This is a genomic window from Streptomyces sp. NBC_01171 (assembly GCF_045039805.1).
GTDB lineage: Bacteria > Actinomycetota > Actinomycetes > Streptomycetales > Streptomycetaceae > Streptomyces.
This window is the reverse complement of record NZ_CP108609.1, coordinates 1,536,357-1,767,042: the sequence shown is the minus strand read 5'-3', so window position 1 is coordinate 1,767,042 and position 230,686 is coordinate 1,536,357. Positions and strand designations below refer to the sequence as shown.

The window sequence follows — 230,686 nt, the reverse complement described above, 5'->3', positions numbered from 1 at the left end:
CAGAGGAGGGAGTTTCCACCGTCACTCGCCTTCGACGCCGCGTTCTCGTCCTTGGCGGGGGCCGTGGGCTTAGGCGCCTTGGGGGAGGGCGACTTGGCGGCGGCTGCGGCCAGGTCCGGGAGGGGGTACACATCCGCCGGGCCGGGGTCGCCGGGGTTCAGCAGTGCGGCCCGCGGGCGAACAGCACCGTAGCCGATCAGGTCGTTCCGCTTCGAACCGTCCGCCGGCTTGTTGAGCGTGTTCAGCATGACCCGTAGGACCTGATTGTTGGTCCAGTCCGGGTGCTTGGACCAGATGAGGGCCGCCGAGGCGGAGGCGATCGCACTGGCATCGCTGGTGCCCCGCGATCTGCACACCTCGGACCCGCCCTGGCAAGCGTGCACCATGTCTATGCCCGGAGCGATCATGTCTACTTGCGGCCCCCACTGGGAGAATTCGCCGACCTTGGCGTTCCTGTCAGCGGCCGCAACACCCACCACGCCTGGCGTGGCGGCTGGATATTCAGGATTATTGGCCTTTTTGCCGCCGTTACCGACGGCCGCGAAGAGCAATTTTCCTTTGGAAAGCGCGTACTTGACCGCCGACCTGAGCTCGGGAGTCTCTACGTCCTGCCGACCGGGAGAGTTGTCGTTACCCAAGGACATGTTGATGATCTGTGCCTTGGAGTCAGCGGCAAAACGAATGGACTTGGACAGCGCTCGCGAAAACTCCTTACGGCTGTCCACCTGACCAAACTCATCGCTGGCGTAACGCATTCGGATGGGTAGGATCTTGGCACCCGGGGCCAGACCATACGATCCGTTTTGCGCCCCTCGTCTCCCTGTTCCAGCTATGAGTGCGGCCATGTCGGTGCCGTGCCCCGCGATGTCCGTGTGTTCGTCTCCGCGCTGCTCGGAAAAGTCCTTCCCGTCGAGGACCTGACCCTTGAGGTCGGCAAGGGAGTCGTCGACCCCCGAGTCGATGAGAGCAACGGTGATCCCCCGCCCCGTGCTTACTTTCCACATCTCGGGTGCGCTCATCGCATCCAAGTGCCACTGCTGAGCCCGGACGGACTGTGCGTGAGCCGGGGCGGCCGAGACAGTGACGAGCGTCAGCCCGAGAAAGGCGGACGCCAGGGATGAAAACCGCAGGCTGTGTCTACCTCTGCTGCGCATGTGCCTTCCTCGGAATTCAGCTCTCATGGCTTCAGTCGACGACCGGCGGAAGCGACCGGCGGTCGTTCCTGGTCCAGGTCTCTTCGTCTTCCAGCAAGTAGTCGGGCCGCTTCTCGCCGCCCTCCCCACCCTTGCGTGAGTTGGCGGGGCGACCCGAGGCACTCGCACGACCCACCTGCGAGGTGGACCCCTCGTGGGGTGCCGCCTTGGCCGAAGGGCGGACCAGTCCTGAGCCGCCACTCGTGAAGGGCCGGCCTCCGGTGCGGCCCGGCTGGGTGCGGCCCCCCACGACTCCGCCAGTTTCGGAGGCGAGGCGGCGACCCTGGCCAAACGCTCCGGTCGAGCGGGCAGCATCACCGGCAGGTGAGCCTGGGCTCATGGTCCGGCCCATGGGGGTACGGCCCTGTGCGTTCTCGTTACCGATGACCGTTCCGCGCGGGATGCCGGTCACAGAGCGACCGGCGCCGGTGACCGGCCGTCCTCCCATGATTCCCGCTTCGCGGGGCATACGAGGCACGCCTCCGGACGAGTTGACCAGGCCAGGCACCTGCGGAAGGCGGCCGACGCCGGGCAGCCGGGGCGGCAGGGCGGAGTTGATACCGCGCCCGCTGCCGAAGGTCTGTGGCACGCCAACTGGCAGACCGGGAAGGGGAACTTCCCGGTTCGGCAGGGCCGGGCCGGTTACCGGTGCGGGCGGAGTATGTGCTCGCGGCAGGGTGTCGACGCTGTCGATGCCCAAGGAGACAGGCTCGGGATGGCTGCCCGGGTGACTATGTGGACGGCCGACGGCGTCGACGACGGGCGCGACCGAAGCCCGGTGGGACGGGAGGGCCTCGGTGCCGTCGCTGCGTCGTACGGGAGCGTGAGCCGAAGCGATTGAGTGTCCACCGCTCGTGTACGTCGGAGCGACCTGCACATGCCCTTTGTCGTCCGTGTGCCACCATTCGTTGGGCGCGGCCCTTCCCGCCGGCGGCGCGAAGGTGGGTGGAGGAACACTGTTCACCTGCATGGCGGCGTACTCGTACGATTGAGCGAGTTTCCGCATCTCTTGAATCGCGGCTTGACGAGCGGATTCAAGACGATGCTCCGCTCCTGTCGCATCCGTCTGCGCAGTCTGAGCCGCCTTACGGGCGTCCGGATCATTACGCGCACCGGGCTGCTTGGCAGCGTTGATCGTCTTATGCGCGGCTGCCAAGTCCGCTCGTGCCTGAGCCGTCTCCGAGGTGTCCGGCATGGATGACTTCGCCTCGCCGATGGCTTGCGTCACCCTGGCCATGAAGTCAGATGCGCTCTGGGCATACTCACCAAGGCGCAGCGTCGAGCTGGCGGTCTGCCCACCCCAATCCCGGAAGGCGTCACCGGCTTCGCCTTGCCATTCCAGGCCTTTGACGTATTTCATCAGGTCGTCACCGATCTGACTGATCGTCGAAGCGGCATGCCCAAGCTTGCTCGAGAGGTGGGATGCGGAGGTCGGACTCGCGGAGTCCAGCATGGCCGCGAGCTGCTCGTGCGTCATGGACTCGAAGTCCGTCCGGCGCAGCTCGGGCTCGGGTTGCTCGCTCACTTCCATCCCCTCTCGGACTGATTCGCGGCCCGTTCCGGCTTCTTCGGCGCATAAGGATCCCGCGCCGCGTCGTAATACTTCTCCGCCTCCGCGTTCACCGCCCGCATCCGCGCCTTGATGTCCTCGTCGAGGTTCTCGTAGCCCACGCGGGAGGCGTGGACCGCGAGGCTCATGCTCTCTATCTGGGCGCTGAGGGCCTTGGAGAGGTTCTCCAACTCGTCGTGGACGATGGTGTACGAGTCGTGGAGGAACTGCGCCTCCTTGAAGGTGGACGCCCCGAGCTGGGCCCGCGGCAGCCGGTCCTCGCCGACCTTGCCCGGTGCCGCCTCCGACTTGTCCAGCTCGACCAGCAGCGCGTCGACCCGCTTCTTGAAGCTCTTCATGGCGGTGTGCTGGATGTCCAGCGCCATGGCCGGATTGACCCCCGCCAGGGTGTCGAAGCCCGTCCCCGTGTCAGGAACCTTGCCGCCGCCCGAACCCGCGGTCACGCCGCCCCCGTCCGAACTCACCTCAGCCGCCTCCCCGTTCTCCCCGTGTCATCCCCGTCCCTTCGCTCGTTCGAACGGAGGAACGGGGGTGGATTCCATCGATCACTCTAATGGCGTTGCGGAAGCAACCCCAGTTGAATAAGGGACGTTCCGCGCTTGCGGGAAACGAACACGCCACGCCCCGGCGGCATGGGACGCGCCCGTACCGTGCCGAGGATGTCGCCCTCGCTGGGGTCGCCCGAAAGAACGACGCCCTGTGCGCCCAGCTCCTTCACCCGCTGCATGAACGACTCGTACATGGCACGCGAGGCGCCCGCCTGGCTGCGGGCGATGATGAACTTCACGCCGACGTCCCGCGCGAACGGCAGGTGCTCGACCAACTGGGCGAGCGGATTACCGGAGTTGGTCGCCACCAGCTCGTAGTCGTCAATGATGACGAAGAGCTGCGGGCCGGTCCACCAACTGCGGTCGCGCAACTGCTGCGGGGTGATGTCCGGCTTCGGCGCCCGCATCTCCATGAACTGCCGGATCGCGTCCATGTGGACCTGCATCGCCGAGGCCATCGGCGCGTACTCCAGCAGGTGCTCCTCCCCGACCGCCTCCAGCATGGTGCGCCGGTAGTCGCCGACGACGATGCGGGCCTCGGCCGGGGTGTACCGCTCGGCGATCTGCTTGGCGATCAGCCGCAGCAGGTTCGTCTTGCCGGACTCGCTCTCCCCGAAGACCAGGAAGAACGGGTCGGTGTCCAGGTCGACGAAGACCGGCTCCAGGTTGGCCTCGTCGATGCCGATCGCGATGCCCGCCTGCGGGAACTCGAACCCCTTGGGAAGCTGGTCGGCCGGCAGCTTGCGCGGCAGCAGACGCACCGTCGGAGCGGCGGGACCCTCCCAGCCGGCCTTGACCCGCTGGACCAGCGCGGCCGTCGCCTCGGACAGATCGCCCGCCGACGAGGCGCCGTCGATGCGGGGGAGCGCCGTCATGAAGTGCAGCTTCTCCGAGACCTGGCCGCGGCCGGGCACACCCGCCGGGACGTTCACCGCGACCTTGCGGTCGAACTCGGAGTCCATCGGGTCGCCCAGTCGCAGTTCGAGCCGGCTGAGGATCTGGTCCTTGAGGGCCGCGCGGACCTCCATGTAGCGCGACGCGGAGACGACGACATGGATGCCGTAACCGAGACCCCGGCCCGCGATGTCGTTGACGACACCCTCCAGGCCCTCGTACTCCGTCTTGAAATTGCCCCAGCCGTCGATGACCAGGAACACGTCCCCCCATGCCTCACCCGGCAGTTCGCCCGCCGCGCGGCGCCTGCGGTAGGTGGCGACGGAGTCGATGCCGTTGGTGCGGAAGAACTGCTCGCGGCGGTTCAGGATGCCCGCGACCTCCGCGACCGTACGGCGCACCCGCTCCGGGTCCAGCCGGGACGCGACCCCGCCCACGTGCGGGAGGTCCGCCAGGGAGGCGAGGCCCCCGCCGCCGAAGTCCAGGCAGTAGAACTGCGTCTCCAGAGGCGTGTGGGTCAGCGCGAACGACGCGACCAGCGAGCGCAGCAGCGTCGACTTGCCGGACTGCGGGCCGCCGACGACCATCATGTGGCCGGCCGCGCCCGAGAAGTCCCGGTACAGCACCTCGCGCTTCTGCTCGAAGGGCTTGTCGATGAGACCCAGCGGCACGGTCAGCGCGCCCGCGCGCGGGTACTCCGGCGCGTGCAGCCCCCGCTCGGACGACACCGACAGCGCGGGCAGCAGTTGGTCCAGCGCGGGTGCCTCGTCCAGCGGAGGCAGCCACACCTGGTGCGCGGGCACCCCCTGGCCGTCGAGGCGCTGCACGACCACGTCCAGCACCGTGTCCGCCAGCGCGTCGTCCTCCGCGCGCGCGGCCCGCGCCCGCTCCTCGGCCGGGTCGGGTGCCGCGTACGCCATCGGCACCGGAAGCGCCGTGAACCGCGCCGGGCGGCGCTCCACGGGCGCGCTGCCCTGGGTGACCTCGGCGCCACCCGCGCGATACGTACCCGAGACGTACGCCGCCTTGAAGCGCGTCATTTCGTCCGTGCCGAACTTCAGATACCCGGAGCCGGGCACCGAGGGCAGGTGGTACGCGTCCGGCACCCCGAGCGCCGCCCGCGACTCGGCCGCGGAGAACGTCCGCAGACCCACCCGGTACGACAGATACGTGTCCAGACCGCGCAGCCGCCCCTCCTCCAGCCGCTGCGAGGCGAGCAGCAGATGCACGCCCAGGGAGCGGCCGATCCGGCCGATCTGGATGAACATGTCGATGAAGTCGGGCTTGGCGGTCAGGAGTTCACTGAACTCGTCGATCACCAGGACGAGCGAGGCCAGCGGCTCCAGCGGGGCGCCGGCCGCGCGCGCCTTCTCGTAGTCGTGGATGTTGGCGTAGTTGCCCGCCGCCCGCAGAAGCTCCTGGCGGCGCTGGAGTTCGCCCCGGATCGCGTCGCCCATGCGGTCGACCAGAGTGAGGTCGTCGGAGAGGTTGGTGATGACGGCCGCGACGTGCGGCATCTGGGACATGCCCGCGAAGGTCGCGCCGCCCTTGAAGTCGGCGAGGACGAAGTTCAGCGTCTCCGAGGAGTGCGTGACCGCGAGGCCCAGCACCAGGGTGCGCAGCAACTCCGACTTGCCGGAGCCGGTCGCGCCCACGCACAGGCCGTGCGGGCCCATGCCGTCCTGCGCGGCCTCCTTCAGGTCCAGCATCACCGGCTGGCCGTCCTCGCCGACGCCGATCGGCACCCGCAGCCGCTCCGACATGGAGCGCGGCCGCCAGGTGCGCCGCACGTCCACCGAGGCGGCGTCCCCGAGGCCCAGGAGATCGGTGAAGTCCAGGTTGGACAGCAGCGGTTCGTCGTCGTCCCCGCCGCCCATCCGCAAGGGGGCGAGCTGCCGGGCCAGCGCCTCGGCGCCGGGCAGCGACAGCCCGTCGGGCGTGCCCTCGAAGGCCACGTCGCCACCGGAGTCGAGCCGCAGCCGCTCCGGGCGCACCACGATGGAGAGGTCGCCGCGCGGGGTGTCCAGCTCGCCGGGGACGACCTCCACGATCGTCACGCCCTGGAGGCCCTCGGCGGCCGCGAACACCGACGACGGCGGCACGATGCCGCCGTCGATGACGACCAGGATGTGCGGCTGGTCCAGCAGCGGCTGCCCGCCCCGGCTGAACCGCGGCCGCTCCTCCAGCCGGCCGGCCAGCAACTGCTCCAGCTCACCGAGGTCGTCGCTGAACAGCCTGCGGGTGCCCGCGCCGTCGAACTGGCCCGGCAACTGGCAGTGCGGCAGCCACTTCGTCCAGTCCCAGCGCTCCGCCGCGCCCCGCGAGGCCACCACGGCCACGATCAGGTCGTCGGGGGAGTGCAGGGTCGTCGCCTGCGCCACCAGGGCGCGCGCGGCGGACCGGGCGCGCTCCGGGTCGCCGGAGACCGTCACGTGGTAGAAGGCGCGCAGCGACAGCGCGACCGGCAGGCCGTCCAACTGGCCGTGCACCGACAGGAAGCGCTGCATGGCACCGGCGCACAGCGGCTCCAGCTCGTCCACCGGCGCGGTCTGCGGCGCCATCAGGGGAGTGGCCAACTGCTGCGGGCCCAGGCCGATCCGGACCTGCCCGAAGTCCTCGTCCGCCACACGCCGTTCCCACACCCGGCTGCCCTCGGCGACCAGCGACCACAACTGCTCGGGGGCGGGGTGCAGATAGAGCTGCGCGTCCCGCTGGCGCAGGGCGGTCTTCCGTACCGTGCGCCGGGTCTGGGCCAGGTAACGGAGGTAGTCACGGCGAACGTCGGCCATTTGCCCTTGCGTACCGCGACGGTGCCGGACGATCTGCGAGACGACCATTGCCGCCGTGGACACGAGCATGACGACACCCATGATCCGCATGAACGGATGGGCGTTCGGGGATGCGAAGTAGAACACCACGGAGGAGCCCATGCCGAGGGTCGGCAGGACCTGCATCAGCATGCCCTCCTGCTGCCCGCGCGGCAGCTCGGGAGGAGCCTCCAATTGCACCTCTTCCGAGGACACTTCGGGCGGCAGCGCACGAGGCGGGCGCTTGATGACGAGCTGGCTCACCGGAGCGTCAATCCTCCTGCGCGGACGATCGGTTGATCACCGGCACCCCCGTGGCGACGGTCGTCCTCCGCTTGCCGGCGATCCTACTGGTCACCACTGACACCGGCCCCCGGTAGGGTGACGCCCGCAGCGTGCGCATCCGCGAACAGGGGGTCTGTGAAGGTGACTACGACAGCGGCGACGGGATTCAGCAGGGTCACGGTCGTGGCACCCGACAGCCGTATCGACGTGGCGCTCCCGGTGGACATCGCCGTGGCCGACATCTACCCGGAGATACTGCGCCTGACCGGCCAGACCCAGGAGGTCGGCACCCCGGCCGGCTACCACCTGGTCCGCCGCGACGGCCGCGTGCTCGACAGCGCCCGCACCCTCGCCGACGAGGGCGTCCTGGACGGCGAGGTGCTGAGCCTGCGCCCCTTCGCCGAGTCCCTGCCGCCCGCCGTCTACGACGACGTCTCCGACGCCGTCGCCTCCGCCGTCGTCCGCGACCGGCACCTGTGGAGCGAGGACCTGCTGCGCGTCGCCGGGCTCGCGGGCGGTGCCCTGCTGATCCTGCTGACCGGCTTCGTCCTCTGGTACGCCGACCCCGTGCGTCACGACATGCACGGCCTGCCCGGCGTCATCGCCGGCGGCCTCGGCGTGCTCCTCACCGCCTTCGCCGGGGTCCGCGCCCGGGTGTACGGCGACCGGGGCGCCGCCGTCGCCGTGGGCCTCGGCGCGCTGCCGCTGCTGCTGATCGCCGGCTCCGGGGTCATCGGCCCACCGGCGGCCCAGGGGCCGGGCAAGCTCCAGTTCATGCTCGGCTGCGTGGCCGTACTGATCGCCTCGGTCGTCCTGGTGGCGCTCACGCCCGGCGGGGACGCCCCCTTCGTCGCCGCCTCCTTCCTCGCGACCGTCGGCACCCTCGCCACCTTCGTGGCCCTGCTCGCCGACGCCTCCGCCACCGCGACCGCCGCCGTGTGCGCCCCCGTCGGCATCGGCCTGGTCGCCTTCCTGCCCGGCCTCTCCGCGCGCTTCGCCCGGCTGCCCATCGGCTACGCCTCGCCGCACTCCGCCACCGACGACGCCTTCGACCCGGACACCGCGCAGGGCGCCGACGCCGAACCGCTCGACGCCGACCTCGTCGCCGCCCAGGCCCGGCGCGGGCACGAGATGCTGCTCGGCCTGGTCGGCGGCACGGCGGCCCTCGTCGTCGCCTCCGCCGCCGTCCTCGGCTTCTGCGACAACGTCTGGGGCCAGCTCCTCGCCCTCACCACCGGCCTCGCCATGCTGATCCGCGCGCGGCTGTTCCGCTACACCGCCCAGGTGTCCTGCGTCCTGGTCGCCGGCCTCGCCGCCATCGCGCTGCTGCTGCTCGGCCTCGCCCTGAACCCGCCCCACGCGGCCCTCACCGACTTCGTGCTGCACCACGACCGCGGCGCCCTCGACCTGCGCACCGCCTGGCTGACGGCGGCCGTCGCCGCGGGCGCCGTACTGATCACCGCGATCGGCCTGATCGTCCCCAGCAAGGGCCTGTCACCCTTCTGGGGCCGCTTCCTCGACCTCGCCGAGGGTGCCGTCCTGCTCGCCCTGGCCCCCCTCTGCCTGGCCACCCTCGGCGTCCTCGCGGACGTACGCTCGATGGTCGGCTAGGTGCCGTGAAGAGGGCCGGACAGGCGCCGTGAAGAGGCCCCGGACGGCCCTGGTACCCTGAGTGACGGCCGTTCGTGTACGCACCCCCGGAGCCCCGCTCTGGAGGCCGCGCTCAGCGAGTCCCCGCCTCCCGAGTAACGGAAGCTCCCCCGAGATTCAGACCGGGGGCACTCGGTGGCAACCACCATGAGGAGTACGAGTGTCTCTCGACGCCGCTACGAAGAAGCAGATCATCGCCGAGTTCGGCCAGAAGGAGGGCGACACCGGCTCCCCCGAGGTCCAGGTCGCCATGCTGTCGCGCCGGATCTCCGACCTGACCGAGCACCTCAAGGCCCACAAGCACGACCACCACTCCCGCCGTGGTCTGCTGATCCTGGTCGGTCAGCGCCGTCGCCTGCTGCAGTACCTGGCCAAGAAGGACATCCAGCGCTTCCGCGCCCTGGTCGACCGCCTCGGCATCCGCCGCGGTGCGGCTGGCGCCAAGTAAGTTGCCATGAGGGAGCGGTTCCCGAGCCTGTCGGGAACCGCTCCCTTTTGCTGTACGTGCCCACCGGCCGCACCCGCGGCAGGTGCGGAAACGTGCGGACTGTCACTCCCTCTTTGTAGGGTGTTGGCACAACGCATCACGTACGAGACAGAACGAGGAGACGCGCACCGCGCCGCCGCCGGTCCTCGGTAGTGGCCCCCAGGGGGGAAGAGAGCCCCTGGGTGCTTCGATCGAAGACCGGCCCGCACCAGACGGAGCGCTTCTCCCACCACCGTCCCCACGCCACACGGGCGAGCGGGACGAAGACGAGGAGAGAACGCTAGTGGAGAACGAGACCCACTACGCCGAGGCCGTCATTGACAACGGTTCCTTCGGCACCCGCACCATCCGCTTCGAGACGGGCCGCCTGGCCAAGCAGGCCGCCGGCTCCGCCGTGGCGTACCTGGACGACGACACCATGGTGCTGTCGGCCACCACCGCCTCCAAGGCCCCCAAGGACCAGCTCGACTTCTTCCCCCTCACGGTGGACGTCGAGGAGCGGATGTACGCCGCCGGCAAGATCCCCGGCAGCTTCTTCCGCCGTGAGGGCCGCCCCTCCGAGGACGCGATCCTCACCTGCCGCCTGATCGACCGCCCGCTGCGCCCGTCCTTCAAGAAGGGCCTGCGCAACGAGATCCAGGTCGTCGCCACGATCATGGCGCTCAACCCGGACCACCTGTACGACGTCGTGGCGATCAACGCCGCGTCCGCGTCGACGCAGCTCGCCGGCCTGCCCTTCTCCGGCCCGATCGGCGGCGTCCGCGTCGCGCTGATCCGCGGCCAGTGGGTCGCGTTCCCGACGCACACCGAGCTCGAGGACGCCGTCTTCGACATGGTGGTCGCCGGCCGCGTCCTGGAGGACGGCGACGTCGCGATCATGATGGTCGAGGCCGAGGCCACCGACCAGACGATCAAGCTGGTCGAGGGCGGCGCCGAGGCGCCCACCGAGGAGGTCGTGGCCGCCGGCCTCGAGGCCGCCAAGCCCTTCATCAAGGTCCTGTGCCGCGCCCAGGCCGACCTCGCCTCCAAGGCCGCCAAGCCCGAGGGCGAGTTCCCGATCTTCCTGGACTACCAGGACGACGTGTACCAGGCGCTGAAGAAGGCCGTACAGCCCGAGCTGGCCCAGGCGCTCACCATCGCCGGCAAGCAGGAGCGCGAGGCCGAGCTGGACCGCGTCAAGGGTCTGGCGGCCGAGAAGCTCCTGCCGGAGTTCGAGGGCCGCGAGAAGGAGATCTCCGCCGCTTACCGCGCGCTGACCAAGCAGTTGGTCCGCGAGCGCGTGATCAAGGAGAAGAAGCGCATCGACGGCCGCGGCGTCACGGACATCCGTACGCTCGCCGCCGAGGTCGAGGCCATCCCGCGCGTGCACGGCTCGGCGCTGTTCGAGCGTGGCGAGACCCAGATCCTGGGCATCACCACCCTGAACATGCTCCGCATGGAGCAGCAGCTCGACACCCTCTCCCCGGTGACGCGCAAGCGCTACATGCACAACTACAACTTCCCGCCGTACTCCGTCGGTGAGACCGGCCGCGTCGGCTCCCCGAAGCGCCGCGAGATCGGCCACGGCGCCCTCGCCGAGCGCGCCCTCGTGCCGGTTCTGCCGACGCGCGAGGAGTTCCCCTACGCGATCCGCCAGGTGTCCGAGGCCCTCGGCTCCAACGGTTCGACGTCCATGGGCTCGGTCTGCGCCTCCACCATGTCGATGCTGAACGCCGGTGTGCCGCTCAAGGCCCCCGTCGCCGGTATCGCCATGGGCCTGATCTCCGAGCAGGCCGACGGCGAGACGCACTACGTCACCCTCACCGACATCCTCGGTGCGGAGGACGCCTTCGGCGACATGGACTTCAAGGTCGCCGGCACCAAGGACTTCGTGACCGCCCTCCAGCTCGACACCAAGCTGGACGGCATCCCGGCGTCCGTCCTGGCCGCGGCCCTCAAGCAGGCCCGCGACGCCCGTCTCCACATCCTCGACGTGATGATGGAGGCCATCGACCGGCCCGACGAGATGTCCCCGAACGCCCCGCGGATCATCACCGTCAAGATCCCGGTCGACAAGATCGGTGAGGTCATCGGCCCGAAGGGCAAGATGATCAACCAGATCCAGGAGGACACGGGCGCCGACATCACGATCGAGGACGACGGCACGATCTACATCGGCGCGGTGGACGGACCGTCCGCCGAGGCCGCCCGCGCCACGATCAACGGCATCGCCAACCCGACGATGCCCGAGGTCGGCGAGCGCTACCTGGGTACGGTCGTGAAGACCACCACCTTCGGTGCGTTCGTCTCCCTGCTCCCCGGCAAGGACGGTCTGCTGCACATCTCGCAGATCCGCAAGCTCGCCGGCGGCAAGCGCGTGGAGAACGTCGAGGACGTCCTCGGTGTGGGCCAGAAGGTCCAGGTCGAGATCGCCGAGATCGACTCCCGCGGCAAGCTCTCCCTCATCCCCGTGATCGAGGGCGAGGACGGCTCGGACGACAAGAAGGACGACGCCGACCAGTGACGTCCCGTAGCTTCAAGGCGACGGCCCGCACCTCCTCGGAGGCGCGGGCCGTCGCCCGTACCCAAACCCTCATCAAGGGCATGAACGGCATCGGCACCGTCCGCAGGACCACCCTCCCCGGTGGCCTGCGCATCGTCACCGAGACGCTGCCCTCCGTGCGCTCGGCCACCTTCGGCATCTGGGCGCACGTCGGCTCCCGTGACGAGACCCCGTCGCTGAACGGCGCCACGCACTACCTGGAGCACCTGCTCTTCAAGGGCACCGACAAGCGCTCCGCCCTCGACATCTCCGCCGCGGTCGACGCCGTCGGCGGCGAGATGAACGCGTTCACGGCCAAGGAGTACACGTGCTACTACGCACGCGTGCTCGACACCGACCTGCCGCTCGCCATCGACGTGGTGTGCGACATGCTGACCGGCTCGCTGATCCGTGAGGAGGACGTCGACGTCGAACGCGGCGCGATCCTCGAAGAGATCGCCATGACCGAGGACGACGCCGGCGACTGCGTGCACGACCTCTTCGCGCACACCATGTTCGGCGACAACGCGCTGGGCCGCCCGGTCCTCGGCACGGTCGACACCGTCAACGCCCTCACCGCCGACCGCATCCGCCGCTTCTACAAGAAGCACTACGACCCGACCCACCTCGTCGTCGCGGCCGCCGGCAACATCGACCACGCCAAGGTCGTCCGCCAGGTCCGCGCCGCCTTCGAGAAGTCGGGCGCCCTGCGCGACAACGGCGCCCAGCCCATCGCCCCGCGCGAGGGCAGCCGCACCATCCGCACCGCGGGCCGCGTCGAGCTGGTCGGCCGCAAGACCGAGCAGGCTCATGTCATCCTCGGCATGCCCGGCCTCGCCCGCACCGACGACCGCCGCTGGGCCATGGGCGTCCTCAACACCGCCCTCGGCGGCGGCATGTCCTCCCGGCTCTTCCAGGAGGTCCGGGAGAAGCGTGGCCTGGCCTACAGCGTGTACTCCTACACCTCCAGCTTCGCCGACTGCGGCCTGTTCGGGGTGTACGCGGGCTGCCGCCCGAGCCAGGTGCACGACGTGCTGAAGATCTGCCGGGACGAGCTGGACCAGGTCGCCGCGAACGGTCTCAGCGACGACGAGATCACCCGGGCCATCGGCCAGATGAAGGGCGGCACCGTCCTCGGCCTGGAGGACACCGGCGCGCTGATGAACCGTATCGGCAAGAGCGAGCTGTGCTGGGGCGACCACATGTCGGTGGACGACATGCTGGCCCGGATCGCCGCGGTGACCCCGGACGAGGTCCGCTCCGTCGCCCGCGACATCCTGGGACAGCGCCCGTCGCTGTCGGTCATAGGCCCGCTGAAGGACAAGCAGGCCGCCCGGCTCAACGACGCGGTCGCCTGACCCACCCGGTCCCTCAACTGCGGTAAGGAAACGAAGAGATGAGCAAGCTGCGCGTGGCGGTCCTCGGCGGAGGGGGCCGTATCGGGTCCGAGGCGGTACGGGCCGTCGAGGCCGCCGAGGACATGGAGCTGGTCGCCTCCCTCGGCCGGGGCGACAAGCTGGAGACGCTGGTGGACGCCCACGCCCAGGTCGCTGTCGACCTCACCACCCCGGCGTCGGTCATGGGCAACCTCGACTTCTGCGTGCGCCACGGCATCCACGCGGTCGTCGGCACCACCGGCTGGACCGACGAGCGCCTCGCGCAGCTCAGGGGCTGGCTCGACCGGTCCCCGGAGACGGGCGTGCTCATCGCCCCGAACTTCTCCATCGGCGCCGTCCTCACCATGAAGTTCGCGCAGATCGCCGCGCCCTGGTTCGAGTCCGTCGAGGTCGTCGAGCTGCACCACCCCAACAAGGTGGACGCCCCCTCCGGCACCGCCACCCGCACCGCCCAGCTCATCGCCGAGGCCCGCCGCAAGGCCGGCACCCCCGAGGCTCCCGACGCCACGGTCACCGCGCTGGACGGCGCCCGGGGCGCCGACGTGGACGGGGTGCCGGTGCACGCGGTCCGGCTGCGTGGCCTCCTGGCCCACCAGGAGGTCCTGCTCGGCGGCGAGGGCGAGACCCTCACCCTCCGCCACGACTCGCTGCACCACAGCAGCTTCATGCCGGGCATCCTGCTCGGTGTGCGCCGGGTGGGGTCCGCTCCGGGCCTCACCTTCGGCCTCGAACACTTCCTGGACCTGGGCTGAGTACCCCCACCTCATGCGCGCGAAGATCACCTACCTCGTCACGGCCGCCGTCCTGGTCTTCTACTTCGTCTTGGTCGGCAGCCGGGGCGTGATGCTCATCCAGTCCGGCACGCTCCTCACCGTCACCTTCGGTGTGGCCGTGCTGATCCTGCCGGTCATCGGCGTCTGGTTCCTCTGGAAGAACACCCAGTTCGTCCGCCGGGCCAACCAGCTCGCCGCCGAACTGGAGGCCGAGGGCGGCCTGCCCGTGGACGAGCTGCGCCGCACCCCGGACGGCCGGATCGACCGCGACTCGGCCGACGAGGTGTTCGCCCGGCGCAAGGCCGAGACCGAGGCCGCCCCGGACGACTGGCGAAGCTGGTTCCGGCTCGCCGTCGCCTACCACGACGCCCGCGACACCCCGCGTGCCCGCAAGACGATGCAGCGCGCCATCGCCCTGCACGACGGCCGGCACCTCCCGGCCTGACCTCTCAGCCGCGCCGGTACTCCGCGGCCCACGCCTCGATCGTGTCCGAGGCCAGGTCGAACCCGGCGGGGCGGTTGAGGAAGTCCAGCGTGTGCGTGGTCAGCAGCGGGGGAGTGTCATCGGGGGCGCGGTCGCTCAGGACCAGCGTCAGCGCCTGCCCCTGCACCGTGCGGGGCAGCCCCAGCCAGCGCACCGGCTGCTGCGCCGTCCGCAGCGAGACCACCCGCTCCCAGGGCACCGTACGCGTCGCCAGGAAGCCGACCTGGCGCAGACCGCGCGGGCTGACCCAGACGCCCATGCGCAGCACCCGCAGCGCGCCGAGGACGATCCCCGCGGCGAGCACGAACGTGACCCCCGCGGAGGTCGTGGTGCCGGTCAGGGCGGTGAGCACGGCCCCGAACAGCACGAACGAGGAGAACAGCAGCCCCAGCGCCGCGCCACCCACCCGCCACGGGCCGGGACGGTACGGGCGCCGCCAGCGGTCCCGGTCGTCATAGGGCAGCGAGCTCTCGTCGGCCGCCTCGAAAGTGCGGTCGGCCGTCAGGAAGGGCAGGGGCACGGCTGTTCCTCGCAAGGTCCTCGCACGGGCTTGTGCCCGGTGAGGCTATCCGCCTGTGGCGGGGCTCACCAGCCGTGAGCGGCCACAAGGGTCAGTGACCCGGCGCCGCCTGCGACTGACCGGCCGGCGGCGCGGACGGAGTGGACAGCGCGGGCATGCCGAGCATCAGCGCGCCCACTATCCCGGCGACCAGGGTCAGCATGAGCAGCGAGCGCCCGGCCCGCTCCCCGCGGGACGCGCGCTCGGGGGGCGGGGGAGTGACATTGCCGCGGAACCTGTCGGCCTCGGCGATGAAGGCGAAGGGCACGGGCTCACGACGACGGAACATCTGGGGTGGATCTCCTTCCGGGGTGTACGGGCGGCTCGCGGGAGACGGCAGAAGCCTCACCGGAGCTACCTCACCCCTTCAGACGACCGAGTGGCACAAAAGGTGCCCATGTCCGGAAAACCGCTGGATGCGATCTTTGAGGTGAGGTGTTGCTCTGGCCGGTGAGCGTGCCCCGTATGGTGGCTGCAAACCGCAGAAGTGATGGAAGGACCTTTGTGACCACCCCCGAGCCGCTCACGCTCCGTAGCGACGTCACCGTCGAGCTGGTGAAATCCAGCGCGTCCGACAGCGACGTCCTCTTCGCCGCCCGTGTCTCCACCCTGGGCGAGCAGTCCCTGGACGAGCTCCAGAAGGACCCCGAGCGCTCCAAGGGCCTGATCAACTACCTGGTGCGGGACCGGCACGGCAGCCCGTTCGAGCACAACTCGATGACCTTCCTCATCAGCGCCCCGATCTTCGTCTTCCGCGAGTTCATGCGGCACCGCGTCGGCTGGTCGTACAACGAGGAATCGGGCCGCTACCGGGAGCTCCAGCCGGTCTTCTACGTCCCCGACACCTCCCGCAAGCTGGTCCAGGAGGGCCGCCCGGGCAAGTACGTCTTCGTCGAGGGCAGCCCCGCCCAGTACGACGCGGTGCGCGACACCCTGACGGAGTCATACGAGCAGGCGTACGCCGCCTACCAGAAGCTGCTCGCCGAGGGCGTCGCCCGTGAGGTCGCCCGTGCGGCCCTCCCGGTCGGCCTGTACTCCTCGATGTATGCCACCTGCAACGCCCGCTCCCTGATGCACTTCCTGGGCCTGCGCACCCAGCACGAGCTGGCCAAGGTGCCGTCCTTCCCGCAGCGGGAGATCGAGATGGTGGGCGAGAAGATGGAGGCCGAATGGGCCCGTCTGATGCCGCTCACCTACGCCGCCTTCAACGCCAACGGCCGCGTCGCCCCGTAACCCTGTTCCCCCGCGCGGAACGGATGTACGGGTCAGCCTCCCGAAGTGTCCGTATTGCGGCATTTAGAGAAGTTCATCTAGCCTGATCAAACGGACCCGGCACTGCTTGAACCCCCGAGCAGGCAGTGCCGGGCTCCTTCTTGACCGGGAGTTTGACCCGCGTTTGTCCTGACTTTCCCGACACCCCACGGGCAGACCATGGATCGAGTACCGAGTAGCGTGTCACCCATGGCTCCGACCTCGACTCCGCAGACCCCCTTCGGGCGGGTCCTCACCGCCATGGTCACGCCCTTCACGGCGGACGGCGCACTCGATCTCGACGGCGCGCAGCGGCTCGCCGCCCACCTGGTGGACGCAGGCAACGACGGCCTGATCGTCAACGGCACCACCGGCGAGTCACCCACCACCAGCGACGCGGAGAAATCGGACCTCGTACGAGCCGTCGTGGAAGCGGTCGGCGACCGCGCCCGCGTCGTGGCCGGAGTCGGCACCAACGACACCCGCCACACCCTCGAACTGGCCCGCCAGGCCGAACGAGACGGCGCCCACGGCCTGCTGGTCGTCACGCCGTACTACAACAAGCCCCCGCAGGAGGGCCTGTACCGCCACTTCACGGCCGTCGCCGACAACACCGGCCTGCCGGTGATGCTCTACGACATCCCCGGCCGCAGTGGCGTCCCGATCAGCACCGAGACCCTGGTCCGCCTCGCGGAGCACCCCCGGATCGTCGCCAACAAGGACGCCAAGGGCGACCTCGGCCGCGCGAGCTGGGCCATCGCCCGCTCCGGCCTCGCCTGGTACTCCGGCGACGACATGCTGAACCTCCCCCTGCTCTCCGTCGGCGCCGTCGGCTTCGTCTCCGTCGTCGGCCACCTCGTCGCCCCCGACCTGCGCGCCCTCGTGGACGCCTACACCTCGGGCGACGTCGTCAAGGCCGCCGAGATCCACCAGAAGCTGCTCCCGGTGTACACCGGCGTCTTCCGCACCCAGGGCGTCATGACCACCAAGGCCGCGCTCGCCCTCCTGGGCCTGCCCGCCGGTCCGCTGCGCGCCCCCATGGTCGAGTGCTCCCCCGAGGAGATCGCCCAGCTCAAGATCGATCTTGCGGCCGGCGGGGTACAGCTCTGACAACAGACTTCAGCACCATCCGAGCCACACAACCGCAGTACACAACCGCATAGCGGGCGCACCGGTGCCCGCCCCCCCTTACGACAACCGCACGCACTGAAACGTCATGCGCGCCACGTGCCCACCGGTACGTGGCGCGTGTGGTCAGGAGAGTCTTTTGAGTCATCCGCACCCTGAACTGGCCCCGCCGCCGCCGCTCGCCAAGGGCGGCCTGCGCGTCACCCCGCTCGGCGGTCTCGGTGAGATCGGCCGGAACATGACGGTCTTCGAGTACGACGGCCGTCTGCTGATCGTCGACTGCGGAGTGCTGTTCCCCGAGGAGGAGCAGCCCGGAGTCGACCTGATCCTGCCGGACTTCTCGTCCATCCGGGACCGCCTCGACGACATCGAGGGCATCGTCCTCACGCACGGCCACGAGGACCACATCGGCGCGGTCCCCTATCTGCTGCGCGAGAAGCCCGACATCCCGCTGATCGGCTCCAAGCTGACCCTCGCGCTGATCGAGGCCAAGCTGCAGGAGCACCGCATCCGCCCGTACACCCTGGAGGTGGAGGCGGGCGACCGTGAGCGGGTCGGCCCCTTCGACCTGGAGTTCGTCGCGGTCAACCACTCCATCCCGGACGCCCTCGCGGTCGCCATCCGCACCCCGGCCGGCATGGTCGTGCACACCGGCGACTTCAAGATGGACCAGCTCCCGCTGGACGGCCGGCTCACCGACCTGCACGCCTTCGCGCGCCTGAGCGAGGAGGGCATCGACCTCCTTCTCTCGGACTCCACGAACGCCGAGGTCCCCGGCTTCGTCCCGCCCGAGCGCGACATCTCCAACGTGCTGGACAACGTCTTCGCGAACGCGCACAGCCGCATCATCGTGGCGAGCTTCGCCAGCCATGTGCACCGCATCCAGCAGATCCTGGACACCGCCCAGAAGTACGGCCGCAAGGTCGCCTTCGTCGGCCGCTCCATGGTCCGCAACATGGGCATCGCGCGGGACCTCGGCTACCTGAAGGTCCCGCCGGGCCTCGTCGTCGACGTCAAGCAGCTCGACGACCTGCCGGCCGACAAGGTCGTCCTGGTCTGCACGGGTTCCCAGGGCGAGCCGATGGCGGCCCTGTCCCGCATGGCCAACCGGGACCACCAGATCCGCATCGTCGAGGGCGACACGGTCATCCTGGCCTCGTCCCTCATCCCGGGTAACGAGAACGCGGTCTACCGCGTGATCAACGGCCTGACCCGCTGGGGTGCCAACGTCGTGCACAAGGGCAACGCCAAGGTGCACGTCTCAGGCCACGCGTCCGCGGGCGAGCTGCTGTACTTCTACAACATCTGCCGCCCGAAGAACCTCATGCCGGTCCACGGCGAATGGCGCCACCTGCGCGCCAACGCCGAGCTGGGCGCCGCGACCGGCGTCCCGCACGACCGGATCGTCATCGCCGAGGACGGCGTGGTCGTCGACCTGGTCGAGGGCAAGGCGAAGATCGCGGGCAAGGTCCAGGCCGGTTACGTCTACGTCGACGGCCTCTCGGTCGGCGATGTCGGCGAGCCCGCGCTGAAGGACCGCAAGATCCTCGGCGACGAGGGCATCATCTCGGTCTTCCTGGTGATGGACGCGTCCACCGGCAAGATCACGGGTGGTCCGCACATCCAGGCCCGCGGCTCCGGTATCGACGACGGTGCCTTCGCGGCGGTCCTCCCGAAGATCACCGAATCGCTGGAGCGGTCGGCCCAGGACGGCGTCGTGGAGCCTCACCAGCTCCAGCAGCTCATCCGCCGGACGCTCGGCAAGTGGGTCTCGGACACCTACCGCCGACGCCCGATGATCCTTCCGGTCGTCGTCGAGGTCTGATCCACGACGCTCTGACCTGCACTGGGGCCCCTCGACACCGGTCGAGGGGCCCCAGTCGTGTCCGCGCTGGAAAAAAATCTTGACAGGGTGGGTTGACACCCCATGGGCCAATCCGTAGAGTCCTTGGTCTGCCCCGGAGCCGTAACGGTTCTGTGGTGGCACCTCCGCCGCGACAGCGGCACTCCAACCATCAGTGCGACTCTCCCGTTCGGGATTGCTTTCGGCGCGTCCGAATTCAATTCGAATGGGGCCGACGGCCCGATTAGGAACTGCCGGGGTTGATCCGCTAAGGTTTGAGACGTCGGAACGGCCCAGCGGGCCGGGAAGACAATCCCCTCTGGCTGGGAATCAGACGCCGAAAGGATCTGATAGAGTCGGAACCGCCGGAAAGGGAAACGCGAAAGCGAAGAACTGGAAAGCACCGAGGAAATCGGATCGGAAAAAGATCTGATAGAGTCGGAAACACCGAAGGGAAGCCCGGAGGAAAGCCCGAGAGGGTGAGTACAAAGGAAGCGACCGTTCCTTGAGAACTCAACAGCGTGCCAAAAATCAACGCCAGATATGTTGATAACCCCGTCTCCAGTCACTGACTGGGACGAGGTTCCTTTGAAAAAACACAGCGAGGACGCTGTGAACCATCGGACTATTCCTCCGATGGTTCCGCTCTCGTGTGTGTGCACCGGATTACCGGTAAACATTCACGGAGAGTTTGATCCTGGCTCAGGACGAACGCTGGCGGCGTGCTTAACACATGCAAGTCGAACGATGAACCACTTCGGTGGGGATTAGTGGCGAACGGGTGAGTAACACGTGGGCAATCTGCCCTTCACTCTGGGACAAGCCCTGGAAACGGGGTCTAATACCGGATAACACTGCGGATCGCATGGTCTGCGGTTAAAAGCTCCGGCGGTGAAGGATGAGCCCGCGGCCTATCAGCTTGTTGGTGAGGTAATGGCTCACCAAGGCGACGACGGGTAGCCGGCCTGAGAGGGCGACCGGCCACACTGGGACTGAGACACGGCCCAGACTCCTACGGGAGGCAGCAGTGGGGAATATTGCACAATGGGCGAAAGCCTGATGCAGCGACGCCGCGTGAGGGATGACGGCCTTCGGGTTGTAAACCTCTTTCAGCAGGGAAGAAGCGAAAGTGACGGTACCTGCAGAAGAAGCGCCGGCTAACTACGTGCCAGCAGCCGCGGTAATACGTAGGGCGCAAGCGTTGTCCGGAATTATTGGGCGTAAAGAGCTCGTAGGCGGCTTGTCACGTCGATTGTGAAAGCCCGAGGCTTAACCTCGGGTCTGCAGTCGATACGGGCTAGCTAGAGTGTGGTAGGGGAGATCGGAATTCCTGGTGTAGCGGTGAAATGCGCAGATATCAGGAGGAACACCGGTGGCGAAGGCGGATCTCTGGGCCATTACTGACGCTGAGGAGCGAAAGCGTGGGGAGCGAACAGGATTAGATACCCTGGTAGTCCACGCCGTAAACGGTGGGAACTAGGTGTTGGCGACATTCCACGTCGTCGGTGCCGCAGCTAACGCATTAAGTTCCCCGCCTGGGGAGTACGGCCGCAAGGCTAAAACTCAAAGGAATTGACGGGGGCCCGCACAAGCAGCGGAGCATGTGGCTTAATTCGACGCAACGCGAAGAACCTTACCAAGGCTTGACATACACCGGAAAGCATCAGAGATGGTGCCCCCCTTGTGGTCGGTGTACAGGTGGTGCATGGCTGTCGTCAGCTCGTGTCGTGAGATGTTGGGTTAAGTCCCGCAACGAGCGCAACCCTTGTTCTGTGTTGCCAGCATGCCCTTCGGGGTGATGGGGACTCACAGGAGACTGCCGGGGTCAACTCGGAGGAAGGTGGGGACGACGTCAAGTCATCATGCCCCTTATGTCTTGGGCTGCACACGTGCTACAATGGCAGGTACAATGAGCTGCGAAACCGTGAGGTAGAGCGAATCTCAAAAAGCCTGTCTCAGTTCGGATTGGGGTCTGCAACTCGACCCCATGAAGTCGGAGTTGCTAGTAATCGCAGATCAGCATTGCTGCGGTGAATACGTTCCCGGGCCTTGTACACACCGCCCGTCACGTCACGAAAGTCGGTAACACCCGAAGCCGGTGGCCCAACCCCTTGTGGGAGGGAGCTGTCGAAGGTGGGACTGGCGATTGGGACGAAGTCGTAACAAGGTAGCCGTACCGGAAGGTGCGGCTGGATCACCTCCTTTCTAAGGAGCACTTCTTACCAACCACGGTTGGTCAGAGGCCAGTACATCGGCGAATGTTCGATGCTGGTTGCTCATGGGTGGAACGTTGATTATTCGGCACACTCACTGCTTTTCTCCTAGTACTGCTTCGGCGTGGAACGGATGAGGGTGGTGGGAGTGTCGGGCACGCTGTTGGGTGTCTGAGGGAATGGTTTTCCTCAGTCGCCGGCCCCAGTGCACTCACTAGCTTGTCTGGTGGGGTGATGGGTGGCTGGTCGTTGTTTGAGAACTGCACAGTGGACGCGAGCATCTGTGGCCAAGTTTTTAAGGGCGCACGGTGGATGCCTTGGCACCAGGAACCGATGAAGGACGTGGGAGGCCACGATAGTCCCCGGGGAGCCGTCAACCAGGCTTTGATCCGGGGGTTTCCGAATGGGGAAACCCGGCAGTCGTCATGGGCTGTCACCCGCTGCTGAACACATAGGCAGTGTGGAGGGAACGAGGGGAAGTGAAACATCTCAGTACCCTCAGGAAGAGAAAACAACCGTGATTCCGGGAGTAGTGGCGAGCGAAACCGGATGAGGCCAAACCGTATACGTGTGAGACCCGGCAGGGGTTGCGTGTGCGGGGTTGTGGGATCTCTCTTCTGTCGTCTGCCGGCGACAGGACGAGTCAGAAACCGTTGATGTAGGCGAAGGACATGCGAAAGGTCCGGCGTAGAGGGTAAGACCCCCGTAGTCGAAACATCAGCGGCTCGTTTGAGAGACACCCAAGTAGCACGGGGCCCGAGAAATCCCGTGTGAATCTGGCGGGACCACCCGCTAAGCCTAAATATTCCCTGGTGACCGATAGCGGATAGTACCGTGAGGGAATGGTGAAAAGTACCGCGGGAGCGGAGTGAAATAGTACCTGAAACCGTGTGCCTACAAGCCGTGGGAGCGTCGCGCATTGAGTTTACTCAATGCGTCGTGACTGCGTGCCTTTTGAAGAATGAGCCTGCGAGTTTGCGGTGTGTTGCGAGGTTAACCCGTGTGGGGAAGCCGTAGCGAAAGCGAGTCCGAATAGGGCGATTCAGTAGCGCGCTCAAGACCCGAAGCGGAGTGATCTAGCCATGGGCAGGTTGAAGCGGAGGTAAGACTTCGTGGAGGACCGAACCCACCAGGGTTGAAAACCTGGGGGATGACCTGTGGTTAGGGGTGAAAGGCCAATCAAACTCCGTGATAGCTGGTTCTCCCCGAAATGCATTTAGGTGCAGCGTCGTGTGTTTCTTGCCGGAGGTAGAGCACTGGATAGGCGATGGGCCCTACCGGGTTACTGACCTTAGCCAAACTCCGAATGCCGGTAAGTGAGAGCACGGCAGTGAGACTGTGGGGGATAAGCTCCATGGTCGAGAGGGAAACAGCCCAGAGCATCGACTAAGGCCCCTAAGCGTACGCTAAGTGGGAAAGGATGTGGAGTCGCAGAGACAACCAGGAGGTTGGCTTAGAAGCAGCCACCCTTGAAAGAGTGCGTAATAGCTCACTGGTCTAGTGATTCCGCGCCGACAATGTAGCGGGGCTCAAGCGTACCGCCGAAGTCGTGTCATTCATACAATAGGGCCAACGCCTGTATGGATGGGTAGGGGAGCGTCGTGTGCCGGGTGAAGCAGCCGCGGAAGCGAGTTGTGGACGGTTCACGAGTGAGAATGCAGGCATGAGTAGCGATACAAACGTGAGAAACGTTTGCGCCGATTGACTAAGGGTTCCTGGGTCAAGCTGATCTGCCCAGGGTAAGTCGGGACCTAAGGCGAGGCCGACAGGCGTAGTCGATGGATAACCGGTTGATATTCCGGTACCCGCTGTGAAGCGTCAAACATCGAGCATCGTGATGCTAAGGCCGTGAAGCCGTTCCGGACCCTTCGGGGAATGGAAAGTGGTGGAGCCGCCGGCCCAAGCGGTTAGTAGGTGAGTGATGGGGTGACGCAGGAAGGTAGTCCAGCCCAGGCGGTGGTTGTCCTGGGGTAAGGGTGTAGCCCGAGTGGTAGGCAAATCCGCCACTCATCAAGGGTGAGACCTGATGCCGAGCCGATTGTGGTGAAGTGGATGATCCTATGCTGTCGAGAAAAGCCTCTAGCGAGTTTCATGGCGGCCCGTACCCTAAACCGACTCAGGTGGTCAGGTAGAGAATACCGAGGCGTTCGGGTGAACTATGGTTAAGGAACTCGGCAAAATGCCCCCGTAACTTCGGGAGAAGGGGGGCCATCACTGGTGATCCGTTTTACACGGTGAGCTGGGGGTGGCCGCAGAGACCAGCGAGAAGCGACTGTTTACTAAAAACACAGGTCCGTGCGAAGCCGTAAGGCGATGTATACGGACTGACGCCTGCCCGGTGCTGGAACGTTAAGGGGACCGGTTAGTCACAATTCGTTGTGGCGAAGCTGAGAACTTAAGCGCCAGTAAACGGCGGTGGTAACTATAACCATCCTAAGGTAGCGAAATTCCTTGTCGGGTAAGTTCCGACCTGCACGAATGGCGTAACGACTTCTCGACTGTCTCAACCATAGGCCCGGTGAAATTGCACTACGAGTAAAGATGCTCGTTTCGCGCAGCAGGACGGAAAGACCCCGGGACCTTTACTACAGTTTGATATTGGTGTTCGGTTCGGCTTGTGTAGGATAGCTGGGAGACTGTGAAGCATGCACGCCAGTGTGTGTGGAGTCGTCGTTGAAATACCAGTCTGGTCGTGCTGGATGTCTAACCTGGGTCCGTGATCCGGATCAGGGACAGTGTCTGATGGGTAGTTTAACTGGGGCGGTTGCCTCCTAAAGAGTAACGGAGGCGCCCAAAGGTTCCCTCAGCCTGGTTGGCAATCAGGTGTTGAGTGTAAGTGCACAAGGGAGCTTGACTGTGAGACCGACGGGTCGAGCAGGGACGAAAGTCGGGACTAGTGATCCGGCGGTGGCTTGTGGAAGCGCCGTCGCTCAACGGATAAAAGGTACCCCGGGGATAACAGGCTGATCTTCCCCAAGAGTCCATATCGACGGGATGGTTTGGCACCTCGATGTCGGCTCGTCGCATCCTGGGGCTGGAGTCGGTCCCAAGGGTTGGGCTGTTCGCCCATTAAAGCGGTACGCGAGCTGGGTTTAGAACGTCGTGAGACAGTTCGGTCCCTATCCGCTGTGCGCGTAGGAATATTGAGAAGGGCTGTCCCTAGTACGAGAGGACCGGGACGGACGAACCTCTGGTGTGCCAGTTGTCCTGCCAAGGGCATGGCTGGTTGGCTACGTTCGGGAGGGATAACCGCTGAAAGCATCTAAGCGGGAAGCCTGCTTCGAGATGAGTATTCCCACCTCCTTGAGAGGGTAAGGCTCCCAGTAGACGACTGGGTTGATAGGCCAGATATGGAAGCCTGGTAACGGGTGGAGTTGACTGGTACTAATAGGCCGAGGGCTTGTCCTCAGTTGTTCGCGTCCACTGTGTTGGTTCTGAAACCACGAACAGCCTCATGTGCCACACATGACGGTTTGAAAGTTTCATAGTGTTTCGGTGGTCATAGCGTGAGGGAAACGCCCGGTTACATTCCGAACCCGGAAGCTAAGCCTCACAGCGCCGATGGTACTGCAGGGGGGACCCTGTGGGAGAGTAGGACGCCGCCGAACTAAATTTGATAAAAGGGTTGGTCCCTGAACTTCGGTTCAGGGACCAACCCTTTTTTGTTTTCCTTAACTTGGCGTTCACGTCGCCCATCGAGCATGTGCCGCATGGGTACCGCAGCAATGCTCAGGGCCGCCGGCGTGGGAGCCGGGGACGAAGTCGTCGTACCTGCCTTCGGGAACGCCGAAGTCGCCGAGGCGGTCGCCCTGGTGGGCGCGCAGCCGGTGTTCGCCGACATAGATCCGGTCACCTACTGCCTGGACGCGGACTCCGTCGCGGTGGCCGTGACGTCCCGCACTGCGGCCGTCGTCGTGGTCCACCGGTTCGGGCGACGGGCTGATGTCAGGCCGCTGCGTGAACTGGGGCACCAGCGCGGACTGTTGGTGCTGGAGCGGGGTGAAGCCGACGCCCCGGACGAGGAGTTGGTGCGGCGCCGGGAGCGGGCCGCCTATCTGGACGCCCGGCTCAGGGGAGTTCGGACGCCGGACAGCGGTGACGGGCACACCTACCAGCAGTATGTGGTGCGGGTGCCGGGGAACGGGCGGCCCGACCGGGACGCGTTCGCACGCGCCCTGCGGGCCAAGGGAGTTGCCTGCCGGATTCCCGTCCAGACCCCCGCGCACTGGCTGCCCCGGTTCCGGCACCCCGGCTGGACGCTGCCGGAGACCGAGCGGGCCGCGGACGAGACGCTGGCGCTGCCCGTCGACCCGGCCCTGACGAAGCGGGAGATGCAGCGGATCGTCTCCGCCTGCAATGCCCTTGGCGGACTGCTCCAGCCCGCTTTCTGAACAAGCGGCGAACGGATTTGGGAAGCCGAGCCCGTTCAGGGTACGATCTTCTTGTTGCCGCGAGGGAAACCTCGAAAGCGACAAGGCCCCCATAGCTCAGTCGGCAGAGCGTCTCCATGGTAAGGAGAAGGTCAACGGTTCGATTCCGTTTGGGGGCTCAGCGATAAAGGCCCCACCCGTTTCGGGTGGGGCCTTTCGCATGTCCGCGGGCATGGCCCGCCCGGCCGGGCGGGCCGGGGGCCTCAGTCCTGCTGAAGCCCCGGAACCCGCATCGCCAGGATCGCCATGTCGTCCGAGGGTGCGTCGGAGGCGAACCGCTCCACCGCGCGCAGCACGCGCGCCGCGACCGCGCCGGCCGTGAGCCCCGTGCAGGTCGTCAGGACGTCCGCGAGGCCGTCGTCGCCGAGCATGCGAGTGCCCTCACGGCGTTCGGTGACGCCGTCCGTGACGCAGAGGAGGACGTCGCCGGGGTCCAGGGTGACCGTCTCCTCGTACAGCTCCAGGTCCTCGATGACGCCGAGGAGGGGCTGGGGTTCGGCGGCCGCGGTGACCGTGCCGTCCTGGCGCAGGCGCAGGGGGAGCGGGTGGCCGGCGCAGACCACCTTCAGTTCGGCGCCGCCGTCCTCCTGCGGGCGCAGCTCGCCGTAGAGCAGGGTCAGGAAGCGGCTGCGGTCGCCCTCGTCGAGGATCGCGGAGTTCAGGCGCTCCAGGACCGCCGGGCCGCTCAGGCCCTCGCGGGCGAGCAGGCGCAGGGCGTGCCGGGCGAGGCCCGTGACGGCCGCCGCGTTGGGGCCGGTGCCGCAGACGTCGCCGATGGCGAAGCCGTACGCGCCGTCGCCGATGGGGAAGAGGTCGTAGAAGTCGCCGCCTACCTCGTTGCCCTCGCCGGCCGCGCGGTAGATGACGTCGACCTCGACGCCGTCGATGGGGGGCAGGCCGGGAGGCAGGAGGCTGCGCTGGAGGGACTGGCTGATGGCCGTGCGCTCCGAGTACAGGCGGGCGTTGTCCAGGGCCAGGGCAGCCCGGCGGGACAGGTCCTCGGCCAGTTCCAGGATCTCCTGGCGGAAGTGGTCGTCGGTGGGCTTGCCGAGGGTCAGCATGCCGATGACGCGGTTGCGGGCCACCAGGGGGAGGACGACGGTCTCGCCGCCGACCGCCGAGGCTGTCGCGAGGGTCGGGCCGATGCTGGAGGCGAGCTGCTGGGTGGGACCGCCGGAGAGGCCCAGGCTGCGCATGGAGCTGCGCAGGGCGGCCTGGTGGGCGACCTCGCCGGGCAGCGGCCAGACGCGGGCGCCGGGCGTCAGTACCGGGTCGGGCGGCGGGATCTTCGACAGCAAGGACTTGATGCCGTCGATGAACTCCTCGTCCTCGTGCAGGACGTACGACAGGTACGGGTCGGCGGACTGCTCGCTGATCGTGTAGACCGCGCACCAGGTGGCGAGGGTCGGCACGGTCATCTGGGCCATCAGGGCGAGGGTCTGGTCGCGGTCCAGGGTGCCGGCGAGCAGGTCGGACGCCTCGACCAGGAAGCTGAGCGAGCCTCTGCGCAGCCGCTCCAGCTCGCCGAGACGGGCGGACTCCACGGCCAGCGCGATGCGGTCGGCGGCGAACTGGAGGCGCAGCGCCTCCTCGTTGGAGTACCGGCCCGGCGCTTCGGCCGCGACGCCGAGGGAGCCGGTGAGGCGGCCCTCGACCTTGAGCGGCACGGTGACCACCGAGCGCATGCCGGTGCCGGCCAGGAGCGGCACGGCGGCGCTGGGGATGGCGCTCAGGTCGTCGTGGACGGCGGGCATGCGGGCGGAGCCGTAGCGGCCGGGGCCGGCCTCGACGGGGACACGGGCGAAGCGCTGGCGGGTGGAGGGCAGGCCGGTGGAGGCACGGACCTCCAGTTCGGTCTCGTCGTCGGTGGCGAGCAGCAGGAAGGCGGAGTCGCCGTCGAGCATGTCGCGGGCGCGCTCGACCGTGCGCTGGAGGAGTCCGTCCAGGTCGTCGGGGGCGGGGGAGCCGATGAAGACCTCGAAGGGGTCCGCGCTCTGGCCGTCGGAGCCCCCCTGGTCGCCGGTGGGGACGCGGGAAGGGGTCTGGAGGACGGCGCGTTCGTGGTCGCGGACCAGGAGACAGACGGTGGAGGGCTCGCCGCCGGTGTCCCGGACGCGCAGGTGGGAGGCGTAGACGGGGGAGACGCGGCCGTCGGCGCCCCGGACGCCGTAGCTGCCCTCCCAGCGGGAGAGCTGCAGGGCCTCGGCGATGCCGGTGCCGGTGCCGGGGGTGTGCGGCCAGGCGGCGAGGTCGGTGAGGGGCTTGCCGACGACCTCGTTCGCCGGGTAGCCGAAGAGGTCCTCGGCGTCCTCGTTCCAGGCGCTGACGCAGCCGTTGCGGTCGATCTGGAGGACGGCCACGCGGACCCGGCTGTCGGCCAGCGGGAGCAGGTCGGGCGGCAGGGCCGGTCCGGCGGTGCGGGTGCCGACATGGCGTTCGGGCAGGTCGAGCTGGAACCAGACGTTCTTGTGGGTGGGGGTGTACTCGACGCCCCAGCGGGTGGCGAGGGCCGCGCACAGTTGCAGGCCGCGGCCGCCCTCGCGGTCGGGGCTGCCCATGACGGCGTGCGCGCTCTGGAGCGGGACCTCGCGCTCGGGGTAGCGGTCGGAGACCTCGACGCGTACGCCGTGCTCGGTGCGCAGGCACAGGACCTCGGCCTCGGTGCCCGCGTGGACCACGGCGTTGGTGACCAGCTCGCTGGTGAGCACCACGGCGTCGTCGACGATGTCCGCGAACCCCCAGCCCTGGAGGGTGTCGCGGACGAAGGCGCGGGCGGTCGCGACCGAACGCCCGACGGGCTCGAAGCTGGCGGCCGCGCGGGCGGTGATCACGGAACTCCCTGCTCTGTCGTCGACGTACGGGGCCGGCGGGCCGGCCGGTTCGGACCGTTGCTGCGGGGTCCGCTCGCCCTTCGGCCGTGGCTCCGGGGGAGGTCCCCCCGAGATCAGTCCGGTGGTCATGCTCTGCGGCCGCCCCTCCGATGCCCGTGTCCTTCTCGTGCCGCCGCCCAGGCCGGTCGGGCCGGTGCGGCTGGACAGCCGGATGCAAGGTTACTTACCTTCGCCGTCGCAGTGGATGCCGGTCGTCGGTGATTACCCCCCACGGTGTGCGAACCGTGTGCGAAGCTGCCGAACTGTTATGGCCTGGTTCGGCAGGGGTGAAACACTGGGCAGGATTTTGATGAAGGTCCGTTCGGGCTGCGTGCGTTCCGTGCACGAAGGGCAGCAGCCCCCGAACGCGACCGGGCACGGCAGTGGCGGTCTACCCCTCCGGGAGGGACACAGTGGAGTCTGGCGCAGCGACGCGGGGCAATAAGACGCGCGCGAAGGGCCGGCCGTCCCCGCGCAGGAGCGGTGGCGTCACCGAGGTGGACACGGCTGCCCTGAACCGGTTGCTCGCCGCGCTGGAATCCATGCGCGACGGGAACTTCCGCAAGCGGCTCACGGTGTCCGGCGACGGCGTGATGTCGGAGATCGCGGCGGTCTTCAACGAGGTGGCCGACCGTAATCTGCATCTGACCGGTGAGCTGGCGCGGGTGCGGCGCACGGTCGGCCGGGAGGGCAAGCTCACCGAGCGGCTGGAGACGGGCGCCTGTGAGGGTTCCTGGGCGGCGGCCGTGGAGAACTCCAACGCGCTGGTCGACGACCTGGTGTGGCCCGTGTCCGAGGTCAGCCGGGTGCTCACGGCGGTCGCGGAGGGCGATCTGTCGCCGCGCATGGACCTGCGCACCGAGGCGCCGGACGGGACCGGGCATCCGCTGCGGGGCGAGTTCCTGAAGGTCGGCCGGACGGTCAACAACCTGGTCGACCAGCTCTCCAACTTCACCGACGAGGTCACGCGGGTGGCCATCGAGGTCGGCACCGACGGCAAGCTCGGCGGGCAGGCGAAGGTGCGGGGCATGTCGGGTTCCTGGAAGGACCTGACGGAGTCCGTCAACACGATGGCGAACCGGCTCACCGCGCAGGTGCGGGACATCGCGCTGGTGACGACGGCGGTCGCGGGCGGTGATCTGTCGCGGAAGGTCACCGTGCAGGTGGCCGGCGAGATGCTGGAGCTGAAGAACACCGTCAACACGATGGTGGAGCAGCTCTCCTCGTTCTCGTCCGAGGTGACGCGGGTGGCCCGTGAGGTGGGCACCGAGGGCATCCTGGGCGGTCAGGCGCAGGTGCCGGGCGTGGCCGGGGTGTGGAAGGAGCTGACCGACTCCGTCAACACGATGGCCGGCAACCTCACCCTCCAGGTGCGCGGGATCTCCCAGGTGACGACGGCCGTGGCCAACGGTGACCTCTCGCAGAAGGTGACCGTGCCCGCGCGGGGCGAGGTGGCGCAGCTCGCCGAGACGATCAACCAGATGACCGAGACGCTGCGGATCTTCGCGGACGAGGTCACGCGCGTGGCCAACGAGGTCGGCGCCGAGGGCCGCCTCGGCGGGCAGGCGAACGTGCCGGGTGCGGCGGGCACGTGGAAGGACCTGACGGACTCCGTGAACACGGTGTTCCGGAACCTCACCACCCAGGTGCGGGACATCGCCGCCGTGACGACCGCCGTGGCCAGCGGCGACCTGTCGCAGAAGGTCACCGTCGACGTGGCGGGCGAGATGCTGGAGCTGAAGAACACCGTCAACGGGATGGTGGACCAGCTCTCGGCGTTCGGTGCCGAGGTGACGCGGGTCGCGCGGGAGATCGGTGTCGAGGGTGAGCTGGGCGGCCAGGCGCAGGTGTCGGGCGCGGCCGGTACCTGGAAGGACCTCACCGACTCGGTCAACACCGCGTTCCGCAACCTCACCGGCCAGGTGCGCAACATCGCCCAGGTGACGACGGCGGTGGCCAACGGCGACCTCTCGCAGAAGGTCACCGTGGACGTCTCCGGTGAGATGCTCCAGCTCAAGAACACCGTGAACACGATGGTGGACCAGCTCTCCAGCTTCGCCGACCAGGTGACGCGGATGGCCCGTGACGTGGGCACCGAGGGCCGCCTGGGCGGTCAGGCCAGGGTGGACGGCGTGTCGGGCACCTGGAAGGAGCTGACGGACTCCGTCAACTTCATGGCCGGGAACCTCACCTCCCAGGTGCGCAACATCGCCCAGGTGACGACGGCGGTGGCCAACGGCGACCTCTCGCAGAAGATCGACGTGGACGCGCGCGGCGAGATCCTGGAGCTGAAGAACACCATCAACACGATGGTCGACCAGCTCTCCGCCTTCGCCGACCAGGTGACCCGGGTGGCCCGTGACGTGGGCACCGAGGGCCGGCTCGGCGGTCAGGCGCAGGTGCCGGGCGTGGCCGGTGTGTGGCGGGACCTCACCGATTCGGTGAACGGCATGGCGGGGAACCTCACCGCCCAGGTCCGCAACATCGCCCAGGTCGCCACCGCGGTCGCGCGCGGTGACCTCTCCCAGAAGATCACCGTGGACGCGCGCGGGGAGATCCTGGAGCTGAAGAACACGCTGAACACGATGGTGGACCAGCTCTCGTCGTTCGCGCAGGAGGTCACCAGGGTGGCCCGTGAGGTGGGTACGGAGGGCATGCTCGGCGGTCAGGCCGAGGTGCAGGGTGTCTCCGGCACCTGGAAGGACCTCACGCAGTCCGTGAACTTCATGGCCAACAACCTGACGATCCAGGTGCGCAACATCGCCGAGGTCACCACGGCCGTGGCCAAGGGCGACCTGTCGAAGAAGATCACGGTCGACGCCAAGGGCGAGATCCTCGAACTGGTCACCACGGTCAACACCATGGTCGACCAGCTTTCCAGCTTCGCCGAGCAGGTCACGCGGGTGGCCCGCGAGGTGGGCACCGAGGGCATCCTGGGCGGGCAGGCGCACGTACCGGGTGTCACGGGCATCTGGAAGGACCTGAGCAACAACGTCAACCTGATGGCCAACAACCTGACCATGCAGGTGCGGAACATCTCCCAGGTGGCGTCCGCGGTGGCCAACGGCGACCTGACGCGTCAGGTCACCATCGAGGCGCGCGGTGAGGTGGCGCAGCTCGCCGACACCATCAACACGATGGTGAAGACGCTGAGTTCGTTCGCCGACCAGGTCACCAAGGTGGCCCGTGAGGTGGGTACGGACGGCATTCTGGGCGGCCAGGCGCACGTGCCCGGTGTGGCGGGCACCTGGAAGGACCTCACCGAGTCGGTGAACGGGATGGCGTCCAACCTGACCGGCCAGGTGCGCAACATCGCCATGGTCACGACGGCGATCGCCAAGGGCGACCTGACCAAGAAGATCGACATCGACGCGCGGGGCGAGATCCTGGAGCTGAAGACGACGATCAACACGATGGTCGACCAGCTCTCCAGCTTCGCCGAGGAGGTCACCCGCGTCGCCCGCGAGGTGGGCACCGAGGGCCAGCTCGGCGGCCAGGCCCGTGTGCTGGACGTGGACGGCACCTGGCGGGACCTGACCGAGTCGGTGAACGAGATGGCCGGGAACCTGACCCGGCAGGTGCGCGCCATCGCCAAGGTGGCGACCGCGGTGACCCGTGGCGACCTGAACCTGAAGATCGACGTGGACGCGTCCGGGGAGATCCAGGAACTCCAGGACTACATCAACAAGATGATCGCCAACCTGCGCGACACCACGATCGCCAACAAGGAGCAGGACTGGCTCAAGGGCAACCTCGCCCGGATCTCGGCGCTGATGCAGGGCCGCCGGGACCTGGAGGACGTCGCCTCGCTGATCATGAGCGAGCTGACCCCGGTGGTCTCCGCGCAGCACGGCGCGTTCTTCCTGACCATGCCGCTGCTGGACGGCCAGGACCTCGCCGGGGACGGCGAGGAGGAGTACGAGCTGCGCATGCTCGGCTCGTACGGCTGCTCCACGGGCGCCATGCCGACCTCGTTCCGGCCCGGCGAGGGGCTGATCGGGACGGCCGCGCAGGAGAAGCGGACGATCCTGGTCAGGGACGTGCCCAGCGGCTACCTGAAGATCTCCTCCGGGCTGGGGGAGGCCCCTCCGGCGCAGGTCATCGTGCTGCCGGTGGTGTTCGAGGGCAATGTGCTCGGGGTGATCGAGCTGGCGTCGTTCACGCCGTTCACGCACATCCAGCGCGACTTCCTCAACCAGATCGCGGAGATGATCGCGACCAGCGTCAACACGATCTCCGTCAACACCAAGACCGAGCAGTTGCTCAAGCAGTCCCAGTTGCTGACCGAGCAGCTCCGGGAGCGCTCGGCGGAGCTGGAGAACCGGCAGAAGGCCCTGCAGTCCTCCAACGCCGAACTGGAGGAGAAGGCCGAGCTGCTGGCCCGGCAGAACCGGGACATCGAGGTGAAGAACACCGAGATCGAGGAGGCCCGGCAGGTCCTGGAGGAGCGCGCCGAGCAGCTCGCGGTGTCGATGCGCTACAAGAGCGAGTTCCTCGCCAACATGTCGCACGAGCTGCGTACGCCGCTCAACTCGCTGCTGATCCTGGCCAAGCTGCTCGCCGACAACGCCGAGAGCAACCTGTCCCCGAAGCAGGTCGAGTTCGCCGAGACCATCCACGGCGCCGGGTCCGACCTGCTCCAGCTCATCAACGACATCCTGGACCTGTCCAAGGTCGAGGCCGGCAAGATGGACGTCTCCCCGACACGGATCGCGCTGGTCCAGCTCGTGGACTACGTGGAGGCGACCTTCCGCCCGCTGACCGCGGAGAAGGGCCTGGACCTGTCGGTGCGGGTCTCCCCGGAGCTGCCCGCCACCCTGCACACCGACGAACAGCGCCTGCTCCAGGTGCTGCGCAACCTGCTGTCCAACGCGGTGAAGTTCACCGACTCCGGCTCGGTGGAGCTGGTGATCCGGCCCGCCGGTACGGACGTGCCGCAGACCATCCGGGAGCAGTTGCTGGAGGCCGGGGCGCTCACCGACCCGGACGCCGATCTGATCGCGTTCTCGGTGACCGACACCGGTATCGGCATCGCGGCCAGCAAGATGCGGGTGATCTTCGAGGCGTTCAAGCAGGCCGACGGCACGACCAGCCGCAAGTACGGCGGCACCGGCCTGGGCCTGTCGATCTCGCGGGAGATCGCGCAGTTGCTCGGCGGTGAGATCCACGCGCAGAGCGAGCCGGGCCGCGGGTCCACGTTCACGCTGTACCTGCCGCTGCACCCGAGCGAACTCCCGCCGCAGGGCTACCAGCAGTCCGTGCCCCCGCTGGAGGCCGGTGAGCTGGTCGCCTCGGAGGCGCATCTGTCCGCCAAGCTGACGGACCCCCAGGCGGAGACGCCGGCCGAGGTGAAGTCGTACCGGGACACGCAGAACGGGCCCGCCGCCCTCTTCCGGCGGCGCCGCCGGAGCCTGCCCCCGGCCGAGCCGCGGCCGGAGCAGTCGATCACCATCGAGCCGGAGGACACCGAGCGGCCTGTGCGGGCGGTGCGGTTCGGCGGCGAGAAGGTGCTCATCGTGGACGACGACATCCGCAACGTGTTCGCACTCACCAGCGTCCTGGAGCAGCAGGGCCTGTCGGTGCTGTACGCCGAGAACGGCCGCGAGGGCATCGAGGTGCTGGAGCAGCACGACGACGTGGCCGTGGTGCTGATGGACATCATGATGCCCGAGATGGACGGGTACGCGACCACGAACGCGATCCGCAGGATGCCGCAGTTCGCGGGGCTGCCGATCATCGCGCTGACCGCGAAGGCGATGAAGGGCGACCGGGAGAAGGCGCTCCAGTCGGGCGCCTCCGACTACGTCACCAAGCCGGTCGACCCCGATCATCTGCTGGGCGTCATGCGACAGTGGATGCGGCCGGAGTGACGGCACGACAGGACCGGTCACGGGGGCGCGGTTCAAAGCGCGGGCCAGGTGTGGGAACCTCGGATTCCGGGAACCTTCCGGGCTCTGCCCGCGTTTGAACCGTGTGCACCGTGACATCGCGGTGACAGGGTGTGGCGACGGGCGGGGTGCGGCTACGATGACCGGCACAAGGACGGGCGGCGAAAGGGAGTCGTCCTCTGGGGCGGCGCCCGGTGTACCGCCGGGGCGAGGAGGGCGGGCCATGGTGCAGAAGGCCAAGATCCTCCTGGTCGATGACCGGCCGGAGAATCTGCTGGCGCTGGAGGCCATCCTCTCTGCGCTCGATCAGACGCTGGTGCGGGCATCGTCCGGGGAGGAAGCGCTCAAGGCACTGCTCACGGACGATTTCGCGGTCATCCTGCTGGATGTCCAGATGCCGGGCATGGACGGCTTCGAGACGGCCGCGCACATCAAGCGGCGGGAGCGGACCCGGGACATCCCGATCATCTTCCTCACCGCGATCAACCACGGCCCGCACCACACCTTCCGGGGTTACGCGGCGGGCGCGGTCGACTACATCTCCAAGCCGTTCGACCCGTGGGTGCTGCGTGCCAAGGTCTCGGTGTTCGTCGAGCTGTACATGAAGAACTGCCAACTGCGGGAGCAGGCGGCGCTGCTGCGGCTCCAGTTGGAGGGCGGGCAGAAGGACACGGTCGACAGCAAGGAGCCCGCCGGGCTGCTCGCGGAGCTGTCCGCCCGGCTCGCGGCCGTCGAGGAGCAGGCCGAGGCGCTCTCCAAGCAGTTGGACGACGAGTCCGCCGACGCGGCGGCGGTGGCCACGGCCGCACACCTGGAGCGCAAACTCACCGGTCTGCGCCGGGCGCTGGACGCCCTGGAGCCGGGTGCCGACGGCTCCGCCCCGCTCCCTCCGCAGAGTTGACGCCCCGCCGGATGTCCGGCATCGCGTGAGCGGGCGTCAATTCGACGCTGCGACAAGGGCGACACGAACGGGTGAAGCAGTGGGCACACGTGTCCGCTGTCGTCTCCCCCGGTAACCTCGGACCCATGGCCTCACGTCCCTCCGCAGCCAAGAAGCCGCCCGCCAAGAAGGCGGCCGCTCCCGCGAAGGCTCCGGCGAGGAAGGCGGTCGCCAGGAAGGCCCCGGCCAAGAAGGCGCCGGCCCGCCGGGCTCCGGTCCGCAAGGCACCGCCCAAGCCCGCGCCGAGCCCCACCGGGGGCCTGTACCGACTCGTGCGCGCCGTCTGGCTCGGCATGGCGCACGCGGTCGGCGCCGTCTTCCGGGGCATAGGGCAGGGCGCGCGGAACCTCGACCCGGCCCACCGCAAGGACGGGATCGCGCTGCTGTTGTTCGCCGTCGCGCTGATCGTCGCCGCCGGCACCTGGGCCGACCTGAGCGGCCCGGTCGGTGACCTGGTGGAGATCCTGGTCACCGGCTCCTTCGGCCGTCTCGACCTGCTGGTGCCGATACTGTTCGCGGTCATCGCCGTCCGGTTCGTCCGGCACCCGGAGCAGCCGGAGGCAAACGGCCGGATCGTCATCGGCCTGTCCGCGCTCGTCGCCGGCGTGCTCGGCCAGGTGCACATCGCCTGCGGCTCGCCCGCGCGGGACGACGGCATGCGGGCCATAAGGGACGCCGGCGGCCTCATCGGCTGGGCCGCCGCCACTCCGCTGACGTACACGATGAGCGAGGTGCTCGCCGTACCGCTGCTGGTACTGCTCACCGTGTTCGGGCTGCTCGTGGTCACCGCCACCCCGGTCAACCACATCCCGCGCCGCCTGCGCGCGCTCGGTATCCGCCTGGGCGTGCTGCACGACTACGCGGCCGACCTGGACGACGTCGAGGGCTACGACGAGCAGTGGCGCGACGAACCGCCCGCGCGCCCCCGGAGCCGCCGCGTCGGCCCCCAGGACTACGACCCCGACATCGCCGAGGACGAGGCGCTCACCCGGCGCCGCCGCCCCCGCCGGTCCGCCGCACCGTCCGACCCGCGCCAGATGGACGCGATCGACGTGGCCTCGGCGGCCAACGCCGCGCTCGACGGTGCCGTGCAGCACGGCATGCCGCCGTCCCCGGTCGTCGCCGACCTCACCCAGGGCGTGAGCGTGGGGGACCGCGAGGAGACCACCCCGGTCCCCGTGCCCTCTCCGGCAGCCTCGCCCCGGCCCGTGCCGGGTAAGAAGAACACCGACTCCGGTGTCCTCGACCTCACCAAGGCGCCCCCCGAACCGCCCCGCGAGATGCCCGCCAGGGCGGAGCAGCTCCAGCTCTCCGGGGACATCACCTACTCGCTGCCCTCGCTGGACCTGCTGACGCGGGGCGGCCCCGGCAAGGCCCGCAGCGCGGCCAACGACGCCATCGTGGACTCCCTGCGCACGGTGTTCTCCGAGTTCAAGGTGGACGCCGCCGTCACCGGCTTCACCCGGGGCCCGACGGTCACCCGGTACGAGGTCCAGCTCGGCCCGGCCGTGAAGGTCGAGCGGATCACGGCACTCGCCAAGAACATCGCGTACGCGGTCGCCAGCCCGGACGTGCGCATCATCAGCCCCATCCCCGGCAAGTCGGCCGTGGGCATCGAGATCCCCAACACCGACCGGGAGATGGTCAACCTCGGTGACGTGCTGCGGCTCGCGCAGTCCGCAGAGGACGACGACCCGATGCTGGTCGCCTTCGGCAAGGACGTCGAGGGCGGCTATGTGATGCACTCGCTGGCCAAGATGCCGCACATGCTGGTCGCCGGCGCCACCGGCTCCGGCAAGTCGTCCTGCATCAACTGCCTGATCACCTCGATCATGATGCGGGCGACCCCCGAGGACGTCCGGATGATCCTGGTCGACCCCAAGCGCGTGGAGCTGACCGCCTACGAGGGCATCCCGCACCTGATCACGCCGATCATCACCAACCCCAAGCGGGCCGCCGAGGCGCTCCAGTGGGTGGTGCGCGAGATGGACCTGCGCTACGACGACCTCGCCGCCTACGGCTTCCGGCACATCGACGACTTCAACCGCGCCGTGCGCGAGGGCAAGGTCACGCCGCCGCCGGGCAGCGAGCGCGAGCTCCAGCCGTACCCGTACCTGCTGGTGATCGTGGACGAGCTGGCCGACCTGATGATGGTCGCCCCGCGCGACGTCGAGGACGCGATCGTCCGCATCACCCAGCTCGCCCGCGCAGCCGGCATCCACCTGGTCCTGGCCACCCAGCGGCCCTCGGTGGACGTGGTCACCGGGCTCATCAAGGCCAACGTGCCCTCCCGGCTGGCCTTCGCCACCTCCTCGCTGGCCGACTCCCGCGTCATCCTCGACCAGCCCGGCGCCGAGAAGCTGATCGGCAAGGGTGACGGCCTGTTCCTGCCCATGGGCGCCAGCAAGCCGACCCGTATGCAGGGCGCGTTCGTGACCGAGGAAGAGGTCGCGGTCGTCGTCCAGCACTGCAAGGACCAGATGGCGCCGGTCTTCCGGGACGACGTCACCGTGGGCACCAAGCAGAAGAAGGAGATCGACGAGGACATCGGCGACGACCTCGACCTGCTCTGCCAGGCCGCCGAGCTGGTGGTCTCCACGCAGTTCGGGTCGACGTCCATGCTCCAGCGCAAGCTGCGGGTCGGCTTCGCCAAGGCGGGCCGGCTGATGGACCTCATGGAGTCCCGGAACATCGTCGGACCCAGCGAGGGTTCCAAGGCTCGTGACGTTCTTGTGAAGCCTGACGAACTGGACGGCGTGCTCGCCGTGATTCGAGGGGAGTCTGACGGATAGGGCTTCGGGCCACCCGGCGTGTCGGGACTGCGCCGGGTGGCGGCACCGCCGTGATCCACCCGTTAAACATCGGCGGGCAACCGTTTCCCTTTGCAGTACGTCAAGTTGAGCGAGAGCAGGGGTTCAGGTACCGGCCTGGGCCTCCCGCTCCCGTCCGCCGTCGGGCTGACCGGCCCTTCCGATGGCGTACACGTTTCGTTCGCCCGCTTGCCCCACCCTTTCGTACCCCGCCTAGACTGAACGCTCAGCACAGGTGGCTCACACGCTCGAAAGGCGCCCCCGTGTCCATCGGCAGCAACTCCCCCGAAGACGAGCCCCCGTTCACCGACGCCCCACAGGCCGACGGCCCTTCCGTCGGCACCGCCCTGCGCCAGGCCCGCGTCGCGGCCGGGCTGAGCGCGGGTGACGTCAGCGACGCCACCCGCATCCGCCTCGCCATCGTGCACGCCATCGAGGAGGACGACTTCTCCTCCTGCGGCGGCGACGTATACGCGCGCGGCCACATCCGCAACCTGGCCAAGGCGGTCCACCTCGACCCCGCCCCGCTCATCGCGCGGTTCGACGCCGAGCACGGCGGCCGGCCCGCGCCCACCCCGGCGGCCCCCCTGTTCGAGGCGGAACGCATCCGCCCCGAGCGCCGGGGCCCCAACTGGACCGCGGCCATGGTCGCGGCGATCGTCGTCGTCATCGGCTTCGTCGGCTTCACCGCCATCAAGTCCCAGACCGGCGGCGACACGGACACCCAGGCCGTCGAGGGCAACGCCTCGCCGACCGCCACCAAGTCCGCCGCGCCCACCCCGAAGACCGGGCAGTCCGCCACGCCGAAGTCCGACCCTTCCGACAGCGCCATCGCGGCCGCCCCGCAGGACAAGGTGACCGTCCGGGTCACGGCGCCGGGCGGGCGGAGCTGGATCTCCGCGAAGGACCACAACGGCCGCATGCTCTTCGACGGGCTGCTCAACAAGGGCGAGTCCAAGACCTTCCAGGACAGCACCAAGATCAACCTGATTCTCGGTGACGCCGGGGCGATCGAGCTGTACGTCAACGGCAAGAAGATCGACGACGACTTCCGGCCCGGCGCCGTGGAGCGGCTGACGTACACCAAGGGCGACCCCGAGGTCGGGTGACGCCCTTCCGGGTGCCCGGAGCGAGCGGACACGACGGGGTTGGCCGACAACGGCCAACCCCGTCGACATGGGGTGCGGGACAGACAAAGTAGTCTTGAGCCCATGCCTGAACGCCGTACCGTCGCACTAGTCACTCTCGGCTGCGCCCGTAACGAGGTGGACTCGGAGGAGCTCGCAGGCCGTTTGGAGGCGGACGGCTGGCAGCTCGTCGAGGACGCCGGGGACGCCGATGTCGCCGTGGTCAACACCTGTGGGTTCGTCGAAGCCGCCAAGAAGGACTCGGTCGACGCCCTCCTGGAGGCCAACGACCTCAAGGACCATGGCAGAACCCAGGCCGTCGTGGCGGTGGGCTGCATGGCCGAGCGGTACGGCAAGGAACTGGCCCAGGCGCTGCCCGAGGCCGACGGCGTGCTCGGCTTCGACGACTACGCCGACATCTCCGACCGCCTCCAGACCATCCTGTCCGGCGGCGTCCACGCTGCCCACACCCCGCGCGACCGCCGCAAGCTGCTGCCGATCAGCCCGGCCGAGCGCCAGGAGTCCGCAGCCGCCGTCGCCCTGCCCGGCCACGGCCCGACCGACCTCCCGGACGGCCTCGCGCCCGCCTCCGGCCCGCGCGCGCCCCTGCGTCGCCGTCTGGACGGCTCCCCGGTCGCCTCGGTCAAGCTCGCCTCCGGCTGCGACCGGCGCTGCTCCTTCTGCGCCATTCCGTCCTTCCGCGGCTCCTTCATCTCCCGCCGCCCCAGCGACGTCCTCAACGAGACGCGCTGGCTGGCCGAGCAGGGTGTGAAGGAGGTCATGCTCGTCTCCGAGAACAACACCTCCTACGGCAAGGACCTGGGCGACATCCGCCTGCTGGAGTCCCTGCTGCCCGAGCTGGCCGAGGTCGACGGCATCGAGCGGGTGCGCGTCAGCTACCTCCAGCCGGCCGAGATGCGCCCCGGCCTGATCGACGTGCTGACCTCCACCCCGAAGGTCGTGCCGTACTTCGACCTGTCCTTCCAGCACTCCGCGCCGAACGTGCTGCGCGCCATGCGCCGCTTCGGTGACACCGACCGCTTCCTGGAGTTGCTGGACACCATCCGGAACAAGGCCCCCGAGGCCGGCGTCCGCTCCAACTTCATCGTCGGCTTCCCCGGCGAGACCGAGGGCGACCTCGCCGAGCTGGAGCGCTTCCTGACCGGCGCCCGCCTGGACGCCATCGGTGTCTTCGGCTACTCCGACGAGGAGGGCACGGAGGCCGCCACCTACGACACCAAGCTGGACGAGGACGTGGTGGCCGAGCGCCTCGCCCACATCTCCCGGCTCGCCGAGGAGCTCGTCTCGCAGCGCGCCGAGGAGCGCCTCGGGGAAACCGTGCGCGTCCTGGTGGAGTCCGTCGACGGCGAGGACGGGGTGTACGGCCGCGCCGCGCACCAGGCCCCGGAGACGGACGGCCAGGTGCTGCTCACGAGCGGCGAGGGCCTCGCCGTGGGACGTATGGTCGAGGCGAAGGTGGTCGGCACCGAGGGGGTCGACCTGGTGGCCGAGCCGCTCCCGGGCTCGTCGGTGTGTAGCGAGGAGGCGGCCAGATGACCGGAGTCCCGGCATCCGCCTCGGGCGGCTCCTCCGGCGCGCGCGGCGCGACCGGCCAGGCCGTCGACGGTGCTCCGGAGGTCTCCGACCCGGCCGCCGCGCTGGAGGCGCGGCACCCGCGCGGCGGCAAGCTGGCCGCGGCGGCCGTCAACCAGGCCAGCGTCTGGAACGTCGCCAATCTGCTCACCATGCTCCGGCTGGTCCTGGTGCCGGGCTTCGTGGCACTGATGCTGGCGGACGGCGGCTACGACCCGGCCTGGCGCTCCTTCGCCTGGGCGGCCTTCGCCATCGCCATGATCACCGACCTGTTCGACGGGCACCTGGCGCGCACCTACAACCTGGTCACCGACTTCGGGAAGATCGCCGATCCGATAGCGGACAAGGCGATCATGGGCGCGGCGCTGATCTGCCTGTCCTCCCTGGGCGACCTGCCCTGGTGGGTGACGGCGGTCATCCTGGGCCGGGAACTCGGCATCACCCTGCTGCGTTTCGTGGTCATCCGGTACGGCGTCATCCCGGCCAGCCGGGGCGGCAAGCTGAAGACGCTCATCCAGGGCGTCGCGGTCGGCATGTACGTGCTCGCGCTGACCGGCTGGCTGGCCACCCTGCGGTTCTGGGTGATGGCCGCGGCGGTCGTCCTCACGGTCGTCACCGGCCTCGACTATGTGAGACAGGCCATCGTGCTGCGCCGCCGGGGAATCGCGGAGCGGGCGGCGGCGTTGGAAGAGCGAGAAGCGTGAACCCCACGGCCACCGAGCTGGTGCGGCTACTCAAAGTGAACGGCGAGACGCTCGCCGTGGCCGAGTCGCTGACCGGTGGTCTGGTCGCCGCCGAGATCACCTCGGTCCCCGGCGCCTCCCAGGTGTTCCGGGGTTCGGTCACCGCCTACGCCACCGAGCTGAAGCACCGGCTCCTCGGCGTGGACGCCGGGCTGCTGGAGCGGTCCGGAGCGGTGGACCCGCAGGTCGCGGCCCAGATGGCGGTCGGCGTGCGGGAGGCCCTCGGTGCCGACTGGGGCATCGCCACCACCGGGGTGGCCGGCCCCGACCCACAGGACGGGCAGCCGGTCGGCACGGTGTACGTGGCCGTCGACGGGCCCTTCCGGAAGGACCCGGTTTCCGCCCCAGGCGGAAAAGTGGAGGCCCTGCGGTTGAACGGCGGCCGTGCGGAAATTCGTATGGAGAGTGTACGGAGCGTACTCGCACTCCTTCTTGAGGAGCTTGCGGGCGAACAGACCGGAAATGAGCGGGCACAGGATACGGAACGGAACGGGGGGTTTTGATGTTTGCAGCCCTGAGTGAACACGACATCGCTCCCCGCACGGCCGCGGCGCAAGGCGGTACGGTGGGGCGAGAAGGATGCGGCTACGCGGTCCGAGGAGGGAGCCACCGATGATTCTGCTCCGTCGCCTGCTGGGTGACGTGCTGCGTCGGCAGCGCCAGCGCCAGGGCCGTACTCTGCGCGAAGTCTCCTCGTCTGCCCGGGTCTCACTCGGCTATCTCTCCGAGGTGGAGCGGGGGCAGAAGGAGGCTTCCTCCGAGCTGCTCTCCGCGATCTGCGACGCGCTGGACGTACGGATGTCGGAACTCATGCGTGAGGTGAGTGACGAACTGGCACTCGCCGAGCTGGCCCAGTCCGCCGCGGCCACCGACGGTGTACCGGCACCGGTCCGGCCGATGCTGGGTTCCGTGTCGGTGACCGGTGTGCCACCGGAACGGGTGACCATCAAGGCACCCGCCGAAGCGGTGGGTGTGGTCGCCGCATGACCTGCGCGCACGCGGCCTAGCGCCCGATACGTGTGAGCCCCGGCCGGGCCTCCCTGGATCTTTCAGGTGAGGCGCGGCCGGGGCTTTCTCATGCTCAGCGCCGATCGCTCTGTGTAGGTTTGCTCCGTTTGCCCGGTCCGGGCCATCCGGTCATGGTGGGAGGGACCCGAAGCCCGCCGAGACCCCGAGGACAGCGAATGTACGCGGTGAAGAGTTCCCTCCCCGAGGCCGACCTGAAGACCGTCTCCGAGGCCCTCCAGGGGGCGCTCGTGGACCTGGTCGACCTGTCGCTGGTCGCCAAGCAGATCCACTGGAACGTGGTCGGGCCACGCTTCCGGTCCATCCATCTCCAGCTCGACGAGGTGGTCGTCTCCGCGCGCACCGCCTCGGACCTGGTGGCAGAACGTTCCTCGGCGCTGGGCGTTCCGCCGGACGGACGCGCGTCCACGGTCGCCTCCGGCACCGGCATCAAGGTCCCGCCGGCCGGCTGGATCAAGGACACGGACGCGGTCGCCGGCATGGTCGCCGCCCTCGGAGCGGTCATCGGCCGGATGCGGGAGCGGGTGAACGCCACCGGCGACGCCGACCCGGTGACCCAGGACATGTTCATCCAGATCACGGGTGACCTCGAGAAACACCATTGGATGTTCCAGGCCGAGAGCGCTTAGAAGAAGCGGGCTTTCGGCCGGTCTTCCCGGGCGTCTGCCCGGCGCTGCTCCGGTGAGCCCTTCGGTGCGCCTTCCGCAGGTGGCAGGCGGTGTTCTAGCTTCCGGCTGGAGGTGGCGGGTTCATGGACGGGCGAATAGTGCGCTGGGGGGCAGGTCTTGGGTTCGGCGCGGTGTGGTGGTGGGCGGTGCTGCGGCTGACCCTGGGGGACGGGGCGGGGGTGCTCGAGGGGTCCGTGGTGCTCGGCGGGTGGGGGCTGGGGGTGCTGCCGGTGCACTGTGTGGCCAAGGAGCGGGCCGAGGGGGCCGTGCGGACGGGACGGTGGCGGGAGGCTTGGCGGACCACGGGGGAGTGCGGGGGCGCGGAAGCTGATGCTGGGGTAACTCGTACGGGTGAATCGGGGGCGGGGTGAGCGGGGGCTGCTTCGGGTGGGGCGGGGGCTTGGGTTTCTCGGCTTCGGGTCACGTGAGTCAGCGTGCGGGGCGGGGGTAGCGCTCCCGCCAGCGCTGGGCGGTGCCGGGTGCGGGGGTGGGGCCGCTCTGGCAGGTGGGGCACCAGTAGGTGGGGCGCTCCTGGGTGCCGTCGCCCTGGTCGGCCACGCGTACGCGGGTGCGGCAGCGCAGGCAGGGGCGGGAGGCGCGGCCGTAGACGTAGAGGTCGTTGCGGTGCAGGCCGGTGGTCTGGCGGACCGGGCGGGCCCGGTTGACCTCCAGCAGGCGCTGGGCGACGCCGGGGAGCTGGGCGGCGCGGTCCTCGGGGAGTGAGCCGACCGGGAGCCAGGGGGTCACGCCGAGCAGGAAGCACAGCTCGCTCTTGTAGACGTTGCCGATCCCGGCGAGATTGCGCTGGTCGAGCAGGGCCTCGCCGAGGGGGCGGTCGGGGTCGGCGTACAGGTTGGCGAGGGCGCGCTCCGGGTTCCAGTCGGGACCGAGGAGGTCGGGCCCCAGATGGCCTACGACGCGCTCCTCGTCCTCGGTGCGCAGGAGCTCCAGCACCGAGAGGCGGTAGCCCACGGCCATGCGGTCGTCGGCGCCCAGGACGATGCGGATCTGGTGTCCGGCGCCGCCCCGCCAGGGTTCGCCGGGGCCGTACACCTTCCAGGCGCCCTCCATGCGGAGGTGCGTGTGCAGGGTGAGGCCGCCCTCGAAGCGGGTGAGCAGATGTTTGCCGCGCGGGGCGGTGTTCAGCACGGTGCGGCCGGTCAGGTCGACCGTCGCGTACTGCGGAACCCGGAAGTCGCTGTGGGCCAGCACCCTGCCCGCGAGCGCGTCGTGCAGCCGCTTCGCGGTCTGCCACACCGTGTCACCTTCGGGCATGCGTCCAGGGTGCCACGGCGCGGTGGCCTTCCCCGGCCGCCGGGCTCACGCGCGCAGGCGCAGGCCGCGTGGGGTCGCTATGAAGCCGGCGCCCTCCAGCAGGGGGCCCAGGGTCGAGGTCAGGGCCGCGGTGCCGTTGATCCGCTCCACGGTGACCGTGCCGAGGGAGCCCGCGCGGGCAGCCGTCGCCAGGGCCTCCGCCGCCGCGAGCAGGCGGGGGTCGTCGGCCGCCGCGGAGTCCGGGTCGGTGGGCCAGGCCAGCAGGGTCTTGCCGCCGCGCTCCATGTACAGGGTCAGCTCGCCCTCCACCAGGACGACCAGCGAGCCCGCCTTGCGGCCCGGCTTGTGCCCGGCGCCGGTCGGCGGTTCGGGCCAGGGCAGGGCGGCGCCGTACGCATTGGCCGGGTCGGCGGCGGCGAGGACCACCGCTTGGGAGTCGGGGGCGGTGTCCCGCGCGCGGGGGCCGTAGCTCCGGCTCGCGGGGGAGCCGTAACCCGAGCCGCCGCGCGGGCCGCCCTGACCGGGGGAGGCGTACGGGTCGGGGATGGCCGCAGGGCCGAAGGGGCGGGGCAGACCGCCGTCGTCCCCGCCCTGGGGCGGCCAGGCGAAGTCGCCGTCGAGGCTCGGGTGGCCGAAACCGCCGGAGGACGGGTCGAAGGCGGCGGACGCGGCGTGGCCGTCGCCGGGGAAGGGCGGGAGAGCCCCGTTGCCCGCCGGGACCGGGGCGGGCACGACGCGCTCGCCCCGGTCGCGGGCGTTGGACACCGCCCGGAGGCGGTCCACCGCGCCGTCCATGGCGAACTGGGCGGCGCCCAGCCCCTCGACCACATAACCGCGCCGGGCCTGGCCGCTCTCCTCGAACACGGACAGCACCCGGTACACCGCCGAGAAGCCGCCCTCGACGCCCTCCGCGCCCACGGCACCGCGCGTCACCACGCCGTGCCGGTCCAGCAGGGCGCGCGCACGCGCGTGGGCGCGCACGGTGGCGTCCGGCTCGGGCACGGGCAGCAGCGACCAGCGGCCGCCCACGGTCGGCGGGCCGGACCGGGAGGTGGCCCGGGCGGCGGCGGTCAGGGAGCCGTAGCGCCCGCGCGGGACATTGCGTTTGGCGCGGTGGGCCGTCGCACCCGCCGTGCGGCCCGAGCCCAGCAGGGCGCGCATCGGCGCCAGGGTGTCGTTGGTGAGCCGGCCCGACCAGGCCAGGTCCCACAGGGCGTCGGCCAGGTGGGCGTCGCTCGCCTCGGGGTGCGTGGTGGCGCGGACCTGGTCGGCGATCTGACGGAAGAACAGGCCGTACCCGCCGGAGAGCGTGTCCAGGATCGACTGGTGGAGCGGGCTCAGCTCCAGGGGGTGCGGGGGCGGCAGCAGGAGGGGTGCGGTGTCCGCGAGGTAGAGCGAGACCCAGCCGTCCTTGCCGGGCAGTGAGCCCGCCCCGGCCCATACGACCTCGCCCGCGGCGGTGAGTTCGTCCAGCATCGACGGCTTGTAGTCCGCCACGCGGGAGGGCAGGACCAGCTTCTCCAGCGCGGAGGCGGGCACGGACGCGCCCTGCAACTGCTCGATGGCGCGCACCAGTCCGTCGGTGCCGCGCAGCGTGTGGCCCTTGCCGATGTGCTGCCACTGCGGGAGGAACTGGGCGAGCGCGGCGGGCGGCACCGGCTCCAGCTCGTGCCGCAGCGCGGCCAGCGAGCGGCGGCGCAGCCGGCGCAGCACCGTGGCGTCGCACCACTCCTGGCCGATGCCCGCCGGATGGAACTCGCCCTGTACGACCCGGCCGCTGCCGGCCAGCCGCTGGAGGGCACCCTCGGTGACCGCGACGCCCAGACCGAAGCGTGCGGCGGCGGAGGCCGAGGTGAAGGGGCCGTGGGTACGGGCGTAGCGCGCGAGGAGGTCGCCGAGCGGGTCCTTCACCGGCTCGGTGAACGCCTCGGGGACACCGACCGGCAGCGCGGTGCCCAGCGCGTCGCGCAGGCGCCCCGCGTCCTCGACGGCCGCCCAGTGCTCCTCACCCGCCACGCGCACCTTGATGACCCGCCGGGCGGCGGCCAGTTCACGCGCCCACTCCGGCTCGGCGCCCCGCTCGGCCAGCTCGGCGTCGGTCAGCGGGCCGAGCAGCCGCAGCAGGTCCGCGACGCTCTCCGGGTCCTTGGCGCGGCGGTCCTCGGTGAGCCACTGGAGTTCGCGCTCCAGCTCGGTCAGCACCTCGGCGTCGAGCAGCTCGCGCAGCTCCGCCTGACCCAGCAGCTCGGCCAGCAGCCGGGAGTCCAGGGAGAGCGCGGCGGCACGGCGCTCGGCGAGCGGGGAGTCGCCCTCGTAGAGGAACTGGGCGACGTATCCGAACAGCAGGGAGCGGGCGAACGGGGACGGCTCCGGGGTGGTGACCTCGACCAGGCTGACCTTGCGGGACTCGATGTCGCCCATCAGCTCGACCAGGCCGGGCACGTCGAACACGTCCTGGAGACACTCGCGGATCGCCTCCAGGACGATCGGGAACGACCCGAACTCGCTCGCCACCTCCAGCAGTTGCGCCGCGCGCTGGCGCTGCTGCCACAGCGGGGTGCGCTTGCCGGGATTGCGGCGCGGCAGCAGCAGCGCGCGGGCGGCGCACTCCCGGAAGCGGGAGGCGAACAGGGCCGAGCCGCCGACCTGCTCGGTGACGACCTGGTCGACCTCGCCCTTGTCGAAGGCGACGTCCGCCGCGCCGACCGGGGCCTGTTCGCCGTCGTACTCCGTGCCGCCCTTGCCGGGGCTCTGGTCCGGCAGGTCCAGGCCCATCAGGTCGGCGTCGGGCAGGCGCAGCACGATGCCGTCGTCGGCGTGCATGACCTGTGCGTCCATGCCGTACCGCTCGGAGAGGCGGGCGCCCAGCGCGAGGGCCCAGGGGGCGTGCACCTGGGCGCCGAACGGGGAGTGGATCACGACCCGCCAGTCGCCCAGCTCGTCCCGGAAGCGTTCCACGACGATGGTGCGGTCGTCCGGGATGTGCCCGCACGCCTCACGTTGCTCGGCCAGGTAGGACAGGACGTTGTCCGCCGCCCACGCGTCCAGCCCCGCGGTGAGCAGGCGCAGCCGGGCGTCCTCCTCGGACAGCGCGCCGACCTCGCGCAGGAACGCCCCGAGCGCGCGGCCCAGCTCGAGCGGGCGGCCGAGCTGGTCGCCCTTCCAGAACGGCAGCCGGCCCGGCACACCGGGCGCGGGGGAGACCAGCACCCGGTCGCGGGTGATGTCCTCGATGCGCCAGGAACTCGTGCCCAGCGTGAAGACGTCGCCCACGCGGGACTCGTACACCATCTCCTCGTCCAGCTCGCCGACCCGGCCACCGCCCTTCTTGGGGTCGGACCCGGCGAGGAACACGCCGAACAGGCCCCGGTCGGGGATGGTGCCGCCGGAGGTGACGGCGAGCCGCTGGGCGCCGGGCCGGCCGCTGATGGTGCCGGCCACGCGGTCCCACACCACGCGGGGGCGCAGTTCCGCGAACGCGTCCGACGGGTAGCGGCCCGCGAGCATGTCCAGAGTGGCGGTGAACGCGGACTCGGGGAGCGAGGCGAAGGGAGCCGCGCGCCGCACGGTGGCCAGCAGGTCGTCGAACTGCCAGGTGTCCAGCGCCGTCATGGCGACGAGCTGCTGGGCCAGTACGTCCAGCGGGTTGGACGGCACCCGCAGCGACTCGATCCCCCCGGAGCGCATCCGCTCGGTGACCACGGCCGCCTGCACCAGGTCGCCCCGGTACTTGGGGAAGACCACGCCGGTGGAGACGGCGCCCACCTGGTGCCCGGCGCGGCCCACGCGCTGGAGGCCGGAGGCGACCGAGGGCGGGGACTCGACCTGGACGACGAGGTCGACGGCGCCCATGTCGATGCCCAGCTCCAGGCTGGAGGTGGCCACCACGGCGGGCAGCCGACCGGCCTTCAGGTCCTCCTCGACCAGCGCGCGCTGCTCCTTGGAGACCGAGCCGTGGTGCGCGCGGGCGATCACCTGCGGGGCGCCCTGGGCCGCGCCCGAGCCGCCCATCAGCTCGGCCGGGGAGTGGTGCTCGTCCAGCGGCTCGCCGGTGGCGCGCTCGTACGCGATCTCGTTGAGCCGGTTGCACAGCCGCTCGGCCAGGCGGCGGGAGTTGGCGAACACGATGGTCGAGCGGTGCGACTGGACCAGGTCGGCGATCTTCTCCTCGACGTGCGGCCAGATCGAGGGCCGCTCCGCCTTGTCGTCGCCGTCGGCCGCGGGGGAGCCGCCCAGCTCGCCCATGTCCTCGACGGGCACGACCACCGAGAGGTCGAACTCCTTGCCGGACTCGGGCTGGACGATCTCCACCTTGCGCCGGGGCGAGAGATAGCGGGCCACCTCGTCCACCGGCCGCACGGTCGCCGACAGGCCGATCCGGCGCGCCGGCCTGGGCAGCAGCTCGTCCAGCCGCTCCAGGGACAGCGCGAGGTGCGCGCCGCGCTTGGTGCCCGCGACCGCGTGCACCTCGTCCAGGATCACGGTCTCGATGCCGGTGAGCGCGTCCCGCGCGGACGAGGTCAGCATCAGGAACAGCGACTCGGGGGTGGTGATCAGGATGTCCGGCGGGCGGGTGACCAGCGCGCGCCGCTCGGCGGGCGGGGTGTCACCGGAGCGGATGCCCACCTTGATCTCGGGCTCGGTCAGGCCAAGGCGCACGGACTCCTGGCGGATGCCGGTCAGCGGGCTGCGCAGATTGCGCTCCACGTCCACCGCGAGCGCCTTGAGCGGGGACACGTACAGCACCCGGCAGCGCTTCTTCGGGTCGGCCGGGGGCGGGGTGGAGGCCAACTGGTCCAGGGCGGCGAGGAAGGCGGCCAGCGTCTTGCCGGAACCGGTCGGCGCCACCACCAGCGCGTCCGACCCCTCGTTGATGGCCTTCCAGGCGCCCGCCTGGGCCTCGGTGGGCGCGTGGAACGCCCCCGTGAACCATTCGCGGGTCGCGGGGGAGAAGCCTTCGAGGGCCGGGTGGGCGGAACTGACCATGCCTCCATCCTGCACCCGCCCACTGACAATCGGGCTGACCTGGGCAAACGGGACGGATCAGGGCGTGCGGCGTCCGGCGGGCGTGGCCGACAATGGGCGTATGGCGGGTTCAGGGGAGCGGGCACGGCACTGGCGGTACGCGGAACTGCCCGGGGTCGACCTGCTCCGCGCCCGCTACATCCGCAAGACCTTCGTCCGGCACACCCACGAGAACTTCGTGATAGCGGCCATCGCGGACGGCGTGGAGGTCTTCCACCACCAGGGCGCCGACGTGTCCGTGGGGGCGGGCGCCCTCGCCCTGGTCAATCCGGACACCCCGCACACCGGCCGCGCGGGCGTCCCCGAGGGCTGGCGGTACGGCGCGGTGTATCCCTCGCCCGAGGTGGTGGCCCGGATAGCGGCCGAGACGACCACCATCCGGGGCACGCCCGGCTTCGCCGCGCCGATGGTGGACGACCCGTACACCGTCCGCCTGGTCCATCAGGTGCTGCGCGCCGCCGAGGAGGGCAACGCGCTGGCCGCCGACACCCTGCTGAGCGTCGCGGTGACCCGGCTGCTGCGGCTCAACGGCGGCCCGCTGCCCGAGCGCCGCACCCCCTCGGCCGGCGCCGGGATCGCGGCACGCGCGCGTGCCGTGCTGGAGGAGCGGATGGCGGAGCCGCCCAGCCTGGAGCGCCTCGCCACCGACCTCGGCACCAGCCGCTTCGCCCTGCTGCGCGCCTTCCGGGACGCCTACGGCATGCCCCCGCACACCTGGCTCACCGACGCGCGCGTGCGCCGCGCCCGGCTCCTGCTGGACACCGGTACATCGCCCGCCGAGGCCGCCGCGCTCGTCGGCTTCACCGACCAGCCCCACCTCAACCGCCACTTCGCCCGCATCGTCGGCGTGCCTCCGGGGGCCTACCAGCGCGAACGCGAGAACGTGGGCGGGCGCAACAACGTACAAGACGCCGCCGGGCAGGTGGCCGTAGCGTCCGGGGCGTGGCACAGCGACAGACAGCACTCGCGGACAGGGCCGCCGAGGACGTGGGAAAGCCGGACAGCGCCGTCGTACGGGACGCCCTCGGGGTCGGCGTCGCCGTAGGGCTCTCCGGCTTCGCCTTCGGCGTCACCTCGGCCGGCAGCGGACTCGGACTCCTCCAGACCTGCGCACTCAGCCTCCTGGTCTTCACCGGCGCCTCCCAGTTCGCCCTCGTAGGGGCGCTCGCGGCCGGCGGCAACCCGTTCACGGCTGCGGCGGGCGCGTTCTTCCTGGGCGTGCGCAACGCGTTCTACGGGCTGCGGCTCTCGCAGTTGCTCGCCCTCCCGCGCGCGTTGCGGCCGTTCGCCGCCCAATGGGTGATCGACGAGACCACCGCCGTCACCGTGGCCCAGCCGGACCGCCGCTCCGCGCGGCTCGGCTTCACCGTGACCGGGCTCAGCCTCTACGTGCTGTGGAACCTCACCACCCTGCTCGGCGCCCTCGGCGCGCAGGCCCTCGGCGACACCGACGCCTGGGGGCTGGACGCGGCCGGGCCCGCCGTCTTCCTGGCGCTGCTGGCCCCCATGCTGACCACGTTCACCGAACGCGCGGTCGCCGCACTCGCGGTCGTCCTGGGTCTCGGCCTGCTGCCTGTGCTGCCCGCCGGAGCGCCCGTCCTGGTGGCGGCCCTGGCGGCGCCGCTCGCCCTGTTCGTGCAAGGTCTGCGGGCCCGCTCCGCCCAGCGGCCGGACGCCCCCGAGGAGGACCGTTGAACACCTGGCTCGCCATCGGCGTCACCGCGCTCGGCTGCTACGCCGTCAAGCTCGCCGGACTGCTCGTCCCCGCGAGCGCCGTGGAGCGGCCGCTGGTCAAGAAGCTCGCCGCGCTGTTGCCGGTCGCCCTGCTGGCCGCGCTCACCGCCCAGCAGACCTTCGCCGACGGCCACACCCTCGTCCTGGACGCGCGGGCCGCAGGGGTGGCCGCGGCGGCCGTGGCGCTGCTGCTGCGCGCGCCGTTCCTCCTGGTCGTCGCGGTGGCCGTGGTGGTGACCGCCGGCGTACGGGCCCTGACCGGCTGAGCGCCGGGTCAGCCGACGTAGCGGCCGTACGCCCTGAGCGTGCGCAGCGCCTCGATGGTCACGCCGGCGCGCGCCTCCAGCGCCGGGGCCGGTGCCCACTGGCGCCGGCGGACCGGCCAGCCACCGTCCTCCTCCTGCTCGGCGGCGAGGAAGTCCAGCGAACGCGTCATCTCCTCGTCCGTGAACCACGCGCGTGCGAGCGAGTCCGGGGTGCGCGCGAAGTCGTGCGGGAAGTGCTGCTCGCCGGGCGCGTAGCCGGGGGTGACGGGGTACGCGTCGAGGCGGTCCGGGTCCAGCGCCGCGAGCCGCCGCTCGCGCACCAGGCGGCCGAGCCGGTCGGCGGCCGCCTCCGCGCGGGCGCGGTCGGGAACGGCGTCCAGGAAGGCCACGGCGGCCTCGACCTCGTGCGGATGCGACGTCTCCAGGGCGTCCACGGCCTGCCAGCAGAAGTCGGTGGCCCGGAACAGCCACGCGTGCCACACCTCGTTGCGGTGCAGCAGGCCCACCACCGGCCCCGTCGCCGGCAGCTCGCTCGGCGGGTCGTCCACCACCGGCACGAAGGGTGCCGCCGGATAGCCGCGCTGGCTCGGACAGACCGCCGGCAGGGCGCCGTCCGCGGTGGACACCGAGGTCAGATAGCGGCACACCCGCTCCACCCGCTGCCCGCTACAGCGGCCGACCGCGTCCAGTACGTGCAGCGCGCGGGCGGTGTGCAGCGGCTGGCTCACCGGGCCGCGTAGATCGGGCTCCAGGGCGTGGCCGTAGCCGCCGTCCTCGTTGCGATAGGCGTCCAGGGCCCTCTCCACCGGGTCCGCGCCGCCGTTCAGGAAGCGGTGTGCGAAGAGCCGCTGCTCCAGCACGCGCGCGGTGAGCCAGACGAAGCGCTCCGCGCGGAGGAGGGGGGTGTGCGCCGGGTGCGCGGAGGGGAGTGAGGGACCATCTGATTCGGCCATGGACCAGACCGTAGAGCCACCGGACCCCGCCGAGACGGGTCCCGGACAGTCCCGCCCCCCGAGGCGGGATACTTGAGGCATGCGGTTGACGGTCTTCTGGCAGCGGATGGCGGAGCACTTCGGTGCGGGGTACGCCGACTCCTTCGCGCGCGATCACATCATGTCCGAGCTGGGCGGACGGACGGTGCACCAGGCACTGGACGCCGGCTGGAACGCCAAGGACGTGTGGCATGTCGTGTGCACCGTGATGGACGTGCCGGGGGACAAGCGCTGAGCCACGGTCGTCGCCCGGTGCCGGGCGACATCGGCCGAAAGGCGGGGGCGAAATACGCGGATCGCCGGTCCCCCGGTCGACGGACGGCCCGACGGGTGTGTTGACGGCCACATACCGAGTAGGTCACCCAGGCCCTCATACGGTCCGCGCTGTCGGTGGCGTGGGCGAGACTTGGCCCGTGGCACGCATCGACGACATCGAGCCGACCGACCCGCAGACGGCGCCCCCGGCCGGGGCGGCGGCCTCCGCTGCCGGCACGCCGCCGCGCGAGCCCGCGGCCGGTGCGTTCACGGGTGCCCGGATGCCGCGCTGGCTGCCGCGCGCCATGGTGCTCGCGCTCACGCTGGTCGCCCTGTTCCAACTGGGGAGCTGGGCCTTCCACGAGCTGACCGGGCTCCTCCTCAACATCCTGATCGCGTTCTTCCTGGCGCTCGCCATCGAGCCCGCCGTCAGCCGCATGTCCGCGCGCGGGATGCGCCGGGGACTCGCCACCTTCCTGGTCTTCCTCGGCCTGGCCGTCGTCACCGCGGGCTTCTTCACCCTGCTCGGGTCGATGCTCGCGGGCCAGATCATCAAGATGATCGAGGGATTCCCCGAGTACCTCGACTCGGTCATCAACTGGGTCAACCAGACCTTCCACCTTCAGGTCCGCCGGGTCGACGTCCAGGAGGGCCTGCTCCACTCCGACTGGCTGCGCAAGTACGCGCAGAACAGCGCGGCCGGCGTCCTCGACGTGTCCGCCCAGGTGCTCGGCGGACTCTTCCAGCTCCTCACCGTCGGCCTGTTCTCGTTCTACTTCGCCGCCGACGGCCCCCGGCTGCGCCGCGCCCTGTGCTCGGTGCTGCCGCCCGCGCGGCAGGCCGAGGTGCTGCGCGCCTGGGAGATCGCCGTCGACAAGACCGGCGGCTACATCTACTCGCGGGGCCTGATGGCCCTCATCTCCGGCGTCGCGCACTACATCCTGCTCCAGGTCCTCGGCGTGCCGTACGCGCCCGTGCTCGGCGTCTGGGTCGGCCTGGTCTCGCAGTTCATACCGACCATCGGCACCTACCTCGCGGGCGCGCTGCCGATGCTGATCGCGTTCACCGTGGCGCCCTGGTACGCGGTCTGGGTGCTGATCTTCGTCGTGGTCTACCAGCAGTTCGAGAACTACATGCTGCAGCCCAAGCTGACGTCCAAGACCGTCGACATCCACCCGGCCGTCGCCTTCGGCTCGGTCATCGTGGGCACCGCCCTGCTCGGCGCGGTGGGCGCCCTGATCGCCATCCCGGCGGTCGCCACGCTCCAGGCGTTCCTGGGGGCGTACGTCAAGCGGTACACGGTCACGGACGACCCGCGCGTGCACGGCCACCGATTGCGCCGGCAGGGCCGCCCGGACACCTTCATCCGTCTCCGCCTGGGGCGTCCGCGGGCTCCGGAGTCGGACTCCGAGGGCTCGGCCTAGGGGGTTTCCCGCTCGGCGCGGGCGCGGCGATGGGCCGCGACGCGCTCTCGGGTGGCGCACCGGCGTGAGCAGTAGCGGCGGGGCGGGCCGCTGCCTTGGGTGACGTAGACGTTTTCGCAGCTCGGGGAGGCGCAGGTGCCACCCGGCGGGCGCTGGCGGTCCCAGAGCAGGACGGTCAGGGCCAGGCACGAAGAGGCCAGGAACCACTCCGCCCAGGGGGCGTCGTCGGCGCGGTCCAGGTGGGGGTGCCAGGGGGTGGTGCCGTCGTGTGAGGAGAGCCTGAGGGGGCCTGTGTGCGCGTGCAGCAGGCGGTTGAGGGTCGCGGCGGCGGTGTCCGGGCCGTCGGCGGCGAAGACTTCGCGCAACAGGGCTGCGGACGTGCGCATCTCGGTCACCTCGCGCGGGGAGAGGTCGACGTCCGTCTCGCCGTACGAGCGGAGTACGGCTGCCACGTCCGTCGGGTCGGGGTGGTCGCCGGCGAGGACGTTGATCAGGTCGGCGGTGCGCTGGGTCGTCGTCAGCACCGAGTGCCGGGTGGACCAGTCGTCGGGGGTGGGGGTGGAGGGCACGAGGCGAATGTAACGCATATTGCGGAGGTTTGAGTTACCTCCGTAACGTTGGTGCGGTGAGAAGGCGTTACGCGCTTGCCGCGTACCTTGCGGGTGCGGTGGCCGCTCGGGTGGGGGACGAGATGTCGGGGCCTGCGCTGATGTTGGCCGGGTTCGCGGTTACGGGTTCGGCCGCTGCCGGGTCGGCGCTGTTGGCGGGCGTCACGATCTCCGCCGTGGTGGGTGGGCCGGTGCTCGGGCTGTTGCTCGACCGGGTGGAGCGGCCGGGGTGGTTGCTCGCGGGGGCGCTCGGTCTTTACGGCGGGGGATTGGGGCTGGTGCTGCTCGGGTTCGGCCGGGTGTCCCTTGCCGCTGTGCTGGGGCTCGCCGTGGTGATCGGGGTGGCGGGGCCCGCTGTCGCGGGTGGGTGGACGGCGCAGTTGCCTCGGGTGGTGCCGGGGCGGGCGAATGCCCTTGATGCGATGACGTTCGGGGTGGCGAGTCTGCTTGGTCCCGCCCTGGTGGGGGGTGTGGCGGAGGGGGTGGGGGCGGCTGGTGCTGTGGTGGTTGCCGGGGTGTTGATCTGGGTGGCGGCGCCTGTCGCGTGGGGATTGCCCAGGGCGCCTGCTGGTCGGAAGGCGGCTCGGGTGGGCTTCGCCGCTGGGGTGCGGTTCGTTCTGGGGAATCCCGCTCTGGCGCGAGCCACCTTCACGTCGGTGGGCTGCTGTATGGCGCAGGGGGTGCTGACGGCTTGCGTTCCGGTGCTGGGTGAGCGGGTGCTGGGTGGGGCGGCGCGAGGGGCGGTGCTGCTGTCGTGTGCGGCGGGGGCGGGGTTGGTGGCCAACGGGGTGCTTGCCCGCTCGGGGGTGGCGCCGGATGTGGTGATTCGCCTGGGTGCGCTGGTGCAGGGCGCCGCATTGGCGCTGGCGGCTACGGGCCGACCGGCCGCGCTCATCGGGGCCGCGTTGCTCGTCGGCGCCGGCGAGGGCCCCCAACTTACGGCTCTGTTCGCCGTCCGCCACCGCGAGTCCCCGGACCATCTGCGCGGTCAGATCTTCACCACGGGCGCCAGCGTGAAGATCACGGGCTTCGCCGTGGGGGCCGCCCTCGCGGGGCCGCTCGCGGCGCGCTCTCTGTCGGGTGCCCTGTTGCTGGCGTCGGGGATCGCCGCTGTGGCCTGCGTCCGCGTTCCGGTGCGGTCGCGAGTGCTTGGGAGCGGCCCCACGTCCCGGACCCGGCACTCGGATACGCCTGACCCACCAGGGGTCTGAGGCGCTTGACATGAAAATCGAACATCCATTCTCATGGAAGCTCAGGCGAGGCCAGCGGCGGGGATTTCAGTACGGTTCGGGTAGGGATGTACCCCAGTTATCCACAGGCCGGGCCGACGTCGGGGCGCGTTGTCAGTGGCAGGCGTTAGCGTCTTTGACGTGAAGCGATCGACTCAAGCAAACCGGGTGGAACCCATGGCAGGAACCGACCGCGAGAAGGCGCTCGACGCCGCGCTCGCACAGATTGAACGACAATTCGGCAAGGGCGCAGTGATGCGCATGGGCGAGCGGTCGATGGAGCCCATCGAGGTCATCCCGACCGGCTCGACCGCCCTCGACGTGGCTCTCGGCGTCGGTGGTCTGCCGCGCGGCCGTGTCGTGGAGATCTACGGCCCGGAGTCCTCCGGTAAGACGACTCTCACCCTGCACGCCGTGGCCAACGCGCAGAAGGCCGGCGGCCAGGTCGCCTTCGTCGACGCGGAGCACGCCCTCGACCCCGAGTACGCGAAGAAGCTCGGCGTCGACATCGACAACCTGATCCTCTCCCAGCCGGACAACGGCGAGCAGGCGCTGGAGATCGTGGACATGCTGGTCCGCTCCGGCGCGCTCGACCTCATCGTCATCGACTCCGTCGCCGCGCTCGTCCCGCGCGCGGAGATCGAGGGCGAGATGGGCGACAGCCACGTGGGTCTGCAGGCCCGACTGATGAGCCAGGCCCTGCGGAAGATCACCAGCGCGCTCAACCAGTCCAAGACGACCGCGATCTTCATCAACCAGCTCCGCGAGAAGATCGGCGTCATGTTCGGCTCGCCGGAGACCACGACCGGTGGCCGCGCGCTGAAGTTCTACGCCTCGGTGCGCATCGACATCCGCCGCATCGAGACCCTGAAGGACGGCACGGACGCGGTCGGCAACCGCACCCGCTGCAAGGTCGTCAAGAACAAGGTCGCCCCGCCGTTCAAGCAGGCCGAGTTCGACATCCTCTACGGCCACGGCATCAGCCGCGAGGGCGGTCTGATCGACATGGGTGTGGAGCACGGCTTCGTCCGCAAGGCCGGTGCCTGGTACACGTACGAGGGCGACCAGCTCGGCCAGGGCAAGGAGAACGCCCGCAACTTCCTCAAGGACAACCCCGATCTCGCCAACGAGATCGAGAAGAAGATCAAGGAGAAGCTGGGCGTCGGAGTGCGTCCCGAGAAGCCCGCCGCCGAGCCGGGCACGGACGCCGCCGCGGTCACCGCCACGGGCGCCGACACCAAGGCCACGACGGACGCCAAGGCGGCCCCCGCCCCGGCCAAGGCCACCAAGCCCAAGGCCGCCGCAGCCAAGAGCTGACCCGTGACGCGACGAACCGACTGGGCCGAGTACGACGACTCCGCGTCCGGTGCCCCACGGGGGAGGGGCATCGGACGCGACCCGGCCATGGCCGCGCCCGGTGACGACGCGGACGGACCCGAGGACAGCCACCCGGCGCCCCGCCGGTCCGGGTGGGACGGCACACGCTCGGAGGGGTCCCACGGGGGCGGCTCCTCCCGGCGCGGCCGTCGCCGGCGCGGCTTCGGGGAGCCCGCCGGCACGGACGAGGACACCCCGCGCTCGTCGAGGGCCGGGCAAGGGGTGTCCTCCACGGACACGGACCCGGCCGAGAAGGCGCGGAACATCTGTCTGCGCCTGCTCACCGGAACCCCGCGCACCCGCAAGCAGCTCGCGGACGCCCTGCGCAAGCGGGAGATCCCGGACGAGGTGGCCGAGGAGGTGCTGTCGCGGTTCGAGGAGGTCGGGCTCATCAACGACGGCGCCTTCGCGGACGCCTGGGTGGAGTCGCGGCACCACGGCCGGGGACTGGCCCGCCGCGCCCTCGCCCGTGAACTGCGCACCAAGGGCGTCGACTCGGTGCTGATCGACGAGGCCGTGGGCCAGCTCGACTCCGAGCAGGAGGAGGCGACCGCCCGCGAGCTGGTGGACCGGAAGCTGCGGGCCACCCGGGGGCTCGACCGGGACAAACGGCTCCGCCGCCTGGCCGGGATGCTCGCCCGCAAGGGGTATCCCGAGGGCATGGCCCTCCGCGTCGTCCGCCAGGCGCTGGAGGAAGAGGGGGAGGACACGGAGTTCCTGGCGGAGGACGGTTTCTGACGGGCGGACAGAAAGGCCCGCTCAGGGCGCCGGGCCCCGAGCGGACGTACTTCTCAGGCCACCGGCTCCACCGGCAGCCCTGCCGCGCGCCACGCCTGGAAGCCGCCCACCAGGTCGGTCGCGCGACGCAGCCCGAGCTGGTGCAGGGAGGCGGCCGCCAGGCTGGACGCGTAGCCCTCGTTGCAGATGATCACGACCCGCAGATCATGTCCGGTGGCCTCCGGCACCCGGTGGCTGCCCTGCGGATCGAGCCGCCATTCCAGCTCGTTGCGCTCGATCACCAGGGCGCCGGGGACCAGCCCGTCCCGGTCCCGCAGGGCCGCGTACCGGATGTCGACCAGCAGGGCCTCACCGTCGCGGGCCGCCTCGTGCGCTGCTCGCGGCTCGATGCGCCGGTAGCCGGAGCGAACCCGGTCCAGCAGTTCGTCGATCCCGACCGGACGCAGCGCGTCGCCGTCGCCGCTCACTGCCAGTCCTCCGGCCGCTCCACCTGCTCCAGCCTGAGCACTTGGCCGGCGCGGCTGTAACGGCGGATGCGCGGCAGCGGCGGGTAATAGGCGTGGACCGAGACCGCGTGCCGGTCCGGGGAGTCGTTGAACACCTCGTGCACATGGTGCCGGCCGAACGCGCGGCCCTGACCGGCGCCGAGGCGGCGTTCGCGGTCGACGTCCTCGGAGAGTTCCAGGGTCCGCCAGCCGTCCGTGGGCAGCCGGGCGGCCAGCGAGTTCTCGTGCAGCTCGCCGGAGGCGGTGAGGAAGGCGCCGACCGAGTCGGCATGGTCGTGCCAGCCCGTGCCGGTGCCGGGCGGCCAGCCGATCAGCCACGCCTCGCTGCCGCCCGGACCCTCCAGCCGTAGCCAGGTGCGGCCCTCGGGGTCGAGCGGGAGGGAGGCGATCAGTTCCGCGTCTGCGGCGGCGCGCCGGACGAAGTCGAGCAGTTCGGCCTGACTGGGAGCCGAGGTGGGCGTGGGGGAGGTGAGGGGGGAGACAGACACGTGCACCGTCCTGAAGAGGGTTCGCCGAACGGGCGCGCGACGGCGCCCGGATAAGGGGGATGCGAATTCAGCAGAACGGGCGACACACGCAGCCCGCGTAGCGGAGCAGGTCCATATGGACTCTCCGCCACAGGCGTACACGGGTGTCGGTCACGATCCGGAGTACAGCATGCCGCCGCACTCCGGTCAATCGGTCGTCATCATGTGGACAGCAAGGGACCGGGCCGAGGTCAGCGCGCCCCCGAACCGGCCTCCGCCTCTTCCCTCAGGGCGTCCTCCAGCGGCACCGCGCCGCCGAGCGCGGCCTCCGCCGCCGCGTACAGATCGGCGGGTCGTACCCCGCTGAGCGCGGTGACCAGGTGACCGTCCGGACGCACCAGGAGCACGCTGTGCGCCGGGGCTCCCGGATAGCTCTCCGCGACCAGCAGCTCCGCCCGGTGCGGCAGCGCCGTCACCGCGGCCGCCAGCCGGGGCATGACCCCGGCGGACATCCAGTGCTTGCGGTCCCACACCCCCGTACCCGGCGCGATCAGGACGACGAGCAGCGCCCCACGGCCCAGCCGGTCGCGCAGCCGTACGAAGGAGCCGTCCTCGGCGGTGACCCGTACATCGGCGACGGGGGCGCCCGGCTCGGTGTCGACCGGGATCTCGCCCTCCAGGTAGCGGGGCGCGAGCGGCGAGGTGGCGTACGCCCCCGGCTCACCGAGCGCCCCGCGCCCCAGGTGACCGTCCGTCATCAGCGTGTCCTGACTGCGGGCCGCCCCGGGCACATAGCCGCGCAGTCCGCCCGTGCCGCGCAGCACCGGGAGCAGTTGGTCGGCTGCGCGCAGCCGGGCGGCGACCACCGCGCGCCGTTCGGCCTGGTAGGTGTCGAGCAGCGTCTCGTGCGCGCCGTGGTGCCAGGCGACGGCCAGTTTCCAGGCGAGGTTGTCGGCGTCCCGCAGCCCCTCGTCGAGGCCCTGCGTGCCGAGCGCGCCGAGCAGGTGGGCGGCGTCCCCGGCGAGGAAGACCCGGCCGGAGCGCCAGCGGCGGGCCAGCCGATGGTGGACGGCGTGCACACCGGTGTCGAGGAGGTCGTAGGCCGGGACCGCGCCGCCGGTCCAGCCGGCGAGGGTCTTACGGACGTTGCTCACCAGGAACTCGGGCGTGATCAGGTCCTTGCCGGCCGGCAGCAGCCAGTCCAGGCGCCAGGTGCTGTCCGGCAGCGGCCGGGCGCTGACCTCCGTGGAGGGGTGCCCGGACGACCGCCACGGGGGCATCCGGTGCAGCAACGCGCTGCCTTCCCAAGGGAGTTCGACGCGCAGGGTGGCGACCGCGTGCCGTTCCACCGCGGTCCGGCCGGGGAAGCGGATGTCCAGCAGCTTGCGGACCGTGGAGCGGGGGCCGTCGCAGCCGACCAGATGGCTGCCGCGCCACCAGGTGCCCCGCGGGCCGCGGGTGTGCGCGGTGACGCCGGAGCGCTCCTGTTCGAGGGAGTCGAGACGGCTGTCCAGGGCGACCTCGACCAGCGGTTCGGCGTCGGCGGCCGCGCGCAGGGCGGCGGTGAGGACGTGCTGTTCGATGTGGAGCGGCGCGGGGTCGCCGGCCGCGAAGGCGATCTCGCTCACCACCTGCCTGCGCCGCTGTGACCGCCAGCCGGTCCAGCGCAGCCCCAGGCCACCGGCTCGGACCGCGGTCAGCCGCTCCAGGAGTGCCGCGGTGTCCTCGCGCAGGACGACGGTGCGCGCGGGCCGGGGCTCATCCTTGCCGCCGGTCTCGTCGAGGACGACGGACGGCACCTCCTGGCGGGCCAGTGCCAGGGCGAGCGTGAGCCCGACGGGCCCCGCTCCGACGATGATCACCGGGTCCACGGTGTGGCGCCCCCTGCCCGCGATGGTGTCCTGACGGCCGCATGTGAACACAAGTGTGGAGCAGGGTGAACGATCACGGAAAGTATGCAACCTACTGCGGCTGCTTGCGTCAAGTGACCCCACGACGGCACGGCGGACTTCATTTCCGCGTGTGTGCACTCCAGACGCGACAGCTCCTTCGCTTCCTCCGTCTGGCGCCCCTCAGACGGGTATGGGGCCGACCCCCGCCTGCCATGCAATGCGGGCGGCGTGGAACCGGTTGGCGGCGCGCAGCTTGGCGCACAGGGCGCGGACGTGGTCCTTTACCGTCTCCGGGCTGATGTGGAGAGCCTGGGCGATGGCCCGGTTGGGAAGTCCCTCGCTCAGGAGTGTCAGCACCTCCCGCTCTCGCGCACTCAGGTCCGCGATACGGTCCTCGGCCCCGTGACGGAAGCCGAGCGAGGCCGGATGGGCGTGCAGGAGCGCGTCCGCGATCTCCGGTGACAGTGCGCGGCTTCCCTGGGAGACCGCTGTCAGCCCCCAGGTCAGATGCTTGACTGCGGAGCGGTGGAGCAGTACCCCGGCCGCGCCCTTGACGAGGAGGATGCCGGCGTCCCGTTCGGTGACGCGTTCGGCGATGACGAGGATGGCAGGTGCCCCAGGAAGCGCGCTGACGGTCTCCAGAAGCGGGAGGGAATCCTTGCCGGACGCGTCGCCACTGATGAGAACTGCGGGGCGAGTCGTCCTCACCAGCGCGGTGGCCTGAGCGCGCTTCCCCTCGGCCACCACGCTGATCCGTGGAACCTGACGTGCGTCCTCGTCCAGCTCATGGAGCATTTCCCGCAGCCCGGCGCGGCAGAGCGATCTGTCATCGATGATTCCCACCCGTAACATTCGGTCCCCGTGTGGTTCTGTGCCCGTGCAACGGCACGCGTGACATCGCCTCTCGTCCGGTCACGACGAGCAGCACAAGAGATCCTCTGATCGCCGCGCACTTTCGTCAAGCATGGTGCAACGTTCACCTATCTCTTTGTAATTGCTTTTGCAATCGCGCGTGACATTTTTGCGGCCGGCCGGCGGTCGATGGTCGAGCGGCGAATGTCAATCCCCCTTTTCGGTGATTCTCCCGACAGTCCCCCGAATGGGGGGAACTCTCTTTGTCGCTCCGGAATGCAGGATCGTCAAGCCATCGCAAGGGCGAGGCGAAAGAAAGGAGCGACATGGACGGCAATCGGATACGTCGGGGAACTGTGCTGGGTGCTGCTGCGGCGGCCTGCTTGCTGACCGTGGGGACGGTCGGCCCGTCGGCCGAGGCGGCGCCCACGGCCGGTTCCAGGGCGGTTGCGGTAGCGGCCAGCTGCGGGAGCCCGGTTCTCAAGGTGTGGTACGACTCCGACCAGTTCGGTACCTACCTCAAGGCCTGGTTCGAGACGGACCGCGGATGTCCCAAGGGGCGGAGGGTCGCCAGCCTCTCGGGGAAGATCTACTGCTTCAAGCCGAAGTCCAAGCTCGTCTACAGTGCGAACGTGGCGAGTAAGAAGGCGCCGGCGTCCACCCTGATCCAGGCGTTGCCGCCGAAGAGTAAGTGCAAGACTTTCTATGCCGAGGGCACGATTGTCTACACGGGTGCGGGACGCGTTCCATTCAAGGACACGTGGCGATGGAACTGGGGTGGATACCCAGCCTGATTGATCCCCATCGCAAATCTCAAATTTCCCTCAAGCGTGAACCTTCCCTGAGTGGAACACTGAAGGAGTTCATTCATGCACGGTGACGAGAAAATCCGGACGAAGCGTCGAGCCGCCCTGCTGATAAGCGCCGCTGTCCTGGCGGCGTCTTCTCTCGCGGCGCCTTCCGCCTTCGCGGACGGCCCCGCCGAGATCTACCTTGGCCAGCGCTCCGGCACCGTTCACCTCGGTGGGCTTCCCGGCTCGTACAAGTGGGTCGACAAGCAGTACCGCAGCACGTCGCTGTCCAATCTGCGCCTGCACTCGATCCGCATCACATACAGCGGATGCGCCAACTGGTATGGCCGTGCCGCCGTGAAGTGGGGCTCCACGTACGACACGGACAAGAAGTCGGCCGCGGGCTGCAAGAAGTCCGTTCTTCTGACGCCCATGGGAGACCTGAAGGCTCCGGTCACGCTGACCATCCACCGGGACCCGACGGACATTTCGGGGAGCGTCGTCATCAAGCCCGTCAAGTGAGCCGACCGCGCCGCCGGTGTCCCGCCCCTCCTATCGGGGGCAGAACACCCGGCGGCGCGGTTCACCGGGGAGCGTACGACCCAGGGTCATGTCAGCGGGCGGCCGCCATCGTCGCCCGCCGCGACCGTGTCGTCCTCGGCGGCGTCGAGGACCTCTGGGTGTTCGGCGGCTCCCACCGCCGCGGCCACGACGATGCCGGTCTTCGCCCGGCGGCCACGCCGCTCGAGCCAGGTCGCCAGCGAGGAGAGCGCGAGGCACATCGTGATGTAGATCGCGCCGGCCACGATGGTGACGGCTGTGAACGGACTCTCACCGTTGACGATGATGTTGGTGGCCATCTTCCGCGTGGCGTAGAGAAGTTCGGTGTACGTGATGATGTAGCCGAGGGACGTGTCCTTCAGCGTGACCACGAGCTGGCTGATCATCGTCGGCAACATCGAGCGCACCGCCTGTGGCAGCAGCAGCGTCGTCATCACCTGGTACTTGCGGAGACCGATCGCGTGCGCCGCCTCGACCTGCCCGCGGGGTACGGCGTTGATGCCTGCACGGAACACCTCCGCCTGCACACTGCCGTTGTAGATGGTCAGGCCGATGACCAGGCCCCAGAACGCGGCGTTGTCACCCACCACGCCGAGGTCGCTCTTGTAGGTGAGGAAAACGACCCACAGCGCGTAGATGGTGATGAGGAGTGGAACGGCGCGGAACAACTCGATGAATCCGGTGGCGAACCAGCGGACCGGCCGGTGGTCGGACACGCGCGCCACGGCGAGCAGCAGCCCCAGCACCAGGGACAGGGCGCCGGCCAACGCGAAGACCTTGAGCGTGGTCAGAATGCCGTCGCGGATGTTGGTGCGGACGCCTGCGTTGTTGAAGATGTTCCAGACGTTGGGGTCCAACTGGCCCTTCACGTCGAGACGGTAGATGACGAAGGCGAGCAGGGACGCCAGCGCCAGCGAACCCGCCACCGTGAAGAAACGGTTACGGACCCGAGCCCGGGGCCCGGGCGTGTCGAACAGAACACTCGCACTCATCGCGCGACCCCCAGACGCCTCTCCAGCAGCCGGAACAGGCCGCTGATCGAGAAAGTGATCACGAGGTAGCCCAGGGCCACCCACAGGAAGATCCAGGTGATGACGTATCCCTGGTCGCTGAGAAGCTTCTGCACCCCGAACAGCTCGGTCACGCTGAACGCGCCCGCGATCGCCGAGTTCTTGGTGAGCGCGATGAAGATCGAGCTGAGCGGCGCGACTACCGTGCGGGTGGCCTGCGGGAGGACTATCAGCCGCAGTGTCTGGGAGAAACTCATACCGAGGGAGCGGGCGGCCTCCGCCTGTCCCAGCGGCACCGTGTTGATGCCCGACCGCACCGCTTCGCACACGAAGGCCGAGGTGTAGAAGCCGAGGGCGAGCAGCGCCTTGGTCCACGGGCTCATACCCGGGACGAACACCACCGGGACGACGAACCAGGCGATGAGGAAGAGCAGTGTCAGGGGAGTGTTGCGGAAGAGCGTGACCCATGCGGTACCGAACACGCGCAGGGGCGGAACGGGAGAGACACGGAAACCGGCGATGATGACACCCAGCACCATCGCGAGGAGTCCGCTGGCGAGTGTCAGCAGAACAGTGCCGATGAACCCCTCGCGGAAATCCGCGAGATGGTCGACCAATATGTTCACGGGGAGGTCCTCGTGGCGGTGTACGGGCAGGGAAGACCGCGGCCGGGACGGCACCGCCGCCCCGGACCCGTCGGTGCCGCGTCCTCGGGGGCCCGAAGCGCCGGGCCGGCGACTGCCTGCCCGGCGCTTCGACGCGGCGATGTCTCAGCGGTGCGTCAGTAGCGCTCGATGGCCGGAGGCGCCGTGTACGGGGAGCCGGACAGGCCGAGCGTCGCGTCGTACGCCTTCTTGTAGTCGCCGTTCTTCTCGTGCTTCTCCAGCGCGTCGTCGACCGCGTTACGCAGGGCCTTGTCGTCCTTGTTCATGCCCACGCCGTACGGCTCCTTGGTGAACGGCTTGCCGACCACCTCGAGCTTGGCGGGGCGCTGTGCGGCGTAGCCCTTGAGGATCGCGTCGTCCGTGGTGACGGCATCGACCTCGTTGTTGAGCAGCTGCTGCACGCACTCGGAGTACTTCGACAGCTCCACGGTCTTCGCACCGTACTTGGGCTTCTTGATCTCCTGAAGAGGAGTGGAACCCTTGATGGAGCAGACCGTCTTGCCCTTGAGCGAGTCCGCGCCGCTGATGTCCTTGTCCCCCTTGCGGACCAGGAGGTCCGCACCGGCGAGGAAGTACGGACCCGCGAAGCCGACCTGCTTCTTGCGCTCGTCGTTGATCGTGTAGGTACCGACGTACAGGTCGACCTCGCCCTTGGAGATGGCCGTCTCGCGGACGTTGGAGTCAACCGTCTTGAACTCGATCTGCTCGGGCTTGAACCCGAGGTCGGCGGCGACCATCTTGGCGATCTCGATGTCGAAGCCAGACCGCTTGCCGGTCGTGTCCTCGAAGCCGAGGTACGGCTGGTCGTTCTTCGCGCCGATGACGAGCTTGCCCGCCTTCTGTGCCCTCTTGAGGGTGGCGGAGTCGATCTTCACGTCCGTGGCCACGGCATAGGAGGGAAGCTTCGCGGCCGCCGCGCCGCTGTCGCCTCCGGACGGCTTGTCGCCGGCATTGCCGGACTCTCCGCCGCAGGCGGTCAAGGCCAGCGCGAGGGTGGCGAGGACCGCCACGGAGGCGGATTTGCGGAGCTTCATGAGGACATCCTTCGAATCGGCGGAGTCTGCCTTGCACAGGCTGGGAAAAGGCGGGCACGGGCAGTCGGATACGCGGCCCGGGCGGCGGAATCAGTGATGAAGGATCTTCGAGAGGAAGTCCTTGGCCCGATCGCTGCGGGGGTGGCTGAAGAACTGCTCGGGTTCGGCCTGTTCGATGATCCGGCCGTCCGCCATGAAGACCACGCGGTTGGCGGCCGAGCGGGCGAAGCCCATCTCGTGGGTGACGACGACCATCGTCATGCCCTCGCGGGCCAACTGCTGCATGACCTCGAGGACTTCGTTGATCATCTCGGGGTCCAGGGCCGAGGTGGGCTCGTCGAAGAGCATCACCTTCGGGCCCATCGCCAGCGCCCGCGCGATGGCCACGCGCTGCTGCTGGCCGCCGGACAACTGCGCCGGGTACTTGTCGGCCTGGCTGCCGACGCCGACCCGGTCGAGCAGGGCGCGCGCCTGCTCCTCGGCCTTCTTCTTGTCCGTCTTGCGGACCTTGAGCTGGCCCAGCATCACGTTCTCAAGCACGGTCTTGTGCGCGAAGAGGTTGAAGGACTGGAACACCATCCCGACGTCCGCCCGCAGCCGGGCCAGCGCCTTGCCCTCCTGGGGCAGCGGCTTGCCGTCGATGGTGATGCTGCCGGAGTCGATCGTCTCCAGACGGTTGATGGTGCGGCACAGGGTCGACTTGCCGGACCCGGACGGCCCGATGACCACGACGACCTCGCCGCGGCCGATCGTCAGGTCGATCTCCTGGAGCACATGCAACGCGCCGAAGTGCTTGTTGACGCTCTTCAGGACGACCAGGTCGTCGGACGCGGCCACGTCTTCCTTGGCCACCGCTACTTCGGTCATCGCTCTCGGGCTCCGTCCTCCTCGGTTTCGGTGGACAGTAGTGACGACCCCGCGTCGGCGTCACCACATCTGAGGTGAATCTGAGCATCACGATCCGATAGCAATCGGACACGTGTCGTAGCACTTGCGTTCTGTGCGCGTATCGGCCGGATAACGGAAGGCTTGGGCAACCGGAACGCTCTTGACGGCGTCGTCCTTCATCGGCGTCACTGCATGGTGCACACGCGCGCACCATCGGTACGCGCCCGAGAAGAACCCAGACCGTACGAACGCTGAATTGAAGGGGGCCGGGATGAGACTGCTGCTCGTCGAGGACGACAACCACGTCGCCGCGGCCCTCTCCGCGGTTCTCGCCCGGCACGGCTTCGACGTCACCCACGCCCGCAGCGGCGAGGAGGCGCTCCAGGCGCTCGTGCCCGAGGGCCCCGGCTTCGGCGTGATCCTGCTCGACCTCGGCCTGCCCGACCAGGACGGCTACGAGGTCTGCGGCAAGATCCGCAAGCGCACCGGCACCCCGGTCATCATGGTCACCGCCCGCTCCGACATCCGCTCCCGCATCCACGGGCTGAACCTGGGCGCCGACGACTACGTGGTGAAGCCGTACGACACCGGCGAACTCCTCGCCCGCATCCATGCCGTCAGCCGCCGTACCGTCCCCGAGGACGCTGTGACCGGCGACGACAGCGCCGCCCTGCTGCTCGGCACGGTCCGCATCGAACTGCCCACCCGGCAGGTCAGCGTGGCCGGGGCCACCGTCCCGCTCACCCGCAAGGAGTTCGACCTGCTCGCGCTGCTCGCCCAGCGGCCCGGAGTGGTGTTCCGGCGGGAGCAGATCATCAGCGAGGTGTGGCGCACCAGTTGGGAAGGGACCGGGCGCACGCTGGAGGTGCATGTGGCGTCGCTGCGCGCCAAGCTGCGCATGCCCGCGCTGATCGAGACCGTGCGCGGGGTCGGCTACCGGCTCGTCGCTCCGGCCGGATAGCGGGGCCGGGTGCGCACTCGGCTCCTGCCGCTGCTCATCGTGCTGATGGCGGCCGTGCTCCTCGCGCTCGGCGTACCGCTCGCCCTCAGCGTGGCCGCGGCCGAGCAGCAGCGCGTCATCGTGGACCGGATAGACGACACCGCGCGCTTCGCCGCGCTCGCCCAGTTCGTCACCGACACCCCGAGCGGCAGCCGCTCCACCGCCCCCGACGAGCGCCTCCAGACCCTTTACCGCGAGCTGGAGAGCTACCACGACGTCTACGACATCCGTGCCGGCGTCTTCTACAGCGATCGCTCCGCCATGGTCAACGCCCCCGGCGACTGGTTCGTACCCCAGGAGGGGGCGGTCCGGGCGGCTTTCGAGGAGGCGCTGCTCAGCCGCCGCAGCCACGACCCCGGCCAGGTGTGGCCCTGGCAGCGGTCCCGGCTCGTGGTCGCCTCGCCGGTCATCCGGGACGGGGACGTGGTCGCCGTCGTCGTCACCGACTCGCCGACCGAGCAGATGCGGTGGCGGGTGCTGCGCGGCTGGGCGCTGATCGCGGCCGGTGAGATCGCGGCGATGCTGCTCGCGGTGGGCGCGGCGCTGCGACTGACCGGCTGGGTGCTGCGGCCGGTCCGCATCCTGGACGCCACCACCCACGACATCGCCACCGGACGGCTGAAGTCCCGGGTCGCGGTCGGCGGCGGGCCGCCCGAACTGCGGCGGCTGGCGCGGTCGTTCAACGAGATGGCGGACAACGTCGAGGACGTGCTGGAGCAGCAGCGCGCCTTTGTCGCGGATGCTTCCCATCAACTGCGCAACCCCCTGTCGGCGCTGTTGCTGCGGATCGAACTGCTCTCTCTCGAACTCCCCGAGGGCAACGAGGAGATCGCCTCCGTGCGCACCGAGGGCAAGCGGCTGGCCCAGGTGCTGGACGACCTGCTCGACCTGGCGCTGGCCGAGCACGCGGAGACCGAGGCCCGGCTGACCGACATCGGCGCGCTGGCCGAGGAACGGGTCGCGGCCTGGACGCCGACCGCCGAGGCCAAGGGCGTCCGGCTGGTCGGCGACTGCCCGCCCACGACCGCCTGGGCCGACGCGATCTCCCTGTCCAGTGCGCTGGACGCGGTGATCGACAACGCGGTCAAGTTCACCCCCGAGCACGGCACGGTCGAGGTCGGTGTCCTCGCGAGCGGTGACACCACCACCGTCCAGGTCACCGACACCGGGCCGGGCCTGACCGACGACGAACTCGAGCGCGTGGGCGACCGGTTCTGGCGCAGCGGGCGCCATCAGAACATCAAGGGCTCAGGGCTGGGCCTGTCCATCACCCGTGCCCTGCTCGCCGCGACGGGCTGTTCCATCTCCTACGGCCACCACGAGCCCGAGGGCCTGCGGGTCACCGTCACCCTGCCCCGGCACGCCCCCGTCCCCGGCCCCCGTCAGGGCTTGACGGAGCGGTAGTAACGCCGGGCCCCGGTGTGCAGGGGGAGCGGGTCGGTGTATATCGCGGTGCGCAGATCCACGCGCTGCGCGGAGTGCACGTGCTTGCCTATCTCGTCCCGGCTCTTGATCACGATGCGGGTTATCCACTCCGTGAGCCTCGGGTCCAGGTCCGAGCGCGTCATCAGCAGGTTGGACACCGCGATGGTGGCCACTGTGGAACCGCCCTGCACGACCGGATACGCGGACTCGGGCATGTTGGTGGCGCGGTAATAGCGCGCTGCCTCCCCCTCGGCGTGCAACTGGGAGACGAGCTTCCCCTCTATCGGTATGAACCGGAACCCCGACTTGTCCGCCAGCTCCGTCAGCCCGCCGGTGGGCAGGCCGCCGGACCAGAAGAAGGCGTCGATGTCGTGGTCCGCCAGCATGGCCGGACCGGTGTCGATCCCCGCGGACACCGGGACGATGTCCTTCTCCGGGTCGATTCCGGCGGCCTTCAGCACCCCGTTCGCGATGAGCCGCACGCCGGAGTTGGGCAGTCCGGTGGCCACCCGCTTGTCCCGGAGGTCGGCGACGCTGTCGATCTTGGCGCCGGGCGCCACGATGAGCTGCACATAGTCGTCGTAGAGCCGGGCCACCCCACGCAGCCGGTGCTCGGCGGGGTGCGCCTGCTCGTACGTCTGTACCGCGTCGGCCGCCGCGATGGTGAAGTCGGCCTTGCCGGACGCCACCCGCTGCACGTTCTCCTGTGAACCGGCGCTGCTGGTGAGCTTCACGGTCAGGCCAGGCATGTCCTTCGCCAACTCGTTGCGCAGGCGGCGGCCGTACTCCTCGTACACCCCGCGGGTGCCGCCGGTGCTGAACACGATCGTCCCGCTCGGTGGCTTCTCGCCGAGCGGTGCCAGCCACCAGAGCAGCAGGCCGAGCACCACGACTCCCACGCCCGACGCCCACAGCAAGCGGCGCCGGCCGGGCAGCCGGGCGGAGATCTCGGCGAACGGGAACACCTTGGACATGCGGGCGATCCTGCCAGGCCGGAAGCGGGCCGACCAGGGCTGTGGACAACCGGACGGCCAGGTCTCCGGCCGCCTGTGGACAACCGGCGGGGCTGTCGGAGGCGGCGGTTACAGTCGCCGCATGAGCACTTCTCCCGCCCGTCTCGTCAGCGAGTTCCACCGCGCCTTCGGTCTCGACGCCCGCGCCATACCCACCGAGATCAGTCCTGAACTCGCCGCGCACCGAGGGGAACTGCTCGCCGAGGAGGCCGCGGAGGTGGCAGAGGTCTCGGTCACCGGCCCGCTCGACCACCTCGCGCAGGAACTGGCGGACGTGGTCTACGTGGCCTACGGCACCGCCCTGGTCCATGGCATCGACCTCGACGAGGTCATCGCCGAGATCCACCGCGCCAACATGAGCAAGGTCGGCCCGTCCGGCGAGATCAGCCGCCGCGAGGACGGCAAGGTCCTGAAGGGCGACCACTACCGGGCGCCCGACGTGTCGGCGGTCCTGCGCCGCCAGGGATGGACCCCGGCCGAGGGCTGACGATCCGGCTGTGTGCCCGGTCACGGGCCCCCGGGAGCCGGGACGGAGGGCCTCCGGAGACCGCCTACCCTTGACCCATGACCACCAGCAGCGACCGGAGCCCGGCAGTGGACGTTCGAGAAGCCAAGACGTACGAGGTGCGCACCTACGGGTGCCAGATGAACGTCCACGACTCCGAGCGATTGTCCGGGCTGCTCGAGGACGCCGGTTACGTACGGGCGCCCGAGGGTTCTGACGGAGACGCCGACGTGGTCGTGTTCAACACGTGCGCGGTCCGCGAGAACGCCGACAACCGGCTCTACGGCAACCTCGGCCGGCTCGCGCCGCGGAAGGCGTCGCGGCCCGGCATGCAGATCGCGGTCGGCGGCTGTCTCGCGCAGAAGGACCGCGACACCATCGTGAAGCGGGCGCCCTGGGTCGACGTCGTCTTCGGTACGCACAACATCGGCAAGCTGCCCGTGCTGCTGGAGCGTGCCCGCGTCCAGGAGGAGGCGCAGGTCGAGATCGCCGAGTCACTGGAGGCGTTCCCCTCCACCCTGCCGACCCGGCGCGAGAGCGCGTACGCGGCCTGGGTGTCGATCTCCGTCGGCTGCAACAACACCTGCACCTTCTGCATCGTCCCGGCGCTGCGCGGCAAGGAGAAGGACCGCCGGACCGGCGACATCCTCGCGGAGATCGAGGCGCTGGTCGCCGAGGGCGTCAGCGAGATCACCCTGCTCGGTCAGAACGTCAACGCCTACGGCTCCGACATCGGTGACCGCGAGGCGTTCAGCAAGCTGCTGCGGGCCTGCGGAAAGATCGAGGGCCTGGAGCGCGTCCGCTTCACCTCCCCGCACCCCCGCGACTTCACCGACGACGTGATCGCCGCCATGGCCGAGACGCCGAACGTGATGCCGCAGCTCCACATGCCGCTCCAGTCCGGCTCGGACACCGTCCTGAAGGCGATGCGCCGCTCGTACCGGCAGGAGCGCTACCTCGGCATCATCGAGAAGGTCCGCGCCGCCATCCCGCACGCGGCCATCACCACCGACATCATCGTGGGCTTCCCCGGCGAGACCGAGGAGGACTTCGAGCAGACCATGCAGGTGGCCCGCGAGGCCCGCTTCGCCCAGGCGTTCACCTTCCAGTACTCCAAGCGCCCCGGCACCCCCGCCGCGACCATGGACGGCCAGATCCCCAAGGAGGTCGTGCAGGCTCGCTACGAGCGCCTCGTCGCCCTCCAGGAGGAGATCTCCTGGGAGGAGAACAAGAAGCAGGTCGGCCGCACCCTGGAGCTGATGGTCGCGGAGGGCGAGGGCCGCAAGGACGGCGCCACCCACCGCCTCTCCGGCCGCGCCCCCGACAACCGCCTGGTCCACTTCACCAAGCCGGACGACGAGGTCCGCCCCGGCGACGTCGTCACCGTCGAGGTGACCTACGCAGCCCCGCACCACCTGCTCGCGGAGGGCCCCGTTCTCGCCGTGCGCCGCACGCGCGCGGGCGACGCCTGGGCGAAGCGCAACGCGGCCGAGACCGCCGAGAAGGCCGGCGTCATGCTCGGCCTGCCGAAGATCGGCGTCCCCGCGCCGCTGCCGGCCGCCACGAGCGGCTGCGGCTGCGACTGACCCTTGACGCGCCTCACCCCCGGTCCACGGCATGCGCGGGCCGGGGCGAGGCGGGTTACGCTGCCGATCATGCTTGTCGCAGCCGCCGTCTGCCCCTGCCCACCGCTGCTCGTCCCCGAGGTCGCCACGGGCGCCGCGCCCGAACTGGACCCGGCCCGAGCCGCCTGCGCGGACGCGCTCGGCGTGCTCGCCGCCGCCCGCCCCGACCGCCTGGTGGTCATCGGCCCCGCCGAGCAGGGCGGGCACTACCGGCAGGGCACTCGGGGTTCCTTCCGCGGCTTCGGCGTCGACCTGGATGTGAGGCTCGGTCCCGGGGACGCGCCCGGTCCGGAACTGCCCGCTTCCCTGGCCGTCGCCGCATGGCTGCTGGAGCGGACCGGCTGGGCGGACGTACCGGTCGAGGGAGTGGCCGTGGACGCTGATCTCCCCGCCGTCCAGTGCGCCGAACTCGGCGCCGAGACCGGCGACGGGAACGACCGGATCGCCCTGCTGGTGATGGGCGACGGCAGCGCCTCCCGCACGCTCAAGGCACCCGGCTACCTCGACGACCGCGCGGCCCCCTTCGACGCCGAGGCCGCACGCGCCCTCGGCACCGCCGACCTGTCGGCCCTCGCCGCACTCGACACCGGACTCGCCCGCGAACTCCAGGCGTCCGGCCGCGGCCCCTGGCAGGTCCTCGCCGCGGCGGCCGAGGGCGCGGGCCTGGACGGCACCCTGCTGTACGACGAGGCGCCGTACGGCGTCGGCTACCTCGTCGCCGCCTGGAGCTAGCTCTTCGGCGGGGTCTGCGTGCCCTCGCCGGGCCTCTGGCCCTCCTGGCCGAGGCGGTCCACCGCTTCCTTCGCCTTGTCCGTACCGGCGTGGATCTTGTCGGTGTACTTGCCCTTGGTCCGCTCGTCGACCACCTGCGCGGCCTTGTCGAGCCCGCCCTGCACCTTGTCGCCATGCTGCCGGGCCAGGTCCGTCACCTTGTCCTTGGCCGGGCCGAGCGCGGCCTTCACATTGTCGAACAGACCCATGATCCACCTTCCGGAACAACCCGAATGCGCGTGATGCGGCGCTTGTGAGGGACGTTACCCCTGCCCAACGGGCGTCACACCACGCGATCACCCAGGCCACCTCAGTAACCCCTGCCCGCTGAGCCCCACGTCATTCGCCGTCGGCCACCGGCGGAGCCGCGAGGTTTGCGAGACTGGTGCGGTGAGCAGTGCATCCCCCACCCCCCGTGTCATCGCCGTCGTCGGCCCCACCGCGGCCGGAAAGTCCGACCTCGGCGTCTTCCTGGCCCAGCAGCTCGGCGGCGAGGTCATCAACGCCGACTCGATGCAGCTCTACCGGGGGATGGACATCGGCACCGCCAAGCTCACCCCCGAGGAACGCGGCGGAATCCCGCACCACCTGCTCGACATCTGGGACGTGACGGTCGCCGCCTCCGTCGCCGAGTACCAGAAGCTGGCGCGCGCCCGCATCGACGCCCTCCTCGCCGAGGGCCGCTGGCCGATCCTGGTCGGCGGCTCCGGACTCTACGTGCGCGGCGCCGTCGACAACCTGGAGTTCCCCGGCACCGACCCCGAGGTCCGGGCCCGCCTGGAGGACGAGCTGGCCCTGCGCGGCCCCGGCGCCCTGCACGCGCGCCTGGCCGCCGCCGACCCCGAGGCCGCCCGTGCCATCCTGCCCAGCAACGGGCGCCGCATCGTCCGCGCCCTGGAGGTCATCGAGATCACCGGCCGCCCCTTCACCGCCAATCTCCCCGGCCACGACTCGGTCTACGACACCCTCCAGATCGGCGTCGACGTCGCCCGCCCCGAGCTGGACGAGCGCATCGCGCGCCGCGTCGACCTCATGTGGGAGGCCGGACTCGTGGACGAGGTGCGTGCGCTGGAGGCCCAGGGACTGCGTGAGGGCCGTACCGCGTCCCGCGCGCTCGGGTACCAGCAGGTGCTCAACGCGCTCGCCGGGGAGTGCGACGAGGACGAGGCGCGCGCGGAGACCGTGCGCACCACCAAGCGCTTCGCGCGCCGCCAGGACACCTGGTTCCGCCGCGACCCCAGGGTCCACTGGCTCAGCGGGGCCGCGGCGGACCGCGGGGAACTTCCGGGGCGGGCGCTGGCGTTGGTCGAACGACCGGTCACAGCCTGATCACGTCCTGGCATCGGGATGCGCCACCGGTCAGCCCGGCCTCCGGCGCCGTGCCATCATCGAGCTTCGATCGACCAGTGACAGTCCTAGTTGGGAGGGCGCGTGGCGATGGAGGCCGGCCCTCGTGACACCGCAGCAGGCACCGAGCACATCACCACCGACGGTGACGAGCCCGGCGTCGAGGACCGTCTGACCGACGACGGTCCGGACGACATCCCCCTCGTGGTCGTCGCCGACGGACCGACGCCCGAGGAGATGTTCGCGGGCGGCCCCGAGGTCGAGGTCGAACTGCGCCCCCAGCGGCGGCTGCGCATCTGGCAGCTCGCGCCCATCGTGGGCCTGGCCGCGCTCGGCTCGCTGATGTTCGCCTTCCCGCTCGCCTTCGACTTCGGCGACAGCGGCGCGGTCATCGCCATGCTGGGCCTGCTGATCTGCTCCTGCGCCGCCGGCTGGGGCATGATGGCCGCCCGCCGCGTCGGCTACACCTGGCCCGGCCTGCCCCCGCGGGGCTCCGGCCGCCGCGCCGACTGGCGCGTCGCCCTCTCCTACGCCCTGCTCGTGGCCGTCGTCGCGGTCCTCGCCGTATGGCGGGTCGCCCGCCTGCGCTAGCGCCCCGGCTGCCCTCGGACGGTGTCCGGGTCACCCCGTACGATCGAGGGATGAGCACGCGGATCGCATTCCTCAAGGGTCACGGCACCGAGAACGACTTCGTGATCGTGCCCGACCCCGAGAACGCCCTGGACCTGACGCCCGCCGCCGTCGCCGCGCTCTGCGACCGCCGGGCCGGCATCGGCGGCGACGGGGTGCTGCACGTGGTGCGCTCCGCCGCGCACCCCGAGGCTCGGGACATGGCCGGCGAGGCCGAGTGGTTCATGGACTACCGCAACGGGGACGGCTCGGTCGCCGAGATGTGCGGCAACGGAGTGCGTGTGTTCGCGCGCTACCTCCAGCACGCCGGACATGTGGGCGAAGGTGACCTCACCATCGCCACGCGTGGAGGCGTGAAGCGGGTCCACATCGCCAAGGACGACTCCGGCGCCGGAGAGGTCACCGTCGGCATGGGCCGGGCCCGCCTGCCCGAGGGCGAGGTCATGGTGAGCGTCGGTGAGCGGAGCTGGCCCGCGCGGAACGTGAACATGGGCAACCCGCACGCCGTCGCCTTCGTGGACGACCTCGCGCACGCCGGTGACCTCTACAGCGCGCCGCCGGTCGGCCCGGAGGGCGCCTACCCGGACGGCGTCAACGTGGAGTTCGTCGTCGACCGGGCCCCCGGACACGTCGCCATGCGCGTGCACGAGCGCGGCTCCGGAGAGACCCGTTCGTGCGGCACGGGCGCCTGCGCCGTCGCCGTGGCCGCCGCCCGGCGCGACGGCGCCGACCCGGCCGTCACCGGCACCCCGGCGACGTACGCCGTGGACGTGCCCGGCGGTCGGCTGGTCATCACCGAACGACCGGATGGTGAGATCGAGATGACGGGTCCGGCCGTGATCGTCGCCGAGGGCGAGATCGACGCCGAATGGCTGGAAAGCGCGACCCGCTGACCTGGACGGACCGTTCCCCGGTGGCTCCGGACGCCGGGGACCAGCCGTTTCTCCGACAGCGAGGCCGTTCGATACCGCGGCCGACTGGAGGGCACGTGGCGCAAACTCTAAACCTCCGACCCGTCGCTCGAATGGGTGATCCGTTTCACGCTGGCCGAGAGGCGGTCGGTAGCACGTGATGGGCTCGATAGCATCAAGCACCGGCACGGACGGGGGAACGTCGCCAACCCTGAGCCGCGTATGCCCCTCGGGCCCCGTCCGCCGGTCCACGAGCCGGAGGTGCCCATGAGTGCGGAGGCCACGAACCCCGCGAGCCCAGGCCCGGTAGCGCCCACGGCGCCCACGGTGGCCCGCAGAAAGTCCCGGCCGCGGATCGACCTGCGCAGGCTGGGCCGGGCCGCGCTGCTCGGCCCCGCCGTCCGGAGCAAGCTGCCCGACGCCATCGGTCACGTCGCCGAGGCCCACCGCGCCCACCACCCCGACGCCGACCTCGACCCGCTGCGCCGCGCCTACCTCCTGGCGGAGACCTCCCACCGCGGCCAGATGCGCAAGAGCGGCGAGCCGTACATCACCCACCCCCTCGCCGTGACCCTGATCCTTGCCGAACTGGGTGCCGAGACCACCACCCTGACCGCCTCCCTCCTCCACGACACCGTCGAGGACACCGAGGTGACGCTCGACCAGGTCGGCGAGGAGTTCGGGGAGGAGGTCCGCTATCTCGTCGACGGCGTCACCAAGCTGGAGAAGGTCGACTACGGCGCCGCCGCCGAGCCGGAGACCTTCCGCAAGATGCTCGTCGCCACCGGCAACGACGTCCGCGTGATGTCGATCAAACTCGCCGACCGGCTGCACAACATGCGCACCCTCGGCGTGATGCGCCCCGAGAAACAGGCGCGGATCGCCAAGGTCACCCGCGACGTCCTCATCCCGCTCGCCGAACGCCTCGGTGTGCAGGCCCTCAAGACCGAGCTGGAAGACCTCGTCTTCGCCATCCTCCATCCCGAGGAATACGCCCGCACCAGCGAACTCATCGCGGAGAACGCGGCCGGGGGAGACCCGCTCGCCGAGGTCGCTGACGAGGTGCGCGGGGTGCTGCGCGAGGCCGACATCCCGGCCGAAGTCCTCATCCGGCCCCGCCACTTCGTCTCCGTCCACCGCGTCTCCCGCAAGCGCGGCCCGCTGCGCGGCACCGACTTCGGCCGCCTGCTGGTGCTGGTGAACGAGGACGCGGACTGTTACGCCGTCCTCGGTGAACTGCACACCTGTCTCACCCCGGTGGTCTCGGAGTTCAAGGACTTCATCGCCGTACCGAAGTTCAACCTCTACCAGTCGCTGCACACCGCCGTGGCCCGCCCGGACGGCCAGGTCGTCGAGGTCCTCATCCGCACCCATCGCATGCACCAGGCCGCAGAGGCCGGGGTGATCGCCCTCGGCAACCCCTACACACCGCCCGCCGAGGAACAGACCGCCGGCCTCGACGGCGAGCGGGCCGACCCCACCCGCCCCGGCTGGCTCTCCCGCCTCCTCGACTGGCAGCGCGGCGCCCCCGACCCCGACACCTTCTGGTCCACCCTGCGCGACGACCTCGCCCAGGACCGCGAGATCACCGTCGTCCGGCCCGACGGCGGCACCCTGGGCCTCCCCGAGGGCGCCACCTGCGTGGACGCCGCCTACGCGCAGTACGGCGACGACGCCCACGCCTGCATCGGGGCCCGCGTCAACGGCCGCCTGGCCGCCCTCGGCACCGTCCTGCGCGACGGCGACACCGTGCAGCTCCTCATGGGCCAGGACCCGGCCTCCGAACCCTCCCGCGAATGGCTGGAGCACGCCCACACCCCGGCCGCGCGCATCGCCATCCAGCGCTGGCTGGCGGCCCACCCCGGCGCCGACGGCCGCCCCTCCGACACCGCCGACGCCCCCGGCGGCAGCCGCCCCGCCAGCAGCGCCCCCGCCGCGCGCCCCCGGGGCGCCGACGTGCTGCTGGACCGGCCGGGCGGCCCGGTGCGCCTGGCCGGCTGCTGTACGCCCGTGCCGCCCGACGACATCGTCGGCTTCGCGGTGCGCGGGGGAGCGGTGACCGTGCACCGGGTGGAGTGCTCCATGGTCGAGGACATGAAGAGCCGGGGGCGCGAGGAGATCGCCGTGCGCTGGGGGGACACCACGGCGTGCCGGGTCACCCTGGTCGCCGAATCGTTCAGCCGTCCCCATCTGCTCGCCGACCTCACCGAGGCGATCGCCGTGGAGGGCGCCGAGATCGTCTCCGCCACCGTGGAGTCCCCGAACCAGCAGCGGGTCCGCCACACCTACACCCTCCAGCTCCCGGACGCCGCCGAACTGCCCGCCCTGATGCGCGCGATGCGCGACGTGCCCGGCGTGTACGACGTCAGCCGAGCCCAGGCGCCCGCCGCCTGACCGACCCGATCGAGTGGGCCTGGCGCGCGCCGTCGCCACCCGGCGGCCGGGCGCTGGTAGCGGTGGGGCATGCTGCTCACTCGCCCCACGCGCCCGCACCCCGCACTCCGGTTCCTCCGGCGCCCGAAGGCGGCCCTGCTCGCCTCGGCCGTCACCGTCTGTCTCGTCGCCGCCGGAGCCCCCGCCGAACCGCTGGGCGTCGGCGACCGGATCTTCCCGGAGCTGGGCAACCCCGGCTACGACGTGGCCGCGTACGACCTCGCCTTCACTTATCCCGGCAGCAACGACAAGCCGCTCCAGGCCGTCACCACCATCGACGCCCGGCTCACCGACTCCCTGAAGCGGATCAACCTCGACTTCGCCCACGGCACCGTCGAGTCCGTCGAGGTCGACGGCCGCAAGGCCGCCTTCACCAGCGCCGGTGAGGACCTCGTCGTCACCCCGGACCACTCCCTGCCGCTGGGCAGCCTGACCCGGATCACCGTGCGGCACACCAGCGACCCCGTCGCCGCGGACGACCAGGACGGCGGCTGGGTCCCGACCACCGACGGGCTCGCCATGGCCAACCAGGCCGACGCCGCGCACCTGGTCTTCCCGTGCAACGACCACCCGTCCGACAAGGCGATGTTCACCTTCCACGTCACCGCCCCGAACGGCTACACCGCCGTCGCCAACGGCCTGCCGACCGGCGCGGTCAAGACGGGTGGCTCCACCACCTGGAGCTACCGCTCCCGGCACCCCATGGCCACCGAACTCGCCCAGGTGTCCATCGGCCACTCCGCCGTCGTCCAGCGCAAGGGCCCGCACGGGCTGCCACTGCGCGACGTGGTGCCCGCCGCCGACAAGCAGGAGCTGGAACCCTGGCTCGCCAAGACGCCGGACCAGATCGCGTGGATGGAGAGCAAGATCGGCCCGTACCCGTTCGAGACCTACGGCGTGCTGATGGCGCAGGCCAGCACCGGGTTCGAGCTGGAGACGCAGACCCTGTCGCTGTTCGAGAAGGACATCTTCACCGAGCCCGCCTACCCCAAGTGGTACATCGAGTCGGTCATGGTCCACGAGCTGTCCCACCAGTGGTTCGGTGACAGCGTCAGCCCCCGCACCTGGTCCGACGTCTGGCTCAACGAGGGCCACGCCACCTGGTACGAGGCCCTCTATGCGGAGGAGAAGGCGGACCGCCCCCTTCAGGACCGCATGAAGGCCGCCTACGGAGCCTCCGACCGCTGGCGCGCCGCCGGTGGCCCGCCCGCGAAGCCCAAGCCGCCCGCCCCCGGCCAGAAGATCGGCATCTTCCGCCCCAACATCTACGACGGCGCCGCCCTGGTGCTCTTCGCCCTGCGCCAGGAGATCGGCAAGGACGCCTTCGAGCGGCTGGAGAAGGTGTGGGTCCAGCAGAACCGGGACACCAGCGTCGGCACCGCCGACTTCGTCCGCCTCGCCTCCGCCATCGGCGGCCGTGACCTGACCGGCTTCTTCCAGGACTGGCTGTACGGCGAGAAGACACCGCCCATGCCCGGCCACCCGGACTGGAAGCAGGTGCCGGCGCCGGCGCCGTCGGGCTCGGCCAAGAAGAAGAGCTGATCTCCGGAACGGCTGCCGGGCCTGGGCGCCCCGGCGATAACCCGATGACGCGGTGCTCCGCGCCGTGCGACCATCTTCCGGTCGGCGCGGCGCGGCGCACGGGAATCTCCCGGGGCACGCGCGCGTTGTCCCTGATGAAAACCGGTCCCTCGCCGACCTCCCGGTCGGCCGACCGCCGGACCGGTCCTCCCCTCGACGTAAGGAACCAATGACCTCCTCTTCTTCCCCTTCACAGGACGCCAAGCGCCTCGCGCACGCCTATCCCGAAGGTCTTCGGGCCGATGCCCTGATGGAAGAGGACGTCGCCTGGAAGCACGACATCGACGGCGAGCGGGACGGCGACCAGTTCGACCGCTCCGAGCGTGCGGCCCTGCGCCGCGTGGCGGGGCTGTCCACCGAGCTGGAGGACGTCACCGAGGTCGAGTACCGCCAGCTCCGCCTGGAGCGGGTCGTACTCGTCGGAGTGTGGACCACCGGCACCGCCCAGGACGCGGACAACTCCCTCGCGGAGCTGGCCGCCCTCGCGGAGACGGCGGGCGCCCTCGTGCTCGACGGCGTCATCCAGCGCCGCGACAAGCCCGACGCGGCCACCTACATCGGCTCCGGCAAGGCCCTGGAACTGCGCGACGTGGTGATGGAGACCGGCGCGGACACCGTCATCTGTGACGGTGAGCTGAGCCCCGGCCAGCTCATCCAGCTCGAGGACGTCGTCAAGGTCAAGGTCATCGACCGCACGGCCCTGATCCTCGACATCTTCGCCCAGCACGCCAAGTCCCGTGAGGGCAAGGCGCAGGTCGCGCTCGCCCAGATGCAGTACATGCTGCCGAGGCTGCGCGGCTGGGGTCAGTCGCTGTCCCGGCAGATGGGTGGCGGCCGCGGTGGCCTGGCCACACGTGGTCCCGGTGAGACCAAGATCGAGACGGACCGGCGCCGCATCCGCGAGAAGATGGCGAAGATGCGCCGCGAGATCGCGGAGATGAAGACCGGCCGCGAGATCAAGCGTCAGGAGCGCCGCCGCAACAAGGTGCCCTCCGTCGCCATCGCCGGCTACACCAACGCCGGCAAGTCCTCCCTGCTCAACCGCCTCACGGGCGCGGGGGTCCTGGTGGAGAACGCCCTGTTCGCCACGCTCGACCCGACCGTCCGCCGCGCGGAGACCCCGAGCGGCCGGCTGTACACGCTGGCCGACACCGTGGGCTTCGTCCGGCACCTGCCGCACCACCTGGTCGAGGCGTTCCGCTCCACCATGGAGGAGGTCGGCGACTCCGACCTCATCCTGCACGTGGTGGACGGGTCGCACCCGGTCCCGGAGGAGCAGCTCGCCGCCGTGCGTGAGGTGATCCGGGAGGTCGGCGCGACCGACGTGCCCGAGATCGTCGTGATCAACAAGGCGGACGCGGCCGACCCGCTGGTGCTTCAGCGGCTGCTGCGGATCGAGAAGCGGTCCATCGCCGTCTCGGCGCGCACCGGCCAGGGCCTGGAGGAGCTGCTCACCCTGATCGACGAGGAGCTGCCCCGCCCCTCGGTCGAGGTCGAGGCGCTCGTGCCGTACACGCAGGGCAAGCTGGTCGCCCGCGCGCACACCGAGGGCGAGGTGCTGTCCGAGGAGCACACCGCCGAGGGCACCCTCATCAAGGTCCGGGTGCACGCGGAGCTGGCGGCCGACCTGGCCCCGTACACGCCCACCGCGACCGCCTGACCGGCGGTACACCGGAGCACGAAGAGGCCCGCCGTCCCCTTGCGAGAGGGGGCGGCGGGCCTTCGTCATGGGTGCGGTACGGCTACCGGTCCGCGAACTTCGCGCTCACCGAGTCGTACACGCCCTTGGCGACCTCACCGAGCCGGGGACCGGCCAGCCAGCCGGAGGAGGCCGGGCCGATCGAGGTGTTGGAGACCAGCGCGGGCTTGCCGTTCGCGCCCTGCTCCACCCAGCCGCCACCGGAGGAACCGCCGGTCATGGTGCAACCGATGCGGTACATCGTCGGGTCCGCCTTGGCGATCGACAGCCGGCCCGGCTTGTCCTGGCACTGGTACAGCAACTGGCCGTTGTACGGCTCCGCCGCCGGGTAACCGCTCGCGGTGACCGCACTCACCTCGGTCGCGGCGGGAGCGGCGAAGTCCACCGGCAGCGCGCCGCCGACCGTCTCCTCCAGCGACTTGCCCCCATTGCCCTGCTCCGGCGTCACGTGGATCACCGCGAAGTCGTAGGAGGCACCGTTGCCTCCCGTCTCGCCGCCCCCGTCGATCCACTGCTGCGAGGTCTTCGCGGCGTCGGCCCACCAGACACCGTACGGCGCGACCTGCGCGCGGGAGGCGCCCTCCATCTCCGAGGAGGACAGGCTCTGGTTGTTGTACGACGGCACGAAGGCGATGTTGCGGTACCAGCCGCCCTTCTTGCCCGCGTGCACACAGTGGCCGGCCGTCCAGATCAGGTTGGACTTGCCCGGGTGCGCCGGGTCCTCGACCACCGTGGCCGAGCAGACCATCGTGCCCTTGGGGGAGTCGAAGAACACCTTGCCGGAGGTGGCGGCGTTGGTGTGGTACGGCGGGCGTACCGCCTTGGCCTGCACGGGCTGCGGCTCGGGGTCGGTCACGCCCTGGTCGCCGGAGAGGTCGTTGTCGTCGACCCGCTTGGCCGGGTCGTCGGCGCCGCGCATCCGGTCCTTGTCCCACAGACCGTTGATGATCGGGTTGATGAAGTCGTTGGCCTCGCGCAGCCAGTCGTCCCGGTCCCAGTTCTTCCAGGCGCCGTCCTTCCACTTGTCCATGTCGATGCCGTGCTGACGGAGCTTGTCCTGGAGGTCCTGCGGCACCCGGACCTTCCCGTCCGAGCCCCGCGCGGTGGAGGACGGGCTGCCGCCGGCGTTGTCGTCACCGTCTCCGTCGCACGCGCTGGCGGTCAGCGCCAGCGCCGAGGCGAGGGCGACGGCCGCCAGCACGCGGGAGGCCCTGCGGGGCGTACCCCTGCCTCGGCGAGCGGTGGACGACGGCCGTATGGAGTGCATGGTGGTGACTCTCCCTGTTGTGAAGGAACTTGGCGCTTCGGCCCGGCACTGGCGCTCAACTCGCGCCCAGTCGACGCCGGTTCCCCGGACTTCCGGGACGGGACCACACACTATGCGTTCGCTGTAGGGGACTTCTGACGGAACCGCAACGGTTACGTCACGGCAAGGATCTTGAAGCAACCCGTAACCAGGCGGCCAGACGGCTGTTGGTAGCCGTGGGGGACCGCTGCCTGCGCCCGTCCCCGTCGAGCAACTCGCCTCTGGACAGCGGGAGGACAGCGAGCCGTGGCCGTGACCGAGTCGGAGGCCGACAGCACCCACCGGGGAACTCCGGCCGTGTACGAGGGGATTCTCAGGCGCCAGTCGGCGCGCGAGTCCGCCGCGCGTACCTATGCCCGGGCCCTGCCCATCGTGCCCGTGCGGGCGCGTGGTCTCACCATCGAGGGCGCGGACGGCCGTCGTTACCTCGACTGTCTCTCCGGCGCCGGGGCGCTGGCCCTCGGGCACAACCATCCCGTGGTGCTGGAGGCCATCCGCAAGGTCCTCGACTCCGGGGCACCCCTCTCCGTGCTGGACTTGGCGACCCCGGTCAAGGACGCCTTCATCACCGAACTGTTCCGCACCCTGCCGGCCGGGTTCGCCGACCGGGCCCGCGTGCAGTTCTGCGGCCCGGCCGGGACCGACGCCGTAGAGGCCGCCCTCAAACTGGTCCGGGCCGCCACGGGACGCAGCGGCATCCTCGCCTTCACCGGCGCCTACCACGGGATGACCGCGGGCGCCCTGGCGGCGTCCGGCGGCGCCCCCGACCTCCAGGTGGGCCGCCTGCCCTATCCGCAGGACTACCGCTGCCCCTTCGGTGTCGGCGGCCCGCGCGGTGCCGAACTCGCCGCCCGCTGGACCGAGTCCGTCCTCGACGACCCCAAGTCGGGTGTGCCCCGGCCCGCCGGGATGATCCTCGAACCCGTCCAGGGCGAGGGCGGCGTGATCCCGGCGCCGGACGACTGGCTGCGCCGGATGCGACGGATCACCGCCGACCGGTCCATCCCCCTGATCGCGGACGAGGTCCAGACCGGCGTCGGTCGCACCGGCGCCTTCTGGGCCGTCGACCACAGCGGGATCACCCCCGACGTGATGGTCCTGTCCAAGGCCATCGGCGGCAGCCTCCCGCTGGCCGTCATCGTCTACCGCGAGGAACTCGACGTCTGGCAGCCCGGCGCCCACGCGGGCACCTTCCGGGGCAACCAACTCGCCATGGCCGCGGGCACCGCCACCCTCGCCCACGTCCGCGAGAACGGCCTCGCCGAACGAGCCGCCACCCTCGGCGCCCGCATGCTGAACCAGCTCCGGCAGCTCCAAGCCGAGTTCGCCTGTGTGGGAGACGTGCGGGGGCGTGGGCTGATGATCGGGGTCGAGCTCGTCAATCCGGATGCCGCGCCAAGGGGCGGGACCGTGCCGGAGGCGCGCGGCGCCGAGGCGGACGGCTGGGATTCCGCTACGGCGCCCCACCCCGCCGCCCCCGAACTCGCCGCCGCCGTCCAGCGCGAGTGCCTCGACCGGGGTCTGATCGTGGAACTCGGCGGCCGCCACAACAGTGTCGTACGGCTCCTCCCGCCGCTGACCATCAGCGACGAGCAGGCGTCGGCCGTACTGGACCGCCTCGCCGACGCGGTGACCGCCGCGAGCCGCGACCACCAGCGCACGGGCTAGCCCCCGCCAGATCACCCCACCGCTGACGCGCACGATCCGCGCGCATCGGCGGAGAGCGGCGGACCCACCTCCAGGCATCGCCACACTGCCGCACCACGGCCGGCCCCGGAACCGTGTCCGGCGCGCGTCGGCACCCCCTGTTCTGGTCACCGCCCACCTCTCCTCCGCCATGCGGAACCGCTCCGCGACCCAACCCGCACCCGCACCACCCCCGAGGAACTGGCATGAACGCCACCCCCGCACCCGACGGCCGTTCCGAGACCCCCGACGAACCGGCGGACTCCGGCAGCGCCCCCGTACCTCTCGCCGACGCGGTGCCGCACCAGAAGCGGCGCACACCGGTCGCCGGACGGCCCGGCGAGCCCGACGCCGACCCACTGGAGGCCCCCGACCCGCACACCGCGGCCCAGGCGGCGGCGGTGGAGAACCTCCTGCGCTGCTGGGTACGCGAGACCGGCCTCGCCGCCCCGGCCCACGGCGTCCTGGTCATCCCGCTCCCGGCCAGCGGCACCGCCCTCATCACCCCGATCCGTCACTGGTCCCCGACCGGCTGGCACCGTTTCGGCCCACCCCGGCTCGCCGGTGCCCCCGAGCACGCCCCCTCGGTCGACGCCGTCACCCTCGCCGCCCTGCTCACCCGCGAGAGCCCCGGCCAGGCGGACACCGTCGAGCCCCACGGCACCGCCCCGGCGGACGGTGCCGACCTCGTCGCCCGGGTCGCCGACTCACAGCGCCGCACCGCCACCTTCCTGCGCGACCGCCGCGCCCACCCCGAGGACGGGCCCGACCTCTTCCTCAGCGCCGAACAGGCCCTCCTCCTCGGTCACCCCCTCCACCCCACCCCGAAGAGCCGCGAGCAACTCACCGACGCCGAGGCCCAGCAGTACGCGCCGGAACTCCGCGGTTCCTTCCCCCTGCACTGGATGGCCGTCGCCCCCTCCCTGCTCGCCTCCGACTCGGCCTGGACCGAACGCGGCCGCCCCGTCCCCGCCGACCAGCTCCTCCGACAACTCGCCGGAACCGCGCTGACCCTGCCCGAGGGCTACAGCGCCCTGCCCCTGCACCCCTGGCAGGCCCGCGACGTACGCCACCGCGCGCCGGTCGCCGCCCTGCTGGACGCCGGCCTCCTGCGCGACCTCGGCCCCCTCGGCTCGCCCTGGCACCCCACCTCCTCCGTGCGGACCGTCCACCGCTCGGGCTCCCCGGCGATGCTCAAGCTGTCGCTCGGCCTGCGCATCACCAACTCCCGCCGGGAGAACCTGCGCAAGGAACTCCACCGGGGCGTCGAGGTGCACCGCCTGCTGCGCGCCGGACTGGCGAAGCAGTGGCAGGCCGCCCACCCCGGCTTCGACATCGTCCGCGACCCCGCCTGGCTCGCCGTGGACGACCCGGACGGGCTGCCCGTGCCCGGCCTCGATGTGATGATCAGGCACAACCCCTTCGCTCCCAGCGACGACATCGGCTGCGTCGCCGGACTCGTCTCCCCGCGCCCGGACTTCGAGCCGAGTCCGGCGGCAGGCCCCAGTGGTCTCCGCTCCTGCCTGGCCCAGCTCGTCGCGCGGCTCGCCGCCCGCACCGGCCGTCCCGTGGGCGCGGTCGCCGCCGAGTGGTTCCTGCGCTACCTCGAACAGGTCGTCCGGCCCGTGCTCTGGCTCGACGGCGAGGCGGGGATCGCGCTGGAGGCGCACCAGCAGAACACCCTGCTCCGCCTCGACCAGGACGGCTGGCCGGCCGGCGGCCGCTACCGCGACAACCAGGGCTTCTACTTCCGCGAGTCCCGCCGGGGCGAGCTCGACGCCCGGCTGCCGGGCATCGGGGAGCGCAGCGACACCTTCGTCTCCGACGAGGTCACCGACGAACGCTTCGCCTACTACCTCGCCGTCAACAACGTGTTCGGCCTCATCGGCGCCTTCGGCTCCCAGCGCCTGGCCGACGAACACCTCCTCCTTGCCGCGTTCCGCCGCTTCCTCACCGCGGCCGCCACCGGCCCCGCCGCCCTGCGCAGCTCCTTGCCGGGCAGCCTGCTCGACTCACCCGTACTGCGCTGCAAGGCCAACCTGCTGACCCGGCTGCACGGCCTGGACGAACTCGTCGGACCCGTCGACACCCAGTCCGTCTACGTCACCATCGCCAACCCCCTTCATGCCTGATCCCGTAATCCGCCCGCCCCATGAGAGGAGCGCACGTGTCCCTCACCGACACCGGCGCCGCCGAAGCCCTTCCCGCCACGGTCGCCCCCGACTGCCCAGGCAGCGCCGACACCGGGGCGAGCGCGCTCCTCTGGGACAACGAAGAGACACTGGATCTGCGCCTGCCCGCCGAATTCACGGCCCTGCGAGCCGCGTTGCCCGACCAGGCGGCCTCCCGCGCCGCAGACCTGCTGGACGGCATCCGCTCCTGGGGCCCAACCCCCACTTCTGTGGGCACCTTTGAACTGGTCCCGGTCCGCCTCGACCGCGATCTCCCCCTCATCCACGGGTGGATGAACGACCCGGCCGTCGCCGAGTTCTGGGAGCTGACCGGGCCCCAGGACCGGACCGAGCGCCACCTCCGCGCCCAGCTCGACGGCGAGGGACGCAGCGTCCCCTGCCTGGGCACGCTCGACGGCACCGCCATGAGCTACTGGGAGGTCTACCGGGCCGACCTCGACCCGCTGGCCCGCCTCTATCAGGCGCGCCCGCACGACACGGGTATCCACCTGTTGATCGGGGACGCCGCGCACCGGGGACGAGGGCTCGGCTCCGCCCTGCTCACGGCCGTGGCCGACCTGGTTATGGAACGCCGGCACGCTTGCACACGTGTCGTCGCGGAACCTGACATTCGCAACACCCCCTCGGTGACCGCTTTCCGCAAGGCCGGGTTCCAGTGCCGGACGGAGGTCGATCTGCCCGGCAAGCGGGCCGCCCTCATGATCCGGGACCGGGTCCGGCCTGAACCCTCGTAGCAGCACGTGACCGGGCGCTCACGTGTTGTACGTACGGCAGTTCCGCAGGGTTCCCGCTTTCGCGGAAAAAGTTCAGGAGTTCGAAAGTGTTCGCATCCCGCTCCGCCCGCCCCGGGGAGCGGGCACGATTGTCAGTCCGGGGCCGTAGGGTGGTCGGGCTATGACGAAGCCCTCACTCCCCGAACTCCTCCACGCCGCCGTCTCCGCCGTCGGCGGCATGGAGCGCCCCGGCCAGGTGACCATGGCCGAAGCGGTCGCCGAGGCGATCGACGACACCTCCCATCTGCTGGTCCAGGCCGGTACCGGCACCGGAAAGTCGCTCGGTTATCTCGTGCCCGCGCTCGCGCACGGGGAGCGGGTCGTCGTCGCCACCGCCACGCTCGCGCTCCAGCGCCAGCTCGTGGAGCGCGACCTGCCGCGCACGGTCGACGCCCTGCACCCGCTGCTGCGGCGCCGGCCGGAGTTCGCCATGCTCAAGGGCCGCTCCAACTATCTGTGTCTGCACCGGCTGCACGAGGGCATGCCGCAGGACGAGGAGGACGGGCTCTTCGACCAGTTCGAGGCGGCCGCCCCCACCAGCAAGCTGGGCCAGGACCTGCTCCGGCTGCGCGACTGGTCCGACGAGACGGAGAACGGCGACCGGGACGACCTCACGCCCGGCGTCTCCGACCGGGCCTGGGCCCAGGTGTCGGTGTCGTCGCGGGAGTGCCTCGGCGCCTCGAAGTGCGCGTACGGGGCCGAGTGCTTCGCGGAGATGGCCCGTGAGCGCGCCAAGCTCGCGGATGTCGTGGTCACCAACCACGCGCTGCTGGCGATCGACGCCATCGAGGGTGCCCCGGTGCTGCCCCAGCACGAGGTGCTGATCGTGGACGAGGCGCACGAACTCGTCTCCCGGGTCACTGGCGCCGCCACCGGCGAACTCACCCCCGGCCAGGTCAACCGGGCGGTCCGCCGCTCGGCCAAGCTCGTCAACGAGAAGGCCGCCGACCAGCTCCAGACCGCCGCCGAGGGCTTCGAGCGGCTGATGGAGCTGGCCCTCCCGGGCCGCCTGGAGGAGATCCCCGAGGACCTCGGCTACGCCCTGGCCGCCCTGCGCGACGCGGCCCGCACGGTGATCACCGCGCTCGGCTCGACGCGCGACAAGTCCGTGCAGGACGAGGACGCCGTCCGCAAACAGGCGGTGGCCTCGGTCGAGACGGTGTACGCCGTCGCCGAGCGGGTGCTGAACGGCTCGGAGTGGGACGTCGTCTGGTACGAGCGCCACGACCGCTTCGGCGCCTCCCTGCGGGTCGCTCCGATGTCGGTGTCCGGGCTGCTCCGCGAGAAGCTCTTCACCGACCGCAGCGTCGTCCTGACCTCGGCGACCCTGAAGCTCGGCGGCGACTTCAACGGCGTCGGCGCCTCGCTGGGCCTGGCTCCGGAGGGGACCGAGGGCGACGACCTGCCGCAGTGGAAGGGCATCGACGTCGGCTCGCCCTTCGACTACCGCAAGCAGGGCATCCTCTACATCGCCAAGCACCTCGCCCGCCCCGCCCGGGACGGCGACCGCGGCGACATGCTGGACGAGCTGACCGAGCTGATCCAGGCCGCAGGCGGACGCACGCTCGGCCTGTTCTCCTCCATGCGGGCCGCGCAGCTCGCGGCGGAGGAACTGCGGGTGCGCATCCCCGAGTTCCCCATCCTGCTCCAGGGCGAGGAGACCCTCGGCGAGCTGATCAAGAACTTCGCGGCCGACCCCCGCACCTGTCTCTTCGGCACGTTGTCGCTGTGGCAGGGCGTGGACGTGCCGGGCCCCAGTTGTCAGCTCGTGGTCATGGACAAGATTCCGTTCCCGCGCCCCGACGACCCGCTGATGAGCGCCCGCCAGAAGGCGGTGGAGGACGGGGGCGGCAACGGCTTCATGGCGGTGGCGGCCACCCACGCCGCGCTGCTCATGGCACAGGGCGCCGGCCGCCTCGTCCGGGCGTCCGGGGACCGTGGCGTGGTCGCCGTGCTGGACCAGCGGCTGGCGACCGCCCGGTACGGGTCGTACCTGAAGGCTTCACTGCCTGACTTCTGGACCACGACCGACCGCAATCAGGTGCGCAAGTCGCTCGCGGCGATCGACGCGATGGCCAAGGAGGCCGAGGGGGAGTGAGCCGGGGGCGGGGGCGGCCCGGCGTACCGGCCCGCCCCCGCCGCTGACGGAAATGGCAGGGCCCCGGAACCGGCGCAGGGGTTCCGGGGCCCGGTGCAGGGGGACGAGCCGGGGGGCTTGTCCGGTGCGGGCGTCACACGCGGCGGAGCACCGCGACGACCTTGCCGAGGATGGTGGCGTCGTCGCCGGGGATGGGCTCGTAGGCCGCGTTGTGCGGGAGGAGCCAGACATGGCCGTCCTCGCGCTTGAAGCGCTTGACCGTGGCCTCGCCGTCGAGCATGGCGGCCACGATGTCGCCGTTCTCCGCGACGGGCTGGCGGCGGACCGTGACCCAGTCGCCGTCGCAGATCGCGGCCTCGATCATGGAGTCGCCGACGACCTTGAGGACGAACAGCTCACCGTCGCCGACGAGCTGCCGGGGAAGGGGGAAGACATCCTCGACGGACTCCTCGGCGAGGATCGGGCCACCGGCCGCGATGCGGCCGACCAGCGGGACGTACGACGCGGCGGGCTTGCCGGCGGTGTCCGTGGGCTGCACGCTGACCGCCTGGTCGGAGCCGCGCACCTCGTACGCGCGGGGCCGGTGCGGGTCGCGGCGCAGGAAGCCCTTGCGTTCCAGCGCCATGAGCTGGTGCGCGACCGAGGAGGTGCTGGAGAGGCCGACGGCCTGGCCGATCTCCCGCATGGACGGCGGGTAGCCACGACGCTGCACGGAGTCCCGGATGACCTCGATCACCCGGCGCTGTCGGTCGGTGAGCCCCGAGCTGTCCGCGCGGATGCCTGGAGGTCGGCCCGGCAGGGAGCGCTTGTGGCCCTCGGGCGCGGCTTCGTTCATCGCGTGCACCGGCTCCATCCGGCCCTGGGAGCGGTCCTGGGCGGTGATGGCGGCACTGTCTGCGGTCGTGGTCACGTCGGCCCCTCTCGATGGTCTCCCTGCTGCACAACGGTAGTAGCTTTCGAAAGGTTGCGCCAAACACACGTTCGAGTGAAAAAGTGCGATTCACCTGACGCGATCAAGTGTCCGGGTGTATGGCTTGCGCGACGTCCGGCGGGCAAAAGTGCCCATTGTTGTACTCTTCACCGCCGGGGCGGATGGCCTCGCGGCCGTCGCCAGTGTGCCATTCAAACGGTGACCGACCGGTGGCCGGGTCCACCCGCGGTGTGATCCCCGCCGTAATTCCCCGAGGGCTCCGCGCGGTGTTCACCGTATCCCTGTGCGCCCGCCCGGCACTGCGGGAGGCTGGTGCGTGTCGCCCCGGCGGGCTCTCGAGCCGCTCCCGGAGCCTCTGTCCACAGCGACACGCGCGTTTCCCGTGAAATCTGAGCCATCCCCACATGTAGTGGTGAGACGGCTACAGAGCCCCACAAGTTGTGGTTGATCTTGGACCCCGGGTCTTCCGGGCCTCCGCGATCGCCTATGCTTGGGGCTGCTTCGTGAGGCCCCTGAGGCCCGGCGAGGCCATCGAGTCTGCTGTGAGGAGGGTTGGAGATCATGCACTGCCCCTTCTGCAGGCACCCCGACAGCCGGGTGGTCGACAGTCGTACGACCGACGACGGCACGTCGATCCGCAGGCGCCGCCAGTGCCCCGACTGCTCCCGTCGTTTCACGACCGTGGAGACGTGTTCGCTCATGGTGGTGAAGCGGTCCGGCGTCACCGAGCCGTTCAGCCGTACCAAGGTCATCAACGGTGTGCGCAAGGCGTGCCAGGGGCGTCCCGTGACCGAGGACGCGCTCGCCCAGCTCGGCCAGCGGGTCGAGGAGGCGGTGCGGGCCACCGGGAGTGCCGAGCTGACCACCCACGACGTGGGGCTGGCCATACTCGGCCCGTTGCAGGAGCTCGACCTCGTCGCGTATCTGCGGTTCGCCTCGGTCTACCGGGCGTTCAACTCGCTGGAGGACTTCGAGGCCGCCATCGCCGAACTGCGCGAAGCGACGCCGGACCCCGCCGCGGACGACGGGCACGTCGAGGACGCGACGGCGGGGAGCCAGGAAGACCAGAGCGGGACGGGACGGACCACCCAGGTCCCCGTGCCCGCCCGCGCCGCCGACTGACCGGCCGGAACCGGGGAGAAGTCCCCGGACCGGACGTCGGGCGGCGCACCGAAGACCTGTCGCGGGTCGTAGCTGAGGGTGCCCGCGACACCAGACAGAACACGTGCCCTGGGAACATCGGGGCATTTCAGGGCGTTTTCGCCCGTACATGGGAGGCGGCATGACAGAGACGGCGAGCGGTCCGGCACGAGGTTCCCGTACCAAGGGCACCAAGGCCGGCAAGGGGCTGCGCATCGAGCGCATCCACACCACCCCCGGCGTGCACCCGTACGACGAGGTGGCGTGGGAGCCCCGTGACGTCGTCATGACCAACTGGCGCGACGGCTCGATCAACTTCGAGCAGCGTGGCGTCGAGTTCCCCGACTTCTGGTCGGTGAACGCGGTCAACATCGTCACCAGCAAGTACTTCCGGGGCGCCGTGGGCACCCCGCAGCGCGAGACCGGGCTCAAGCAGCTCATCGACCGCATCGTGAAGACGTACCGCAAGGCCGGCGAGGACAACTCCTACTTCGCCTCGCCCGCCGATGCCGAGATCTTCGAGCACGAGCTGGCCTACGCCCTGCTGCACCAGATCTTCAGCTTCAACAGCCCGGTCTGGTTCAACGTCGGCACGCCGCAGCCCCAGCAGGTCTCCGCCTGCTTCATCCTGTCCGTCGACGACTCCATGGAGTCGATCCTCGACTGGTACAAGGAAGAGGGCATGATCTTCAAGGGCGGTTCGGGCGCCGGTCTGAACCTGTCCCGCATCCGCTCCTCCAAGGAGCTGCTGTCCTCCGGCGGCAACGCCTCCGGTCCCGTCTCCTTCATGCGGGGCGCCGACGCCTCCGCCGGAACCATCAAGTCCGGTGGCGCCACCCGCCGCGCGGCCAAGATGGTCGTCCTCGACGTCGACCACCCCGACATCGAGGACTTCATCCAGACGAAGGTCAGCGAGGAGGAGAAGATCCGCGTCCTGCGCGACGCGGGCTTCGACATGGACCTGGGCGGCGACGACATCACGTCCGTCCAGTACCAGAACGCCAACAACTCGGTCCGCGTGAACGACGAGTTCATGCGCGCGGTCGAGAAGGGCACCGACTTCGGCCTGCGTGCCCGGATGACCGGTGAGGTCATCGAGGAGGTCGACGCCAAGGCGCTCTTCCGCAAGATCGCCGAGGCGGCCTGGGCCTGTGCCGACCCGGGCATCCAGTACGACGACATGATCAACAACTGGCACACCTGCCCCGAGTCCGGCCGGATCACCGCGTCGAACCCGTGCAGCGAGTACATGCACCTGGACAACACGTCCTGCAACCTCGCCTCGCTGAACCTGATGAAGTTCCTGAAGGACGACGGCAAGGGCAACCAGTCCTTCGAGACCGAGCGCTTCCAGAAGGTCGTCGAGCTGGTCATCACCGCGATGGACATCTCGATCTGCTTCGCGGACTTCCCGACCCAGAAGATCGGCGAGAACACCCGCGCCTTCCGCCAGCTCGGCATCGGCTACGCCAACCTCGGCGCCCTGCTGATGGCGACCGGCCACGCGTACGACTCCGACGGCGGCCGCGCCCTCGCCGGTGCCATCACCTCCCTGATGACCGGCACGGCCTACCGCCGCTCCGCCGAACTGGCGGCGGTCGTCGGCCCGTACGACGGCTACGCCCGCAACGCCGACGCCCACAAGCGCGTCATGAAGCAGCACGCCGACGCCAACGCCGTGGCCGTCCACATGGACGACCTGGACAACCCGGTGTGGGCCGCCGCCACCGAGGCGTGGCAGGACGTGGTCCGCCTGGGCGAGAAGAACGGTTTCCGTAACTCGCAGGCGTCCGTGCTCGCCCCGACCGGCACCATCGGTCTGGCGATGTCCTGCGACACCACCGGTGTCGAGCCGGACCTCGCGCTGGTGAAGTTCAAGAAGCTCGTCGGCGGCGGCTCGATGCAGATCGTCAACGGCACCGTGCCGCAGGCCCTGCGCCGCCTGGGCTACCAGGAGGAGCAGATCGAGGCGGTCGTCGCCCACATCGCCGAGAACGGCAATGTGATCGACGCCCCCGGTCTCAAGCCCGAGCACTACGAGGTGTTCGACTGCGCCATGGGCGAGCGCGCCATCTCCCCGATGGGCCACGTCCGCATGATGGCCGCGATCCAGCCCTGGATCTCCGGTGCCATCTCCAAGACGGTCAACATGCCGGAGACGGCGACCGTCGAGGAGGTCGAGGAGATCTACTTCGAGGCGTGGAAGCTGGGCGTCAAGGCGCTCGCCATCTACCGCGACAACTGCAAGGTCGGCCAGCCGCTCTCCGCCAAGAAGAAGGAGCAGGAGAAGGCCGAGGTCACCGAGAAGGCCGAGGCGACCATCCGCGAGGCCGTGGAGAAGGTCGTCGAGTACCGCCCGGTCCGCAAGCGCCTGCCCAAGGGCCGTCCCGGCATCACCACGTCCTTCACGGTCGGCGGCGCCGAGGGCTACATGACCGCCAACTCCTACCCGGACGACGGTCTCGGCGAGGTCTTCCTGAAGATGTCCAAGCAGGGCTCGACCCTCGCCGGCATGATGGACGCCTTCTCCATCGCCGTGTCGGTGGGCCTCCAGTACGGCGTGCCGCTGGAGACCTACGTCTCGAAGTTCACCAACATGCGCTTCGAGCCGGCCGGTATGACCGACGACCCGGACGTGCGGATGGCGCAGTCGATCGTCGACTACATCTTCCGCCGCCTGGCGCTGGACTTCCTGCCCTTCGAGACCCGCTCCGCGCTCGGCATCCACTCCGCCGAGGAGCGTCAGCGTCACCTGGACACCGGTTCGTACGAGCCCTCCATCGAGGAGGACGAGGTCGACGTCGAGGGTCTGGCCCAGTCCGCCCCGCGTCACACCGAGCTGACGGCCGTCGCCACGCCGAGCGCCGAGGCGGAGGCCGCCAAGCCGGCCCCCAAGCAGGCTCACACCAGCGCCGAGCTGGTCGAGATGCAGCTCGGCATCCAGGCCGACGCCCCGCTCTGCTTCTCCTGCGGCACCAAGATGCAGCGCGCCGGCTCCTGCTACATCTGCGAGGGCTGCGGCTCGACCAGCGGTTGTAGCTGAATCAACGGCTGAGCCCGTGACGGGCTGAGTGAAGGGGCGTCGGCCGGTTGGCCGGCGCCCCTTTCACGGTCGGGCGTCAGGGGCGCACGGGGTGGCCCAGGGCGCGGACGGCCTTGGCCATGGTCGCGAAGTCCGCGGTGGGGGACAGGGCCGTGGTGATGCCGGGGGTCAGGGCGGCTCCGGCCAGGACGGTGCGGACGGCATCGATGTCGACCGGGCGTTCCCAGTAGTCCCTGGCGAACTCGGCGTACGCCTCCGCGCTGCCGTCGGCCAGGAGGCCGAAGAGCCAGTCGGAGCCGTCCGATTCGTCGGGTGCGAACCAGACCGGGCCGCACTGCCAGGCGTCCGCTTTCGTCTCGCGCCAGGCGCAGACCGTGGCGTCGAAGAAGCCTTGGAACTGGAACTCCGGGGCGGTCGCGTAGGGGGCGAGCGAAGCGGGGAGACCGTCGAGCAGGCCGGGCCAGTGGGCCCGTGGCTCCTCCCGCCAGGGTGTGGCGTCGCATTCGTGGTCGAAGCCGTGGAGAAAGACGCCGGCCGGGTCGAACACGATGCCCCACTGGTCCCCGGAGCCGTTCTCCATCCAGGCCAGGTCGACCCCCTCCCGCCAGCCGGACCGGTACGTGTGCAGGGGCGCCGCCGGGTCGAGGACGGTGTCCAGCACCGCGAAGGCGCGGCAACGGGCCGCCAGCGCGGCGGGGTCGGGCAGCAGGGGCAGCAGGTCGTGCACGGTCATGACGGTCATTCAACAGCCCACCACTGACAACGCCCCGGCCGCGCACACACCGGCCGGGGCGGCGGAGTGCTCACGTACGACGTTTGGTTCCCATGACGCGGGTAAAGGTCGCCGGGTCCTCGTCGAAGCCGTGGACGCCCGGGTGGAAGGTCCATTCGCCGGAGGCGTCGCGGGTGAACTCGGCGACGACGGCTGCCGTGGCGTCCTGAGCGCTGGTGAAGTCGGCCTCGAAGAGGGTCGTGTAGCCCTCTGCGACGCGGACCGCCGGGTTCAGGACGGAGGCGAACGTGGTGCGGGTCTGGCTCTGCTGGATGACCACGCCGACCACCACGCGCGCGTAGCGGGCGTCCAGGCGGCCGAGTTCGAGCTTCATGACCTCGTCCCAGCCGAACCCCTTGCCGTCGGGGCTGTCCCGGTTGAGGAAGATCGTGCCGTCCGGGGAGCGGCTGTCGAAGTGCACCAGATAGGCCGGTTCCCCGTACGCGTCCGCCGCCGTGAACGTCGCGGCCACGATGTCCAGATCGGAGGGCGGACGCCCCGCCGGACTGGGGTCCCACTTGAGTGCGACCTCGACCTCGCGGATTCCCTTGCTGACCCCGGTCACCGGACCTCCCCTTCCCCCTGAAGCACCATCATCCCAACTCCCTTGTCGCTGGGACTTCTTGCCCATCGTGTCACGCATACAGCACCGGTGCGCGGGCGAACTCCGCCAGAGCGTGACCGACGCCACGCCCGGTGGCCTTACGATGGCGCGGTGCTGGTCAAGTGGATTCGCTGCACCGTGGTGGACCGTCGCGGGTTCGAGCGCGGGCAGCGGAAATGGGCGGGGCTTCTGGGGGAGCCGGGGTTTCGGGGACAGGGTGGAGGCTGGAGCCGGCACCGGCCGGGAGTGGCGCACATCTTCGCCTTCTGGGAGAGCCGCGCCTTCTACGACTCCTTCATGGCTCGCTCGCACGACCGGCTGGCCGCGTCCCAGTCCGGCACGTTCAAGGACTCCCAGGTCAAGCTGTTCGAGTACCGCTTCGACGTGAAGACCGGCTTCGAACCCCGGTTCACGGACGCCGATCTGGTCCGGGTCGCCCTGTGCCGGGTCCACGAGGAACGTGTCGAGCACTTCACGCTGATGCAGGAGAAGGTCTGGAATCCGGCGATGGCCGGCTCGCCCGGCATGATCCGGGGCATGTTCGGTGAGGCGGTCGAACACGACTTCCTGGTGCTCTCGATGTGGCGCTCGGCGGCCGAACACGGAAAGTACCGCACCGAACGCGTGGAGCGGCTGGCCCTGCGCGCCCAGACCGAGGCCGACATCGCCTCCCTCACCGGCGACATCGTGGAACTGGAGCCTTCCTGGACGGTCTGAGCCGGGCGAGCGGTGTGACCTACGCTGTATGAGGGCCGTACGAGTGCCCGACCCCCCTCCGCTCCCCGTAGGGTTTCCGACATGGCACGACCACGGCGCATCGTCCTTGTCCGGCACGGAGAGTCAGTGGGCAACGTCGATGACTCCGTGTACGAGCGCGAGCCCGACCACGCCCTCGCGCTCACCGACCGCGGCCGGGAGCAGGCGGAGGAGACCGGCAAGCACCTGCGGGAGATCTTCGGCGAGGAACGCGTGAGCGTATACGTCTCCCCGTACCGCCGCACCCACGAGACCCTGGACACCTTCCGGCTCGACCCGGACCTCATACGCGTGCGCGAGGAGCCCCGGCTGCGCGAGCAGGACTGGGGCAACTGGCAGGAACGCGAGGACGTACGGCTCCAGAAGGCGTACCGGGACGCGTACGGGCACTTCTTCTTCCGCTTCCCCCAGGGCGAGTCCGGCGCCGATGTGTACGACCGCGTCGGTGGCTTCCTGGAGAGCCTGTTCCGCAGCTTCGAGGAGCCCGACCACCCGCCGAACGTCCTCCTGGTGACGCACGGCCTGGCGATGCGGCTGTTCTGCATGCGGTGGTTCCACTGGACGGTGGCCGACTTCGAGTCCCTGTCGAATCCGGGGAACGCGGAGGTGCGCATGCTCGTTCTCGGGGAGGACGGCAAGTACGCCCTGGACAAGCCCTTCGAGCGGTGGCGGGACCCGGTCCCGCACTGGATCGACGGATAGGGTGGCGGGAAGATGATCCCTGAACCCTTCTCCCTCCCCTCCGGGCGCCTGGAGCGCGCCCTGGCCAGCCTGCGCGGCCTCGCGGTGGGCGACGCGCTCGGCTCCCAGTTCTTCGTTCCGGTGAACCACCCGCTGCTCAAGCGGCGCGAGCTGCCCGCCGGGCCCTGGCAGTGGACCGACGACACGGAGATGGCCTGCTCCGTCGTCTCGGTTCTCGCCGCGCACCAGATGGTCCACCAGGACGAACTGGCCCGGTCCTTCGCCGACCACCACGACTTCGACCGGGGCTACGGTCCCGCCGTGAACCGGCTGCTCCGGCTCGTCCGCGAGGGCGCCGACTGGCGTGAACTCGCCGCCCAGCTCTTCGACGGCCGGGGCTCCTGGGGCAACGGCGCCGCGATGCGCATCGCGCCCCTGGGCGCCTGGTACGCCGACGACCCCGAGCAGGCGACCCACCAGGCCGAGATCTCCGCCTACATCACCCACCAGCACCGGGAAGCGGTGGCCGGCGCCATGGCCGTGGCCGCCGCCGCCGCGCTGGCGGCCGCTCCGGGCGGCCCGCCGGCTCCCGAGGCCCTGTTGGACGGCGTGATCGCCCTGGTGCCCCGGAGCGCCGTGGGTGCCGGACTGCGCCGTGCGCGGGACATGCTCGACTACGGGGACGCGGCCACCGTGGCGGCCGTCCTCGGCTGCGGGCGCCGGACGAGCGCGCACGACACCGTCCCGTTCGCCCTGTGGTCGGCCGCACGGGCCCTCGGCGACTTCGAGCACGCCTTCTGGACGACCGCGCAGGTCGGCGGCGACGTGGACACGACGTGCGCGATCGTCGGCGGCGTCCTGGCCTCCGGCGACGCGGGAGCACCGCCCGCGGAGTGGCTGGAGCGGACCGAGTCGCTGCCGGAGTGGGTACCGGGTCGCGTGTGACGCGTGGGTCGCCGCTGTGATGTTTCCGGCTAGGAGGGGCCGGGGTGTCGGGGCGGCAGTGGGGCGGCGTAGTCTGAGCACGCCATGCCGTACGAACCACCCACTCATACCGTCGAGCGCTCCCTTCGCGCCACGACCGGGGCGAAGGTCATCGCCGGCGTCGACGAAGTGGGGCGGGGTGCCTGGGCCGGACCCGTCACCGTCTGCGCGGCGATCACCGGACTGCGCCGCCCGCCCGAAGGGCTCACCGACTCCAAGCTCCTGACGGTCAAGCGCCGTGCTGAGCTGGACGGGATACTGCGGTCGTGGGTGACGGCCTTCGCCCTGGGTCACGCCTCCCCGGAGGAGATCGACGACCTGGGCATGACCGCCGCCCTGCGGCTGGCCGCCGTCCGCGCCCTGGAAGCCCTGCCGGTCCGGCCCGAGGCCGTCATCCTCGACGGCAAGCACGACTACCTCGGAGCTCCCTGGCAGGTGCGCACGGTGATCAAGGGCGACCAGTCCTGCGTGGCCGTCGCGGCGGCCTCGGTGATCGCCAAGGTGTACCGCGACAAAATGATGGCCGAACTCGGTGCCGGCCATGCAGACTTCGGATTCGCGGACAACGCCGGGTATCCGTCGCCGGTGCACAAGGCCGCACTGGAGGAGCGGGGCCCCACCCCGTACCACCGTCTGTCGTGGGCGTATCTTGATGCGCTGCCCCGGTGGCGGCACCTCAAGAAGGTCCGCAGCCTCGTGGACGGTGGCGTTCCGGTGATCGAGGGCCAGCTCGGCTTCGATTTCTGACGCTTCCGCCCGCCGCCGATGCGCCACCCGGCCATCGGCGTCGTACCAACGTTTGATAAAAATCAGCTCATGCCTCTCCTTCCCGAGGAGCCTCAGATTCACGAGAGTGCCCAGGGTCCCGTTGCGACTCCGGCCAGCAGCCGCGTCGCACCGACCCCTCGTCCCGTACCCGGCCCCCGCCCCGCGGCTCCGGCCCGCCCCGGTCGTCCCGGCCCCCCGCGGCCCGCGCCGCCGGCGCAGCGCGCGCCGCGTGACGTGGCCCCGGCCGAGCCGAGCCCGTCGGGCCCGGCCGTTCCCGTCGCTCCCGCGGCCGGTCCCCAGATCCAGTTGATCCCGGCCTCGGCCGAGGGCGCGCTCGACGCCGCCGAGGAGGCGCTGGACCTGCTGCTCGACTCCGGCCGCGCCCCCGGCGAGGTGCTGGTGCTCACCACGGGTGCCCGGCACCCGTGGGCCGAGCACGAGCTGTCCTTCGGTGAGGCGTCCTACTGGGCGCAGCACGACGCCGGTGACGACGTCTTCTACGCCGACGGCGCCGTGGCCGCCCGTGCCGCCTCCCGGCCCGTGGTCATCGTCGCCGTCAACGGGGGCGACGCCGCCGCTGCCGCCACCGCCCTGCCGGTCGCCCACACGCGTGCCGGAGCCCTGCTGATCGTCTGCGGTGACCCGCAGCAGATCAACGCGGTGCTGGGCGCCGGGGTCTGACCCCACCGCACGACCGACGGCGCCGCGCGCGCCGGACAGCCACTCTGCCGTGACGAGGCAGCGGGCGGCTGCTCGGCCCGCACGGCGCCGCAGCGGTTTTCCCGGGGTGTGGCGCCGAAGTGTCCGGCGCCGGGGCCGAATTCGCTCAGCGGGCCGCGGCCCGGCGCATGACCTCGGAGACCGGCCCACCGGTGCGCGGCATCAGCGGCGGCGACTCGGACAGGGCGAAGGACTCCGGCGTGGAGTGCGCGTTGGGATGACGTCCGCCGCGTCCCTCGCCGAGCACCTGCCAGCCGTCGTGCGTCAGCGTGATGTACGCGCCGCAGCGCAGCCCGTGCAGCGTGCAGGCGTCGCGCAGTCCCCACATCCAGGCGCCGTCCTCCTCCGTCCAGCGCGCGTCGCCCTCGCGGCAGTACAGCAGCACGGCGGTGCGCACCGGGGTCCGGCGGCGCAGGTCGTGCGGGATGACCCGGCGCAACTGGTCCAGCAGCGCGTTGCGGAACATCCAGCCGTCCGCCGGGGCGGAGCGCCGGGTGAACGAGGCGCTCGCCAGCAGCCGTTCGTCCGGATCGAGGACGGCCACGATCGCGGTGGACGGCTTGGGGCGGTGGCGGACGTGCAGGCCGCTGACGACCTCGCGCGGGTTGCGCAGCAGGGGGATTCCGGCGGCGGCCCACTCCGCGGGTTCGAGCAGGCGGCTGACGGAAGCGGCGGACGCGGACGTCGACAACGAGGCCGCCGAGGACGAGGCGAATCCGAAGGTCACGTTCCTCCCTTCGGCTACGCGCCCACACTGCGGGCGAGGTCGGAATTCGGGGGAGCGCGCACCGCAGTGAAGCCCAGCCGGAACACGGGCGAGCCGTGCGGGGAGCGGACCTCAATTCTTCCTGTCGAACTTGATTGCGGCAACGAGCAATTGAGGCCGCCGACGCTTATCTGATGGTCCGGGGCTTATATCCCTACCCGCAGAGACCGTTGACGACGCCTGGGGCGGCACCGGGTCCGCGGATGACCCTTTCAGGCACTGATGCGAGCAGAGGGCTCGCCCTCGTCGTCCTCACCCTCCTCCGCCTCCACGGGCCGCTGGGCCAGCAGGCGTTCGGCGCGGTCGGGGGCGAGGTCCAGGGTGGGCATGAGCTGGGGGAGGGTGATGCTGGGCAGGAGGTGTCTCAGCAGGACCGTCACCCGCTCGCTGAGGTCGGCGCGCTCGCACAGGATCTGCGACATCCACTGGATGCCGGTGAAGGAGCCGGCGAGCAGGTCGGCGGTCTCCGCCGGGTCGACGTGCGGCAGCAGCTCGCCGCGCTCGCGCGCCTCCACGAGCAACTGGGTCAGCCGGTTCGCCCAGGACTGGAACGGCGTGCCGTGGAACGGGTTGCTCCGCTCCGGCCCCTCTCCCCACTGGTCCATCGCCAGGCCCACGCTGGCCCGCGTCAACGGGTCGTGCCGTAGCTGGTGCGCGAACAGCAGTCCCTGGTCGATCAGTTCCTGCACCTTGGTGCGCTGCGGGGGCAGCGGGCCCACTTCGAGCTGGGCCGCGATCACCCCGAGGGCCAGCTCCTCCTTCGAGGCGAAGTGGAAGTACAGGCCACCCTTCGTGACCCCGGCGCGCGCGAGGATCTCGGTGATCGTGGCGGCGCTGTAACCGCGTTCGTCGAAGACGGCGGCCGCTGCCAGCAGGATCGTCTTACGGGTCTGGATCGCGCGTGCTTGGCGTGCCATGGGCTGTCGCCCCTGTTTCTATGTCAGAGCTTGGTCAGGTTCGCACACGAAGAGAACCGGACTGTCAGTATTTTGTCGAGGGGGAACGAGCCTTGATCACACCGGACTCAAAGGGCAATCCATGTCTGAAGGCATTAGCTTCATAGCCGATCGCGTCGGCATCGGCACCTCATCGGCCGTACGGACGGTCATGACGCAGGCACCGGACCCCGCCGCACCGCCCGAAGACCAGACCGACCCGCTGGTTCTTGTACCCGACTCCGGCGACACCGGTCAACCTCCCGCACGCGGCGGCCGGGCCACCGGCGAACTCGTGCACCGGCCGGACGCCGACGACGCCTTCCCCGTGGAATGGACCCGGCTGGCCGAACACCGCTACCTGGTCACCGCCGACTGGCCCGCCGCCCACCGCTTCTTCGCCCCACTCCCCGGCGGCGTCCAGGACCCCCTGCTGGTCGCGGAGACCATGCGGCAGACCGCGATGATGCTGGCCCACGCCGAGTACGGCGTCCCGGCCGACCACCACTTCGTCATGTGGGACATGGAATTCGCCCTCGCCACGGCCGACTTCGGCCTCTCGGACGCCTCGGGCCGCATCGACGTCGTCGTGGAGTGCTCCGAGGTCCAGATGCGGGCCAGGAGCCTGGCCGGGATGAGGGTGCGGCTCACCTTCCAGCGAGGCGGGCGCCTGCTGGCCACGAGCACGGGCAGCCTGAGCTGCACCTCGGCGCGGGCCTACCGCAGGCTGCGCGGCGACAAGCTGGCCGCCACGGGTGCCCCCGTACCGCTGCTGGACGGCGTACCGCCCGAGCGGGTCGGGCGGCGTGACTCCAGGGACGTCGTGCTCGCGCCGACCGAGGAGGGGGCGGACTGGCAACTGCGGCTGGACACCGCCCATCCCACGCTCTTCGCACGGGCCAACGACCACGTCCCCGGCATGGTGCTGCTGGAGGCCGCCCGGCAGGCCGCCGTCGCGCTGGCTCCCGACGGCCACTTCCTCCCCGCATCGCTGGAAATCGCCTTCCACCGGTACGCCGAACTCAACGAGCCGTGTCTTGTCCGCGCCCGGCGCGAAACCTCGCCCGAGGGTGATGTCTCGGTCCACGTCGAGGGCGTCCAGGGCGACGAGGCCGTCTTCACGGCCACCCTTGGCGACACTCCGGAGGTGGCCCGATGACCCGGCGCGTGCTCCTGACCGGATCGAGCGGTTTCATCGGCGGACACGTGCTGAGGGCCGCCCGCGCCGCCGAGGACGTACGGCTCCGGCTGCTCGTCCGCACTGCGCCGGCAACGCCCGACCCGGACGTGGAGTACGTGCACGGCGACCTCACCGACCCGGCCTCGCTGCGCGGTGCCTGCGCGGACGTGGACGCCGTCGTGCACTGCGCCGGGCTGATCGGCGGCGACGCGGAGCTGCTCCGCAGCGTCAACGATCTCGCCACCCACGCCCTGGCGGACGAGGTGCGCCGGGCCGGGGTCACGCGGTTCGTGTACCTCAGCACGGCCGCCGTACACGGACGCGGCCCCTTCCGCGACGCCCGGCCCGGTGAGGTGCCCGTCGCCCCCGCCTCCGACACCAGCCGCTCCCGCGCAGCCGCCGAGCAACACGTGCTCGCGGCGGGCGGAACAGTTCTGCGCCCCCACCTCGTCCACGGCAGGGGCGACCGTTGGGTGATCCCGGGCATCCTGGCCCTGCTGCGCGCCCTGGGAGGCCTCCCGGACGGCTGGGCCGGACTCCAGTCGATGATCGACGCCGACACCCTGGGCCGGGTCGCCTTCGCGGCGGCCACGACGGGCCCCGCGGACGGTGGGGGACGCGTCCACTACGTCACCCACCCCGATCCCGTGCCGGGGGAGCTGCTGCTGTCCACCGTGGCCGAGACCTTCGGGCTCTTCGCCGAGGATGCCCCGCGCCTCTCGGCCGAGACCGCGCGGCAGCGGGTGCTCGACCACCCCGCCGCCCGCCACCACCTCGGCATGCTCGCCGTCGACCACTGGTTCACCGACGAGTCGCTCTGGCGCGAGTGCGGTGTCGAACCGGGCGCCGGATTCGCCGCGCGCTTCCCGGAGTACGCCGACTGGTACCGCGGCCAGGCGGGGCTGCCGCCGCTGGAAGCCGGGCGTCGACCGGCGACGGCGGGGTTTGAGAGGACGCGGTGACTTAAGGCGGCGTTCTCAGATCCCGGCCACATGCGCGTAGCCGGGATCTGGGTCGCGCGCGGCGCGGCTCGGCCCACATCCGGGCGCCCCTGGTAGGACCGGATCATGACGCGAGGAACCGGCCGCCACCTGCTCGCCACGAGCCTGCGCTCCCTCAAGGTGCGCAATTTCCGGCTCTTCGCGGTGGGCCAGATCGCCTCCGCCACCGGTACCTGGATGATGGCCGTCGCCCAGGACTGGCTCGTACTGGAGCTGACCGGCGACTCCGGCGGGGCCCTCGCCACCGTCACCGCCCTCCAGTTCACCCCGGTCCTGCTGCTGACCCTCTACGGCGGCCGGCTCGCCGACCGGTACGACAAACGCGCCCTCCTGACCGGCGCCAACATCGCCTCCGGCGTGTTCGCCCTCGCCCTCGGCCTCCTGGTCACCGCCGACGCCGCCCGGCTGTGGCACGTCTACGTCGCGGCAGCCGCCCTTGGGGTGGCGAACGCCGTGGAGGTACCGGCCCGGCTGTCCTTCATCACCGAACTCGTCGGCCCCGAACTGCTCCCCAACGCCTCCGCGCTCAGCGGCGCCTACTTCAACATCGCGCGCGTACTGGGCCCTTCGCTGGCCGGGCTGCTCATCCAGTGGTCGGGCACGGGGACCGTCATGCTGCTGAACGCCATCAGTTACACGGCCACGGTCGCCGGCCTGAGCGCCATGCGCCCGGCGGAGCTGCACCGCGCGCCCCGCACCGGTACGCCCGCGCGCGTCATGGAGGGACTGGCCCATCTGCGGACGCGGCCAGACCTGCTCACGACACTCGGCCTGGTCGCGGCGGTCGCCCTCTTCGGCCTCAACCTGCCTCTGACGCTGCCGCTCATGGCCCGCGTCGTGTTCCACACCGAGGCCGCCTCCTTCGGCTTCCTCACCGCCGCGCTCGCCGGCGGCTCCCTGCTGGCCGCGCTGGTCGGCACCCTGCGCCGGACCCGCCCCTCGGCGCGACTGGTGGCCGCCTGGGGATGCGCCTTCGGGGCGCTGGAACTGATCACGGGGTGCGCGCCGAATCTGCCCGTCGCGCTGGCGCTGCTGGTGCCGACCGGATTCGCCTCGCTGTACTTCGTCCAGGCGGCGAACCACCGCATCCAACTGGGCGGCGACCCGGTTCACCGGGGCCGGGTGATGGCTCTCTACACCGTGATCCTGCAAGGCAGCACGCCGCTCGGCGCCCTCTTCGTCGGCGCCGCCACCCATACCCTCGGCGCCCGCTCGGGGCTGTGGACGGGCGGCCTGATCGCACTGATCGCCGCCCTCGTGGCCCTGGCCGGGGCACGCGCGGACGCCCCGGCCCGGCTCCCGACGAGGAGCGGGCCCGGCCGACGGGCAGCCGTCCGTAAGGCGAGTGGCCGGATGTCAGTGGGGTGCGGTTGCATGGGGGCATGAACGACCTGGAGCAGTTGCGTACCGAAGCCGACGCCGTCCTCGCCGAGCTGGTCGGCGCGCCGGAGGGTTCGGCGCGGCTGCGGGAGGACCAGTGGGAGGCGGTCAAGGCCCTGGTGGTGGACCGGCGGCGGGCCCTGGTCGTGCAGCGCACCGGCTGGGGCAAGTCGGCCGTGTACTTCGTGGCCACCGCCCTGCTCCGCCGTCGCGGCTCGGGTCCCACGGTGATCGTCTCGCCGCTGCTGGCGCTGATGCGCAACCAGGTCGAGTCGGCCGCGCGGGCCGGCATCCAGGCCCGCACCATCAACTCGGCCAACCCCGAGGAGTGGGACGCCATCCACGAGGAGGTGGAACGCGGCGAGGTCGACGTGCTGCTGGTGAGCCCGGAACGGCTCAACTCCGTCGACTTCCGCGACCGCATGCTGCCCAAGCTGGCGGCCACCACCGGCCTGCTGGTCGTGGACGAGGCGCACTGCATCTCCGACTGGGGTCACGACTTCCGCCCCGACTACCGCAGGCTGCGCACCATGCTCCAGGAACTGGCGCCCGGCGTGCCCGTGCTCGCCACCACCGCCACGGCCAACGCGCGCGTCACGGCGGACGTGGCCGAGCAACTGGGCACCGGCGCCGGCGAGGCGCTGGTGCTGCGGGGGCGGCTGGACCGGGAGAGCCTGCGGCTCGGCGTGGTCCGGCTGCCGGACGCCGCGCACCGGCTGGCGTGGCTGGCGGAGCACCTGAACGAGCTGCCGGGCTCCGGGATCATCTACACGCTGACCGTCTCGGCCGCCGAGGAGGTCACCGCCTACCTCCGCGCGCGCGGATTCGCCGTCGCCTCCTACACCGGCCGCACGGAGAACGCCGACCGCCAGCAGGCCGAGGCCGACCTGCTGGACAACCGGGTCAAGGCCCTGGTGGCGACCTCCGCGCTGGGCATGGGCTTCGACAAGCCCGACCTGGGCTTCGTGGTCCACCTCGGCTCGCCGTCCTCCCCGATCTCCTACTACCAGCAGGTGGGCCGCGCGGGCCGAGGCGTCGAGCACGCCGACGTGCTGCTGCTGCCGGGCAAGGAGGACGAGGCGATCTGGCGGTACTTCGCCGAGGTCGCCTTCCCGCCCGAGTCCCAGGTCCGCCAGACCCTGGCCGCCCTCGCCGACGCGGGCCGCCCGCTGTCGGTGCCCGCGCTGGAGTCGCTCGTGGATCTGCGGCGCACGCGGCTGGAGCTGATGCTCAAGGTGCTGGACGTGGACGGCGCCGTCCACCGGGTGAAGGGCGGCTGGACGGCCACCGGCGCCGACTGGGTCTACGACGCCGAGCGCTACGCCTGGGTCGCCCGCCAGCGCGCCGCCGAGCAGCAGGCCATGCGGGACTACGTCGGCACGGACGAGTGCCGGATGGCGTTCCTGCGCCGCCAGCTCGACGACGTGGAGGTCACCCCGTGCGGGCGCTGCGACAACTGCGCGGGACCCTGGATCGACACGGCCGTCTCCGCCGAGGCGCTGACGGCCGCGGCCGGTGAACTGGACCGGCCCGGCGTGGAGATCGAGCCGCGCCGCATGTGGCCCACGGGGATGCCCGCGCTGGGCATCGACCTCAAGGGCCGCATCCCGGCGAAGGAACAGTGCGCCACCGGACGCGCCCTGGGCCGGCTCTCGGACATCGGCTGGGGCAACCGGCTCCGGCCGCTGCTGGCCGAGCAGACGCCCGACGGTCCGGTCCCGGAGGACGTGCTGAAGGCCGTGGTGGAGGTCCTCGCCGACTGGGCGCGCTCGCCCGGTGGGTGGGCGTCGAACACTCCGGATGCCATGGGCCGTCCGGTCGGGGTCGTCGCCATGCCCTCGCTGAGCCGGCCGCAGCTCGTCGCTTCCCTCGCGGAGCGGGTGGCCGAGATCGGACGCCTGCCGTATCTGGGTGCGCTCGCGTACACGGGGGAGGCCGGGGCGCATCAGGCGCATCGCAGCAACTCCGCTCAGCGGCTCCAGGCGCTGGCCTCGGCGTTCACGGTGCCGGGGGAGCTGGCGGCGGCTCTGGCCGGTGCTCCTGGCCCGGTGCTGCTCGTGGACGACCGGACCGAATCCGGGTGGAGTCTGGCGGTCGCGGCGCGGTTGTTGCGGCGGGCGGGGGCGGGGGATGTTCTGCCGTTGGTGCTGGCTGCGGCGGGGTGAGGTCGGCTGTTGGGCTGGGATGCTGTCGGGTTGGGCGTGGGGCACGCGGGGATCGGTCGAGTTGGGTGTCGTGCCCCTGCTTCGACTTATCCACAGGGGCCGTTATCCACAGGGCCAGCAGGATTTCGAGATTCGCGGGATCGTCAGCGCATGACGAATCACAGCGAAACGACCGAACCCTTCGAAAACGGTGACATCGCGGCGGGAGTGTCCTACGACGGGCAGCTCACGCCCGACACCCCGATCGCCCTGCGCACCCCGGCCGAGCTGGCCGACGCGCTGCCCTACCTGCTGGGATACCGCCCGGAGGACAGCATGGTGCTGGTCAGCCTGCTCGACCGGGGCAACTTCGGCGGGCGTGCCCGCCTGGGCATTCCGGCCGGCGTCGAGGACTGGCCGGCCGCGGCGCGGCAGATCGCCAGAGGGCTGGTGATCGGCGCGCGACGGCGCGGTGCCCGGCCCGAGCGGATCGTGGCCTACGTCTGCCAGGAGCCACGGCCGGGTGAGACGGGGCGGGACGTGATGCTCCGGCTCGCCCCACTCGCACAGTTGCTGCGCACCGAGTGCGGCGGTCTCGACGTACCGGTGATCGAGGCGCTGTGCGTCTCGGACACCCGCTTCTGGTCCTACGTCTGCCCGGTGGAGAGCTGCTGCCCGCCCGAGGGCACGCCGATGGGGATGCCGGGCACCTCGGCCATGGCGGCCGCGGCCACCTACGCCGGCATCCAAGTGCGGGGCTCACTGCGGGAACTGCGCGCGAGGATGCAGCCCTGGGAGACTTCGGCCGCACTGGAACAGGAGGTCGCGCTGGACGCCGCCGGCATGTCCCTGGTGCCCCGCATCCTGGACGACGCGAGCCGCGCCGAGGTGGCCGAGGAGACGCTGGATCTGGCCGGACGCATCATCCGTCGGTTCGCCGAGGCCGCGCCCGTGTCGGGCGTCCACCCGGCGGACGTCCGCGACGACGCGCTCCTCGGCCACGACGAGGCGGCCGCCCTCATCCTCGGTCTCCAGGACCGCACCACCCGCGACCGGGCGGCCGCCTGGATGGAGGGCGACGAAGGCGCACCCGCCCTACGGCTCTGGCGGGCACTGGCCCGCCGCTGCGTCGGCCCGTACCGTGAGCACGCGGCGGCTCCGCTGACCCTGGCCGGCTGGGTCGCCTGGTCGACCGGCGACGACCTGGAGGCCCGCGAGGCCCTGGCCATGGCCCTCGGCGCCGACCCGCACTACCTCTTCGCCCAGCTCCTGCACCGGGCGTGCAACGAGGGGCTGGACCCGGAGTCCATTCGCCGGTGCCTCCGGCAGGAACGGGACGGGCGGACGCCGGGGGAGGGGCCGTCGTCGACGGGGCCGAACATCCCGGAGCAGAAAACCGGCTCCCAGCTCCCGCCGGGCGCGCCCCTCCCCGCACAGGACACGACGGAGGCGGACCCGGCCACGCCAACCACGCGCCGAAAGCGCCGCCCCCGCGCCACCGGCCCTGGCGACACCCCCTCCGGCAGGACCGCCCCCGGTAACACGGGCCCCTGCGCCCAGCGGCCGCAAGCCGACAACCGGCGCCCGACCCGCTCACGCCCCGCCCCCTCCGGAGCCGGCAAGACGTGTCGCAACAGGGAGGACGGCTGAGCGGTCACCCGAACTGCCAGATCCACCCATCCGGTCCCAGCGGATTCACCGATCCTCCCGGCGAACGGAGTGTTTATCGTCAGGAAGACGACTATGATCGCGGCATGCCCTACGACCCGTCAGCGTTCCCGCCCTTCGCCGTCACCGTGGACCTGGTCGTGCTGACCGTGCGCCGCCACGCCCTGTGCGCGCTGGCGGTACGCCGGGGTGAGTCGCCCTTCCAGGGGCGGTGGGCGCTCCCCGGCGGCTTCGTACGGGACGACGAGGACCTCGCTCAGGCGGCGGCGCGCGAGCTGGCCGAGGAGACCGGGCTCCGGGCTCATGATCCGGCGACTCCGGTGCAGGACAACGGCGCTCACCTGGAGCAGCTCGCCACGTACGGCGACCCGAAGCGTGATCCGCGTATGCGCGTGGTCAGTGTCGCCCACCTCGCCCTCGCGCCCGACCTCCCGGCCCCGCGCGCGGGCGGCGACGCGAGCAACGCGCGCTGGGCACCGGTGGAGGAACTGCTCCAGCAGGGGGGCTACGGCCGTGACGGCGAACCGATGGCGCCCCTGGCCTTCGATCACGCCCTGATCCTCTCCGACGGGGTGGAGCGCGCCCGCTCCAAGATCGAGTACTCCTCGCTGGCCACCGCCTTCTGCCCGCCGGAATTCACGGTCGGCGAGCTGCGCCGGGTCTACGAGGCGGTCTGGGGCGTGGTGCTCGACCCCCGCAACTTCCATCGCAAGGTCACCGGCACGCCCGGCTTCCTCGTCCCCACGGGCGGTACCACCACTCGCCAGGGCGGCAGGCCCGCGCAGCTCTTCAGGGCGGGCGGCGCCACCCTGCTCAACCCCCCGATGCTCCGTCCCGAGGTCTGAGGCCAGGCGTCGGACCACCGCGCGCACGGCAGTTGGGGAGACGTCGCGCGCGGGACGCTCATCGGGCAAGTGAGCCATGCAGGTTGACCCTCCGCCGAACAACTACCGGACAGAAGGGGTGATACCTGTAAAACAGGACATAGCGCGCTATCTTCCGTCAGGTGATCCAGGCTGTCGGACTGACCAGTGATTCCCTCAAAGACCAGCCGCCCGCCGTCGAGGACGTCTCCTTCGAAGCGCGCTCCGGCCATGTGACCGCCCTCCTCGGAGCGCCGGGCGCGGGCAAGACCACGGTGCTCAGGCTGATGCTCGAACTCGAGCGGGGGCGTGGCATCGCCTACTTCAGAGGGCGCCCTCTGTACTGCATCGCCCACCCCGCACGCGAAGTCGGCGTACTCCTCGGCGATGTACCGGGACACCCCTCCCGGACGGTCCGCAACCACCTGCGCATGCTCTGCGCGGCGGCCGGGGTCCCGGCCGGACGGGCCGACGAAGTGCTGGAAGAGGTCGGCCTCGTCAGCCTCCGCGAGGAACGGCTCGGCACCCTGTCCCTCGGCATGGACCGCCGACTCGGCCTGGCCTGCGCCTTGCTGCCCGACCCGCACACCCTCGTGCTGGACGAACCCGCCGCCGGACTCTCCGACCCGGAGGCGCGTTGGCTGCACTCCACCCTGCGGGAGTATGCCGACCAGGGCGGCGCCGTACTGCTCACGACCGTCGACCCCAAGGAGGCCGCCCGGCACGCCGATCACGTCATCACCCTCGAAGCGGGCCGGGTCGCCGCCGACCTGGAGGCGGCGGAGTTCGCCCGTACCCGGCTCCGGCCGCGCGTCGCCGTCCGCAGCCCCCACGCCGCACGCCTGGCGATCCTGCTCACCAAGGAGGCCCGCGCCGAGCAGCGTTCCGTGGAAGTCGTTCGCGAGGAGGGCAACCGCCTCTCCGTGTACGGCAGCACGACCGCGGACGTCGGGGAGACCGCCTTCCGGAACGGCATCCTCATCCATCAACTCGCGGATGAGGTCGGTGACATGCAGCCGGAGGCCGAGGGGGAGCAGCCGAAACCGGCTGAACGCGACTCGATGCCGGAGGCCGCCGCCGCACCGGAAGTGGCCGAGACCGCTGTCGCCCCCGACCCCCTGCCGCTCCCCGTCGCCGTCCGCTCCGTACGCGGCCCTCTCCGTCCCCTGCGTTATGAACTCCGGCGCGCCACCGGGATCAGCACCGGGTTCGTCGTCTGCGGGGTCGCCCTCGTCGTCTCCATGATCACCGCCGTGGTGCTGGCCCGTATCGGGCACACCCCGCAGGCGCGTCTGTTCGCCGCCTGGCCGCGGGAATTGCCGTTGCCGCCGGTCGCGCTCGCGGCGGGGCTGCTCGGCGCGCTCGCTTTCGGGGACGAGTTCCGGCATCCCGCGCTGGCGGCGGACCGGGGCACCGTTCCCCGTCGGCTGGGACTGCTCACCGCGAAGCTCTTCGTCTCCGGAATGACCGCCGGAACGCTGGCCTTTCTCGCCCTCGGCTGCGATGCCGAACTGCTCTATCTCGTGTACGGGCGGGAATTGGTCCAGGTCCCCGGAGACTGGCTGCCGCTGTGTGTGAGTTGGCTGGCGCTCGTGGTCGGCTGTGCGTGGGCCGGGGTGCTGGCCGCCGGGGTGTTCCGGTCCACCGCCGCGGGGCTGGCCGCCGTACTCGCGGTGCCGGTGGCGGTCGTACCGCTCGTGCACCGGTTGTTCGAAGGCTCATATGTGCGAGTCGCGGCGGGGATTCACGTGCGGATGCGGGAGGTCCTGCTGCTCCAGTGGCCCTTCGGAGGTGAGCGTTATCTGCTGGGTCTTGCCCGTGTGATCGCCCAACCTGTGGGTGGCGCAATGGCGTTGTCGCTCGCCGTGCTGCTGTGCGCGTACTTGATCACTACCCTGCGGGCGAGGGCGAGATGACGCCCTGAGGTGCGGTTTCCGAGCCGCTGTGCACACAACTCCCCACAGAAAGCCCGTTTATTTCCGATAAGGCGTCAATTGCGACGGGGTGAGCGATCACCCTTTCGTGTGCTTTTCACCAAAGCCCTCAAGGCAGTTGGAGGCAACGCCGACAAAAGATGCGTGAGTACCCTTGCGCACACCATGATGACCGCCGCCCGCTCCGCCGACTCCGGCCTCGCCGGACCGGGCGAACTCGACCGCTACCCCTACGCCGAGGCCCCGATGGCCGACCGCGTGGCGGCGCCCGCCTGGGAGGGCGCCGATTCCGACCTGGGCCGCGTGGGCCGGCGTGCCGCGGGCAGCCGCGGGCGCGGACTGCACGGCCAGCTCGTCCAGCAGCTCGGTCAGATGATCGTCTCCGGCGACCTGGGTGCCGACCGCCCGCTGGTGCCGGAGGAGATCGGCCAGCGTTTCGAGGTCTCCCGCACCGTGGTGCGCGAGTCCCTCCGTGTCCTGGAGGCCAAGGGCCTCGTCAGCGCCCGGCCGAACGTGGGCACCCGCGTGCGCCCGGTGAGTGACTGGAACCTGCTCGACGCGGACATCATCGAATGGCGCGCCTTCGGTCCGCAGCGCGACGACCAGCGCCGCGAGCTGAACGAACTGCGCTGGACGATCGAGCCGCTCGCCGCCCGTCTCGCCGCCGGACACGGCCGCGAGGACGTGCAGCAGCGCCTCGTGGACCTGGTGGAGATCATGAGCCACGCCCTCGCCCAGGGAGACGCGCTGACCTTCTCGCGCGCGGACGCCGAATTCCACGCGTTGCTCATCCAGGTCGCGGGCAACCGGATGCTGGACCACTTGTCCGGGATCGTCTCCGCCGCCCTCCAGGTCTCCGGCGGCCCCGCCGCCGGCTGTGAGCGGCCGACCGAGGCGTCCGTCGCCCAGCACGGGCGGATCGTGGAAGGGCTCGGCAGTGGCGACGGCGCCGTGGCCGAGGGAGCGATGCGCCAGCTCCTCACCGTCCACCCCGAGGTGGAGCGCGTGGTCCCCGCGCCGCGCGAGCACTGACAGGGAAGCGGACGGCGCGCCCGCCCGTGGCGCGCCCCAGTGATCGAGATGGCGGTACCGCGACCGGGTCCCGCCGTCGCCGGACTCGGCCGGACTCCCTGGATTCCGGCCGAGTCCGGCGGTGCGACAGGCCGCCCGGACCGGCGAAGTGATCAAGACGGAAATCGGCAGCGGACTGCTTCGTTCACATCTGATCGCATTTGGCTGTCGGCGGGGTGTGACTCGGGCCACGCGGATTGGGCGTAACGCTCCCGGAAACAGCGCGATGACCTAAGAGGTGAACAGCCGCGAAGGGAATACGGACGCCGTGCCAGGCGCTGTGTCTCTTCCCGGCCCCGCCCGCGCCGTCGGCCCATCCCCAGGCCGGTGGTCGGCTCCTGTCCATGACGGACGGTGCCGGAAGCCGCTTTCCAACGTTCCGAGAGGTTGTTCGTGTCGGCCAGCACATCCCGTACGCTCCCGCCGGAGATCGCCGAGTCCGTCTCTGTCATGGCGCTCATTGAGCGGGGAAAGGCTGAGGGGCAGATCGCCGGCGACGATGTGCGTCGGGCCTTCGAAGCTGACCAGATTCCGGCCACTCAGTGGAAGAACGTACTGCGCAGCCTCAACCAGATTCTTGAGGAAGAGGGTGTGACGCTGATGGTCAGTGCCGCAGAGCCCAAGCGCACCCGCAAGAGCGTCGCAGCGAAGACCCCGGCCAAGCGCACCGCGACCAAGACGGTCGCGGCGAAGACGGTGACCACCCGGAAGGCCACGGCCGCCCCCGCCGCGTCCGCCGCCGCGGGCGAGGACACCGACGACGCCGCCTCCGTCACGAAGGCCGCTGCCAAGAAGACCACCGCCAAGAAGACGGCCGCGAAGAAGACCACGGCCAAGAAGACGGCGGCCAAGAAGACCAGCGCCAAGAAGGACGACGCCGAGATCCTCGAGGACGAGGTCGTCGAGGAGACCAAGACCGCCGACGAGCCCGAGGGCACCGAGGCCGCCGGCTTCGTGCTGTCCGACGAGGACGAGGATGACGCGCCCGCGCAGCAGGTCGCCGCGGCCGGCGCCACCGCCGACCCGGTCAAGGACTACCTGAAGCAGATCGGCAAGGTCCCCCTGCTCAACGCCGAGCAGGAAGTCGAGCTGGCCAAGCGCATCGAGGCCGGTCTGTTCGCCGAGGACAAGCTCGCCAACTCCGACAAGCTCGCCCCGAAGCTGAAGCGCGAGCTGGAGATCATCGCCGAGGACGGCCGCCGCGCCAAGAACCACCTGCTGGAGGCCAACCTCCGTCTGGTGGTCTCCCTGGCCAAGCGCTACACCGGCCGCGGCATGCTCTTCCTGGACCTGATCCAGGAGGGCAACCTCGGTCTGATCCGCGCGGTCGAGAAGTTCGACTACACCAAGGGCTACAAGTTCTCCACGTACGCCACCTGGTGGATTCGTCAGGCGATCACCCGCGCGATGGCCGACCAGGCCCGCACCATCCGTATCCCGGTGCACATGGTCGAGGTCATCAACAAGCTCGCGCGTGTGCAGCGCCAGATGCTCCAGGACCTGGGCCGCGAGCCCACCCCGGAGGAGCTGGCCAAGGAACTCGACATGACCCCCGAGAAGGTCATCGAGGTCCAGAAGTACGGCCGCGAGCCCATTTCCCTGCACACCCCGCTGGGCGAGGACGGCGACAGCGAGTTCGGTGACCTCATCGAGGACTCCGAGGCGGTCGTCCCCGCCGACGCCGTCAGCTTCACGCTCCTCCAGGAGCAGCTCCACTCGGTGCTCGACACCCTGTCGGAGCGCGAGGCCGGCGTCGTCTCGATGCGCTTCGGCCTCACCGACGGCCAGCCGAAGACCCTCGACGAGATCGGCAAGGTCTACGGCGTGACGCGTGAGCGCATCCGCCAGATCGAGTCGAAGACCATGTCGAAGCTGCGCCACCCGTCGCGTTCGCAGGTGCTGCGCGACTACCTCGACTAGGTCGAGTCCGTTCGGACACCGAAGGCCCGGTTCCCCTCGTGGGGGCCGGGCCTTCGTGCTGCGGGCCCCCGTGTGCTGGATGACTCTGGGTGTTCCAGAACCACCCTGAGTGAGGAGTCCGCATGCGCCGTTCCGTTGTCCGGGCACTGATCCGGCCGCTCTCCCTGGCGGCCGCGCTGACCGCGATACCCCTGATCGGCGCGGCTCCGGCCGTGGCCGACAGCGTCGTGGTCGGCGGGTTCCCGATAGATGTCTCCCAGGCCCCGTGGACGGTGGCGCTCTCCAGCCGTGACCGGTTCGGGGGTAGCCGCGCGGGCCAGTTCTGCGGCGGGGTGGCGATCGCGCCGACCACCGTTCTCACCGCTGCGCATTGCGTCGCCGACGACGTCCTGGGCGCGCCTCCTGACCGGGTGCGCGACCTCAAGGTCATCGCGGGCCGCACCGACCTGCTCGCCACCGACGGTCAGGAGACAGCCGTGCGGGACATCAAGGTGAACCCTGCGTACGACCCCGCCACCAATGCCGGGGACTACGCCGTGCTCACTCTCGCCGAGCCGGTGCCGCAGAGCGCCGTCGTGCCCGTGGCAGCGGCCGGTGACCCGGCGTACGCGGCCGGCACCGAAGCCCTGGTCTCGGGCTGGGGCGACACCAGCGGCGGCGGTGCCTACACGAACCGGCTGCGCGCCGCGCGGGTGCATGTGCTGGCCGACGATCTGTGCGCCCGTGCCTATCCGGGAGGCCGGAACGGCACCTACCGTGCCGCCTCCATGCTCTGCGCGGGAGAGGCCGCCGGAGGGCCGGACGCCTGCCAGGGCGACAGCGGCGGCCCGCTGGTCGCCGGGGGACGGTTGATCGGGCTGGTGTCCTGGGGGAGCGGGTGCGGGCAGGCGGGCAGCCCGGGTGTCTACACGCGGGTGTCCGAGGTCGTGCGCGCGCCGGAGCCGGCCGAGGACGGGGCCGACAAGGCCCCCAAGCGCTCCTGAGAGCGCCTGAGGCGTCCTTCCGGGTACGAGGACGGGCGGCTGCTCCCCTGGGGAGGCAGCCGCCCGTTCACCGGCCTATGCCGGGGCTGGCTCGTCGGGTGGGTGCGAGATTCAGCGCTCTTCGGTGGCAGGGGTGCCGGGAACGGACGTGAGCCGCTCCGTCTCGTCCTGTATCTCAGCGGCGATCTTCTTGAGTTCCGGCTCGAACTTGCGCCCGTGGTGGGCGCAGAAGAGCAGTTCTCCGCCGCTCAGCAGGACGACGCGCAGGTATGCCTGGGCGCCGCAGCGGTCGCAGCGATCGGCGGCCGTCAGCGGGCTCGCGGGGGTCAGAACAGTAGTCACGTCGCCTCTTCTCTAGCTCGACGAGCTGTCGTACCAGGGTCAACATCCAACCAGGCCGATTTCGTTCCCGCTCGTGGCTTTCCGTCGAAAATTTCTTTCGGGATGGCTGGGTGTTGCCGGTTGGCGGCGAATGTGCCGTAGTGCGTGGTCTGGTGCGTACGGGTTCGCGCGGTCTTGGGGGTCGGTCCTCCCGGCTGGGTTGCCGGTTGTTGATGAGGACGTGCCCGGAGCCTAAATGGTTCATGCCTCGAAGGGAACGTGATGTGTGCTTCACTCCATCGAGGGATCGAACGTCCGTACGACCCTCGGCTAGTCTGAGTTCCCCGCCGAGGGTGGCGTTACACCGGCTCTACCAGGCATCGGTACCCTCTGAGCGGCGACCGAAGCCGGCCCCGTACCCACCAGGGGCCCATCTGAAATTCAGCGAGGAGCGAACCGCGTGACCGCCGACACCTCCGTGCCGTCCACAGCGCTGCTGGCAGGAGCAGACCGGGACGGCTCCAACTACACCGCGCGGCACCTCCTCGTCCTCGAGGGTCTCGAAGCCGTGCGCAAGCGTCCGGGCATGTACATCGGGTCGACCGACAGCCGCGGCCTGATGCACTGCCTCTGGGAGATCATCGACAACTCCGTGGACGAGGCCCTGGGCGGTTACTGCGACCGCATCGAGGTGATCCTCCACGACGACGGCTCCGTCGAGGTCCGGGACAACGGCCGCGGCATCCCCGTGGACGTCGAGCCCAAGACCGGCCTGTCCGGCGTCGAGGTCGTCATGACCAAGCTGCACGCCGGCGGGAAGTTCGGCGGCGGCTCCTACGCGGCCTCCGGCGGTCTGCACGGCGTCGGCGCCTCCGTGGTGAACGCGCTCTCCGCCCGGCTCGACGTCGAGGTGGACCGAGGCGGCAGCACCCACGCCATCAGCTTCCGCCGCGGTGTTCCGGGCGCCTTCGCCCGAGGCGGCGCCGAGGCCAAGTTCGAGGCCGGGACCGGCCTGGTCAAGACCAAGAAGATCCCGAAGAACCGCACCGGCACGCGCGTGCGCTACTGGGCCGACCGCCAGATCTTCCTCAAGGACGCCAAGCTCTCCCTGGACAACCTGCACCAGCGGGCCCGCCAGACCGCCTTCCTGGTGCCCGGCCTCACCATCGTCGTGCGCGACGAGATGGGCCTCGGTGACGGTGGAAGCAAGGGTGAGGAGTCCTTCCGCTTCGACGGCGGCATCAGCGAGTTCTGCGAATACCTGGCCACCGACAAGCCGGTCTGCGACACGCTCCGCTTCTCGGGCCAGGGCTCCTTCAAGGAGACCGTGCCGGTCCTCGACGACCACGGCCAGATGACGCCCACCGAGGTCACCCGCGAACTGGGTGTCGACGTGGCGCTGCGCTGGGGCACGGGCTACGACACCAACCTGAAGTCCTTCGTCAACATCATCGCCACCCCCAAGGGCGGCACCCACGTGGCCGGCTTCGAGCAGGCGGTCACCAAGACGATGAACGAGGTGCTGCGCGCCAAGAAGATGCTGCGTGTCGCAGAGGACGACGTGGTCAAGGACGACGCCCTGGAGGGCCTGACGGCGGTCGTCACCGTCCGCCTGGCCGAGCCGCAGTTCGAGGGCCAGACCAAGGAGGTGCTCGGCACCTCGGCGGCCCGCCGCATCGTCTCCACCGTGATCGCCCGGGAACTCAAGGCGTTCCTCACCTCCTCCAAGCGGGACGACGCCGCGCAGGCCCGCACGGTCATGGAGAAGGTGGTCGCCGCCGCCCGCACCCGGGTGGCCGCCCGTCAGCACAAGGACGCCCAGCGCCGCAAGACCGCCCTGGAGTCCTCGTCCCTGCCCGCCAAGCTCGCCGACTGCCGCAGCGACGACGTCGACCGCAGTGAGCTGTTCATCGTCGAGGGCGATTCCGCGCTCGGTACGGCCAAGCTGGCGCGCAACTCCGAGTTCCAGGCGCTGCTGCCCATCCGGGGCAAGATCCTCAACGTGCAGCGCTCGTCCGTGACCGACATGCTCAAGAACGCCGAGTGCGGCGCGATCATCCAGGTCATAGGAGCGGGCTCGGGCCGCACCTTCGACATCGACGCCGCCCGCTACGGCAAGATCATCATGATGACGGACGCCGACGTGGACGGCTCCCACATCCGCTGCCTGTTGCTCACCCTCTTCCAGCGCTACATGCGGCCCATGGTCGAGGCGGGCCGGGTCTTCGCCGCCGTGCCCCCGCTGCACCGCATCGAGCTGATCCAGCCGAAGAAGGGGCAGGACAAGTACGTCTACACGTACTCCGACCGTGAGCTGCGGGACACGCTCATGGAGTTCCAGCGCAAGGGCGTCCGGTACAAGGACTCCATCCAGCGCTACAAGGGCCTCGGTGAGATGGACGCCGACCAGTTGGCCGAGACCACGATGGACCCGCGCCACCGCACTCTGCGGCGGATCAACCTCGCGGACCTCGAAGCCGCCGAGCAGGTCTTCGATCTGCTGATGGGCAATGACGTGGCGCCGCGCAAGGAGTTCATCTCCAGCTCGGCGGCGACGCTGGACCGCTCGCGGATCGACGCGTAGCCGCCCGCGCTCGGCTCAGGCCGGGTGGGTGGGACGACGGGAGTGCCGGCCTCGGTCGGTGCTCCCGTTTTCGTTGCCCTGCCCCTGCCCCTGCCCCTGCCCCTGCCCGCCCTCCTGTCCCGTCGGGTCCGGCTCCGGGTTTCCCCCAAGATCTCTCCACCCGTGGGTGGAGAGGACGGGCCCTCGGAGATCCACCCGTGATCCACCTCCGCTCCGATCCCGTGGCCTGCGGATTTCCGTAGTTTCGAGGGTGTCGGGAGCGACCGCCTCCGACACCCCCCTCTCGTACACGGAGGCTCGGATGTCCGGGTTCGTCGACGCGTTGGTGATCGCGGCCGTCGCCGTGCTGGTGATCGCCAGGCAGTTCCGCACCCACGCCGTCGACGCCGAGCGGCGCTGGTGGCTGGCGCCCGCGATTCTCGCGGTCATGGCGCTGCGCGGGCCCGGCACAGTGGACGCCCACCACCGCGTCGAGTCGCTCGGACTGCTCGTCGCGGAAGTGGCCGTCGGGGTGGCCACCGGAGCGGGCTGGGCCTGGACCACCCGGATCTGGAGGGCGCCGGAGGGAGTCGTGTGGAGCCGCAGCACCAAGGCCAGTGCCGTCGTATGGGCCGGCGGGATAGCCCTGCGCGGCGGCCTCTTCGGCCTCGGGTACGCCCTCGGGGTCCGGCAGGACAGTGCCGCCATGATGCTGGGCCTCGCCGCGACCCTGCTGGTCCGCGGCGGCATCACCGCCTGGCGGGCACGGCTGCTGGCCTCCTCGCCCGCCCTGGCCTCGACCTACGGTGACGGAACGCCGGCGGCACCGGCGGCCCCGGTGGCGCGGCCGGCGTGGAAGGAGCGGGTGTGAACGAGAACTCCTGGACCCGCTGGCCCTCACGCGAGGCGCTCAGCAAGGAGGGCATCAGCCGTCCCCGGCGGCTGCTGGCCCGGGCCATCAGGGTGGTGCTGCTCGGGCTGCTGCTGTGGGCGGCCCTCAGACAGGACGACGTTCCCCTGTGGGGAGAGGCTGCCGCCGTGGCGGGCGTGCTGCTGGCCTCCGGCACGGCGTGGGGCTACTTCCGTACCACCTACGCGCACCGACTGCTGCCGTCCCTGGCGCTCATCGCCGTGCTCCAGGCTCTGGCGGTCGCCGCTCGGATGACGGGCTTCGTGGGCCCCGCCCTGGTGTTCTGGTGCGGCTGCGGCATCCTCGCCCTGGAGCGGCTGCCCCTCGCGGCGGCGGTACCGGTGACCTCGGTCGCCCTGGCCTCGTACGCGGTCTACAACAGCGACATGTGGCTCACCACCGCTTCCACCGTGACCGGGCTGGCGCTGGCCGGCTACGTCGCGCGGCTGGACTCGGAGGCGCGGGGCAACGCGCAGCGGCTGCTCGCTCAGGAGCGGGCCGCGCGGGAGGCGGAGGCGGAGTCGGCCGCGCTGACCGAGCGGGCGCGGATAGCGCGGGAGATCCACGACGTGCTGGCCCACAGCCTCTCGGCGCAGATGGTGCACTTGGAGGCGGCCCGCCTGCTGCTGGAGCGCGACGCGAGCCGTGAGCAGGTGCTGGAGCGGGTGGTGGCCGCGCGGGGCATGGCTCGTGACGGACTCGCCGAGACCCGCCAGGCGCTGTCGGCGCTGCGGGGTGAACTGACCCCGCTCGAGGAGTTCCTGACGGACCTCGTCAGCGTGGCGGACGGTGGTGAGGTCACCGTCACGGGTGAGCGCAGGGCGCTGTCGGCCGAGGCGTCACAGGCGGTGCGCCGGGTGGCGCAGGAGGCGATGACGAACGTCCGCAAGCACGCCCGGGGCGCCAAGGTGCGGGTCCGGCTCGACTACAGCGAGCGTCAAGTGACACTCGATGTGCGGGACAGGGGCGGGCGTCCGTGCGAACTGGCCGCGTCCGGCGGCGGGTACGGTCTGCTGGGCATGCGGGAGCGCGCCGAACTGCTGGGCGGCTCGCTGGACGCGGGGCCGGACGAGGAGGGGTTCGTGGTGACGTTGAAGGTGCCGGTATGACGGCGCCGGAGGGGGAGGGGAAGCCCGCGCGCGTGGTGGTCGCCGACGACCAGACCGTGGTGCGGGAAGGCATCGTGATGCTGCTCGGGCTGTTGCCCGGCCTCGAGGTGGTCGGCGCAGCCGGGGACGGCGAGGAGGCGGTGCGGCTGGTCGGCGAACTGGCCCCCGACGTCGTGCTGATGGACCTGCGGATGCCCCGCTGCGACGGGGTCGAGGCCACCCGGCGTATCCGGAGCGGGTACCCGGGCACCCAGGTGGTGGTGCTGACGACGTTCGCGGACGACGAGTCGCTGTTCGCCGCGCTGCGGGCCGGGGCGCGGGGTTACCTGACCAAGGACGCGGGCGGGGAGGAGATCGTGCGCGCCGTCCAGAGCGTGCTGTCGGGGGAGGCGGGACTGGCGCCGGGCATCCAACTCCGTTTGCTGGAGAGGCTGTCCCAGGCCGAGGTGCGGACGACCTCGACGCCGCCCGAGCCGCCCGACGGGCTGACCGCGCGCGAGAGCGAGGTGCTGGTGCTGATCGGCGAGGGGCTCAGCAACCAGGAGATCGCCCGGAAGTTGCACGTCTCCACCGCGACCGTGAAGACGCACATCAACAACCTCTTCGCCAAGACGGGCCTCAAGGACCGTGCGCAGGCGGTGCGTTACGCGTTTGCGAAAGGCATGGTGCGGCCGAGGGTGGAGTGACTCACCTGATGGGGTGAAGTGGTACGGGAAGGTGTGTCGGAGATCTTCCCGATCTGTCCATCCTTGGGTATGCAGTCAAGCAATGGTCGACACTTCGGTGCCGGGGACGGTCCCGGAAGTTCGGCCGACAACCAGGAAGAGCAGAGCGTGGCTTCCCGCGACGTGCGGCAAGAGGACCCTTGGCGCGACACGCCGGCCACCGGCTGGGGCGAGCTGGACGGGGCGGGGATGCCCGCACCGACGGCCGTACCGCATCCGCGCGGTGAGGCCGAGCGGGAGATCGCGGAGGCTCGTGCCCGCGACGTGTATCTCGCGGTGCAGCAGAGCGAGGCGTTCCAGGAGGTGCGCAGCCGGTACCGGAGGTTCGTGGTGCCGGGAGCCGCCGCCTTCCTCGTCTGGTACGTGGGGTACGTGGTCACCGCGACGGCAGCGCCCGGTCTGATGGCGCGGCCCGTCATAGGGGCGGTGAACGTGGGGATGCTCGCCGGGCTGGGGCAGTTCGCCAGTACCTTCCTGCTCACCTGGGCCTACGCACGGCACGCGCGACTGCGGCGCGACCGGCCCGCGCTGGAACTGCGCTGGGACACCCAGGAGCTGACCCGTGGCGTCCAGGGAGGCACCTCGTGACCAGCCACCACCAGATGCTGGCGCTGGTTCTGTTCAGCGCGTTCGTGGCCGTGACCCTGGGCATCACCACCTGGGTCAGCCGTCGCCGACATGGCTCGGCGGAGGAGTTCTACGCCGGAGGGAGGCTCTTCACCCCCCTGGAAAATGGGTTCGCCATCTCCGGGGACTACCTCTCGGCGGCCTCCTTCCTCGGCGTGACCGGGCTCATCGCGCTGTACGGCTACGACGGGCTGCTGTACGGCGTCGGGTTCCTCGTGGCCTGGCTGGTCGTGCTGTTCGTCGCGGCCGAACTGGTGCGGAACTGCGGCCGGTTCACCCTCGCCGACGTGGTCGCCGCGCGGATGGCCGAGCGGCCGGTGCGGATCGCCACCGGCACCGCCTCGGTCACCGTCTCCGTCATGTACCTGGTCGCCCAGATGGTGGGCGCCGGAAGCCTGGTGGCGTTGCTGCTCGGCGGTTCCGGCGGGGCCGCGCAGGCGTGGACGGTCATCGGGGTCGGCGCGCTCATGGTGATCTATGTGTCGCTGGGCGGGATGCGGGCGACCACCTGGATTCAGATCGTGAAGGCCGTCCTGATGCTGGTCGGGACGATCGTGATGACCGTGCTGGTCCTGGTGCGGTTCCACGGGGACATCAACCAGTTGCTGCTGACGGCGGCCGAGCGCAGTGGGCACGGGGCGTCGTTCCTGGCGCCGGGGCTCAAGTACGGCGGTGACTGGACCGCGCGGATGGACTTCATCAGCCTCGGCCTGGCGCTGGTGCTGGGCACCGCGGGTCTGCCGCACATCCTGTCCCGCTTCTACACGGTGCCGACCGCCCGGGCCGCCCGGCGTTCCACGGTGTGGTCGATCGGGCTCATCGGCAGCTTCTACCTGATGACGATCGTCCTCGGCTTCGGGGCGACCGCCGTGGTGGGCGCCGACGCGCTGCGGCGGTCCAACGCGGCCGGGAACACCGCGATCCCGCTGCTGGCGCTCGACCTGGGCGGCGGCGCCTCCTCCACCGGGGGCACCGTGCTGTTCGCCGTCGTGGCCGCCGTCGCCTTCGCCACCATCCTCGCGGTGGTCGCCGGGATCACCCTCGCCTCCTCGGCGTCGGTCGCCCACGACCTGTACGCATCACTACGGCGCAGGCCCACCACCCCGCGCGGCGAGGTGGCGGTGGCGCGGATCGCGGCGGCCGCCATCGGTGTCGTGGCGATCGCGCTCGGCCTGCTGGCGCGGAACCTCAACGTGGCGTTCCTGGTCGGCCTGGCCTTCGCGGTGGCCGCCTCGGCGAACCTGCCGACGCTGCTGTACTCGCTGTTCTGGCGGAACTTCACCACGCGTGGCGCGGTCTGGGCCGTGTACGGCGGGCTGATCCCCGCGGTGATCCTGGTGCTGCTGTCGCCCGTGGTCTCGGGGAGCGCCGGCTCGCTCTTCCCCGGCGTCGACTACCAGTACTTTCCTCTCCAGAACCCGGGCATCGTCTCCATCCCGCTCGGCTTCCTCGCGGGCTGGCTGGGCACGGTCACCTCGGACGAGGTGCCGGACGAGGCCAAGTTCGCGGAGACCGAGGTGCGGTCGCTGACCGGTGCGGGAGCCGTATAAGTCCACCCGGGCCTGGGCGGCGTCACGGCGCCACCCAGGCGTACCGGTGCTCGGGCCGCCCGGTGTCCCCGTATCTGAGGGACAGCCGCAGGCGGCCCGCCTGCTCCAGGTGGCGGAGATAGCGCTGGGCGGTGGAGCGGCTCAGCCCCGTACGGGAGGCCACCTCGTGCGCCGACAGGGGCTGCTCCGCGCCGTGCAGGACACCGCAGATCAGGTCCGAGGTCGGCTCCGTATGACCGCTCGGCAGGCCCGGGGCCGACGGCGCGGGGGCCGTGCGCAGGGCGCCGAAGATGCGGTCGACCTGCTCCTGGCCGGTCACCCCGCGTCCGCCCACCCGGTCGACGGTGCGGCGCAGGGCGGCGTAGGAGTCGAGGCGGCCGCGCAGCGCGTTGAAGGTGAAGGGCTTGACCAGGTAGTGCAGGGCGCCGAGCCGCATCGCCTGCTGCACGGTGGTCACATCGCTGGCCGCCGTGATCATGATGACGTCGGTGCCGTGGCCGTGCTGGCGCATGAGGTGGACGAGTTCCAGGCCGGTGCGGTCCGGCAGATAGTGGTCGAGCAGCACCAGGTCGACGCCGCCGCGTTCGACGGCGGCCAGCGCCTGGGCGGCACTGTGGGCGCGGGCGGCCACCCGGAAGCCGGGAACCTTGCCCACGTACCTGGCGTTGATCTCGGCGACACGGAAATCGTCGTCCACGACCAGCACGTCAATCATCGGGCCCTTCCCTTCCAGGCCGGCGAGCGTTAAGCCCGTGTTTCGGCTCCGCAGTTGTAGCGTGAGCAAAACGAGCACAACAGGTTCTTGCGAGCAAAAGAAGGGGTTGCGCGCACAAGACTGCTGCCGGAGCGGCGCCGCCCCTACCGTCCCGGTGCATGAGCGCAGACACCAGCCCCGCCATCGAGCTGAGGGGCGCGAGCAAGATCTTCAGAACCCCTTCCGGTGATCCGCACACCGCGGTGCGCGGCCTGGACCTCACCGTGGAGCGCGGCGAGTTCGTCGCCGTCGTAGGCCCTACCGGGTGCGGCAAGTCCACCACGCTGACCCTGGTCAGCGGGCTGGAGGAGCCCAGCGAGGGCGAGGTGCTGGTGGCCGGGCAGCCGGTCGACGGCGTCGGCGACCGGGTCGGTTTCGTCTTCCAGCAGGACGCCACCTTCCCCTGGCGCACGGTGCTGTCCAATGTGATGGCCGGCCCCCGTTTCCGGGGCGTGCCCAAGGCGGAGGCCAAGCAGAAGGCCCGTGAGTGGCTGGCACGCGTCGGGCTCACCGCGTTCGAGGACCGGTACCCGCACCAGCTCTCCGGCGGCCAGCGCAAGCGCGTCGCCCTCGCCGCGACCTTCGTCAACGACCCCGAGATCCTGCTGATGGACGAGCCGTTCTCCGCGCTCGACGTGCAGACGCGCGCCCTGATGTCGGACGAGCTGCTGGAGCTGTGGGAGGGCACCGGTTCCTCCGTCGTCTTCGTCACCCACGACCTGGAGGAGTCGATCGCGCTGGCCGACAAGGTCGTCGTGATGACCGCCGGGCCCGCGACGGTCAAGCAGGTGTTCACCATCGACCTGCCCCGGCCGCGCAAGGTCGAGTCGATCCGGCTGGAGCCCAAGTTCATCGAGATCTACCGCGAGATCTGGGAGTCCCTCGGTGAAGAGGTCCGCATCACCCGTGAGCGAGGTGCCGCCGATGTCGCCTGAGACCGTGACTCCGCCGCTCGCCGACCCGGCCAAGCCGCAGGCCCCGGCGCCGTCCCGTTCGCGGGCGCAGGCCGCTCGCAGGCGCCGGGTGATCGTGGTGGTGGCCCGCGTACTGCTGCTGGTCGGTGTGCTCGGCCTGTGGGAGGCGCTGTCCCGCGCCGAGGTCATCGACCCGTTCAACTTCTCGATGCCGTCGGAGATCTGGGACCAGATCACGTCCTGGGTGCTGCACGGCACCGCGCTCGGTTCCCTGGGCGAACAGATCTGGTACACGCTGTACGAGGCGCTGCTGGGCTGGGTCATCGGCGTCGTGGCCGGTGTCGTCCTCGGTATCGCGCTCGGCCGGGTCGCCTTCCTCGCCGACCTGTTCGGCCCCTACATCAAGGTGCTGAACTCCATCCCGAGGATCGTGCTCGCCCCGATCTTCCTGATCTGGTTCGGCCTCGGACCCGCCTCCAAGGTCGCCTCCGCCGTGGTCCTCGTGTTCTTCCCGGTGTTCTTCAACGCCTTCCAGGGCGCACGGGAGGTCAACCGCGACCTGGTCGCCAACGCCCGCATCCTCGGCGCCACGGACCGGCAGGTCACCCTCCAGGTGGTCATCCCCTCGGCCACCTCCTGGATCTTCACCAGCCTGCACGTCAGCTTCGGCTTCGCGCTCATCGGCGCCATCGTGGGCGAGTACATCGGTGCCACCCGGGGCATCGGCCTGCTCGTCGCCCAGTCTCAGGGCACCCTCAACTCCGCCGGTGTGTACGCAGCGATGGTGATCCTGGCGGTCGTGGCGCTCCTCGCCGAGGGGCTGCTGACCTTCGCCGAGCGCCGCGTCTTCCGCTGGAAGTCCTCCGGCTCCGGGCACTGAACCGCCGTTCCGCGCGCCGAACTCCCCGCCCCCGCACAGTCCCAAGGACGTGACCGTCATGCACAAGCGCACCAGAATCGCCTCGCTCGCCACCGCCTGTCTGCTCTCCCTCACCTCGCTCACCGCCTGCGCCAACGAGGTGGCCAGCCATGGCGGTTCCGGGGGTGGTGGCAAGGGCACCAAGGTCAAGATCATGGTCGGTGGTCTCGACAAGGTCATCTACCTGCCCGCCATGCTCACCCAGCGGCTCGGCTACTTCGACGCCGAGGGCCTCAACGTGGAGCTGCTGACCGAGCCCGCCGGGGCCCAGGCGGAGACCGCGCTCGTCTCCGGCCAGGTCCAGGGCGCCGTCGGCTTCTACGACCACACGCTCGACCTCCAGGTGAAGGGCAAGTCGGTCGAGTCCGTCGTGCAGTTCTCGCACGCGCCCGGCGAGGTGGAGGTGGTGTCCGCGAAGAAGACGGGCGACATCCACTCGCCGAGCGACTTCAAGGGCCGCAAGCTCGGTGTCACCGGGCTCGGTTCGTCGACCGACTTCCTCACCAAGTACCTCGCGGTCAAGCACGGCGTCCAGGTGAACCAGTTCAGCCCGGTCGCCGTGGGAGCCGGGCCGACGTTCATCGCGGCGCTCCAGAAGGGCTCCATCGACGCGGGCATGACCACCGACCCGACCGTCGCCACGATCCTGGCCAAGAAGGCCGGCCGTGTGCTGATCGACATGCGCACTCCCAAGGGTTCGCAGGAGGCGCTCGGTGGGCCGTACCCCTCGTCCAGCCTGTACATGAACACGGACTGGGTCAACGGCCACAAGGACACCGTCCAGAAGCTCGTCAACGCGTTCGTCAAGACGCTCAACTGGATGTCCACCCACAGCGCCGACGAGATCGCGGCCAAGATGCCGTCCGACTACTCCCAGGGCGACAAGAAGCTCTACGCGGCCGCCATCAAGAGCACCCTGCCGATGTTCACCAAGGACGGCATCATGCCGGCGCGGGGGCCGGAGACCGTTGAGAGGGTGCTCAAGGCATTCAGTCCCAACATCAAGAACGCCGACGTCGACCTCGACAAGACGTACACCACCGAGTTCGCGGAGAAGGCCGCCAAGTAGCCGCTCAGGGGCGCGGGGTGCCTAGTGCCCCCGCGCCTCTTCCGTGCCCGAGGGCACCGGGTCGCCCAGCGCGTCCGGCAGCACCACCGTGAACTCCGCGCCGCCGCCCTCCGCCGCGCCCACCGAGGCCGAGCCGCCCTGGCGTTCGGCCAGGCGCCGCACCAGCGACAGGCCGATGCCGCGCTTGCCGTGCGCGGGCGGCTCCTTGGTGGACCAGCCCTCCGTGAACACCGACTCCCGCTGCTCCTCGGGCACGCCCGGACCGGTGTCCCGTACCCGGAGCACCACGGTCCGGCCCTCGGGGCGCAACTCGGCCTCCACGCGCGCGTGCGGGGTGCCCGCGACCGCGTCGAGCGCGTTGTCCACCAGGTTGCCCAGCACCGTCACCAGACCGCGCGGGTCGATCAACCGGTCCGGCAGCCACGTCTCCTCCGACAGCCTGAGGGCCACCCCGCGCTCGGCGGCGACGGTCGCCTTGCCCACCAGCAGCGCGGCCAGCAACGGGTCCTCGATCCGCTCCGTGACCTGCTCGGCCGTCGCCCGGTGCTCCCCGACCAACTCCCCGATGAACTCCGCCGCGTCGTCGTACATCTGAAGCTCCAGCAGCCCGAGCAGGGTGTGCATGCGGTTGGCGTGCTCGTGGTCCTGGGCGCGCAGGGCGTCGATCAGGCCGTGCGTGGAGTCGAGTTCGCGGCCGAGGCGCTCCAGTTCGGTACGGTCGCGCAGGGTGGCCACCGCGCCGCCGTCCTCGGTGGGCATCCGGTTGGCGACCAGCACGCGCCGTCCCCGCACGGTCAGCAGATCGGTGCCGGTCACCCGGCCGGCCAGCACGTCCGTCGTACGGCCGGCGCCGAGCGCCTCGTCCGGCGAGCGCCCGACGGCCTCGTCCCCGATGCCGAGCAACCGGCCCGCCTCGTCGTTGAGCAGCCGTATCCGGCCGCTGCGGTCCAGCGCGACCACGCCCTCCCGGATGCCGTGCAGCATCGCCTCGCGCTCCGCGAGCAGCGCCGAGATGTCGGAGAAGGCCAGGTCACGGGTCTGCCGGTGCACCCGGCGGGAGATCAGCCAGGCGGCCAGCGCCCCCACCGCCAGCGCGCCCCCGGCGTACGCCAGCAGGCCGGGGATCGCGCCGAGCAGCCCGGCGCGCACGCTGTCGTACGCGATGCCCACCGAGACCGCGCCGACGATCCGGTGCCCGGCGTCGTACAGCGGCACCTTGCCGCGCGCGGAGCGGCCCAGGGTGCCCCGGTCGATCTCCATCACCTGGCGCCCGGACAGGGCGCGGCTGGGGTCAGTGGAGACGCGGTGGCCGATCTCCTTGGTGGTCGGGTGGGACCAGCGCGTCCCCCGCGCGTCCATCACCACGATGTACTCGGCGTGCGTGGCCCGCCTGATCCGCTCGGCCTCCCGCTGCACCGGCCCGTCGGCGGTGGGCCGGGTATGCAGGACGCCCTCGGCGATCGCCGGGTCCTGCGCGGTGGTCTGCGCGATGACCAGTGCCCGGCGCATAGCCTCCTGGTCCAACTGTCCGCTGAGCGGCGCCAGGAAGAGCCCGGTCGCCAGGACCGCGACGCCGGCCGCGATCGTCACCTGGGTGAGCAGGACCTGCGCGAACGCCCGCCGGGGCAGACCGAGGCGGGGACGGCGGACCGGGGGAGTGGGAGGCATGCGGAGACGGTACGCGGGACGGCGCGCGCCTCCCAGGGCGGCCGCGGTGTCAGCCCGCCAGGGCCGCCGTGTGCAGCGCCCTGACGGCGACGACATCCATCCGCGCGGGGGCGCCAAGAACGTCCACCCCGCAGCTCTCCGGGCGTGGCGGCAGCGCGGCGGTCTGGGCCACGGTCACCCGCCAGCCCCGGCCGTCCGCGTGGCCGACGGTGACCTCCCAGCGGGGCGCCGTGCCCTCGGTGCGGACGACGTGCAGCGCGTCCGCGGTGTACTCGGCCGTGGCCGCCCGTACGGCCAGTTCGGCGGCCTGGCCGGGGCGGTCCCAGGCCGAGCGGCCGCGACAGTCCTCCAGCAGCACCTGCCCGTCCTGGGCGCGGTGCAGGGCCTCCTTGACCGTGTGCGCCTCGGCGCGGGCGTAGGCGTAGCCGTACGGCAGCACGAGCACCGTCGGGGCGAAGCGGTGACCACCCAGATGAGTGACCTCCCAGACGCCGGGCACGTCGGAGGCGGTCAGTTCGGCGGCCAGCGGGCGGCCCAGCAGGGCGCAGCAGCGGTCGCGCTTGCCGTTGGTGCACACCAGCGCGAGCGGGTCACCGGTCTGCGGGCGCCCACCGAGCACCGACGTAAAGGAGCGGGGGTCGCCCGCGCCCAGGGCGGCGAAGTCCAGACCGAGGAGTGTGCGCGGGTCGCAGGTGGTGGTGCCGTACAGCCACACCTTTCCCGGAACCGTGTGGGCCACGTACACCTGCCGTACGGGCGGTGTGCCGGGGTCGGCGTGCCGGCCGGGGCGTCTGATCAGCGCCACCCGTACGCCGGTGTCCTTGGCGGCGGCCTCCAGGGCACGGCCCAGCGCGGGGTCCAGATGGCTCGCGGTCAGCGCTTTCGCGCCCCAGGGGCCCGGCTGTTCCAGCAGCAGCCACGTCGTCGCCGTGGCCGCCGTACCAGAAACGGGCTCGTCGAGGGTCCGGGAGACGGTCGCACACCTACTCACACAGGTGAGCCTAACCTGACCTGAGGGTGGGTACGACTCAGGGTCCGGGCAACGGTTGCGGGGGTCGCGGGCCGACGTACTGGCCGCTCGGGCGCATGCGCAGCGGGCGTTCGCCGTACTCCTCCAGGGCGTGGGCGATCCAGCCCGCGGTCCTGGCCACGGCGAAGACGGTCTCGCCCGCCGTGTCGGGCATGCCGCTGGAGGCGGTGAAGACCGCCAGGGCGAGGTCCACGTTGGCGTGCAGCGGGGTGTTCCGGGCCGTGGTGGCGACGATGTCCCGCGCGGCGAGCAGGGCGGGTTCCGCAGCCGGGAGCTGCTCCAGAAGGCCGAACAGCGCCTGCGCGCGCGGGTCCTCGCCGGGGTAGAGCCGGTGGCCCAGGCCGGGGACGCGGCGGCCGGCCCGGAGTTCGGCGGCGATCACGGGGCCCGCGGTGCCGTGGTCGAGCACTTCGAGCAGCAGCCTGTGGGCCAGGCCGCTGGCCGCGCCGTGCAGCGGGCCCTCCAGGGCGCCCAGCCCCGCCGAGACCGCCGCGTAGGCGTGCGCGCGGGCCGAGGCGGCGACCCGGACCGCGAGGGTGGAGGCGGCCAGGTCGTGGTCGGCCAGCAGACCGAGCGCGGTGTCCAGCACCCGCACCGAGGCGTCGTCGGCGGGTCGGCCGGTCAGCCTGTGCCACAGGCGGTGGGCCAAGGGGCCGTCGTCGCGCTGGTCGAGCCGGACCGGGGGGAGGGCGCCGACGAGCGTGGGGATGAGCACGCGCCCCGCGCCGAGCACGGACTCCTCCGACAGGTCGAAGCGCAGCGGGTCCTCGGCCGACGCGGCGATGGCCGCCGCGCGCAGCCGGTCGGTGGGGGAGGCGTGCGCGGGCAGGGCGTTCACGGTGCGACGGGCGGCGTCAACGGTTGACTCCGGGGCGGTGAAGGAGGCGCCGGGGACGAGTCGGCCGGTCCACAGCCATTCCGCGACCTCCTCGAACGAGTGGCGCGCGGTCAGTTCCGTGGCGTCGACCCCACGGAAGTAGTACCGGTCCTCCTCGATCAGCGTGATGCCGGTCCGCACGGACAGGTCGACGCCGGAGGCCGAAGTCGCGGCCGCCTCGCGCCTGTTGCGCTGGGCCAGCGCCGTCACCTCCCGTGCGTCGAAGGTGCTGGCGCGGCTGCCGGGCTCGCGTCTGCTGCTGAGCAGTCCCCGGCTCACGTAAGCGTAGACCGTCTCCGGTTTCACGCCGAGGAATTCGGCGGTCTCCTTGGTGGTCAGCCGTCCTTCGGGCCGGCCCGGGGCGAGTTCGTGAGCGCGCATGGGGGTCACCGTAGTCCTATCTGGACAGATGGACGGCAACATTGATCGGATCAATATTGACAGCAAACTGGTCAAGCATGGACAGTCGGATCAAGTTCAGGGAGGAACATGATGTCCAGCAACAGGACCGCACCCCTCGTCCAGGTACCGCGTGGACTCGCCGGCGTCGTCGTCACCGACACCGAGATCGGCGACGTCCGGGGAACCGAGGGCTTCTACCACTACCGCCAGTACTCCGCCGTCGACCTCGCGCGCACCCGCAGCTTCGAGGACGTCTGGTACCTCCTGGTCCACGGCGACCTCCCCGACCCCGAGCAGCGGGCCGCCTTCACCACCGAGGTCGCCGGACTGCGGCGACTGCCCGAGGAGGTCCGCGAGGCGCTGCCCGCCGTCGCCGCCGCGAGCCGCGTCGCCGGCCCGCTCGCCGGACTCCGCACGGCCCTGTCCCTGCTCGGCGCGGCCCGCCGCTTCCGGCCCGTGTACGACATCGACGCCGACCGGCGCCGCGCGGACACCCTCGCCGCCTGCGCCGCCGTACCCACGTTGCTCACCGCGCTGTACCGGCTCGGACGGGGACTCGAGCCGGTCGAGCCCCGCGTCGACCTGTCGTGCGCCGCCAACTACCTGTACATGCTGACCGGCGAAGAACCGCAAGCTCGACAGGCCCGTGCGGTCGAGCAATACCTCATCTCAACCATCGACCACGGATTCAACGCGTCGACCTTCACCGCACGCGTCATCGCCTCCACCGGCGCCGACGTGGCCGCCTGCCTGGTGGGCGCCCTCGGCGCGCTCTCCGGACCCCTCCACGGCGGCGCGCCCAGCCGCGCCCTCGACACCCTCGACGCGATCGGCACCCCCGACCGGATCGACTCCTGGGTCCGGGAACGCGTCCTCGCCGGTGACCGGATCATGGGCTTCGGCCACGCCGTCTACCGGACCGAGGACCCCCGCTCCCGCATGCTCCGCGAGATCGCCCTCGACTTCGGCGGCCCGCGCGTCGACTTCGCCGTGGAGGTCGAGCGGCACGTCGAGGCGATCCTCGCCGAACTCAAGCCGGGCCGTGAACTGCACACCAACGTCGAGTTCTACGCCGGCGTGGTCATGGAACTGTGCGGTCTGCCGAGGGAGATGTTCACCCCGACCTTCGCCGCCGGACGCGTCGTCGGCTGGAGCGCCAACATCCTGGAGCAGGCCGCGGACCCGAAGATCATCCGCCCGGTGGCCCGCTACGTCGGCCCCCAGCCGCCCGTGCCCGTTCCGGCACCGACGCCGGTGCCCGCCGGTATCTGAGCCCCGCCCTCGTCGCGGTCACGGGCCGCCGCACCCTTCGTATCCTGGTCGGACAGTCCGTCCGCCGGGCGCCCCCGCCGGGTGCGGCGCCCGGCGAGAACCGTGGGAGGGGTGCCACCCGTTGGCGAACAGCCGTAGTGCGCAGATTCCGGTCGTCGTGCTGGCCGGGTTCCTGGGGTCCGGGAAGACGACGTTGCTCAACCATCTGCTGCACCGCAGCGGGGGCAGCCGGATCGGGGCCGTCGTCAATGACTTCGGGTCGATCGAGATCGACGCGATGGCCGTCGCCGGGGCGCTCGGGGACTCCACCGTGTCGCTCGGCAACGGCTGCCTGTGCTGCGCGGTCGACGCGAGCGAGCTGGACACCTACCTGGCCAAGCTCGCCGCTCCCGCCGCCGGGATCGACGTGATCGTCATCGAGGCCAGCGGGCTCGCCGAGCCGCAGGAGCTGGTGCGGATGGTGCTGGCCAGCGAGCAGCCGGAGATCATGTACGGCGGGCTCGTCGAGGTGGTCGACGCCGCCGAGTTCGACGACACCCGCGCCCGGCACCCCGAGATCGACCGGCACCTCGCCCTCGCCGACCTCGTCGTGGTCAACAAGCTCGACCGGGCACCCCACGCCGACCGCGTCCTCGGCCTCGTCCACGAGCTCACCGAGGGCGCCGTACTCCCCGCCACCTACGGCCGCATCGACCCGGAGTTCCTCTTCGACTGCCGCCCCAGCGAGGAGCGCATCGGCCAGCTCTCCTTCGACGACCTGCACGGCCACGACGAACGAGACGGACACGGCGAGCACGACGCCCACCCCGCCCACCTGCACTCCGCCTACGACACCCTGTCCTTCACCTCGGACGCCCCCATGGACCCCCGCGCCCTGATGCGCTTCCTGGACGACCGCCCGGAGGGCCTGTACCGGATCAAGGGATACGTGGACTTCGGCGCCCACGACCCGGCCAACCGGTACGCCGTACACGCCGTCGGCCGCTTCCTGCGCTTCCGGCCCGAGCCCTGGCCGCCCGGGGCGGACCGGCTCACCCAGCTCGTCCTGATCGGCACCGGCATCGACGCCGACGCCCTCGGCAAGGAACTGGACGCATGCCGGGGCGGCGCCGACGAGGACGACGAGCAGGCCATGTGGGGCGTGCTGCGCTATGTGCCGGGCTCCGAGGACGAGCCCGGCACACCGTAGAGCCCGGCACACCGTGAGGACCGGCTAGGACACCGGCCCAGCCACCACCGAAACCGTCTTCGCCAGCGAGGTGCCCGAGCCGTCGCGGCGCGGGTCCGGCTCCGGCAGCTCCACCGGCAGCCCGGTCTTCTGCGCCGCCCGCGCCGGGGCGGGGCCCGCCCAGGCAAGCGCGAGGCAGTCCTCGCCCTTCAGGAAGCGCTGGCAGCGCACACCACCGGTCGCCCGGCCCTTGCGCGGGAACTGGTCGAACGGGGTCAGCTTGGCCGTCGTCTGCACCGAGTCGTCCAGCGTGCCCCGCGAGCCCGCCACCGTGAAGACCACCGCGTCGACGGCCGGGTCGACCGCCGTGAACGAGATCACCTTCGCGCCCTCGGTGAGCTTGATGCCCGCCACACCGCCCGCCGGACGGCCCTGCTGACGCACCTGGGCCGCCTGGTAGCGCAGAAGTTGGGCGTCGTCGGAGATGAACACCAGGTCCTCCTCGCCGGTGCGCAGCTCCACCGCGCCGACGATCCGGTCACCCTCCCGAAGAGTGATGACCTCCAACTCGCCCTTGTTGGACGGGTAGTCGGGCAGCACCCGCTTGACCACGCCCTGTTCGGTGCCGATCGCCAGGCCGGGCGAGGTCTCGTCCAGCGTGGTCAGGCAGACCACGGTCTCGTCGCCCTCCAGGGGCACGAACTCGGCCAGCGGCGCCCCTCCCGAGAGGTTCGGCGCGCTCGCGGTGTCCGGCAACTGGGGCAGGTCGACCACATTGATCCGCAACAGGCGCCCGCTCGACGTCACCGCGCCGATCTCACCCCGCGCGGTCGCCCGCACCGAGGAGACGATCACGTCGTGCTTGGCCCGGCCGCCCTCCTGTGGAACCGGCTCGGCGCCGGTCGTGCGGGCCAGCAGCGCGGTCGAGGACAGCAGTACCCGGCACGGGTCGTCGGCCACCTGGAGCGGCACCGTGGCCACCTGGGAGGCCGCCGACTCCAGCAGGACCGTACGCCGGTCGGAGCCGAACTTCTTGGCCACGGCGGCCAGTTCGCCCGAGACCAGCTTGCGCAGCTCCGCGTCCGACTCCAGGATGCGGGTCAGCTCCTCGATCTCCTGGTTGAGCCGGTCCTTCTCCGCCTCCAGCTCGATCCGGTCGTACTTGGTGAGGCGGCGCAGCGGCGTGTCGAGGATGTACTGGGTCTGGATGTCGCTCAGGCCGTAGCGCTCCATCAGGCGCTCCTTGGCCTGCGCGGAGTTCTCGCTGGACCGGATCACCCGGATGACCTCGTCGATGTCGACGAGCGCGGTGAGCAGGCCCTCGACCAGGTGCAGCCGGTCGCGGCGCTTGGTCCGGCGGAACTCGCTGCGCCGGCGCACGACCTCGAAGCGGTGGTCGAGATAGACCTCCAGCAGCTCCTTGAGGCCCAGCGTGAGCGGCTGGCCGTCCACCAGCGCCACGTTGTTGATGCCGAAGGACTCCTCCATGGGGGTCAGCTTGTAGAGCTGCTCCAGGATCGCCTCCGGCACGAAGCCGTTCTTGATCTCGATGACCAGGCGCAGGCCGTGCTCGCGGTCGGTGAGGTCCTTGACGTCCGCGATGCCCTGGATCTTCTTCGCGTTGACCAGGTCCTTGATCTTCGCGATGACCTTCTCCGGGCCGACCGCGAAGGGCAGTTCGGTGACGACCAGGCCCTTGCGGCGGGCGGTCACCGCCTCGATGGTGACCGTCGCCCGCATCTTGAAGGAGCCGCGGCCGCTGGCGTACGCGTCCCGGATGCCGTCCAGGCCGACGATCCGGCCGCCGGTGGGCAGGTCGGGGCCCGGGACGTGGCGCATCAGGGCGTCCAGGTCCGCGTTCGGGTGCTTGATCAGATGGCGGGCGGCCGCGATGACCTCGCGCAGGTTGTGCGGCGGCATGTTCGTCGCCATGCCGACCGCGATGCCGGAGGAGCCGTTGACCAGCAGGTTCGGGAAGGCGGCGGGGAGCGCGACCGGCTCCTGCTCCTGGCCGTCGTAGTTCGGCGCGAAGTCGACCGTGTCCTCGTCGATGGACTCCGTCATCAGGCTCGCCGCGGCGGCCATCCGGCACTCGGTGTACCGCATGGCGGCCGGCGGGTCGTCGTTGCCCAGGGAGCCGAAGTTGCCGTGTCCGTCGACCAGCGGGACGCGCATGGAGAAGGGCTGCGCCATGCGCACCAGCGCGTCGTAGATCGACGCGTCGCCGTGCGGGTGCAGCTTGCCCATGACCTCGCCGACCACGCGCGCGCACTTCACGTAGGCGCGCTCGGGGCGCAGGCCCATCTCGTTCATCTGGTAGACGATGCGGCGGTGCACCGGCTTCAGACCGTCACGGGCGTCCGGCAGAGCACGCGAGTAGATGACCGAGTACGCGTATTCGAGGTAGGAGCCGCGCATCTCGTCCACGACGTCGATGTCGAGGATCTTCTCCTCGTACGAGTCGTCGGGCGGCGGGGTCTTGGTGCTGCGGCGGGCCATCGCTGCCGGCTCCTTGCTGAAGGCGTGGGACGGATCGGACGCGGACCATTGTGGACCGGGGCACTGACAACGCGGGCCGCGACCCGGTCCGTACGGGTCCGCCCCCGGTGCTCGGCGGCCCGGCGCTCCACCGCCGTACGCCGGCCGGGAGCGCGCTCGCCATGAGCACGCCTGACGCAGGCTAGTCGATCCGCTGTGGGCGTACGTCGGGCGGGAACTCCGCCGGGCCCTCGCACGCTTTGCATACAGTGGCAGGAACGGCAGGAAAACCGCGGTTTCTCTCGACCGCCACCGCTTGCGAAGGGACGTACATGCCCATGGGTCACACGACCACAGCCCAGGCAGGCTCCGGGGGCCTGACAGCGACCGAGCACCGCCTGGCCAACGGTCTGCGCGTGGTGCTCTCCGAGGACCACCTGACCCCGGTCGCGGCGGTCTGCCTCTGGTACGACGTCGGCTCCCGCCACGAGGTCGCGGGCCGCACCGGCCTCGCGCACCTCTTCGAGCACCTGATGTTCCAGGGCTCGGGCCAGGTCAAGGGCAACGGCCACTTCGAGCTGGTCCAGGGCGCCGGCGGCTCGCTCAACGGCACCACGAGCTTCGAACGCACCAACTACTTCGAGACGATGCCCGCCCACCAGCTCGAACTCGCCCTCTGGCTCGAGGCCGACCGCATGGGCTCCCTGCTGGCGGCGCTGGACGACGAGTCGATGGAGAACCAGCGCGACGTCGTCAAGAACGAGCGCCGTCAGCGCTACGACAACGTCCCCTACGGCACCGCCTTCGAGAAGCTGACCGCCATGGTCTACCCCGAGGGCCACCCCTACCACCACACCCCGATCGGCTCCATGGCCGACCTGGACGCGGCCACGCTGGAGGACGCCCGCGCGTTCTTCCGCACCTACTACGCGCCCAACAACGCGGTGCTCTCCGTGGTCGGCGACATCGACCCCGAGCAGACGCTGGCCTGGATCGAGAAGTACTTCGGCTCCATCCCCGGCCACGACGGCAAGCCCGCCCCGCGCGACGGCTCGCTGCCCGAGGTCATTGGGGACGAGCTGCGAGAGGTCGTCGTCGAGGAGGTCCCGGCGCGCGCCCTGATGGCCGCCTACCGGCTCCCGGAGGACGGCACGCGCGCGTCCGACGCGGCCGACCTCGCCCTCACCGTCCTCGGCGGCGGCGAGTCCTCCCGCCTCTACAACCGCCTGGTGCGCCGCGACCGTACGGCCGTCGCCGCCGGGTTCGGGCTGCTCCGGCTGGCCGGCGCGCCCTCGCTGGGCTGGCTGGACGTGAAGACGTCCGGCGACGTCGAGGTCCCGGTCATCGAGGCCGCCATCGACGAGGAGCTGGCCCGCTTCGCGGAGGAGGGCCCGACCCCGGAGGAAATGGAGCGCGCCCAGGCCCAGTTGGAGCGCGAGTGGCTGGACCGGCTCGGCACCGTCGCGGGCCGCGCCGACGAACTGTGCCGGTACGCCGTCCTGTTCGGCGACCCGCAGCTCGCCCTCAGTGCCGTGCAGCGGGTGCTGGAGGTGACCCCGGAGGAGGTCCGCGAGGTCGCCAAGGCCCGCCTGCGCCCGGACAACCGTGCCGTGCTCGTCTACGAGCCGAAGTCCCCGGAGATGGTCGAGGACACCGACCTGCCCGACGACCCGGAGCACGAGGCCACCGTAGAGGCCGGCAACGACGACGAGGAGACGGCCAAGTGACCGAGCTCGCCCCCATGGAGTTCCACCCCCAGCCGCAGGCCGGCGAGGCCAAGCCGTGGGCGTTCCCGGCGCCCGAGCGCTCCACGCTGGACAACGGCCTGACCGTGCTGCGCTGCCACCGCCCCGGCCAGCAGGTCGTCGCCGTCGAGGTGCTGCTCGACGCCCCCCTGGACGCCGAACCGGCCGGCCTCGACGGTGTCGCGACGATCATGGCGCGCGCCTTCTCCGAGGGCACCGACAAGGACTCCGCCGAGGAGTTCGCCGCCGAGCTGGAGCGGGCCGGTGCCACCCTGGACGCGCACGCCGACCACCCCGGCGTCCGGCTCAGCCTGGAGGTGCCCGCCTCCCGCCTGGAGAAGGGCCTCACCCTGCTCGCGGACGCCCTGCGCGCCCCCGCCTTCGCCGAGAGCGAGGTCGAGCGCCTGGTCCGCAACCGCCTGGACGAGATCCCGCACGAGCTGGCCAGCCCGGCCCGCCGCGCCGCGAAGGAGCTGTCCAAGGAGCTGTTCCCGGCCTCCGCGCGCATGTCCCGGCCGCGCCAGGGCACCGAGGAGACCGTCGAGAAGATCGACGCGGGCGCCGTCCGCGCCTTCTACGACCGCCATGTCCGCCCCGCCACCGCCACCGCGGTGGTCGTCGGCGACCTCGACGGCATCGACCTCGACGCGCTGCTCGCCGACACCCTGGGCGCCTGGACCGGCACGCCCGGCCAGGCCCGCCCGGTGCCGCCGGTGACCGCCGACGACTCCGGCCGCGTGGTCATCGTGGACCGGCCCGGCGCCGTGCAGACCCAGCTCCTCATCGGCCGGATCGGCTCCGACCGGCACGACCGCGTGTGGCCCGCCCAGGTGCTCGGCACGTACTGCCTCGGCGGCACCCTCACCTCCCGCCTGGACCGCGTCCTGCGCGAGGAGAAGGGCTACACCTACGGCGTGCGTTCCTTCGGCCAGGTGCTGCGCTCCGCCCCGGAGGGCACCGGCGCCTCGCTGCTCGCCATCAGCGGCTCCGTGGACACCCCGAACACCGGCCCCGCGCTCGCGGACCTGTGGACGGTGCTGCACACGCTGGCCGCCGAGGGCCTGACCGACGCCGAGCGGGACGTGGCCGTGCAGAACCTCGTCGGCGTGGCCCCGCTGAAGTACGAGACGGCCGCCGCCGTCGCCGGCACCCTCGCGGACCAGGTCGAGCAGCACCTGCCGGACGACTTCCAGGCGGAGCTGTACCGCACGCTCGCGGCCACCGGCACCGTGGAGGCCACGGCCGCCGTGGTGAACGCCTTCCCGGCCGACCGGCTGGTCACGGTCCTGGTCGGCGACGCCGCCCAGATCAAGGAGCCCGTCGAGGCGCTCGGCATCGGCGAGGTCAAGGTGGTCTCGGCCGAGTAGCGGTACCGGCACGCGCGTGTGGGCCCTGACGACGCATGAGTCGTCGGGGCCCACAACTGTGTTCGGGAGTGTCATCGAACACCGGTCACCAAATGTCCGGATTGGGGCGGAGGTTACCCCCTGGGGAGTGTGGGATGCGCTACAAAAGTCCGGACCCGTTTGAAGATCCGCTCCCGTCCCCTTTAGCTTCTTCCGGGCTGTTCGTCAGGCAGTGCGCCGCGCCCGCGGCACCGGACAGTCATCGCCGAGTCCCCCGTAGGGGGAGCCGGGGACCCACCGCAGTCCCTGGGGTGAATCGGGCGCCCGCGCGCGAGCGAGGGCGGCCGTAGGAGACCTTCCTGCTCCGAACCCGTCAGCTAACCCGGTAGGCGAGAGGGAAGGAAAGGACCAGCCTGCTCATGGCGTTCATGTGCGCCACCGGGAAGCACCGCAAGCCCGGCCGGGTCAAGCGCACCACCGCTACGGCGGCCGGTGTCGCGGCCCTCACCACCGGTGTCGTCGGCACCCTCGCGGCCTCCCCGGCGCTCGCCGCGGACAACTCCGTCGAGAACACCGGCCTCACCCCCGTCATCGCCGTCAGCGACACCCTCGCCGACGAGATCGCCGCCCAGGCCACCGCGCAGAAGGCGACCGCCGAGCGCAAGGCCGCCGAGGAGGCCGCCGAACGCGCCGCCGCCGAGCGGGCCCGCGAGGCCAAGGAGCGCGCCGCCCGCAAGGCCGAGCGCGAGCGCCTCAACTCCTTCGTCATGCCGATCACCGGCTCCTACGTCTCCACCGCCTACCAAGCCTCCAGCTCCCTGTGGTCGTCCGGTTCGCACACCGGCATCGACTTCCACGCCGCCAGCGGCACCGCGGTCCACGCGGCCGGCGCCGGCACCGTGGTCTCCACCGGCTGGGGCGGCGCGTACGGCAACGAGATCGTGATCAGGATGGCCGACGGCATGTACACCCAGTACGGCCATCTGTCGTCCATCGGCGTCACCGTGGGCCAGCGGGTCGTCCCCGGCCAGCAGATCGCCCTGTCCGGCGCCACCGGCAACGTCACCGGCCCGCATCTGCACTTCGAGGCCCGCACCGGCCCGGAGTACGGGTCCGACGTCGACCCCGTCGCCTACCTCCGCAAGCACGGCGTGAACGTCTGACCCTCCGGTCTCGTGAAAGCCCCGGCCCACCCGGCCGGGGCTTTTCGCTGCCCGCTTTCCTCCGTGCGCTGTCCAAAAAATAGCCATGGATTCCGGTACGCCATCGGAAATCCTCGCGCATTGCCATAGAGTCACGGAACAAGCGCTGTCGTCGGCGTTTCACGGGCATTAAGGCGGAGGTGGGTCATGCGTATTCCGGCGCACTCGGTGTGCACGGCGATCCGGGACGACATCGTCGCCGGGGTCCACGAGCGCGGCGGCCGGCTCACCGAGGAGGTCCTCGCCCGCCGCTACGGCGTCTCCCGCGTCCCGGTCCGCGAGGCGCTGCGCACGCTGGAGGCCGAGGGCTTCGTGGTGACCCGACGCCATGCGGGCGCCTGCGTGGCCGAGCCCACCGAGCAGGAGGCCGCCGACCTGCTGGAGATGCGCCTGCTGCTGGAGCCGCTCGGCGCCGCGCGGGCCGCCCAGCGGCGCACCGAGGCCCATCTGAAGGTGCTGCGCGGCCTGGTCAGACTGGGTCAGGAGCGGGCCAGGCTCGGCAACAGCGACGACCTGCGCGCGCTGGACGGCTGGTTCCACGAGACGCTCGCCCAGGCGTGCGGCAGCCATGCGTTGACCTCGGCGCTCACCCAGCTCCGGCACAAGATCGCCTGGATGTACAGCGTGGACGGCCCGGCGAGCCCGCCGGAGACCTGGGCGGAGCACGGCGCGATCGTGGACGCGGTGGCGCGGGGCGACAGCGAGCGCGCGCGGGCGGTCACGGCGCTGCACACCGAGCGCGCGACCCTCGCCCACCGGCTGCGCACCGCCGCCGGCGACCGCGCCCGGCACGCGCAACATGCTGTAAACACAGCGGGACTCCGGAATTAACACGGGCGCTGTATACAAAGAGGGATATTCGCGTGCCGGGCAATTGTGCTGCCCATTTCCGGTGCGCCGTCAATTGCCGACGGCGCGCCTTTGGTGGTGCCGGAATGCGCTGCCCAGAAAACACAGAAGCCGCGCCGCCCACAAAAGGAGCGACGCGGCTTCTGCCGAGAAGGGGTCAGACCGTCTCGGGCAGCTCGTCCAGGCCCTCGGCGACCAGCTTGGCCAGCCGGTCCAGCGCGGCGTCCGCGCCGTCGGCGTCGGAGGCGAGGACGATCTCCTCGCCGCCCTGGGCACCCAGGCCCAGGACGGCCAGCATCGAACCCGCGTTGACGGGGGTGCCGCCGGACTTGGCGATCGTGACCGGGACGCCTGTGGCCGTGGCGGCTCGGACGAAGATGGAAGCGGGGCGGGCGTGGAGGCCCTCGGCCCAGCCGACGTTGACGCGGCGCTCAGCCATGTGATGCTGCCCTTCAGTCTCTCAGGTTGTCTAGACCAGTTTCCCACACGGGGAAACGTGCCCGGAGCGGCACTTCACCGCTCCGGAACCTCTCCGTACCGGCCGTCGGACCGCGGCCTCGGCCCGACTTCCGTGTCCCACACACTGCCTCGCGCCGTACGCCCGCGCGAGCCGTACCCTGGGGCCCATGCAGACCCCGGCGGACCGGCAGGACCGGCACGAGTACCCCGCCCACTGGGAGGCGGACGTGGTGCTGCGCGACGGCGGTACCGCGCGCATCCGGCCCATCACCGCCGACGACGCCGACCGTCTCGTCAGCTTCTACGAGCAGGTGTCCGACGAGTCGAAGTACTACCGCTTCTTCGCGCCGTACCCGCGGCTCTCCGCCAAGGACGTGCACCGCTTCACGCACCACGACTTCGTGGACCGGGTGGGGCTCGCCGCCACCGTCGGCGGCGAGTTCATCGCCACCGTACGCTACGACCGCATCGGCGCCGACGGCATGGCCGCCTCCGCCCCGGCCGACGAGGCCGAGGTCGCCTTCCTGGTGCAGGACGCCCATCAGGGCCGGGGTGTCGCCTCCGCGCTGCTGGAGCACATCGCGGCCGTCGCCCGCGAGCGCGGCATCCGCCGCTTCGCCGCCGAGGTGCTGCCGGCCAACACCAAGATGATCAAGGTGTTCACCGACGCCGGGTACACCCAGAAGCGCAGCTTCGAGGACGGTGTGGTCCGGCTGGAGTTCGGGCTCGAACCCACCGACCGCTCGATGGCCGTGCAGCTCGCGCGGGAGCAGCGCGCCGAGGCCCACTCGGTGCGGCGGCTGCTCGCCCCCGGCTCCGTGGCCGTGATCGGCGTCGGCCGTGCGCCCGGCGGGGTCGGTCGCAGCGTCCTCGGCAACATCCGGGACGCCGGTTACGCGGGGCCGCTGTACGCGGTCAACAACGCCTTCCCGGACGGCTGCCACGAGGTCGACGGCGTGCCCGCGTACCGCTCGGTCCGGGAGATCGAGGGCCCGGTGGACGTGGCCGTGGTCGCCGTACCGGCCGACGTGGTGCCCGCCGTGGTCACCGAGTGCGGTGAACACGGGGTGCAGGGGCTCGTCGTACTGTCCGCCGGGTACGCCGAGAGCGGGCCCGAGGGACGGGACCGGCAGCGGGCGCTGGTCCGGCAGGCGCGCGCCTACGGCATGCGGATCATCGGCCCCAACGCCTTCGGCGTCATCAACACCGCCGAGGAGGTGCGGCTCAACGCCTCCCTCGCACCCGAGATGCCCCGGCCGGGCCGCATCGGGATGTTCGCCCAGTCCGGCGCCATCGGCATAGCCCTCCTCTCCCGGCTGCACCGGCGCGGGGGAGGGGTCACCGGGGTCACGGGCGTCTCCACCTTCGTCTCCTCCGGCAACCGCGCCGACGTCTCCGGCAACGACCTCCTCCAGTACTGGTTCGACGACCCCGACACCGATGTCGTCCTCATGTACCTGGAGTCCATCGGCAACCCCCGCAAGTTCACCCGGCTCGCCCGGCGCACCGCCGCCGCCAAGCCGCTCGTCGTGGTGCAGGGCGCGGGCTCCGCCCCGCAGGGGCACGCCGTACGGGCCACCCGGCTCCCGCACGCCACCGTGTCCGCGCTGCTGCGGCAGGCCGGGGTGATCCGCGTCGACACCATCACCGAACTGGTCGACGCCGGGCTGCTGCTGGCCCGCCAGCCGCTGCCCGCCGGGCCGCGCGTCACCATCCTCGGCAACTCCGAGTCCCTCGGCATCCTCACCTACGACCGCTGCCTCGCGGAGGGGCTGCGGCCCTCCCGCCCGCTCGACCTGACCACCGGCGCCACCGCCGCCGACTTCCACCGGGCACTCGCCCACGCCCTCGCGGACGACACCTGCGACGCCGTCGTGGTGACCGCCATCCCCGCCATCGGGGAGGGCTCGCCGGACGACGCCGAGCTGGCCCAGGCGCTGCGCTCGGCGGCCGCCGCGGTGCCGGGCAAGCCGGTGCTGGTCGTGCACGTCGAGCTGGGCGGGCTGGCGGAGGCGCTGTCCGCCGCCACCAGCACCGCCCCGCGGGCGGGCGCGCCCGTGCTGCCTCCCGCACCGGTGCCGGACGGCGCCACCGAGGAGGACGGCCCGCGGCTGATCCCGGCCTACCCCGCCGCCGAACGCGCCGTCCGCGCGCTGGCCGAGGCCGTCCGGTACGGGCAGTGGCGCCGCGAGGCCGCCGACCCCGGCAAGGTGCCGGAGTACGACGACATCGACGAGCGCAAGGCCGCCGAGATCATCGCCGGGCTGCTGGAACGCGGCGAGGGGTTCGCCGTCGGCCCGGAGGACACCCGCGAACTGCTCGCCACCTACGGCATCCACGTCCGGCCCGCGCTGCCCGCGCCCACCCCGGACGCCGCCGCGTCCGCCGCCCGCTGTCTCGGCTACCCGGTCGTCCTCAAGGCCACCGCGCCCCACCTGCGGCACCGTGCCGACCTGGGCGGGGTCCGGCTCGACCTCGCGGACGAGGAGCAACTGCGGCGCGCGTACAGCGAGTTGACCGCGCTGTTCGGCCCGCCGGAGCAACTGCGGCCGGTGGTGCAGGCCATGGCTCCCCGGGGCGTGGACACCGTCGTACGGGCGGTCATCGACCCGGCGGCCGGTGCCGTGCTGTCCTTCGGGCTGGCCGGGGCCGCCTCGCAGCTCCTGGACGACATGGCGCACCGGCTCGTCCCCGTCACCGACCGGGACGCCACCTCCCTGATCCGCTCCATCCGCACCGCCCCGCTCCTCTTCGGCTGGCGCGGCTCCACGCCCGTCGACACCCCCGCCCTGGAAGAGCTGCTCCTCCGCGTCTCCCGCCTGGTGGACGACCACCCCGAGGTGGTCGCCATCACCCTGGAACCCGTCGTCGTGGCCCAGCGCGGCATCACCGTCCTCGACGCCACGATCCGCCTCGCACCCCCACCGGCCCGCAACGACCTGGGCCCGCGCACGTTGCCGACGTACTGAGGGGGAGCCCGATGGAGATCGCCGGCCGGGCGCTGCCCGAGGGGAGCTGGTGGGACTGGGAAGTGATCGGCTGGGACGCCGGACGGTTCCGGCTCGCCGCCGGGCACGACCTCACCTATCACCACGGCCTGGAGGTGCACTTCCTCTCCGCGGCCCTGGTGTGCTGCCCGTTCGCCTTCCACGACCCCGTCTTCCGGTCGCCCACGGCCGAGGAGCGGGCGCGGCTTGCGCGGGCGCTCGGCGAGGGCCCTCCGGTGATCGTGGCCTTCGAGGCGGACGGCGGCGGCAGCGAACCGGTCTCCTGCCTCATCGGCGCCGAGGGCGTCGAGATACGGCCGGGACTGGTCCGGCGGGAGGTGGCGGGTCGTCCTGACTGGCCCGGAGTGCACCTGCCCACGGCTTAGGATGGACGCCATGGCCAAGACCAGTACGACGACCCAGGGGCTCCGCACGGCGATCGAGCGCAGCGGCTACTACCCGGCCCTCGTGGCCGAGGCGGTGGAGGCCGCTGTCGGCGGCGAGGCCGTCCGGTCGTACCTGGTCCACCAGGAGACCACGTTCGACCAGAACGAGGTCCGCCGCCATGTCACCGTCCTCGTCCTGACCGCCAACCGCTTCATCGTCAGCCACACCGACGAGCAGGCCGCCGACGGAACCTCCCCGACGCCGTACGCCACCACGTCCACCGAGTCCGTGAAGATCGGCCGGATCTCCTCCGTCGTGGTCAGCCGGGTGGTGGCCAACCCCGAGCAGTACACGCCGGGCACCCTGCCCCGCGAGGTCGTCCTCACCATCGGCTGGGGCGCCGTCAGCCGCCTCGACCTGGAGCCCGCTGCCTGCGGCGACCCGAACTGCGAGGCCGACCACGGCTACACCGGCAGCTCCACCGCCGACGACCTCAGCCTGCGGGTGAGCGAGGCCGGGGACGGCCCGGAGACCGTGCGCCAGGCGCTCGCCTTCGCGCAGGCCATCTCCGAGGCGACCGCGGACGTCACCCGCTGATGTCCCAGCCCTCTCCCTGGGACGCCCTGGAACCCCTCGCCCTGGCCTCCGCCCCGCTGCCCGAGTACGGCCGCGGCTCCCTCGCCGACCTGCTGCCCACCCTGGCCGCCGGCCTGGGCGTCCCCGGCATGACCCCCGCCATCACCGAGCTGACCCCCGCAGACCGGGTCTGCGTCTTCCTCGTCGACGGCCTCGGCTGGGAGCTGCTGCGCGCCCATCCCGACGAGGCGCCGTTCCTGAACTCCCTGCTCGGCAGCTCGCGCGGCGGCACCGGCCGCCCCCTCACCGCCGGTTACCCGGCGACCACCGCGACCTCGCTGGGCTCCGTCGGCACCGGACTGCCCCCCGGCGCGCACGGCCTGCCCGGCTACACCGTGCGCGACCCGGACACCGGCCAGTTGATGAACCAGCTCCGCTGGCAGCCCTGGACCCCGCCGCACGCCTGGCAGCCGTACCCGACCGTGTTCGAGCTGGCCGACCGGGCCGGGGTGCACGCCGCCCAGGTGTCGTCGCCCCACTTCCAGAACACCCCGCTGACCAAGGTCGCGCTCAGCGGCGGCACGTTCGTCGGCAGCCTCGCCGGCGAGGAGCGCATGGACCTCGCGGCCGAGCAGCTCGCCGCCGGGGACCGCTCGCTGGTCTACACGTACTACGCCGAACTCGACGGCGCCGGGCACCGCTACGGCATCGGCTCCGACACCTGGCGCGGCCAGCTCATGTACGTCGACCGGCTCGCCCAGCGCCTGGCCGAACAGCTTCCGCCGCGCAGCGCGCTCTACGTCACCGCCGACCACGGCATGGTCGACATCCCCTTCGACGAGGAGCACCGCATCGACTTCGACGAGGACTGGGAGCTGCGCGCCGGCGTCTCCCTCCTCGGCGGCGAGGGCCGCGCCCGGCACGTGTACGCGGTGCCCGGCGCCGCGAACGACGTGCTGACCTGCTGGCGCGAGGTGCTCGGCGACCGCTTCTGGATCGCCTCCCGCGACGAGGCGGTCCAGGCGGGCTGGTTCGGCCCGCACGTGGACGAGCGGGTGTACCCGAGGATCGGTGACGTGGTCGCCGCCGCGTACGACGACGTGCTGATCACCGCCTCCGAGCGCGAGCCCAAGGAGTCGCTGATGGTCGGCAACCACGGCTCGATGACCCCGGCCGAGCAGCTCGTCCCCCTCCTCGAAGTCCGTTCCTGACCACCCCCCCCGTCAACTCGCCGAAAGGTGCTCAACCCCTCATGTCCGAGCTGGTGTTCTTCTCCGGAACGATGGACTGCGGGAAGTCGACCCTGGCTCTGCAGATCGAGCACAACCGCTCGGCGCGAGGACTCCAGGGCCTGATCTTCACGCGGGACGACCGCGCCGGCGAGGGCAAGCTGTCCTCCCGCCTCGGCCTGGTCACGGACGCGGTCGAGGCGATGCCGGGCATGGACCTGTACGGCCATGTCGTCGCCCTGATGTCGCGCGGCGGCAAGGTCGACTACGTGATCGTGGACGAGGCCCAGTTCCTCGGCCCCGAGCAGATCGACCAGCTCGCCCGTGTGGTGGACGACCTGGACCTCGACGTCTTCGCCTTCGGCATCACCACCGACTTCCGCACCAAGCTCTTCCCCGGCTCCCAGCGGCTGATCGAACTCGCGGACCGGATAGAGACGCTCCAGGTCGAGGCGATGTGCTGGTGCGGCGCCCGCGCCACGCACAACGCCCGCACGGTCGGCGGCGAGATGGTCGTGGAGGGCGAGCAGGTGGTGGTCGGCGACGTCAACCGCCCGGCCACGGCCGTCGGCTACGAGGTCCTGTGCCGCCGCCACCACCGCCGCCGGATGACCGCCGCCTCCACCCAGGCCGGCGCCCTCTCCCCGGACGTCCTGCCGGTGACCTCCGGCTGACCTACCCGCGCGGCCGGGGCACGGTGCCCACCCTGCGTGCCACGCCGAACCGGGCCCCCTGCGGGTCCGCTACCGTGGCGACTCTGCCGTACGGGCCGTCGTGGGCCGGTTCCAGGAGCCGGCCGCCGAGGTCCAGCACCTCGCGGACCGTGGCGTCGGTGTCCGCCACCTCGAAGTGCGGCAGCCAGTGCGCGCCGAGGGCGCGGGGGAGAACGTGGCCCATCCCGCGCAGGGCCACCACCGGACGGCCGCCGCTGCGCAGGGTGATGTGGTCCGGGGCCGACGGGGGCTCCGCCTCGTAGCCGAACACCCGCGCGTAGAACGTCGTCACGCGCACCGCCGAAACGGTCCGCAGCTCGGTCCAGGCGGGCAGACCCGGTCCGCCGTTCGCCGGGGCGGGGTGCGCCCAGGCGGTGCAGAAGCCGAAGACCGCGCCGGACGGGTCGGCGGCGATGGCCACCCGGCCGTTCTCGCCCGCGTCCAGCGGGCCCACCGCCACCGTGCCGCCGGACAGCCGCACCCGCTCGGCGGTGAGGTCCACGTCGTCCGAGGCGAGATAGGGCGTCCAGGCGGCCGAAAGCCCGGCGTCCTGGGGGAGTTGGTTGATGACCGCCACCTCCCGGCCGCCCAGCGACGCCCGCACCGGGCGGCCGAGCGGGCCGGCCCGGAACTCCCAGCCGAACAGGGCCCCGTAGAACTCCTCGGCGGCGTCCGCCGCCCGCGTCATCAGGCTCACCCAGCACGGCGTGCCGGGCGCGTGCGGCGCTCGTGGGCCGGCCGACTCCGGTGCCTCGGTCATCGCTCACTCTCTCTCCGGTCCCTCATGGGGGCCGCGTCGCATCCGCTCCCCGCGGGCCGGGCCGGTAGCCCGCGCCCGCGTGCCCGTGCCGCCACCGGTACGGGGCGGCACGCGGGCCGGCGGAAGGTCCGGTCGGCCGCCGTTCGCCCCGCGGGCGATGACCGGCGAGTGCCGCCGAACGCACACTGTGTGCCCGATACCGTACGCCGTGTGATCGGGGCTGTCCGGCCGAGCAGAGTAGTGGCAGCCGGGCGTGGCGGCCACCCCGTGCGCGAGGATGGCGCCATGACAGTCATCATCACCGCCGCCGAACTGGCCCGGGACCTGGCCGGACCGACCCCGCCGACGCTGCTGGACCTGCGCTGGCAACTGAGCGCGCCGGACGCGCCCGCCTTCGACGCCCGCGCCGCCTACGAGGCCGGGCACCTCCCCGGCGCGGTCTTCGTCGACCTGGACCGGGAGCTGGCCGCGCCCCCCGGCCCGCGCGGCCGCCATCCCCTGCCGGACATCGCGGAGTTCGGCGCCGCCATGCGCCGCGCGGGCGTCTCCGCCGGCACCCCGGTCGTCGTGTACGACGGCGGCCAGGGCTGGGCGGCCGCCCGCGCCTGGTGGCTGCTGCGGGCGACGGGTCACCCGAACGTGAGGGTGCTCGACGGCGGGTTGACGGCATGGGAGGGCCCGCTGTCCACGGAGGTACCCACCCCGGCCCAGGGCGACTTCGAACCCCTGCCGGAGGCGACCGGCGTGCTCGACGCGGACGGCGCGGCCGAACTCGCGGGCTCGGGTGTGCTGCTCGACGCCCGCGCGGGGGAGCGGTACCGGGGTGAGGTGGAGCCGATCGACCGCGTCGGCGGCCACATCCCGGGCGCGCTGTCCGCCCCGACCATGGAGAACGTCGGCCCCGACGGCCGCTTCCTCCCCGCCGCCGACCTACGCGACCGCTTCAAGGCCCTCGGCGTCTCCGATGACACCCCGGTCGGCGTCTACTGCGGCTCAGGCGTCTCCGCCGCCCACGAGGCCCTGGCCCTGGCGGTCGCGGGCATCCCGGCCGCGCTGTACGTGGGTTCGTGGTCGGAGTGGTCCAACGACCCGTCCCGCCCGGTCGCGGTGGGGCCGGACCCGCGTTAGGGAGAACGGGAAGGGTGGAGCGCACCCGCGCTCCACCCCGACGGCCCGGCTATTCCTGCTTCTTGCGCCGGGTGCCGAACACGATCTCGTCCCAGCTCGGTACGGCGGCCCGGCGGCCGGGGCGCACCCCGTCGGCCTCGGCCTGGCGGTCCGTCGCGCCGGTCAGCCGGTCGCGGTGACTGGAGACCGCGCGGGGCATGAGGACGTCCGCGTAGGCGGAACCGGCCGACGCGGCGGGCGCCGGAGGCTCCTCCTCCATGACCTCCTCGGCCGGCTCCTCCGGGGGCTCCGGCGGCCGTTCCGGAACCACCAGGTCGCCCCGGAAGCTCGGCACGGCCTCCAACAGGCTGGTCAGGGAGTCGCGTTCGCCCGTGGACTCCTCGACGGGCTCGGACGGCTGCGCGGGCAGGCTGGGCCGCTCGCGGTCGCTCCGGTCCAGCGCGCGGTCCATGCCGCGGTCGCGCGGCAGCCGCGCGATGCGGGGGACGAACGGGAAGCTGGGCTCCGCCACCGCGAGGTCGTCGGACTCACCGATCAGCGAGCGCGCCTCGTCGTCGACGGCCTGGACGAGCCGCCGGGGCGGGTCGTACGTCCAGCTCGCCGAGTGCGGTTCGCCCGCGACCAGGTAGACGAGCAGGACCTCCCAGGTGCCGTCGTCGCGGCGCCAGGAGTCCCACTGCACGGTGTCCTTCTCCGCGCCCCGCAGCAACAGCCGCTCCTGCACGGCCTCGCCGAGCAGCGGGCCGGAGTTCTCGCCGGGGCGGCGGACAGGGGTCTTGCGGGCGCGCTCGGCCATGAAGGCGCGCTCGGCGAGCACTGGTCCCTCGAAGCGGCGGACCCGGTCGACGGGGATGCCGGCGAGCTGGGCGACCTCTTCCGCGGTGGCACCCGCTCGTATCCGTGCCTGGATGTCCCGGGGGCGGAGGTGGCTCTCCACCTCGATCTCGATCTGGCCGAGGCGGGGGCGGTCACCGCGCACGGCGGCGCGCAGCCGCTCGTCGATCGGAAGGGTGTACTCCGTCGCGTCGGCAGCCTTGAGCACCAGCCGTGTGCCGTCATTCGAGACGGCCACGACACGCAGTTCGGGCATGGGGACCTCCCGGATGGTGCCTGCCGACGTCACGTGCGTCGCTGCTTCCGCTAGTCGAGTGTGGCCTGCCCGAGCGCAACCTGCCACAACCTTGCCGAGTTGCCCGGCGTGTCGGGCGCGAGCCGAGCACCGCCGTTATGGCACGGTTACCTGTTCGCAACGCTGAGTGACGAACTTCATCACCCTGTGCAACTTTCCCCCTCCTGGCGGCCCTGCGGGGCTCCGGACATCCCGATGGGACACCGGTGCCCAGGGCTCGCAACAGTACTCCATTCGGGCCATGCGCGTGGTTCGGCGCGCCGCTCAACTTCTGCCGGGGGGTGCGACTTGGCCGCCCATGGGCGGGTTCCGACGTTCACCAACGTGGCGAAGTTCACGCAATCCGGCGAAACGGAACTAATGGTTTCGTTCGCACGTCCCTCACTCGTCACATGTCGGCAGGAGCCGACGCCGAGCGAGGGAAAGGCAGCGGGTTCCGGGTATGCGTGAAACGCCCGATGCGGGTCGGAAGCGGTTCGACCTGAACGTCGCCCAGGTCGCGGGCAGCGCGCTCGCGGCGGTCGTGGCGGCCAAGATGGCCTCCTACTTCGGGGTGTACGGCACGATCCTGGGCGCCGGAGTGGTCAGCATCGTCGCCACCTGCGGCGGCTCGGTCTTCCAGCAGTTCTTCCGGCGCACGGGCGAGCAGCTCCGCGAGGCCCGGGACACCACCCGGTCCCGTACGCCGGCCGTCGCCGGTCACCCGGAGCCGGTGCCGGGGGAGTTCACGGAGGGCACCGTCTACCGCGCGAAGGTCAAGAGCTGGAAGCGCCCGCTGCTCGCCGCCGCCCTGGTCTTCGGCGTCACCATGGGCGGCATCACCGTCTACGAGGCGGCGTCCGGCAACAGCTTCAGCGGCGGCTCGGGCACCACGGTCAGCGACGCGGTCGGCGGCCGCGACTCCTCCCACCACCACCGCCGGGACGACGACCCCGCCCCCGCCACCACCCCGTCCGGCACGACGGCCCCCACCGGGGAGACCCCGTCCGAGGGCGGCTCCTCCACGACCCGGCCGACGACGCCCGAGACCACCCGGTCCCCGAGCGACGGGTCGAGCAGCGCGCCCGGCGAGGACGCGACCACCCCGGCCCCCACGCCGAGTGGGGGCGCGACCGACCCGGCGCCCACTACCCCAGAACCCTCCGCAAGTAGTCGTTCTGGAACAGCCGTTCCGGGTCCAGGCGGTTCCGCAACGCCGTGAACTCGGTGAAGCGCGGATACACCCCTTCGAGGTACCCCGCGTCCCGTGTGTGCACCTTCCCCCAGTGCGGCCGCCCCTCGTGCGCGGTGAACAGGCGCTCCGCCGCGCTGAAGTACGCCTGGTACGGGGTGCCGCGGAACATGTGGACCGCGATGTAGGCGCTGTCCCGGCCCGAAGCGGTGGACAGGGCGATGTCGTCGGCGGGGGCGGTGCGCACCTCCACGGGGAAGCTGATCCGCAGCCCCGACCGCTCGATCACGGCCCTCAGCTCGCGCAGCGTCTCCGCCAGGGCCGCCCGCGGCACCGCGTACTCCATCTCCACGAACCGCACCCGGCGCGGCGAGGTGAACACCCGGTACGGAATGTCGGTGTACGACCGCGCCGACAGGGCCCGGCTGGAGACCCGGGCGATGGCCGGCACGGAGACGGGGGCCGTGCGCCCCACCCACTGGGCCACCTGGAAGACGCCGTTGGACAGGAACTCGTCCTCGAACCAGCCGGCCGCCCGCCCCACCGGCTGCGCGGGGCCCTCGCTGCGGTTGTTGCGCTTGGTGTTGGTGCTGCCGGTGTGCGGGAACCAGTAGAACTCGAAGTGCTCGTTCTCCGCCCAGAGTTGATCGAACTCCGCCAGCACCCGGTCGAGGGGCATCGGCTCCTCGCGCGCGGTGAGCAGGAACAGCGGCTCGACGGCGAGGGTCAGCGCGGTGACGACGCCCAGCGCGCCGAGACCGATGCGGGCGGCCGCGAAGATCTCGGGGTTCTGCCCGGCGGAGCAGGTGAGCACCGAGCCGTCGGCGGTGACCAGTTCGAGCCCTGTGATCTGGGCGGCTATGGAGCCGGACTCCCGGCCGGTGCCATGGGTGCCGGTGCTGGTGGCCCCGGCGACGGTCTGCTCCATGATGTCGCCCATGTTGGTGAGCGACAGACCCTCGCGTGCCAGCGCGGCGTTGAGCCGCTTCAGCGGGGTGCCCGCCTCGACCGTGACGGTCATGGCGGCGCGGTCGATCGCGCGGATGCCAGTCAGCAGATCGGGACGGATCAGCACCCCGTCCGTGGCGGCGACCGAGGTGAAGGAGTGCCCGGTGCCCACCGCCTTCACCCGCTGCCCGCGTTCGGCGGCCGCGCGTATCTCGGCGGCCAGTTCCTCGACCGAGGCCGGCGCCACCTGCCGGGCGGGCCGGGCGGTCACATTGCCGCCCCAGTTACGCCAGGTTCCGTGCTTCCCGTTCGCCGTGCTGCTCAACGGTGCCTCCCCGCCCCGTGACCGGCCTGCGCAGCCGGCGGTACCCGAGGAAACCGACCACGACCGCGGCGGCCCCGGCGACCGCCGGGACCCAGTACCCGGTGCGCGCGTCGGCCGCGTCGATCACCCAGCCCGCCATGGCGGAGCCGAGCGCGACCCCGACCGCCAGACCGGTGCCCACCCAGGTCATGCCCTCGGTGAGGTTCGCGCGAGGTACGTGCTTTTCGATCAGGGACATCGTCGTGATCATCGTCGGTGCGATGGACAGCCCCGCAACGAACAGCGCCACGGCCAGAAGTGCCAGGTTTCCGACCAGTAGGAGTGGGATCATACTCATGGCCATCGCCCCCACGCCCAGCAGCCACCGGCGCTGCGGCGGACCGGAGAAGCGCAGCAGGCCGAAGACCAGGCCCGCGAGGCAGGAACCGGCGGCGTAGAGCGCGAGGACCACGCTGGCCGCGCCCTTGTGGCCGCGCTCGTCGGCGAAGGCGACGGTGACGACGTCGATCGCGCCGAAGATCGTGCCAGTGGCCACGAAGGTCGCCACCAGCACCTGGAGTCCGGGGGAGCGCAGGGCGCTGCCCGTGCCCTGCTGCTCGCGCGGGTGCGGCACCGGCTCGGTGGCGCGCTGGGCGGTCAGCCAGAAGACGCCGACGGCCAGGAAGCAGGCCGCGAGCAGCGGGCCCGCCTCCGGAAACCACGCCGTGGACAGGCCGATGGACAGGATCGGCCCGAAGATGAAGCAGACCTCGTCGACGACCGACTCGAACGAGTAGGCGGTGTGCAGCCTCGGGTCGCCGCCGTACAGCGAGGCCCAGCGGGACCGGATCATCGCGCCGAGGCTCGGCACCGCGCCGACCCCGGCCGCGAAGGCGAACAGCGTCCAGTCCGGCCAGCCGAAGTGCGCGGCGAGCAGCAGTCCGGCGCCGGCCGCGAGCGCCACCAGGGTCGCGGGGCGCAGCACCCGGCGCTGTCCGTGCCGGTCCACCAGCCGGGAGATCTGCGGTCCGAGCACGGCCGCGGAGAGCGCCATGGTGGCCGAGAGTGCGCCCGCGAGCCCGTAGCGCCCGGTGAGCTGGGAGATCATCGTGACCACGCCGATGCCCATCATCGACAGGGGCATCCGGCCGACGAGGCCCGCGGCGGAGAAGCTCTTGGTGCCAGGTTCGGTGAACAGGGCGCGGTAGGGGCTGGGCACGCGGGGCTCCGTCTGGACTGCTCAGTAAGGCGCGAAGTAGGTGGATACAGCTTACAAGTTAGGTGACCCTAATGCAGCCGGTTTCCGTCCGGGACGAATCGGCGTCAAGGCCCACTTTCCCGGCGCACCCCCGTGCCGTTTCCTCCCTGTCAGCGGCGAGTGGCAGGATCGAGTCATGCCAGACGCGCTCGATGCCACCCCCTACGACGCCCTCCTCCTGCTCTCCTTCGGCGGTCCCGAAGGGCCGGACGACGTGGTCCCGTTCCTGGAGAACGTCACGCGCGGCCGCGGCATCCCCAAGGAACGCCTCAAGGAGGTCGGGCAGCACTACTTCCTGTTCGGTGGGGTCAGCCCGATCAACGAGCAGAACCGCGAGCTGCTGGACGCTCTCCGCAAGGACTTCGCCGACCACGGCCTCGACCTGCCGGTCTACTGGGGCAACCGCAACTGGCAGCCGTACCTCACCGACACCCTGCGCGAGATGACCGCCGACGGCCGCCGCCGCGTGCTGGTCCTCGCCACCAGCGCCTACGCCTCCTACTCGGGCTGCCGCCAGTACCGGGAGAACCTGGCCGACGCGCTCGCCACGCTGGAGGCGGAGGGGCTGACGCCGCCCAAGGTCGACAAGCTCCGGCACTACTTCAACCACCCCGGCTTCGTCGAGCCCATGGTCGACGGTGTGCTGCGCTCGCTGGCCGACCTCCCCGACGAGGTGCGCGACGGCGCCCACCTCGCCTTCACCACCCACTCCATCCCGCTCGCCGCCGCCGACACCTCCGGCCCCGTCGAGGACCACGGGGACGGTGGCGCCTATGTCGCCCAGCACCTCGACGTGGCCGGGCTGATCGCCGACGCCGTCCGCGAGCGCACCGGTGTCGACCACCCCTGGCAGCTCGTCTACCAGTCCCGCTCCGGCGCCCCGCACATCCCCTGGCTGGAGCCGGACATCTGCGACCACCTTGAGGAGCGGCACGCCGCCGGGGTCCCGGCCGTCGTCATGGCCCCCATCGGCTTCGTCTCCGACCACATGGAGGTCCTCTACGACCTCGACACCGAGGCCACGGCCAAGGCGGCGGAGCTGGGCCTGCCGGTGCGCCGCTCGGCCACCGTGGGTTCCGACCCCCGCTTCGCGGCCGCCGTCCGCGAGCTGGTCGTGGAGCGGTGCGCGACCGAGCGCGGCCGGGAGATCACGCCGTGCGCCCTGGGCGCGCTCGGCGCGAGCCACGACGTGTGCCCGGTCGGCTGCTGCCCGGCCCGGGCCCCGCGCCCGGCCGCCGCGGGCGCCGACAGCCCCTAGCGGGGTGTCTCGTCCATCAGGCCGGGCTCGCGGCGTCCGGCACCGCACCTCGCCGCGTTGTCGTCGGTCCCCGATGCTCCGCATCGACTCCCTCCTCCGCCTTGCCATGCGCGGCACCGGACGCCGCTCCCTGATCCGGCCTGACCGACAAGACACCCCCACGCGTAAGGAGACCCGTGACCGACCCGCTCCGCTCCGAACTGCTCCCCCTCGCCCAGGAGGCCGCCCGTCGGGCGGGCGCGCTGCTGCGTGACGGCCGCCCGGCCGACCTCGCGGTGGCGGCGACCAAGTCCAGCCCGGTCGACGTCGTCACCGAGATGGACCTCGCCGCCGAGAAGCTGATCGTGGACCTGATCTCCGGGCGCCGTCCCGACGACGGGTTCCTCGGCGAGGAGGGCGCCAGCACGGAGGGCACCAGCGGGGTCCGCTGGGTGATCGACCCGCTCGACGGCACGGTCAACTACCTGTACGGGCTGCCGACCTGGGCCGTGTCCATCGCGGCCGAGGTGGACGGGGAGACCGTGGCCGGCGTGGTCGCGGCCCCGATGCGCGGCGAGACCTACCAGGCCGTGCTCGGCGGGGGTGCCTGGGCCACCGGCGCTTGGGAGGGCGAGCGGCCGCTGGCCTGCCGTCCGCCGGCCCCGCTGGACCAGGCGCTGGTCTCCACCGGCTTCAACTACGTCACCGAGGTCCGCGCCCGGCAGGCCCAGATCGCGGCCCGGCTGATCCCGCTGGTCCGCGACATCCGGCGCGGCGGCTCCGCGGCGATCGACCTGTGCGACCTGGCCTGCGGCCGGCTCGACGGGTACTACGAGCGCGGGCTCCACCCGTGGGACGTGGCCGCGGGGGACCTCATCGCCCGGGAAGCGGGCGCCGTGACCGGTGGGCGGCCCGGAGAGCGCCCCTCGGCCGAGCTGACGCTCGCCGCCACCCCCGCCGTGTTCGAGCCCCTCCAGCGGCTGCTGGGGGACTTCGGCGCCTGGCAGGACTGACCCGCTTACGGGGCCGGTCAGGCAGGGGTGGCGCCGACCTCGACGCCGACCTCGACGCCGTGCTCGGCGGCGAGCCGACGCAGGTCGTCCAGCTCGCCCTGCTCCACCTCGACGAGGAAGTCGTCCCCCTCGTCACGCGCCCGTGTCAGATCGGACTCGGTCGCCTTTATGCGCTGCAGAAGTCCCGTGGTGAAAGCGTCCATGCTGCGCCCCCTCGTCCTGGGTCGTGGGTCGGTGGCACGGGTGTGCCGTTAAGGAAGGGGCGATCATCGCCGCGGGTGCCCAGCGCTGCCCTGCTGGGCGGCGGCGGTGCCGGACACCCGCGCCCGCTCCGCCGAGTGATCGCGGAGTACCGCATGGTGCTGCGGCACATGCAGAGCGTGATCGCGGGGTGTAAAGCCGTCCTCCCCGTCTGCTTCAGCGCGGAAACCTCGACGGCGGGAGAAATTCCGGCATTCTCGTTCCGCCCCCTCCGTCCCTGCGGCCCCGCACCCGGCTTACAGCCGACTTATGGCCGAAAAGGGCAGGATGGAGGCCCGATCCCACGGCCGTCTCCGCCCGTCCGCGCCCCGGCGCGGCTCATGCGGGTGGACTTCAGGAAGGACTAGCGACGTGCGTGTACTCGTCGTCGAGGACGAGCAGTTGCTCGCCGATGCGGTGGCCACCGGACTGCGCCGGGAGGCCATGGCCGTCGACGTCGTGTACGACGGTGCGGCCGCCCTGGAGCGCATCGGCGTCAACGACTACGACGTGGTCGTCCTCGACCGCGACCTCCCGCTCGTGCACGGCGACGACGTCTGCCGCCGCATCGTGGAGCTGGGGATGCCCACGCGCGTGCTGATGCTCACCGCTTCCGGCGACGTCAGCGACCGCGTCGAGGGCCTGGAGATCGGCGCCGACGACTACCTGCCCAAGCCGTTCGCCTTCAGCGAGCTGATCGCGCGCGTGCGCGCGCTCGGCCGCCGCACCAGCGTGCCCCTGCCCCCCGTCCTGGAGCGGGCCGGTATCAAGCTCGACCCCAACCGCCGCGAGGTCTTCCGCGAAGGCAAGGAGGTCCAGCTCGCGCCGAAGGAGTTCGCGGTGCTGGAGGTCCTGATGCGCAGCGAAGGCACGGTCGTCTCGGCCGAGCAGTTGCTGGAGAAGGCGTGGGACGAGAACACCGACCCCTTCACCAACGTGGTGCGGGTGACGGTGATGACGCTGCGCCGCAAACTCGGCGAGCCGCCGGTGATCGTGACGGTCCCCGGCTCCGGCTACCGGATCTGATCCGCCGTGGCCGCCACGCCCGCGCCGCCCCAGGCGCCCCCGAAGCCCACCTGGGACCCCCGCCCCCAGCCGCCCTTCCCCTGGCTGCGCCCGACCATCCGGATACGGCTCACCCTGCTGTACGGCGGCATGTTCCTGATCGCCGGCATCCTGCTGCTGTCGATCATCTATCTGCTGGCCGCACAGGCGATCAGCACCGGCAACCAGCCCCTGTTTAAGATCGTCGGCTACCAGGACCTCCGGGTCACCAGCGGCAACTGCCCGGCGATCAACAACACCACCAGCCTGTCGCTCCAGGACTTCAACACCGCGATCAGCCAGTGCGTCGACCACCAGCGCCAGGTGGCCCTGGACAACCTGCTCAGCCGCTCGCTGCTGGCCCTGCTGGGCCTCGCGGTGATCGCTTTCGCGTTCGGCTACGCGATGGCCGGCCGGGTGCTCTCCCCGCTCGGCCGGATCACCCGCACCGCCCGCCAGGTGGCCGGGTCCGACCTGTCCCGGCGGATCGAGCTGGACGGCCCGGACGACGAGCTGAAGGAGCTGGCCGACACCTTCGACGACATGCTGGAGCGGCTCCAGCGGGCCTTCACCGCCCAGCAGCGTTTCGTCGGCAACGCCTCCCACGAGCTGCGCACCCCGCTGGCGATCAACCGCACGCTGCTCGAGGTCCACCTCTCGGACCCGAACGCCCCCGTGGAGCTCCAGCAGCTCGGCAAGACCCTGCTGGCCACCAACGAGCGCAGCGAGCAACTGGTGGAGGGCCTGCTGCTGCTCGCCCGCAGCGACAACCAGATCGTCGAGCGGGGTCCGGTGGACCTGGCCGAGGTGGCCGGGCAGGCGATCGACCAGGTGCGCGGCGAGGCCGAGGCCCGGAGCGTGGAGATCCGCAGCGAGCTGGAGCCCGCCGTGGTGCGCGGCAACGGCGTGCTGCTGGAGCGCATCGCGCTCAACCTCGTACAGAACGCGGTGCGCTACAACGTGGTCCCGGACGAGACGCAGCGCGAGGGCGGGGCGGCGGAGAGCGGCTGGGTGGAGGTCACCACGGCGGTCGAGCACGGCCGCGCGGTGCTGACCGTGGCCAATACCGGTCCCGTGGTGCCCGCGTACGAGATCGACAACCTCTTCGAGCCCTTCCGGCGGCTGCGCACGGAGCGCACGGGCAGCGACAAGGGGGTCGGGCTCGGGCTGTCCATCGTGCGGTCCGTGGCGCGTGCGCACGGCGGCCACATCGCGGCCGTTCCGCGCGAGGGCGGCGGTCTGGTGATGCGGGTGACGCTGCCGTTGTGACCGCCCTTGTCACAGATCCCGCCACTCGCGGAGGATGTTCGCTTCGCGCGGAATTTTCCGAGCACCGAAAGAGGTTTTCCCTGTGTGATCAATCACATGGGCGGATTTCCAGCCATGCACTCACCGTGATCATGAAGGGGGCCGGAAAGCCGGGAAAATCCGGGTTTTCAAGGCTCCTGATCACGGGAAGTACACGATGAGGCGCCTTTGAGGTGCGGCATTCGGACCGTGTACGGTCCACACCGCCATCCAAGCCGATCACTCACGAGGGGCCGGGTTGGGTGTCGATTGAGTAACAGACCTTGATGTGAGGCAAAATCTCCGCCTCAGGTCGGGCACAAGTCCGGCCTCTCACGCGTTACGTGCGCTGAAGACACCGCAGACACCCAGAGGGGGAGAGCGACACATGGCAACCGATTACGACACTCCACGCAAGACCGACGACGACGTCGACTCGGACAGTCTCGAAGAGCTGAAGGCCCGCCGGAACGACAAGTCCACCTCCGCGGTGGACGTCGACGAGTTCGAGGCCGCTGAGGGCCTGGAACTCCCGGGCGCCGACCTCTCCAACGAGGAGCTGGCCGTCCGCGTGCTGCCCAAGCAGCAGGACGAGTTCACCTGCATGAGCTGCTTCCTGGTCCACCACCGCAGCCAGTTGGCCAGGGAGAAGAACGGCCAGCCGATCTGCCGCGACTGCGACTGAGGACGGGTCGGCCGTGACTGGCTCGACCCCTCCGCGGAAGCGCCGCTTCCACCTTCCGGGAGCGGACAAAGGGCTCTTCAAGGGCTCGCACGGCACACGTGACGAAGACGAGCGGGGCCCCGCCGAACCGGGGGCCTCGCTCGAACCGGCGTCCGAAACCGACGCGGCCAGGACGGGGGAGCCCCCCGGCCGCGCCGCGGCGATGCGCGCACGCGCCCGCCTGCTGGCCCGCGAAGGCGCCCGCAGGGGCGGCACGCACGCCCGAGCGGGACTCGCCTACGTCGCCGACCGGGTCATCGACCTCGCCCCGCGCGTCCCCGTACGCGACCTGGCGACGCTGCGCCGGCAGTTCCCGGGCCTCGGGCCCGAGCAGCTCGCCGACAAACTGGTGGCCGGAGCGGCCGCCGGGACCTCCACGGTCGGCGCCGGCATCGGCGCCGCCGCCATGCTCCCCGTACCGCCCGCCATGCCCACCGAGCTGGCCGCCGAGATCACCGGGGTCGCCGCGATCGAGCTGAAGCTCATCGCCGAGCTCCACGAGGTGTACGGCCTGCGCCCGCCGGGCGGCCTCCGCGTCCGCAGCACCGCGTATCTGTCCTCCTGGTCGGGGGAGCGCGGGATCGACGTGATGAAACCGGCGTCCGTCGACGCCGCCCTCAGTGGCCGGATGAAGCGCGAACTGCGCCAGCAGATCATGAAGCGCATGGTCCGCAACCTGCCCAACCTCATGCCGTTCATGGTCGGCGCCGCCGTCGGCGCGGTCATGAACCGCCGGGACACCAGGAAGCTCGCCGCACGCGTGCGGGCCGACCTGCGCAAGAGCCAGGTCCCCTGGGACGAGCTGGCGGGTCTGCCGCCGCTGGAGGAGCCCGAGGACCCGCTGCGGATCACCGGATACCCGGAGGGCACCGGCAGTTGAGGCCCCGCGCGGCTCAGGCGGCCGGGGTCTTCGCGCCCGCGATGGCCGCCGCCAGCCTCTCCGGCTCCCGCGTCGACAGGTACAGGTACGGCGTCGGGTCCTCGGGGTCGGTCACCTCGACGCGCAGCGCCGTCGGGATGTAGGCGCGCAGCAGCAGGAACGCGCGGGTGTCGGCCTTGTACGTGCGCCAGGCGCGGGCCTCCTCCGCGTCCAGCACCTCGGCCGCGCCGAGCGCCGACACCGGAATCCGGGCCTCGCCCGCGATCAGCGCGTCGCCCACCACACGGATGCGCGGGGAGCCGTACGCACTGGCCATCACCGCCGCGACAGCCGTGCCGCCGACCAGGCCGCCGAGCAGCGGCAGGGTGCCGAAGGGCAGCAGGATCAGGGCGAAGGAGACGCCCACGAGCACGCTGATCAGCCACCACGAGCGCGGGGCGGTCAGGCGTTCTTCGTAGGGGGCGGCGGAGAGCTGCATGAGCCAAGCTTGGCACGGTGGACGGACATCCCGGACGCCGGGGCGGCGGCGTGGTGGCGGCCACAGGGCGGAGCGGTAAGGTCTGCGCCTGTGAGTTCAGCCAGCCTCCAGCCCCCCGCCGACGCGCAGCCCCCCGTCCGGCACCCCGACGCTCCCGTGCCCGGTGAGCTGCTCGGTGCCCACTACGAACACTGTTTCGGCTGCGGCCCCGGCCAGCCGCACGGGCTGCACCTGGAGGCACGCGCGGGCGACGGTGTTTCGTTGACCGCCGAGTTCACCGTCCAGCCCGCCCACCAGGGCGCCCCCGGCCTCGCACACGGCGGCGTGCTGGCCACCGCCCTGGACGAGACCCTCGGCTCGCTGAACTGGCTGCTGCGCACCATCGCCGTCACCGGACGGCTGGAGACCGACTTCGTGCGCCCGGTGCCCGTCGGTACCGTGCTGCACCTCCAGGCCGAGGTCACCGCGGTCGCCGGACGCAAGATCTACTCCCGCGCCACCGGCCGCATCGGCGGCCCCGAGGGCCCCGTCGCCGTCCGCGCGGAGGCGCTGTTCGTCGAGGTGAAGGTCGACCACTTCACCGAGCACGGCCGCGAGCAGGAGATCCAGGCCGCCATGAGCGACCCGGACCAGATCCGGCGCTCCCGCGCCTTCGAGGTGAACCCGTGAGCCGACCGCTGGACGTCCGGCTCCGCCGCATCGACCCCGACGTACCGCTTCCGGCGTACGAGCACCCCGGTGACGCCGGGGCCGATCTGCGCACCACCGAGGCGTGCGAACTGAAGCCCGGTGAGCGGGCCGTGCTGCCCACCGGCGTGGCCATCGCGCTGCCCGAGGGGTACGCGGCCTTCGTGCACCCCCGCTCGGGCCTGGCGGCCCGCTGCGGAGTAGCGCTTGTGAACGCCCCGGGGACGGTTGATGCCGGGTACCGTGGAGAGATCAAGGTGATCGTGGTGAATCTCGATCCGCGCGACAGCGTGCGGTTCGAGCGCTTCGACCGGATTGCCCAACTGGTCGTCCAGCAGGTCGAGAGGGTCCGCTTCCAGGAGGTCGCGGAACTTCCCGGTTCGGTGAGGGCCGAGGGGGGCTTCGGGTCCACCGGAGGCCACGCCTCGGTGGACGGCTAGCGCGGCACGACGGTCCGGCCGCCGCAGGTGGCCGGGCGGGTGGGAATCGATACGCTTCGGTCGTATCCGACCGGGAAGGACAGTGACGTGTTCGGACGTCGCAACAAGAAGGGTGCCGCCGAGGACGCGGCCGGCGAGGCCGAGCAGGTCGTCGACAGCGTCGACACCGAGGCGGAAGAGCAGACGCGGGTACGGCTCGAGCCCGAGCCGCGGCCCGACGGACCCTGGGACTCCACCGAGGTGCGCGACCCGGCCGAGGGCCGGGTGGACCTCGGAGGTCTGTTCGTACCGGGGGTCGACGGCATGGAACTGCGGGTCGAGGTCGCCGGTGACGCGATCGTCGCCGCGACCGTCGTACTGCGCGACAGCGCCGTCCAGCTCCAGGCGTTCGCCGCCCCCAAGCGCGAGGGCATCTGGGGCGAGGTCCGCGACGAGATCGCGGGCGGCATCACCCAGCAGGGCGGCATCGTCGACGAGGTCGAGGGCCCCCTCGGCTGGGAGCTGCGGGCCCAGGTGCCGGTGCAGCTCCCGGACGGCACGGGCGGCTTCCAGGTCGTGCGGTTCATCGGCGTGGACGGCCCGCGCTGGTTCCTGCGCGGTGTGATCTCCGGTCAGGGCGCGGTGCAGCCGGAGGCGGCCGGGCTGCTGGAGCAGATCTTCCGGGACACCGTCGTGGTGCGCGGCGAGGGCCCGATGGCACCCCGCGACCCGATCGTCCTCAAGCTGCCCAACGACGCCCAGATGGTCCCCGAGGGCGTCCAGCAGCAGGATGAGGGCTCCCGCTTCTCCGGCGGCATGGGCCAGCTCCAGCGCGGCCCGGAGATCACCGAGGTCCGCTGAGCCGGGAGAACGCTGTCGAAGGGCCGTACCCAGGGGGTGCGGCCCTTCGCGCGCGCCTGCGCCCGAGGCGTCAGGGTTGCGTCAAAGCGTCCCGTCGCGCGGCCCCCCGCCCGTTTTCTCCGCACCGCCCGCCGTAAGGTCGACGCGGCGTAGGCGGCAGTCACCGGAAGACAATGGGGCCATGGCACGCGGCAAGCTTCGGATCTACCTCGGCGCGGCACCGGGCGTGGGCAAGACCTACGCCATGCTCGCCGAGGCGCACCGCCGCCTGGAGCGGGGCACCGACTGCGTGGTGGCGTACGTGGAGCACCACGGCCGCCCCCGCACCGAGATGCTGCTGCACGGCCTGGAGCAGGTGCCGCGCCGTCGGCTGCAGCACCGGGGCGCCGGGTTCGAGGAGATGGACGTCGACGCCGTACTGCGCCGCGCGCCCGCCGTCGCCCTGGTGGACGAACTCGCGCACACCAACGTCCCCGGCTCCCGCAACACCAAGCGCTGGCAGGACGTGGAGGAACTCCTCGCCGCCGGGACCGACGTCGTCTCCACCGTCAACATCCAGCACCTGGAGTCCCTCGGCGACGTGGTCGAGTCGATCACCGGGGTCCGCCAGCGCGAGACGGTGCCCGACGAGGTCGTCCGCAAGGCCGACCAGATCGAGCTGGTCGACATGTCCCCGCAGGCCCTGCGCCGCCGCATGGCGCACGGCAACGTCTACCAGCCGGACAAGGTCGACGCGGCCCTGTCCAACTACTTCCGCCCCGGCAACCTCACCGCCCTGCGCGAACTGGCCCTGCTGTGGGTGGCCGACCGGGTCGACGAGCACCTGAACGCCTACCGCAGCGAGCACCGGGTCTCCCGGATCTGGGGCTCCCGCGAGCGCATCGTGGTCGGCCTGACCGGCGGACCCGAGGGGCGCACCCTGATCCGCCGCGCCGCCCGGCTCGCCGAGAAGGGCGCCGGTGGCGAGGTGCTGGCGGTCTACATAGCCCGAAGCGACGGCCTCACCGCCGCCTCCCCGAAGGAACTCGCCCTCCAGCGCACCCTCGCGGAGGACCTCGGCGGCACCTTCCACCACGTGGTCGGCGACGACATACCCGCCGCCCTGCTGGCCTTCGCCCGCGGCGTCAACGCCACCCAGATCGTGCTCGGCTCCTCGCGCCGCAAGGCATGGCAGTACGTCTTCGGACCCGGCGTCGGCGCCACCGTGGCACGGGAGTCCGGACCCGACCTCGACGTGCACATCGTCACCCACGAGGAGGTCGCCAAGGGGCGCGGACTGCCCGTCGCGCGCGGCTCCCGGCTCGGCCGGGGCCGGATCGTCGCGGGCTGGGCGACCGCTCTGGCGGGACCGGCGCTGCTGGCGCTGCTGCTCAACGCGGTCGACCTCGGCCTCGCCAACGACATGCTGCTGTTCCTGGCCGTCACGGTCGCCGCGGCCCTGCTCGGCGGACTGCTGCCCGCGCTCGCCTCGGCCGCGCTGGGCTCCCTGCTGCTGAACTTCTTCTACACCCCGCCCCTGCACCGGCTGACCGTCTCCGACCCGCGGAACATCGTCGCCATCGCGATCTTCTTCGGCGTCGGTATGGCGGTCGCCTCCGTGGTCGACCTCGCCGCCCGCCGCACCCATCAGGCGTCCCGGCTGCGCGCCGAGTCGGAGATCCTCTCCTTCCTCGCCGGCAACGTCCTGCGCGGCGAGACCAGCCTGGAGGCGCTGCTGGAACGGGTCCGGGAGACCTTCGCCATGGAGTCCGCCGCCCTGCTGGAACGGGCGGGCGACCTGGAGCCCTGGACCTGCGCCGGCCGCGCCGGGCTCGGACCCCCGCTGGAGCGGCCCGAGGACGCCGACGTGGACATGCCGGTCGGCGACCACATGGCGCTGGCGCTCACCGGCCGCGTGCTCCCCGCCGAGGACCGCCGGGTCCTGGCCGCCTTCGCCGCGCAGGCCGCCGTCGTGCTCGACCGGCGCCGCCTGCAGGCCGAGGCCGACCGGGCGGGCGCGCTCGCCGAGGGCAACCGCATCCGCACCGCCCTGCTCGCCGCCGTCAGCCACGACCTGCGCACCCCGCTCGCCGGGATCAAGGCCGCCGTCTCCTCCCTGCGCTCCGACGACGTGGCGTGGTCCGAGGAGGACCGGGCCGAGCTGCTGGAGGGCATCGAGGAGGGCGCCGACCGGCTCGACCACCTCGTGGGCAACCTGCTCGACATGTCCCGCCTCCAGACCGGCACCGTCACCCCGCTGATCCGCGAGATCGACGTGGACGAGGTGGTGCCGATGGCGCTGGTCGGCGTCCCCGAGGACAGCGTCGGCCTGGACGTGCCCGAGACGCTGCCCATGGTCGCCGTCGACCCCGGCCTGCTGGAGCGCTCGGTCGCCAACCTGGTGGAGAACGCCGTCAAGTACAGCCCGCCCGGCCAGCGCGTCACCGTCTCCGCCAGCGCCCTGGTGGACCGGGTCGAGGTGCGGGTCGTGGACCGGGGACCCGGTGTGCCGGACGACGCGAAGGACCGTATCTTCGAGCCGTTCCAGCGGTACGGCGACGCCCCGCGCGGCGCCGGGGTCGGACTCGGCCTCGCGGTGGCGCGCGGCTTCGCCGAGGCCATGGACGGCACCCTGACCGCCGAGGACACCCCCGGCGGCGGACTCACCATGGTGCTCAGCCTCCGCGCCGCCCGGCCCGGCCCCGACCCGCTCCGCGCGGGGGAGGACACCGCAGAACAGGAAAGGCAGCCGCAATGACCAGGGTGCTGGTGGTCGACGACGAACCGCAGATCGTGCGGGCCCTCGTGATCAACCTCAAGGCGCGCTCGTACGACGTCGACTCGGCCTCCGACGGCCGCACCGCGCTCCAGCTCGCCGCCTCCCGCCACCCCGACGTGATCGTCCTGGACCTGGGTCTGCCCGACATGGACGGCGTCGAGGTGATCCGGGGCCTGCGCGGCTGGACCCGGGTGCCCATCCTGGTGCTGTCCGCCCGCCACTCCTCCGACGAGAAGGTCGAGGCACTGGACGCGGGCGCCGACGACTACGTCACCAAGCCCTTCGGCATGGACGAACTGCTGGCCCGGCTGCGCGCCGCCGTGCGCCGGGCCGAGCCGGTCGGGCCGGGTGAGGACGAGGTGACCACCGTGGAGACCGCCGGCTTCACCGTCGACCTGGCCGCGAAGAAGGTCGACCGGGCCGGCAAGGACGTACGGCTCACCCCGACCGAGTGGCATCTGCTGGAGGTGCTGGTCCGCAACACCGGCCGGCTGGTCGGCCAGAAGCAACTGCTGCGGGAGGTCTGGGGGCCCTCCTACGGCACCGAGACCAACTACCTGCGGGTCTACATGGCCCAGCTCCGCCGCAAGCTGGAGGCCGACCCGGCCCACCCCCGGCACTTCATCACCGAACCCGGCATGGGCTACCGCTTCGAGAAGTGAACCGGTGTGCGGGCCGGGCCCCTCTGGAGTACGGCCTCCGGGGCACACCCCGGTAGGCTTCAGACATGAGTGGCGTTCCTCGATCCGAAAAGCCGGCAGGCCGGTTCCGCCGCATGCTGGACCGGCTCTCCACCTCCCAGGAGGACCTGGAGTCGGAGGAGCTGCGGGAGGACACCGAGACCGCGGGCTGCACGCGAATCGGCGACTGCCACGACCGGCAGATCGTCACCGTAACTGGTACCTTGCGCACGGTCACCCTGCGACCGCGGGCGGGAGTCCCGGCGCTGGAGGCGGAGTTGTTCGACGGCACCGCCGCGCTGGACGTGGTGTGGCTCGGCAGGCGCTCCATCACGGGCATAGAACCGGGACGCAGGCTGATCGCATCGGGCCGGATCTCGATGAGCCGGGGCCGCCGCGTGCTGTTCAACCCGAAGTACGAACTGCGACCCCTCGGACGGGAGTAGCCGGTGACGTCCCTCGACAAGCCGACCCAAGACGCCGGACAGAGTCCGCCGGACGGCACCGACGAGGCCGAGCAGGTCCACGACTCCCGGGCGGTCACCGAGGCCGCGCTGTTCGAGGCGTTCGGCGGCATCCGCGGCATGGTCGAGACGGTGCTGCCCGGCCTGCTCTTCGTCACGATCTACACGATCAACAAGGACCTGCACCTCTCCGCGATCGCCGCGCTGGCCGTCGCGGTGGTCATGCTGGTGGTCCGGCTGCTGCGCAAGGACACCGTCAAGCACGCCTTCAGCGGTGTCTTCGGTGTCGCCTTCGGCGTCGTGTTCGCCATGTTCACGGGCAACGCCAAGGACTTCTACCTGCCCGGCATGCTCTACACCCTGGGCCTGGCGCTGGCGTACATCATCACGACCCTCGCCGGGGTGCCGCTGATCGGCCTGATGCTGGGCCCGGTGTTCAAGGAGAACCTCTCCTGGCGCACCCGCAACCCCGGCCGCAAGAAGGCGTACGCCAAGTCCAGCTGGGCCTGGGGCCTGATCCTGCTCGCCAAGTGCGCGATCCTCTTCCCGCTCTACTGGTGGGCCGACACCACCCAGCTCGGCTGGGTCCTGGTCATCCTGAAGATCCCGCCCTTCCTGCTGGCGGTCTGGCTCACCTGGGTCTTCCTCGCCAAGGCGCCGCCGCCGATCGACGTGTTCGCCGAGATGGAGGCCGCCGAGAAGGCGGAGGAGGCAGAGAAGGCGGAGACGGCCGAGCGCGAGGGCGCCGCCGCCGAGAACGGCGAGCCCACGGCGGGACGGCACCGCAGGGGCGCGTAGTACACACGAAGAGGGCGCCTTCCGGAGAGATCCGGGGGCGCCCTCTTCGCATGCGGCCTCAGGCGCTGTCGCGGCGCACCGACAGCAGGTCCTCCAACTGCTCCTCGCGGGCCTGCGCGGCCACGAAGAGGAGTTCGTCGCCCGCCTCCAGGGAGTCCTCCTTGGACGGCGTCAGCACGCGGGTGCCGCGGATGATGGTGACCAGGCTGGTGTCCTCCGGCCACTCCACGTCCCCGACCTGGGTGCCGGCCAGCGCCGACTCCTCCGGCAGGGTCAGCTCGACCAGGTTGGCGTCACCGTGGCTGAAGCGCAGCAGCCGGACCAGGTCGCCGACGCTCACCGCCTCCTCGACCAGGGCGGACATCAGACGCGGCGTGGAGACGGCCACGTCCACGCCCCAGGACTCGTTGAAGAGCCACTCGTTCTTCGGGTTGTTCACCCGGGCGACGACGCGCGGGACGCCGTACTCCGTCTTGGCGAGCAGCGAGACGACCAGGTTGACCTTGTCGTCGCCGGTCGCGGCGATCACGACGTTGCAGCGCTGGAGCGCGGCCTCGTCCAGGGCCGTGATCTCACAGGCGTCGGCCAGCAGCCACTCCGCCTGCGGCACCCGCTCCACCGAGATGGCGGTCGGCGCCTTGTCGATCAGCAGGACCTCGTGGTCGTTCTCCAGCAGTTCCGCCGCGATCGAGCGGCCGACCGCTCCGGCTCCGGCAATGGCGACCCTCATCAGTGACCGCCCTCCTCTTCGGGGCCGTCGGCGAACGCGGCCTCGACCTTCTGGACCTCGTCCGTCCGCATCATCACGTGCACCAGGTCGCCCTCCTGGAGGACCGTCTGCGAGGTGGGCAGCACGGCCTCGCCCAGCCGGGTCAGGAACGCCACGCGGACGCCCGTCTCCTCCTGGAGCTTGCTGATCTTGTGGCCGACCCACTTAGCGGAGGCGTGCACCTCGGCGAGCTGGACCCCGCCGGTGGGATCACGCCACAGCGGCTCCGCACCCGAGGGCAGCAGCCGGCGCAGCATCTGGTCGGCGGTCCAGCGGACCGTGGCGACGGTCGGGATGCCCAGGCGCTGGTACACCTCGGCCCGGCGCGGGTCGTAGATCCGGGCGGCCACGTTCTCCACGCCGAACATCTCGCGGGCCACCCGGGCGGAGATGATGTTGGAGTTGTCACCGCTGGAGACGGCGGCGAAGGCGCCCGCCTCCTCGATGCCGGCCTCGCGCAGGGTGTCCTGGTCGAAGCCGACACCGGTGACCCGGCGGCCGCCGAATCCCGGTCCCAGCCTGCGGAAGGCGGTGGGGTCCCGGTCGATCACCGCGACCGTGTGTCCCTGTTGCTCCAGGGTCTGGGCGAGAGCGGAACCCACTCTGCCGCAGCCCATGATGACGATGTGCACGACCGTCCTTCCGGTGTCCAAAAGTTGCTGCTCGGCATCAGGGTCTCAGACCCGGGCCCAAAGCTGCACACGCGTGCTCATCCTGCCCGCCGTCAACCCGCCGTGACGGTGTTCATCTGCGTTGTTCCGTGACCGCGGTCACCCCCGGCGCCCGGCGCCGAGTGATGCTGCGCACGCTGCACCCGGTGAGGACGGCGAGGCCGGCCAGGGCGAGCACGGCTCCGAGCAGCTCAGCGGCGGCGGGCATGGGACCTCCGAAGTGCGATGACGGGCCGGAGCTGTCATCTAGGCACGGCGGCGCGCACCCCTGGCACACCCCACTTCCGGGCGCCCCCGATTTCACTCGTGAGGCAGAACGTGGCCACCGGTTGCGCGCCCGCCTGTTCGAAGCCCTACGATCCTCTCTCGTGTCCAAACTGACCGACGTGCCCAAACGGATTCTGATCGGGCGCGCACTGCGCAGTGATCGGCTGGGCGAGACGTTCCTGCCGAAGCGCATCGCCCTCCCTGTCTTCGCCTCCGACCCGCTGTCCTCCGTCGCCTACGCGCCGGGGGAGGTACTGCTGGTCCTGTCCATCGCGGGCGTGTCGGCGTACCACTTCAGCCCCTGGATCGCGGTCGCGGTCGTGGTGCTGATGTTCACCGTGGTCGCCTCCTACCGGCAGAACGTGCACGCCTACCCCAGCGGTGGCGGCGACTACGAGGTGGCGACCACCAACCTCGGCCCCCGGGCCGGGCTGACCGTCGCCAGCGCCCTGCTGGTCGACTACGTCCTGACCGTGGCCGTGTCGATCGCCTCCGGCATCGAGAACCTCGGCTCGGCGGTCCCCTTCGTGGTCCAGCACAAGGTGCTGTGCGCCTGTGCCGTGATCGTCCTGCTGACGCTGATGAACCTGCGCGGGGTGAAGGAGTCGGGCAAGCTCTTCGCCATCCCGACCTATGTGTTCGTCGGCGGCGTCTTCATCATGATCGCGTGGGGCGCGTTCCGGGGGCTGGTCCTCGGGGACACGATGCGCGCCCCGACGGCCGACTTCCACATCAGGGCCGAGCACCAGGGCCTCGCGGGCTTCGCCCTGGTCTTCCTGCTGCTGCGGGCCTTCTCCTCCGGCTGTGCCGCGCTCACCGGCGTGGAGGCCATCTCCAACGGCGTCCCCGCCTTCCGCAAGCCCAAGTCGAAGAACGCGGCGACCACGCTCGCCATGATGGGCCTGCTCGCCGTCACCATGTTCTGCGGCATCATCGCGCTCGCCATGACCACCAAGGTCCGCATGGCCGAGTACCCGGCGACCGACCTGCTGCGCGACGGGGTGCCCATCGGCTCCGGCTACGTCCAGAACCCGGTGATCTCCCAGGTCGCCGAGGCGGTGTTCGGCAAGGGCAGCCTCCTGTTCATCGTCCTCGCCGCCGCGACCGCGCTGGTCCTCTTCCTCGCGGCGAACACGGCGTACAACGGCTTCCCGCTGCTCGGCTCGATCCTGGCGCAGGACCGCTATCTGCCCCGCCAGTTGCACACCCGCGGCGACCGCCTGGCGTTCTCCAACGGCATCGTGCTGCTCTCCGGCACGGCGATGCTGCTGGTGGTGATCTACGGCGCCGACTCCACGCGGCTGATCCAGCTCTACATCGTCGGTGTGTTCGTGTCCTTCACGCTCAGCCAGACCGGCATGGTCCGGCACTGGAACCGGCACCTCGCCGCCGAGAAGGACCCGCTCAAGCGCCGCCACATGGTCCGCTCGCGCGCCATCAACGCCTTCGGTGCCTTCTTCACCGGCCTGGTGCTGGTCGTCGTGCTGGTCACCAAGTTCACCCACGGCGCCTGGGTCGCCCTGCTGGGCATGTGCATCTTCTACGCGACGATGACCGCGATCCGTAAGCACTACGACCGGGTCGCGGACGAGATCTCCGCGGTGGACGGCCCCACCGACGACAGCGTGCGCCCCTCGCGGGTGCACTCCCTGGTGCTGGTCTCCAAGATCCATCGCCCCACGCTGCGCGCCCTGGCCTACGCCAAGCTGATGCGCTCCGACACCCTGGAGGCGCTGACCGTCAGCGTCGACCCGGTGGAGACCAAGGCGCTGCGCGAGGAGTGGGAGCGGCGCGGGATCGAGGTACCGCTGAAGGTGCTGGACTCGCCGTACCGCGAGATCACGCGGCCGATCATCGAGTACGTCAAGAACCTCCGCAAGGAGTCCCCGCGCGACGCGGTGTCGGTGATCATCCCGGAGTACGTGGTGGGTCACTGGTACGAGCATCTGCTGCACAACCAGAGCGCGCTGCGGCTCAAGGGCCGGCTGCTGTTCACGCCCGGCGTGATGGTGACCTCGGTGCCCTACCAGCTCGAGTCCTCCCAGGTGGCCCGCGACCGGGCCCGCAGGCGCCAGGAGTGGAGCGCGCCGGGCGCGGTGCGGCGGGGACCGGCCGAGCGGCACAAGGACGGGCCTGGGACGAAGGAGTGACCGCGGGGGTCTCCGGGACCCCGTAGACTGGTCGGCTGTTGTCCGCGCGGGCCCTTGTTCGCCCGCCGCCCCTTCCCCCCGATCTTGGAGTCACCCCACCATGCAGGCAGAACAGAAGAAGTCTCTGGTGGGCGAGGAGTACGAGGTCGAGGTCGGCCCCGTCGCCCACGGCGGTCACTGCATCGCCCGTACCGCCGAGGGCCAGGTGCTGTTCGTCCGGCACACGCTGCCGGGGGAGCGGGTCGTGGCGCGGGTGACCGAGGGCGAGGAGGGCGCGCGCTTCCTGCGGGCTGACGCGGTGGAGATCCTGGACGCGTCCAAGGACCGCGTCGAGGCGCCGTGCCCCTTCGCGGGCCCCGGCCGCTGCGGCGGCTGCGACTGGCAGCACGCGAAGCCGGGCGCGCAGCGCCGCCTGAAGGGCGAGGTCATCGCGGAGCAGCTCCAGCGGCTCGCGGGCCTCACCCCGGAGGAGGCCGGCTGGGACGGCACGGTCATGCCGGCCGAGGGCGACAAGCTGCCCGCGGGCCAGGTGCCCCAGTGGCGCACGCGCATGCAGTACGCGGTCGACGTGGACGGCAATGCCGGCCTGCGCCGCCACCGTTCGCACGAGGTCGAGCCCATCGATCACTGCATGATCGCCGCGGCCGGTGTCAGTGAACTCGGCATCGAGGACCGGGACTGGTCGGGCATGGCCTCCGTGGACGCGATCGCCGCGACGGGCTCGCAGGACCGCATGGTCATCCTGGAGCCCCGCCCCGGTGCCCGGCTGCCGCTCGTCGAGCTGGACCGGCCCGCCTCCGTGATGCGCGTCGACGAGAAGGACGGCGGCGTCCACCGTGTCCACGGCCGCGCGTTCGTCCGCGAGCGCGCCGACGGCCGCACGTACCGCGTCGGCAGCGGCGGCTTCTGGCAGGTCCACCCGAAGGCGGCGGACACCCTCGTGACGGCCGTGATGCAGGGCCTCCTGCCCCGCAAGGGCGAGATGGCGCTGGACCTCTACTGCGGCGCCGGCCTCTTCGCCGGCGCCCTCGCCGACCGCCTCGGCGAGACGGGCGCGGTCCTCGGCATCGAGTCCGGCAAGCGGGCGGTGGAGGACGCGCGGCACAACCTGGCGGACTTCCCCCGGGTGCGGGTGGAGCAGGGCAAGGTGGAGTCCGTCCTGCCCCGGACGGGGATCACGGAGGTCGACCTCATCGTCCTCGACCCGCCTCGGGCGGGGGCGGGCCGCAAGACGGTGCAGCACCTGGCCGGCCTTGGCGCCCGGCGGATCGCGTACGTGGCTTGCGATCCGGCTGCGCTGGCCCGGGATCTGGGGTACTTCCGGGAGGGCGGGTACCGGGTGCGGACGTTGCGGGCGTTCGATCTGTTTCCGATGACGCATCATGTGGAGTGCGTGGCGATTCTGGAGCCGGTGAAGAAGGGTGCCTGACCTGCTGTTTTGTGGTCCGGGTGGGTCGCTCGACCTGTTTCCCTCCGTGTAGCGGGTCGGGCAGAGGCACTGCTTGCTCAAACTCGCCTGACCTGCGGTTACAGGGTGTGGCGGGGTTCGTACGAATGATGTCGGCGACGTGCGTTCATCATTCTTAACGCTCGAATGCCGCTCGATTCGCGAGACTGAAGCAGGGTCGCGTTGCTCGGCCGGCGAGGGGCGAGTGGGCCGGCAGGTGGCCATCGTTCGCGACGCGTCGGCGTGACTGTCGCCCACGTGGGACAGCCGACAGCCGGCTTACGCAGAGGGCGCAAGCCGGTGATCGGTCATAACGTCCTCCGGCCCCATCGGTGACGACGGAGCGCATGCTGGAGGAGTCTCCTGTCCGCTCCCGGGCCGTCCGGTCGCGGACGCTCGGAAGGACACCCGCACGGACTCGGTGCGACTCGGTGCGCGGCCCGTCCCGGGTGCTCCGATCCGCTTCAGCCGCCGATGGGCGTGACCCCTGAGGGAGCCGGGGCCAGTCGGTACCCGCCGTCCTCGCGTCGCACGTGTCCGGCGGTCGGCGGCGGGAAGTGGCTCCCCAGCAGGAGAGTTGACGTACCGGCCAGTGAGTCGAGCACCTGGTTCCGGGTCCTGGCCGCGAGTTCGGGAGCGACGTCCACACAGCTGCAGAGCTCCGGATGCGCGATCTGGACCGGGTGGTGGATGCTGTCGCCGGTGACCAGTGCGGTCTCGCCACGGCTGCTCAGTTCCACCGCTACCTGCCCCGGTGTGTGGCCGGGGGTGGGCAGCAGACGGATGCCCGGCGCGACGTCCGTGCCCTCGTCCGCGACATCGATAAGGTCGAACAGACCTGCTTCCCGGACGGGATGGACCGAGTCCCGGAACATCTGTCGACGCGCCTCCTCCATGTCGACACCCGCCCAGTAGTCCCACTCGGTGCGTGAGGTGAGATAGCGCGCGTTCGGGAAGGTGGGCACCCAGGCGTCGCCCTCGGCACGCGTGTTCCACCCCACGTGGTCGGCGTGGAGGTGGGTCAGGACCACGACGTCAACGCTCTCCGGCGCGAAGCCCGCCGCCCGTAGCCGTGCTTCGTAGTCGCTGTTCAGGTTGTGCCAGGCGGGGTTGGAGCGCCGCTTCCCGTTTCCGATGCCGGTGTCCACCAGCACCCGCATGCCGTCCACCTCGACGGCGAAGCTGTGACTCGCCAGGTGCAGGAAGCCTTGTTCGTCGACGAATTCGGGGCTCAGCCAGGGAGTCCGGCTCACGAGGTCGGTGGTTGCCCCGGGCAGCAGCCACGGACCGGTCTGGGCGGGCAGGACGACTTCGTCGATGCGTCGTACGGTGTGGTTGCCCACCGTCCAGGAAGAGGCGGGGGGAGTAGTGGACTTGGTCGTTTGCGATGAGGTGAACACGAAGACCTTCCTTACCTGTTAGGGGTCGCGAGGACGGAGATTTCCGGGGCGGGTGTGTCCGGTGAGGCGGATGTGTAGTTGCTCGTTGCCGGGCGGGAGTGGGCGTCCGCAGACGGTGTCCGGCGCCGACTGTGCCGCGGCGCGGTCAGCGTCGAGACCGCGATGGTCGCCAGTACGGCCACGCAGCCGGCATGGGCCAGGGCTGCCGCACGCAGTCCGAAGCCGGCGGTGAGGGCGCCGGCGTCGATGGCGGGCAGACTCATCGCCAAGTAGCCGAGTACGTAATAGGAGGCGGGCGTGCCGCCCTTCTCCCGGGCCGGTACCGAGTCGACGACCGCGCGCAGCGCACCCTGGGAGACGGCTCCCAAGCCGAACCCGGCCAGCGCCGCCCCGGTGAAGACAAGTACGGGGTCGGCCGCGATGCCCTGCAGCACGTGGGCGCCGATCAGGGTGGTCAGGCCGTCGGCCGTCGCGAACAGTGCCATGGAGGCGACCTGGACCGCGAACGTGCCCAGGAGCACGGGGCGGCGTCCGACATGGTCGGAAAGGGTTCCGGTCGTCAGCAGTGCGATCAGGAGTGCCAGACCGTAGGCGCTGAAGACCACCGTGATGTCGAGGGGCGCGCTGGATGCGGCGAGCAGCGCGATGAGGATCGAGGTGTGCACTGCGACCGGCAGGCGTCCGGATGGGGAGGTGCGGGGAGGCGCGAGGCCCGCGGGGACGCTCTGCATGAGGGTCCTTCCCGTACTAAAAGCGATTGGTTTGCTTTAAGGCACCGTAGGTCCTACGATCGACTAAAGCAAATGATTCGCTTTTACGGTGGTCGAAGGTCCTGTACAAGCCCCGGCCCGTCGCGCCGCACAGATCCGGAAGGAAGCGATGACCAGCGAACTCACCCCCCAAGAGGCAGCCCGAGGGGCGCTGCGGGCGGGGCTCCCCCTCGGGGACGGCCGACATGAAGAAGTGGCCATGACGGCCAACTACATCCACTCCGTGATCAGCACGTTGCGCGAGCTCGATTTCGGCGAGACCCCTCCCGCGTCCTCCTACCGAGCCGGACAGGGGAACGCCGATGCAACCGTTTGAGCTGTCGTTGGTCGAAGCCTCCCGTGCGGTGCGCGCACGGGAGCTGTCCCCCGTCGAACTCACCGAATCGGTGCTCGCCCGTGTCGCCGCCGTCGAAGGACAACTGGGCGCCTACGTCACCGTCGCCGCCGACGCGGCCCTGGCCGCAGCGGTCCGCGCCGAACGGGAGATCTCCGGAAGCGGACCGCGCGGGCCGCTGCACGGGATCCCCATGGCGCTCAAGGATCTGATCGACGCAGAGGGGATACCCACCACGGCGAGCTCGCACGTCCGGACAGGGCACGTGGCGGAACGCGACAGCCGGGTGGCCGAACGGCTCGGCGCTGCCGGGGCCGTCCTTCTGGGCAAGACGCACACGCACGAGTTCGCCTACGGCCTGACCACTCCGCAGACGAACAATGCCTGGGACCACAGCCGGGTTGCGGGTGGGTCGAGCGGCGGCTCGGCGGTAGCTGTCGCCGCCGGCGGGGCGACGTTCGCCATGGGCACGGACACGGGCGGTTCCATCCGGGTCCCCGCGGCCCTGAACGGCGTCGTGGGCCTCAAGCCGACCTACGGCCTGGTCCCACGCACAGGCGTGACCTCGCTGTCCTGGTCCCTGGACCATGTGGGCCCTCTCACCCGCACCGTCCAGGACGTCGCGCTGGTGCTGTCGGCGACCGTCGGCCACGACCCGCGCGACCCGGCGAGCGTGTCCGGCCCCATGCTGGACCGCTTCCCGGGAGGCGACCTGCGAGGACTGAAGGTCGGCGTACCGCGGAACCACTACTTCGACCGGGTCACGCCCGAAGTCGAGGAGTCCGTACGCGGCGCGATCGAGCGGCTGGCGGAGCTGGGGGCGGAGCTCGTCGACGTCGAGATCCCGATGGCGCGTTACGTCCAGGCGGTTCAGTGGGGGCTGATGGTTCCCGAGGCCACCGCATACCACGAGCGGTCGCTGCGGGCCACCCCCGACCTGTACGCGGCGGACGTTCGCATCCTGCTGGAGGCCGGCGAACTCACCTCTGCGGGCGACTACCTCCGCGCCCAGCGGGCCCGCACCATGATGCGAGACTCCTGGGCTCGCATGTTCGACGGAATCGACGTCCTCGCCGCGCCGACGGTGCCGATGACCGCCGCCGAGGCGGGGCAGGAAGCCGTCGAGTGGGCCGATGGCACGACCGAGACCGTGTCGGACAGCTACGTCCGCCTCTGTGCCCCCGCCAACATCACTGGCGTCCCGGCCCTCACCCTGCCGGTCGGTCACGACCGCGCCGGACTGCCGATCGGTATGCAGCTGATGGCGCGCCCCTTCCACGACGCGACGGTGCTCCGTGTGGGCCGGGTCTACGAGGAGTCGGTGGCCGGCGCGGGGCGGCTCGCTCCCCTCGCTGCCTGAGGGAAGACGGACGTTCCAGCCGGCATGCGGTTGCGTCGCCGCAGGGGCTTCCGCCGTGCTCGGGCGCCCGGATACGCAGCCCTGCGGGTCGCCGACGCCAGCCATCGGCTAGAAGCAACAAATTCGCATTAAGGTGGATCGCATGAGTCCCAAGCCCATGGTCCGCCCCGGCGGGCGCAGCGCACGCGTACAGGAGTCCGTCCATGCGGCGGTACGTGAACTCGTAGGGGAGGTGGGCCGCGACGCGCTCACGGTCCCGATGGTGGCCACTCGGGCGGGGGTGACCCCCTCCACGATCTACCGTCGTTGGGGCGACCTGCAGGAACTCCTGTCCGACGTGGCCGTCGAACGACTGCGCCCGGAAACGGATCCGGCCGATCTCGGAAGCCTGCGGGCCGATCTCGACGCGTGGGCGGAACAGTTCCTGGACGAGATGGCCTCGCCGCCCGGGCGTGCCTACATCCGGGACGCCCTGCTCGGCGACCCCGACGGCACCAATGCCGGTCAGTGTTCGGCGTATGCCGCAGAGCAGATCGACGCCGTGTTGGCCCGTGCGGTGCAGCGCGGGGAGCCGGTGCCCGAGACAGAACTGCTGATCGACCGTGTCGTGGCGCCGATCATGTACCGCATCCTCTTCCGCCCTGGCCGACTGGACGCCGCATACGCGCGTGAGCTCGTGACGAACGCCGTGTACGCCCTGCAGATCGAGGCCGGCGCTCGTCCCACCCAGGCCGCCGCCCCGCGGCGCTCGAAGAAGCCCGACAGCTGACCACTTCGCTCATCGGGCGGTCTGGCCACCGAGCCGTGGAGGCCAAGTGGTTGCCCGCGTGCACAGTTCGGTCAGGCTCGCGAAGTGACACGTGACGGAGCCCAGCGGTACGTCCGCCCGGGCGGTCACCTTGCGCTGCGTGATCCCGGCGACCCCGTCCTCGGCGAGCACGTCCAGCGCGACGTCGAGTACGGGCTCCCTGCGCCGTGGATCGTGGCGGCGAGTGCGTCGCCCCTCGCCGTCCGCTGTCTCCCGTCCTCCGGATGTTTCCTTCTCGCGCATCAGCACAAAGCACATTACGTAGGGAAGGAATGTTCTTATCGTGTCGCTTGTCCGCGGGCGGACGACGGATCAGGCGGCGGTGAAGCCGCCGTCCGCGGGGAGTACGGCGCCCGTGACGAAGGCGGACCGCGGGGAGACCAGGAAGCACAGGACTTCCGCGATCTCGCGGGGCTGCGCCACCCTGCCCAGGGGGTGGACGTCCGCGAAGGACGCGAGATAGGCGCGGCTGTCGGGGCGGAAGGTGTCGAGGAAGTCGGTCTCGACAACGCCTGCGGCGACGAGGTTCGCGCGGATGCCAAGGGGGCCGCCCTCCAGTGCCAGCACCTTGGTCAGCTGAGCGAGAGCCCCCTTAGATGCGCTGTAGGCGACCCCTTTGGGCAGGCCGACCGTGGACGCGTACGAACCGGTACTGACGATGGCGCCGCCGCCGCGCTCCTCCATGGCCCGGAAGGCTTCGCGGGCGAAGAGGAAGGCACCGCGGGCGTTGACGTCCATCACGCTGTCCCAGTCCCGTGCAGTGGTGTGCGTGACGGGCTTGTTCAGGGTGCGTCCGGCGTTGTTGACCAGGATGTCCAGTCCGCCGAAGGCGTCGACGGCGGCACCTACCGCGCGGGTGGCGGTTTCTTCCGCGGTGACGTCGCCGCTCACGGTCACGACCCCGGGCAACTCTTCCGAGAGAACGGCGAGTTCGGGACGCGTGTCGAGGGCGACGACGTGTGCGCCGCGGGTATGGAGGAGGGATGCGGTCTCCTTGCCGATACCGCGTGCGGCGCCGGTGACGAGGGCCGTCTTCCCGGCGAACTCGGCGGCTCCGGTGGACGGGGTCGTGGATATCATTTGGGTGCTCCCTGATGGGGTCGGGTCGGGGGGCCGTGCGCGGTCACGGACGGCTTCGTGGCCGAAAGAGGGGCCGTCGTCAGTGGTCCCGGCTGTCCGGCCGGTGCCGGATGAGGAGCGCGGCGCCCAGGCCGACGAGCACGGTGGCGACGATGACGCCGGTACCGAGGCCGTAGCCCGCCAGGGGGTCACCCCGGTTCGTGCGCTGTCCGGCTTCGACGACCGCGGTGACGAGGGCGAGGACGGCGGCACCGCCGATCTGCATGAAGGTGTTGAGCAGGGCTCCCGCTAGCCCTTGGTCACGGTCCGGCAGCCCGGTCACGGCGCTCATGTTCAGCGCGGGAAAGGTCGCCGCGGTGCCGATCCCGTTGACGACCATGACGGGCAGGACCACGGTGAGGAAGGAGCTGTGGGGGCCGATCCGGAAGAACAGCGCGTAGGACAGTGCGAGGAGCAGCATCCCGGCGGCGATCATCCTGTGCGTTCCGAACCGGGCGGCGAGCCGCCCCGCGAACGGCGCCAGCGCGCCGTTGGCGAGGCCCAGCGGGACGAAGGCACCGGCGGTCTGCAACGGCGACCAGTCCAGCACGTTCTGCAGGTAGAGCGTGGCGAGGAACGCGAACGATGTGTAGGCGCCCCACATGGCGAAGATCGTCAGGTTGGCGCCGGCGGTCGTGCGCCGGGTGAGGAAGGACAGCGGGACCAAGGGCCTGCGTGTGCGGGACTCGACCCGCACGAACAGGCCGAGCAGACCGGCCGCGGCGAAGAAGAGAACGAGGGTGCGGGCGGACAGCCAGCCGTGCGACGGAGCCTGGGTGAGGGCGTAGACCAAGAGCATCAGGGCTCCGGTGGCCGTCAGCGTGCCAGGAACGTCCATCTTCTCGCGAACGCTGCCCCGGGGGTCCGCCGGGAGCAGGCGCAGCCCCGCGAGCAGCGCGCCCACAGCGATGGGCACAGGGAGCGCGAAGACCAGCCGCCACGACAGTTCGGTCAGCACGCCGCCGAGAACGAGTCCGCCGATGAAGCCGCAGGCGCCGGCGGTGGCGTACCAGCCGAGGGCACGGCCGCGCCGCGGACCCTCCGGCCAATTGGTGGTGATCAGAGAAAGAGCCGCCGGGGCCAGGAAGCCCGCGGCGACCCCCTTCACCAGCCGCGCCACGACCAGCACGCCACCGGTCGGAGCGAGCGCTCCCAGCACGCTCACCACGCCGAAGACGGCGACCGCGGTCAGGAAAGCGCGTCGCCGGCCGAACAGATCGGCGACCCGGCCGCCCAGGAGGAGGAACCCGCCGTAGCCGAGGGCGTAGGCCGACACGACCCACTGCAAGGAGCCCGAAGCCATGCCCAGGTCACGCTGGATCGCGGGCAGGGCCACGCCCACGTCCGAAAGGTCTATGGCGTCCATGAAATGAGCCGCGCACAGCACCAGCAGGGCCGGCATGCCGGGTGGCGGGGAGACCTCCGCAACGGCCCCGGTTCCGTCGGCGCCCGTGGCGATCTCGTCGGTCTGCTTCATTGCTCTGCCTTCCTTATGTGACGGGGCGGCGGCCAGGGGCCCACACCGCGGCGGACTCGGTATCCGTGGGCGTGAGAAACGAGGACGCGGGCGCGCCTTCTCACGAGGGCTTTTCCGTCCGGTCCTCGCGGTAGAGCACGAGGTGTTCGTGGTGGAGCACGCCGTCCCTGATGTCGCCCGTGGCGGTGAAGCCGGTGTCGTCGACGTAGTCGAGGTGGTCGCCGGTCACCGTGTACCGGCCGGTGTACGCGCTGCGCCGGTCTCCCCGGGCCTCGTCGTAGCGCCCGTCCGGCAACAGCTCCTGGCGGATCTGACCGTCCGCGGTCATCCACATGCCGACCACGTCGGCATGCCCGGAATCGCCGCCGCTCCGCGCATCGCCTGTCATCGCATTGCCTTCCTCGGTGGGTGCGGGTGTCTTGCCCGACCGAGTCTGCGCAGGTCATCGCGGGTGTACCAGGGTGCTCTCTGCCTGGGTGCGGCACACCCAGGCAGAGAGCGGAGCCACTGCCTAGCCTGGAGGCCATGGATGACAACCATCTCGGGGAATTCCTCCGCGCGCGCCGTGCCCACCTGCGGCCACAGGACGTCAACATGGCGAGTCACGGCGTACGCAGGGTCGCCGGACTGCGCCGCGAGGAGGTCGCCGTCCTGGCCGGCGTGAACGCCGACTACTACACCCGGCTGGAGCAGGGCCGCGAGCGCCATCCCTCGCCACAGGTGCTGGACGCGCTCAGCCGTGCCCTCCTGCTCGACAGGGACGCCCGCGGCCACCTGCGCCGCCTGGCCGGAGTGTCACCGGACGGCCAAGGCTCCCTCCACACCACCGAACACGTCGGTCCCGCGCTGCGTCAGCTGATGGACGGCTACCCGCACACCCCGGCGTTCGTGATGAGCCGCACCCTCGACCTCCTGGCCGCCAACGCCCTGGCCGACGCGCTCTACGCCCCCTTCACCCCCGCGGACAACCTGGCCCGCATGACCTTCCTCGACCCAGCCGGACGGGAGTTCTACCAAGACTGGGACCGGGCCGCCCAGGCCGCCGTCGCCAACCTGCGCCAGGCAAGCGGCTTCGACCCCGAGCACCCACGTCTGCGAGACCTGGTGGGCACACTGACCGAACACAGTGCCGCATTCCGGCGGCTGTGGGCGCAGCACACCGTGCGCGGAAAGACCCAGGACGCCAAGCAACTTCTCCACCCGGATGTCGGCCCTCTCGCCCTCACCTACCAGTCTTTCGACGTCCGGGACGCCCCGGGCCAGCAACTCGTCATCTATCACGCCGAACCGGGCAGCCCCTCCGCGCAGGCCCTGGCCCTTCTCGGCTCCCTGTACGCCGACGGCAGGCGGAACCCGTCCCGTTCCGCCGGACAGTGAGACCCGTGGCGCGCCCCCGAACAGGAGGGGCCGTGCTCGCGGGTGTCTTCGGGCCGGATCAGCCGCTCGGCCGCCCCGCAGCTCAGGCTGACGCGAAACCAGATGTCAGGCAGGCCAAGGACTGGCCGGGCGCATCTTCCTGGAGGAGGTGGCCGGCGTCATCGATCCAGTCACACGATCTCCCACAGCCCGTCCGCCACAATCCAACGCCACGCACGCAGCCCCATGGACAGCCCAACGAGCGATCACCACACGTGAAGCTTCCCCTTGGTGTTGGACAACCCCTACTGCTCCTTCACGCCGCTCTGGCTCCGCACATGATTGCCCGGACAGTTCCCAGGCCCGCCGGCGATCGGCGTCCGGAACCTCCTCCGGGATGGCTTCCGTTCACGGCCGAGAAGGTCACAGATCCGGATGCTTGGTCGCCACGTGGTAGTACCCCGAGTGGAACACCAGAGGGGTGCCGCCGTCGGCCTCGTACTCTTCGACCTCGCCGAGGAAGATGATGTGGTCGCCTGCGTCGAGGCGTTGGACGGTGCGGCATTGGAAGCGGGCGACCGCGCCGTCCAGGAGGGGGGTGCCGGCGATTCCGGGGGTGGTGGGGGTGCCGCGGAACTTGTCGTCGGCCGGGGTGGCGAACTGGCGGGAGAGGTGGTGCTGGTCGGCGGCCAGTACGTGGACGGCGAAGTGCGAGGCGTCGGTGAAGTCGGGGAGGCTCGGGCTGTTCTTGCCGGGGCACCACAGGACGAGGGGCGGGTCCAGGGAGACGGAGGTGAAGGAGTTCGCGGTCATGCCGACGTTGCGGCCGTCGGGGGCGCGGGCCGTCACCACGGTCACGCCGGTGGCGTACTGGCCCAGCGCGCGGCGCAGTTCGCGGCCGTCGAAGCGGACGGCGTGCTGGGCGCGTTTCTCGGCGAGGAAGCGGTGTGCCTCGGCCTCCTCGAACCACCAGCGGTAGAGCGTGCGCGGGTCGTCGAATCCGGCGGCGAGGGCGCCTGCGACCGAGGGGATTTCGGCCGCCGCCGTGAGGATGTCGCGGTGGTGGGGACTCAGGTCCGTGAGGAGGGAGTTGGTCCAGCCGACAGCCCATTGAGCCCAGCCGCGCCAGAAGTTGTCGAAGGTGCGCCGCATCCACTGCGGTGTGAACTCGGCCGTCCCGTGGCGGAGGATGCTTGCGAGGTAGTGGGTCGCGGCCTGGGCCGCGTTGTTCGAACCCTGGCCGGTGATGGGGTCGTTGAGGACGACGGCGTCGGCCATGCCGAGGACGTGCCGGCCGGAGGCCAGGCGCGCGACGGGGTGCCGGACGGTCGGCGTGAGCCTGCCGCGCAGAACGCCACCCTCGTCGGTGAGCTGGGCGTGCCGACAGCGGTCGTACTCGTCGGGGAAGAACCGGTGGAGGATTTCCAGTGAGCGGGTGAGGTGCCCTTCGGGTGTACGGATGTCGTCCCAGCAGTCCATCGGACCGCCGGGGACACCTTCGAAGACCATGATCTCGCAGGGTCCGGTGGTGGTGAGGGCAGGGAAGGTGAAGTACTCGCCGACGCCGGGGACCATGCGGTAGTGGACGGCGGCCTCCCCCTCCCGCGGTGCCGTTCCCGTGACGTACGTCAGGGCCAGCGCACGGCGCGGCCGGTCGTACGGGGAGAGCTCGGCGTCGCGCGGGAAGAGCCGGCTCAGCTCGCCCTTGCCCGTGGAGACCACGACGAGATCGTGCGTACGGGCGTACCACTCGAGGTCCTCGACGCCCGCCTCGTGCAGCACGATCTCGCCGTGGCCACCGGCCGCGAACTGCTCTATCCAGGCAGCGCACTTGACGCGCTGGTCGACGGAATGGGCGGGCCCTTCCAGCGGCGCGCGCCAGGAGACGTCCGGAGTGCCGTGCGGACCGATGAGAGAGAACGCGATGCCGGAGATCTCCGGGGCCCGCTCCTCCCAGTGGTGCAGGCCGAGTTCGCGCTCGCTCCGCATCGCGGTGTCGAACATGCACTGGCTGGACATGACCGGGCCGCGACGTATCTCGTCGGGGCCGCGGTCGGTGACCAGGGTGACGTCATAGCCGTGCGCCTGGAGTCCCAGGGCGAGTTGAGCACCCGCCTGCCCGGCACCGATCACCGCGATCCTTCTCATGTCCTGCTGTCCCGCTCTCGTTCCGTACGTCTCGCTGACGCGCCGCGTCTGTGCCTAACCCCGGCGGCCGCTCAGGCGCTGACCGCCGCCAGGTAGTTCTTCGCGGCGACCGGGTCCATGAACCAGTGGAAGAAGTCCCGCGGGTCGTCGAAGCCGTTCACGAAGCGGGCGGCTATACGGGAGTTGACGCTCGCCGCGCCGAAGAGCTCCAGAACGTGCTGCGGCGGGGCACCGAGCATCGCGTTGGTCCAGGTCGTGGCGTACTGGGCGTTGTCCCAGAAGCGGCCGAAGGCCAGCTCCATGAACGCGGCGTCGTACGGGCGGTCGCCGTGGTCCAGGATGGCGGCGAGGTAGGAGGCCGCGCACTTCGAGGCGTTGTTCGAACCCTGGCCGGTGATCGGGTCGTTGAGGACGACGACGTCGGCGAGGCCGAGCACCTGCGCGCCGGAGGGCAGCGTGGCGACGGGCCCCCGGACGGTCGGCGCGAAGCGGCCCGCGAGGGTGCCGTTCCAGTCGGTGAGCGCGATGTCGGTGCAGCGCTCGGCCTCCCACGGGACGTAAGTCCGCAGCAGTTCCTGGAACTTCGCCAGCGTCTGGTCGGGGGTGAGTCCGTCGAAGCAGTCGAGCGGGCCGCCCGGGATGCCCTCGAAGAACATGATGTCGCAGGGGCCGGTGGTGGTGAGGCTGGGCATGGTGAAGTACTCGCCCACACCGGGGATGACGTTGAAGCTGACGCCGGGGCGGTCGGGCAGCGGCGCCATGCCGGTGACGTACGCCAGGGCCAGCGCGCGCTGCGGAGCGTCGTACGGGGAACGCCGGTCGTCCCGCTGGAACAGTCCGGCGATCTCGCCCTTGCCGGCCGCGACGATCACCAGGTCGGACTCGGCGGCGTAGCGCTCCAGGTCCTCGACGCCGGCCTCGCGGATGTCCAGACGGCCGCCGCGGCGCGCGAACTCACCCATCCAGATCGGCATCTTGACGCGCTGGTCGACCGAGCGGGCGGTGGCGTCGAGGCGGGCGCCGAAGGAGAGCGCCCGGCCGCCCTGACCGTCGGCGATGTTCACGCCGAGCCCGGCGATCGGCGGGCAGGCGTCGCCCCAGAAGTCGAGGCCGAGGGCGCGCTCGTGGGCCAGCGCGGTGCCGAACATGGCCTGGCTGGACATGACCCGGCCCCCGCGGATCTGGTCTCCGGTGCGGTTGGACACGATCGTGACGTCGTAACCGTGGCCGAGCAGACCGATACCGAGCTGGAGGCCGGCCTGGCCGGCTCCGACGATGGTGATCTTGCGCATGAGGGGGGACCTCCGGGGTAGGGGTTGTGCGGCCTCGAGCCGTGCCGTGCGGTGCCGTCGGGTCACCTGTGGGACCGGGGGATGGGGCCCGGGTCACCCGGCCGGCTGAAGGGGGCGGGTCCGGCCGACTCGGTGGGGCGGGGCGGCAGGGGCAAGGGCGCGGCGACGTACGGGGGTACGGCCCGGCACTCCCTGCATCGTTGATCCCCTGGTTCCTTCTCCGAGGCGGTCGGGCATCAACCTTGGTATGGAAAGATCATCTTTGCTATCCGGATCACGCGGGTTGCTGTCCTGATCGCGCATCTCGGCGGTGGAGGTTCACATGTCCGCTGAAGAGCTCCCCCTCGCAAACCACGAGCGGTTCCACACAGCCGACATCTGGGAGGCGCGGGCAGAGGTCGGCCGCGCCTTCTGTCCGCATGAGCTACGCGTCACGCAGCGCTCGGCGACGCTCGACGCCCGACTGCACGGCGCGCCCTTCGACCAGACGGGCCTGTACTACCTCGATTACGGAACGGAAGTCCGGATCACGCCGGGCGACCTGGAGAGCTTCTTCCTGGTCCAGATCCCGCTCGCCGGTCACGCCGAAATCACCTGCGGCCGCGAGGAGATCATCTCCACGCCCGAACTCGCTTCCGTCCCCTCTCCGACCGGAAAGCTGGACATGCGCTGGAGCGGGGGCAATCCGCAGTTGATCGTGTGGTTCGACCGGTCGTCCCTGGAATCGCACCTGGGAAGTCTGCTCGGGCGCACCGTGCGCCGCCCGATCTCCTTCTCGCTCGGCATGGACCTCACCACATCGAGCTCGCGCTCCTGGCTCAACATTGTCGACCTCATGCGCCGGGAGGCGGAGGGGTCCGGCGGCATGACGAGCCAGCCCATCGTGACGAAACAGCTTGAATCACTGCTCATGACCCAGTTGTTGATGGCCCAGCCCCACAACTACACGCCGGCGCTGCTCGGCGAGCAACCGCGTGTCGCACCGCCCGCGGTCCGCCGCGCCATGGAGATCATCGAGGGGCACGCCGCCGAGCCGCTCACGGTCGCCGAGATCGCGGAATGCGTCGGCGTCGGTGTACGGGCCCTCCAGGAAGGCTTCCGCCGGCACCTCGACACGACACCGCTCGCGTACCTGCGCGAGGTCCGCCTGGACCGTGTACGCAAGGAACTCCTGGCCTCCGACCCGGGTACCACGACCGTCACCACCGTCGCGTCCCGCTGGGGCTTCCTGCACCCGGGCCGCTTCTCCCTCGCGTATCGCCGACAGTTCGGGGAGTCGCCTTCGAGGACGTTGCGGTCGTAGGGGGCATGCGGGTAGCTGAGGCCAGGCTGACGGCTACGGGTGACGACCTCACGGAAGTCGGTGGGTACGGGCGAGGTAGACAGTGTTGGCGGCCTCGCGTTCCTGCAGTGGATTGTCGAAGGTGACGACCTCGGCCCGCGCCTCGGCGAAGGCCTGGGTGAGCGCCGCGAGGAACTCCTCGTCGGGCCGGTCGTTGGACCAGAGTGCGAACACCCCGCCCGGGTGCAGGTGTTCGCTGAGGCGCCGCAGGCCGTCGAGCTGGTAGAAGCCGGCGTTGTCAGGGTGCAGCAGGTGGCGCGGCGAGTGGTCGATGTCGACGATGACCCCGTGGAACCGGCGCCCGGGGGCGAGGGGGTCAAGGCCCGTTGTGGACTGGGCCATTGAGAAGAAATCACCGTGCACCAGCCGGCACCGCGGGTCAGCCGCGAGCCCGCCGGGGATCAGCCCGCGCTCATGCCAGTCGATCACTGCGTCGAGCATGTCGATGACGACGAGCGAGCCCACGTCCGGGTTCTTCAGCACTGCCTCGGCGGTGTAGCCGAGGCCCAGGCCGCCCACGGCCACGTCGAGTTCGGGGGTGGATGGGCAGGTGGTGAGTTCCGCCAGGGCGAGGTCGGCCAACTTCACCTCGGCGACCGTGAAGAGGCTGGACATCAGGAACTCGTGGTTGAGCTTGATCTCGTAGACCGGTTCGGCGACACCGGGGTAGCTGCGCCGCCGGAGGGCGAGCTCGCCCAACGGCGTTTCCCGCCAGTCGAGTTCTTCGAAGCGTGCGCTCACCGGAGCACTCCCCGTCTTTTGGTTCGAGACATGCGATTGCGGAATCCGCAGGCTTCTTCGGCTTCTCGTCGACTCGCTGTGCTCGTCCGAGATGACACCGGGCACTTCACGGCTGCGCTGTCGACGGACGGGTGGCCGCCCGGCGCCTGCCGGCGCAGTGTATACGCCGCGGCCGGCCCTGCGCCGCCCACACCCGAGAGGGAAACCCTCGCCGCCGGGCGGCCAGTCCGTCGACGACGCGGGGATCCCGGTGGTCCAGGACTGCGGACAGGTGGTTGAGGAGGATCAGGGGTACGCCGCCGTCCGGGCCGAGCCGCCGGTAGGCGAAGGTCACGCCACGCACGGACACGGAGCGGTTCGGCGTGTTCTTGTACGACATCGGGGCGGCTGAACTGGGCGGTGTGCTCATGGCCGGGTCCTGAGGTGGTGCGGCGGGGGAGTGGGGCGTGCGGGGTCTTGTTGCTGTCGGAGGTGACTGGCGCCTGGGACTCGTTTTGCCCTTACGTCATCGCGACGACGACTTTGCCGGCCTTTGCCCGTCCCCTCTCGACGTATTCCATGGCCTGGAGGGTTTCTTCGAACGGGAAGACGCGGTCGACGACGGGGCGGATCTTCCCGGTGTCGATGAGGGGGGTCAGTTCGCGCAGTTGGTCGCCGCTGGCCTTCATGAACAGGAAGGAGTACGTCACGCCGTGGCGCCTGGCGTTGTGCCGGGTTCTGAAGCTGAGCGCGGTCATGGCCAGGCGGAGGACCGGGTTCGCACCCAGTTCACGGGCGAAGGCCGGGTCGGGCGGGCCCGCGACGCTGATGACCATGCCGCCGGGTTTGAGAACGCGCAGCGACTTGGCGAGGTTCTCGCCGCCGAGGCTGTCGAGGACGACGTCGTAGCCGTCGAGGACCTCTTCGAAGTCCTGGGTGCGGTAGTCGATGACGACGTCCGCGCCGAGGTCCTTGGCCAGGTCGACCTTGGCGGTGCTCACCGTGGTGGCCACGTGCGCGCCCAGCGCCTTGGCCAGCTGGACGGCGATGGAGCCGAGGCCGCCGGCGCCCGCGTGGACGAGGACCTTCTGACCCGGTTGCACGTGTGCCCGCTCGACCAGTGCCTGCCATGCGGTGAGGGAGACCAGGGGGAGGGAGGCGGCCTCGGTCATGGTGAGAGTGGCCGGTTTGGGCGCCAGGTCGTCCTGGCGGACGGCGATGAGTTCGGCGAAGGTACCGATGCGGTCCTTGTCGGGCCGGGCGTAGACCTCGTCGCCCACCGCGAAGCGGGTGACGGACGGGCCGACCCGGACGACCGTCCCGGCGAGGTCGTTGCCCGGAATGAGCGGGAGGCGGTACGGCATGAACGCCTTGAAGTCCCCGTTGCGGATCCTCAGGTCCAGCGGGTTCACGCCCGCCGCGTGGATCTTGACCAGGACGTCGTCGGCACCCACCTGGGGGTCGGGTGCTTCGGCGGCGCGCATCCCGGCCTGGTCGCCGTACTTCTCGACCATGAAAGCCTTCATGGTTGTCTCCGTTCCGTTTCCCGTCCGTGAAAGGTCGGGGTCTCCGCTCGCCCCGGGCTTCTTCCAGTACGAGACAGCTGTGTTGCTCTCCTGGCTCCGGCGCGGGCGCACCGCGTCCTCAGCCGCGTTCACCCATCAGGCCCCCGGCACGACCGGGGGACCTCGAGGGCGCCGAGGTAACTGTCGAGCTGGGAGAGACTGCGCGGGCCGATGACCGGGACGAGCGCGGCCACGGAGCGGGCGGCAGGTCGTCGTGGAGGGGTGAGCGTCAGCCCGCGTTCGGCTGGGGTGCCGCGGACAGGCTCTGCTTGACGTACCGGCTGGTCTCGTCGGCGAGGATCTCGGGCAGGCCGGTCTCGATGCCGTACAGGGCCTGGGCCGCGACGTCGGCGGCGGCGACCTTCTGATCGGCGGGCACGTCGGCGGCCATGTCGGTGTCCATGTAGCCGACGTGCAGCGCCGAGACGGCGATGCCCCGGGGCGCCAGCTCTTCGCGAGTCGCGTCACTCAGCGCCCAGGCGGCGGCCTTGGATGCGGCGTAGGAGCCGAGAGCGGCCGGGTGGAACCAGGACAGGGCGGACAGGACGTTGAATACGGCGCCGCCGCCGTTGCCCTCGATGACGGGGGCGAAGGCGCGGGTCGTGGCGAGCGGGCCGTAGAAGTTGGTCTCCATCTCCCGGCGCACCTCATCGGTGTCGCCTCCGATCAGCGTCGCGCCGGTGGAGATGCCCGCGTTGTTGATCAGGAGGGTCGCATCCGACGCGATGCGGGCGGCCTCCCGTATCGATGCCTCGTCCGTCACGTCGAGGCGCAGCGGGACGGAGCCCGGCACATCGACGGTCTCGGGGCGGCGGGCCGCCGCGTACACCTTCGCGCCGCGCTCCACGAGCTGGGCGGCCAGGTGCCGCCCGAGGCCCCGGTTGGCGCCGGTGACGACCGCGACCGCGTTCTTCAGTTCCATGCCCACTCCTGGTGTACGGCGGGTGCCGTCGGGTCACCCGCACGATTTAGATTATGTGGCCAATCTAAACACGGGTCTACGATAGATGCCAGTCGACATCCAAATGGGAGGGTGATCATGGGCCGCGTATCGCAGGCGCAGGCGGAGGAGAACCGCAGGCGGGTGGTGGACACCGCCTCGCGGCTGTTCCGGGAACAGGGCACTCAGGTGAGCGTCGCCGACCTGATGAAGGCGGCCGGCCTGACCCACGGCGCCTTCTACAAGCAGTTCGCTTCCAAGGAAGCGCTCGTCGACGAGGCCACCGCTCACGCCTTCGACGAGCTCGCCCGGGGTCACACCGCCGGGCTCGCGCAGTACGAAGGGCGGCACGACGCCGCTCAGCGAGCGCTGATCGACGCCTACCTCTCCGTCGAACACCGCGACGACCCGGCGGACGGCTGCCCGGTCGCCGCGCTCGCCGCGGACATCGCACGCGAAGGCGGGGGTCGAGAGGCCCGTCGTGTCTACACCCAGGGGGTGGCCGACTTCGCCGACTTCCTCGGCGGTGACGACGAGGACGGCATCGTCCGCCTCTGCACCCTGTTCGGTGCGCTGGTCCTGTCCCGGGCCACCAAGGGCTCCCCGCTCTCCGAGGAGATCCTCGCCGCCGCGCACGCGGCCTTGACTGAAGCAGGCTGATCACGGGCGCGGTGGCCGCGTCGTCGCAGCCGTCCGGTCCCCGGGGAAGTGACGAGCCGGTCGTCATGACGCTCGTTTGACGCTCTGCGCCCGTGGAGAGGGAGGCAGAGAGCCGACATCGGGCTCTGACCTGGTATTTCGCAGCATCTGCTCAGGGCGACGTCTTTCCGATGACGCATCATGTGGAGTGCTCGCGATCCTTGAGCCCGCCGAAAAGGGCCGCTGACGGGAGCTTGCTCCGCTGGCGGGTGTTGCGTCAGCGGCTTGTGTCGGCGTCGCCGTCGTCGTGGGAAGAACGCCGCTTTCTCCAACCGCCTGGAGCGGAGTCGTCCCCTTGCTCTCCCAACAGCTCGAGGAGCGCGGCATCCGCCCTTTTCTGGTCTTCCTTCGTCAGTTCGACGGGCGTGTTGTTGTAGACGGTGTAGCGATCCGGAGCGGTGATGTTGGCGGCCCGCAGGGTGAACGTCAGCAGGTGGCGCCACCCCTTGCGGTGGCCGACCCTCGCCTGCAATTGGACCTTGAAGTCACGGGCTTCCGGCATGAAGCCGGAAAACGGTGCCTCGAACTCGATGAAGACTTGTTGCGCCTCTCTGCCGGGCACGACGAATCCGGCCGGCAGCTTGGCATTCTCGTCCGGCCCTGGCTGGAGGCGGGACGGTGAGGACACCCACAGCAGCGGCAGGTGAGAAGCGGACTCGTCAGGGAACGTCAGGATGAGGTCCTGCACGACTATCGGCTTGGCACCGGTGTTGTGAAGGACGAGCGGGAGCCGCAGACGGGCGCCGGATGAGTGGATGATCGCTGCGAAGGAATGAGGCTCCCACGTCTTCAGACGCCCCTGTCTGGCGTTGAGCCACCAGAACGATGCGACGGTGAAGAGCAAGGCGCAGACCGACACCACGCCGGCGCCTGTGAGTGATGAGGACGCGGCCAGATAGGTCGCCGTCGTCAGCGGGGCCACAAATTCAGTCTGCCAGCCTCGGCATGGGCTCGCTGACAGGGCTCAGGGACTCCTTCGCCGGCGCGCAGCAGCCGCGACGAGGATCGTCCGCGTGTCGCAGGTGGCCGCTGCGGTTCTCGACCGATGTCACGAGCCGCCACCGGCAAGCAGCACGAGATACCAGGCGACCAGGGCGGCGGACACCGTCGCGGGGACGAGTTTGGGCACCCCGTCTCCCTTGCGGACGTGCGTGATCACAGCACCGGCCAGCAGCATCAGGAGGCCGAGGCCGGCCAGCTCTCCGAGCAGTGGCAGGACCGGGCCGAGGGCCACGCCGATGGCGCCTGCCAACTCCAGCGCACCGATCAGTCGGTAGGAGGCGGTCGTGAAGCCGGCGTGGGCGGCCAGCTCGGGCATCGGACCGAGCGCCATGATCTTGGCTACGCCCAGCAGGGTGAAGATCAGCGCGATGGGACAGGTCAGGGCAGCGAGGGGGCTCACGGGGCGTCCTTGACGGTGTGCGGGTGACGTGCTTGGCGGCGTTCGGCTCCCAGGTCGGCGAAGTAGGCGACGAGGTCCGGATCGTCGACCGCGGAGGGATTGACGACCTGCTCGGCGGGTGCGCCCTGGAGGAGGCGCTTGACCGGGACCTCGAGTTTCTTGCCGGTCCTGGTGTGCGGGATGGCTGGTACGGCGAGGATCTCGTCGGGGACGTGGCGGGGTGAGGCGCCGGTGCGGACGGCGTCGCGGATCTTCTCGCGCAAGGCGTCGTCCAGCGTGATACCGGGCGCGGGGACGACGAACAGGGGCATCCAGTAGCCGCCGTCGGGTTCCTCCGCGCCGATGACGAGGGCCTCGGTGATCTCGGGGAGGCGTTCGACGATGTCGTGGATGTCGGCGCTGCCCAGGCGTACGCCGTTGCGGTTGAGGGTGGCGTCGGAGCGGCCGTGGACGATCACCGAGCCGTGGGAGGTGAGGGTGATCCAGTCGCCGTGCCGCCACACGCCCGGATAGGCGGTGAAGTAGGCGTCGCGGTAGCGGCTGCCGTCGGGGTCGTTCCAGAAGTACAGCGGCATTGACGGCATGGGCCGGGTGACGACCAGTTCGCCGACCTGGTCGACGACCGGTTGGCCCGCGCCGTCGTACGCCGCGAGCGCCACGCCGAGGTTGGGGGCGGACACCTCGCCCGCCCAGACGGGGGTGGTGGGGGCGCTGCCGGCGAAGGCGGAGACGACGTCGGTGCCGCCGCTGGTGGAGGCCAGCTGGATGCCTGCGCCCACGTGGTCACGGACCCAGGGGTAGGCGGAGGCGGGCAGGGTGGATCCGGTGCTGCCGACAGCCCGGATGGCCGACAGAGCGTGCACGGAGGGTTCGATGCCCAGCTTGGCCATGGCCAGCAGGTACTGGGGGCTGGTGCCGAAGACGGTCACTTTGTGGCGGGCCGCCAGCTCCCACAGGATGTCCGGGCGTGCCACCGGCGCGGGGCTGCCGTCGTAGGTGCAGGTGGTGGCGCCGGTCAGCAGGGTGGAGACGACCAGGTTCCACATCATCCAGTGGGTGGTGGTGTACCACAGCAGGCGGTCCCCGACGCCCAGGTCGGTGTGCAGGCCGAGGATCTTGAGGTGTTCGAGGAGGACGCCGCCGTGTCCGTGGACGATGCCCTTGGGCAGGCCGGTGGTGCCGGAGGAGAAGACGATCCACAGCGGATGATCGAACGGCACCGGTGTGATGGTGAGGTGTTCGGTGCGGGTGGCGGCGTCTTCCCAGGGCACCGTCAGGCTGGTGTGCGGGGTCTCGGGCCACATCAGGCCCAGGTGGTCCACGAGCACCGTGGCCTTCAGAGTGGGAAGGGCTCCGGCGAGGTCGAGCGAGGCTGAGCGGCGGTCGTGCCGCGTGCCGTTGAAGAGATAGCCGTCCGCGGTGATGAGCACGGTCGGTTTCAGCTGCGCGAAGCGGTCGGCTGCGGCCTGGGGTGCGTAGTCCTGGCCGCACACCGACCACACCGCGCCCAGGCTGGCGGTGGCGAGGAAGGCGATGACGGCGTGGGGGGTGTTGGGCAGGTAACCGACCACCCGGTCGTCCTGTTTGACGCCCAGCTCGCGCAGGGTGGCCGCGACGGAGGCGACCTGGGCGCGTAGCTGTCGGCCTGTGATCTCGTAGCCGGCTCCGGTCTCGTCCAGTGCCGTGATCGCGGGAGCGTCCGGGTGCAGGTTGCGCAGCGCGTGGTGGGCGTAGTTGAGCGTGGCGCCGGGGAACCAGTTGACGCCGGGCATGGTCTCCTCGGCGAGCACCCGCTCGTACGGAGTGGCGGCCTCGATGTCGAAGTACTCCCACACCGCCGCCCAGAACCCCTCCAGGTCGGTGACGGACCAGCGGTGCAGGGCGTGGTAGTCGGTCGGGTCCGGAATCCCTTCGGCGCCCCGGTGCCGGGTGGCCCAGCGGGCGAAGTCCGCGATGCGACTGTCGGCGGCCGTTGTCGTGTCGGGCGGCAGGAACGGTTCCGGATGCGGCGTGGGATGCGGGATGTTCACGGTGCGGTGCTCCTCGACAGGGGGACGGGCCGGGCATCGGTGGCAGGGCGGGCCGTGTGGAGCAGGGAAGCCCAGGCCGTGGGGTCCGGGAAGTGGCCGGTCCCGACGGGGACGGTGTCCATCACGACGCGGTCGGGGCGCAGCAGGACGGCGTCCGCCCGGCCGCGTGCCAGCCAGGTGGCCAGCGTGCCGTCGTCGTCCAGGTCGTCGACGTGGATCGTCGGAGCGCCCAGTGCCGTGGTCACCGCCGTCATCTGCGCCGTGGCCGGTACGGCGGTCAGGAGGACGAAGGCGTCCCGGACGACGTCATCGAGACGTACGCGCCTGCCGTCGTGCCGTATCCAGGGCTGCGGGCAGAAGGTGCCGGCCAGCACGCGGCCGGCCAGCCCGGGTCGGCGCCGCACCAGCGGGCCGGCGGCCAGGGCCGGGCTGAGGTCACGGCTCACCGCCTCGGTCACGCCGGGGATGCGACAAACCGCGCCCACGACGGCCCGGCGAAGCGCCGCACCGCGGTCCTGCCCGCCGGTCATGGCCCAGCCGACGGCCACCGCCACGCGTATCGCATGGCGGGCGTGCGGCTTGCGCTCGCGTTCGTAGGTGTCCAGCAGTTCTTCGGGCGCGCCCTGTCGGAGGACCCGGGCGAGTTTCCAGGTGAGGTTGCTGGCGTCGCGCAGGCCGGAGCACAGGCCCTGCCCGACGAAGGGCGGGGTCAGGTGGGCGGCGTCGCCCAGCAGGAAGACACGCCCCCTGCGCCACCGGTCGGCGAGACGGGCCTGGAAGGTGTACTGGGCCTGCCGTATCACCTCGAAGTCGTCACTCTGCGCGGCCGGCAGATCCACCCAGGGGGCGACCAGCTCGCGCAGGCGCTCCCATCCGTCCGGGCCCTCCAGGCTCTGGTCGTCGGCCAGCCGGAACTCCCAGCGGTAGCAGTCCTCGCTGATGCGCATGAAGGTGGCCGGCCGGGTGGGGCAGCAGATCTGCTCGGCGCCTTCCCAGGTCCGCACCGGGCGGCTGGTGCGCACGTCGATGACCCGCCAGCTCTCCTGGAAGTGCAGGTCCTCCCAGGCGGCGCCGATGGCGTCACGGGTGAGGCTGCCCGCGCCGTCGCAGCCGAGGACGGCATCGGCCCACAGGTGCTCCTCCTCGTCACTGCCGCCGCGCCGGAAGGTGACCCGGACGGGACCCGTCGGATCGGCGGGTGCGTCGGGGTTCGGCGTGTCGGACTCGGAGACGGACACGACCTCGACCCCGCTCCACAGCTCGCACTCCGGGCGGCGCGCCAGGGCGTCCCGCAGCAGACGTTCCAGCTCGGGCTGGTGGAACATGCTCAGCTGCGGGAAGCCGTGGAGTCCGTGCATGGACCGCGGGAACTCGCTGATCACGCGGCGCCGGGCGTCCAGCAGCCGTAGCCCGGGCGCCGGCCGGGCGATGGCGGCGAACTCCTCGTGGACGCCGACGCTCTGCAGGATCCTGCGGACCTCGTCGTCCACGACGACGGCGCGCGGCAGGGGGTAGACGTCGGGGTGGCGTTCGAGGAGCAGGCTGCGCACTCCGTAACGGGCCAGCAGGAGTGCGGCCGTGACTCCCACGGGCCCCGCCCCGATGATCACCACCGGTCCGCGGGCTGTGGCGCTCACGTCGCGGCCCCCACAGCGGTCCGCTGCTCGCCCAGGTCGATCCGTCCGTCGGGGGTGGCGATCGTGGCGGTGACGAGGTCACCGTCGCGCAGGTACAGGGGGTTCTTGGCCTGACCGTTGAAGAACGCCTTCCACTTCAGCGCGGGCGGCAGCAGCGCGGCGATCTTCTCGACCGGCTTGGGCGGGGCCTTGAGGGCGGTGCCGCCGGGCGTGCCGGTCAGCAGGAGGTCGCCCGGGTCGAGGGTCTGGAAGCGGGCGAGCAGGGTGAGCGCCTGCGCGGGCCGCACGATCATGTCGGCCAGGGTGCGGTCCTGACGCGTGACACCGTTCACCGACAGCCGCAGTCGCAGGTCGATCAGACGGTCGAAGTCCTCCGGCTCCAGCAGGGCCAGGTACGGACCGGTCGGCGTGAAGGTCGGGTAGGACTTGCTCTCGTAGAACTGGGTCTTGGTCAGCTGGACGTCGCGGGCACTGACGTCGTTGGTGAGGACGAGCCCGGCGACGTACGAAGGAAGGTCCTGCTCCTCCACGACTGTGCCCACCGGGAGCTTCGCGCCCATGACGAGGCCGAGTTCGACTTCGTAGTCGAGGAAGTTCACGTGTGCCGGACGGACGATCGTGTCGTGGGGGCCGCTGACCGAGCCGGACGCCTTGCGGAAGAACGTGGGCGGGATGTCGCCACTGAAGCCCGAGTCCTTGGCGTGGCTGCGGTAGTTGACCATCTGGGCGACCACTCGGCAGGGGGTGGTGACGGGGGGCAGCGCCACCAGGTCGGCGACGGGCGTGCCGTTCTCGCCGGAGGCGGCGGCCTCCCGGACGGCGGCCCGGTCGGCGAGCAGTTCGGCGGTGGTGACCGCCTTGGTCTCGATGCGGACGGCGCGCTCGTCCCGGACGACCCACCAGCCTCCCCCGCTCTCGGCTTCGCTCGAGCGGGAGGTGCCCCCGGAGGTGCGCAGAACGTTGATGCTCATGAGCTCATCGCTTTCATCAGGCCCAGCAGGCGTGCGGGGTCGAGTTCGTTGTCGTCTCGCAGGGCCGTCATGACCTCGCGGAGCTTGGCGGGGGAGGGGCTGGCGCCCAGGAAGTCGCGGGTGACGGGCGGCCCCCACTGGGCCAGGCCGCTCGCCGACATCGGCGCCCATCCGGGGTCGAGGTCGCAGGAGAACAGGTCGCCGTCGGCGAAGTGCTCCAGCATGAAGCGGTCGGGGTCGCGCCAGTAGTCGAAGAGCTGGCTGCCCTGGACGTGCCGGCCGATCCCCCAGCTGCGCTGGTAGCCGCGCTCGGCCAGGTACTCCCCACCGACGGCGATGGAGTCGAGGTCGGTGACCTGGTAGGCGGAGTGGACGTAGCCGGTGCCGGGCCCGAGGTGCAGGGCGAGGGTGTGGTGGTCCACCGGCGTGCCACCCTGGTCGCAGCGGATGAACGCCATGGTCGGCCCGCGCTGGCGCTGCCCGTCCAGGAACAGGAAGTCGGACACGATCATGCCAAGGGTGTCCAGGTACCAGTCCAGCGTGCGGGTGAACGTCCGCGTCTCCAGCACCACATGGCCGAGGCGCTGGATGCGGGACGGCTCACGGGGCGGGCGCTGGGTGGTGTTCGTACGACGGCCTTCGATGCCGGTGTTGAGGATCAGCGGCTGCTGCCCGGGCAGAGCGGGGAGCGGTTCGGCGCAGTGCACCACCCGGACCGGGAGTCCCGAGGGATCGAACAGGGCGACCGACCGACCGCCGCCGGGGACGTCGATGTCCCGGACCTTGTGTCCGACGGCGGCGGCCAGCCGGTCCACATCGGCCCGCTCGGCCGCGCGGAACGCCGGCCCGAGGAAGCGGGACGCGCGCCCACGCCGGATGACCATGCAAGGAGAGCCCGCGAACGTGCCGCGCAGCCACAGCTCGTGATCGGTGCGGGCGGAGATCGCGAAGCCGAAGTCACGGGCGAACACCTCGGCCCGGTCCAGGTCCGGCTTCTCGAACTCCAGCCAGGCCAGATCCGCCACTTTGATCACTGGATTCCGGGCTCGTCCGGGGTGTTCACCGCGTAGGGCGCCCTGCTCACTGTGGAGGTCTTGGTGGGGCGTCCGAGGACCGCTCTTGTTAACGGGGATGTGGGACATGGTGTCCTCCAAGCAACACTGCCGTAATGAGGAAATCATCAACTCTGCTGTTTCTCATCGTCAATAGGTGCAGCCAAATAATTGAGGATCTCATCAGTAATGGCAGGGCCATCGTCGCGACGGTTACAGTGGGCCGTATGCCGACGTCAGCCCCGCCCAAGAACCGCTTCGAGCGACGCCGTGCCGAGACCCGTCAGGCGCTCGTCCGCGCGGCCCGGCAGATCCTCGCGGAGACCGGGGACACGAGCGCAAGCATCCAGGCCATCGCCGAGCGCGCCGATGTCGGCTTCGGCTCCTTCTACAACCACTTCGAGTCGAAGACGGAGCTGTTCGACGCGGCGGTGACGGATGCGCTGGAGGAGTTCGGGCAGGTCATCGACGAGCGGGTGGAAGGCATCGACGACCCCGCCGAGCTGGTCGCCGCCGGTTTCCGGCTCACCGCCCGGATGGCGGACTCGCACCCCGAGCTCATGCGGATCCTGCGCGATCGCGGCCTGGCGCACATCCACTCCGAGCGTGGCCTGTCCCCACGAGCGCTTCGTGATCTGGAACGCGGCATCGCCTCGGGCCGCTTCACCGGCACCGACCCGACCACGGCCCTGTCCGCTCTGGGCGGGACCCTGCTGTCCCTCGTGGCTCTCCGGCTGGCCCGGCCCGACCTCGACGGCGACGAGGCCGCCTCCGAGCTGGCCGCGATGGTCCTGCGCATGCTGGGCCTCCCGCCGGACGATGCGCACGAGGTCACCCGGCGCCCGCTGCCCGACCTCGTCTGAGGGTCGGGTGCGATGGTGGCGCCCTCGGCCAAGGCGCGGTGGACCCCGTACGAGACGGCAACCGCCGCCCACGACGAAGCCCCGCCGCGCACCCACGGGCGCTCTCGGCGGGGCAGGCCAGTCACTCCCCGGAGTTGCTCCAGTGCTCCTCGAGGGCGGCAGCGACCTCGACCGGCTTCTGGATCGGCGTCCAGTGGCTGCTGTCCAGGCTCAGAAAACGGGTGGCGCGCACGGACGCGGCCATCTTCCTGCCGAACTCGACGGGGCAGACTGGATCGGACGCCCCCCAGAACACCAGGGACGGTCCGGCCAGGTGCGCGAGATCCGGTTCCCACTCCGCACCGACCGTCAATGCGGAACGGTAAAGCTTGAGAATGCTGTCGCGCATGGTCTCGTCCACGCGACCGGCCGTCTGTTCGGCCGCCTCAGCCGGGATCTGGAGGTTGCCGGTCAGGTCCTTGGCGAACGCGGCGGCGTCGTACTCCTTGGCCCAGCGGTCGCCCGCGACCGGGTCCTGCCACAGCTTGGCCAGCGGATGCCAGACGTACTCGGCGCTGACCGGACCGTTGCTGCCGGCCCACGTGCGGATCAGATCCGGCCGTACCGACGCCACGCGCGCGGTGAGGAGGCAGCCCCAGTCATGGCCGACCAGGTCGACCGGCTCGCCGATCGCCTCCAACCGCTCGATGAGCCAGGAGACGTACTCCTCCTTCGTGCAGTGGAAGCCCTCGGGGCGCGGCGAACCGAAACCGGGAAGGTCCCAAGCCTCCACGTCGCTGCGGGTCAGGTGCTCGCGCACGCCGTCCCACACATGGTGGGTGTCGGGTACGCCGTGAATGAGAATGGCAGGCATGAATGAACTCCTACGAGGTTGACGCTTATGGACAGAAGCGGGCTGTCGTCCGGATCGCCGGGCCTGCTCGCCCACCGCGGCCAGGCAGCGCTCCGGTCGTGTCATAGCCGCATCACAGCAACCACGTGCTCACGCAACACGGCTCGAACCCGGCGCGACGCGATCTGTGGGGCTACGCCTGCGGCGACGAGGAACGCGGTCGCCGCAGCTTCACCCGTGGGGTCCGCCCAGGTGGACGCGGTGTTCTCCGCGGCGAGGGCCAGCATCAGCGCTTCCAGCGCCTGGGCGAGGACAGGCGCGGGGACGTGGTCCGCGAACACGCCTTCGTGCTGGCCACGTCGTATGGCCGCGACGGCTTCTGCGCGGGCCGGTGCCAAGGTGGCGCGGATCGTCTCCTCTCCCAGATGGCGTCGCCCCAGGGAGATGAGCATGCGGTACTGGTCGCCGACCGCCCATACCGCCAGGCCCGTCCGCGCCATCGCCTCCAGCGGATCAGTATCTGGGACCCGGGTCGTGGCGAACGCCTGTTGAAGCGCCTGGGCTGCTTCCTGCGCCAACTCGGCGACCAGCGCTTGCCTGTTGGAGAAGTGTCCGTACAGGGTGCGTCGAGCGAGGCCGGCCGACAGAGCGATGCTGTCGAGGCTTGCGTCGGGGTCGTCCCGCAGTTCCTGCCGAGCGGCCGCGAGAATGCGTCGGCGGTTCGAGCGAGCGTCGCCGCGCTGCGGAGTGCGGCCCGGGGGATCGGTCGTCTGCATGGTTGCGTCTCCACGAGTTCTGACTGCCGGGAAACCGTGGGCGCCGGTGCTCCCTCACGCACCGGCGCCCACTCACCCCTGCCCAGGGTGGCTTGTTGTCCTGCTGACGGGTGTCAGGGGACGAGGATGAGGCGGATCGGGTCGCCGATCTTGTTCTGCAGGCGGTGGACGGCGTCGGCGGCCTCGACGAGGGGGATGTGGTCGGTGATGGAGGGGGCCAGGTCGAGGCGGCCGGCCGCGGTCAGCTGCACCAGCTCGGAGACGGACTCGGGGAAGCCGCCGTAGTGGCCGCGCACCTGCTTCTGCAGGTAGTTGAAGGTCAGGCCCTCGGTGATGGTCAGTGGCCGGGGTGTGATGCCCACCAGGATCAGGGAGCCGCCCAGGCCGAGCACGGAGGCGGCCTGGTCGCGGACGGCGGGGACGCCGGCGCAGTCGAAGGCGAAGTCCAGGCCGCGTCCGCCGGTGGCCGCGCGGACCTGGTCGGCGAAGTCGGGAGCTGCCGGGTCGAGCGCGAGGTCCGCGCCGAAGGCAAGGGCGCGTTCCCGGGCGCTGGGCAGCGGGTCGACGGCGATGATCGGGGCGGCGCCGACCAGGCGGGCGACGCGTACGTTGTGCGCGCCCACTCCGCCCACGCCCCAGACACCCACGGACTGGGCGGCACGGACGCCCGCGGTGGCGACGACGGCGGCGTAGGGGGTGGACACCGCGTCGGGGATGATCGCGGCCTGGTCGAAGGGCAGGCTGTCCGGGATGGGGATGAGGGTGTCCTCGCGAGTGACCATGTACTGGGCCCAGCCGCCGTCGTAGTCGATGCCGGCGGTACGGATTTGGCTGCAAGGGCGGCGGCGTGCGCAGTCGGCGCACTGGTCGCAGCTCTTGCCGGCCTCCAGGGTGACGCGGGTGCCGACGGTCAGACCGCGCTTGAGGTCGGGGCCGAGGGTGTGGATCACACCGGAGACCTCGTGGCCGACGGTGACCGTGTCAGAGGTGGCGAACAGCGGGACGAGGGAGCCGTCGAGCAGGTGGACGTCGGAGAGGCAGACGCCCGCGGCCTTGACCTCGACGAGTACCTCGCCCGGGCCGGGCACGGGGATGGGGACCTCCTCCACGGCGAACTTCCTGCTGTCCAGGTGGAAGCGTCCGGCGAGCATGGTGTCCATGAGGATCTGCTTTCTGTGACCGGCACCGGCCGGCGGTTCGGGCCGGTGGGATGCCGTGGCGTGTCTGGTGGGCTTGTGGGGGCCGGGAAGCGTGCGGAGTGGCAGGACGGGGCCGCACGCCTCCCGGCGTCCAGGGGGATCAGGCGAAGACGTCCTGCTGGTAGCGCTCGTCGGCCTCGAGCTGGGCGAGCCACTGCTGGGCCCTCTCGTCGTCGCTGCCGGTCTTCTGGCGGTGGATGGCGGCGAGGGCCTCGCGGACGGCGGGTGCCATACGGCGGCCGTCACCGCAGACGTAGATGTACGCGCCGTCCTCGATGGCCTGCCACACCGTGTCGGCGGCATGGGCGATGGCGTTCTGCACGAACCGGGCCGGGTGGCCGGTCACCGCGGAGAAGGCGGTGTGGATCTGGGCGATCCCGGCGCGCTCCCAGTCCTGCATCTCCTGCTTGTAGAAGTAGTCGTGCTCCGGGTGGCGGCAGCCGACGAAGACCTGTGACAGGCCGACCTGCGTGCCGTGGGCGTGCTGCCAGGACCGCTCCTCCAGGAAGCCGCGCAGCGGCGCGATGCCGGTGCCCGGGCCGATCAGGATCAGCGGCGTGGCGGGGTCGGCAGGCGGGGCGAACGTCGGCGAGGGCACGCGGACGTAGCCGTAGACGACGTCCCCGGGCTCGAGGCCGGCGATGTAGGAGGAGCAGGTGCCGCGGTACTGGCCGTCGCCGGACAGGGCCGGGCCCTCCAGCAGGCCGACGGTCAGGCGCACATGGCGCGGGTTGGCCGACGGGGCGGAGGAGATGGAGTAGAAGCGGGGCCGGATCGGGCCCATCATCTCCAGGAACACCGCCAGCGGCAGCTCGACCGCGGGGAAGCGCTCCAGCAGGCCCAGCACCGAGACCCGCTTGCCGAGGATCTCCTTCTGGTAGTGCTCCTCGGCCTCCTCCGTGTCGGCGGTGTACGCCTGGAGCTGCGGCCGGGTCCACGGGCACTGGGTGTACTCGGCCAGGGTCTGGACCTGGGAGCGGGTGGCCACGTCCTGCAGCTCCAGGAACTCGGTGAGCAGGATGCCGGCGGTGACCGGGGTGCCTACCGGCAGGTGGGTGCGGCCACCGGCCGGCTGGTCGAGCCGGAGCACCTGGTCGTAGGCGACACCGAGCCGCCTCAGTGCGCTCTCCACCAGGGCGAGTTCGTTCTTGGCGAAGACAGCCAGGTGGTTGCCGGTGTCGTAGGTGACACCGTCGGGCAGCTCGACGGTGATGGACTTCGCGGCCGGGCGCGGCGGCTCGATCTGGTAGTCCCAGAGGCCGGTCGCGTCCGCCACCAGTTCCTCGTTGGCCACCACCGTGAGCGGGTATGCCTGCTCGGAGACGATGGCGGGGCGTACGTCGGACTCGGTGAGCAACTGGACCTGGTAGCGCGGACCGCTCGCCTGGGAGGTGTCGGCGGCGTACTCCTCGGCCAGAGTGGCCCACAGGTTGTCCATCCACCGCGTGGCCATGCCGTCGAAGTCACCGGCGGCGTCCGCGATGCCGCGCTCGACGACCGGGGTGGCGCCGGCGGCCAGCAGCCCTTCCTCGATCCGCTTGGGGAATGCCTGGTAGGTGGCCACCCACTGGGTGTTGCCGGCGCCCAGCAGCGCGAACCGCACGTTCGACAGCGAGCCCTCCGGCAGACCGGCGGCCAGCAGGTCGTCGAAGCGCTGGGCGGTGTCGGGGGCCTTGCCGTTGTAGCTGGCGGCGACGACGGCGAGGAGGCCCTCGGTGGGCAGGTTGTCGCCCAGATCGTCCAGACTCACCAGGGTGGTGCCGAAGCCGGAGCGCTCGCCGCGGTCGGCGATGGTGCGCGCCAGGTCCTCGCAGGCGCCGAGGCTGGAGCCGTAGGCGACGGTCAGGTTCACGCCGACGCCGCTGACCGCTGTCTGCGCCGGCCTGTCGCCGGCCTGAAGGTCCGCGGCGCCGAAGACGGTCCGCTCGTGTTCCTGACGGCGACGGACGATCAGCTCGAAGTTGCCGGGCTTACGCGTCAGCGCCTCCCGTACGTCCATCTTGTAGTCGGTGGTGTCGGAGAGCTTGAACTTCTGCAGTACCAGCGCCAGGGCCAGGCGGGCCTCGGTGAGCGCGAACTGCCGGCCTATGCAGGCGCGTACACCGTTGCCGAACGGCTTGTAGGCGTGCGGGTGCTGCTGGGCCCGGTTCTCCGGCAGCCACCGGTCGATGTCGAACTCGTCGGGCCGCTCCCAGGCAGTGGGGTGGGTGTGCAGCGGGCCCTCGAGGATGTTGACCCGCGTGCCCTTCTTCAGCTGGTAGCGGCCGCCGATGACGGTGTCCTCCAGCGGGGCCTTGCCGAACGCCGGGATGGGAGCCCACAGGCGCAGGGTCTCGTCCAGGATCCGCGGGATGACGTCTAGCTGCATGATCGTGTCGTAGTCCGGGACGGTGTCACCGGGCATCAGGCGGTCCACCTCGGCGTACGCCTGAGCCAGGACGTGCGGGTTGCGCATCAGTGAGTACGTGGCGAACGACAGCAGACCGCTGGTGGTCTCGTGACCGGCGATCAGGAACGTCAGCACCTGGTCTCGGACGTTGTCGTCGGCCAGCAGCTTGCCGGTGTCCGGGTCGGTGGCCTCCAGCATCAGACCCAGCAGGTCCTCCTCACCGGTGCCCTTGCCCTCGCGGCGCTCCTTGATCACGCTCTCGACCAGATCCTGCATCAGCCGGATGTTCTCGCGGTACTTCCGGTCGTCCGTCTTGCGGAGCCTGGTCATCATCGGCAGCTCCTGCGAGCGCCGCAGCGACTCCACCAGCGCGCCCAGCAGCGCGTTGAGGAAGGGATCCAGCTCCTCCTTGTCGAAGGACCGGAACCGGTAGCCGAACCCCGACAGGGCGATGGTGTCCAGTGTCAGGCGGGTGTAGTCGTCGGTGATGTTGACCGGCTGGCCCTCCCGGCGCTCCCACTTGCCCGCCAGATTCTGGGCGATCTCCAGCATCTGACCGTAGTACGCCTTCATGGCCCGCTGGCTGAACGCCGGGAGCAGGACGCGGTGGGCCATGCCCCATTCCTCTTCGTGCTGGTGGGCGGTGAAGAGGCCCGCGCCCGCGAAGTCCCGGACGTGCTGGAGCGGCGTTTTGTCGATCTGCTTGAAGAACCGCGTCTCGTCACAGACCTCTGCGACCAGGTCCGGGTCGTAGACGAAGACCTGCTCGATACCGGCGATGTCCATGCCGTAGATGCCCTCGGGGAACTGCTTGGACAGCTCACCGAAGTACGCAACCGGGTTGGTGTCGGGGATCTGCGGCGTGTGGCCGAGCAAGGGGATCCCGCGCGGGGACCGGATGGGGCGAAGGTCTTTCGCGGAGTGCGTGGTCATGGCTTGCTCCTCTGCGTGGAGGGGGGATGGGCAAGGGCGCGCTGCTCAGGTCGATGCCATGGCGCCGTACGGAAAACATACGCCGTATGGAATTGGTACCGTACGACGTATGGAAACGCGAAGCAAGCCCGGTCGCCCTGGTGGGCGCTGTGATTCGGATCATTTCCATACGACGTACGAAACTGATACCGTACGAGGTATGGAAAAGCAGGAGAGACGTCCCCCACGGGGAACGAGGAAGCGGGACGTGCCTCTGACCGAGGCCGGGATCTACGCCGCCGCCCTGCGGCTGATCGACGCGGACGGTGTCGAGGCGCTCACCATGCGCAAACTCGCCACCGAGCTCGACGCGAACCCGATGTCGCTGTACCACCACGTGCCGAACAAGGAAGCGGTGCTGCGCGGCGTGACAAGGATGGTCGGCGCCCAGTTCCGCACCGTGACGCTTGAGGACGCTCCCTGGCAGGAACGCATCCGCCTGCTGGCCATGGACTTCCGAGCCCTGGCGCACCGTCACCCCGAGCTGATGGCCTACTCGTTCAGTCACCAGCCGGACTTCATCCAGCCCGACGACCCGTTCTGGACCGCGCTCACCGCGGTCGTGGCGGCTGCCGGGGTTCCGCAGTCAGAGGTCTCGGAGATCGCGGCGCTGATGGTCGCCGTCGTCGTCGGTGTCCTCACCGCCGAACTCAACGGCTCGCTGCACCAGTGGTCGACCCTCAAGCCCCCCGCCTTTGACGAGGGCGAAGACGGTGACGGGGGCGCGGACCCTGACTCTGCGGACGTAGCCCCTGAAGGCCCTGACCAGGACCACATGTTCCGCCTCGTGATGGACACGCTGATCACGGGTCTGGAAAGCCGGCTCACCGGCGATCGTGACGGCCGGGGCGCCGGCCTCTGAGCCACACCTTCTGAGGCGCCGCGCCCCAGGCGCTGGCCCCTGAGCCGCGCCCGCAGTCGGGCGGTCTCAGGCTGCGACACGCGGGAGCCACCCCCGTCACATCGGGAAAACCGCCCGGCGGGGTGGTCCCGCAGCCTCTGCACGGCAGCCGTATGACGCTGACCCGTGGAATGACCATGGCCGTTTGGCTCGTTCCCGATCTTCCTCCCGAAGCGGGAGATCACCGGCCTTGTCGCGCATCACCCCTCCGTTCACCGGAGCGGCCATGCCGCCGAGCACTACTGCCGTGAGCGCGAGGTGGCGCCCCGTGCCGGATGAGCCGTACCTGATCTCGGTCGGTTCATCTCTCTCTTCCGCCATCCCCCATCCGCTGTCCGGAGGGCTGCCCCCATGTCCCAGAACGCCACCGCCGCTGCCCGCGGCGCCGAGACCGCACCTGAGAATGTGCCCGAGCTGTCGCACCAGCGGCGCTGGTGGATCTTGCTGGTCGTTTCGCTGTCCATGCTGATGGGTGTCCTCGACGGCACCATCGTGAACATCGCCCTGCCGTCCGCCCAGCACGCCCTCGGCTTCTCCGACGCCGACCGGCAGTGGGTGGTCACCGCCTACGCGCTGGCCTTCGGCAGCCTGCTGCTGCTCGGCGGCCGCATCGCGGACCTGGCCGGCCAGAAGGTCACCTTCCTGGTGGGTCTGGCCGGCTTCGCGGCCGCTTCCATGGTTGCGGGCGCGGCGAACAGTTTCGCCGCGCTCGTCATCGCGCGCGCCGTGCAGGGGCTGTTCGCCGCGCTGCTGGCCCCGTCCGCCCTCTCGGTCCTGATGACCACTTTCACCGATCCGCGCGAACGGGCCAGGGCCTTCACCGTCGCAGGCTCGGTCGCCGGTGCCGGCGGAGCCATCGGCCTGATTCTCGGCGGCGTGCTGACCCAGTTCCTGGACTGGCGCTGGACCATGTACGTCAACGTGATCTTCGCGGTGGTGGCGTTCGTCGGAGGGGCGGCCCTGCTGCGCCGTACCCCGCGTGACACGTCCTCCAAGCTCGACGTACCCGGCTCCCTGCTGGCCTCCATCGGCCTGTTCTGCCTGGTCTACGGATTCTCGAACGCCGAAACGCACGGCTGGGGTTCGCCGGCGACATGGGGCATGCTGGCGGCCGGCGCCGTACTGGTGGCCGTCTTCGTGTGGTGGCAGAACAGGGCGGCGTATCCGCTGCTGCCCCTGCGAGTTCTGCTGGACCGCAACCGCGGCGCCTCCTTCGCCGCCCTCTTCGTCACCGGTGCGGGCATGTTCGGCGTGTTCCTGTTCCTGACCTACTACCTGCAGCAGACCCTCGGCTACAGCGCTCTGGACACCGGCTTCGCCTTCCTGCCCCTGATAGTGGCCTCGTCGTCCGCCTCCGCCGTGGCCAACAACGTCCTGGTGGCGCGTACAGGACCGAAGCCGGTGGTCCCGCTGGGCATGGCCATTGCGGCCGCCGGGCTGATCTGGATGACCCAGCTGGACCTGAACAGCGGATACATGACGCAGGTTCTGCCTCAACTGGTGCTCGTCGGAATCGGGCTGGGCACGGTCATCGCGCCCGCCATGAGCCTGGCGACCTCCGGCGTGGAGGCAACCGATGCCGGCGTCGCGTCGGCCGCTGTCAACACCCTTCAGCAGATAGGCGGTTCCATCGGCATCGCCTTGCTCAGCACGATGGCGTCCGACGCCGCCACCGGCTACCTCTCCGGCCGCGATCCCAAGAATCCCGGCGTCCTGGCCCAGGCCGGCCTCGCGGGCTACTCCACGGCCTACTGGTGGTCGGCGGCCGTCTTCATCACCGGCCTGGTCGTCACCGCCCTGCTCTACCGCCGGGGTGTGCCCCGGCAGAACGAGAACGCCGCACCTGTCGTGCACATGTAGCGGGCCAGGTGCCGCCCCAAGGGTCCACCCCGTACCACCGGGCCGGACATGCTTGCCACCCGTTGGCGTTCAGCCCGGCACGCGGGCCGCGGCACCGCCTGGAACCAGTTCCATGAGGCGCTCAGGGATCGACAAGTCCTAACTGTCGATCTCCTCGCCCGGAGTGCACTTCGGGGACGACATCGAGGCCCGCGCTCTCGCACGTGAGGTCAATGAGTTCGGCGCCGAGGTCCGCACGGAGGGACTCGCAGCGGTTCGGTCTCTTCGCCTCCCTGCCCCTGCCGGACATCGAGGGCTCGCTCGCCGAGGCCGCCCACGCGCTCGACGTCCTCGGTGCGGACGGAATGGTGGTGGAAACCAACCACCATGGCCTCTACCCATGTGACCCCCGGTTCGAGCCGCTCTGGGAGGAGCTCGACCGCCGCCCTGAGCCCCCGAGCTGGTGGTCGACGCATCCGCTCGCCGCAGAGCTCCGTCCGTCGTCGCGCCTACAGGAAATCCCATGCCGGGAATTCAGTGGACTCCTTCTCGCTCAGCTCGGCCCAGACCGTCTTGCCGTGTCGGGCGTGCCGCGTTCCCCAGTGCTTGGCGAATTGAGCGACGAGGAGCAGGCCCCGTCCCCCCTCGTCGCAGGTGCGGGCCCGGCGCCGGTGAGGGGTGGTGCTACTCGTGTCGGAGACCTCGCACACGAGGGCACGGTCATGGATCAAGCGCAGCCGTATGGGAGGACGACCGTAGCGGATGGCGTTGGTGACCAGTTCGCTGACGATGAGCCCGGCGGAGAACTCGACCTCCTCCAAGCCCCAGATGCTCAGCTGTTGAGCGACATTCGACCGGGCTCGGGACACGCAGACGGGGTCGGCGTCCAGGTCCCAGCTGGCGACTTGCCGAGCGCCCAGGACGTGGGTGCGTGCGAGGAGCAGCGCGACATCGTCGCGTGGTCGATCAGCCTGCAGCAGGGCTTCGAGCACGGTGTCGCATATTGCTTGCAGGGAGGAGGCGGGCTGAGCGAGGGTTTCGAGGAGCAGGGCGATACCCGCTTCGACATCGTGGTCGCGGCCTTCGATCAGGCCATCGGTGTAGAGGGCAAGGACGCTGCCTTCGGGGAGGTCGAACTCCGCCGCTTCGAACGGAAGGCCACCCAGGCCCAGCGGCGGTCCGGGTGGCAGTTCGAGGAGGTCGGCGGTTCCGTCAGGGCCCACCACCGCGGGCAGCAGATGCCCCGCGCGGGCGAGGACGCACTGGCGGGAGATGGGGTCGTAGACGGCGTACAGGCAGGTGGCGCCGATGTCCCCGGCTTCTTCGATGGTCAGGTCTGTGGAGGATTCGGCGGACAGGCGGATGACGACGTCGTCCAGATGGGTGAGGAGTTCGTCGGGCGGCAGGTCGATGTCGGCCAGGGTGCGGACGGCGGTCCGCAGCCTCCCCATGGTGGCGGCGGCGTGGATGCCGTGTCCGACCACATCGCCCACCACCAGGGCGACGCGGGCTCCGGACAGTGGGATGACGTCGTACCAGTCGCCGCCGACGCCGGCCTGGGCCCCTGCGGGCAGGTAGCGATAGGCGGTCTCCACGGCCGACTGCTGTGCGGTGTGCTGCGGGAGCAGGCTGCGCTGCAGGGTGAGGGCAGTCGCACGGGCGTGTGTGTAGCGGCGGGCATTGTCGACAGCCACCGCCGCCCTGGCGGCGATCTCCTGCGCGAGGAGCAAGTCCTCGTCGTCCAAGGGGTCGGGGTTGCGGTGCCGGATGAACTGCGCGACGCCCAGGGTGGAGTCTCGGGCCCGCAGCGGCACCACCAGCGTCGAGTGGGTCCGGTGGTCGTCGGCGTCACGGGGCGCTGGCGGGCCGGTGTGCCGGGAGGGCTGACCGGCGAGGGCGCGGGCCGACGGTGAACCGCGCGGGCTGACGTGAAGCTGCTCCGGTCGGATCGTCAATGCCGGGTCGCCCTCCACCACTGATCGTTGAGCGACCCGCCGGAGCGTCGGAAGCGCGCTCACAGGGCCGTCATCTTCGCGCAGCACGGAGTCGAGCAGGTCGACGGTGACGAGGTCGGCGAAATTCTCGGTGGCGAGGTCCGCCAGCTCTTGGGCTGTGCGGGCGATGTCCAGCGTGGTGCCGATGCGCCTGCCCGCCTCGTTCACCATCGACAGCCGCCACTGCAGCCGCCGGTCCCGTTCCCGCTGGTAGACCGCCACGCCCTGCTCCGACATGCGATCGACGTACCCGGCCATCGTCGCGGTCAGCTTCCGCGTCGCTGCACTGATCAATTCGGCGTCGTCGGTCAGCTGGGGCATCTCTTCGAGTAGCCGGTCGAGCATGACACCTTGCCCCAGCCGGAAGGACCGCAGTATCACGCTGACGGGTGTCCCGTGCCGAGCAAGTCGGCGCGCGCGGTCCGGGTCCTCGGCCGGCGTTTCGATCTGGTCCGGCTCGATGCCGTGTACCAGGCCGGCCAACGCCGCGAGAACATGTTCGGTGACGTTCTCTGCCGTCATGCGGGCTACGTGGGGGTCCTCCCAGACCTCGGGGACTCCACGCTGCAGGCACCGCTCGATGTCATGGATCAGCTGGTCTGCCCGCAGGCTGACCTCACGCGCGGCACGGGACAGGAGACTGTCCGCAGGGAAGTCCACAAGACGAGGCTACGCTGCACCGGCGTGTACAGCCCGTCATGGTTCGGGGAGCGGGGCCCAGTGAGCGCACGGTCGGCGTTGAAGCCGCTCACTCAAGCGAGATCTCTTCATCGGGCAGCCACCCGTCCCAGTAGCCGTCCATGAGCCGAGCAGTTCAGCAGGCTCGGCCAGCACTCCGGCTGACCGTAACTCGACCGTCGTCCACCAGCGGGCTTGCGAGGCGAGCGCGAAGCGGACAAACGGCTGCCAGATTCCGCTGCAGGGCGCACCACGACGACGTAAACGGCGTCAGGTGCGTCTCTGCGGCAGGGGCTGCAGACGAGCGGCGAGCTACGGAGCGCGGGAAGGTGGGCGATACGACGCAGGTAACGGGTTGCCGTTGGCGGCTGGTCTCACCGGGGTGGGTCGGCCGCGGAGTCGCGGCGAACATCCTGACCGAGGCTGGCTTCGGCCCGGCTGCCCTTGACACCACGACTGCCGACATCCACTCACCCTGGCGGTGAACACCCAAGCGCAGACGTCCGTGTGCCTGCCTGAGGAGGTCGCACCCTGCCAGGACTCACGGTGGGTCGCCATCGACGACGCCGGAACCACGCAGGGCCGCGGATACCGGCTCGTCTGGTCGCGTCACTCGTCGCAGGACGGCCGTCAGCGCAAGGGCGAGTCCACGGTGGGCGTCAGCAGGATCTCGTCGAGGCCGACGATCTGGCCGATGTCGAAACCCTCCATGTCCGCGCGGAATTCAGGACTCGACAGGTACGCCTCCAGTCGTTCCCGCACGTCGTCGGCGTCCCTGTAGGAAACGAGGGCGTAGAGCCGGGGGGTCTCGTTTCCGGGCGCCGCGGGCACCGTCCAGACGCCGTGGGTGGTGATCCGGTGCTTGGCCATACCGGGAATGTGCTGGGCCCAGATCTTCTCGTAGGCGGAGAGCGCGTCGGAGTCGCGCAGGGTGTAGACGCGAAGCTGGTACTGGGACATGACACTGGTTCCTTTACTTCTGAGCATGGATGGTCGGCGGTCAGCCTTGGGGGAGTAGGTGTGCCAGTTCGGCATCCCAGTCGATGAGTCCGGACTCGGTACCCCGTGGCACCAGAGCCTGGGTGTCCTGAAGGAAGGACGAGATGTCGCGCACGGGGACCTCGAGCAAGGCGGTGCCCGCGGAAGACCCGAGGGCGATGTAGATCGACTCGTCACCCCGCCCTGCGGCCGGCCAGATCCGGACCTCCGCGTGGCCCGCGGAATCCTCCAGACCGTCAGCCAGAAGATCCCGCCCCAGGACCCATTCGACCGGCTCTTCACAGTCGACGAAGAAGGCGGCACGGACGACATAGGGATCAGCGGGCTCGTAGCGCAGACGTACGCAGAGGGGCAATGAGCAGGTGTGCGTGACGACCAGCTGCACGGCCACCCGCCGTTCTACGGCCTTCAAGGACTTCTTCATCGGCTTCCGCACCCGGGTATGGCCCGGCGGTGCCTCACACCGGCCTGTGGCGAAGAGGCAGCGCGGGTGGAGGCGGTACAGCAGGGCGCGGGCGCCGGACGGCACCGGCGCACCGCATGACGAGTGGCGCTGCACTCACTCGGCCGGCGGCCGGGGACACCGCCCCCCGACCGCCGGACGGGTCCCCGCCGCCGGCGGGGACATGGCCGAGGGGGACTGCTTGCGCTCATGGCCGATACCCGTCTCACCGGTCGTCGCGGCTCAGGTCATGGTGGTGCCTGCCCTCGCCGTCGTGCTCGTAGCGGTTCCCGTCGTGGCGGTAGGACCAGTCGGACGTCCCGCCGTGTCCCTCGCCCTCCCAACGGAAGAAGTGACCATCGCGGTAGTAGAGACCGTCGCAGTCGTGCCGGGTCGCATCGGTGCCGTGGTGGTCCTGGTGCCAGCCGCGGGTCTCGTCGCAGGAGTAGCCCCGCTCGAGCAGGTAGCCGACACCGTGGTCCCAGCTGTAGTCAGCGGCGACGGTCCGGTCGGCCGAGTGCTGGGCGGGCGCGGACGCAAGGGGCGCGGCCGAAGCGGTGCCACCGGCACCGAGCACGGCACCGGCGACCGCGACGGAGGAGACAGTGAGGGCGATGCCCTTCGCGAGCTTCTTCATGATCTTTCCTTCCCGAGGGGGTGATCTGCGCCAACGGCGGTTCCGTCAGGCGATGTATGACGCCCGGTGTGGTCCGGGCGAGCAGTTCCATACGCTGTATGGAAGCGCCTTTCTCATTGTTACCATACGCCGTATGGAACTGTCGAAGTGACGAAGGTAACCCCTACGCCGCCAGCCGGAGCGGGACCTGATGATCGGTGGCTTCACCGGCCCGGAGATCGCCTCAGCCCGGGGTGTGAGGGCTCGAAGTCACGGATGCATCCAGTTCGCCGCAGTGGCGGGTTTGCGATCGCCAGAAGGCGGGACGAGGATTTCTTTAGGGCGTGATGACCGGGGCACACCCTGATGCCGACACCGTCGATGCTGCGCCCCCTTCTGGCTGGCACACGCTCACAGCCGACAAGCGCCACGGTGAAGGAAACGGCGCAGCGAACAGGACCGAACCTGCTCATTCGGTGGCCTGGCCGGGGCGACGGGTGGGGCATCCGGCCCCGTCGCCTGACGGGAGGCTCGAGAAGCCGGCCCATGGCTTCATGACCGAGGCTGCATGACCGGGTCGATGGTCGCCGTGGGGCGGAGGCAGAGCGGAAGGAGGCTGCCCATGCGGATCGTCGTGGATCTGAATCGGTGCCAGGGATACGCGCAATGCGTGTATCTGGCGCACGAGGTCTTCAGGTTGAACGGTCAGGAGGCGCTCACCTATGAGCCGAACCCCGACGACGAGTGGCGCCCGCAGGTCGAGCGAGCGGCTGCGGCGTGCCCGGTGCAGGCGATCGTGATCGACCGCCTGGACGGCGCGAAGCGGGGCGAGGCGCCATGACTCTGCGGGCAACGGTCGCAGAGCTGGTGCGCCAGTTCCGGGCCAGCGGACGGATCGTCATCGTGGGTGCCTCTCTGGCCGGGCTGCGAGCCGCGGAGACGCTGCGCGACGAGGGCTTCACCGGTTCCCTGACCATCGTCGGGGACGAGCCGTACGAGCCCTACGACCGTCCGCCGCTCTCCAAGCAGGTGCTCAACGGCTGGGTGCCGGCCGACCACACCAGGCTGCCCCGCATGCGCGAAGTGGACGCGGAGTGGCGGCTCGGCGTGGCCGCGATCGGCCTGGACCGGGTCACCAAACAGGTGCGCCTGGCCGACGGTGAGCAGGTGCCGTACGACCGGTTGCTGATCGCGACGGGCACCCGCGCGCGGCAGTGGCCGAACCCGGCCGAGGCGGCGTTGCACGGGGTGCACACGATTCGCTCGCGTGATGACGCGGAGCAGTTGCAGAAGGACCTGGCTGAGCCGCCGTCGCGGGTTCTGGTGATCGGGGCCGGATTCATCGGCTCGGAAGTGGCCTCTGTGTGCCGGGAGCTCGACATCCCGGTGACCGTCGTCGAGCGGGGGTCGGCGCCGCTGGTCGGTGCGCTCGGCGGGGTGATCGGGGAGATCGCCGCGCAGATGCAGCGCGATCACGGTGTGGACCTGCGCTGCGGGCTGGGCGTGTCGTCGCTGGAGGGTGACTCCGGCGGACACGTGCGGCGTGCTCAGCTTTCGGACGGCTCCACCGTCGACGCCGATGTGGTGGTGGCCTCGCTGGGATCGATCCGCAACGTGGAGTGGCTGGAGGGCTCGGGGCTGGCGGCCGGTTTCTGGGGCGTCGGATGCGACGCCGGTGGCCGGGCCTTCGACATCAACGGTGTCGTCACCGACAGCGTCTACGTGGCAGGGGACGTGGCGCGCGCGCCGCACGTGCTCTACGAGTACCAGTTCCTGGCGATGGAACACTGGGACAACGCCGTCTTCGGCGCCGAGGTCGCGGCGCACAACATGGTGAACCTGGAGCCCCACTATCGCCCGCATCTGCTGCTGCCCGGCTTCTGGTCCGGCCAGTTCGGCGTGAACATCAAGTCCGTCGGCGTACCGCCTTTCGGCGACGAGATCGTCTTCACCCAAGGATCGGTCGAGGAGCGCCACTTCGCCGCCGCCTACGGTCACCGGGGCCGCATCGTCGCCGCCGTCACCTTCGATCACGGCAAGTGGCTGGAGTACTACGGGAAGCTGATCCAGCAATCAGGGCCATTCCCGCCTCCACCGGCGGGCTGGGACCAGCCCGTTGACACGGAACCGATGCCGGCCGAATTCCCGGACCCGAGGGTCCCCACTGCGATCCCCGACGTCGTCCTGACCGGACATGCCCCGAGCGAGCGGACGGCCGAGTTCCGTCCGCGCAGCCACTGACGCGCGCGCCGGCGCAAGCCGTGCAGGCGGACAGCATCGACAGGAAGAAGGAGGGGAGACCGGTGGTCGAGGAAACCCCCTGGCAGCAGGCCCTCCGCTACGCCAACCGCGCCGACCCGTACCCGTTCTACGAGCAACTCCGCAAGACTCCGGTGGCGCGGCAGCCGGACGGCACCTATGTCGTCAGCACCTACCGGGAGGTCGTCGCCCTGCTGCACGACCCACGGGTCAGTTCCGATCCACGGAAGTGTCCCGTCCCGGCCGCGGCCCAGGGAGAGGGCCTGGGGGAGCCGGCGGCCGAGCCGATCAGGGAGGTGCTGGCCGAGCCGAACATCATCACCTGCGATCCGCCCGAGCACGATCGGGACCGCCGGATGATGATGCCGCACTTCGCCGGCCCGCCCCAGGCGCCCCATCTGATCTCCGACCTGGAACCCGACATCCGTCATATCGTCGACGGCCTCCTGGACGACATGAAGGGCAAGAGCCGGATCGATGCCGTCGACGACTTCGCCTACCCCTTGCCGGTGACGGTGATCTGCAAGGTTCTGGGCGTGCCGCTGGAGGACGAGCCACGCTTCCACCAGTGGATCGAAACGGCCCTGGACGCTTTGGACTTCGGTCCGGAAGCCGCCTCCGAAGAGATCCGGAGCAGGCAGGCCGGGGCGCGTCAGGCCGTGCAGGAGTTCGGGCAGTTCGCCGGCGAGCTGCTCGACCGGTACGCCCGGCAGCCCGGCCCGGGCATGCTCTCCGCGCTGGTGAACGAGGACGGCCAGGAGGGACGGATGTCCAAGGGCGTGCTCGCGAGCAACGCCCTGCTCCTGATCTTCGCGGGACACGAAACCACGGTCAACCTCATCGCCCACAGCGTGCTCACGCTGCTCAGGCACCCGGACGCGCTGGAGGAGCTGCGTCGCCGCCCGGAGCTGATCGTGCCCGCGGTGGAGGAGCTGCTGCGCTTCGAGTCGTCGGTGCAGTTCTGGCACACCCGCTCCGCCCTGGAAGACATCGACATCGCCGGCACCACCATCCCGAGGGGGGCGCCGATCTTCCTGGTGTACGGCTCGGCCAACCGCGACCCGGAACGGTTCACCGACCCCGACGAACTGGAGCTCGAACGCCCCGACAACCAGCACCTCGGATTCAGTCAGGGCATCCACTTCTGCTTCGGCGCCCCGCTCGCGCGCCTCGAAGTCCAGATCGCGGTCGCTGAGTTCGTCCGCCGGGTGCGGAAGCCCCGGCTCGTCGAGGACCCGCCGCCGTACCGGCACAACCAGATCTTCCGCGGCCCGCGCCACGTCCTGGTCGACATCGACGGCATCCGTGACTGACCAGTGTGCGCGTGAGGGATCGCCAGGCGGGTTTTTCCACGAACGCGGGATGGTTGGAGCGGCTGGGACCGGGCGTCGGGTGGGTCAAGTCATGAGCTGAGGTGCAGAGACGTCCTCTACGGGTCGAGATGCGGCCACCGACCTGGGCTGCATATCCTTTCAGGGGACCGGGCAGAGCCGCCCGGGGCGTGGTCGTGCAGGCCCCACACCGCCCAGCGAAGAGGGCTTATCCGCAAGCCGCCTTCGTGGCGCTCACACCTCCACCGGAGGGAGTTGCGATGAGGCTCATCCACATGCACACGGTCAGGTTCACCGGAGCCGCCCTGGCGGCCATCCCACTTGCGCTCGGTGCTCTCACAACCCAGAGCAGCGCACAGGACGCGTCTCCCAGCCCCACAGGAACATTCGGTCCGGGCTGTTCGGCGCTCTCCCAGAAAGCCGACACGGCCAAGGACAAGGTTGTGGACGCCGCAGCCGCGTACCCGCAGCTGAGCCAGCTCGTCTCGGCGGCGGTCCGGGCGCATCTCACCGACACCCTGAACGACAAGCCCGCCGTCACCGTCTTCGCGCCCAACAACGAGGCGTTCAAGAACCTGACCGCATCCCAGCTCTCCTCACTCCTCAGCAACGAGGGGCAGCTGAAGAAGGTGCTGACCTACCACGTCGTGGACAAGCAGATCAAGCCGGACCAACTGTCCGACGGCTCCTTCACCACGGTTGAGGGCGGCAAACTCACCACGTCCGGCTCGGGCACCGACTTCAAGGTCAACGGCAAGGCGAACATCGTCTGCGGCAACATCAAGGCGGCGAATGCCACCATCTACGTCGTTGACTCGGTTCTCCAACCTCCGTCCTGACTCGCCCCCGTCTCGCTTCACGTGACGAGGCATGGCGTCGCACGCACGCGCGGCCGCCGTGCCTCGTCCCGTCCTGTGCCGGGTGATCCGCGGCCGCGTCATCGTACGAGGGACTTGATCAGGTCGACGGCACGGTGGATATGGTGGGTGGGGAGCCCGGATGGACTTGGGGGAATCGGTGACGTTCGAGCAAGAATGGGCCGAGATGCGAGCGGCAGCGTCCAAGCGGACTGCCACGCAACTCAACAGCGTTCCGGCCGAGGGTGGCGGTGGCGGCTACGACCTGGTGGTCAATCGGGACGACCTCGGTGCTGTGGGGAATGACGCGTACGACCTGCTGGGTCGGATGGGGAAAGAGGGCGACATCGCCCGTTCTTCCACGTTCGACGCGGCGACGGCGTTGACCAACGGGAACTTCGTGAGCGGTTCGGCCGTGCTGAAGGTGCACGACTTCTGGCAGACGCACCTGAAGACACTGCTGGACGCCTGCGCGCAGATTTCGAATCACCTCGATTACAGCAAGGCTCGGCACGCCGAGGACGAGGTGAAGATCGTAGGGCAGTTGACGGGGATCTCCGTGCTCACGGAAGACATGAAATAGGGCTCGGGGGAGCGCGCGGCATGCTGAAGTACGAGGACATCATCGACGCCCCGGTGGCGAAGCTGAAGGCCGCTGCCGACGACTGGTCGGAGATGACGGGGAAGCTTGACAAGCTCGCCACGGACGCCGCCGACGGGATGAAGGCGAAGGCGGACAAGGCGGACTGGGAGGGCGTCAACGCCGGGGTCACCAGGGCGTTCATCGGTAAGACGGTCAAGGAGTTCGCGGACGCCGCGGCCGAGGCCAAGGGTGTGAAGCTGATCCTGGAAGAGGGTCACGCGGCCATCAAGAAGGCCAAGGACGACCTCGTCAACATCCGTGACCATGAGGGGCCCGCGGCCGGCATCCGTGTGGACGGTCAGGGCAAGGTCACGGCGCGGAAACCGATCTCCGAGATCCCCGGCGCGCGGCACGACCCGGATTACAGCGAGCTCCTGCAGAAGGAGAGGCAGAGCATCGAGTCGTGGCAGAAGAGAATCGACCTCATCGTCGACAACTGCAACGACACCGACGTCGCCCTCAAGAACGCCCTCGAGGCCAACGTCACCGACCGCAAGGACTTCAGCGCTCCCACGTACACCAAGCTGGACCAGGAGGAGGCCGCCCGTGCCGCCGCTCTGGCCGCCAAGGGCCGGGACCTCACCCACGCCGAACTTCAGCAGCTCAACGAGCTGCTGAAGGACAACAGTTCGTCGGGGGAGTTCGCCAAGGACTTCTACGGGAAGCTCGGCCCCGAGAAGTCGCTCGCGTTCTTCGGCCAGCTCTCCACCGACACGTACGATTACGCCAAGGTCGATCCGGAGCGCCTCAAGGACGTCCAGGAACTCCAGAAGAACCTCGGCCTCAACCTGGCCACCGCCTCCCACGACAAGGACTTCACCGACAAGTGGGGCCCTGAGCTACGCAAGTTGGGTACGGAGCGCATCCCGCTGGCCAAGCACGATTACGGCGGGCCGTTCGGCTACCAGCTCCTCGGCGGGATCATGCGGTACGGGAACTACGACGCCAAGTTCCTCAACCCGATCGCCGAACACGTGGCGCAACTGCACGCCAAGGAACCGGACCTGTTCGCCGAGAACAAGATGGTGAACAGTTGGCTCAAGAACCCGTTCAACCCCTCCGGCGTGAACGGAGCCGGCTATGACCCGGCCACCGCCATGCTGGAGGCGCTCGGCAACAGTCCGGAAGCGGCGAAGAAGTTCTTCACCGACGCTCCGACCGCCTACAACGAGGACGGCACGGTCAACCACGGTGCCACGGCCGACCTCGGGAAGAACAAGGACGGCGGGAAGATCGACAACTACTTCGACTTCTTCAGCAACGAGAAGTGGGAGTCCTTCCCCGACGTCAACTCGACTGACCTGAAGGAGAACAAGGCGTCACTCGACCAGATGCCCGATGCCCTCGGCCACGCCCTGGAGGCGGCGACCCTCGGCTACCCTGCCGGACACCCGGACGCTCACGTGGTGCGGGACGCGGACAGCGCGGCGATCATGCAGAAGGTCATGGAGACGTACTCCTCCGACCCGGAGCTGCTCAAGAAGCATCACGAGGCGATGGCCGACAGCCTGGGCGTCATGGGCGCCGGCTACATCGACGACATCAACTGGGCGCTGGACAAGAACGATCCGGACAGCGTGTTCGCGCCGGGCAAGAATCCGGACGGCCACCTCGACTTCGCGGACACGGTGGACGGGAACGGGCGGAGCGTCGTCCGGGGCTTCCTCAGCACTCTGGGCCAGCACCCGGACGCCTACGCGACGGTCTCGACGGCGGAGCAGGTCTATACCCGCAGCGCGCTGGAGGAGACGGTGGGGCCGGACGGGAAGATCAGCGAAGGTGCGGCCAGGGCGACTGTGCGCACGGGCGCCGAGGTGCAGGGCATGCTCGACCAGTCGCGGGCCGACCAGGTCGAGGCGACGAACCTCAAAACCCACGAGGACTACGAGAAGGCGGTCGCCAAGCGGGCTGGCTGGGTCGAGTTCGGAGCCACGGCGGGGCTCGCGGCGGGCGTCGCCTTCCTCCCGGCGACCGCTGCCGTGGGCGCAGCCGCGGTGCTGATCCCGTTGGCGACCGATACCGCCAGTGGCGCTGCCGAGCAGGTCATCGGGCAGGTGGTGGGCGATGTCGCGGACAACTCGGTGGATGAGCACAAGGATAAGTGGGAGGACCTCACCCGGACCGAGAAGACCAAGATCTACTCCGCCGGTGAGAGCATGGCCGAGGCCCCGATGGAAGATTTCATGCTGCAAAACGGCGTGGACCGTGACAATGACGTGTTCGCTCAGGACCTGCGCGAATCGATGCTGCTCGGCTACGGGGTCGGCAATGACCGGGCACGTCAGCAGGGCAACGACCCGGAGACCGGCTGATGAGGATGCGGACAGTGATCAGTCGTAGGTCAGCGCGTAAGGGGCTGCTTTCCGCTGCCCTGGCCGGCTCGTTGCTTCTTGGGGCCACGGGCTGTGGAGGGGACGAGGACCGGAGTAAAACTCCTAAGGACTACAAGGTCGTTGCGGGAACACAGCTTTGCGGTGGCGATGCTGTGTCCGCAGACGCGTCCAAAGCACTGAAGGTGATCACGGGGTCTTCCCGCTTCGAGGCGTCGGAGGAGAGGTCAACCACCGCGCAGGCCGCGGCGGACCTGATCGCGTCGTCCGCGATCGCCACCAAGACCAAGGACATCTGTCGCGTCTTCACGCCCATCGGTACGCCGGATTTCCAGCTCAGAGCCACTTGGAGGCTGGCCGACCATGCCCCGACGGACGACCCTGCGGCCCCGAAGTTCACTGTGCTGAAGATGGGTGATGAGGCCCTGGCGGCGGCAGACATGGCATACGTCTATTTCACGTGCCGGAGCGACAAGGTGCCCAGCTCGTCGGAAGGGGCCCACATCGTCATCGGCGTGGAGCACTGGGCTGTGCCGAGGGAGCCCGAGGGCAACATCAAGGCGTTGAAAAACGCCTACGCCACCGTCGCCCACTCCTTCTCCCTCGCCATGGCCAAAGAACTCCGGTGCGAGAAGAACGGCGGCCTCCCCCCGAAGCCCGTGCTGGACCCCGCGTAGCCGCCCGCTGCCGCGACCTACGCCGCCATCCCGCGGTTGTACGACGTGCCGGTCGTCGGGTGCTGGGCCTCGGGGTACTGGGCGGACACCGTGTGCCTGATCTTCTTGCGCAGGGGGGTCGGGCTTATGCCGTGGGTCTCGTTGTGGGCCGCCTGCAGGGTGCGGCGGCGGTTGGTCTCGTCGATGGCGCGGGCCATCGAGGGGGTCAGCCGGTTCGCGTACATGTGCACCTCGCCGCTGACGTTGCGCGCCGCGCGGCCGATCATCTGGATCAGTGCCGTGTCGGAGCGGAAGATCCCGTCCTGGTCGGCGTCGAGGATCGCGACCAGCGAGACCTCCGGCAGGTCGAGTCCCTCGCGCAGGAGGTTGATGCCGACGAGCACGTCGTACTCGCCGCGGCGCAGGTCCGCCAGGAGTTCGACGCGGCGCAGGGTGGTCACGCCGGAGTGCAGGTAGCGGACGCGGACTCCCTGGGCGTCGAGGTAGTCGGTCAGCTCCTCCGACATCCGCTTGGTCAGCGTCGTCACCAGGGTCCGCTCGCCGCGGGCGGACCGCTCGCGGATCTCCGCGAGCAGGTCCTCCATCTGGCCGGCGGTCGGCTTGACCGTCACCTGCGGGTCGAGCAGCCCGGTCGGCCGGATGATCTGCTCGACGACCGCGCCCCGGGCGGCGGTCAGCTCGAACCGGCCCGGCGTCGCGGACAGGTAGACCCGCTGCGGGCAGCGCGCGGCGAACTCCGACCACGTCAGAGGACGGTTGTCCAGGGCGGACGGCAGCCGGAAACCGTGCTCGACCAGGGTGCTCTTGCGCGCGGCGTCGCCGTGGCTCATGCCGGAGAGCTGCGGCACCGTGACGTGCGACTCGTCGATGACGACGAGCATGTCCTCGGGGAAGTAGTCCAGCAGCGTGGACGGCGGCGCGCCGGGGGCGCGGCCGTCCAGGTGCCGGGAGTAGTTCTCCATCCCGGAGGCGACCTGCGTGTGCCGGATCAGCTCGATGTCGTACTCGGTCCGCGTCTGCAGACGGTCGGCCTCCAGCAGTTTGCCGTCGCGGCGCAGCTCCGCGACGCGCTCCGCCAGCTCGGCCTGGATCGAGTCGGCCGCCGTGCGCATCCGCTCGGGGCCCGCGAAGTAGTGGGTGGCGGGGAAGACGCGGGTCCGGTCGATGACCTCGCGCACCTCGCCGGTCTCCGGGTCGGCGACGGTCAGCCGCTCGACCGTGTCGCCGAACATCTCCACCCTGAGCATCGTGTTCTCGTAGGCGGGGTGGATGTCGATGGTGTCGCCGCGCACGCGGAACCGGCCCGCGGCCGGCTCACCGTCCGTGCGTGTGTACTGGATGTCGACCAGGGCCGCGAGCAGCTCCTCCCGGTCGACGGTGTCGCCCACCGACAACTGGAACGAACGGTCGAGGTAGGACTGGGGCGTGCCCAGGCCGTAGATGCACGAGACGGAGGCCACGACGATCACGTCACGGCGGCTGAGCAGCGACCAGGTCGCGGAGTGCCGCAGCCGGTCGACCTCCTTGTTGGAGACCGATTCCTTCGCGAAGTAGGTGTCGGTGCTCGGGGCGTACGACTCGGGGCGGTAGTGGTCGTAGAAGGAGACGAAGTACTCCACCGCGTTGTGCGGGAACAGCTCGCGCAGCTCGTTGGCGAGCTGGCCGGCGAGCGTCTTGTTCGGCGCGAGCACGAGGGTGGGCCGCTGGAGCTTCTCGATCAGCCAGGCGGTCGTCGCGGACTTGCCGGTGCCCGTGGCACCCAGCAGGACCACGTCGCTCTCCCCGGCCCGGAGGTGCTTCTCCAGCCCGGCGATCGCCTGCGGCTGGTCGCCGGACGGGGTGTGGGGGGAGACCACCTGGAACGGCCGACCGGCCCGGATGACCTGGTCGGCGGTGTGCTCGGCGAGGGTGATGCGCCGGTTCTCGGACGGGAATGCCATGGGGTTCGCTCCTGAACTCGAGGTAACCGCTCAGAAGCGGACAAAAGCTACTTAGGCTCCGTCCAGTTTGCGTGTAACACCCAATCTTGTCAATGTCTAATATCTTGACGGTCGAATTGTGTGGTAGGGCACCCGAGTGCCGGGGTCCGGGCGGGGAGCGCGCGGCGTGTCACAGCATGGCCAGCCGGTCCACCAGTAGCTCCAGCCTCTGCTCCGCGTCCCCCGGCGGCAGCCGTCCCGCTCGGGTCAGGGTGGCGAGACCGTGCAGGGAGGCCCAGAACGTCTCGGTGAACAGGCCAGGGTGAACGCCGTCACCGGCGACCTCCGCGAGGCATTCCAGCAGTGCGGCGAAGGCGTCCTTCAGTGGCTCCGGGGTGTCCTCGTGAGCGAAGGCCAGGCCGCCGTCGAGGCTGAACATGGCGTCGTAGACCGCGGGGTTGCGCTCGGCGAAGTCGAGGTAGGCGCGGGCGAGGGCCGTGACGCGGGGGCGGGGGCCGTCCGCGGCGGCGGTCGCGGACCGCAGTGCTCCTGCCATCTCGGCTGCGCCCTCCAGGGCGACCGCGCCGATGATCTCGCGCTTGCCGCGGAAGTGGCTGTAGAGGACGGGCTGGCTGTATTCGATGCGCTCGGCCAGTCGGCGTGTGGTGACCGCGTCCCAGCCCTGCTGTTCGGCGAGTTCGCGGGCCGTCGCCACGATGAGGCGTTCACGGACCGCCCGTTCCCGTTCCTTGCGTTCCTGTACGGACATGCGTCGATGCTAGCACTGCTAGACAAGCGAGCGCTGGTAGGGCTAGCGTTGAATCAATCGCTAGCAGTGCTAGAAAACGGGAGGGTCACCATGCTCACCGCACTCGAGGTCTTCACCACCGTGGTCGTCGGTCTGATGGTGGGGGTGGAGTTCTCCGTCGCCTTCGTCATCAACCCGATCCTCGCCGGGCTCCCCGGCGACAACGGTCTGCGCGGCCGTATCCACGGGGCCCGGATGCTCGGCGCCGTGATGCCGTTCTGGTACATCGGCTCGCTCATCCTCAGCGCGGTGTGGGCCATAGCCGGATGGGATCACCAAGGCGCCGGCCTCGTCGTCATCGCCGCCGGGCTGCTGATGGTGAGCGTGATCATGTCGATTCTGCTGCTCGTCCCGATCAACAACCGGACCAAGGCCTGGACCACGGTCAGCCTGCCGGAGGACTGGAAGGAGCAGATGGGTCGCTGGGACCGCTTCCACCACGTCCGCGTCGGCATCCTCATCGGCGCCTTCGCCCTGCTGGCCGCCGCGCTCGCCTGACGAGTCCGACCTGGGGTTCTTCCCGTCGACTCCCGCTCGCCCGCCGTACGGCCGACAATGGAACCACCCCCCGATCAAGGAGCCGAGATGTCGGAGCAATTCGCCGTCGGCGACCATGTCCGGTGGAATTCCGAAGCCGGGCACGTGCAAGGCGTCATCATCAAGAAGCACACGCACGACGTGGACTACAAGGGCTACACCCACCACGCCAGCGAGAGCGACCCGCAGTACGAGATCAAGAGCGACAAGACCGATCACGTGGCCATGCACAAGGGGCGCGCGCTGACGAAGGTCGCGTGAACACCGTCGACGCGGTCCGCGAGGTCGTCGCCACGATCCCGCGTGGCCGTGTCGTGTCCTACGGCGACATCGGCAAGCGGATCGGCGTGGGGCCCCGGCAGGTCGGGCGGGTGATGGGCCTGCTCGGTGACGGGGTGCCGTGGTGGCGGGTGGTCCGCGCCGACGGGACGCCCACCACCTGTCACGAGGGGCGGGCGCCGGGGTTGCTGCGGGGGGAAGGGGTTCCGATGGTGGGTGCGCGGGTGGACATGGGGCGCGGCCGGCATCGGTGGGTGGACTGAGGGCCGGGGTGGCGGTGAGAACTCGTTCGGTGGTTCGAGAGGATGTCCCCATGACAGAAAGCAACCTGGCCGCCGAGGCCGCGCAGCGCCTCGTGGCCGGTGACCGTGCCGCCGCGCTCTCCCTCTATCTGCGGGCCTGGAACCGCCCGGACGACGAGGTGGCGGAGAGGGTCTTCGACCTCGTCTCCGAGTGGGGCGACATCGACGCCGCGCTGAAGACCGTCGAGGCCGAGGCGCAGCGCGGCAACTCCGCGGCCTACGAGGCTCTTGCCGAGCTGCTGGTCGAACTCGAGCGCCCCAAGGAGGCGTTGGCGGCACTCCGGTCGGCGGCCGACGGTGGCCGGGACGTCACCCTGATGATCGCCTCCGTCCTGGCCGACGAGCTGGGGGACCGCGAGCAGGCCGAGGAGTACTACCGCCAGGCGCTCATCGACGACAACCCCCGCGCCCTCAACGACTACGGCGCCTTCCTCAGCGAGGACGACGAACGGCTGGACGAGGCCGTCGACTTGCTGCGCCGGGCCATCGAGCGCGGTGACACCATGGCGGCCGGCAACCTCGGCCGGCTTCTCGCGGACGAGGAGAAGTACGAGGAAGCGCTGCCCTGGCTGAAGCAGGCCCTGGACGCCGGGCACCGTTCCGTACTGGCCGTGCTCGGCGAGACCGAACACGCCGTCGGTGACCTGGAGTCGGCTCGCACCCACCTCCGCGAGGCCCTGGCCGAGGAGGTCACCGGCGCCCACTTCGCCTACGCGCTCCACCTGGCCGACACCGGCTCCCCCGAGGAGGCCGTACGCCACTACGAGGCCGCCGCCAAGGAGGACGGCGAGATCAACGCGTACCTCAACCTGGCCCTGCTTCACGAGGAGTTGGAGCAGTGGTCCCAGGCCGACCACCACTACCGCGAAGCCCTCGCCCACCAGGACGAGACCGCCTACGTCTACTACGCGCAGTTCCTCGCGGATCAGAACCGGGGGGACGAGATCGGCGCGTTGCTGAAGTCGGCGGAGCGACTCGACCTGGATGACGAAGACTTGGCCGAACTGCGAGCCCTCGCCGACGACAAGTCCTAGCCCCTCCACGCCGACCCCGCCGAGGCTCTCCAACGGGCCTCGGCGGTACGGGAGTATCCAAGCGCGGCGTAGCGGGGTTCGCCTGCTCGATCTACTCCAGGCGTGCCGCGCCGAGGACCCGACCGCCGACGAGCTGTACCAGGCTCAGCGGCCGCTACGCGGCGCAGTGGAAGAGCGTGCCGCCAGCACGCGCAGTGCCATCTCCCCCCACCGCAGGTTCTCCTCCTCGAAGGCGATACCCCGCAGCAGGGTGAGGTACGGCCCCACGCGGTCCGCCTCCGTCAGGTACGCGTCCTCCGTGCGGCCGCCCAACAGCCGTTCGCGCAGGCGTTCGTAGCGCGCGAGCTTCTCGCGGGCCCAGGCCATGCGGGCGGTGATGTCTGCCTGGACGGGGGCCGGGTCGGCGATGTCGGCGCACTGGACCTTGACCAGGAGGCCGTCGCGGATGGCGGTGGGGCGGCCGATGGGGTCGGCGAGGTAGGTGCGCAGAGCGTCGTGGCCGGCGTCGGTGAGGGAGAAGAGGCGTTTGTCGGGGCGGCGGTCCTGGCGGATCACGCGCGCGGTGACCAGGCCCTCGCGTTCCATCCGGTCCAGCTCGCGGTAGAGCTGCTGGGGCGTCGCCGTCCAGAAGTTGGCCACCGAGGCGTTGAAGCCCTTGGCCAGGTCGTAGCCGGATGCCTCGCCCTCCAGGAGGGTGGCCATCACCGCATTGCGCAGGGTCACGTTCTCACCCTACTCTCCAACACACCTATTCAACTTGTTGAGTAAGGAGCACCCCGTGCATCCCTTCCGTACCGCCGTGGAGAACCGCGACGCCGACGCCATCGAGACGCTCCTCGCGGAGGATGTCGTCTTCACCAGCCCCGTCGCCTTCAAGCCGTACGCGGGTAAGGCGATCACCGCCGCGATCCTGCGCGGCGTGCTGCGGGTGTTCGAGGACTTCCGGTACGTCCGGGAGATCGCCAACCCGGACGGCCGGGACCACGCCCTCGTCTTCACGGCCACCGTCGGCGGCCGGGAGATCCAGGGCTGCGACTTCCTGCACTTCGACGAGGAGGGGCGGATCGACGACTTCACCGTCATGGTCCGCCCCCTCTCGGCGGCTCAGGCGCTGTCCGAGGCCATGGGTGCGCAGTTCGAGCGCATCAGCCGTGAGGCGGCCGGCGCCTGAGGGGCTCCCGTCAGCCCAGCCGCTTCAGGACCTCTTCCGCCAGCGGCGCGGAGGACGCCGGGTTCTGGCCCGTGAGCAGGTTCCGGTCGACCACGACCTTCGGCGCCCACGCCTCGCCCACCTGCACATCGACGCCCGCCTCGCCGAGCCGCGTCTCCAGCAGCCACTTGGCCTTGTCGGCGAACCCGGCCTGCGTCTCCTCGGCGTTGGAGAAGGCGGTGACCTGGTAGCCCGCGAAGGCGTTGCCGCCGTCCGGCCGGGTCGCGGCGAGGAACGCCGCCGGGGCGTGGCAGACGACGGCGAGCGGCTTGCCGGACTCGAGGGTGTCGATCAGCAGCCGGCCGGAGGTGGCGTCCACGGCGAGGTCCTCCATGGGGCCGTGGCCGCCGGGGTAGAAGACGGCGTCGTAGTCGTCGAGGTCCACGTCCTCCAGCCGGACGGGGTGCTTGAACTCGTCCGCGGCCTCCAGGGCGGCGGCGATCCGGTCGGCGTTCTCCTGGCCGCCGTTGACCTCCGGCGCGAGGCTGCCCTGGTCGACGGTCGGGACGACCCCGCCCGGCGTGGCCACGACCACCTCGTCACCGGCCTTCTTGAACGCCTCGTACGGCGCGACCGCCTCCTCGGCCCAGAAGCCGGTCGGGTGCTGCGTGCCGTCGGCCAGCGTCCAGTGGTCGGCGCCGGTCACCACGAAAAGAATCTTCGACATGCGGTCTCTCCAAGCACTCTGAGGTCCGGGGAGCACCGGCTCCCCACTCGACCGTAGACCGGTGCCCGGAGCGGCACCAAAGAAGCCGACGACCTGACCTGCGGCGACGTCTACTCCACCCCGGCTCCCCGGAACGTCCGCCGGTATGCCAGCGGGGTCACACCGATCGCCGCGTGCAGGTGCTCGCGCAGCGAGGTCCCGGTGGCGAAGCCGACCTGTGCGGCGAGGTCGTCCACGGCGAGGTCGGTGGTCTCCAGCAGATGCCGCGCCCGCGCGATCCGCTGCTGGATGAGCCAGCGCCCCGGGCTCGTACCGACCTCCTCGTTGAACCGCCGCGCGAAGGTGCGCAGGCTCATCCGGGCGTGCCCGGCCAGCTCGGCCAGCGACAGCGGCTCGTGCAGGCGCTCCAGTGCCCACTGGCGGGTGGCCGAGGTGCCGTTGACCGGCTCCTCGGGCACCGGGTGCTGGATGTACTGCGCCTGCCCGCCGTCCCGCCACGGCGGTACGACACAGGCGCGGGCCACGTCGTTGGCGACGGCCGCGCCGTGGTCCTGGCGTACGACGTGCAGGCACACGTCGACCCCGGAGGCCGCGCCCGCCGAGGTGAGGAGGTCGCCGTCGTCCACGAACAGCACGTCCGGGTCGAGGTCCACCGCCGGGAACCAGGAGCGGAAGGTGTCCGCGAGGGCCCAGTGGGTGGTGGCGCGGCGGCCGTCGAGCCGCCCGGCGGCGGCCAGGACGAAGGCGCCGGTGCAGATGGAGACGATGCGAGTGCCGGGCGGTACGGCCGCGAGCGCCGCCTCCAGCTTCGGGGGCAGGCCGCGGCGGACCAGGGAGACGTCGAACGGCGCGAGGACGACGGTGTCCGCCGTCGCCAGTACCTCGGGCCCGTGCCCGACCGTGATGGAGAAGTCGGAGTTGGTGGCGACGGGCCCGCCGTCGGCCGAGCAGGTCAGCACCTCGTAGCGGCCACCGGCCGAACCGAAGACCCGGCTGGGGATGCCCAGCTCGAAGGGGTAGACCCCGTCCAGGGCGAGGACGACGACACGATGCGGAGCGGTCATGGCACGATCCCGTTGAAAGATGGCATTCATGCCATGGTACGCGGGCCCGGCTCCGGCGAACCTGGACGTATGACGAACCACGCCACCATGCGCGCCATCAGCCAGGACGAGTACGGCACCCCCGACGTCCTCAAGGAGACCGAGCTGCCCCGCCCGAAGCCGGGTCTGAGCGAAATCCTGGTCTCGGTCCGCGCCGCCGGACTCAACCCCACCGACTGGAAGCACCGCTCCCAGAGCCTCTTCCTCGACCGGCTTCCGCTCGTCCTCGGCTGGGACGTCTCCGGTGTCGTCGAGGAGGTCGGCTACGGCGTGACCCTCTTCAAGCCCGGCGACGAGGTCTTCGGCATGCTGCCCTACCCGCACGGCGTCGGCGCCCACGCGGAGTACGTGACCGGCCCCGCCCGCGCCTTCACCCACAAGCCGGACTCCATCGACCACGTCCAGGCGGGCGCGCTGCCGCTGGCCGCGCTCACGGCATACCAGGCGCTGGTGGACACGGCCCGAGTCCAGCCGGGACAGCGGGTGTTGGTGCACGCCGCCGCCGGAGGCGTCGGCCACCTCGCGGTGCAGATCGCCAAGTCCCTCGGGGCGTACGTCATCGGGACCGCGAGCGAGCCCAAGCACGAGTTCCTGCGGTCGCTCGGGGCGGACGAGGTGATCGACTACCGGGCCGGCGACTTCCGGGACGCCGTCCGGGACGTGGACGTGGTGCTGGACCCCCTCTCCGGTGACACGCGGGTCCGTTCGCTGGACGTACTGCGCCCCGGCGGCGTGCTCGTCTCCCTGCTGCCCGGCACCGATCCGGAGGAGGCGGCGAAGGCGGAGGCGCGTGGCGTGCGGGTGGAGACGCTGCTCGTCGAGGCGGACCAGGCGGGGATGAAGGCGGTCGCCGACCTGGCGGCCTCCGGCGCGCTGCGGGCCCACGTCGAAGCGGCCTTCCCGCTCGCGGAGGCGGCGAAGGCGCATGCGGTGGGGGAGACGGGGCGGGTGACGGGGAAGCTGGTGCTGACGGTCGGGTCCTGAGGCAGGTGCGGGTGAGCCCTGCCGCTCGTTGGGGAGGGGCAGGGCTCTCGCGCAGGTACAGATGTCAGATGTACCGCTCCGCGGGGGTGTGGCGGATGAAGCCGGTCCATGCGGAGGGGGATAGCCGGAGGGTGGGTCCGGATGAGGCTTTAGCTCCATTGCCTGCTTCTCCAACTGCGCCATGCCCTGGAAGAACACGGGGTACTGCGCCCGCTCCAACTCCTCCTTCAGAGTTTCAACAGGCCACCCGCATCGAGCACTTCGTCGACCCCGTAGATCGCGCGGGGCGAGGGAATGCGGCGCCCCTGCTCGAAGGAGGCGATGGTGGCAGCCGAGTAGCCCAGCCGCTTGCCGAGTTCCTGGCGTTCCATCCCGGCTCGTAGGCGCAGGGTCTTCATGGTCTGCCCGAACGCGGCGACCACGCCCTGGGCGGTCTTGTCCGCCGTGCGCATACCGCTGCTGTCGACGCCCTCGCCACTCTTCGGGTTCGTCTCGATCTCCGTCAACTCGTCGAGGCGCCCCGAACCCGAGCGGGAGCAGAGCCTGGGGGTCACCCTGCGCGCTCGGGGGGACAATCTCACCTAGCTCCGCTGTCCGAGCTGAGGCAGGGCGGGGCGTCGGCTCGGTGGCTTACTCTCCGCCCCTTCCCAGCCGTACCGGCACCTCACTGTGCCCGTTACTGATCAGCGACGGCACCGGCCGCAACTCCTCGGCCGGTACCGCGAGTTCCAGCGTCGGGAACCGGTCGAACAACCGTCGAAGCACCGTACTCACCTCCAGCCGAGCCAGCGGAGCGCCCAGGCAGAAGTGGATGCCGTGGCCGAAGGCCAGGTGGTCCTTCACCGGGCGGGTTGCGTCAAAAGTGTCGGCGGACTCG

The 230,686-nt window shown here is 70.6% G+C and carries 193 protein-coding genes, 1 tRNA gene, 3 rRNA genes, 3 pseudogenes and 1 riboswitch (2 of these 201 only partly in view); of the genes and pseudogenes, 125 read left to right on the top strand and 75 right to left on the bottom strand.

Translation table 11 applies throughout. From position 1 onward, the window contains the following. The 4 genes from mycP to eccCa all read right to left on the bottom strand — a co-directional run. Positions 1-1,019 carry the 5' portion of a type VII secretion-associated serine protease mycosin gene (gene mycP / locus OG448_RS08025; RefSeq protein ID WP_405552343.1) on the bottom strand. It extends 181 nt beyond the left edge of the window, so only the first 1,019 of its 1,200 coding nucleotides appear in the window; its start codon is at positions 1,017-1,019; its stop codon lies beyond the left edge, outside the window. 166 nt (positions 1,020-1,185) lie between these two features. Then, positions 1,186-2,724, bottom strand: coding sequence for a hypothetical protein (locus tag OG448_RS08020; RefSeq protein WP_405552341.1), 1,539 nt, complete (start codon positions 2,722-2,724; stop codon positions 1,186-1,188). Continuing rightward, positions 2,715-3,227 (bottom strand): hypothetical protein, encoded by a 513-nt coding sequence (locus OG448_RS08015; RefSeq protein ID WP_405552340.1) that lies wholly within the window; start codon positions 3,225-3,227, stop codon positions 2,715-2,717. The genes OG448_RS08020 and OG448_RS08015 overlap by 10 nt, the downstream gene beginning before the upstream one ends. Positions 3,228-3,313: 86 nt before the next feature. Beyond that, entirely contained in the window at positions 3,314-7,276 is a 3,963-nt protein-coding gene (gene eccCa / locus OG448_RS08010; RefSeq protein WP_405552338.1) for a type VII secretion protein EccCa, read from the bottom strand. A 162-nt stretch (positions 7,277-7,438) separates the two neighbouring features. Between eccCa and eccD the strand changes: the two genes are divergently transcribed. The 6 genes from eccD (at position 7,439) to OG448_RS07980 (ending at position 14,570) form a co-directional block, all read left to right on the top strand. Next, positions 7,439-8,908, top strand: coding sequence for a type VII secretion integral membrane protein EccD (gene eccD / locus OG448_RS08005; protein ID WP_405552336.1), 1,470 nt, complete (start codon positions 7,439-7,441; stop codon positions 8,906-8,908). Between the two features lie 199 nt (positions 8,909-9,107). Continuing rightward, positions 9,108-9,395 carry a 30S ribosomal protein S15 gene (rpsO, locus tag OG448_RS08000; protein WP_030816847.1) on the top strand — a complete coding sequence of 96 codons (288 nt, stop codon included), beginning with the start codon at positions 9,108-9,110 and terminating at the stop codon, positions 9,393-9,395. Positions 9,396-9,717: 322 nt separating this feature from the next. Beyond that, positions 9,718-11,937: a polyribonucleotide nucleotidyltransferase gene (locus OG448_RS07995; protein ID WP_391300679.1), complete on the top strand. Its 2,220-nt coding sequence runs from the start codon at positions 9,718-9,720 to the stop codon at positions 11,935-11,937. After that, complete coding sequence (locus OG448_RS07990; protein WP_405552333.1) at positions 11,934-13,313, top strand: M16 family metallopeptidase; 1,380 nt, start codon at positions 11,934-11,936, stop codon at positions 13,311-13,313. Before OG448_RS07995 ends, OG448_RS07990 begins: the two co-directional genes overlap by 4 nt. Positions 13,314-13,351: 38 nt before the next feature. Further along, a complete protein-coding gene (gene dapB, locus OG448_RS07985) occupies positions 13,352-14,104 on the top strand; it encodes a 4-hydroxy-tetrahydrodipicolinate reductase (RefSeq protein WP_405552332.1) in 753 nt (250 codons plus the stop codon). A 13-nt stretch (positions 14,105-14,117) separates the two neighbouring features. Next, positions 14,118-14,570 carry a hypothetical protein gene (locus OG448_RS07980; protein WP_405552330.1) on the top strand — a complete coding sequence of 151 codons (453 nt, stop codon included), beginning with the start codon at positions 14,118-14,120 and terminating at the stop codon, positions 14,568-14,570. 4 nt (positions 14,571-14,574) lie between these two features. Here OG448_RS07980 and OG448_RS07975 read toward each other — a convergent pair whose 3' ends face one another. Both OG448_RS07975 and OG448_RS07970 read right to left on the bottom strand, forming a co-directional pair. Then, a complete protein-coding gene (locus tag OG448_RS07975) occupies positions 14,575-15,129 on the bottom strand; it encodes a PH domain-containing protein (protein ID WP_405552328.1) in 555 nt (184 codons plus the stop codon). A 91-nt stretch (positions 15,130-15,220) separates the two neighbouring features. Next, a complete protein-coding gene (locus tag OG448_RS07970) occupies positions 15,221-15,457 on the bottom strand; it encodes a hypothetical protein (protein WP_405552326.1) in 237 nt (78 codons plus the stop codon). Positions 15,458-15,633: 176 nt separating this feature from the next. On the opposite strand from OG448_RS07970, the gene thyX reads away from it, so the two are divergent. The 8 genes from thyX to OG448_RS07930 all read left to right on the top strand — a co-directional run bounded on the left by thyX (position 15,634) and on the right by OG448_RS07930 (position 26,152). Further along, positions 15,634-16,401 (top strand): FAD-dependent thymidylate synthase, encoded by a 768-nt coding sequence (thyX, locus tag OG448_RS07965; protein ID WP_051720629.1) that lies wholly within the window; start codon positions 15,634-15,636, stop codon positions 16,399-16,401. A 228-nt stretch (positions 16,402-16,629) separates the two neighbouring features. Further along, positions 16,630-17,529: a 4-hydroxy-tetrahydrodipicolinate synthase gene (gene dapA / locus OG448_RS07960; RefSeq protein ID WP_391300690.1), complete on the top strand. Its 900-nt coding sequence runs from the start codon at positions 16,630-16,632 to the stop codon at positions 17,527-17,529. Positions 17,530-17,686: 157 nt separating this feature from the next. Continuing rightward, a complete protein-coding gene (locus OG448_RS07955; protein WP_405552324.1) occupies positions 17,687-19,372 on the top strand; it encodes a ribonuclease J in 1,686 nt (561 codons plus the stop codon). Between the two features lie 697 nt (positions 19,373-20,069). Beyond that, positions 20,070-21,595 (top strand): 16S ribosomal RNA (locus OG448_RS07950). A 293-nt stretch (positions 21,596-21,888) separates the two neighbouring features. After that, a 23S ribosomal RNA gene (locus OG448_RS07945) occupies positions 21,889-25,011 on the top strand. An 83-nt stretch (positions 25,012-25,094) separates the two neighbouring features. Then, positions 25,095-25,211, top strand: a 5S ribosomal RNA gene (gene rrf, locus OG448_RS07940). The 16S, 23S and 5S rRNA genes sit together here, the layout of an rRNA operon. Before the next feature lie 117 nt (positions 25,212-25,328). Then, positions 25,329-25,994, top strand: a complete 666-nt coding sequence (locus OG448_RS07935; protein ID WP_405558719.1) for a DegT/DnrJ/EryC1/StrS family aminotransferase — start codon at positions 25,329-25,331, stop codon at positions 25,992-25,994. A gap of 85 nt (positions 25,995-26,079) precedes the next feature. Continuing rightward, positions 26,080-26,152 (top strand) — tRNA-Thr (locus tag OG448_RS07930). Between the two features lie 84 nt (positions 26,153-26,236). On the opposite strand, the gene OG448_RS07925 is transcribed toward OG448_RS07930, so the two are convergent. Further along, complete coding sequence (locus tag OG448_RS07925; RefSeq protein ID WP_405552322.1) at positions 26,237-28,993, bottom strand: SpoIIE family protein phosphatase; 2,757 nt, start codon at positions 28,991-28,993, stop codon at positions 26,237-26,239. 323 nt (positions 28,994-29,316) lie between these two features. On the opposite strand from OG448_RS07925, the gene OG448_RS07920 reads away from it, so the two are divergent. From OG448_RS07920 to OG448_RS07880, 9 genes are all read left to right on the top strand, one after another. Then, positions 29,317-34,773 (top strand): HAMP domain-containing protein, encoded by a 5,457-nt coding sequence (locus tag OG448_RS07920; protein WP_405552320.1) that lies wholly within the window; start codon positions 29,317-29,319, stop codon positions 34,771-34,773. A 241-nt stretch (positions 34,774-35,014) separates the two neighbouring features. Then, positions 35,015-35,692, top strand: a complete 678-nt coding sequence (locus tag OG448_RS07915) for a two-component system response regulator (RefSeq protein WP_030803377.1) — start codon at positions 35,015-35,017, stop codon at positions 35,690-35,692. A gap of 125 nt (positions 35,693-35,817) precedes the next feature. Further along, complete coding sequence (locus OG448_RS07910) at positions 35,818-38,523, top strand: DNA translocase FtsK (protein ID WP_405552318.1); 2,706 nt, start codon at positions 35,818-35,820, stop codon at positions 38,521-38,523. A gap of 281 nt (positions 38,524-38,804) precedes the next feature. Then, the gene (locus OG448_RS07905; protein ID WP_405552316.1) at positions 38,805-39,650 is read left to right on the top strand and encodes a helix-turn-helix domain-containing protein; all 846 of its coding nucleotides are present in this window, start codon (positions 38,805-38,807) and stop codon (positions 39,648-39,650) included. A gap of 102 nt (positions 39,651-39,752) precedes the next feature. After that, positions 39,753-41,225, top strand: a complete 1,473-nt coding sequence (gene rimO, locus OG448_RS07900; protein WP_161191185.1) for a 30S ribosomal protein S12 methylthiotransferase RimO — start codon at positions 39,753-39,755, stop codon at positions 41,223-41,225. Continuing rightward, positions 41,222-41,965 carry a CDP-diacylglycerol--glycerol-3-phosphate 3-phosphatidyltransferase gene (gene pgsA, locus OG448_RS07895; RefSeq protein ID WP_405552314.1) on the top strand — a complete coding sequence of 248 codons (744 nt, stop codon included), beginning with the start codon at positions 41,222-41,224 and terminating at the stop codon, positions 41,963-41,965. The genes rimO and pgsA overlap by 4 nt, the downstream gene beginning before the upstream one ends. Beyond that, positions 41,962-42,507 carry a CinA family protein gene (locus OG448_RS07890; RefSeq protein ID WP_405552312.1) on the top strand — a complete coding sequence of 182 codons (546 nt, stop codon included), beginning with the start codon at positions 41,962-41,964 and terminating at the stop codon, positions 42,505-42,507. The genes pgsA and OG448_RS07890 overlap by 4 nt, the downstream gene beginning before the upstream one ends. 109 nt (positions 42,508-42,616) lie before the next feature. After that, on the top strand, positions 42,617-42,991 hold the full coding sequence (locus OG448_RS07885) for a helix-turn-helix domain-containing protein (protein ID WP_161200653.1): 375 nt from the start codon (positions 42,617-42,619) through the stop codon (positions 42,989-42,991). Positions 42,992-43,188: 197 nt separating this feature from the next. Next, positions 43,189-43,659, top strand: a complete 471-nt coding sequence (locus OG448_RS07880; RefSeq protein ID WP_391300735.1) for a ferritin-like domain-containing protein — start codon at positions 43,189-43,191, stop codon at positions 43,657-43,659. Between the two features lie 468 nt (positions 43,660-44,127). On the opposite strand, the gene OG448_RS07875 is transcribed toward OG448_RS07880, so the two are convergent. Then, positions 44,128-44,973 (bottom strand): Fpg/Nei family DNA glycosylase, encoded by an 846-nt coding sequence (locus OG448_RS07875; RefSeq protein ID WP_405552310.1) that lies wholly within the window; start codon positions 44,971-44,973, stop codon positions 44,128-44,130. 45 nt (positions 44,974-45,018) lie between these two features. Continuing rightward, positions 45,019-49,959: an ATP-dependent helicase gene (locus tag OG448_RS07870; protein ID WP_405552308.1), complete on the bottom strand. Its 4,941-nt coding sequence runs from the start codon at positions 49,957-49,959 to the stop codon at positions 45,019-45,021. Between the two features lie 100 nt (positions 49,960-50,059). Here OG448_RS07870 and OG448_RS07865 point away from each other — a divergent pair, with 100 nt between their 5' ends. Genes OG448_RS07865 through OG448_RS07855 form a run of 3 tightly spaced genes read left to right on the top strand, consistent with a single transcriptional unit; the run spans position 50,060 to position 51,998 of the window. Beyond that, the gene (locus OG448_RS07865; RefSeq protein ID WP_405552306.1) at positions 50,060-51,043 is read left to right on the top strand and encodes an AraC family transcriptional regulator; all 984 of its coding nucleotides are present in this window, start codon (positions 50,060-50,062) and stop codon (positions 51,041-51,043) included. Further along, positions 50,941-51,693 (top strand): AzlC family ABC transporter permease, encoded by a 753-nt coding sequence (locus OG448_RS07860; RefSeq protein ID WP_405552304.1) that lies wholly within the window; start codon positions 50,941-50,943, stop codon positions 51,691-51,693. Before OG448_RS07865 ends, OG448_RS07860 begins: the two co-directional genes overlap by 103 nt. After that, a complete protein-coding gene (locus OG448_RS07855) occupies positions 51,690-51,998 on the top strand; it encodes an AzlD domain-containing protein (RefSeq protein ID WP_389006064.1) in 309 nt (102 codons plus the stop codon). Before OG448_RS07860 ends, OG448_RS07855 begins: the two co-directional genes overlap by 4 nt. A gap of 8 nt (positions 51,999-52,006) precedes the next feature. Here OG448_RS07855 and OG448_RS07850 read toward each other — a convergent pair whose 3' ends face one another. Further along, positions 52,007-52,951 carry a hypothetical protein gene (locus tag OG448_RS07850; RefSeq protein ID WP_405552302.1) on the bottom strand — a complete coding sequence of 315 codons (945 nt, stop codon included), beginning with the start codon at positions 52,949-52,951 and terminating at the stop codon, positions 52,007-52,009. 79 nt (positions 52,952-53,030) lie between these two features. On the opposite strand from OG448_RS07850, the gene OG448_RS07845 reads away from it, so the two are divergent. Together OG448_RS07845 and OG448_RS07840 are read left to right on the top strand one after the other, a co-directional pair. After that, on the top strand, positions 53,031-53,225 hold the full coding sequence (locus tag OG448_RS07845; protein WP_405552300.1) for a DUF3046 domain-containing protein: 195 nt from the start codon (positions 53,031-53,033) through the stop codon (positions 53,223-53,225). Between the two features lie 301 nt (positions 53,226-53,526). Continuing rightward, positions 53,527-54,669 carry an AI-2E family transporter gene (locus tag OG448_RS07840; RefSeq protein WP_405558718.1) on the top strand — a complete coding sequence of 381 codons (1,143 nt, stop codon included), beginning with the start codon at positions 53,527-53,529 and terminating at the stop codon, positions 54,667-54,669. On the opposite strand, the gene OG448_RS07835 is transcribed toward OG448_RS07840, so the two are convergent. Then, entirely contained in the window at positions 54,666-55,256 is a 591-nt protein-coding gene (locus OG448_RS07835; protein ID WP_405552298.1) for a CGNR zinc finger domain-containing protein, read from the bottom strand. The two genes, OG448_RS07840 and OG448_RS07835, sit on opposite strands and share 4 nt — an antisense overlap. 38 nt (positions 55,257-55,294) lie before the next feature. Here OG448_RS07835 and OG448_RS07830 point away from each other — a divergent pair, with 38 nt between their 5' ends. The 3 genes from OG448_RS07830 to recX all read left to right on the top strand — a co-directional run bounded on the left by OG448_RS07830 (position 55,295) and on the right by recX (position 58,621). Beyond that, on the top strand, positions 55,295-56,488 hold the full coding sequence (locus tag OG448_RS07830) for an MFS transporter (protein ID WP_405552296.1): 1,194 nt from the start codon (positions 55,295-55,297) through the stop codon (positions 56,486-56,488). 195 nt (positions 56,489-56,683) lie between these two features. Continuing rightward, positions 56,684-57,823, top strand: coding sequence for a recombinase RecA (recA, locus tag OG448_RS07825; protein WP_405552294.1), 1,140 nt, complete (start codon positions 56,684-56,686; stop codon positions 57,821-57,823). Positions 57,824-57,826: 3 nt separating this feature from the next. Continuing rightward, a complete protein-coding gene (gene recX, locus OG448_RS07820) occupies positions 57,827-58,621 on the top strand; it encodes a recombination regulator RecX (protein ID WP_405552292.1) in 795 nt (264 codons plus the stop codon). Positions 58,622-58,674: 53 nt separating this feature from the next. Here the strand turns inward: recX and OG448_RS07815 are convergent, their stop codons facing one another. From OG448_RS07815 to OG448_RS07795, 5 genes are all read right to left on the bottom strand, one after another. Then, on the bottom strand, positions 58,675-59,088 hold the full coding sequence (locus tag OG448_RS07815) for a rhodanese-like domain-containing protein (protein ID WP_405552290.1): 414 nt from the start codon (positions 59,086-59,088) through the stop codon (positions 58,675-58,677). Continuing rightward, positions 59,085-59,615, bottom strand: coding sequence for a cysteine dioxygenase (locus OG448_RS07810; RefSeq protein ID WP_405552289.1), 531 nt, complete (start codon positions 59,613-59,615; stop codon positions 59,085-59,087). Before OG448_RS07810 ends, OG448_RS07815 begins: the two co-directional genes overlap by 4 nt. Positions 59,616-59,682: 67 nt before the next feature. Beyond that, on the bottom strand, positions 59,683-59,769 hold the full coding sequence (locus tag OG448_RS07805; protein ID WP_405558717.1) for a putative leader peptide: 87 nt from the start codon (positions 59,767-59,769) through the stop codon (positions 59,683-59,685). Between the two features lie 76 nt (positions 59,770-59,845). Further along, positions 59,846-61,465, bottom strand: a complete 1,620-nt coding sequence (locus OG448_RS07800) for an FAD-dependent monooxygenase (protein ID WP_405552287.1) — start codon at positions 61,463-61,465, stop codon at positions 59,846-59,848. A gap of 201 nt (positions 61,466-61,666) precedes the next feature. Further along, on the bottom strand, positions 61,667-62,329 hold the full coding sequence (locus tag OG448_RS07795) for a response regulator transcription factor (RefSeq protein WP_405552285.1): 663 nt from the start codon (positions 62,327-62,329) through the stop codon (positions 61,667-61,669). A gap of 335 nt (positions 62,330-62,664) precedes the next feature. On the opposite strand from OG448_RS07795, the gene OG448_RS07790 reads away from it, so the two are divergent. Both OG448_RS07790 and OG448_RS07785 read left to right on the top strand, forming a co-directional pair. Next, on the top strand, positions 62,665-63,132 hold the full coding sequence (locus OG448_RS07790; protein WP_405552283.1) for a hypothetical protein: 468 nt from the start codon (positions 62,665-62,667) through the stop codon (positions 63,130-63,132). Positions 63,133-63,207: 75 nt separating this feature from the next. Beyond that, on the top strand, positions 63,208-63,651 hold the full coding sequence (locus OG448_RS07785) for a hypothetical protein (RefSeq protein WP_405552281.1): 444 nt from the start codon (positions 63,208-63,210) through the stop codon (positions 63,649-63,651). Positions 63,652-63,737: 86 nt separating this feature from the next. Here OG448_RS07785 and OG448_RS07780 read toward each other — a convergent pair whose 3' ends face one another. The 4 genes from OG448_RS07780 to OG448_RS07765 form a co-directional block, all read right to left on the bottom strand. Continuing rightward, entirely contained in the window at positions 63,738-64,682 is a 945-nt protein-coding gene (locus tag OG448_RS07780) for an amino acid ABC transporter permease (protein WP_405552280.1), read from the bottom strand. Next, complete coding sequence (locus OG448_RS07775) at positions 64,679-65,326, bottom strand: amino acid ABC transporter permease (RefSeq protein WP_381145572.1); 648 nt, start codon at positions 65,324-65,326, stop codon at positions 64,679-64,681. Before OG448_RS07775 ends, OG448_RS07780 begins: the two co-directional genes overlap by 4 nt. A gap of 155 nt (positions 65,327-65,481) precedes the next feature. Then, complete coding sequence (locus OG448_RS07770; RefSeq protein ID WP_405552278.1) at positions 65,482-66,399, bottom strand: glutamate ABC transporter substrate-binding protein; 918 nt, start codon at positions 66,397-66,399, stop codon at positions 65,482-65,484. A gap of 90 nt (positions 66,400-66,489) precedes the next feature. Further along, positions 66,490-67,266: an amino acid ABC transporter ATP-binding protein gene (locus tag OG448_RS07765; protein ID WP_405552276.1), complete on the bottom strand. Its 777-nt coding sequence runs from the start codon at positions 67,264-67,266 to the stop codon at positions 66,490-66,492. Between the two features lie 292 nt (positions 67,267-67,558). Here OG448_RS07765 and OG448_RS07760 point away from each other — a divergent pair, with 292 nt between their 5' ends. Then, positions 67,559-68,248 carry a response regulator transcription factor gene (locus tag OG448_RS07760; RefSeq protein WP_399712289.1) on the top strand — a complete coding sequence of 230 codons (690 nt, stop codon included), beginning with the start codon at positions 67,559-67,561 and terminating at the stop codon, positions 68,246-68,248. Between the two features lie 9 nt (positions 68,249-68,257). Further along, positions 68,258-69,691, top strand: coding sequence for an ATP-binding protein (locus tag OG448_RS07755; RefSeq protein WP_405552274.1), 1,434 nt, complete (start codon positions 68,258-68,260; stop codon positions 69,689-69,691). Here OG448_RS07755 and OG448_RS07750 read toward each other — a convergent pair. Beyond that, positions 69,670-70,686: a TAXI family TRAP transporter solute-binding subunit gene (locus tag OG448_RS07750; protein WP_405552272.1), complete on the bottom strand. Its 1,017-nt coding sequence runs from the start codon at positions 70,684-70,686 to the stop codon at positions 69,670-69,672. The two genes, OG448_RS07755 and OG448_RS07750, sit on opposite strands and share 22 nt — an antisense overlap. Positions 70,687-70,807: 121 nt before the next feature. Here OG448_RS07750 and OG448_RS07745 point away from each other — a divergent pair, with 121 nt between their 5' ends. The 3 genes from OG448_RS07745 to OG448_RS07735 all read left to right on the top strand — a co-directional run bounded on the left by OG448_RS07745 (position 70,808) and on the right by OG448_RS07735 (position 73,587). Then, entirely contained in the window at positions 70,808-71,212 is a 405-nt protein-coding gene (locus OG448_RS07745; protein WP_164188430.1) for a MazG nucleotide pyrophosphohydrolase domain-containing protein, read from the top strand. 77 nt (positions 71,213-71,289) lie between these two features. Then, positions 71,290-72,816, top strand: coding sequence for a tRNA (N6-isopentenyl adenosine(37)-C2)-methylthiotransferase MiaB (gene miaB / locus OG448_RS07740; RefSeq protein WP_405552270.1), 1,527 nt, complete (start codon positions 71,290-71,292; stop codon positions 72,814-72,816). 69 nt (positions 72,817-72,885) lie between these two features. After that, the gene (locus OG448_RS07735) at positions 72,886-73,587 is read left to right on the top strand and encodes a class III extradiol dioxygenase subunit B-like domain-containing protein (RefSeq protein WP_405552268.1); all 702 of its coding nucleotides are present in this window, start codon (positions 72,886-72,888) and stop codon (positions 73,585-73,587) included. Here OG448_RS07735 and OG448_RS07730 read toward each other — a convergent pair. Then, positions 73,584-73,835: an antitoxin gene (locus OG448_RS07730; RefSeq protein ID WP_405552266.1), complete on the bottom strand. Its 252-nt coding sequence runs from the start codon at positions 73,833-73,835 to the stop codon at positions 73,584-73,586. The two genes, OG448_RS07735 and OG448_RS07730, sit on opposite strands and share 4 nt — an antisense overlap. Before the next feature lie 181 nt (positions 73,836-74,016). Between OG448_RS07730 and miaA the strand changes: the two genes are divergently transcribed. The 6 genes from miaA to hflX all read left to right on the top strand — a co-directional run bounded on the left by miaA (position 74,017) and on the right by hflX (position 82,188). Beyond that, positions 74,017-74,955 carry a tRNA (adenosine(37)-N6)-dimethylallyltransferase MiaA gene (gene miaA, locus OG448_RS07725; RefSeq protein WP_405552264.1) on the top strand — a complete coding sequence of 313 codons (939 nt, stop codon included), beginning with the start codon at positions 74,017-74,019 and terminating at the stop codon, positions 74,953-74,955. A gap of 108 nt (positions 74,956-75,063) precedes the next feature. Then, entirely contained in the window at positions 75,064-75,564 is a 501-nt protein-coding gene (locus tag OG448_RS07720) for a hypothetical protein (RefSeq protein ID WP_405558715.1), read from the top strand. A gap of 50 nt (positions 75,565-75,614) precedes the next feature. Continuing rightward, a complete protein-coding gene (dapF, locus tag OG448_RS07715; RefSeq protein WP_405552262.1) occupies positions 75,615-76,496 on the top strand; it encodes a diaminopimelate epimerase in 882 nt (293 codons plus the stop codon). 285 nt (positions 76,497-76,781) lie between these two features. Beyond that, positions 76,782-78,908, top strand: a complete 2,127-nt coding sequence (locus tag OG448_RS07710) for a RelA/SpoT family protein (RefSeq protein ID WP_405552260.1) — start codon at positions 76,782-76,784, stop codon at positions 78,906-78,908. A 69-nt stretch (positions 78,909-78,977) separates the two neighbouring features. After that, positions 78,978-80,489 (top strand): M1 family metallopeptidase, encoded by a 1,512-nt coding sequence (locus OG448_RS07705; RefSeq protein ID WP_405552258.1) that lies wholly within the window; start codon positions 78,978-78,980, stop codon positions 80,487-80,489. Positions 80,490-80,697: 208 nt separating this feature from the next. After that, entirely contained in the window at positions 80,698-82,188 is a 1,491-nt protein-coding gene (gene hflX, locus OG448_RS07700; RefSeq protein ID WP_405552256.1) for a GTPase HflX, read from the top strand. Between the two features lie 82 nt (positions 82,189-82,270). Here hflX and OG448_RS07695 read toward each other — a convergent pair whose 3' ends face one another. Continuing rightward, on the bottom strand, positions 82,271-83,494 hold the full coding sequence (locus tag OG448_RS07695; RefSeq protein WP_405552255.1) for a trypsin-like serine peptidase: 1,224 nt from the start codon (positions 83,492-83,494) through the stop codon (positions 82,271-82,273). Between the two features lie 285 nt (positions 83,495-83,779). Between OG448_RS07695 and OG448_RS07690 the strand changes: the two genes are divergently transcribed. The 4 genes from OG448_RS07690 to OG448_RS07675 all read left to right on the top strand — a co-directional run bounded on the left by OG448_RS07690 (position 83,780) and on the right by OG448_RS07675 (position 90,282). Continuing rightward, positions 83,780-85,201 carry a diaminobutyrate--2-oxoglutarate transaminase family protein gene (locus tag OG448_RS07690; protein WP_405552254.1) on the top strand — a complete coding sequence of 474 codons (1,422 nt, stop codon included), beginning with the start codon at positions 83,780-83,782 and terminating at the stop codon, positions 85,199-85,201. Between the two features lie 224 nt (positions 85,202-85,425). Continuing rightward, entirely contained in the window at positions 85,426-87,351 is a 1,926-nt protein-coding gene (locus OG448_RS07685; RefSeq protein WP_405552253.1) for an IucA/IucC family protein, read from the top strand. A gap of 35 nt (positions 87,352-87,386) precedes the next feature. Next, the gene (locus OG448_RS07680) at positions 87,387-88,145 is read left to right on the top strand and encodes a GNAT family N-acetyltransferase (RefSeq protein WP_405552251.1); all 759 of its coding nucleotides are present in this window, start codon (positions 87,387-87,389) and stop codon (positions 88,143-88,145) included. A 160-nt stretch (positions 88,146-88,305) separates the two neighbouring features. Further along, on the top strand, positions 88,306-90,282 hold the full coding sequence (locus OG448_RS07675; RefSeq protein WP_405552249.1) for an ATP-dependent DNA helicase: 1,977 nt from the start codon (positions 88,306-88,308) through the stop codon (positions 90,280-90,282). 133 nt (positions 90,283-90,415) lie between these two features. On the opposite strand, the gene lexA is transcribed toward OG448_RS07675, so the two are convergent. After that, on the bottom strand, positions 90,416-91,192 hold the full coding sequence (lexA, locus tag OG448_RS07670) for a transcriptional repressor LexA (protein WP_405552247.1): 777 nt from the start codon (positions 91,190-91,192) through the stop codon (positions 90,416-90,418). 582 nt (positions 91,193-91,774) lie between these two features. Between lexA and nrdR the strand changes: the two genes are divergently transcribed. Both nrdR and OG448_RS07660 read left to right on the top strand, forming a co-directional pair. Further along, positions 91,775-92,335, top strand: a complete 561-nt coding sequence (nrdR, locus tag OG448_RS07665; RefSeq protein WP_391300806.1) for a transcriptional regulator NrdR — start codon at positions 91,775-91,777, stop codon at positions 92,333-92,335. Positions 92,336-92,495: 160 nt separating this feature from the next. Beyond that, the gene (locus tag OG448_RS07660; protein WP_405552245.1) at positions 92,496-95,396 is read left to right on the top strand and encodes a vitamin B12-dependent ribonucleotide reductase; all 2,901 of its coding nucleotides are present in this window, start codon (positions 92,496-92,498) and stop codon (positions 95,394-95,396) included. A gap of 76 nt (positions 95,397-95,472) precedes the next feature. Here the strand turns inward: OG448_RS07660 and OG448_RS07655 are convergent, their stop codons facing one another. Together OG448_RS07655 and OG448_RS07650 are read right to left on the bottom strand one after the other, a co-directional pair. Then, positions 95,473-96,129, bottom strand: a complete 657-nt coding sequence (locus tag OG448_RS07655) for a hypothetical protein (RefSeq protein WP_405552244.1) — start codon at positions 96,127-96,129, stop codon at positions 95,473-95,475. 70 nt (positions 96,130-96,199) lie between these two features. After that, on the bottom strand, positions 96,200-96,733 hold the full coding sequence (locus OG448_RS07650) for a TerD family protein (protein ID WP_405552242.1): 534 nt from the start codon (positions 96,731-96,733) through the stop codon (positions 96,200-96,202). A gap of 150 nt (positions 96,734-96,883) precedes the next feature. Here OG448_RS07650 and OG448_RS07645 point away from each other — a divergent pair, with 150 nt between their 5' ends. The 5 genes from OG448_RS07645 (at position 96,884) to OG448_RS07625 (ending at position 100,642) form a co-directional block, all read left to right on the top strand. After that, positions 96,884-97,489, top strand: a complete 606-nt coding sequence (locus tag OG448_RS07645) for a YdbC family protein (protein ID WP_405552241.1) — start codon at positions 96,884-96,886, stop codon at positions 97,487-97,489. An 81-nt stretch (positions 97,490-97,570) separates the two neighbouring features. Next, positions 97,571-98,230, top strand: a complete 660-nt coding sequence (locus OG448_RS07640; protein WP_405552239.1) for a histidine phosphatase family protein — start codon at positions 97,571-97,573, stop codon at positions 98,228-98,230. A gap of 12 nt (positions 98,231-98,242) precedes the next feature. Next, positions 98,243-99,154 carry an ADP-ribosylglycohydrolase family protein gene (locus tag OG448_RS07635; protein WP_405552237.1) on the top strand — a complete coding sequence of 304 codons (912 nt, stop codon included), beginning with the start codon at positions 98,243-98,245 and terminating at the stop codon, positions 99,152-99,154. 84 nt (positions 99,155-99,238) lie between these two features. Then, positions 99,239-99,940, top strand: a complete 702-nt coding sequence (locus tag OG448_RS07630; RefSeq protein ID WP_391300820.1) for a ribonuclease HII — start codon at positions 99,239-99,241, stop codon at positions 99,938-99,940. 69 nt (positions 99,941-100,009) lie between these two features. Continuing rightward, a complete protein-coding gene (locus tag OG448_RS07625; protein ID WP_405552236.1) occupies positions 100,010-100,642 on the top strand; it encodes a hypothetical protein in 633 nt (210 codons plus the stop codon). Between the two features lie 145 nt (positions 100,643-100,787). Here the strand turns inward: OG448_RS07625 and OG448_RS07620 are convergent, their stop codons facing one another. Together OG448_RS07620 and OG448_RS07615 are read right to left on the bottom strand one after the other, a co-directional pair. Continuing rightward, the gene (locus OG448_RS07620; RefSeq protein ID WP_405552234.1) at positions 100,788-101,408 is read right to left on the bottom strand and encodes a hypothetical protein; all 621 of its coding nucleotides are present in this window, start codon (positions 101,406-101,408) and stop codon (positions 100,788-100,790) included. A gap of 251 nt (positions 101,409-101,659) precedes the next feature. After that, positions 101,660-102,364 (bottom strand): ScbR family autoregulator-binding transcription factor, encoded by a 705-nt coding sequence (locus tag OG448_RS07615; RefSeq protein ID WP_135786464.1) that lies wholly within the window; start codon positions 102,362-102,364, stop codon positions 101,660-101,662. Positions 102,365-102,485: 121 nt separating this feature from the next. Here OG448_RS07615 and OG448_RS07610 point away from each other — a divergent pair, with 121 nt between their 5' ends. The 10 genes from OG448_RS07610 to OG448_RS07565 all read left to right on the top strand — a co-directional run bounded on the left by OG448_RS07610 (position 102,486) and on the right by OG448_RS07565 (position 116,526). Beyond that, positions 102,486-103,541, top strand: a complete 1,056-nt coding sequence (locus tag OG448_RS07610) for a ScbA/BarX family gamma-butyrolactone biosynthesis protein (protein WP_405552232.1) — start codon at positions 102,486-102,488, stop codon at positions 103,539-103,541. Further along, positions 103,538-104,524 (top strand): NAD-dependent epimerase/dehydratase family protein, encoded by a 987-nt coding sequence (locus tag OG448_RS07605; RefSeq protein WP_405552230.1) that lies wholly within the window; start codon positions 103,538-103,540, stop codon positions 104,522-104,524. Before OG448_RS07610 ends, OG448_RS07605 begins: the two co-directional genes overlap by 4 nt. 105 nt (positions 104,525-104,629) lie before the next feature. Further along, the gene (locus OG448_RS07600) at positions 104,630-105,949 is read left to right on the top strand and encodes an MFS transporter (protein ID WP_405552228.1); all 1,320 of its coding nucleotides are present in this window, start codon (positions 104,630-104,632) and stop codon (positions 105,947-105,949) included. Then, positions 105,946-108,108, top strand: a complete 2,163-nt coding sequence (locus OG448_RS07595) for a RecQ family ATP-dependent DNA helicase (protein ID WP_405552226.1) — start codon at positions 105,946-105,948, stop codon at positions 108,106-108,108. Before OG448_RS07600 ends, OG448_RS07595 begins: the two co-directional genes overlap by 4 nt. 150 nt (positions 108,109-108,258) lie before the next feature. Beyond that, positions 108,259-109,737 (top strand): DUF4192 domain-containing protein, encoded by a 1,479-nt coding sequence (locus OG448_RS07590; protein ID WP_405552224.1) that lies wholly within the window; start codon positions 108,259-108,261, stop codon positions 109,735-109,737. 104 nt (positions 109,738-109,841) lie between these two features. Continuing rightward, positions 109,842-110,600, top strand: coding sequence for an NUDIX domain-containing protein (locus OG448_RS07585; RefSeq protein ID WP_405552222.1), 759 nt, complete (start codon positions 109,842-109,844; stop codon positions 110,598-110,600). 161 nt (positions 110,601-110,761) lie between these two features. Then, positions 110,762-112,534: an ATP-binding cassette domain-containing protein gene (locus OG448_RS07580; protein WP_405552220.1), complete on the top strand. Its 1,773-nt coding sequence runs from the start codon at positions 110,762-110,764 to the stop codon at positions 112,532-112,534. A 162-nt stretch (positions 112,535-112,696) separates the two neighbouring features. Next, entirely contained in the window at positions 112,697-113,584 is an 888-nt protein-coding gene (locus OG448_RS07575) for a FadR/GntR family transcriptional regulator (RefSeq protein ID WP_405552218.1), read from the top strand. A 432-nt stretch (positions 113,585-114,016) separates the two neighbouring features. After that, positions 114,017-115,543, top strand: a complete 1,527-nt coding sequence (locus OG448_RS07570) for an RNA polymerase sigma factor (RefSeq protein ID WP_405552216.1) — start codon at positions 114,017-114,019, stop codon at positions 115,541-115,543. Between the two features lie 122 nt (positions 115,544-115,665). Beyond that, positions 115,666-116,526 (top strand): serine protease, encoded by an 861-nt coding sequence (locus OG448_RS07565; RefSeq protein ID WP_405552214.1) that lies wholly within the window; start codon positions 115,666-115,668, stop codon positions 116,524-116,526. A gap of 111 nt (positions 116,527-116,637) precedes the next feature. On the opposite strand, the gene OG448_RS07560 is transcribed toward OG448_RS07565, so the two are convergent. Beyond that, the gene (locus OG448_RS07560) at positions 116,638-116,868 is read right to left on the bottom strand and encodes a hypothetical protein (protein ID WP_030803173.1); all 231 of its coding nucleotides are present in this window, start codon (positions 116,866-116,868) and stop codon (positions 116,638-116,640) included. A gap of 439 nt (positions 116,869-117,307) precedes the next feature. Here OG448_RS07560 and OG448_RS07555 point away from each other — a divergent pair, with 439 nt between their 5' ends. From OG448_RS07555 to OG448_RS07530, 6 genes are all read left to right on the top strand, one after another. Continuing rightward, positions 117,308-119,431 (top strand): type IIA DNA topoisomerase subunit B, encoded by a 2,124-nt coding sequence (locus tag OG448_RS07555; RefSeq protein ID WP_405552212.1) that lies wholly within the window; start codon positions 117,308-117,310, stop codon positions 119,429-119,431. 301 nt (positions 119,432-119,732) lie between these two features. Then, positions 119,733-120,281: a DUF1453 domain-containing protein gene (locus OG448_RS07550; RefSeq protein WP_405552210.1), complete on the top strand. Its 549-nt coding sequence runs from the start codon at positions 119,733-119,735 to the stop codon at positions 120,279-120,281. Further along, complete coding sequence (locus OG448_RS07545; protein ID WP_405552208.1) at positions 120,278-121,429, top strand: sensor histidine kinase; 1,152 nt, start codon at positions 120,278-120,280, stop codon at positions 121,427-121,429. Before OG448_RS07550 ends, OG448_RS07545 begins: the two co-directional genes overlap by 4 nt. Further along, positions 121,426-122,115, top strand: coding sequence for a response regulator (locus tag OG448_RS07540; protein WP_405552206.1), 690 nt, complete (start codon positions 121,426-121,428; stop codon positions 122,113-122,115). Before OG448_RS07545 ends, OG448_RS07540 begins: the two co-directional genes overlap by 4 nt. 69 nt (positions 122,116-122,184) lie before the next feature. Next, a complete protein-coding gene (locus OG448_RS07535) occupies positions 122,185-122,742 on the top strand; it encodes a DUF485 domain-containing protein (protein WP_405552204.1) in 558 nt (185 codons plus the stop codon). After that, the gene (locus OG448_RS07530) at positions 122,739-124,331 is read left to right on the top strand and encodes a cation acetate symporter (protein ID WP_405552202.1); all 1,593 of its coding nucleotides are present in this window, start codon (positions 122,739-122,741) and stop codon (positions 124,329-124,331) included. Before OG448_RS07535 ends, OG448_RS07530 begins: the two co-directional genes overlap by 4 nt. Positions 124,332-124,353: 22 nt before the next feature. Here the strand turns inward: OG448_RS07530 and OG448_RS07525 are convergent, their stop codons facing one another. After that, on the bottom strand, positions 124,354-125,046 hold the full coding sequence (locus OG448_RS07525) for a response regulator (RefSeq protein ID WP_130337316.1): 693 nt from the start codon (positions 125,044-125,046) through the stop codon (positions 124,354-124,356). A 158-nt stretch (positions 125,047-125,204) separates the two neighbouring features. Between OG448_RS07525 and OG448_RS07520 the strand changes: the two genes are divergently transcribed. Genes OG448_RS07520 through OG448_RS07510 form a run of 3 tightly spaced genes read left to right on the top strand, consistent with a single transcriptional unit; the run spans position 125,205 to position 127,987 of the window. Continuing rightward, on the top strand, positions 125,205-126,020 hold the full coding sequence (locus tag OG448_RS07520) for an ABC transporter ATP-binding protein (RefSeq protein ID WP_405552200.1): 816 nt from the start codon (positions 125,205-125,207) through the stop codon (positions 126,018-126,020). Continuing rightward, positions 126,010-126,879 carry an ABC transporter permease gene (locus tag OG448_RS07515; RefSeq protein ID WP_405552198.1) on the top strand — a complete coding sequence of 290 codons (870 nt, stop codon included), beginning with the start codon at positions 126,010-126,012 and terminating at the stop codon, positions 126,877-126,879. The genes OG448_RS07520 and OG448_RS07515 overlap by 11 nt, the downstream gene beginning before the upstream one ends. A 58-nt stretch (positions 126,880-126,937) precedes the next feature. Then, positions 126,938-127,987, top strand: coding sequence for an ABC transporter substrate-binding protein (locus OG448_RS07510; RefSeq protein ID WP_405552196.1), 1,050 nt, complete (start codon positions 126,938-126,940; stop codon positions 127,985-127,987). A gap of 21 nt (positions 127,988-128,008) precedes the next feature. Here OG448_RS07510 and OG448_RS07505 read toward each other — a convergent pair whose 3' ends face one another. The 3 genes from OG448_RS07505 to OG448_RS07495 are packed head-to-tail and all read right to left on the bottom strand — an operon-like array spanning position 128,009 to position 131,943. Then, the gene (locus tag OG448_RS07505) at positions 128,009-129,655 is read right to left on the bottom strand and encodes an ATP-binding protein (RefSeq protein WP_405552194.1); all 1,647 of its coding nucleotides are present in this window, start codon (positions 129,653-129,655) and stop codon (positions 128,009-128,011) included. Between the two features lie 49 nt (positions 129,656-129,704). Continuing rightward, positions 129,705-130,646 (bottom strand): sucrase ferredoxin, encoded by a 942-nt coding sequence (locus OG448_RS07500; RefSeq protein WP_405552191.1) that lies wholly within the window; start codon positions 130,644-130,646, stop codon positions 129,705-129,707. 37 nt (positions 130,647-130,683) lie between these two features. Further along, entirely contained in the window at positions 130,684-131,943 is a 1,260-nt protein-coding gene (locus tag OG448_RS07495; protein WP_405552189.1) for a citrate/2-methylcitrate synthase, read from the bottom strand. Positions 131,944-132,054: 111 nt separating this feature from the next. On the opposite strand from OG448_RS07495, the gene OG448_RS07490 reads away from it, so the two are divergent. Both OG448_RS07490 and OG448_RS07485 read left to right on the top strand, forming a co-directional pair. Beyond that, positions 132,055-133,236 carry a citrate synthase gene (locus OG448_RS07490; protein WP_405552188.1) on the top strand — a complete coding sequence of 394 codons (1,182 nt, stop codon included), beginning with the start codon at positions 132,055-132,057 and terminating at the stop codon, positions 133,234-133,236. Between the two features lie 121 nt (positions 133,237-133,357). Further along, positions 133,358-134,425, top strand: a complete 1,068-nt coding sequence (locus OG448_RS07485) for a CobW family GTP-binding protein (RefSeq protein ID WP_405552186.1) — start codon at positions 133,358-133,360, stop codon at positions 134,423-134,425. Between the two features lie 24 nt (positions 134,426-134,449). Here OG448_RS07485 and OG448_RS07480 read toward each other — a convergent pair whose 3' ends face one another. Then, on the bottom strand, positions 134,450-136,903 hold the full coding sequence (locus tag OG448_RS07480; RefSeq protein ID WP_405552184.1) for a DNA topoisomerase (ATP-hydrolyzing) subunit A: 2,454 nt from the start codon (positions 136,901-136,903) through the stop codon (positions 134,450-134,452). Positions 136,904-137,214: 311 nt separating this feature from the next. Here OG448_RS07480 and OG448_RS07475 point away from each other — a divergent pair, with 311 nt between their 5' ends. From OG448_RS07475 to OG448_RS07460, 4 genes are all read left to right on the top strand, one after another. Then, on the top strand, positions 137,215-138,609 hold the full coding sequence (locus tag OG448_RS07475; RefSeq protein WP_405552182.1) for a M16 family metallopeptidase: 1,395 nt from the start codon (positions 137,215-137,217) through the stop codon (positions 138,607-138,609). Continuing rightward, a complete protein-coding gene (locus OG448_RS07470) occupies positions 138,606-139,994 on the top strand; it encodes a M16 family metallopeptidase (protein WP_405552180.1) in 1,389 nt (462 codons plus the stop codon). The genes OG448_RS07475 and OG448_RS07470 overlap by 4 nt, the downstream gene beginning before the upstream one ends. Before the next feature lie 232 nt (positions 139,995-140,226). Beyond that, positions 140,227-140,380, top strand: a riboswitch (cyclic di-AMP (ydaO/yuaA leader). Between the two features lie 12 nt (positions 140,381-140,392). Next, positions 140,393-141,136 carry a peptidoglycan DD-metalloendopeptidase family protein gene (locus tag OG448_RS07465; protein WP_391300877.1) on the top strand — a complete coding sequence of 248 codons (744 nt, stop codon included), beginning with the start codon at positions 140,393-140,395 and terminating at the stop codon, positions 141,134-141,136. A 186-nt stretch (positions 141,137-141,322) separates the two neighbouring features. Beyond that, the gene (locus OG448_RS07460; RefSeq protein ID WP_391300879.1) at positions 141,323-142,006 is read left to right on the top strand and encodes an FCD domain-containing protein; all 684 of its coding nucleotides are present in this window, start codon (positions 141,323-141,325) and stop codon (positions 142,004-142,006) included. 175 nt (positions 142,007-142,181) lie between these two features. Here OG448_RS07460 and OG448_RS07455 read toward each other — a convergent pair whose 3' ends face one another. Then, entirely contained in the window at positions 142,182-142,463 is a 282-nt protein-coding gene (locus OG448_RS07455; protein WP_030803123.1) for an HPr family phosphocarrier protein, read from the bottom strand. A 187-nt stretch (positions 142,464-142,650) separates the two neighbouring features. On the opposite strand from OG448_RS07455, the gene OG448_RS07450 reads away from it, so the two are divergent. The 5 genes from OG448_RS07450 to OG448_RS07430 are packed head-to-tail and all read left to right on the top strand — an operon-like array spanning position 142,651 to position 148,336. After that, on the top strand, positions 142,651-145,452 hold the full coding sequence (locus OG448_RS07450; protein ID WP_405552178.1) for a GNAT family N-acetyltransferase: 2,802 nt from the start codon (positions 142,651-142,653) through the stop codon (positions 145,450-145,452). Positions 145,453-145,463: 11 nt separating this feature from the next. Continuing rightward, complete coding sequence (locus tag OG448_RS07445) at positions 145,464-145,856, top strand: hypothetical protein (protein ID WP_405552176.1); 393 nt, start codon at positions 145,464-145,466, stop codon at positions 145,854-145,856. A 10-nt stretch (positions 145,857-145,866) separates the two neighbouring features. Then, on the top strand, positions 145,867-146,454 hold the full coding sequence (locus OG448_RS07440) for a DUF5998 family protein (RefSeq protein WP_405552174.1): 588 nt from the start codon (positions 145,867-145,869) through the stop codon (positions 146,452-146,454). After that, positions 146,454-147,644, top strand: a complete 1,191-nt coding sequence (locus OG448_RS07435; RefSeq protein WP_405552172.1) for an alkaline phosphatase family protein — start codon at positions 146,454-146,456, stop codon at positions 147,642-147,644. The genes OG448_RS07440 and OG448_RS07435 overlap by 1 nt, the downstream gene beginning before the upstream one ends. Positions 147,645-147,685: 41 nt before the next feature. After that, the gene (locus OG448_RS07430; protein ID WP_405552170.1) at positions 147,686-148,336 is read left to right on the top strand and encodes a thymidine kinase; all 651 of its coding nucleotides are present in this window, start codon (positions 147,686-147,688) and stop codon (positions 148,334-148,336) included. A gap of 1 nt (position 148,337) precedes the next feature. Here OG448_RS07430 and OG448_RS07425 read toward each other — a convergent pair whose 3' ends face one another. Next, on the bottom strand, positions 148,338-149,135 hold the full coding sequence (locus OG448_RS07425; protein WP_405552168.1) for a VOC family protein: 798 nt from the start codon (positions 149,133-149,135) through the stop codon (positions 148,338-148,340). Between the two features lie 285 nt (positions 149,136-149,420). On the opposite strand from OG448_RS07425, the gene OG448_RS07420 reads away from it, so the two are divergent. Next, entirely contained in the window at positions 149,421-150,263 is an 843-nt protein-coding gene (locus tag OG448_RS07420; protein ID WP_405552166.1) for a sulfurtransferase, read from the top strand. Between the two features lie 49 nt (positions 150,264-150,312). Here the strand turns inward: OG448_RS07420 and sepH are convergent, their stop codons facing one another. Continuing rightward, the gene (sepH, locus tag OG448_RS07415) at positions 150,313-151,353 is read right to left on the bottom strand and encodes a septation protein SepH (RefSeq protein WP_405552165.1); all 1,041 of its coding nucleotides are present in this window, start codon (positions 151,351-151,353) and stop codon (positions 150,313-150,315) included. Between the two features lie 481 nt (positions 151,354-151,834). On the opposite strand from sepH, the gene OG448_RS07410 reads away from it, so the two are divergent. Beyond that, entirely contained in the window at positions 151,835-152,593 is a 759-nt protein-coding gene (locus tag OG448_RS07410) for a hypothetical protein (RefSeq protein ID WP_405552163.1), read from the top strand. On the opposite strand, the gene OG448_RS07405 is transcribed toward OG448_RS07410, so the two are convergent. Together OG448_RS07405 and OG448_RS07400 are read right to left on the bottom strand one after the other, a co-directional pair. Next, a complete protein-coding gene (locus OG448_RS07405) occupies positions 152,520-153,836 on the bottom strand; it encodes a D-arabinono-1,4-lactone oxidase (protein ID WP_405552161.1) in 1,317 nt (438 codons plus the stop codon). The genes OG448_RS07410 and OG448_RS07405 overlap by 74 nt on opposite strands. Next, positions 153,796-155,034 carry an MFS transporter gene (locus OG448_RS07400; RefSeq protein ID WP_405552159.1) on the bottom strand — a complete coding sequence of 413 codons (1,239 nt, stop codon included), beginning with the start codon at positions 155,032-155,034 and terminating at the stop codon, positions 153,796-153,798. The genes OG448_RS07405 and OG448_RS07400 overlap by 41 nt, the downstream gene beginning before the upstream one ends. A gap of 175 nt (positions 155,035-155,209) precedes the next feature. Here OG448_RS07400 and OG448_RS07395 point away from each other — a divergent pair, with 175 nt between their 5' ends. Next, on the top strand, positions 155,210-156,331 hold the full coding sequence (locus tag OG448_RS07395) for a ferrochelatase (RefSeq protein ID WP_405552157.1): 1,122 nt from the start codon (positions 155,210-155,212) through the stop codon (positions 156,329-156,331). 176 nt (positions 156,332-156,507) lie between these two features. Beyond that, positions 156,508-157,323, top strand: a complete 816-nt coding sequence (locus OG448_RS07390; RefSeq protein ID WP_405552155.1) for an inositol monophosphatase family protein — start codon at positions 156,508-156,510, stop codon at positions 157,321-157,323. Between the two features lie 17 nt (positions 157,324-157,340). On the opposite strand, the gene OG448_RS07385 is transcribed toward OG448_RS07390, so the two are convergent. Beyond that, a complete protein-coding gene (locus OG448_RS07385) occupies positions 157,341-157,526 on the bottom strand; it encodes a hypothetical protein (RefSeq protein ID WP_405552153.1) in 186 nt (61 codons plus the stop codon). A 409-nt stretch (positions 157,527-157,935) separates the two neighbouring features. Between OG448_RS07385 and OG448_RS07380 the strand changes: the two genes are divergently transcribed. The 4 genes from OG448_RS07380 (at position 157,936) to OG448_RS07365 (ending at position 161,498) form a co-directional block, all read left to right on the top strand. Further along, positions 157,936-158,589, top strand: coding sequence for a response regulator transcription factor (locus tag OG448_RS07380; protein WP_405552151.1), 654 nt, complete (start codon positions 157,936-157,938; stop codon positions 158,587-158,589). 6 nt (positions 158,590-158,595) lie between these two features. Next, positions 158,596-159,876, top strand: a complete 1,281-nt coding sequence (locus tag OG448_RS07375) for a sensor histidine kinase (protein WP_405552150.1) — start codon at positions 158,596-158,598, stop codon at positions 159,874-159,876. A 406-nt stretch (positions 159,877-160,282) separates the two neighbouring features. After that, on the top strand, positions 160,283-160,579 hold the full coding sequence (locus tag OG448_RS07370; RefSeq protein WP_005481602.1) for a DUF4193 domain-containing protein: 297 nt from the start codon (positions 160,283-160,285) through the stop codon (positions 160,577-160,579). A gap of 13 nt (positions 160,580-160,592) precedes the next feature. Then, positions 160,593-161,498 carry a hypothetical protein gene (locus OG448_RS07365; RefSeq protein WP_405552148.1) on the top strand — a complete coding sequence of 302 codons (906 nt, stop codon included), beginning with the start codon at positions 160,593-160,595 and terminating at the stop codon, positions 161,496-161,498. A 13-nt stretch (positions 161,499-161,511) separates the two neighbouring features. On the opposite strand, the gene OG448_RS07360 is transcribed toward OG448_RS07365, so the two are convergent. Next, positions 161,512-161,976: a DUF3093 family protein gene (locus OG448_RS07360; RefSeq protein ID WP_391300914.1), complete on the bottom strand. Its 465-nt coding sequence runs from the start codon at positions 161,974-161,976 to the stop codon at positions 161,512-161,514. Positions 161,977-162,066: 90 nt separating this feature from the next. Between OG448_RS07360 and OG448_RS07355 the strand changes: the two genes are divergently transcribed. The 7 genes and pseudogenes from OG448_RS07355 to OG448_RS07325 all read left to right on the top strand — a co-directional run bounded on the left by OG448_RS07355 (position 162,067) and on the right by OG448_RS07325 (position 168,643). After that, positions 162,067-162,645: a PaaI family thioesterase gene (locus OG448_RS07355; protein ID WP_405552146.1), complete on the top strand. Its 579-nt coding sequence runs from the start codon at positions 162,067-162,069 to the stop codon at positions 162,643-162,645. After that, positions 162,642-163,189: pseudogene (gene dut, locus OG448_RS07350) on the top strand (dUTP diphosphatase). Before OG448_RS07355 ends, dut begins: the two are co-directional and overlap by 4 nt. Before the next feature lies 1 nt (position 163,190). After that, the gene (locus OG448_RS07345) at positions 163,191-163,943 is read left to right on the top strand and encodes a DUF3710 domain-containing protein (RefSeq protein WP_405552144.1); all 753 of its coding nucleotides are present in this window, start codon (positions 163,191-163,193) and stop codon (positions 163,941-163,943) included. A gap of 181 nt (positions 163,944-164,124) precedes the next feature. Next, on the top strand, positions 164,125-166,680 hold the full coding sequence (locus OG448_RS07340) for an ATP-binding protein (protein ID WP_405552142.1): 2,556 nt from the start codon (positions 164,125-164,127) through the stop codon (positions 166,678-166,680). Then, entirely contained in the window at positions 166,677-167,363 is a 687-nt protein-coding gene (locus tag OG448_RS07335) for a response regulator (protein WP_405552140.1), read from the top strand. Before OG448_RS07340 ends, OG448_RS07335 begins: the two co-directional genes overlap by 4 nt. A 65-nt stretch (positions 167,364-167,428) precedes the next feature. After that, positions 167,429-167,827, top strand: coding sequence for an OB-fold nucleic acid binding domain-containing protein (locus tag OG448_RS07330; RefSeq protein ID WP_161189817.1), 399 nt, complete (start codon positions 167,429-167,431; stop codon positions 167,825-167,827). Between the two features lie 3 nt (positions 167,828-167,830). Continuing rightward, entirely contained in the window at positions 167,831-168,643 is an 813-nt protein-coding gene (locus OG448_RS07325) for a DUF3159 domain-containing protein (protein WP_405552138.1), read from the top strand. A 58-nt stretch (positions 168,644-168,701) separates the two neighbouring features. On the opposite strand, the gene OG448_RS07320 is transcribed toward OG448_RS07325, so the two are convergent. The 3 genes from OG448_RS07320 to OG448_RS07310 all read right to left on the bottom strand — a co-directional run bounded on the left by OG448_RS07320 (position 168,702) and on the right by OG448_RS07310 (position 170,291). After that, positions 168,702-169,373 (bottom strand): potassium channel family protein, encoded by a 672-nt coding sequence (locus tag OG448_RS07320; protein WP_405552136.1) that lies wholly within the window; start codon positions 169,371-169,373, stop codon positions 168,702-168,704. Further along, positions 169,373-170,044, bottom strand: a complete 672-nt coding sequence (locus OG448_RS07315) for a TrkA family potassium uptake protein (RefSeq protein WP_030803045.1) — start codon at positions 170,042-170,044, stop codon at positions 169,373-169,375. Before OG448_RS07315 ends, OG448_RS07320 begins: the two co-directional genes overlap by 1 nt. Before the next feature lie 112 nt (positions 170,045-170,156). Continuing rightward, on the bottom strand, positions 170,157-170,291 hold the full coding sequence (locus OG448_RS07310) for a hypothetical protein (protein ID WP_267881251.1): 135 nt from the start codon (positions 170,289-170,291) through the stop codon (positions 170,157-170,159). A 160-nt stretch (positions 170,292-170,451) separates the two neighbouring features. On the opposite strand from OG448_RS07310, the gene OG448_RS07305 reads away from it, so the two are divergent. Next, the gene (locus OG448_RS07305; RefSeq protein ID WP_405552134.1) at positions 170,452-172,500 is read left to right on the top strand and encodes an APC family permease; all 2,049 of its coding nucleotides are present in this window, start codon (positions 170,452-170,454) and stop codon (positions 172,498-172,500) included. A gap of 100 nt (positions 172,501-172,600) precedes the next feature. Next, positions 172,601-173,929: a class I SAM-dependent RNA methyltransferase gene (locus OG448_RS07300; protein WP_405552132.1), complete on the top strand. Its 1,329-nt coding sequence runs from the start codon at positions 172,601-172,603 to the stop codon at positions 173,927-173,929. A gap of 482 nt (positions 173,930-174,411) precedes the next feature. Here OG448_RS07300 and OG448_RS07295 read toward each other — a convergent pair whose 3' ends face one another. Together OG448_RS07295 and OG448_RS07290 are read right to left on the bottom strand one after the other, a co-directional pair. Continuing rightward, on the bottom strand, positions 174,412-175,347 hold the full coding sequence (locus OG448_RS07295; RefSeq protein ID WP_405552130.1) for an MBL fold metallo-hydrolase: 936 nt from the start codon (positions 175,345-175,347) through the stop codon (positions 174,412-174,414). 11 nt (positions 175,348-175,358) lie between these two features. Further along, positions 175,359-176,078 (bottom strand): MFS transporter, encoded by a 720-nt coding sequence (locus OG448_RS07290; RefSeq protein ID WP_405552128.1) that lies wholly within the window; start codon positions 176,076-176,078, stop codon positions 175,359-175,361. A 148-nt stretch (positions 176,079-176,226) separates the two neighbouring features. Between OG448_RS07290 and OG448_RS07285 the strand changes: the two genes are divergently transcribed. The 3 genes from OG448_RS07285 to OG448_RS07275 all read left to right on the top strand — a co-directional run bounded on the left by OG448_RS07285 (position 176,227) and on the right by OG448_RS07275 (position 178,580). Continuing rightward, positions 176,227-176,433 (top strand): hypothetical protein, encoded by a 207-nt coding sequence (locus tag OG448_RS07285; RefSeq protein WP_031089454.1) that lies wholly within the window; start codon positions 176,227-176,229, stop codon positions 176,431-176,433. After that, positions 176,420-177,811: an amidase gene (locus OG448_RS07280; protein WP_405552126.1), complete on the top strand. Its 1,392-nt coding sequence runs from the start codon at positions 176,420-176,422 to the stop codon at positions 177,809-177,811. Before OG448_RS07285 ends, OG448_RS07280 begins: the two co-directional genes overlap by 14 nt. Positions 177,812-177,953: 142 nt before the next feature. Further along, on the top strand, positions 177,954-178,580 hold the full coding sequence (locus OG448_RS07275) for a TetR/AcrR family transcriptional regulator (protein WP_403388508.1): 627 nt from the start codon (positions 177,954-177,956) through the stop codon (positions 178,578-178,580). 351 nt (positions 178,581-178,931) lie between these two features. Here OG448_RS07275 and OG448_RS07270 read toward each other — a convergent pair whose 3' ends face one another. The 3 genes from OG448_RS07270 to OG448_RS07260 form a co-directional block, all read right to left on the bottom strand. Beyond that, positions 178,932-179,699, bottom strand: coding sequence for an SDR family NAD(P)-dependent oxidoreductase (locus OG448_RS07270; protein ID WP_405552124.1), 768 nt, complete (start codon positions 179,697-179,699; stop codon positions 178,932-178,934). 79 nt (positions 179,700-179,778) lie between these two features. Next, on the bottom strand, positions 179,779-181,215 hold the full coding sequence (locus OG448_RS07265) for an MFS transporter (RefSeq protein WP_405552122.1): 1,437 nt from the start codon (positions 181,213-181,215) through the stop codon (positions 179,779-179,781). Between the two features lie 100 nt (positions 181,216-181,315). After that, on the bottom strand, positions 181,316-181,603 hold the full coding sequence (locus OG448_RS07260) for an Atu4866 domain-containing protein (protein ID WP_405552120.1): 288 nt from the start codon (positions 181,601-181,603) through the stop codon (positions 181,316-181,318). A gap of 137 nt (positions 181,604-181,740) precedes the next feature. On the opposite strand from OG448_RS07260, the gene OG448_RS07255 reads away from it, so the two are divergent. Further along, positions 181,741-182,592 (top strand): helix-turn-helix transcriptional regulator, encoded by an 852-nt coding sequence (locus tag OG448_RS07255; protein WP_306930706.1) that lies wholly within the window; start codon positions 181,741-181,743, stop codon positions 182,590-182,592. A 402-nt stretch (positions 182,593-182,994) separates the two neighbouring features. Here the strand turns inward: OG448_RS07255 and OG448_RS07250 are convergent, their stop codons facing one another. Beyond that, positions 182,995-184,719: a styrene monooxygenase/indole monooxygenase family protein gene (locus OG448_RS07250; RefSeq protein ID WP_405552118.1), complete on the bottom strand. Its 1,725-nt coding sequence runs from the start codon at positions 184,717-184,719 to the stop codon at positions 182,995-182,997. A gap of 71 nt (positions 184,720-184,790) precedes the next feature. Next, positions 184,791-186,011 (bottom strand): styrene monooxygenase/indole monooxygenase family protein, encoded by a 1,221-nt coding sequence (locus OG448_RS07245; protein ID WP_405552116.1) that lies wholly within the window; start codon positions 186,009-186,011, stop codon positions 184,791-184,793. Positions 186,012-186,333: 322 nt separating this feature from the next. Here OG448_RS07245 and OG448_RS07240 point away from each other — a divergent pair, with 322 nt between their 5' ends. Next, positions 186,334-187,314, top strand: a complete 981-nt coding sequence (locus OG448_RS07240) for an AraC family transcriptional regulator (protein WP_405552115.1) — start codon at positions 186,334-186,336, stop codon at positions 187,312-187,314. A gap of 48 nt (positions 187,315-187,362) precedes the next feature. On the opposite strand, the gene OG448_RS07235 is transcribed toward OG448_RS07240, so the two are convergent. From OG448_RS07235 to OG448_RS07225, 3 genes are all read right to left on the bottom strand, one after another. Next, positions 187,363-188,094: a spermidine synthase gene (locus tag OG448_RS07235; protein WP_405552113.1), complete on the bottom strand. Its 732-nt coding sequence runs from the start codon at positions 188,092-188,094 to the stop codon at positions 187,363-187,365. Positions 188,095-188,594: 500 nt separating this feature from the next. After that, entirely contained in the window at positions 188,595-189,599 is a 1,005-nt protein-coding gene (locus OG448_RS07230) for an NADP-dependent oxidoreductase (RefSeq protein WP_405552112.1), read from the bottom strand. A 268-nt stretch (positions 189,600-189,867) separates the two neighbouring features. Then, on the bottom strand, positions 189,868-190,560 hold the full coding sequence (locus OG448_RS07225) for an SDR family oxidoreductase (RefSeq protein ID WP_405552110.1): 693 nt from the start codon (positions 190,558-190,560) through the stop codon (positions 189,868-189,870). A 117-nt stretch (positions 190,561-190,677) separates the two neighbouring features. On the opposite strand from OG448_RS07225, the gene OG448_RS07220 reads away from it, so the two are divergent. Further along, a complete protein-coding gene (locus OG448_RS07220; RefSeq protein ID WP_405552108.1) occupies positions 190,678-191,238 on the top strand; it encodes a TetR/AcrR family transcriptional regulator in 561 nt (186 codons plus the stop codon). A gap of 256 nt (positions 191,239-191,494) precedes the next feature. Here OG448_RS07220 and OG448_RS07215 read toward each other — a convergent pair whose 3' ends face one another. The 6 genes from OG448_RS07215 to OG448_RS07190 form a co-directional block, all read right to left on the bottom strand. Then, on the bottom strand, positions 191,495-192,199 hold the full coding sequence (locus OG448_RS07215; protein WP_405552106.1) for a hypothetical protein: 705 nt from the start codon (positions 192,197-192,199) through the stop codon (positions 191,495-191,497). Between the two features lie 126 nt (positions 192,200-192,325). After that, positions 192,326-192,679 carry a DoxX family protein gene (locus OG448_RS07210; protein WP_405552105.1) on the bottom strand — a complete coding sequence of 118 codons (354 nt, stop codon included), beginning with the start codon at positions 192,677-192,679 and terminating at the stop codon, positions 192,326-192,328. Next, positions 192,676-194,709, bottom strand: coding sequence for an acetoacetate--CoA ligase (locus OG448_RS07205; RefSeq protein ID WP_405552103.1), 2,034 nt, complete (start codon positions 194,707-194,709; stop codon positions 192,676-192,678). The genes OG448_RS07210 and OG448_RS07205 overlap by 4 nt, the downstream gene beginning before the upstream one ends. Further along, a complete protein-coding gene (locus OG448_RS07200; RefSeq protein WP_405552101.1) occupies positions 194,706-196,346 on the bottom strand; it encodes a bifunctional 3-(3-hydroxy-phenyl)propionate/3-hydroxycinnamic acid hydroxylase in 1,641 nt (546 codons plus the stop codon). Before OG448_RS07200 ends, OG448_RS07205 begins: the two co-directional genes overlap by 4 nt. After that, the gene (locus OG448_RS07195; RefSeq protein ID WP_405552099.1) at positions 196,343-197,317 is read right to left on the bottom strand and encodes a fumarylacetoacetate hydrolase family protein; all 975 of its coding nucleotides are present in this window, start codon (positions 197,315-197,317) and stop codon (positions 196,343-196,345) included. The genes OG448_RS07200 and OG448_RS07195 overlap by 4 nt, the downstream gene beginning before the upstream one ends. Beyond that, on the bottom strand, positions 197,314-198,459 hold the full coding sequence (locus tag OG448_RS07190) for a VOC family protein (protein ID WP_405552098.1): 1,146 nt from the start codon (positions 198,457-198,459) through the stop codon (positions 197,314-197,316). The genes OG448_RS07195 and OG448_RS07190 overlap by 4 nt, the downstream gene beginning before the upstream one ends. Positions 198,460-198,596: 137 nt before the next feature. On the opposite strand from OG448_RS07190, the gene OG448_RS07185 reads away from it, so the two are divergent. After that, positions 198,597-199,232, top strand: a complete 636-nt coding sequence (locus OG448_RS07185) for a TetR/AcrR family transcriptional regulator (protein ID WP_405552097.1) — start codon at positions 198,597-198,599, stop codon at positions 199,230-199,232. A 121-nt stretch (positions 199,233-199,353) separates the two neighbouring features. On the opposite strand, the gene OG448_RS07180 is transcribed toward OG448_RS07185, so the two are convergent. The 4 genes from OG448_RS07180 to OG448_RS07165 form a co-directional block, all read right to left on the bottom strand. Further along, positions 199,354-200,085, bottom strand: a complete 732-nt coding sequence (locus OG448_RS07180; protein ID WP_405552095.1) for an alpha/beta fold hydrolase — start codon at positions 200,083-200,085, stop codon at positions 199,354-199,356. A 101-nt stretch (positions 200,086-200,186) separates the two neighbouring features. Continuing rightward, entirely contained in the window at positions 200,187-200,840 is a 654-nt protein-coding gene (locus OG448_RS07175; RefSeq protein WP_405552093.1) for a TetR/AcrR family transcriptional regulator, read from the bottom strand. A 113-nt stretch (positions 200,841-200,953) separates the two neighbouring features. Then, positions 200,954-202,000, bottom strand: coding sequence for a zinc-binding dehydrogenase (locus OG448_RS07170; RefSeq protein ID WP_405552092.1), 1,047 nt, complete (start codon positions 201,998-202,000; stop codon positions 200,954-200,956). Positions 202,001-202,139: 139 nt separating this feature from the next. Further along, positions 202,140-205,361, bottom strand: coding sequence for a cytochrome P450 (locus tag OG448_RS07165; RefSeq protein WP_405552090.1), 3,222 nt, complete (start codon positions 205,359-205,361; stop codon positions 202,140-202,142). A 247-nt stretch (positions 205,362-205,608) separates the two neighbouring features. On the opposite strand from OG448_RS07165, the gene OG448_RS07160 reads away from it, so the two are divergent. The 3 genes and pseudogenes from OG448_RS07160 to OG448_RS07150 all read left to right on the top strand — a co-directional run. Then, a complete protein-coding gene (locus OG448_RS07160; RefSeq protein ID WP_405552089.1) occupies positions 205,609-206,262 on the top strand; it encodes a TetR/AcrR family transcriptional regulator in 654 nt (217 codons plus the stop codon). A gap of 390 nt (positions 206,263-206,652) precedes the next feature. Beyond that, entirely contained in the window at positions 206,653-208,161 is a 1,509-nt protein-coding gene (locus OG448_RS07155; RefSeq protein WP_405552087.1) for an MFS transporter, read from the top strand. Between the two features lie 142 nt (positions 208,162-208,303). Continuing rightward, positions 208,304-208,586, top strand: a pseudogene (locus OG448_RS07150) (amidohydrolase family protein); the annotation flags it as partial. Between the two features lie 63 nt (positions 208,587-208,649). On the opposite strand, the gene OG448_RS07145 reads toward OG448_RS07150, so the two are convergent. The 4 genes from OG448_RS07145 to OG448_RS07130 form a co-directional block, all read right to left on the bottom strand. Then, a complete protein-coding gene (locus OG448_RS07145) occupies positions 208,650-210,794 on the bottom strand; it encodes a SpoIIE family protein phosphatase (protein ID WP_405552085.1) in 2,145 nt (714 codons plus the stop codon). Between the two features lie 648 nt (positions 210,795-211,442). Further along, positions 211,443-211,772, bottom strand: coding sequence for an NIPSNAP family protein (locus tag OG448_RS07140; protein WP_405552084.1), 330 nt, complete (start codon positions 211,770-211,772; stop codon positions 211,443-211,445). Between the two features lie 40 nt (positions 211,773-211,812). Beyond that, on the bottom strand, positions 211,813-212,235 hold the full coding sequence (locus OG448_RS07135) for an SsgA family sporulation/cell division regulator (protein ID WP_405552082.1): 423 nt from the start codon (positions 212,233-212,235) through the stop codon (positions 211,813-211,815). Positions 212,236-212,479: 244 nt separating this feature from the next. Next, complete coding sequence (locus OG448_RS07130) at positions 212,480-212,890, bottom strand: hypothetical protein (RefSeq protein WP_405552081.1); 411 nt, start codon at positions 212,888-212,890, stop codon at positions 212,480-212,482. Between the two features lie 601 nt (positions 212,891-213,491). Between OG448_RS07130 and OG448_RS07125 the strand changes: the two genes are divergently transcribed. The 7 genes from OG448_RS07125 (at position 213,492) to OG448_RS07095 (ending at position 220,966) form a co-directional block, all read left to right on the top strand. After that, positions 213,492-213,710, top strand: coding sequence for a ferredoxin (locus OG448_RS07125; protein ID WP_405552080.1), 219 nt, complete (start codon positions 213,492-213,494; stop codon positions 213,708-213,710). Continuing rightward, positions 213,707-215,110: an NAD(P)/FAD-dependent oxidoreductase gene (locus OG448_RS07120; RefSeq protein WP_405552078.1), complete on the top strand. Its 1,404-nt coding sequence runs from the start codon at positions 213,707-213,709 to the stop codon at positions 215,108-215,110. Before OG448_RS07125 ends, OG448_RS07120 begins: the two co-directional genes overlap by 4 nt. A 62-nt stretch (positions 215,111-215,172) precedes the next feature. Then, positions 215,173-216,441, top strand: coding sequence for a cytochrome P450 (locus OG448_RS07115; RefSeq protein ID WP_405552076.1), 1,269 nt, complete (start codon positions 215,173-215,175; stop codon positions 216,439-216,441). A 278-nt stretch (positions 216,442-216,719) separates the two neighbouring features. Further along, positions 216,720-217,298 carry a fasciclin domain-containing protein gene (locus OG448_RS07110; RefSeq protein ID WP_405552074.1) on the top strand — a complete coding sequence of 193 codons (579 nt, stop codon included), beginning with the start codon at positions 216,720-216,722 and terminating at the stop codon, positions 217,296-217,298. Between the two features lie 178 nt (positions 217,299-217,476). Further along, entirely contained in the window at positions 217,477-217,899 is a 423-nt protein-coding gene (locus OG448_RS07105; RefSeq protein WP_405558714.1) for a hypothetical protein, read from the top strand. Between the two features lie 20 nt (positions 217,900-217,919). Continuing rightward, positions 217,920-220,271 (top strand): hypothetical protein, encoded by a 2,352-nt coding sequence (locus tag OG448_RS07100; protein ID WP_405552072.1) that lies wholly within the window; start codon positions 217,920-217,922, stop codon positions 220,269-220,271. 173 nt (positions 220,272-220,444) lie between these two features. Then, positions 220,445-220,966 (top strand): hypothetical protein, encoded by a 522-nt coding sequence (locus OG448_RS07095; protein WP_405552070.1) that lies wholly within the window; start codon positions 220,445-220,447, stop codon positions 220,964-220,966. A gap of 17 nt (positions 220,967-220,983) precedes the next feature. On the opposite strand, the gene uvrB is transcribed toward OG448_RS07095, so the two are convergent. Both uvrB and OG448_RS07085 read right to left on the bottom strand, forming a co-directional pair. Further along, on the bottom strand, positions 220,984-222,906 hold the full coding sequence (gene uvrB, locus OG448_RS07090; RefSeq protein ID WP_405552068.1) for an excinuclease ABC subunit UvrB: 1,923 nt from the start codon (positions 222,904-222,906) through the stop codon (positions 220,984-220,986). 169 nt (positions 222,907-223,075) lie between these two features. Further along, positions 223,076-223,654, bottom strand: coding sequence for a TetR/AcrR family transcriptional regulator (locus OG448_RS07085; protein WP_405552066.1), 579 nt, complete (start codon positions 223,652-223,654; stop codon positions 223,076-223,078). Positions 223,655-223,744: 90 nt separating this feature from the next. On the opposite strand from OG448_RS07085, the gene OG448_RS07080 reads away from it, so the two are divergent. The 4 genes from OG448_RS07080 (at position 223,745) to OG448_RS07065 (ending at position 225,845) form a co-directional block, all read left to right on the top strand. After that, positions 223,745-224,191 carry an anthrone oxygenase family protein gene (locus tag OG448_RS07080; RefSeq protein ID WP_405552064.1) on the top strand — a complete coding sequence of 149 codons (447 nt, stop codon included), beginning with the start codon at positions 223,745-223,747 and terminating at the stop codon, positions 224,189-224,191. A gap of 87 nt (positions 224,192-224,278) precedes the next feature. Next, positions 224,279-224,491 carry a DUF2945 domain-containing protein gene (locus OG448_RS07075; RefSeq protein WP_030802991.1) on the top strand — a complete coding sequence of 71 codons (213 nt, stop codon included), beginning with the start codon at positions 224,279-224,281 and terminating at the stop codon, positions 224,489-224,491. Then, positions 224,488-224,772: an MGMT family protein gene (locus tag OG448_RS07070; RefSeq protein WP_405552062.1), complete on the top strand. Its 285-nt coding sequence runs from the start codon at positions 224,488-224,490 to the stop codon at positions 224,770-224,772. Before OG448_RS07075 ends, OG448_RS07070 begins: the two co-directional genes overlap by 4 nt. 50 nt (positions 224,773-224,822) lie before the next feature. Beyond that, positions 224,823-225,845 carry a tetratricopeptide repeat protein gene (locus OG448_RS07065; protein ID WP_405552060.1) on the top strand — a complete coding sequence of 341 codons (1,023 nt, stop codon included), beginning with the start codon at positions 224,823-224,825 and terminating at the stop codon, positions 225,843-225,845. A 144-nt stretch (positions 225,846-225,989) separates the two neighbouring features. Here OG448_RS07065 and OG448_RS07060 read toward each other — a convergent pair whose 3' ends face one another. Next, a complete protein-coding gene (locus OG448_RS07060; RefSeq protein ID WP_405552058.1) occupies positions 225,990-226,568 on the bottom strand; it encodes a PadR family transcriptional regulator in 579 nt (192 codons plus the stop codon). A gap of 55 nt (positions 226,569-226,623) precedes the next feature. Between OG448_RS07060 and OG448_RS07055 the strand changes: the two genes are divergently transcribed. Then, positions 226,624-227,016 carry a nuclear transport factor 2 family protein gene (locus tag OG448_RS07055; RefSeq protein ID WP_405552056.1) on the top strand — a complete coding sequence of 131 codons (393 nt, stop codon included), beginning with the start codon at positions 226,624-226,626 and terminating at the stop codon, positions 227,014-227,016. A 10-nt stretch (positions 227,017-227,026) separates the two neighbouring features. Here OG448_RS07055 and OG448_RS07050 read toward each other — a convergent pair whose 3' ends face one another. Together OG448_RS07050 and OG448_RS07045 are read right to left on the bottom strand one after the other, a co-directional pair. Continuing rightward, positions 227,027-227,722 (bottom strand): type 1 glutamine amidotransferase domain-containing protein, encoded by a 696-nt coding sequence (locus OG448_RS07050; RefSeq protein WP_405552054.1) that lies wholly within the window; start codon positions 227,720-227,722, stop codon positions 227,027-227,029. Positions 227,723-227,832: 110 nt separating this feature from the next. Beyond that, the gene (locus OG448_RS07045; RefSeq protein WP_405558713.1) at positions 227,833-228,786 is read right to left on the bottom strand and encodes a GlxA family transcriptional regulator; all 954 of its coding nucleotides are present in this window, start codon (positions 228,784-228,786) and stop codon (positions 227,833-227,835) included. Positions 228,787-228,873: 87 nt separating this feature from the next. On the opposite strand from OG448_RS07045, the gene OG448_RS07040 reads away from it, so the two are divergent. After that, the gene (locus OG448_RS07040; RefSeq protein ID WP_405558712.1) at positions 228,874-229,809 is read left to right on the top strand and encodes an NADP-dependent oxidoreductase; all 936 of its coding nucleotides are present in this window, start codon (positions 228,874-228,876) and stop codon (positions 229,807-229,809) included. Between the two features lie 150 nt (positions 229,810-229,959). On the opposite strand, the pseudogene OG448_RS07035 reads toward OG448_RS07040, so the two are convergent. Both OG448_RS07035 and OG448_RS07030 read right to left on the bottom strand, forming a co-directional pair. Continuing rightward, positions 229,960-230,261: pseudogene (locus OG448_RS07035) on the bottom strand (multiprotein-bridging factor 1 family protein); the annotation flags it as partial. Positions 230,262-230,439: 178 nt separating this feature from the next. Continuing rightward, positions 230,440-230,686 carry the 3' portion of a cytochrome P450 gene (locus OG448_RS07030; RefSeq protein ID WP_405552052.1) on the bottom strand. Its footprint extends 989 nt past the window's final position, so only the last 247 of its 1,236 coding nucleotides appear in the window; the start codon falls outside the window, past its right edge — the gene reads right to left on this strand; it ends in the stop codon at positions 230,440-230,442.

Coding starts and splice junctions, on each gene's coding strand:
- OG448_RS07310 (WP_267881251.1), bottom strand. CDS start 170,291: ATGCCCGCCGCCGCTGAGCTGCTCGGAGCCGTGCTCGCCCTGGCCGGC.
- OG448_RS07435 (WP_405552172.1), top strand. CDS start 146,454: ATGTCCCAGCCCTCTCCCTGGGACGCCCTGGAACCCCTCGCCCTGGCC.
- OG448_RS07540 (WP_405552206.1), top strand. CDS start 121,426: ATGACGGCGCCGGAGGGGGAGGGGAAGCCCGCGCGCGTGGTGGTCGCC.
- OG448_RS07635 (WP_405552237.1), top strand. CDS start 98,243: ATGATCCCTGAACCCTTCTCCCTCCCCTCCGGGCGCCTGGAGCGCGCC.
- OG448_RS07100 (WP_405552072.1), top strand. CDS start 217,920: ATGCTGAAGTACGAGGACATCATCGACGCCCCGGTGGCGAAGCTGAAG.
- OG448_RS07270 (WP_405552124.1), bottom strand. CDS start 179,699: ATGATATCCACGACCCCGTCCACCGGAGCCGCCGAGTTCGCCGGGAAG.
- OG448_RS07075 (WP_030802991.1), top strand. CDS start 224,279: ATGTCGGAGCAATTCGCCGTCGGCGACCATGTCCGGTGGAATTCCGAA.
- recA (WP_405552294.1), top strand. CDS start 56,684: ATGGCAGGAACCGACCGCGAGAAGGCGCTCGACGCCGCGCTCGCACAG.
- OG448_RS07155 (WP_405552087.1), top strand. CDS start 206,653: ATGTCCCAGAACGCCACCGCCGCTGCCCGCGGCGCCGAGACCGCACCT.
- OG448_RS07135 (WP_405552082.1), bottom strand. CDS start 212,235: ATGAAGAAGTCCTTGAAGGCCGTAGAACGGCGGGTGGCCGTGCAGCTG.
- OG448_RS07595 (WP_405552226.1), top strand. CDS start 105,946: ATGAACGACCTGGAGCAGTTGCGTACCGAAGCCGACGCCGTCCTCGCC.
- dapB (WP_405552332.1), top strand. CDS start 13,352: ATGAGCAAGCTGCGCGTGGCGGTCCTCGGCGGAGGGGGCCGTATCGGG.
- OG448_RS07980 (WP_405552330.1), top strand. CDS start 14,118: ATGCGCGCGAAGATCACCTACCTCGTCACGGCCGCCGTCCTGGTCTTC.
- OG448_RS07520 (WP_405552200.1), top strand. CDS start 125,205: ATGAGCGCAGACACCAGCCCCGCCATCGAGCTGAGGGGCGCGAGCAAG.
- OG448_RS07275 (WP_403388508.1), top strand. CDS start 177,954: ATGAGTCCCAAGCCCATGGTCCGCCCCGGCGGGCGCAGCGCACGCGTA.
- OG448_RS07240 (WP_405552115.1), top strand. CDS start 186,334: ATGTCCGCTGAAGAGCTCCCCCTCGCAAACCACGAGCGGTTCCACACA.
- OG448_RS07490 (WP_405552188.1), top strand. CDS start 132,055: ATGTCCAGCAACAGGACCGCACCCCTCGTCCAGGTACCGCGTGGACTC.
- pgsA (WP_405552314.1), top strand. CDS start 41,222: ATGACCGGAGTCCCGGCATCCGCCTCGGGCGGCTCCTCCGGCGCGCGC.
- OG448_RS07745 (WP_164188430.1), top strand. CDS start 70,808: ATGAGCACTTCTCCCGCCCGTCTCGTCAGCGAGTTCCACCGCGCCTTC.
- OG448_RS07850 (WP_405552302.1), bottom strand. CDS start 52,951: ATGGCCGAATCAGATGGTCCCTCACTCCCCTCCGCGCACCCGGCGCAC.
- OG448_RS07125 (WP_405552080.1), top strand. CDS start 213,492: ATGCGGATCGTCGTGGATCTGAATCGGTGCCAGGGATACGCGCAATGC.
- OG448_RS07450 (WP_405552178.1), top strand. CDS start 142,651: ATGCAGACCCCGGCGGACCGGCAGGACCGGCACGAGTACCCCGCCCAC.
- OG448_RS07420 (WP_405552166.1), top strand. CDS start 149,421: ATGACAGTCATCATCACCGCCGCCGAACTGGCCCGGGACCTGGCCGGA.
- OG448_RS07130 (WP_405552081.1), bottom strand. CDS start 212,890: ATGAAGAAGCTCGCGAAGGGCATCGCCCTCACTGTCTCCTCCGTCGCG.
- OG448_RS07625 (WP_405552236.1), top strand. CDS start 100,010: ATGCCTCTCCTTCCCGAGGAGCCTCAGATTCACGAGAGTGCCCAGGGT.
- OG448_RS07370 (WP_005481602.1), top strand. CDS start 160,283: ATGGCAACCGATTACGACACTCCACGCAAGACCGACGACGACGTCGAC.
- OG448_RS07290 (WP_405552128.1), bottom strand. CDS start 176,078: ATGCAGAGCGTCCCCGCGGGCCTCGCGCCTCCCCGCACCTCCCCATCC.
- OG448_RS07600 (WP_405552228.1), top strand. CDS start 104,630: ATGACGCGAGGAACCGGCCGCCACCTGCTCGCCACGAGCCTGCGCTCC.
- OG448_RS07465 (WP_391300877.1), top strand. CDS start 140,393: ATGGCGTTCATGTGCGCCACCGGGAAGCACCGCAAGCCCGGCCGGGTC.
- OG448_RS07080 (WP_405552064.1), top strand. CDS start 223,745: ATGCTCACCGCACTCGAGGTCTTCACCACCGTGGTCGTCGGTCTGATG.
- OG448_RS07225 (WP_405552110.1), bottom strand. CDS start 190,560: ATGGAACTGAAGAACGCGGTCGCGGTCGTCACCGGCGCCAACCGGGGC.
- dapF (WP_405552262.1), top strand. CDS start 75,615: ATGAGCACGCGGATCGCATTCCTCAAGGGTCACGGCACCGAGAACGAC.
- OG448_RS07040 (WP_405558712.1), top strand. CDS start 228,874: ATGCGCGCCATCAGCCAGGACGAGTACGGCACCCCCGACGTCCTCAAG.
- OG448_RS07340 (WP_405552142.1), top strand. CDS start 164,125: ATGGCACGCGGCAAGCTTCGGATCTACCTCGGCGCGGCACCGGGCGTG.
- OG448_RS07515 (WP_405552198.1), top strand. CDS start 126,010: ATGTCGCCTGAGACCGTGACTCCGCCGCTCGCCGACCCGGCCAAGCCG.
- OG448_RS07675 (WP_405552249.1), top strand. CDS start 88,306: ATGACGAAGCCCTCACTCCCCGAACTCCTCCACGCCGCCGTCTCCGCC.
- OG448_RS07170 (WP_405552092.1), bottom strand. CDS start 202,000: ATGGACACCATGCTCGCCGGACGCTTCCACCTGGACAGCAGGAAGTTC.
- OG448_RS07460 (WP_391300879.1), top strand. CDS start 141,323: ATGCGTATTCCGGCGCACTCGGTGTGCACGGCGATCCGGGACGACATC.
- OG448_RS07285 (WP_031089454.1), top strand. CDS start 176,227: ATGACCAGCGAACTCACCCCCCAAGAGGCAGCCCGAGGGGCGCTGCGG.
- hflX (WP_405552256.1), top strand. CDS start 80,698: ATGACCTCCTCTTCTTCCCCTTCACAGGACGCCAAGCGCCTCGCGCAC.
- OG448_RS07510 (WP_405552196.1), top strand. CDS start 126,938: ATGCACAAGCGCACCAGAATCGCCTCGCTCGCCACCGCCTGTCTGCTC.
- sepH (WP_405552165.1), bottom strand. CDS start 151,353: ATGCCCGAACTGCGTGTCGTGGCCGTCTCGAATGACGGCACACGGCTG.
- OG448_RS07230 (WP_405552112.1), bottom strand. CDS start 189,599: ATGAAGGCTTTCATGGTCGAGAAGTACGGCGACCAGGCCGGGATGCGC.
- OG448_RS07195 (WP_405552099.1), bottom strand. CDS start 197,317: ATGAGCATCAACGTTCTGCGCACCTCCGGGGGCACCTCCCGCTCGAGC.
- OG448_RS07300 (WP_405552132.1), top strand. CDS start 172,601: ATGCAGGCAGAACAGAAGAAGTCTCTGGTGGGCGAGGAGTACGAGGTC.
- OG448_RS07720 (WP_405558715.1), top strand. CDS start 75,064: ATGGAGGCCGGCCCTCGTGACACCGCAGCAGGCACCGAGCACATCACC.
- OG448_RS07140 (WP_405552084.1), bottom strand. CDS start 211,772: ATGTCCCAGTACCAGCTTCGCGTCTACACCCTGCGCGACTCCGACGCG.
- OG448_RS07255 (WP_306930706.1), top strand. CDS start 181,741: ATGGATGACAACCATCTCGGGGAATTCCTCCGCGCGCGCCGTGCCCAC.
- OG448_RS07250 (WP_405552118.1), bottom strand. CDS start 184,719: ATGAGAAGGATCGCGGTGATCGGTGCCGGGCAGGCGGGTGCTCAACTC.
- OG448_RS07360 (WP_391300914.1), bottom strand. CDS start 161,976: ATGCAGCTCTCCGCCGCCCCCTACGAAGAACGCCTGACCGCCCCGCGC.
- rimO (WP_161191185.1), top strand. CDS start 39,753: ATGCCTGAACGCCGTACCGTCGCACTAGTCACTCTCGGCTGCGCCCGT.
- OG448_RS07165 (WP_405552090.1), bottom strand. CDS start 205,361: ATGACCACGCACTCCGCGAAAGACCTTCGCCCCATCCGGTCCCCGCGC.
- OG448_RS07260 (WP_405552120.1), bottom strand. CDS start 181,603: ATGACAGGCGATGCGCGGAGCGGCGGCGATTCCGGGCATGCCGACGTG.
- OG448_RS07970 (WP_405552326.1), bottom strand. CDS start 15,457: ATGTTCCGTCGTCGTGAGCCCGTGCCCTTCGCCTTCATCGCCGAGGCC.
- OG448_RS07385 (WP_405552153.1), bottom strand. CDS start 157,526: ATGGACGCTTTCACCACGGGACTTCTGCAGCGCATAAAGGCGACCGAG.
- OG448_RS07190 (WP_405552098.1), bottom strand. CDS start 198,459: ATGTCCCACATCCCCGTTAACAAGAGCGGTCCTCGGACGCCCCACCAA.
- OG448_RS07550 (WP_405552210.1), top strand. CDS start 119,733: ATGTCCGGGTTCGTCGACGCGTTGGTGATCGCGGCCGTCGCCGTGCTG.
- OG448_RS07220 (WP_405552108.1), top strand. CDS start 190,678: ATGGGCCGCGTATCGCAGGCGCAGGCGGAGGAGAACCGCAGGCGGGTG.
- OG448_RS07410 (WP_405552163.1), top strand. CDS start 151,835: ATGCGTGAAACGCCCGATGCGGGTCGGAAGCGGTTCGACCTGAACGTC.
- OG448_RS07280 (WP_405552126.1), top strand. CDS start 176,420: ATGCAACCGTTTGAGCTGTCGTTGGTCGAAGCCTCCCGTGCGGTGCGC.
- OG448_RS07430 (WP_405552170.1), top strand. CDS start 147,686: ATGTCCGAGCTGGTGTTCTTCTCCGGAACGATGGACTGCGGGAAGTCG.
- OG448_RS07525 (WP_130337316.1), bottom strand. CDS start 125,046: ATGATTGACGTGCTGGTCGTGGACGACGATTTCCGTGTCGCCGAGATC.
- thyX (WP_051720629.1), top strand. CDS start 15,634: ATGGTGGCTGCAAACCGCAGAAGTGATGGAAGGACCTTTGTGACCACC.
- OG448_RS07085 (WP_405552066.1), bottom strand. CDS start 223,654: ATGTCCGTACAGGAACGCAAGGAACGGGAACGGGCGGTCCGTGAACGC.
- OG448_RS07475 (WP_405552182.1), top strand. CDS start 137,215: ATGCCCATGGGTCACACGACCACAGCCCAGGCAGGCTCCGGGGGCCTG.
- OG448_RS07495 (WP_405552189.1), bottom strand. CDS start 131,943: ATGCGCGCTCACGAACTCGCCCCGGGCCGGCCCGAAGGACGGCTGACC.
- OG448_RS07185 (WP_405552097.1), top strand. CDS start 198,597: ATGCCGACGTCAGCCCCGCCCAAGAACCGCTTCGAGCGACGCCGTGCC.
- OG448_RS07870 (WP_405552308.1), bottom strand. CDS start 49,959: ATGGTCAGTTCCGCCCACCCGGCCCTCGAAGGCTTCTCCCCCGCGACC.
- OG448_RS07915 (WP_030803377.1), top strand. CDS start 35,015: ATGGTGCAGAAGGCCAAGATCCTCCTGGTCGATGACCGGCCGGAGAAT.
- dapA (WP_391300690.1), top strand. CDS start 16,630: ATGGCTCCGACCTCGACTCCGCAGACCCCCTTCGGGCGGGTCCTCACC.
- OG448_RS07885 (WP_161200653.1), top strand. CDS start 42,617: ATGATTCTGCTCCGTCGCCTGCTGGGTGACGTGCTGCGTCGGCAGCGC.
- OG448_RS07335 (WP_405552140.1), top strand. CDS start 166,677: ATGACCAGGGTGCTGGTGGTCGACGACGAACCGCAGATCGTGCGGGCC.
- OG448_RS07865 (WP_405552306.1), top strand. CDS start 50,060: ATGGCGGGTTCAGGGGAGCGGGCACGGCACTGGCGGTACGCGGAACTG.
- OG448_RS07660 (WP_405552245.1), top strand. CDS start 92,496: ATGACAGAGACGGCGAGCGGTCCGGCACGAGGTTCCCGTACCAAGGGC.
- OG448_RS07910 (WP_405552318.1), top strand. CDS start 35,818: ATGGCCTCACGTCCCTCCGCAGCCAAGAAGCCGCCCGCCAAGAAGGCG.
- OG448_RS07790 (WP_405552283.1), top strand. CDS start 62,665: ATGGACGGCAATCGGATACGTCGGGGAACTGTGCTGGGTGCTGCTGCG.
- OG448_RS07735 (WP_405552268.1), top strand. CDS start 72,886: ATGCTTGTCGCAGCCGCCGTCTGCCCCTGCCCACCGCTGCTCGTCCCC.
- OG448_RS07445 (WP_405552176.1), top strand. CDS start 145,464: ATGGAGATCGCCGGCCGGGCGCTGCCCGAGGGGAGCTGGTGGGACTGG.
- OG448_RS07610 (WP_405552232.1), top strand. CDS start 102,486: ATGTCTGAAGGCATTAGCTTCATAGCCGATCGCGTCGGCATCGGCACC.
- OG448_RS07110 (WP_405552074.1), top strand. CDS start 216,720: ATGAGGCTCATCCACATGCACACGGTCAGGTTCACCGGAGCCGCCCTG.
- OG448_RS07175 (WP_405552093.1), bottom strand. CDS start 200,840: ATGCAGACGACCGATCCCCCGGGCCGCACTCCGCAGCGCGGCGACGCT.
- OG448_RS07705 (WP_405552258.1), top strand. CDS start 78,978: ATGCTGCTCACTCGCCCCACGCGCCCGCACCCCGCACTCCGGTTCCTC.
- OG448_RS07770 (WP_405552278.1), bottom strand. CDS start 66,399: ATGAAGCTCCGCAAATCCGCCTCCGTGGCGGTCCTCGCCACCCTCGCG.
- OG448_RS07845 (WP_405552300.1), top strand. CDS start 53,031: ATGCGGTTGACGGTCTTCTGGCAGCGGATGGCGGAGCACTTCGGTGCG.
- OG448_RS08020 (WP_405552341.1), bottom strand. CDS start 2,724: ATGGAAGTGAGCGAGCAACCCGAGCCCGAGCTGCGCCGGACGGACTTC.
- OG448_RS07615 (WP_135786464.1), bottom strand. CDS start 102,364: ATGGCACGCCAAGCACGCGCGATCCAGACCCGTAAGACGATCCTGCTG.
- OG448_RS07585 (WP_405552222.1), top strand. CDS start 109,842: ATGCCCTACGACCCGTCAGCGTTCCCGCCCTTCGCCGTCACCGTGGAC.
- OG448_RS07120 (WP_405552078.1), top strand. CDS start 213,707: ATGACTCTGCGGGCAACGGTCGCAGAGCTGGTGCGCCAGTTCCGGGCC.
- OG448_RS07480 (WP_405552184.1), bottom strand. CDS start 136,903: ATGGCCCGCCGCAGCACCAAGACCCCGCCGCCCGACGACTCGTACGAG.
- OG448_RS07050 (WP_405552054.1), bottom strand. CDS start 227,722: ATGTCGAAGATTCTTTTCGTGGTGACCGGCGCCGACCACTGGACGCTG.
- OG448_RS07245 (WP_405552116.1), bottom strand. CDS start 186,011: ATGCGCAAGATCACCATCGTCGGAGCCGGCCAGGCCGGCCTCCAGCTC.
- OG448_RS07265 (WP_405552122.1), bottom strand. CDS start 181,215: ATGAAGCAGACCGACGAGATCGCCACGGGCGCCGACGGAACCGGGGCC.
- OG448_RS07750 (WP_405552272.1), bottom strand. CDS start 70,686: ATGTCCAAGGTGTTCCCGTTCGCCGAGATCTCCGCCCGGCTGCCCGGC.
- OG448_RS07565 (WP_405552214.1), top strand. CDS start 115,666: ATGCGCCGTTCCGTTGTCCGGGCACTGATCCGGCCGCTCTCCCTGGCG.
- miaB (WP_405552270.1), top strand. CDS start 71,290: ATGACCACCAGCAGCGACCGGAGCCCGGCAGTGGACGTTCGAGAAGCC.
- OG448_RS07425 (WP_405552168.1), bottom strand. CDS start 149,135: ATGACCGAGGCACCGGAGTCGGCCGGCCCACGAGCGCCGCACGCGCCC.
- OG448_RS07695 (WP_405552255.1), bottom strand. CDS start 83,494: ATGCACTCCATACGGCCGTCGTCCACCGCTCGCCGAGGCAGGGGTACG.
- uvrB (WP_405552068.1), bottom strand. CDS start 222,906: ATGGCATTCCCGTCCGAGAACCGGCGCATCACCCTCGCCGAGCACACC.
- OG448_RS07765 (WP_405552276.1), bottom strand. CDS start 67,266: ATGACCGAAGTAGCGGTGGCCAAGGAAGACGTGGCCGCGTCCGACGAC.
- OG448_RS07760 (WP_399712289.1), top strand. CDS start 67,559: ATGAGACTGCTGCTCGTCGAGGACGACAACCACGTCGCCGCGGCCCTC.
- OG448_RS07840 (WP_405558718.1), top strand. CDS start 53,527: ATGCCGCGCTGGCTGCCGCGCGCCATGGTGCTCGCGCTCACGCTGGTC.
- OG448_RS07730 (WP_405552266.1), bottom strand. CDS start 73,835: ATGGGTCTGTTCGACAATGTGAAGGCCGCGCTCGGCCCGGCCAAGGAC.
- OG448_RS07455 (WP_030803123.1), bottom strand. CDS start 142,463: ATGGCTGAGCGCCGCGTCAACGTCGGCTGGGCCGAGGGCCTCCACGCC.
- OG448_RS07880 (WP_391300735.1), top strand. CDS start 43,189: ATGTACGCGGTGAAGAGTTCCCTCCCCGAGGCCGACCTGAAGACCGTC.
- OG448_RS07330 (WP_161189817.1), top strand. CDS start 167,429: ATGAGTGGCGTTCCTCGATCCGAAAAGCCGGCAGGCCGGTTCCGCCGC.
- OG448_RS07395 (WP_405552157.1), top strand. CDS start 155,210: ATGCCAGACGCGCTCGATGCCACCCCCTACGACGCCCTCCTCCTGCTC.
- nrdR (WP_391300806.1), top strand. CDS start 91,775: ATGCACTGCCCCTTCTGCAGGCACCCCGACAGCCGGGTGGTCGACAGT.
- OG448_RS07065 (WP_405552060.1), top strand. CDS start 224,823: ATGACAGAAAGCAACCTGGCCGCCGAGGCCGCGCAGCGCCTCGTGGCC.
- OG448_RS07320 (WP_405552136.1), bottom strand. CDS start 169,373: ATGAGGGTCGCCATTGCCGGAGCCGGAGCGGTCGGCCGCTCGATCGCG.
- OG448_RS07640 (WP_405552239.1), top strand. CDS start 97,571: ATGGCACGACCACGGCGCATCGTCCTTGTCCGGCACGGAGAGTCAGTG.
- OG448_RS07605 (WP_405552230.1), top strand. CDS start 103,538: ATGACCCGGCGCGTGCTCCTGACCGGATCGAGCGGTTTCATCGGCGGA.
- OG448_RS07505 (WP_405552194.1), bottom strand. CDS start 129,655: ATGCCTCCCACTCCCCCGGTCCGCCGTCCCCGCCTCGGTCTGCCCCGG.
- OG448_RS07835 (WP_405552298.1), bottom strand. CDS start 55,256: ATGCGTTACATTCGCCTCGTGCCCTCCACCCCCACCCCCGACGACTGG.
- OG448_RS07045 (WP_405558713.1), bottom strand. CDS start 228,786: ATGACCGCTCCGCATCGTGTCGTCGTCCTCGCCCTGGACGGGGTCTAC.
- OG448_RS07590 (WP_405552224.1), top strand. CDS start 108,259: ATGACGAATCACAGCGAAACGACCGAACCCTTCGAAAACGGTGACATC.
- OG448_RS07180 (WP_405552095.1), bottom strand. CDS start 200,085: ATGCCTGCCATTCTCATTCACGGCGTACCCGACACCCACCATGTGTGG.
- OG448_RS07630 (WP_391300820.1), top strand. CDS start 99,239: ATGCCGTACGAACCACCCACTCATACCGTCGAGCGCTCCCTTCGCGCC.
- OG448_RS07785 (WP_405552281.1), top strand. CDS start 63,208: ATGCACGGTGACGAGAAAATCCGGACGAAGCGTCGAGCCGCCCTGCTG.
- OG448_RS07535 (WP_405552204.1), top strand. CDS start 122,185: ATGCAGTCAAGCAATGGTCGACACTTCGGTGCCGGGGACGGTCCCGGA.
- OG448_RS07780 (WP_405552280.1), bottom strand. CDS start 64,682: ATGAGTGCGAGTGTTCTGTTCGACACGCCCGGGCCCCGGGCTCGGGTC.
- OG448_RS07440 (WP_405552174.1), top strand. CDS start 145,867: ATGGCCAAGACCAGTACGACGACCCAGGGGCTCCGCACGGCGATCGAG.
- OG448_RS07935 (WP_405558719.1), top strand. CDS start 25,329: ATGCTCAGGGCCGCCGGCGTGGGAGCCGGGGACGAAGTCGTCGTACCT.
- OG448_RS07875 (WP_405552310.1), bottom strand. CDS start 44,973: ATGCCCGAAGGTGACACGGTGTGGCAGACCGCGAAGCGGCTGCACGAC.
- OG448_RS07710 (WP_405552260.1), top strand. CDS start 76,782: ATGAGTGCGGAGGCCACGAACCCCGCGAGCCCAGGCCCGGTAGCGCCC.
- OG448_RS07685 (WP_405552253.1), top strand. CDS start 85,426: ATGAACGCCACCCCCGCACCCGACGGCCGTTCCGAGACCCCCGACGAA.
- OG448_RS07925 (WP_405552322.1), bottom strand. CDS start 28,993: ATGACCACCGGACTGATCTCGGGGGGACCTCCCCCGGAGCCACGGCCG.
- OG448_RS07655 (WP_405552244.1), bottom strand. CDS start 96,129: ATGACCGTGCACGACCTGCTGCCCCTGCTGCCCGACCCCGCCGCGCTG.